Here is a 197,802-nt window from a genome sequence, read left to right on the forward strand (position 1 = left end):
GGCAGTTACGGCTGGGTGTTCCCCAAGGGGGACACACTCACCGTCGGCGTGATCTCCGCGCGCGGTGAAGGCGCCGCCACCAAGCGGTACTTGGAGGACTTCATCGCCCGGCTCGGGCTCGCCGGCTTCGAGCCGAGCATCTCCTCCGGGCACCTGACGCGCTGCCGCGCCGACGACTCCCCGCTGTCGCGCGGGCGCGTACTGGTCTGCGGCGACGCGGCGGGGCTGCTCGAACCCTGGACCCGCGAGGGCATCTCCTTCGCGCTGCGCTCCGGACGGCTCGCGGGGGAGTGGGCGGTACGGATCGCCGAGGCGCACGACGCGGTGGACACCCGGCGCCAGGCGCTCAACTACGCCTTCGCCATCAAGGCGGGGCTCGGCGTCGAGATGGCCGTCGGCAAGAGCATGCTCGCGGCCTTCGAGCGCCGGCCGGGCATGCTCCACGCGGCGATCACCAGTTTCCGGCCCGCCTGGAGGGCGTTCGCCGGGATCACCCGTGGGTCGACCACGCTGGGCGAGCTGGTGCGTTCCCACCCGATGGCAGGGCGCGCCCTGTCCGCGTTCGACCGGCGATCGGCCGTCGCCGCGCCGACGGTTGCCGAGAGCACTGCGACCACGGAGTGATGGTTGGTCGCGGAGCTGTGGCCGCGTCCGCGTCCGTCGAGTGGTCGGTGGCCGGTGGTCGCGGAGCCGTGCCCGTGAAGTGGCCGGTGGCTGAGGGGGTGGCTGTCGGCTCCCGGCCGGTCAGCTCGTGACCGTGATCCGGAAGACCGGGTGGTCGGGGGCGATGCGCCGCAGCTCCTCGGGGGACGAGTCGGGGCCGACGCCACCGAAGAAGACACCGACCTCCGCCTTCCAGCGCTTGAGGTAGGCACGCAGCAGCGGAACCTTGTCGTCGTCGCCGACCTCGGTCGCGGTGAACGTGTCCACCCTCTTGCCGAGGCGCAGCTCGCCGCCGCCCGCGGCCCGCATGTTGTGCGTCCACTGGACGTGGCCGCGGGGGGCGACCAGGTACTGCTGTCCGTCCACGGTGAGCAGATTGACCGGGGTGGTGCGCCACGCGCCGCTCTTGCGGCCACGGACGGCCAGGACCCGGGAGCCCCAGATGCTGAGACCGCGGCGGGTCAGGAACGCCACGCAGCGGTTGAAGACGTTGACGGTGAACCAGCCGGGCTTCTGGACGTGCGTGGACATGATGACCCCCATCGGTTGCGAGAGCGCCGCTCTCTGAGTGGGAGCGCTGCTCGCTTTTGTGAGCACTGCTCTCGCTTGTGAGCAGTCTGCATGAGATCGGTGATCCAAATCAAGAGCAGTGCTCTCGTTCTTGTGCGCTGCTCTCGTTCGTGTGCGCCGCTCTTGATTGCGTGCGGCGATCTCGTTTGTGTGCACTGCTCTCGTTTGTGTGCACTGCTCTGAAAACGTGCCACACTTTCCCGCATGAGTACCGCACGCGGAGCACGCGCCCGAGCCAGGATCGAGGTCACCGCGGCCATCAAGGAAGAGGCGCGCAGACAGCTCGCCGCGGAGGGCGCCGCCAAGCTGTCGCTCAGAGCCGTCGCCCGGGAGCTCGGCATGGTCTCCTCCGCGCTCTACCGCTACTTCCCCAGCCGTGACGACCTGCTGACCGCGCTCATCATCGACGCCTATGACTCCCTCGGCGAGAGCGCGGAGGCGGCGCACGCGCAGGTCGCGGGCGCCGGGCCGCGCGAACGCTGGATCGCGGTGTGTGTGGCGGCGCGCCGCTGGGCCTTGGCGCAGCCGCACGAGTACGCGCTCATCTACGGTTCGCCCGTGCCCGGCTACACCGCACCGGACACGACCATCCCGGCCGCCTCCCGCGTGGGGCTGTTGCTGGTCGGCATCGTGCGGGACGCGTATCGGGGCAAGGGAGTGGCCCGCACCCCGCTGTCGCCCGAGCTGAAGGCCGAGGCGCAGCGGATGGCCGCCGACCTCGCGCCCGACCTGCCGCCCGAGGCGGTCGCGGCGCTCGTCGCCGCGTGGGCCCAGCTCTTCGGGCTGATCGGGTTCGAGCTGTTCGGGCAGTTCAACCGGCTCGTGGAGGACCGCGAGCCGTTCTTCCGGCACGCGGTGGACCAACTCGCCCACGGCGTGGGCCTGGTGTACCCCGAGCCGACCGGGACCCCGGCCAAGGGGAACGGTACGGGCGGTCCCTGACGGCGACCGGGTGTTGTTCCGTTCTTCCATTGAGATTTCCCTTGAGAGATCGGCGGTACTCCGTGGGGAGTACGCGTGATCACCTCGTCCGGCTGACGCCCCCGGCGGCCCGTGCCGTCTAGCGTGACCGTCATGGAAGAGCAGCGAACCCCCAGGTCCCCGGCGCGGGGCGGGGTACCGCCGTGGTGGCGGCACGGGCCACCGGGGTGGCACCGATGGGGCGGCGAGGACGATGGCGGCGGGCACGGCGGGCACGGTGGCCGGTGGCCGTGGCGTTCCACCCTGCTGCTGACCGTCTTCGTGCTGGGCGGCTCCCAGTTCGCGGCGCACGCCCAGGACGGCGAACGCACCCCCCTGGACCTCTTCGCGAGGGCGCTGCTGATCCTCGGTGCCGGCCTGCTGCTGTGGCGGCAGCGGTACCCGGTGTTCGTCGTCTTCGGGACGGCCGCGGCGACGCTGGTCTATCTGGGCGCCGGATATCCGTACGGGCCCGTCTTCGTCACCGTGGCGGTCGGCTGCTTCGCCGCGGTCGTCGCGGGGCACCGCTGGGCCGCCTGGACGGCCGTCGGCATGCTGTGGGTCGGCCATGTGCTGGTGGGGCACTGGCTCTACCGATGGCTGCCGCCCGCGGGGGACCGGGCCGGCTCCTGGAACCAGGAACTCGGCTTCGTCACCTGGGGGGTGGTGATCCTGGTGGCGTCGGAGCTGGCCCGGATACGCCGTGAGCAGTGGGCCCGCGACCGCGCCGAACGCGCGCGGGCGACCGCCCGGCGCGCCGACGAGGAGCGGCTGCGGATCGCCCGTGAACTGCACGACGTCCTCGCCCACAGCATCTCCGTGATCAACGTACAGGCGGGCGTCGGCCTCGCGCTTCTCGACTCCGACCCGGAACAGGCGCGCACGGCGCTCACCACCATCAAGGAGGCCAGCAAGGAGGCGCTCGGCGAGGTCCGCCAGGTGCTCGACACACTCCGTACGCCGGGGGAGGCGCCGCGCGCGCCGGCGCCCGGGCTCGACCGGCTCCCCGAACTCGTCGAACAGGCGGCGAGCGCGGGTCTGACGGTCGGGATCGAGGAACCCGGCGGCGTTCCGAAGCTTCCGCCGGGTACCGACCTCGCCGCCTTCCGTATCGTCCAGGAGGCCCTCACCAATGTCGTACGGCACTCGGGGTCGCGGCACGCGCGCGTGCGGCTCGAATCCGCGCAGGGCGCGCTGCGGCTGCGGATCGACGACGACGGGCCCGCGACCGGCACCGACGCGGGTGGCAGCGGCAACGGGCTGGCCGGTATGCGGGAGCGGGCCGTCGCCCTCGGTGGCACGATCGAGGCGGGCCCGCGCGACGACGGAGGCTTCCGGGTGCTGGCCGTGCTCCCGCTGAAGGTCGAGGAGGACCGGTGAACGCTGAAGGAGAGCCGGCAGATGGCGCAGGAGAGCCGGTGGACGGCGCGGGAGGATCGGTGGACGACGGGGGAGGACCGATGGACGGCGCGGGGGGACCGGTGATCCGCGTCCTGCTCGCCGACGACCAGTCACTGGTCAGGGCGGGCTTCAAGGCGCTGCTCGACGCACAGGCGGACCTGGAGGTGGCCGGTGAGGCGGCCGACGGTGAGGAGGCGGTGCGCAAGGTGCGCGAACTGCGCCCCGACGTCGTCCTGATGGACATCCGCATGCCGCTGCTCGACGGCCTCGCCGCGACCCGGCGCCTCACCGACGACCCGGACCTGAAGGACGTGAAGGTGGTCATGCTCACCACCTTCGAGCTCGACGAGTACGTCTTCGAGGCGATCCGTTCCGGCGCCTCCGGCTTCCTCGTCAAGGACACCGAGCCCGACGAACTCCTGCGCGCGGTACGGGCGGTGGTCGGCGGCGACGCACTGCTGTCACCGGGCGTGACGCGCCGTCTGATCGCGGAGTTCGCGGCCCGCTCCAAGGAGCCCGCGGCCGCGGAGTCGCTCGTCCGGCTCACCGAGCGGGAGCGGGAGGTGATGGCCCTGGTCGGTATCGGACTGTCGAACGACGAGATCGCGCGGCGTCTGGTCGTCAGTCCGCTCACGGCCAAGACCCATGTCAGCCGCACCATGGTGAAGCTCGGCGCCCGTGACCGGGCCCAACTGGTCGTGCTGGCCTACGAGTCGGGGTTGGTGCGGCCGGGGTGGCTCGGGTGAGTGCCGGCCGCGCGTCCGAAGCGGACGAGTACCGTGACCACACGTACCGCGAAGAGCGCGGTGGCCAGCAGTACCCCCGAGGTGATCAGGACCTTCTCGACGGTGAGCGGGAGATCGAAGAGCAGCGCGGGGCCGGATACGGCGCCCAGCGCCAGGCCCGCCGCGAAGGTCGCGCTGAGGAGCGCGTACCCGATCTCGACCGTCATCGCGTCCCGCTGCTCCTGCGTGCGTCTCCCCATGGTCCGAGTCTGTCACGGCAGTGCGCCCGGCGGGCAAGGGGTTGCCCGCCGGGCGCGTCGGGTCGAAGTGCCTGGCCGAAGTGCCGCGTCGACGCGGTGAGTTGAGGTCGCCGGCGAACCGGATCAGTCGCCGATCGCCACCCGACCCTGCGAGTCCTCCCGTACGGAGTCGTTGCCCACGGAGTCGTTCCCCACGGACCGTGCGACCACGACGGTCTGCCGCGGGCGCCGGGTCCGCAGCCCCGGCAGCGTGATCAGCAGCCCCGCCACGGCGATCCCCGTCACCACGATCAGACCGGGCCGGTAGCTGTCGAGGACGGCCTGCGGCGAGGAACCCGCCGAGGAGTTCGCGGTCACGACGGCCGTCACCACGGCCAGGAAGAGGGCGCCGCCCACCTGGACGGAGGTGTTGAGCAGACCCGAGACCATGCCCTGCTCGTGGTCGTCGACGCCGTTGGTGGCCTGGATGTTGAGCGAGGGGAAGATCAGCGCGCAGGCGGCGCCGATCAGCAGCATGGTCGGCAGGATCACGGTCGCGTACCCCGGGTCGAGGCTGATGCGCAGGAACAGCGCGTAGCCGACGACCATCAACACGAAGCCCACCGCGATGAGCCGCGGGGTCCCGAAGCGGTCGACGACGGCGCCGACCTTCGTGGAGGAGAGCGCGACCAGCGCCCCGGCAGGCAGGAAGGCGAGCGCGGTGTGCAGGGCCGACCAGCCGAGCAGCGACTGCATGTACAGCGTCACCAGGAACTGGAATCCGACGTACGAGCCGAAGAACGCCATCGCGCCGAGCTGGGCGCGGATCTGACTGCCCGAGCGGAGCACGCCGAGCCGGATCAGCGGCCCCGCCGAACGCCGCTCGACACGGACGAAGACGGTGAGCAGGACGGCCACGACGAGGAAGGACAGGAGGGTACGGGTCGAGGCCCAGCCGACCTCGGGGGCCTGGACGACGGTGAACACCAGCAGCAGCATCGAGGCCGTGCCGAGGACGGCGCCGGGGATGTCGTAGCCGTTGTGGTCCTTCTCGCGTTCGCTGCGCGGCAGCAGCTTCAGACCGACGAGCAGGGCGAGCAGTGCGATGGGCGCGGGCAGCAGCATGGTGAGGCGCCAACTGGCCTCGGTGAGCAGGCCGGACAGTACGAGGCCCATCGAGAAGCCGGTGGCCGCGCAGGTCGTGTAGATCGACAGCGCGCGATTGCGCAGGGGACCTTCGGCGAAGGTCGTGGTGATGATCGACAGGCCCGCCGGGGCGGTGAACGCCGCGCTCAGGCCCTTGATGAAGCGGCTGGCGATCAGCAGCGGGCCCGAGTCGACGAGCCCGCCGAGCAGCGAGGCGAGCGCGAAGACGCCCAGGGCCACCAGGAAGACCTGGCGGCGGCCCAGCAGGTCGGCGGTGCGGCCGCCGAGGAGGAGGAGTCCGCCGTATCCCAGGATGTAGCCGCTGACGATCCATTGCAGCGTCGAGGTGGAGAGGTCGAGTTCGGAGCCGATGGACGGCAGCGCGACGCCGACCATCGACACGTCCAGCGCGTCCAGGAACATCGCGGCGCAGAGCACCAGCAGGGTGCCCCACAGCCGCGGGGTCCAGCGTCCCTCGGTGGTGGGGGTGGTGAGCGGAGAGGTCATGCGGGAGACAGTACATGCACATGCATCGAATGCAAGTGCATTTAATTCCGATGCAACAAACTCGATTCTTTGCTACGGTGCGCCCATGGCGGCGAAGAAGGCCGAGCAGGTGCTCGTGGACCAGTGGCGTGACATCCTCGCGGTGCATGCGCGCACCCTGTGCGAGCTCGACCGTGAGCTGCACCGACACGGGCTGGGCGCAAGCGACTTCGAGGTGCTGGACGTGCTGGCCGGGGGTGCCGCGTCCGACGGTGACCGCTCCTACCGCGTTCAGGAGATCTCCGACCGCGTCCATCTGAGCCAGAGCGCCCTGTCCCGGCTGATCGCCCGGCTGGAGAAGGACGGTCTCGTGACCCGCGGCATGTGCCCGGAGGACCGGCGGGGGGTGTCCGTCTGCCTCACCCCGAAGGGGCGAGCGCTCCATGCCGAGGTGCTGCCGGTGCAGCGGGCGGTGCTGACGCGGATGCTGGCGGACGGGCCGGTCACCGGCGACTGACACCGCGGACCACCGGCCGGAGGCCATCACCCGCGGACCGCGACCGTACGCGGACCGACCTGATCGGGATGGCGGTGTCTCAGCCCCAGGTGATGCCGGACTTCTCCCGCCACAGCGCGGCGAGCGAGGCGTCACCGGTCAAGTCCGGGAACGGCAGCCGGTTCCAGAGCGCCAGATAGAGCCGTGCCGCGGGCCCCGCCAGCTCGCAGTCGACGTCGCCGCCCGCCGCCACGCCCCACTCGCTGACCGGCGGCTCGGGCGACAGCCGTACGGTCCACACCGCGTCCGCGTCGGTGGCGCGCACCCGCAGCACACGGGGCGTTCGGGAGCGCACCTGGCTCCTCGGACGTCCGTGGAAGCCGCGCAGCAACTCGTGGATCCCGTCCACCGCGAAGCCCCGCGTCACCGTGTCCGGCGTCTCGCCGAGCGCCGACTGTGCGTCGACCCGGTGCATGGTCGTCTCGTGCGCCTGCCGCCGCGCCCAGAAGGCGAGTGGCGAGGGCGCGGGCAGAAAGCTCCAGCAGGACAGGTCGGGCGGAGCGGCCGCGAGCGTGTCGACCAGGCGGCGATGGCCGTCCCTGAACCAGGCCAGCAGTTCGGCGCCGTCCAGTTCGGGCAGACCGCCGTCCGGGTGGTACGTGGGGTAGCCCTCGGCGACGAACGCCGTCGCCCACCGGTGCACCATGCCCGTGTGCCGCACCAGATCCCGCACCTGCCATCCCGGGCAGGTCGCCACCTTGACGTCGGGCCCCGCCTGCTCGGCCGCCGCGGCGAGCGACCGGCCCTCCTGGTCCAGGGTCTCCACGAACTCCGGAATCTCCATGCGGCGAGTGTGCCGGACCGAGTGGGCTCCGGGGGCCACGGACGCGTATTGCGGCACCTGACAGGGATCACTGCCGACGGCACGGTATGCCGACCCGGCCGCTGGCGTTACCCGCGGCGGGCAAGGAGAAGCCCCGGCTGGACGGGGGAGACCAGCCGGGGCCGTATGTCGTGGCCGACGGAGGGCGGTCGCCTCGCGGCGGAACGCTCCATGGGGCTTCAGCCGGACGATCGTCCCCATGGGCTGTAGGTGAGACCCGGGGACACTGTCCCCTCCGCAGCCACGTACTCATTAACGGCCGGTCCCCCAGGGTTGTTCCCGCCCGGTCCCGTCGCCCGCTGTGAGCTGGGGCACGCCCGTCCGCGGGGGGCATCCGTCAGGGCCCAGGGGCGACGAGTCGTCAGCTCACGGCCGCCCGGCGCGTCCCGAACCCGATGAGCGCGGCCAGCGCCGCCAGTACCGTCACGCTGGTGAGGGCGATGGGCAGCGAGAACCAGTCGGCCATGAACCCGATCGCGGGCGGTCCCAGGAGCATGCCGCCGTAGCCGAGGGTCGAGGCGATGGCGACACCGCCGGGGCCGGCGAGGGAGCCCGCGCGTTCGACGGCGACGGGGAAGATGTTGGCGAGCCCGAGCCCTGTGATCGCGAAGCCGAGCAGGGCCGCCCACACGGAGGGGGCGAGCGCGCCGAGCAGCATGCCGGTGGCGGCCGTGGCGCCGCCGCCCACCAGCGTCCGTGTGCGGCCCAGCCGTTCCAGCAGCGTCGTACCGCCGGCCCGGCCGATGGTCATGGCGAGCGCGAAGCAGGAGTAGCCGGCGGCAGCGACGCCCGGGTGGGCCCGCAGGTCCTGTTCCAGGTGGAGGGCTCCCCAGTCGGCCAGGGCACCCTCGCCGTACGCGGTGCACAGGGCGATCAGGCCGAAGACGAACACCAGCCCCCGGGTGCGTGCGTCGAGGCGACGCGGGGCGCGCTCCTCGCGCGACTGTCCGCGCTCCGGGGGCGCCGGAGGCTCGTGACTCAGCAGGGTGCGTCCGGCGAGGGCGGTCACCAGCAGGCCGATCACGGTGAGCGCGGGCAGGTGCCGGGTGGGGGACAGGGAACCGGCCACCAGTGCGCCGAGCCCCGCGCCGATCATGCCGCCCAGGCTGAACGCCGCGTGGAAACTCGGCATGACCGGCCGCCGCAGCGCGGCCACCAGATCGACGGCGGCGCTGTTCATGGCGACGTTGATACCGCCGTACGCCGCCCCGAACACCAGCAGTACCAACCCCAGCGCGACTGCCGAGTGCGTCAGCGGGGGCAGGGCCACGCTCAGCGCCAGCAGGATGCCGCAGACGACGGTCACCGGATGGCTGCCGAAGCGGCGGCACAGCCGGCCGGTGAGCGTCATCGTGATCACCGCTCCGGCGGAGACGCCGAGCAGCGCGAGTCCCAGGGTGCTCGCCGAGGCGCCGGTCTGCTCCTTGATGGCCGGGATGCGGACGACCCACCCCGCGAAGACGAAGCCGTCGAGGGCGAAGAAGGCGGTGATGGCGATACGCAGGCGGGTGAGGTCGTCGGGGCCCCGCACGGCACTGTGCGACCGGGCTTTGTTTATTAGCGGCACAAAGTCAGCGTAGGCGGCGGGCGGGGGTCGGGCAAGGAGCCTGTCGCGCCGAGCCGGTGACCGCCTCGCGCCGAGCCGGTGACCGCGGCGGGATCACGGTGCTCCGCTGGGGCGACGAGGCCCGGCCCGACTTCATCCGCGAGCACGCCATGACCGGGCGCCACCGCCTCGCCGACGGGCTCGGCGAACCGCACAGCGGCTCCGACACCGCGGCGCCGCGCACCACCGCCGAGGATCACGGCGACCACTTCCTTGGACCGCAGACCGTCGCCCTTGGACCGCAGACCGTCGGCCTTGTGCGGCAGACCGTCGGCGTCCACCCGGGCACACGCAAGGCGGAACCGCGCGACGCCCTCGCCTGCGCCGGGGTGTGGCGCGTGGTGTGGCCCGGCCGGGTCGGCGGCAGGCCATCGGGCCTCTCCCACGACGGCTTTCACCCCTAGCGGCGCCTCATGCGCCGGCTGAACGAGGAGTGAATCGGCCTCCGATCCGCTGTCGGGCCCGGGCGCCGGACGGCCTGGTCGGGCACGGGCAAGCCAATTCCCACTCTTCCGTTACGACAGACACCCTTGACAGCTTGCGTACTGATTCGCGACGTTTGAGCCTCGCGGAACAGTTCGAGACGCGTCATGGGGGAATGGGGGGCGGTCGGCCGTGCGATCGATGAACAACGATCCTCACGCCTTAGGCGGCCGCGCCGCGAACGGTACGTCCCTCGCGGAGCCCGCGGAAGGGCGGTTGATCTGAGGTGGAGATCACGATCCACAGACCGGAGGAGCTGGGCAGTTCGCTCCTCCTGGCCTGGCATCGGGTGATGGACGAGTCGCCCGACTACGCCAACCCGTTCCTGGCCCCGGAGTTCGCGGCGGGGATCGACAGGTACCGAGGCGGGGCGCACGTGGCGGTCCTCCACGAGAGAGGGGAGCCCGTCGGCTTCTTCCCGTACGAGCGCAACTCCCTGGGCGTCGGCCGGGCCATCGGTCTCGGTCTCTCCGACTGTCAGGCCCTGGTGCACCGCCCCGGGGTCACCTGGGACACGCAGGAACTGCTGCGGGCCTGCGGGTTGTCCGTCTTCGAGTTCGACCACCTCGTCGAGGAGCAGAAACCCTTCGGCAGACATGTCACCGGGACGTTCGCCTCACCGGCGATAGACCTGAAGGTCGGCGAGGGCACCTACGCCGAGTGGCTGCGCGGCGCCTACCCGGGACTGGCCAAGACGACGCTGAAGAAGGAACGCCGCCTGGGACGCGACCTGGGCGAGATGCGCTTCGTCTACGACGAGCGCGACCCGCGGGTGCTGCGCACCCTCATGCGCTGGAAGTCCGCCCAGTACCGCAGGACGGGACGGATGGACCGGTTCGCGCGGCCCTGGATCGTGGACCTGGTGGACCATCTCTTCCGGGTCCGTGAGGAGCACTTCAACGGCGTGCTGTCCGTGCTGTACGCCGGTGACCGGCCGGTGGCCGCACACTTCGGACCGACCTCGCGCACCCTGTTCGCCGCCTGGTTCACCGCGTACGACCCCGAACTCCGCTACTACTCGCCCGGGTTGATCATGCACCTCCGGATGGCCGAGGCCGCCGGGCGGGAGGGCGTGCGGCTCATGGACCTGGGCCGTGGCGACAAGGAGTGGAAGGACTGGCTCAAGACCCGGGAGCTGCGCGTGGGCGAAGGGTTCGCGACCCGCCCCCACCCGATGGCCACGGCGCACCGGCTCTGGCGCAGGCCGGTGCGCGGCCTGCGCAACACGGTCCTGGCCCATCCCAGGCTGCGGGATCCGGCCGACCGGCTGCTGAAGACGGTCGGCACGCTGCGTACTTCGGGCCGGCCGGACTCCGGCGCGGCAGGCCCCCGCGCCCGCTGAGCCGGCTTCTCCACCGACGGTCCGGGTGGCCGTGCGGCAGCGATGGCATCGGTGGGCGCGTCCACCCGGAGGGTTTCCGGGTGGTGTCGCGTGGCTGGGAGTGGCATGGGCGACGTGGTGGGTAATCTCGCGCTCCGACCGGCGGCATCGCTGCGGGCGGACCCAGGAGAAGACCCATCACCGAACCGAAGCCCGTACAGGCGGAGCCCGCCCCGGGAGATCAGCCCCGCGAGGCCGAGCAGCTGAGGGACATGCTGCGGCAGCCCGCGTACCGGCGGACGTTGCTGTTCTGCGGCCTGATCGGGATCCCGGTGTCGTTGGTCGCGTTCTGGTTCCTCGTCCTGCTGCACGAGCTGGAACGCCTGATCTGGGTGGACTGGCCGCACCATCTCGGGTGGTCGAATCCGCCGTGGTGGTGGCCGTTGCCGCCGGCTCTGCTGTCGGGTGCGGTCGTCGCCCTGGTCGTCCTGCGGTTTCCCGGCCGGGGCGGACACATCCCGGCGGGGGGCCTGCAGCCCGGAGGCGCGTCGAAGGACGCCGTTCCCGGCGTGGTCCTCGCCGCGCTGGCGAGTCTGCCGCTGGGAGCCGTGCTCGGGCCCGAGGCGCCGCTGATCGCTCTGGGCGGCGGTCTGGCGCTGCTGTTCCGGGATCTCGTACGCGTTCCCGCGACCGAGGCGAACACGGCGTTGCTCGGTGCCGCGGGCGCCGCGTCGGCCATCTCCGTGATCTTCGGAAGTCCGCTGGTGGCGGCCGTGCTCCTGATGGAGGTGTCCGGAGTGGGCGGGCCGCAGCTGTTCGCGGTGATGCTCCCCGTCCTGCTGGCCGGCGGAATCGGCGCCATCGTGTTCACCGGCTTCGGAGACTGGACCGGACTGAAGACCGGGAGCCTGGAGATCGGACTGCCCGCGCCCTCCGTCCTCGATGCCGGGGACGTGGTGTGGTCGGTACTCATGGCGGTCGTCATCGGGGCGGCCATCCACTGGATCCTCGCGGGCGGACGGATCGCGGCGCGCCTCGTGATCGCGCGGCCGTTGCGCAACACGGTGCTCTGCGCACTCGGCGCGGCCCTCTGCGCGGCGCTCTACGCGGTCCTCACCGGCCGTTCGCCGTCCGACGTCGCCCTGTCGGGGCAGTCCATCCTGGGACAGCTCGCCACCGACCCGCACGCCTGGTCGGTCGGCAGCCTGGTGGCGGTCCTGGTGTTCAAGGGCGTCGCGTACGCGCTCTGCCTGGGCAGCCTGCGCGGCGGTCCGGTGTTCCCCGCGCTGTTCCTGGGCGGCGCGATGGGCGCCCTGCTCGCGCCGCTGCCGGGGCTCGGCGTCGTGCCCGGCGTGGCGGCGGGCATGGCGGCCTCGTCCGCCGCCGCGCTCCGGCTGCCGGTCAGCTGTGTGGTGCTGGTCGTGCTGATGGTGGGCAACTCGGGCACGGTGCCGGTGATCGTGCTCGCCGCCGTGGTGTCCTTCGTGACCACCGAACTGCTGTCGCAGGGGCCGGGAATCCCGGTGTTCAGCGATGGAGCGCGTCGAGCGCCTCGTCCAGTGTCGTCGCGGCCATGATCAGCGAGAGATGGGTGAAGGCCTGCGGGAAGTTGCCCAGTTGCTCCCCACTGGGACCGATCTCCTCGGCGAACAGGCCGACGTGGTTCGCGTACGTCTGCATCTTCTCGAAGGCATAGCGGGCCTGGGGCAGGCGCCCCGCGCGGGCGAGGGCGTCGACGTACAGGAAGGTGCACAGACTGAAGGTTCCCTCGGAGCCGCGCAGTCCGTCGGGCGAGGCCCCGGGGTCGTAGCGGTAGACCAGGCTGTCGGAGACGAGGACGCGGTCCATGGCGTCGAGGGTGTTGAGCCAGCCGGGGCTGCGGGGGGCCAGGAATCCGACCCGGGGGACGAGCAGCAGCGAGGCGTCCAGGACGTCGCCGCCGTAGTACTGGACGAGGGCCTGCTCCTTGTCGTTCCAGCCGCGCTCCATGACCTGTTCGAGGATCGCGTCCCGGGCCCGGGTCCAGCGCACGGTGTCGGCCGGCCTGCTGAACGCGTGCGCCAGCTTCAGGCCGCGGTCGAACGCGGCCCAGCACATCACCCGGCTGTAGGTGAAGTCCTTGCGTCCGCCCCGGGTCTCCCAGATGCCCTCGTCGGGCCGGTCCCAGGAGTCGGCGAGCCAGTCGAGGGTGGCGGCGAGCCCCTTCCAGCCGTGGTAGCCCGTCTGTTCGCCGACCTCGCGGCCCTCGGCCAGGGCGTAGAGGGCCTCGCCGTAGATGTCGAGCTGCAGTTGGTCACAGGCGGCGTTGCCGGCCCGGACCGGGTAGGAGCCGCGGTAGCCCTCGAAGTGCTCCAGGATCTCCTCCGTCAGATGGGGGTCGCCGTCGACCCGGTACATGATCTGGAGGGGTTCGTCGTCGGGGCCCTCGCGGGCGGCCAGGCGGTCGCCCAGCCAGCGGGTGAAGCGGGTGGCCTCCTCCACGAAGCCGAGGTCGAGCAGGGCCCGCACCGAGAGGGAGCCGTCCCGCACCCAGGTGTAGCGGTAGTCCCAGTTGCGCTCGCCGCCGACCTGCTCGGGCAGTCCCATGGTGGCGGCGGCGACCGGGGCGCCCGTGGGGGCGTAGGTGAGGAGTTTGAGGGTGATCGCGGAGCGGTGCACGATGTCCGTCCAGCGGCCGTGGTAGCGCGAGGTGCGCACCCACTTCTGCCAGAAGTCGACGTTCTCCCAGAGGTCTTCGGTGATCCCTTCGACGGTGGGGGACGGTGGCGCCTTCCCGTCCGGCGCGCAGACGGTGAACACCACGGCCGCCGTCTCCCCGGCGTTGAGGGTGATGGCCCCACGGACGTCCTGCCCGTCCCGTTCGAGCGGGATGGTGCCCTGGAGGTAGGCGGTCGTCCCGGGAGCCCGGAACGTCGCCGTCTCCTGCAGCGGTCTGTCGTGCGTCAGGTCGAGTTCATGGGCGGCCCGCGCGTAGTCGAACCGCGGCCGGCATTCGAGTGTGAAGCGCACGGTGCCGCGCACCGAGCGGACGACCCGCACCAGGCTGTGCCGGTCGGTCGCCGTCGGGCCCGGCTGGACCGGCATGTGGTCGACGATCTCGCCGACTCCGTCGGGTGACATGAAGCGGGTCACCACGATGGCGGTGTCCGGGTAGTAGAGCTGTCTCCAGGTGCCTTCGGGGTGTTCGGGTGCGAGGAGGAAGTAGCCGCCGCCGTCGTGGTCGAGCAGCGAGGCGAAGATGCTCGGTGAGTCGAAGCGCGGTGCGGCGAACCAGTCGATCACTCCCTGGGAGGAGACCAGGGCCGCGGTCTGAAGGTCCCCGACGAGCCCGTGGTCGGCGATGGGCGGGTAGCGATCCATGCTGCTCTCCTTGTCAGGCGTGTCAGGCGGTTTCAGCCTTGACCCGCCCGGAACGGACGGCGTCGACGAGCGCGCGGTGGTCCTGCTCGTTCTGGTCGGCATAGCGCTCGGCGAACGTCACCAGCGCCCGGTCGAAGACCTCACCCCCGCCCAGGTAGGCGGCGATGGCGATCCGGTCCCCCGACCTCGCGTGCGCGCGGGCCAGCGTGGCACCGCACAGTTCACCGAAGGCCCGCATCCCGTCCGGCACCATCGACTCGGGCTCCGCGATGCCCTTCCAGTCCCGCAACTGCCGCACATAGAAGTCCCGTCGGCCGCCGTCGATGCCGTCAGCCCGAGCCCAGCCGAGGAAGATGTCGCTGGTGGCCTGCATGAGCCGCTGACCGCAGACCACGCGCTCGCCCTGCGTCGGGCAGCCGCTCGCCCCGGCGAACGGTGCGAGTACCGACTCGTCGGCCTCCTTGGCCTGCAGGAGCAGCGGATCCTGGTCGTCGCGGCCGAGCAGCAGAATGATCCAGCAGCGGGTGCCCACGCTGCCGACCCCGACCACCTTGCGGGCCACGTCGACCAGCCGGTACTGCTCCAGCAGCAGCCGGCGGTCCGACGGGAGGCTCTGACCGTACCGTTCGATCATCCGGCGGATCAGCTCCTCCATCGCGTCGCGTTCGACGTCCGGAAGCAGGTCCTGGAGTGGTGTGACCAGCGGGGGATCCGGGGCGATGCGGACCTTCCCGTCGACGACGTGGGTCAGCTTTTCGAAGGCCCGGAGGCTGTCGCGGGTGCGTGCCTTCGCCACCGACCGCGACCAGCGCTCGCGGGCCCGCGCGCTCGTCTCCGGGAAGACGTGGGTCCGCACCCAGTCCTCGTCGAACCGGGCGTACCACACGGGGAGATTGCCCAGCGCGGCGAAGCGCCGCTGCCACTCGCGGTACGACCGCACCGTGGACCGCACGACATCGGCCCGCTCCTTGGCGCTGAAGCCGTTCGCCCGGCCGGCGATGACGAAACTCGTGGACAGCCGCTTGACGTCCCACTCCCACGGGCCGGGCAGCGTTTCGTCGAAGTCGTTGATGTCGAACATCATGCGGCGTTCGGGCGAGGCCAGCAGCCGGAAGTTCAGCAGGTGCGCGTCGCCGCACACCTGCGTGGTGATCCCGCTGCGGGGAGTGTCGGCGAGGTCGCCGGCCATGATGGCGGCGGCCCCCCGGTAGAAGCGGAACGGTGACTCGATCATCCTCCCGTAGCGGATCGGTACGAGATCGGGCACCCGGGTCGCGGACTGCGTCTCGATGACGTCCACGGGGTCGGGCCGCTTCTGAGCGGGAGTGAACTCGGCGTGACTGGAGCGGGGTACGGCGGCCCGGGCGGCCTTGCCGGTCTCGGCACGCTCGCGGGGCGTGCGGTGCGGGATGACGCCGTCGGCCGGGTGGCGCGAGGTCATCGCGGTCGGTCCGCGATGCGCTCACCGACACGCAGGGCGTCGGTGATGGCCGTCAGCGACGGGTTGACCGTTCCGATGCTCGGGAAGAAGCTCGGGTCGACGACGTACAGGTTGTCGAGGTCGTGGGCCTTGCAGTCCACGTCGAGGGCGGAGTCGGCGGGGTCGCGGCCGAAGCGGACGGTGCCCGCCTGATGCGCCGTGGCGCCGATGGGCATGCCCTTGTGCAGGTAGATGCTCCGCGACAGGAGATGGTCTTCGTACATGCCCAAGTGGCCGCGCATGCCCCGCAGTTCGTGCCGCGGGTGGTTCGGTCCTGCGATGTTGTTCTTCTCGTCGAGGGTCAGGTGGATGCCGCCGTCCCGGTCCAGCGTGACGCGGTTGTCGGGGGTGTTGCCGCCCACGTAGTAATTGACCTCGGGCGGGAACTGGTTTCCGTGTTTGTCGAACCAGGATTCCGGCGCGCGGTATTTCCCTTTGACGAAGACGGCGGTGGAATACCGGTTGTCGCGTTCACGAGGAAGACAGTCCCCGCGTGCGAGAAGGAGGATCCGCTTTCCCGTGGGCGCGAGCCGGTGGGCGATCGTGCCGCCGCCCGCACCGGTGCCGACCACGATGACGTCGTAGTGCTGTGCGTCGGTCATGCGGGCCACCGTCCCCACTGCCCCCGTGGGCATCTGCCCCGAAACCCAAGGTATCCCTGGGGGATATTTCCGGCGAGTTGGCCTATTCGGGTGAACCGAGGCGCCGGGACACGGCGGGTTCCCGCGCGATGACCGCCCCGGCGGTGATCCCGGCGGCGATGACGACGCAGAGCCCGATCAGCCATGACAACACCGTGAAGACCGCACCCAGCGACCCGTAGCGGTCCAGGCTGCGGTTGAGCGCGCTGGGCACGTACAGCTTGGCGACCACCGACAGAGTGGTCATGGCCACCCCGGTCAGGAGCGCACCGGGCAGCAGGGGCAGCCAGAGGACGCGCGCGGCCAGCAGCAGGTGCTGGGTCCACCACCAGACGCCCACCTGGGCGATCAGCAGGAGCGGCACGCCCAGCCATCCCCCCACGCCGAACCCGGTGCGCAGCGGTCCCTGCAGGGCGAGGATGACCAGCCAGGCCGCGATCCACACGAGCCATCTCCAGGCGGCGATCCGTGCGCTCGCACCCGGCAGTCGCCAGGCACGTTGGCACAGGCGTTGCATCGCCCGGCTGCACGCCGTGGCGGAGAGCAGCACCATCAGCGAACTGACCACTCCGGCGCTCTGCTGCAGGTTCGCGGGATTGGCCTCGAAGACCTTCCTCAGCTCCTGTTCGGAGGAGCCGTTGATACCGAAGACGTCGTGCAGGGAGGAGACGATCTCGTCGCGCACCGCCCGCGGGGCGAAGGACGCGACCACGAAGAGCAGCGGAACGGCGGTCAGGAACACCTGGGCCGCCAGCCGGGTCGCGGAATCCAGCAGGTTCACCGCGATCAGGTGCGAGGTGAGACGGGTGATCACCGGGAAGCGCTCCTCGGCGCCGGCGCGCAGCCGCCGCAGTCGCGCCCCCAGCTCCGCGGCCCGCCCGCGCAGGCGGCCCGCCCCGCCGTCGGTGGGCGGGCCGGATCCTCTGCCTGCGCGCAATTCCGCTCCCGGGTCCGGACTGGGCTCCACGCCCCGAGGCGTGACCACGCCACCAGGGTGCCGTCCAGGGCGGCCGCCCGCCTGCGGCGCGAGCGCCGTTGCGCCGTACGGGGGAGAGGCCGCCCGAGGAGTTCCGGACGGCACCGCTGAATTGTGGCTGCGGGCGGGAGCGGTGACGATGGGGCCATGCGCGCATCCGGCGCCGCCCCGAGCCCGGCGCGGCCGTGCGGGGGCAGCGATGGTCCTTGACCTGGTCCTCATCGGTCTGGCGATCGCAGTGAACCCCTTCTCGGTCACCGCGTTCGTGCTGGTGCTGTCCGCGCGGGGCGGGATCTGGAACGGGCTGGCCTTCGTCCTCACCTGGCTGGCCAGTTTCGTCGCGATCATCGCCTTGGTGCTGCTGATGACCGGCGGGAAACCGCCGCCGCCCAAGTCGGCGCCCTCCACGGCCGCCCTGGCCGCCAAAATCGCCATCGGCGTCGGCCTCGTCTGGTACGGGGAGCGCACCCGTCGCAGGAGGGGCAGGCGGCGCAAGTCCTCCGGGATGATGTCCCGGCTCGACCGGATCTCCCCGTGGACGGCGGCCGGGCTGGCGCTGTTCCTCCAGCCCTGGGGGCTGGTGGCCGCCGGTGCCGCCACCGTGGTGGAGGCGGACCTCTCCCACGCCGCCTCGTACGCGGCGTTGCTGGGCTACTGCCTGCTGGCCAGCTCCAGCCTGCTGGCCATGGAGATCTACGCGACCTTCGCCCCCGAATCCTCCCGCGTACGGCTCGGGCGGCTGCGGACGTGGCTGGAGGGCCATCAGGACGAGGCGATCGTGACGGTGTGCCTGCTGCTGGGGCTGTGGCTGGTGGGGAAGAGCATCTACCAGCTGACCGCCTGACCCTGACCGGTCCTCACCTCACCGCCCGGGTGACGGCCCCTCACCTCACCGCCCGGGTGACGGTGACCATCACGGCACCGCTGACGCGAGCGCCGGCCATCTCCGGATCGGCGCCATCACCGGACCGCCAGGGTGATGGCGGTCGTCACGGACCGTCAGGGTGATGGCAGACGTCACGGACCGGCAGGGCGATGCCCGCTGTCACGGGACTGTCAGGGTGATGGCGGTTCTCACGGGACCGCCGGGTGACGGCCGTCGTCACTGGATCGCCGGGCGGTGACCGTCGGCGTCGTCACAGGATGGCCAGGGGATTGACGGGCGAGCCGGTGGCCGCGGGCAGCCGGAGCGGAGCGATCACGCACAGGAACGACCAGCGGCCTTCCCGCGCGCAGATCGGCGCGAGGTCCTCGAACCGCAGATAGTCGAGCAGATGCAGTCCCAAGGCGTGGACGGCGAGCACATGCACCGGGAACGCGACCCCTCGTACCGCGCTCGGGGCCGTGTCGTTGTTGCTGTCACTGCCGAGCACCGCCACCTCCCGGTCGGCCACGAACTCCATCGCGGTCGGATGGAGTCCGGCACGGGCGGCGGCCACGTCCCAGGGGCCCAGCTCCTCGCGGCGCCGGCGGTGTCCGACCCGTACGAGCAGGATGTCTCCGCGACCGACCCGCAACCCCTGCCGGGTCTCGGCGGCGCTCAGGTCCTCGGCGGTCACGTTCGATCCGGGTTCGAGCCAGGAGAGGCCGTGCACCCGGGGTATGTCGAGGAGGACCCCGCGTCCGACGATGCCGTCGCGGGCCAGCTCCACCGACAGGACGCTCGCGCCCTCCGGCGACAGCGCGTCCGCCGCCGGTATGCCGCCGTGCAGCGTGCCGTCGTAGATGACATGGCACAGCGCGTCGAGGTGACTGTCCACATCGCTGTGAACGTTCATGGCGAAGCGGTCCCGCGCGAAGTCCACGCCCTTCGCGACCGGTTCGCCGTCCGCCGGAGCGGTGAGCCGGTGCTCGGCCGGATCGGCGTCGTCGGGTTCGGCACGGGTCTCCACGGGGGCGGCGAGCGACACCGTGCGTCCCGACCGCACCTCGCGGACGGCCGCCAGCACCTGTTCCGCGGTGATCGTGTCCAGGGCGCCCCGGCGCCTGCCACCACCGGAGGCCGTGCCGCGCAGTCGGCGGTAGAGCGACCGGAACTCGGCCTCGCTCAGCTCGTCGGGCATCGGCATGTCACCAGCCTCCGACAGAAGCCGGATTCCGGCACGCCGAGTTGCCGGGGGCAGGTACCGCCGCGTCAATGAAGGAGCGACCCGTCCACGTCACGACCCGGCGCACCGCACCGAAACGCGGAGGTCCGGATGGACATGATCCATGTCCGCGCGGTGTGCCCGCCGGATCTCACGCGACGCGCCATGGCCCTGCTGGACGACGAGCCGTGCGCCGTGAACGTGTGCCTCCAGACGGGCAGCGTACGCAACCCCGACGGTGACGCCATCGAGTGCGACGTCCTGACCGGAGCCGCGAACGACGTGCTGCGCGGTCTGCGGGACCTGGGTCCGGAGCGCCACGGCTCCATCGTTCTCGATCCGGTGGACACGGTGTTCTCGGAACACGCCGAGAGGACCGGGGACCGGCACGCTCAAGTGCCGGCGGGCGATCTGGCGACGGGTGGGCGAACGCCGGCACCGGCGCGAGGTCACGCGGACGGCGTAGGGGCGGACGGCGCCGGAGAAGACGGCTTCGAAGTGTCCGCGGCCGAGGGAGCGCCGGTGTCCAGGAACTCGCGGATCGCGAAGGCGACCAGCACGATCACCACGGTCCACACCACGACCCACGTGGTCGGGTAGCTCCAGGTGAACAGCACGACCGCGGCGACCGCCAGGATCGCGGCGCCGATCCACCGCTTGAAGCGGTGCACGAACCGGCCGACCGGACCCAGCGGGAGCCCCGCCGACACGGCGACGTCGCGCAGGGCGCCGATGCCCCTGCGACAGCCCGTACGGATGAGGACGGCGATCCGGGAAGGCCCGACGAGGAAGGCGCCGGCGGCCGTCACGAGCGCGAGTGCTCCGACCGCGCGAACACCGGCGCGCAGGAACCTGACCAGGGAGTCGAACACCGTGGCGGCGGCGTCCTCGGACGTCCCGACGGGCAGATGGTCGAGATAGACCGCCCGCGCGACGGCCAGGACGATGCCGAGCACGACCATGGCGGCGAACACCCCGAGCGCGGCCCCGATCAGGGCCCGGCGACGGTTGGTGGCCAGATACACGCCCGCGGCGGCGATCAGCACGGCGATGACGGGGAGCCAGCCGCCGATGATGTCCAGCACCCGCAGATACGTCTTGATCTTGCCGACGTCCTTCGACGCGAACACCACGAAGTCCGTGTGTACGGCCGGGATCCGAGCGGCAGGCTTGAAGCCGGCGCTGACCAGCCGGTCCTTGACCTGGGCCACGATCGGCGCCACATCGATGGTGACCTGACCGTTCTTGGCGGACACCGCACCGGTGGCGTTGCCCGTGAGGGCCTTGTCCAGCGCGCTGTGGGCCCGGCGGTTGGCGTCCACCCAGACGGTGTCGAAGGCCTTGCTGGAGACCACCCGCTGCACGGTGTCGCCGACCAGACTCTTCAGACCGCTGGTGATCGGGCCGCCCAGGTCGCCGAGCAGCGTGGCAATCCTCGGCGGGGCACCCTGCTCCGACGCCGCCCGCTCCAGATCCTTGACCAGCGCGTCCACGTCGATCTGCGCCAGGACCGCCGTGGTGACCCGGTTGGTGACCGCCTTCTGCACATCCGGATCGCTCGCCAGCGGTCCCACGGTGGCGACATAGCGGTCGGTGTCCCGGACGATGCTGTTCGCCCAGACCGCGACGACGGCCAGCAGCGACAGCAGCGAGGCGAGGAGGATCAGCAGGACCGAACCCGTCGAGCGGAGCCAGTGGTGCCGCGCGGCCCCCGCCGGCCCCCCGGTCTCCAGAGCGCTCACCCGGTGTCGCAGCTCGTCCAACTCGTTGCGCTCCCGCGCCGAGAGCCGCTGCTCGCCGGACGGTTCGGGGGGCTTGTGGTCCGGGTCCGGTGGAGGCGGGCTGCTCGTCATGGTTACAGCAGAGGCGTACGCATCCGATCCCGCGACCCGGAACCGGCCCGGCGGGTGAACACCGCACCGAGGTGCGACGCCTTCCGTCCGATGCTGCAATGGAATTCGGGCCCGTGGATGCGCAGGCATGCGGGGACAGGGGAAACTCCATGACCACCCAGAGGTGAAGCCGTGAGCGATTCTGCCGTCAGCGATGAATTCGCCGAAATGGGCCCAATCGACTATATAGTCGTCGAGTTTCCCGGCAACCGCATGACTGGCGAAGGCTTTCCCCTGCTGGTCGACCTCGTGGACCGCGGCGTCATCCGGATCCTTGATCTGATGTTTGTCAGGAAGGAAGAGGACGGATCCGTGGTCGGCATGGAGATCGCCGACCTCACCGGCGACGGAGCCCTCGACCTCGCCGTCTTCGAGGGAGCTTCCTCCGGCCTGCTGGGCGAGGACGACATCGAGGAGGCGGGCAGCGCCCTGGAGCCCGGCAACTCGGCCGGAATCCTGGTCTACGAGAACCTGTGGGCCGCTCCCTTCGCCACCGCCCTGCGCCGCGGCGGCGCCCAACTGGTCGCCTCCGGTCGCATCCCCGTGCCGGCCGTGCTGGCCGCGCTGGACGCGACGGAGTAGCACACGGCCGCCGCCCGCGCGTTCTGGAGGCATCGCCACCGCACTCGTGAGCGTCTGATCCGTCAGGGGCCCGGGGGCCCGGCGCAGTGCTCGACGGCGGTCCGCACCCGGGCGAGGTTCACCGGAAGGCCGGCCGTGGCATCCAGGGTCATGCCCGGCTCGTCCCGCTCCAGCGGCTCCAGCGTCTCGAACTGCGAGTCGACCAGCCTGGCGGGCATGAAGTGGCCGGTGCGCCGGGACACACGGTCCCGGGCCGTCGCCCGGTCCAGGGCGAGGTACAGGTACCGCAACGCCGGCCCCCCGGCCTCCCGGAACTCGTCGCGATAGGCGCGCTTGAGGGCCGAGCAGGCGACGACCAGTCCCTCGCGGGCCTCGGCGGAGCGACGGATGCGCTCCGAGAGGGCACGCAGCCAGGGCGCGCGGTCGGTGTCGTCCAGGGCGTGGCCCGCGGTCATCTTCGCGATGTTCGCCGCGGGATGGAAGTCGTCGCCCTCGACGAACGTCAGGCCGAGGTCCTCGGCGGCCGCTTGGCCGAAGGTGGTCTTCCCGGATCCCGACACGCCGAGGACCACGATGATCGGGGGCCTTTGCCCGTCCCCTTCGCCGCCTCCGGCGCTGCCCCCGGCCCCGGTCACGGGTTCTCGGGTTCCCGCCCTGGTGCCGTCTGCCGCAGATCCACCTCGGTGAGGGGCTGGAGGGCCCCGCGGGTGTCCAGCCGGTAGAGCAGGACGAGCGGCGGCCCGACGAGCACCACCGCGATGACCGTGACCAGCATGAGCCAGCGCAGCGTCGTCGCCGCGCCGGCCGCCTGGGACACGGTCAGTGAGGTGGGGATGAGATAGGGCCGCTGGGCCAGTCCCCAGGCCACGACGACGAGGGCCACGCTGCCGATCGCGGTGACCCTCGCCCATCCCGTCGCGACGCGGAACAGCAGCCAGGCGGTGGTCAACGCGCTGACGACGGCGATGAGTACGAGGACGAGACCGATTCCACCGGTCAGCCCGTCGTAGACGTAGGGCGCGTCGTCGTGGGTCACGGCGAGGCCGACGACCGCCAGCACGGCGAGGACGACGAGAGTGCACCAGGCCCGCCGCCGGAAGTAGCCGACGAGGTCGGGGGCGTCGAACCGGCGGGCGTCGGCGGTCAGGAACACCGCCCCGAGGAAGGCGGTCGCGGCGACGGTGAGCAGCCCGGCGATCACGGAGGTCCCGTTGGACCAGGCGTCGGCGGACGCCTTCGTGCCGGGAGCCACCCGGCCCGTGGCGATCCCCCCGACCGCCGCGCCGAGGAAGAAGGGGGTCAGCAGCGAGGAGACGGCGAAGACGGCGCCGTAGATCCTGCGCCGGGCGAGGCGCCGCGTGGGCTTGCGCAGGGCGAAGCCGGCACCGCGCAGGACGAGTCCCACGGCCGCGAGCGCCAGCGGGAGCCACATGGCGGAGAAGACCGTCTGGAACAGGACCGGGAACCCGGTCCACATGATGACCAGGACGAAGATGAGCCAGACGTTGTTGGTCTCCCACACGGGTTCCATGGCGTGGTCGATGAGCCACCTCGGGCGCTTGCCGCGTTCGGCGCCGCCCGCGACGAGGTCCCAGAAGCCGGCACCGTAGTCCGTGCCACCAGCACACGCGTAGGCGGCCACCGCCACCAGCAGCACCCAGGCGACGACGTCCTCGATCATTCGTCTCCCCCGTCCCCGCTCGCGGTGGTCGACAACGGGCGGGGCCCGTAGGGAGTGCCGCCCTCCAGATCCTCGGCGCCGGCCGCCGTGGGCGCGCCCTCGTCGGCCAGCCGCCAGCGGTGGCTCATCTTCGCAAGGACGGTCAGGAAGGAACCGAAGGCGAGGACGTAGACCACCACGACGATGCCGAACATCGTCCACAGGGACGCGGCGCGGGTGCCCGTGACCGCCTCCGAGACCCGCATGTTCTGGTAGACGATCCAGGGCTGCCGGCCCACCTCGGTCGTGATCCAGCCGCACTCCACGGTCAGCAGACAGGCGGCGCCGGCGAGGGCGGCACACCGGAGGAACCAGCGCGACCGGGGCAGTTCGCGACGCCGCAGCCAGCACCAGCCGTACCAGAGCGCGAGCAGCACGAGCAGGCTTCCGACGGTCACCATGATGTCGAACGCCCAGTGGGCGATGGTGGCCTGGATCACCGTCGGGCGGTCGCTCGCCGCGACCGACGTCAGTCCGGTCACCTCGGTGGTCGGTCTGAATCCGGCGAGGACCGAGTCCAGTTGGGGGATCTTGATCCCGCCGGAGACCGACCCGTCGGCGTGCAGACGCCCGAAGAGGTACTCCGGTACGCGGGTGTCGGTCTTCCACACCAGCTCGGTGGCCGCGAACTTCACGGGCTGCTTCTGGAAGACGGAGCGGGCGATGGAGTCCCCGAGCACGAACTGCACGGGGGTGAGGATCGCGGCGACGGCGAACGGCAAGGTGAAGCCGAGCCGGTGGTAGCGGTCCCGGCGGCCGCGCAGCAGGCCGACCGCGTACACCCCGGCGACGACGTATCCGGCGGTCAGGACCACGCCGACCACGAAGTGCCAGTACTCGGGGCCGAACATCGGTGTGAAGACCGCCTGCCGCACATTGACGTTCACCGGCCTGCCGGACGCGTCGAGAGTGAAGCCGCGCGGGGTGTTCATCCAGGCGTTCGCGGCCACGACGCCGAACGCCCCCATCAGGGCGGCCAGCGGCAGGGGCAGGCCGAGCCAGAAGTGCGTCCACGGCTTGAGCCTGCGCCAGCCGTACAGGTAGATGGCGATGAAGATCGCCTCGAGGAAGAACGCCCAGGCCTCGATCCCGAAGCCGAAGCCGAAGACGTCGCCCCACCGGCCCATCATCCCGGGCCACAGCAGACCGAATTCGAAGGACAGCACGGTGCCCGTCACGATGCCGATCGCGAACTGGACGGCCATGACCGCAGACCAGCGCCGTGCGAGCAGCAGGGCGATGGCGTCGCCCTTGCGCAGCCCGCGGTAGTGCATGAGGAGCGTGATGGCGGGCAGCGCCACGCCGAAGGGTACGAGCAGGATGTGGGAGGCCAGAGTGAAGGCCATCAGCTCCCGGGCCGGGAGGAGTTGTGGTGGACCGTCCGCGAGAAGGTGCTCGACTGCGCTGTTCACATGACCTCGGTGGCTCGTACGGGATGGCTGAGGGGCCCTGCTTCAGCCGCCGGTGGCGAAACCGGGGAACAGCGTCATGCCGCCGTCCACGTAGATCGTGGTGCCCACGACGTAGTCGAAGAGGTCGGACGCGAGCGCCGCCACCGCGTTCGCGATGTCGTCCGGGTCGCCCACGCGGTGGTAGGGGATGAGCTGGAGGAGGTCGGCCTCGGCCTCGGGGGTGTCCCAGGCGTCGCGGTTGATGGGCGTGCGGATCGCGCCCGGGGCGACGGCGTTCACCCGGATCCCCTGCGGCGCGAGCTCCTGCGCGAGGGTCGCCATGAGCATCTGCACCCCGCCCTTGGACGACGCGTAGTTCACATGCCCCGCCCACGGGATGATCTGGTGGACCGAACTCATGCAGATGATCTTCCCGGCCGAACGGGAGACCTCGGGGACGACGCCCCGCCGCAGAAACTCCTTGGTCGCTTCGCGGGCGCACAGGAACTGTCCGGTCAGATTGACGTCCAGCACCTTCTGCCACTGGGCCATGGTCATCTCGGTGACGGGGGCGTCACGCTGGAGCCCGGCGTTCGCCACCATGATGTCGATGGTCCCGAACTCCTCGACCATGCGGGACACCATGTCGACGACCTGGTCCTCCTGGGACACGTCCGCCTCGTGCGCGTAGGCGCGCACCCCGAAGCCCTCGATCTCGCGTACGACCTCTTCCGCGGCGTCCCGCCCGGACACGTAGTTCACCACCACGTCGGCGCCCACCCGGCCGAGGCCGATGGCCGTGGCCTTGCCGATGCCGGAATTCGCGCCCGTCACCAGCGCCTTCTGCCCCTTGAGGAGCGGGAAGGCAAGGGGTCGGCGACCATCACTGCCGCTGGTTTCCACTCATGTCTCCCTGTGGGTGGCGACGCGGACCGTCGGAGGAATCCGCTTTTCGGAGGAATCCGCCCCACAACGAAAACACTGGTGAGTCGGGACGGCCCGCTGGCACGTCCGCTGTCAGCCGGTCGGGGGGCCGACCCGGGCTGAACGGCCGAATGCCGACCCGCGGGGTCATCCGGGACGGCGCGCTCGGCTACTCGGTGCGGGGCTGCCGGCTGATTCCGACGCACAGCGCCCAGATGACGAAGGCGTCCACGGCGATCAGCACGATGGCCCAGACGGGGTAGTACGGCAGCCACATGAAGTTGGCGATCATCGACAGGCCTGCCAGGACGACTCCGACCACGCGTGCCCACATCGCTCCGGTGAACAGGGCGGCGCCCGCGAGAATGACCAGGACGCCGAGGGAGAGGTGGATCCAGCCCCAACTCGTCAGATTGAAGTTGTAGGCGTAGTTGCGGGTGAGGACGAAGACGTCGTCCTCGGCGATGGCGGAGATTCCCTCGAATATCGCCATCACTCCACCGAAGATCATCATGACTGCGGCGAAGGCGGTCCAGCTGGACGCCCACGCTCCGCCGCCCCCGGTCTCGCGTCGCTGGTGCATTCCGGTCGTGGTCATATCGAGCTCCTCCCACGTAGGCCTCACCACTGACCTGTGACCGGTCCGTGGTCCACATTTCAGCTTGCCATGAGAGTCACCGACCGGCAGAACGGCGGAATTCCCGCGGGGTGATGCCGATGCCGATGTGCGGAGGAATCCGTGCGGTGCTCCAATGGAGGTGTCCCATGCGCCGAGAATTGCCCGTCGGTCAGGGGAGCGTGGTTATATCGCAGGCCGCTTTCCGGATTCGCGGGCCGCTTTTCCAGAGAGGAAACCGCCGTGCCAGGTCTCCTTCGCGGGGTCGCCCGCACAGCCGTGGTGGCCGGTACCGCGACCGCCGTGTCGAACCGTGTGTCACGCCGTCAGCAGGGGCGATGGGCTCAGCAGGAGTACCAGGAGTACCAGGAGGCCCCGCCGCAGCCCACGCCCGCCGCGCCGCCCCCGCCGTCGGCCGCCCCGTCGGCCGACGACATGAGCGGCCGGATCGATCAGCTGAAGCAACTCGGGGAACTCAAGGCCCAAGGCGTCCTGACCGAGGCCGAGTTCGAGGAGCAGAAGCGCCGGATCCTTGGGTAGTGAGGGTCCATGAACCTCACAACTGCGGAAGGTCTACTGTGGGAGCCCAGCGAGCGCTGGGTGCGCGGGTGCAAGGGCGAGGTCACGGTCGTCGACAGCCGGCACCCCGTCCTCGTATGGGAGCCCGAAGTGCCCGTTCCGCTGTACGCGTTCCCGCGCGGGGAGGTCCGCGAGGATCTGCTCCGCCCGGCGAAGAACCCGCCGACCGGCACACACAGCGGATCGCGGGTCTTCTACGACCTCGAAGTCGACGGCGAACTGCTGGAGAACGCGGCCTGGACGTTCCCCGCCGACGACCTGGCCGGCCACATCGCCTTCGAGTGGTTCAGCCGCAGCGGCCGGGGACTCGACCACTGGTACGAGGAGGACGAGGAGATCTTCATCCACCCCCGCGATCCGCACAAACGCGTGGACGCCCTCCCGAGCAGCCGTCACGTCCGGGTCGAGATCGACGGCACGGTCGTCGCGGACACCCGCCGTCCGGTGCTGCTCTTCGAGACCGGCCTGCCGACGCGGTACTACATCCCGCGTGCGGACGTCCGCCTCGACCTGTTCGTCCCCAGCGACCTCAGCACGGGGTGCCCCTACAAGGGCACCGCCGAGTACTGGTCGTGGCGGGGTGGCGGCGACGCCCCCGCGAACCTCGTCTGGAGCTACCCGGAGCCACTGCCCGCGGTGGGCGCCGTCAAAGACCTCCTCGCCTTCTACAACGAAGCGGTGGACATCACCGTGGACGGGGAACGACTGGAACGCCCCGTCACCCCGTTCACCTCGACACTCCCGGCGCGACCGGCGACGTGACGGCGGCGCGGGCTGTCACCTGGCCTTGTTGACGAAGCCGTTGGTGTACGTCTTGGACAGATCGACGCTGTGACCCTTGACCGTCGGGTCGAAGGTGGCGAGGACCTTGTAAACGGTCCTGGGACCGTCGGCGGGCATCAGACCGTCGGGGGAGTACATGCCCTTCTCGTTCTGGAGCGCCTTGGTGTAGACGGCCTTGCCGACGCCCGCGTAGTAGGCGGCCGGCATCTTGTCGGCGATCTCGGCGGCGGAGTGGGCCTGGATCCACTTGAGCGTCTCGACGTAGACGTCGACCAGCTTCTGCACCACGTCCGGGTTCTTCCGGACGTACCCGGTGGTGAGGTAGAGACAGGAGGCCGGGTAGGTGCCGCCGAGCGTGGCCTTCGCGCCCGCGGCCGTGCGCAGGTCGATCAGCGGCTCGGCCAGCTTCTTCCGCTCCAGCAGCGAGACGGTCGGCTCGGTGGTCATACCGGCGTCGATCTGTTTGTTCTGCATCGCCGCCACGAAGGTGGAGCCGGCGCCGACGGCGACCGACGTGGCGCTGCCCGCCTTGACGCCGTGCTTCGCCTCCAGGTACTGGGTGAGGAAGTTGGTGGAGGAGCCGAGGCCGCTCACGCCCAGGTGCTTGCCGCCGAAGTCCGCCGGGCTCTTGACGCTGCCCGCCTCGTCGGTGCGGACCATCTCGACCTCGCCGGGGGCGCGGAGCAGTTGCACGACGGACTCGGTGGACCTGCCCTTGGACCGCAGGTCGACGGTGTGGTCGTAGAACCCGACCACCGCGTCCACCTGGCCGGAGATCATGGCGGTCTCGGCCTCGACCCCGTCCGGCTCGTCGTAGAACCGCACATCCAGACCCTGCGCCTGGTAGTAGCCCAGCTCCCGGGCGAGCGTCACCGGCAGATAGATCTGCTTGTCGAGGCCGCCGACGATGATCCGCACCGCGGGCGTGCCGTCGCCGTTCCTGGACGCGACGGCGGCGCTGGACCTGCCCCCTCCTCCGCTGCAGGCGGGCACGGCCAGGGCGAGGGCGGCGCAGACGGCCCTGGCGAGCAAGGACGTGGTGACCGGCTTCATCACTGGTCTCCTTTGCGAGCGGGTGGGCGGGGACATGCGGGCGTGGCGCAGAAGGTACCCGCCCGAGTGCTCGTGCTCACGGCCCGGGGCCGCCCAGGTGGCAAGCACCTGGGCGGCCCCGTGATCGGCGAGGCTCAGCCGTTCGGCCCTGCCGGGGTCGTGGTGGTCTTGAAGCCCTCGGTCTTGTTGGCCTGGATGGCGAAGTCATTGGTGAACGTCTTGCTGAGGTCCACCGACCCCTTCACGTCGCCGACCAACTGCTCTGTCGCCAGAGAGGTCTTCGGACCGCCGGCCGGCATGATGCCGTCCGGGAGGAACTGACCCTTGTCCTGGGTCAGGGCCGAGATGTAGTCGGCCTTGGTCACCAACTGGTTCGACACGAACGACGCCGGAAGCTTGTTGGCGATGTCGGCCGCGCTGTGCGTGTTGATCCAGTGCATGGTGGCGACGAGCGCGTCGACGACCTTCTGCGTCGCGTCCTTGTGCGAGTTCACCCAGTCGGTGCGGGCGATCACACTGGCCGCGGGATAGGCACCGCCCATCGCCTGCGTGGCGCCCGCCGTGGTGGCCAGGTCGATCGCGGAGGCACCGACACCCTTCTTCTGGATCGCGGCGACCGTCGGCTGCGTCGTCATGACGCAGTCGACCTTGCCGTTCTGCAGCGCGGCGATGGCCGTGGATCCCGCGCCGACCCCGATCCGGTGATACTGGCTGGTCTTGACGCCCTTCTTGGCGGCCAGGAACTGGGTGAGGGTGTCGGTGCCCGAACCCAGGTCGGTGACGCCGAGCGTCTTGCCTTTCAGGTCGGCTCCCGAGGTGACGCCCGACTTCGTGGTGCACATCTCACGCTCGCCCGGGGCGCCGGAGAGCTGGACGACGTCCTCGACCGCCTTCCCCTTCGCCTGGAACTCGATCGTGTGGTTGTACCAGGCGCCCGCCATGTCCACCTGCCCCGAGGCCATGGCTTCCTCGGCGCCGACACCGCCGTCCTGCTCGGTGCTCAGCTGGACGTTGACGCCGTACTTCTTGTAGAAGCCGAGCTGCTGGGCGAGTTGGTAGGGCAGGTAGATCTGCTTGTCGAGGCCGCCGGCCATGAGCTTGACGGTCGGCGTGGAGCCCGAACCGCCGCTCGAGGCGGACGAGTTGCCGGAACAGGCACTGACCGTGCCGAGGGCGAGAACGGTGAGCAGAGACGCGGCGACGGCGACGGGTCGTCTGGACATGGCTGACCACATTCCTTTGCTGAGGGTTGCGAGATCAAGCTGGGGGTTCTGAGATGAAGGAGGTGAAAGTGCGCAGGCGTCAGAGGGAGTTCGCCTCGGTCGGCGCCGGCGGGCGCCACGACAGCAGCCGGTGTTCCAGCTTGCTGATCAGCCACTCGGCGCCGAGCACGATGACCGAGATGACGAGCATCGTCGCGAACACGCCGTTGGGGTCGAACTGGTTCTGCGCGGTCTTGATGACCAGGCCGAGCCCGCTCTGCGCGCCGAGCACCTCGCCGACCAGCGCGCCGACGATGGCGAAGCCGAAGGCGCTGTGCAGGCTGGCGATGATCCAGGTGAGCGCGGAGGGCACGGTGACGTGCCGGATGATCTGCGCCTGCGAGGCGCCGAGCACCTTGGCGTTGGCGAGGATGTTGCGGTCGACCTCACGTACGCCCTGGAAGGCGTTGAAGAAGACGATGAAGAACACCAGTACCGCGGCGAGCAGGATCTTCGGCAGCACACCGATGCCGAACGCGACGATGAAGATCGAGCCGAGGACGATACGCGGGATCGCGTTGACCACCTTGATGTAGGGGCCGAGCACATCGGCGAGGAACCGGCTCTGGCCGAGTGCGACGCCGAAGATCACGCCGGCGACGGCCCCGAGGGCGAAGCCGGCGAGCGCCTCCTGGATCGTTGTCCAGATGTTCGAGTAGAAGGACCCGAACTCGGTGCCGTGCTGGAAGAGGTCGACCAGCCGCTTGGCGATGCCCGACGGCTGCCCGAAGAAGAACGGGTCGACGATCCCCCAGGTGGTGAACGCCTGCCAGCCGCCGATGACGAAGGCCGCGAGGCCGATACGGCCCGCCCACACCAGCGCGGTGCGCCGCCGGGCGGCCCGCTTCGCGGCGGCCGCGGCCGAGGACGGTGTGCCGTCCTTGACCAGCGCGGCGGAAACTGCGGACGTCGTGCTCATGCCGTACCTCCTGCGGTGCGTGCGTAGGCGCGCTCCACCTCCTCGCGCAGCGTTTCCCAGATCTGGTGCTGAAGTTCGATGAAGCGGGGCTGGAAGCGGATCTCCTGGACCGCGCCGCGCGGGCGGGGCAGGTCGATGTCGAAGACCTCCTTGACCGATCCGGGGCTGGACGTCATGACGACGACCCGGTCGGCGAGTGCCACGGCCTCGTCGAGGTCGTGGGTGATGAAGATGACCGACGGACGGATCTGCTCCCACAGGCCCAGCAGCTCGGTCGACATGATCGCCTTGGTCTGCACGTCCAGGGCGCCGAACGGCTCGTCCATGATCAGGATCTTCGGTTCGTTGATCAGCGCCGCGGCCATCGCCACGCGCTTGCGCATACCGCCGGAGAGCTGGTGCGGGTAGCGGTCCTCGAACCCGGACAGGCCCACCCGCCGCAGCCAGTCGCGCGCCGAGACCTGGGCCCTCTGCTTGGGGACACCGCGGAAGACCGGGCCCATCAGTACATTGCCGAGGACGGTCTTCCAGGGCAGCAGCGCGTCGGTCTGGAACATGAAGCTGACGCCGTCGGTGACACCGTCCACCTCACGGCCGCCGACCTTGACCGAGCCCTCGCTGGGCCGGTCGAGCCCGGAGACCATGCTCAGGGTCGTCGACTTGCCGCAGCCCGTCGGGCCCACCACCGCGCAGAACTGGCCAGGCTCCACGGTGAACGAAACGTCCTGCAGCGCCGTGAACACCTCACCCGCGGGAGTCAGAAATCGTTTGGTGAGCCCTGAAATCTCGACTCGCGCGCTGTCCTGGCCGCTTTTGTCGGCGACCGTGCTCAACGCGGCATCGTTTCGCGAAGCCATCTGAGGCCGTCTCCTTCCCTAACCTCGGGGTCGAGGAAGGCAGACGCTAGAGGCCGCCCCGTATTACGTCGCTGTTTCAGACGTATCTCGCGTTAGTTGTGTTAACCGGGGTTCTGCACGTTCTGCTCAGGGGGCCGAGGGTGGGCAGGATGTCCCTGGTGGGGCACAATCACGCCACCACGGGTTACGGCGAAGGGGCCGGGCCCGGCAGCAAGACAAGGGCGAAGGCACCTGTGATGCCCATCCGAATCCGGATCGGCCGCGCCGGGAAGGGGAGGCTCTCCGCGCGGATTCTGGCCAACCAGCTGGCCATCCTGGCCCTCTCCGGAGCCATCGGTTTCGTACTGTTCGCGTTCGCTCAGCGGGCCGAGATCGACCGCTCCTACGAGCAGCGGGCGCTGGCCATCGCCGAGACCACGGCCGCCGAGCCGCAGATCCAGCAGGCCATGGAGTACGGCGGTGGCGGCGACATCGTGCAGACCGTCGCCGAACGGATCCGGAAGGCGTCGGGGGCGTCGTACGTGGTCGTGATCGACCTGCACGGCATCCGTCACTCGCACCCCACCCCGGCACTGATAGGCGAGCCGGTGGGCGAGCCGATCGCGGTGCTCGACGGCCTCCCTCACGTCGGCTCCGACCAGGGCGCGACCGGGCGGTCCGCCAACGGCAAGGCTCCGCTGAAGGGGCCCACGGGCACGCTGGTGGGCGAGGTGTCGGCCGGCATCCCGGAACGCGACGTACTCGGCGAGCTGTGGCGGGAGCTGCCGACCTTCGGTCTGTATGCCACGATCGCCACCGCGCTCGGCTCGATGGCCGCGTTCCTGCTGGCCAGACGCCTGAAGCGGACGACGTTCGGGCTGGAGCTCGAGGAGATCGCCGGGCTGCTGCAGGACCGGGAGGCGATGCTGCACGGCATCCGGGAGGGCGTGGTCGCCTTCGACCCCGAGGGCCGGGTCACCGTCATCAACGACGAGGCCCGCCATCTGCTCGGTCTGGGCACGGCACTGGGCAGCCGGCTGGACGAGCTCCTGCCCGAGGGGCGGCTGCGCCGGGCACTGGACGGCAGCCTCAGCGGGACGGACATCACGGTCCTCACCGACGACCACTGCCTGGCCGTCAACCGGATGCCGGTGACGCTGCACGGCCGGGCGCTGGGAGCGGTGGTCACCGTGCGCGACCGCACCGAACTGGTCGGACTGCTCAGGGAGCTGGACTCGGTGCGCGGGCTGACGGACGCGCTGCGGGCCCAGCAGCACGAGTTCACCAACCGGATGCACACCCTGGCCGGGCTGCTGGACGTGGGGGAGTACGAGTCCGCGTACGAGTACGCCGTCGAGCTGGCCGGAGCCGACCAGGAGCTGACCGAGTCGGTGCGCGAGCACATCGGGAACGCCCTGATGGTGGGTCTGATCGTGGCCAAGACGACGGTCGCCGCCGAGCGCGGCGTACGGATCGTGCTGGGTGAGGACTCCGCGCTCGGCGAGCAGCCGCCGCATCTGCACCGGCTGCTGACCATCGTCGGCAACCTGCTGGAGAACGCCCTCGACGCCGCGGTCGGCGGACCGGCCCCGGCGGGCGGCCGGGAGGTACGGCTCACGGTCGTCGAGGCCACCACGGAGGTGCTGGTGCGGGTGGCCGACACCGGACCTGGCATCCCGCCGGGCGCGGCCGAGTCCATCTTCGAGGACGGCTGGTCGACCCGGCCGGACCGCGGGACCGCCCGGCGCGGCCTCGGACTCGCCCTGGTCCACCGGCTGGTCCAGCGGCACGGCGGCACCATCACGGTCAGCGAGGGGTCCGGCGCGGTCTTCACCGTGACACTGCCCCTGCCGGACGCCGCGCCCGCGCCGCAGGGCGCACTGTTCACGACGGCCCTGCCGGTACCGGCAGGTGCCCTGGCCGCAGCCGATGGAGGGGAGCGCTGGTGATACGGACCCTGGTGGTGGACGACGACTTCCGGGTGAACGGACTCCACTGCACCTATGTGGCCCGCGTCGAGGGCTTCGAGGTCGTCGGCCAGGTGGCGAATGTGGCCGAGGCACTGGACGCCGTCCATACGCTCCACCCGGAACTGCTGCTGCTCGACATCTTCCTTCCCGACGGCAGCGGTCTCGACGTGCTGCGACAGCTGACCGGCGACGCGGGTGGCGCCCGCCCCGACGCCATCGTGATCACGGCCGACCGGGACATCACCTCCGTGCGGACCGCGATGAAGCTCGGAGCCGTCGGATACCTCGTCAAGCCCTTCGGCGCCGACGCCCTGGCCGAGCGGCTCACCGCCTACCGCGCACTCCAGCACCGGGTGAACGTCCTGGGTCCGGCGGCGGAGACCGACCAGGCCGACGTGGACGCCCTGTTCAGCGTCGTCCGCCCCACCGCCCTGCCCACCGTCCCGGCCAAGGGCCACTCCGCGCCGACCCTCGCCCTGCTCCACGAGACGGTCCGCACCGCCCGCCGGGACGTGTCGGCGGCCGAGGCGGCGGAACTGACCGGCGTCTCCCGCGCCACGGCCCAGCGCTACCTGTCCTATCTCGTTCGGGAGGGCATGGTCCGACTGGAACTCCGTTACGGCGCGACCGGCCGCCCCGAACACCGCTACCGCACCGTGTCCTGACGTCCCGGCCGGTGCTGTCGGCGCACACTGAAGGCATGCTCGCGGCGGGCCGCTCCCGCCCGCCCTCCACACACAGGAGTCACGCATGCCCCTGCTGCGTACCGGCGACCTGGACCTTTACCACCAGGCCGTCGGGGAGGGCGACCCGCTCGTCCTCGTCCACGGTTCGTGGAGCGACCACACGTCGTGGCAGCCCGCGATCGAGGCCGGTCTTCGGGCGTCGTTCCGGGTGGTCACCTACGACCGCCGTGGTCACGGGAAGAGCGAAGCGGGGCCGGGCCAGGGCACCCGCCGACAGGACGAGGACGACCTCGAGGCCCTGATCGAGCGGCTCGGACCCGCGCCCGCGCACGTGGCGGGCAGTTCCTTCGGCGGGTCGATCGCACTGGGGCTTGCGGCGCGCCGGCCGGAGTTGTTCCGCAGCATCACGGTCCACGAGCCTCCGCTCGTCGCGACCGTGGCCGAGGATCCGGACGCCCTGAGGCAACTGCGCCCGACGCGAGCCTCGATGGACGCCGTCCTCGCCCATCTCGGCAAGGGCGAGTACCGGCAGGGCGCACGGCAGTTCGTGGAGGAGGTGGCCATGGGACCCGGCACCTGGGACCGGCTGCCCGCCGCCGTGCGCGAGACGTTCGTGCACAACGCGCCCACCTGGCTGGACGAACAGTCCGACCCCGACTGGGCGGAGATCGACACCGACGCCCTCGCCCGGTGCGCCGCACCGGTCCTGCTCAGCGGAGGCACGCAGAGCCCGGTGTGGTTGGCGACGATCCTCGACCGGCTGGCCGCGGCCCTGCCTCGGGCGCGGCGGGGGACCGTCGAAGGGGCGGGGCACATCCCCCACGTCACCCATCCCCGGCGGTACGCCGCCGCCCTCACGCGCTTCGTCCGGACGTCCTGAGACGCGGGCCCCGTCACTCGTCGGTACTGTCGGAAGTGATCGCCGCTCGCTCTCCGCTCCTGGTTCCCCGACCGGGCGGCGGAGCGAAGGAGGCAGGGTGTCGTGACCGTGATCTCCCTGAAGTCCGCCCAGGTGCGGGAAGGACTCACGCTGCCCTACGCCGAGGCCGGCTACCCCGGTGGCACACCCGTCGTCTTCGTGCACGGACTCGGTGACTCGTGGTGGGCCTTCGAGCCCCTCCTCAGGCGCCTCCCGGCCGCCCTGCGCGGTTACGCGCCCACCCAGCGCGGCCACGGCGACGCCGACCGCCCGTCCGAGGGTTACACGCCCGAGGACTACGCCGCCGACCTCGTCGCCTTCCTGGACGCCGTCGACATCGACCGTGCCGTGCTCGTCGCGTCCTCGAGCGGCGGCGTGGCCGCCCGGACGGTCGCGGGCAGCCATCCCGACCGGATCTCGGGGCTGGTGCTGATCGGCGTACCCGGCACACTCGAGGACAAGCCGGCGGTGACCGTGATGTGGGAGGCCGTCGAAGGGCTCTCGGACCCCGTCCCCCGGGAGTTCGTCGAGGAGTTCGTCTCCGGCGCGCTGGACCGGCCCGTCGCCAGGGGCCTCGTCGAGACGATGATCGAGGAAAACCTCAAGGTCCCCGCGTACGTCTGGCAGGAGACCCTGCGCGGACTGCTCGACGCCGATCTGCGCGCGACCCTCGCGGGCATCCTGGTGCCCACCCTCGTCATCTGGGGTGACCAGGACGACCTGCTGCCCCGCGGCGACCAACAGACCATCCTGGACGCCATCCACGGCTCACGCCTGATCGCCTACGAGGGCGTCGGGCACGACGTCCACTGGGAGCAGCCCGACCGCGTGGTCGCCGACCTCGCCGCCTTCGCCGCGCACCTCGAACACCCCGCGACTCCCGGCACGTCATGAAGGCGCGCAGGACGGCAGATTGGCCAGATCGGCCAGTTACCTATTGAATACCCGGGGTTACATCCATCCGGGCGACAAGACTTGCTAGGGTGTTACTCGTTAGTAGCAAGCTGAACGGGGGCCACGAGGGGCCGGCGTATGCATCGCCGCCGCTCCTCGGGCGGGTTGGTCGAGACGGACTGTCCGGCAAGGGGGCCGGGCGGCCACGGCGCCTGCGCGTACGCACCCCGCGGCCTTCGAACTCCACTTCTCTCGCTCACTCATTCGAACAGGTGAGACTCCTCATATGGCTCGTTCCCTGGTCGACTTACTGACCACGCACGCCTCGCAACAGCCCGAGCGGACGGCATACCGCTACCTCGTCACGGGCGACTGCGACGGAGAGATCCAGGACATCTCGTACGGACATATGGCCCGTCGGTCCCGAGCCGTCGCCGCCTGGCTGCAGGAACGCGGCCTGGCCGGATCCCGCGCGCTGCTGCTGTACCCGCCCGGCCTGGAGTTCATCTCCGGCTACCTGGGCTGTCTTTCGGCCGGGGTCGTCGCCGTGCCGGGCCTTCCCCCGCAGGGGCGGTCGCAGAACCACCGTGCCCTGACCCGTATGAAGCGCCTCATAGCCGACGCGGACGCCAAGGTGATCCTGGGCGGCCGTGAGGTGCTCGCCACCCTGGCCGCCCAGGCGGAACACCTGCCCGAACTGGACGGGATCACCTGCGTCGCCACCGAGGACATACCCGACCAGGCGGCCGACTCCTGGCGCGAACCCGACCTCACCGCCGACTCGGTCGCCTTCCTCCAGTACACCTCCGGCTCCACCTCCGCCCCGCGCGGCGTGATGGTGACGCACGGGAACCTGCTGGACAACCAGCGGGCCATCACCGAGCGGATGGGCCACACCCCGGACACGCTCGCGGAGTACGACCACGAACTGTTCGTCAGCTGGCTGCCGGTGTACCACGACATGGGCCTCATCGGCCCGGTCCTGAACACCGTCCACCTCGGCGCCACCGCCACGCTCTTCTCGCCCCTGCACTTCCTCCAGCGGCCCGCGCGCTGGCTGACCGCCCTCAGCCGCTACCGCCCGCACACCAGCGGCGGCCCCAACTTCGCCTACGAGCTGTGCCTCAAGCACGCCACCCCCGAACTCCTCGACGGACTCGACCTCGGCCGGTGGAAGGTCGCCTTCAACGGCGCCGAACCGGTACGGGCCGCCACCCTGCGGCGCTTCACCGAGACCTTCGCCCCGGCCGGCTTCCGCCGCGAGGCCCTCTATCCGTGCTACGGCCTCGCCGAAGCCACGCTCATCGTCACCGGCGGCTCGGTCGACACCCCGCCCACGCTCGCCGCTTCCCCCGGGTCGGGGCCGCACGTGGGCGCGGCGGACGCGGCGGCCGTCGGCTCCGGGCGGCCGATCCCCGGTACGACCGTGGTGATCGCCGACCCCGAGCGGCGGGAGGAGTTGCCCGAGGGGGAGGTCGGCGAGATCTGGGTGAGCGGCGCGGGCGTCGCCAAGGGCTACTGGCGCAACGCCCTCGCCACCCGCGAGACCTTCAGGGCCACGCTGAAGGACCGTCCGGACCGATTCCTGCGGACCGGCGATCTCGGATTCCTGCGCGAGGGCGAGCTGTTCGTCACCGGCCGCCTCAAGGACCTGATGGTCATCGACGGACGCAACCACTACCCGCAGGACCTGGAGCTGTCCGCCGAGATGTCCCACGGGGCGCTCCGGCCGGGCTGCACCGCCGCGTTCTCCGTGGACGGCGGTGTCGAGGGCGAGCAGCCCGTCATCGTCGCCGAGACCGCCCCGGACGCGGCGGCCGACTCCGAGCGGATCACCGAAGTGATCCGCAGCGCGATCGGCGAGGCCCACGGCCTCTCGGTGCGTGACGTCGTGCTGGTCCACCCCGGCACCATCCCCAAGACGTCCAGCGGGAAGATCCAGCGCCACGCCTCCCGGGCGGCCTACCTCGCCGACGCCCTCGCGGTGGTCGGTGGGCCCGCCGCGAGATGAGGTAGCCGAGGTCACCCCCTCCGTCGGCGCGGACACCCGCGCCGACGGGGCACCCCGGTCGTACCCGCCGGACACCAGGGGTTCCTCAGCCACGCGCCGGTGCCTCCGCCGTCCACCGGTCGCCGTCCGCCGATCGTCATCCACCGGTCGCCGTCCACGGTCGCCGTACCCGTCGTACGGAATCCGCCTGAACCCGAGTTCACGAGGACACCTTTCCCGATGCCTGCGAGCGAGTCCCCGAAGCAGTTCCCCGAGATCTCCCTCACGACCTCCGAGGACGTGACCTCCGAGGACGTGCGGGCCTGGCTGACGTCGGCCGTCGCCGAGGCGGCCGGACTCGACCCACTGGCCGTCGACCCCGAGCGGCCGATCGCCGAATTCGGCCTGGGATCACGCCAGTTGGTGACCCTGGCCGCGGAGCTCTCCGGGCGGATCGGCCGCGCCGTGGAGCCGTCCCTCGTCTTCGAGCACCCCACCGTCGCGGCGCTCGCCGCGGCGGTCCTCGGTGAAAGGCCCGTCGGCGAAACGCCCGTCGGCGTGGCGGCCCCCGCGGAGGTGCCCGTACGCGGCGACGAGGACATCGCCGTCATCTCCATGGGCTGCCGCTATCCCAGCGGCGCCGACGACCCCGAGGCGCTGTGGCGGCTGCTCGCCTCCGGCGAGGACGCCATCACCGAGGTCCCCGCGGGCCGTTGGGACACCCGGGGGCTCTACGACCCCGACCCGGAGGCCCCCGGCAAGGCGTACACCCTGCGCGGCGGCTTCCTCTCCGACATCGACCGTTTCGACGCGCACTTCTTCGGGATCTCACCGCGCGAGGCCGCGGCCATGGACCCCCAGCAGCGGCTGCTGCTCGGGACCGCCTGGGAGACGATCGAGCGCGCCGGGATCGTCCCCGACACGCTGAACGGCAGCTCCACGGGCGTCTACATCGGGCTGTACGACAGCGGCTACCAGGCCTCGGCCGCGCTCGGCCGGCTCGACGGGCACGTGGGCACCGGTTCGGCGTCCAGCGTGGCCTCCGGACGCATCGCCTACACCCTCGGACTCCAGGGCCCGGCGGTCACCGTCGACACCGCCTGCTCCTCCTCCCTCGTCGCCCTGCACCTGGCCGCGCGGGCGCTGGCGAGCGGCGAGTGCGACCTCGCGCTGGCGGGCGGCGCGACGCTTCTTGTCACCCCGCGCGGACACGTCGAGTTCAGCCGGCTGCGCGGGCTCTCGCCGACCGGGCGGTGCAGCCCGTTCTCGACCGACGCGGACGGCGTCGTGTGGGCCGAGGGCTGCGGTCTGGTGCTGCTCAAGCGGCTCGCGGACGCGCGCCGCGACGGCGACCGGGTCCTCGCCGTCGTCAAGGGGTCGGCCATCAACCAGGACGGCCGCAGTCAGGGCCTGAGCGCCCCGAGCGGCCCGGCACAGGAACGGGTGGTGCGCGCCGCCCTCGACGCGGCCGGACTGCGCCCGGACGACCTGGACCACGTCGAGGCGCACGGCACGGGCACCCGGCTCGGCGACCCCATCGAGGGCCGGGCGCTCGCCGCCGTCTTCGGGCCGGGGCGCCCGGCCGACCGGCCGCTCGGCGTCGGCTCCCTCAAGTCCCAGATCGGTCACACCCAGGCCGCGGCGGGTATCGGCGGTGTCATCAAGACGGTCCTGGCCCTCGGCCACGAACTGCTCCCGGCTTCGCTGCACGCCGACACCCCGACCGAGCACGTCGACTGGGCGGGCGGCGGCCTGCGGGTGCACCGCGCGGCCCGGGCATGGCCGCGGGGCGGCGACCGGGTGCGGCGGGCCGGGGTGAGCGCGTTCGGGATCAGCGGTACGAACGCGCACGTGGTGCTGGAGGAGGCGCCGCGGGACCTCGTACGGCCGGCCACCGGGACACCCCCGGCGGAGCTCCCCGGCGTGACCCTCTTCCCGCTCTCCGCACGTACCCTCCCCGCCCTCCGGGGCCAGGCCGCCCGCCTCCTCGAAGCGCTCGACGAACAGCCGCGGCCGGCGCTGCCCGACGTGGCCGCGACGCTGGCCCACCACCGCACGCACTTCGAGCACCGGGCCGTCGTCCGGGCGGCCGACCGCGACGGCCTGCTGACCGCCCTGCGCGCACTCGCCGAGGGCCGAACCGACAGCGGCACGGACACCGGCACCGACACCGACAGCGGCACGGACACCGGAACCGACACCGGCACCGGCACCCGCACCGATACCGGCACTGGCACTCGCACCGACACCGGCGCCCGCACCGGCACTGGCACTGGCACCAGCATCGGCACCGATACGGTCGTCGGACCCCAGCAGGCCGTCCCCACCGGCAAGTTGGCCTTCGTCTTCCCCGGCCAGGGCTCCCAGTGGGCCGGCATGGCCCGCGATCTGCTCGACCGCGAACCGGTGTTCGCGGACGAACTCGACCGCTGCGACGCCGCCCTGCGCCCCTTCACCTCCTGGTCGGTGGCGGCCGTCCTGCGTGGTGCCGAGGGAGCCCCGCCCCTGGACCGCGTGGACGTCGTGCAGCCGGTCCTGTTCGCCGTGATGGTGTCCCTGGCCGCGGTGTGGCGGGCCCGGGGTGTACGGCCGGACGCCGTGGTCGGGCACAGCCAGGGCGAGGTCGCCGCGGCCTGTGTCGCGGGCGCGCTCAGCCTGAACGACGCCGCCGCGGTGGTCGCCCTGCGCAGCCAGGCGCTGACCGGGCTGTCGGGCACCGGCACCATGGCCGTCGTCGCCCTCCCGCACACCGAGGTCGAGGACCGCCTCGCCGACCTCGACGGACGGGTCTGCGTCGCCGCCGTGAACAGCGGCCGCTCGACGGTGATCGCCGGTGACGTCGAGCCCCTGGAAACCCTGCTCGCCGACCTCGACCGCGAGCAGGTCTTCGCCCGCCGCCTCGATGTCGACTACGCCTCCCACAGCCCCCGGGTCGAGCCGGTCCGCGCGACGGTCCTCGACGAACTCGACGGCGTCACCACCTGCCCGACCTCCGTCGCCTGGTACTCCACCGTCACCGGCGAGCCGGTCACCGAGGAGCTGGAAGCCGACTACTGGTACACCAATCTGCGCGAGCCCGTCCGCTTCGCACCCACCGTGGAGCGCATGGCCGCGGACGGCTACCGCTGCTTCGTCGAACTCGGCCCCCACCCCTCCCTCGTCACCGCCCTGCACACCGTCGCCGAGGACTGCGGCCACGAGAACCTGGTCGCCGTCGGCTCGCTGCGCCGCGACGAGGACGGGCCCGCCTGCCTGGACCGGGCCGCCGCCGAACTCCACGTCCACGGACGGCGGATCGACTGGCGCCGGCTGGTCCCCGACACCGACACCGCCCCCGCCGACCTGCCGACGTACGCCTGGGATCCGCGGCGCCACTGGATCGAGCCCGAGTCCACCACCGGTGCCTCCGGCCTCTTCGACCGTGCCGCGCACCCCCTGCTCGGTATCCAGCTCCAGTCGCCGGACGAGACCCGCTGGACCTTCCGGGGCGAGTGGTCCAAGGACACCGCCGACTGGCTGTCCGACCACACCGTGTTCGGCCGGACCGTCGTCTCCGGCACCACTCTGATGGAACTCTGCCGCGCCGCGCTCGCCGTGGCCCGCCCGGACGACCCGGCCGACCTCACCGACCTGCTCCTCCTCAGCCCTCTCACCCTCCCCGACTCCGGCACGGTCGAGGTGTCCGTCGAGGTGGTCACCGCCGGTCCCGTACCGGAGATCACCGTGCACAGCCGCCCGCGCACCCAAGAGGCCACGGGCTGGACCCTGCACGCCACCGCGTCCGCGTCCGCGCCTGCCGCGCCGACGGCGGATCGGCCCCCGGTGTGGCCGGAGGCGGCCGGACCGGCCTGGACCCTGGAGACGTACGAGCGGCTCACCGAACTGGGCCTCGGCTACGGCCCGGCCTTCCAGGGCGTACGGTCGGCGGTCACGACCGGCGACGGTGAACTGCTGGCCCGGCTCTCGCTGCCGCCCACGGCCCGCGACACGGCCGACCCGTACCCCCTCCACCCCGCCCTGCTGGACGCCGCGCTGCACGTGGCCGCCGGGCTCGACGCGTCCGGCGGCCGGGTGCTGCTCCCGGTCGCGGTGGGCCGGTGCGTCCTGCCGCCCGGCGGCGCGAGGGACCTCACCGCGGTCGTACGACGCACGGGCGGCTCCGGCACGGACCTCACCCTGGACGTCACGCTGTGGGACACCGACGGCTTCCCGGCCGGCCGTCTGGAGGGCGTACGACTGCGGGCCGCGGACCCGGCGGACCTGAAGGGCGCCTCGGAGAACGCGCGGCACCTGTACGAGGTGGTCTGGACGGCCGTACCCGAACAGCCCGCCGAGACGTCGGGCACCGAGTGGGCCGTCCTCGGCGACCACTCGGACCCGGGGGTCGCCGGGGCCCTGCGCGGCGTCGCGGCGGCAGGGACCCACGTCCGGAGCGTGACGGGCGGCGCGGACGTGAGCGGGACGGGCGGCGTCGACGTGCTCGTACGGTTCTGGCCGCGCCCGGCGACGGACGCCGAACCGGCTGCCGCGGCACAGGAGTTGGCGGCCGCGGCGCTGGCCGAACTGCGTACCCTGATCGCCCTCCCGCAGGACGCGGCACCTGCCCGGACCGTGTGGGTGACGCGCGGTGCGGTCGGAGCCGTCGACGAGGACACCGTGCCCGGCCTCGCCCAGTCCGTGCTGTGGGGGCTCGCCCGCAGCGCCCGCGCCGAACACCCGGAACTGGGCCTGACCCTGCTCGACCTCGACGACTCCGACCCGGCGGACGCGCTCCTGACCGCCGCCGCCCACGCCGAGGAGCCCGAACTCGCCTTCCGCGGGGGCACTCTGCTCGCGCCGCGGCTCGTCCGCGCCCGTAGCCGGGACGCGACCGGCACCCCGGTCGTCCTCGACCTGGTCGGCCGCTCCGCCCTCGTACCCACCGACGGCACGGTGCTGATCACCGGAGGTCTCGGTGCCGTCGGGCGGCACATCGCCCGACTGCTCGCCGAACACGGCGTTCCACGACTGCTTCTGACGTCCCGTCAAGGGCCGGACGATCCGCGGGCCGCCGAGGTCGCCGCCGAACTGGCCGCGCTCGGAGCCGAGGTCGAGGTCGCGGCCTGCGACATCGGGGACGCGGCGGCCGTGGCCGGTCTGCTCGGCCGTATCGGAGAGGAGTCGCCGCTGCGCGGTGTCGTGCACTGCGCCGGAGTCCTGGCCGACGGGGTGGTCGCCGAGCTGACGCCCGAACGCCTCGCACAGGTACTGCGCCCCAAGGTCGACGGCGCCGCCCACCTGCACCGGCTCACCGCCGACGCGCGACTCGACCTGTTCCTGCTGGTCTCCTCGGCCGCCGGAGTCGTCGGCAACGCGGGCCAGGGCAACTACGCGGCGGCCAACGTCTTCCTCGACCAGCTCGCCCACCACCGGCGGGCCCTGGGCCTGCCCGGCCTGTCCCTCTCCTTCGGCGCCTGGGCGGGCGAGGGTCTCGCCGCCGCACACGCCGACCTGGACCGGATGGCCCGTCTCGGCCACCGCGCCCTCACCCCCGACCAGGGCCGCGAACTCGTCGAACTCGCCCTGCGGCAGGGCGCCCCGCACCTGGTCGCCTGGGCCCTCGACCTGCCCCGCCTGCGCGAGACCGTGACCAGTACGGGCGGCGGTACGGCGGCGGTGTGGCGTTCGCTGCTGCCCGCGCCCCGCACCGGCCGCGGCGGCGGCGAAGCTCTGGCCGACCGTCTGGCCCGGCTGCCCGAGGCCGAACGCGCCGAACGCGTCCTGGCCCTGGTCCGCGAGGAGATCTCGCGCGCCCTCGGCCTGCGCTCGTCGGAGTCCGTCCGCCCCGACCAGCCGCTGCGCGAACTCGGCATGGACTCGGTGACGGCGGTCGAACTCCGCAACCGCATCGGCGCCCGGATCGGCGCCAAGCTCCCGGCCACCCTACTCTTCGACCACCCCACCGCGGCCCGGCTCGCCGCGCACCTGCTGTCCACCGCCCTCGCGGCGGGCGACCGCACCACTCCCACCACACGACCCACACGACCCGCACGCGCCACGGCGCCGGCCTCCGACGAACCGGTGGCCCTGGTCGCCATGGCCTGCCGACTGCCGGGCGGTGTGAGCGATCCGGAAGGACTGTGGAACCTGGTCGCGGAGGGGCGCGACGCGGTGGGCCCCTTCCCGGCCGAACGCTGGGACGTGGCGGCGCTGTACGACCCCGACCCGGACGCCGTCGGCAAGTCCTACGCCCGAGAGGGCGGCTTCCTGAACGACGACGACCTGGCGTCCTTCGACGCGGGTTTCTTCGGGATCACCCCGAAGGAAGCGGCCGCGATGGACCCGCAGCAACGGCTGCTCATGGAGACGGCGTGGGAGGCGCTGGAGCGCGCCGGGATCGTGCCCGCCGAACTCGCCGGCAGCACCACCGGTGTGTACGTCGGCATGTTCGGCAGCGACTATCTGGCGGGGTCCCGCCTCGACCAGCTGGACGGGTACGTCGGTACGGGCTCGGCGCTGAGCGTGGCCTCGGGGCGGCTCGCCTACACGCTGGGGCTGGGCGGCCCCGCGCTGACGGTGGACACGGCGTGCTCCTCGTCGCTGGTGGCACTGCACCTGGCGGCGCAGGCGCTGCGGTCCGGAGAGTGCGACCTCGCGCTCGCCGGTGGCGTGACGGTGATGGTGACCCCGGGAACCTTCGTGGAGTTCAGCCGACTGCGGGGCCTGTCCCCGACCGGCCGCTGCCGCTCGTTCTCCGACGACGCCGACGGCGCCATCTGGGCCGAGGGCGCCGGCATGGTCGTACTGAAGCGACTGAGCGACGCCCGGCGCGACGGTGACGAGGTGCTGGCCGTGCTGCGCGGCACGGCCGTCAACCAGGACGGCCGCAGCCAGGGGCTGTCCGCGCCGAACGGTCCGGCGCAGGAACAGGTGATCCGGCGGGCACTGGAGCTGTCCGGGCTGGAGCCCGCCGACATCGACTACGTGGAGGCGCACGGCACGGGCACCACGCTGGGCGACCCGATCGAGGCGAACGCCCTGGCGGAGGTCTTCGGCGACTCACGACCGCAGGACCACCCCCTGTACCTGGGCTCGCTCAAGTCCAACATCGGACACGCCCAGGCTGCTTCGGGTGTGATCGGGCTCGTCAAGGTGGTGCAGTCGCTGCGCCACCGGACCCTGCCGCGCACCCTGCACGCCGACACGCCCAGCAGGCACGTCGACTGGGAGAACAGCGGGCTGCGGCTGGTGCGGGACACGGCGGCCTGGCCGTCGGCGCCCGGGCGGACACGACGGGCCGGAGTGAGCGCCTTCGGGATCAGCGGGACCAACGCGCATGTGATCGTGGAGGAGGCCCCGCCGGTCGAGAAGGCGGACGGGAAGGACGAAGTCCCGCCCGGGAAGCGGCTGTTCGTGCTTTCTGGGCGCAGCGAGGCCGCCCTGCGGGGGCAGGCCGCGCGGCTGGCGGACCACCTGACCGAGAAGGCCGGCGAGGACATCGCTCTCCTCGATGTCGCCCACACCCTGGCCAGGCACCGCAGCCACTTCGAGCGGCGCGCGGCCCTCGTCGCCGGTGACCGGGACGAACTGCTGGGACGGCTCGACGCGTTGGCGAGCGGACGGGCGCCCCTTGCCGCGCCCCGCGACGACGGCACGGGCAAGGTGGCCTTCGTCTTCGCCGGGCACGGCGGTCAATGGCCCGGCATGGGCGTCGAGTTGATGGCCGGGTCGGAGGCGTTCCGCGAGGAGCTGGTCCGCATCGACGAGGCCGTTCGCCGACGGGTCGGCTGGTCGGTGCTCAACGCCCTGCGGGCGCCGGAGGAGTTCGCCCCGCTCGGCCGCACCGAGTTCCTGCAACCGGTGCTGTTCGCGGTCAACGCCTCACTGGCCGCCGCCTGGCGCGCGCTCGGCGTCCGCCCGGACGCCGTCGTCGGGCACAGCCTGGGCGAGATCGCCGCCGCGTACAGCGTGGGCGCCCTCACCCTGGACGAGGCCGTGAGCGTGGTGACCGGACGCGGGCAGGCGGTCGTACCGCTGGTGGGCAAGGGCGGCATGCTGTCCCTGGAACTGCCGCCCGCGCGGGTCGAGGAGCTGCTCGCGCCGTTCGCGGGCCGCCTGTTCGTCGCGGCGGTCAACAGCGCCCGGTCCACGGCCGTCTCCGGTGCGGCCGACGCGCTGGCCGAGCTGCGCGACCGCCTCGACGAGCGGGGCATCGCCGCACGCCCGCTGACGACACCGTTCGCCTCGCACACCCCCCTGATGGACCCGCTCCGTGCGGAGCTGCTCGATCGCTTCTCCGGTGTCAGGGGCGCCCGGACACCGACCCCGCTGTACTCGGCGGTGCTGGCCGAACCCGTCCCCGGCGACCGGCTGGACGCCGACCACTGGTACGCCAACCTCAGGGAGCCGGTCCGGTTCGCGGACACGATCCGACGGATGCTGGACGACGGCTACCGCTACTTCGTCGAACTGAGCCCGCACCCCTCGCTCACCTCGTCGATCGAGGCGGTGGCGGCGGAGGCCGGCATCGACGCGGTCGGCATCGGATCGCTGCGCCGGCAGAGCGACGGACACGACGTACTGCTGCGCGGGCTGGGGGAGTTGTACACGGCCGGGCACACGCCCGACTGGCCGCTGCTGTTCCCGCAGGGCCGCCGGGTCGGCCTGCCGACCTACGCCTTCGCCCGCGAACGCCACTGGCTCGCGCCCGCCCCGGCCACCGCCTCGGCCGGCGGATCACCGCTCCTCGGCACGCACCTGGAGGCCAGCGACGAACCCGACCGGCACCTCTTCCAGGCCGACGTCGACCTCGACGACAGCCGCTTCGCCTACCTCACCGACCATCGGGTCACCGGTGAGGTCTGGCTGCCCGGCGCCGCCTTCCTCGACATGGCCCTGGAGGCCGCGTCCGCCCTACGGGGCGCGGGCGAAGTACGGCTGGCCGACGTCAGGTTCGTACAGCCGCTGCCGCTGGACGTGGACCGGCCCGTACGGCTGCAACTGGTCCTGCGCCCGGCCGACGACGGCTTCCGGGACTTCACCATTGCCTCGACATCCGCCGCAGGGCACGGCGCACCGTGGCAGCGGCACGTCAGCGGACGGCTCGCGGTCACCGCGGAAACCGCCGCCGACGACGAAGAGCGGCTCGACGCCGTGCGCGAACGGTGCGACGAGCAGATCGATCTGCCGGCGGTCTACGCCGGGCTCGCGGCCCTGGGCATCGACTACGGCCCCGCCTTCCGGGGGCTGGAGGAGGGCCGCCGTACGGACATGGCCGCCTTCGGCCGTCTGGCCCGCACGCCCGCCGCCGGTCATCTGCTGCATCCCGCCGTCCTCGACGCGGCCTTCCACACGGCCGCCCTGCCGGGTGGCGCGCCCGAGGGCCGGGCGTTCGTGCCCGCGGCCGTCGGACAGCTGAGGTTCACCGGACTGCGCACGGCGCCCGTGTGGGCGACCTGCCGACTGCGTTCCGTGGACGGCGACACCGCGACCGTGGACCTGCGGCTGTGGGACGAGGACGAGCAACTGGTGCTGGAGGCGCGGGAGTTCGAACTGGCCGCACTGTCTCCGCTGGACGGCGCGCTCTTCGAGACCCGCTGGCAGCCGCGCCCGGCCGCGCAACGACCGCTCGCCGAGGGCAGTTGGCTGATCCTGGCCGACGACACGGGCGTCGCGGCCGAACTGGAGGAGCGGCTCGGCTCGACCGTGCCGCGGGTGATCGCCCGCAGGGGCGAGTCGTTCGGCGTCGAGGGACCCCGCCGTTACGTGCTCGACCCCGCCGATCCGCGGCACCTGGCCCGCCTCCTGGACGAGGCCTTCCCCGACGGTCCGCCCGAGCGGGTGGTCCAGCTGTCCGCGCTCGACGCCCCGGCGATCACGGATGCCGGTACGGCCGAGGAGGCGGCCCGGCTGTGCTGCCTGAGCACGCTGCACCTGGTACGGGCGCTGGCGGACCGGCCGCGGGGCCGGGCCCCTCGCCTCTTCGTCGTCGCACGGGGCAGCCAGGCCGCCGGTGACAGCACCCGGGTGACGCACCCTCAGCAGGCCCTCGCCTGGGGCTTCGGCCTCGCGGTGGCGCAGGAGTACCCGGAGCTGTCGGCCACTCTGATCGACCTGCCGCCCACCGACGGTGTCGACGCCCTGTGGACACAACTGCGGCACGCGGACGACGAACGGCTCGTCGCGCTGCGGGAGTCGGGCCGACTGGTCCCGCGCCTGGCCCGCACCCGCCCCGACGACGGCGGCAACGGCGAGGTCACCGCCGACGGGGTGTACCTGATCACCGGAGGTCTCGGCGGCCTCGGCCGGGTCGTCGCCGAACGACTGGTCCGCCGCGGCGCCCGCCGACTGGCCCTTTTGAGCCGCGGCGAGCCCGACGCGCACACCGCGCACTGGATCAGGGGTCTCGAAGAACACGGGACCACCGTGCACCTCGCCCGCGCCGACGTGGCCGACCGCGAGGAACTGACCGCAGCCCTGGACGCCGTACGACGGGAAGCGGGGCCGATCGTCGGGGTCGTCCACGCGGCCGGTGTCCTCGACGACGCGACGGTGGCGAACCTGACCGACGAGCGCGTCCTGCGCGTGCTCGCCCCCAAGGTCCTCGGCACCACGCTGCTCACCGAACTGATCCCGGAGGCCGAGAGCCTCGTCCTGTTCGCCTCGGCGGCCGGTCTCCTCGGCTCCGCGGGACAGAGTTCCTACGCGGCGGCGAACGCCTTCCTCGACGCCTGGGCGCACCACCTCTCCCGCGCCGACCGCCGGGCGCTGAGCCTGGACTGGGGCGCCTGGGCGGGGGTGGGCATGGTCGCCGAGTCCGGCACCCGGGCCGCCGAGGCCGGCCGGTCCGGGCTGCTCGCGTTCTCCCCGCAGGACGGTGGCGAACTCTTCGAACGGGTGCTGGCCACCTCCCGCCGCCAACTCGCCCCCCTCGCCCTGGACTGGGAGACCCTCGCGCACGACCCGGACGCGGCCCGCACCCGTCCGATCCTCGGCGACCTGATCACCGTACCGACCGGCGGTGACGGCGCGGACGACCTCGTCGCGAGGGTGTTCGCGGCGACGACGGAACGGGACCGCGCGGATCGCCTCGAAGTGTATGTACGGGCCCGGGTCGGCCAGGTCTCCGAAGGCACGGTGGACGTCTCCGTGACCACGGACCTGAAGGAACTCGGCCTGGACTCCCTCATGCTCGTCCGGCTGCGCAACGCCTTCGCCCGCGAACTGGGCGCCGAACTCCCGGCAGCCACCGTGTTCTCCGCCTCCGACATCCGCGGCCTGGCCCGGGCGCTCGGCGAGGTACTGCCCGAACGGGACACGGCCGCGCAGCCCGGGGAACGGCGACCCGAGTCAGGGCTGCCCGAGGCCGCCGTCGAGGTGCCCGAGAGCGAACTGCGGCCCGCGACCCGCGATGTCGTACGACTGCTGCGCAGCGCCCGGCCGGGCATGCCGGACGCGGCCCACGCCGTCGGCCTGGCCCTCCGGCTCACCACACCCACCACCCACGAGGCGCTCACCGGCATCCTCACCCGTCTCGCCGGACGGCACGCCGCGCTGCGCACCGCGATCGTGACCGGTGCTGCCGGCGAACACGCGCGGCTGCTACGGGTGGACCGGGAGCTCGCACGGCCGGTACTGCGCTGGACGGACGTGCCCGGCGACGGCGAACTCGACGCGGCCGACCGGCTGCGGCGGCTGCTGGAAGCGCGGTTCGACCTGGCGAACCCTCCGTTGTGGCGCTTCGAGCTGCTGGACGCCGGTGCCCAGGGCCAGGTCCTGGCGTTCGGCGCGCACCACGCGGTGAGCGATCTGCAGTCGCTGCTGCTCGTGGCGGGGGAACTCGACGCCGAACTGTCCGGCACCTCGCTCGCAGACGTCGTCACCAACCGGGACATCGATCTCCTGATCGAGGCGCAACAGACGGACGACACCCCCGGCGAGGGCGTGACCGCATGGCGCGAGGCCTTCCAGGGCAGCGACCGACTCGACCTGACGCTCGCCCGGCCCCGCCCGGCGACCCGTTCGTACCGGGCCGGCAGCGTGAGCGTGACGATCCCCGACGGGCTCATGGAACGGGTGTCGGCCGCCGCGAGCGGGCTCGCGATCACGCCCGCCGCCTTCTGCCTCGGCACCCTGACCGTGCTGCTGGCCAGGATGCGGCAGAAGGAACGTTTCGTGCTCGCCGTGCCCGTCGACACCCGCATCCACGCCGACGCATACGACGCGGTGGGCTTCTTCGGAGTGCCGGTGCCGTTCCCGGCCGAGGCCGGGGAGGGCGAGCGGATCGAGCAGGTGCTGCGCCGCACCGACGGCCGCCTCGACCGGGTCCTCGCGAAGGGCGCCATGTTCTCGGACGTGCTGTCGACCCTCGCCCGACAGGGGCTGCACCGGGCGAACGCGCCCTTGGTGGAGGTGTACTTCAACTACGTACGCTCCTCGGCGGGTCGCCTCGCCCACCTGGAGGTCCTCCCCGCCGGGACCGGGTACTCCGACCTCGACCTGATGATCACCATGACCCCCGACGCGGGGCGGATCCGGCTCGACCACAACCTCGACATCCTGGACGCGGCGACCTCTGCCGAACTGGGGGAGGCGTTCCTGCGGCTGCTCGCGGAGGCGGCGGACGATCCGACGGCGGCGGTCCGTTCGGCGGCGGGCACGGCGGAGGAGGCGACCCCGGCGGTCCGTACGACGCCGAGTGCGGTGGTCGAGGCGACTCCGGCGGTCCGTTCGGCGGCGGGCACGGCGGGGGAGGTGCCCGAGGCGGCGACCGAGGACACTCACCGCTCCCCGCGGCGGTCGCTCGCCCTCGCCGCCACCTTCGCCCTCGGGAATCTGCCCCTGCTGTGCGAGGCCGCGGTCGAGGAGGGCGCGCGGGACGGCGGCCTGACCGTCGCGGAAGCCCCGTACCACCAGGTGCTCGCCGCCCTGCGGGACCCCTCCGGCGTCTTCGCCGACCCCACCGCGGCGGTGGGCGTGGCGCTGCTGCGGGCGGCGGACCTGGAACGCTTCGGCCCGGTGGACGACGTGCTGCTCGCCGAGTTGCGGACCGCGTTCCCGGCCGCGCTGCGCGCCCTGTCCGAACGGACGCGAAAGCCGCTGATCGTCGGCTTCCTGCCGTCCGCGCACGCGCGGGACCGCTTCGCGCGGTGGGAGCGCGAGATCGCCGACGAACTGGCCGAGGTGCCCGGCATCGCGGTGCTCCGCCCCGACGACTGGACCCGGTGCCACGCCGTCGAGGAACCCTTCGACGAGCGGACCGAGCGCATCGCCCACCTCCCCTTCACCCCGCGGTTCCAGGCGGCGGTGGCGCTGTGCCTCGCCGACGTCGTCCGTGCGGTACGGCGCCCCGCGCCCAAGGTGATCGCGGTGGACGGCGACGAGACGCTGTGGGGTGGAGTGGCCGGGGAGATCGGCCCGGAGGCCGTGGACCTGACCGGACCGCGTGCCCTGCTCGCCCGCCGGCTCCTTCAGTGGCGTGCGGCGGGCGCGCTGCTGGCACTGGTCAGCAACAACGACGAGGCCACGGTACGGGCCGTCCTGGACCGCCCGGACAGCTTGCTCAAGGCCGAACACTTCAGCGTGCTCTCCGCGACCTGGGGCCCGAAGTCCGGCCGGCTCGCCGAGGCGGCCCGGACGCTCGGCCTCGGCCCGGACAGCTTCCTGTTCCTCGACGACAACCCGGTCGAGATCGCGGGAGTGCGGTCCGCGCTGCCGGAGGTGCTGTCGGTGACGTGCCCGCCGTCGGCCGAACTGGGCGCATTCCTGGACAGGTTGTGGCCGCTCGTCCCGGCCGCGGCGACGGCCGAGGACGCGCTGCGGGCGCGATTCTACGAACAGGAGCGGGACCGGGACGCGGTGCGCGCGCAGGCCGGATTCGAGGAGTTCCTCGCTCAGCTGGAACTCGACGTCGACATCCGGGCCCTGTCCGGGGCCGATGTCGAGCGGGCCGAGCAACTCGTCCGCCGTACCAACCAGTTCACCCTGCGGGCCCGGTCCGCCGACGGGGGCGATCTCGGGCGGTGGCGGGAGCGCGGTGAGGTGTGGACGGCCGCGGCCCGCGACCGGTTCGGCGACTACGGCCAGATCGGGCTGCTCGCCCTTCGCGCGGACGGCGACCAACTCGACGTACTGGCCTGGCTGATGAGCTGCCGGGCGCTCGGCCGGGGAGTCGAGGAACGGCTGTTGCGGTGGCTGGCCGACCGCGCCGACGAGCTGGGTTGCGTCAAGGTCCGACTGACGGCGGAGCGCACCCCGCGCAACGTACCGGCGCGGCGGCTGCTGGCCGCGCTCGGTGGCGGGGACCAGGACGACGAACGCCTGGAGACCGTGGTCACGCCGGAACACCTGCGGGCCTTCCGGTCCTGGCGGCAGGGGTGAACCGGCGGCGCCGACGGGTGAAAGCGGTGGCAGCGGTGGCAGCGGTGGCAGTGCGCGAAAGGACAAGTCACGGGGTGAAGGGCTCTCATGCGTGAGGTGAACGAGGACGTGTCGGTGTACGCCGGACAGCGGGCGACGGCCGAGGCGATCGAGCGGGGTGGCGGCGGCGGGCTGAGCGTGGATGCCCTGCTGGCGAAGGTGAGGACGGCCGCGGCGCCCACGCCGGCCGGTACCGACGTGGCCGCTGCGGCGGCAGCGGTTCCGGACGTGGAGGGTCCGGTTCCGGACGTGGTTCCGGACGTGGAGGGTCCGGCGGCAGCGGTCCCGGATGTGGAGGGTCCGGCGGCAGTGGTCCCGGACGTGGAGAGTCCGGCGGCAGTGGTCCCGGACGTGGAGGCTCTGGCGGCCGCCATCGCCGCCGTGGCGGGCCGTCACCTGCCCGAGGGGCACCTGTCGCCCGACGCCGACTTCTTCGACGCCGGGGGCACCTCGGTGGGCGCCGTGGAACTCGTCGCGGCGCTGGAGGACGAGCTGGGCATGGAGATCGCCCTCGACGACGTCTTCGCCGACGCCCGCCCGACCAGCCTCGCCCACCGATGGCTGTCCACCAGTCACACCACGGCCGCCCTCTCGGCCCCGGCCGCACCGGAAGCGCCGACGCCCGGGACGACTTGGGCCCCGGACACGGCAGGTACAGCCACGTCCGGGGGGACCTCGGCCCCGGTCACGGTGGGAAGTCCGCTTCCGCCGTCCGCCGCGGGCACCCGTCCGGCGCCCGCACCCGGCATCCTCCCCGTCCCGGCCCCCCGCACCGCCCCCGCGGTGGCCGTCACCCCCACCCCGTACTCCACGGCCCGTCCCGAGGACCTCGACCAGATCCTGGCCGACCTGGCGCTCGCCGACCGACTGCCCTGGACCGGCGACCCCGAGCCGCTGCCGCCCCGTCGGATCCTGCTGACCGGCGCCACCGGCTTCCTCGGCAGCCATATGCTCCTCGACCTGCTGCGGCACAGCGACGCCCACGTCTACTGCCTGGTCCGCGCCGCCGACGAGGAGGCGGCCCTCGGGCGGCTCGGTGAGGCGCTCAAGAAGTACGAGCTGCCCTGGTCGTCGGAGGTCCGCCGCCGGGTGACCGTGCTCCCCGGCGACATCCGGCGCCCGCACCTCGGCCTGTCCGACGAACTGTGGACCACGCTCACGCACGAGCTGGACAGCGTCGTCGGCGTGGCGGCGGCCGTGGACTTCCTGCGCGGCTACCAGTCGCTGCGGCAGAGCAACGTCATCGGCACGCTGACCCTCGCCGAGCTCGCGGCGACCGGCCGGCCGAAGCCGCTGCACCACATCTCCTCCATCGCGGTCTTCAACGAGGTCGGCATCACCGCGATGGGCGAGGACGACCCACTCGCCCACGTCGACCGCCTCGTCGCGGGCTACGACCAGACGAAGTGGGCGGCGGAGGTCGCCCTGCGACGCGCCCGCGACCACGGCCTGATCGTCACGGCCCTGCGCCCCGGCGGCATCGGCGGCCACACCAGGACCGGCGCCTACAACCCGCAGGACCTCAGCAGCGGTCTCCTCTCGGCCTTCGGCCGCTTCCGTACGGTCCCGGCCTTCAACCACCTGAACGCGGCACCGGTGGACTGGGTGAGCCGGGTCGCGGTCGGCGTCGTCTGCGAACCCGACGCGTGGGGCTACGACTACAACCTGACCGGCGTACCCAACACCCTCGACGACGTCGTACGGGACATGGCGCTCGGCGGGATGCACGTACGCGTACAGGACTGGGACGAGTGGCGGACCCATGCCCTGGCCCGGCTGGAAGCCGAGCCGGTGCCCGAACTGGCCTTCCTCAACAGGGTGTTGCAGAGTCCCACCGCCCTCAAACTGTGCGAGGCGACCCTGAAGGGCCCGGCGGCCACCGCCGAGCGCACCGCCGCGCTCGTCGAGGCGCTCGGGTTGCGGCCCGCCGCCCGCTACGACGCCCAGGCCCAGCTGAGGACGTTCGAGCGGCTCGCCCAGGACGGGTTGGCCCGGCTGCCGCACAAGGACGACCAGCCCTACCTGTGGTTCTCCGAGACGACCGAGGGAGGTGTCGGCCCGGTCGGAGCCCCCGCCGACACGCCCTGCTCGATGGCGCTCACCCTCTCCCTCGCGAGCATGTACCAACTGGTGAAGGAGCGCCGGGTTGACGTCACCGGTGAGTTGACGTGCGCGGCGGTGCATCCCGAACCGCTGGTCGTCGAGCACGGCGACGTCTGGATCCGGCCCGAGGAGGGCATCCCGCAGCGGCACGGTATGCGCCACCGGCTCCTCAGCTACCGGCTGGCGTTGCGTGACGCGGAAGGCGGCCGCTGGTGGCTGGAGGGCCACAAGTACGCCCGGGCCCGTCGTGACGTGTGGCGCCAGACCCGGGCGCTCACCGTCGAGATCGGCCGCGAGGGCGCACCGGCGGCCCTGGCGGGCGAGCTCGTCGTACCCGCCGACACCTATCTGCGCGACCAGGTCGACGGCATCAAGGTCGACCCGCGCCTGACCAGCCAGGAGAAGCGGGCCGCCAAGCTGACCTGGCTCGCCTGGTTCGGCCTGGAGATGGGCCGCGGTCTGCTCGGCCCCTTCGCCCGGGCCGCCGCCGACCTCCTCGACCTGCGCCGCACCACGACCCCCTCGGAGCACCACCGATGATCCTCCGGAGCACCGACTCCCGCACCAGGCCGACGCTCCGCAAGGTCAGGAGCACCACGACCCTGCGCCCCCTCCACCACCGCCTCGACCCGGCGCGGGTCGAGGAGATCCCCTTCCGGGCCGACGACGGCGTACGCCTCGGCCTGACCCGCGTCGACAGCGGCGACACGGACCGCCCCGCCGTGCTGCTCCTGCACGGGCACACCGCGTCCGCCGACATGTTCCTGCTGCCCGAGACCCGCAACCTGGTCGACGTCCTCCTCGACGACGGCTACGAGCCCTGGCTGCTCGACTGGCGGGGCAGCTGCCGGCTGCCGTACAACGAGACCGGCCAGAAGTACACGTACGACGACGTCGCCCTGTACGACATCCCCGCCGCCGTCTCCCACATCCGCCGCCGCATCGGCGACCGGCCGCTGTTCGTGGTCGCCCACTGCGTCGGCTCCCTCACGCTGTCGCTCAGCATGACGGCCGGACTGGTCCCGGGCCTCGCGGGCGTGGTGTCCCAGGGCGTGTTCCTGACCCCGAAGCTCGCGGGCCGCACCTCGCTGCGCATGTCGCTGGCGGGGGAGCTGCTCAGGTCCCGCATCGATCACATACCGGTCGACATCCGCAAGGCCGGCCTCTGGTCGAAGTACACCCCCCTGTTCGCGCTCGCCTCGCGCGGGGCGAGCTGCCCGGATCCGACCTGCCAGATCCTGCACAACTCGGCGTGGGGGACGGGCGCCTCGCTGTTCGTGCACGAGCACCTGTCCGAGGCCACCCACCACCGGCTCGCCGAGCTGCTGGGCCCCGCCCCGCTGTGGATCCTGCCGCATCTGCGCCGCATCGAGCTGGCCCGCACCGTGGTGCGCTGGCACGACGGCGACCACCGCTACCGGGCGCTGCCGCGGAACGCGCTGGACGCGGCGGCCCGTATCGACACCCCCGTCCTGCTGCTCGCCGGCAGCGAGAACGGCCTGTGGCTCGACTCCCAGAGGCTCTGTCACGACGTACTGGCCCGCAGACAGCCACAGTTGGACGTCGCGTACACCGAGATTCCCGGCTACGGACACCTGGACACGTTCCTCGGCCGGGGCGCGGCCCTCGACGTGTTCGGGCACATCCTCGAATTCCTCGGCGAACGACGGTGACGGCGGCCCGGGCGGCCGGTTACCGTACCCGTCAGTAACCGGACCGCACCGCAGGAGGCCAGCCATGCCGCAGCTCGAAGTCGACGGCGCCAGACTGACGTACGACGACGAGGGCCCCCGCGACGGTGCGGGCGCGCCTCTGGTGTTCATCCACGGCTGGACCGCCAACCGGCACCGCTGGGACCACCAGCTGGCGCACTTCTCCGCGACGCGGCGGGTCATACGTGTCGATCTGCGCGGCCATGGCGAGAGCGACGGGTCGGGACGGCGGAGCATCGCGGAGCTGGCCGGGGACGTCCTCGCCGTCCTCGATCACCTGAAGGTCGAACGGTTCGTCCCCGTCGGTCACTCGATGGGCGGGATGATCGCGCAGACCCTGGCGCTGGGCCACCCGGACCGGATCGAGCGCATGGTCCTGGTGAACTCGATCAGCCGGATGACGTACAGCCGGGGGAGGGGCCTGCTGATGGCGGTGTCCACGCAGGTGCCGTTCAAGCTGTTCGTCGCCACCAACATCCAGCGCGCCTTCGCCCCCGGGTATCCGCGCGAGGAGATCAAGGAGTACATCCGGACCTCCGCGGCCACACCGCGAGAGGTGGTCATGACCTGCTACGGCGCGATGCGGTCCTTCGACGTCCTCGACCGGGTCGGGGAGATCCGTGTCCCCACCCTCATGATCCACGGCTACTACGACATCCAGCTGCCCGTCTCCCAGATGCTGCGGATGGCGAAGGCGTACCCGGACGCGGAGGTACGCATCCTGGACGCCGGCCACGAACTCCCGGTGGAGAAGCCCGAGGAACTCACCTCGACCATCGACCGCTTCCTGACCGAGCGCCCCTGAGGCGCCCACCGCCTACGAGGTTGTCCTACGGCGTCGCGATCGGCAGTGGGCGCCGGGCGACCTCGTGGGCCTCCTCGGGGGGCAGGCCCAGCATGCGCAGGACGAGTTCGGCCATCTCCTCGTCGGCGCCGGGGCCCGACTGCTCGGACTTGGCGGACGACTTCAGCTGGAGCAGCCCGAGGAGGGAGCCGCCGACGGCGCTGAGGGCGACGAGGGGGCTGTCCACGTGGAAGCGGCCGGAGGCGTTGCCCCTCTCGATGTCCCGCAGGGCGCGGGGGCCCAGGCCGAAGTCGGCGTGGATGTAGGGGAGGCCGCCGTAGCGCAGGACGCGGGTGAGTTCCGGGTGGGTGTCGGTGAGCCGGAAGGTCAGCCGGACGCTCACCGCGAACACCTCGGCGGGGTCGTCGAGGTCGCCGGTGATCGAGTCGATCAGCTTGCCGTACTCCTCCAGCGCGTCGACGACCGCCGCCTCGAAGAGCTCCGCCTTGGTCTGGAAGTGGTTGTAGAAGGAGCCGAAGCCGACGTCGGCACGCTCGGCGATCTGCTGGATGCTGACCTCGCTCGTGCCCTGCTCGGCCAGGATCCCCTGGGCGGCGGCGATCAGGGCATGGCGGGTCTGGGCGCGCCTGCGTTCGAAGCGGTTGGCGGGCGGGGCGGCGGCTTGATCGGGCATGCGCTCATCCTATCCGCGGCCTCTTCAGAACTGATGAGGAGATCAGTCGACGGGACCCGTCCGGGGGGCAGCCCGCGCCTCTCCGGCGGGACGGACGGGCGAACCGCCGTGCCGCGCAGACCTCGCAGACCTCGCGGCACGGCAAAGGCCGGAGCGGCGGTTCCCCGCTCCGGCCTGCGCACCTCCGGCAGAACTACAGCCCGGCGGTCGACAGCCAGCTCTTGGCCACGTCCAGCGGGTCCTTGTTGTCGTTCTGCACCTGGGCATTGAGCTTGACCAGGGTTTCCGTGTCGAGCTTCGCCGATACCGCGTTGAGCGCCGAAACTCCGGCGGAGGAGAGACCGCTCTTGTAGGCCAGCGGCGTCACGTTCTCAAAACCGAAGAGATTCTTCGAGTCTTGAAGGACCACGAACTTGTTCTTGGTGATTCCGGGGTCGGTCGTGAAAATATCTGCGGCCTGAATGTTGTTGCCCTTGAGGGCGGCCACGGTCAACGGCCCACCCGCGTCCAGCGCCTTGAACGACTTGAATTCAAGGCCGTATTCGGACTTGAGGCCCACCAATCCCTGCTTGCGCGTCTGGAACTCCGGCGATCCCCCGATGACCAGGTCCTTGGCCGAGGCGGAGAGGTCGGCGATCGTCGACGAGGTCGTGAGCTTGTACTTCTTGGCGGTCGCCTCGTTGACCGCGATCGCGTCCTTGTCCTCCGCCTTGGAGGGGTCGAGCAGGCTCAGCTTGGAATCGAGCGCGGCCGTGATGGCCTTGCTGGTGTCCTCGACCGTGGTCGGGGCCGCCTTGGCGTTCAGGTAGGCCAGCAGCGCGCCGTTGTACTCGGGCAGGACGGTGATCGTGCCGTTCTTGATCAGACCGTAGGTGGTCTCGCGGCTGCCGATGTTCAACTTGTAACTGACCTTGATGCCCTTGGCCTTCAGGGCCTCGCCGTAGATGTCGGCGAGCAGGATGCTCTCGGGGAAGTTGTTGGAGCCGACCACGACCGTGCCGCCCTTGGCGGTGTCGCCCTGCAGCGGGTCCTTGCTGTCGGAGTTGTCGGAGGAACCGCAGCCCGTGAGGGCGGCCGCAGCCACAACCAGCAGGGATACAGCGTACGTTGCGGTCGTTCTGGTGCTTCTGGCGTGGGTCACGTTGGTCATCCAGACTTGTGCATGGGCGGTCGGTGGCCGGAAGGCATGGCGTGATGACGATCCAATCGAGCCCAGTAACGCACCGTCAAGACACGAATAGATCACCGATGGAGACCACACGGCTTCGCCGCGTGGGCGCAACTTGACCGAAACGGGCGCGAATCCGACGTATCGCCATGTCAGTATTTGGTTGATCATGGCCGTACTCTTGCGGCAGCCGCTAATGTTGGCCGAGTCGGGGGACCTGGTTCCACTTGCTCGGCCCGAGCGTGCTGGCATGACCCAGTCCATGCAGCCCGGGCTGCGGGCTTCCAATTGGGATTGAAGTCAAGGAGGTTTGGTGCCCGCGCACAGGAAAGCCGCCCGGGGGCCGCAGACCACGGCTCCCCGAATAGGCCGGACGCCTTCCCTCCTTGACCGTTGGCCTTTCCGCAGGAAACTCAACGTCCTGGTGATTGTCCCGCTCGCCGTCGTTTCGGCGATGATGGCCTACATCACCTACGCCGAGATCGACTCGGCCCGTTCCGCCGCCTCCACCGCCCAACTCGTCCAGGACAGCGCGCAGGTCACCAAGCTCATCGACGGCGTGCAGACCGAGCACCGCCAGGCGCTCCTCGTCTCCCTGCGCTACGAGGCCGCCCGCTCCGGCGACAAGGCGCCGGGCACCTCCGCCTTCCTCCAGGCGCAGCAGAAGGTCACCGCCCAGGCGGAGGCCGTGCGGTCCACCTACGGGGACCGGCTGCCCGACGCCGAGGCCCAGGCGCTCAAGGAGCTGGAGGGCCTCGACACCCTCCGCAAGACCATCGAAGAGGGTCCGATCGCCGCCGACAACATCGACCCGGCGTACGGATCGGTCATCGAGGGCCTCATCAACGGCCTCGGACTCGGTCAGTCGGGCGGCGAGTCCTCGGAGTCCGCGGGCAATCTGCTGGACGCGCTGCTGCGCGCCGACACCGCCCACGCGTCCTTCGAGACCAGTGTGTTCGCGGCCCGGACCCGTGACCCCAACGCGCTCATCGAGTACACCGGAGCCGTCGGCGACTACGAGCAGTACACCTACCAGGCCGAGCGGTTCACCCGGTTCGCCAGCCAGGAACAGGGCGCCGAACTCGCCGCGATCGAGCACAGCCCGTACCAGAGCGTCGTCGCCCAGCACTACGCCGCGCTGCAGGTCGACCCCAGCGGTCTGGTCGCGGAGAACGCCTCGCAGCTGCGCGCCGCGCTCGACGACGCCCTGGCCGCCGACCCGACGTACCAGCGGCAGGCGGAGAACCGGCTGAAGATCACCGAGTCGCTCATCCACCAGATCGCCGCCGACACCCAGAAGGCGTCCAGCGACGCCTGGTGGCAGGTGCTGTGGCTGGTGTCCGCCAACCTCGCCGCCTTCGCGGCCTGGATCCTGTTCTCCGTACTGGTCCGCCGCTCCGTGGTGCGCACCGTGCGGAGCCTCACCGAGGCGGCCCAGCACGTGGCCGACGCGGCCGAGACCGAGCTCGCCCGGGTCGCCGACGACGACGCCGACGACGCGAGCCCGCCGCGCCTCGAGGCCGTACCCGTGCCGGTCCGCGACGAACTCGGCGAACTCGCCGAAGCCTTCAACCAGGTGCAGGTCACCGCGACCGCCCTGCTGGAGCGCCAGGTCATCAGCCGCCGCAACATCGCCGAGATGTTCGGCAACGTCGGCCACCGCGTCAGCAACCTGACCGCTCGTCAGCTCGCACTGATCGACTCGGTGGAGCGCGGCGAGACCGACCCGGAGGTACTGGACCGGCTCTACCGCATCGACCACATCGCGGTACGCCTCCAGCGCAACGCCGACAGCCTGATGCTGCTCGCCGGCATCCGCGAGACGGGCCTGAACACCGGGCCCATGCGGCTCAGCAACATCGTCCGTGCCGCGCTCGGCCAGATCGAGGGCTACCAGCGCGTCACCCCGCACGCCGAGGGCGATGTCACCGTCGCCCCCGACATCGTCGGCGACCTCACGCTGATGCTCGCCGAACTGCTGGAGAACGCGGTGACGTTCTCCCCGGCGTCCAGCAGCGTCGAAGTCGTCCTGCGGCCCCGGCTCGGCTCCGGCGGCGGCGCCCTGATCGAGATCATCGACCACGGACTCGGGATGAGCGCCGAGCGGCTGGAGGAGGAGAACGCCCGCCTGATCCGCCGCGAACGGCTCGACCTGGCCCCCACCGAGGTCCTCGGCCTCTTCGTGGTCGGCGGTCTGTCCCGGCGCTGGGGCATCGAGGTCGTCCTGACCCGCACCCCGGGCGGCGGCGTCACCGTCACCGTCGCGGTGCCCGGCTCCCATCTGCTGCTCGCCGACCCCACGGGGGCCGCGGCCAGGGCCCCGCACATCCTGCCGCCGCCGCGGCGCCACGGCGGAACCGAACCGCGTCCCGCGGCGGTCGACCCGGAACCCGGTCCTTCGTCCCTGCCCCGCAGGATCCCCGCGCGCAGCCGGGGAGCGGACGGCCACACGGGCCGTCAGGAACCGACGGCCGACGGCGGCTACGGCGTATCCCGGCCCCGGTCGGGCGGCACACCCGGCACCACGACTCCGGGGTCGGCGCAGCCCGCGGAGCGCGAGCCGGCGGGACACGGCACGCCTCAGGACGCGGTCGGCGGTCCGGGCCACCGGCGTGGCTCCGGCACCGGCATGGAGAGTGGACAGGGTCGGCCGTCACGCGCCGCGGGCAGCGGCATGGACAGCGGGCTCGTGCAGAGGTCACGCGGCGCGAGCACCGGCCCGGGGAGTGCGGCGGGGCAGCCGCCGCGTGGCCCGAACACCGGCACGAGCGGCGGGCTCGGCCTGCCGCCCCGCGGCGCGAGCACCGCGCGCGGCTCCGGTACGGCCCCGTCGGCACCCGGCAGCGCCCCGGCGCGACCGGGCGAGGGCGGCCCCAGCCCGCTCAGGCGGCGCGTGCGCGGAGCGACCCTGCAGGCCACCACCGCCTCGACCCGGCTGCCCAAACAGACCGTCACCAACCCACGTCCGCCCGCCTGGCAGACCGCCGACGCGGAAGCGGCACGATCCGAGATCGACGAGTTCGAGGAAGCCGTTCTGCGAGCCGAGCGCGAGAGCGCGACGGAGGCCCGCGGTACCGGCTTCGGGTCGGCCCATTCAGGGGGCCGTCCCGACACCTCTGGCGATTCCAGCACAGAGAACAACAGACCCTCATTTCCGGAAGGCATGAGCAAGTGACCATGTGGACAGGTGGACCGGAGTCCGCGGCCGTGGAACAGGCGTCGGACGTGAAGGCCGCAGCCGCCGACTTCAATTGGCTGCTCAATCGTTTCGCCACCGAGACCGCCGGCGTCGTCGACGTGATCGGGGTGTCCTCCGACGGTCTGTTGATCGCGGTGTCCCAACTGCGCGGCAAGGCGGACTCGGAGCGGCTCGCGGCCATCGTCTCCGGGATCACCAGCCTTGCCATGGGCGCGTCCGGCAACTACGGCCTCGGCGGGCTCAACAAGGTCATCATCGACCTGGAGGAAGGGCACGTCCTGGTGTCCGCGCTCGGCGCGGGCGCGGTGCTCGGCGTGGTCGCCTCCAAGGAGGCGAAGCTCGGGAACATCGCGTACGAGATGACCCTCTTCGCCAACCGCGCCGGTGCCGCTCTGAGCCCGCAACTGGTCATGGAGCTCAAGAACACCGTGGGGATCGCGCCGACCGGTTGACGGTCGGCGGGGGCGTCACGAAGGCCGGGACGACCCGCGAGGTGAAGGGTGAGGACGAGATGACGGCCGGCGAGCCATCAGCCGCCGACGACGCATGGGGAGTGGAGCACCCCCCGTCGATCGTCAGGCCATTCCTGCTGACCGCGGGGCGGATCGCCGGCGGTGACAGTCTGGTGCCGACGATCCCGATCGAGACGCAGGTCGTCGCGACGGATCTCGGTCTGGCCACGCTGGACGCGTTCGTCTTCGACCAGCACCGCGACATCATCACGATCTGCCGCCAGCCGCAGTCGCTGGCGGAGATCGCGGCGAAACTGCGGATGCATTTGAATGTGATCAGAGTGCTCGCCGACGATCTGCGCGCCGACGGTCAACTGGCCTTGTACGCACCGCAGGCCGAATCCGCCCGCGACGCCACCGTATTGCGAAGGGTTATCGATGGTCTCCGAGCTATCCCCGACTCCCGGGGCGCGATCCGTGAGCGCTGACACCGAGGGTCCCCGGCCGCCGATGCCGGTGAAGATGGTGATCGCGGGTGGCTTCGGCGTGGGCAAGACCACGACCGTGGGTGCCATCTCCGAAATCGAGCCGCTCACCACCGAGGCGTCCATCACCTCGGTCGCCGCGGGCATCGACGACCTCTCCCACACCCCGGAGAAGATGACGACCACCGTCGCCATGGACTTCGGCTGTGTCACGCTCGACCCGACCCTGAAGCTCTATCTGTTCGGCACCCCCGGCCAGGAGCGCTTCGGGTTCATGTGGGACGACCTGGTCGAAGGCGCCCTCGGCGGGCTCGTCATCGTCGACACCCGCCGGCTCGACGACTGCTACGCGGCCGTCGACTACTTCGAGCACCGCGAGATCCCCTTCGCGGTGGCCGTCAACGCCTTCGACGGCAAGGTCGAACACGATCTGAACGACGTACGGTGGGCCCTCGACGTCGGCGACCACGTGCCGCTCACCGTGTTCGACGCCCGTGAGCGCGGGTCCGTACGGGACGCGCTCCTCGTCGTCCTCGAACACGCCCTGGCGACCGCCCAGCAGTGAACGAAGGAAGAGGGGGTCGGGCCATGTGGCTCGTCCCCCCTCTTTCCTCTGCCTCGGATCTCCTTCTCCTCAGACCGTGCGGCGTCTGCGCACCCCCGGGGACACCGCCACCCGGGCAATGGCCCAGAACAGCACCAGCACGAGCAGCGCCAGGATCGCGGTGAGGGCCGCGCCGCCCACCACCTTCTCGTAGTTGCGCTGGTAGAGACCGTCCAGGATGTAACGGCCGACCCCGCCGAGGCTCACATAGGCCGCGATGGTCGCCGTGGACACGATCTGGATCGCCGCCGAACGCAGACCGCTGAGGATGAGCGGCAGTGCCGCCGGCACCTCGACCTGGAACAGGACCTTCGCCTCCGGCATGCCCATTCCGCGGGCGGCGTCGACGGGGGAGGGATCCAGGGTGCGGATCGCCTCGTAGGTGGTGATGAGGATCGGCGGGACCGCCAGCACCACGAGCGGGATCATCACGGGCACGATGCCGAGGCCGAGCCAGACGAACATCAGCACCAGCAGCCCGAAGGTGGGCAGCGCCCGGGCACCCGCCGACACGAAGGCCAGCGCGTTGCCGCCGCGTCCGGTGTGTCCGGTGACCAGGCCGATGGGCAGGCCGACGGCCGCGGCGATCGCGAGCGCCCCGGCGGTGTACTGGAGGTGTTCCCACACGCGCTGCGGGATCCCGTCGTACCCGTGCCAGTGGGAGCCGTCGGAGAAGAAGGACTGAATGAAGTTGAGTACGTTCACGAGACGCTCTCCGGAGTGCGGGCGGCGCCCGCGATCGTGGACGTACGGCGTGCGGCCTTGCGGCCGGAGGCCGGCTGCCAGGGGGTGAGCACGCGGCGCAGCAGGACGAGCACGGCGTCGACCAGTACCGCGAGAACGGCGGTGGTGACCACCGAGTTCACGGCGAGCAGAGGGCGGTGGTACAGCATCGCGGTGGTGAGCAGGTTGCCGAGCGCCCCCTGGTTGCCGATCAGCGAGCCGACGCTGACCAGACTGATGCTGGAGGCGGTCGCCACGCGCAGTCCGGCCATGATCGCGGGTACGGCGATGGGCAGTTGGACCTGGAGGTAGCGCCGCAGCGAACCGATGCCCATGGCCGCGGCGGCGGCGTTCGTCTCCTCGGGGACCGAGCGGACACCGTCGACGACCGCCGGGACGAGAACCACGAGACTGTAGAGGGTCAGCGGGATCATCACGGTGGTCTTGCTCAGGCCGGTGTAGTCGATGAGCACCACGAAGAAGGCGATCGACGGGATCGCGTACAGCACCGTGGTGATCCAGAGGACCGGCGGATAGATCCAGTTGACGCGGACGCACAACAGGCCGATCGGCAGCGCCAGCAGGAGGCCGACGAGAACCGGGACCAGCGCCTCCTGCATGTGGGTGGAGATCAGGCCGAGATAGCTGCTCTGGAGGTCGCTCGGGATGTCGAAGAAGCCGTTCATCGCGCGGCCTTCACCGTGGAGACGCCCTCGGAGTCCGCGGCGCGGCGCTGCCTGGCCGCGCGGATCGCCGCGGCGACCGTCTCCTGCCCGGCGAGCCCCAGCACGCGTCCCGCCCCGTCCACGGCGACCGCCTGACCGGTGGGCGAGAGCACCGCCCGGTCCAGCGCGACCCGCAGGGAGTCCTTGCCGACCTCGAAGGCCTGCCCGTGCGGCTCCAGTGCCTGGACGTCACCGGCCCACACCGTCAGGTCGGCCCAGCCCAGCGGCTTTGCGTCCGCGTCGGTGACCAGGACCGGCCCCGCGCCCGCCGACTCCCCGGCGAGCTGCTGCCAGTCGCTGCCGACCGGGAAGACCCGGGAGCGGTCGAGTGCGAGGTCGCGGGTGGACAGGAACGACAGTCCGCGGATGCCCCGGTCGCCGCCGAGGAACTCCTCCACGAACGCGTCGGCCGGTGCCGACAGCAGCTCGTCGGGGGCGGCGAACTGGGCGAGCTTGCCACCGGTGCGCAGTACGGCGACGCGGTCACCGATGGTGATGGCCTCGTCCATGTCGTGGGTGACGAACACGATGGCCTTGCCCAGCTCGCCCTGGATGCGCAGCAACTCCTCCTGCAGACCACGCCGGACGACCGGGTCGACGGCGGAGAACGGCTCGTCCATCAACAGGATCGGCGGGTCGGCGGCGAGCGCGCGGGCGACACCGACGCGCTGCTGCTGGCCGCCGGAGAGCTGGTAGGGGTAGCGGCGGGCCATGGCCGGGTCCAGGCCCACCCGTTCCATCAGTTCCGCCGCGCGGGCGCGGGCGCGCTGCTTGGACCAGCCGAGCAGCCGCGGCACCGTGGCGATGTTGTCGAGGATGGTGCGGTGCTGGAAGAGCCCCGCGTTCTGGATGACGTAACCCATGGACTGCCGCAGGGCGTTGACCGGCTTGCGGAGGATGTCCTCGCCGTTGACGCGGATCGTGCCGCTGCTGGGCTCGATCATGCGGTTGATCATCCGCAGTGTGGTGGTCTTGCCGCACCCCGAAGGCCCGACGAGCACGGTGATCGAGTGGTTCGGTATCTGGAGGGACAGGCGATCGACGGCCACCGTGCCGTCGGCATATCGCTTGCTGACATCTTCGATGGCTATCAAGCGTCGAAACCCTTCGGGAACGGCTGTGATCGGACGTGACCGGATCACATGCACGAGGGTGCGTAGTCTAGCCAGTTGGCGCATGTGTTCGGGCACGGCAGGGTGGCCGGTTGTGGAGGCTGCGCAGGTGGAGCCCGCCGCGTCGCACGAGCCGGTCGGGTGAGAGCGGGCGCTCCGCCGTGCGGGTGATCTCCGGGCGTGGCGGCGCGGAGGGGATGACATCCCTGGGGAGACTGTCGCCCTCATACTCTGCCGCCCCTCATGCCACAGCCCGGAGAGACCCACTTGCGATTCCCCTTCCGCCGGGCCGCGCTGGCCGGCGCCGCCGTGCTCGTCGTGTCGTCCGCCCCGGCCGCACCCGCCGCCCAGGACGACACGGTGGCCGACCCGGCCCAGTACGTGAACCCCTTCGTCGGTACCGCGCCCGGAGGGGCCGATTTCGGCCATGGTGGCGGTGCCGGAAACACCTTCCCCGGCGCGACCGCACCCCTCGGCGGGGTGCAGTGGAGCCCGGACACGGTGACCTACCAGCACGGCGGGTACGCGTACGGGGACAACCGGATCAGAGGGTTCAGCCTCACCCACCTCTCCGGGGCCGGCTGCAGGGACTACGGCAACGTGCCCTTCATGCCGATGCTCGCCGGCGACACCACCGGGCAGGCGACCTTCTCGCACGCCAACGAGCAGGCGACACCCGGAAACTACCGGGTCACCTTCGACAACGGCATCGGCAGCGACCTCACCGCCACCCAGCGCTCCGGCATCGCCCGCTTCACCTACCCGGCCACCGACGACCGCCCCGCCGCGCTGAGTGTCGACGCGGGCAAGGCGTTCAACGCGGCGACGGGAACGGTCGACATCGGCACCGACACCCTGTCCGGGTTCACCGACAGCGGCGGCTTCTGCAAGTCCGCCAACCGCTACCGGCTCTACTTCCACGCCGTGTTCGACCACCCCTTCGCCCAAGTCGTCCGCCCCGACGGCAGACCGGGCGCCGCGCAGGTCTCCTTCGGCCCCGGCGTACGCACGGTGACCGTCCGCGTCGGCGTCTCCTTCGTCAGCGTCGACGGCGCCCGCGGCAACATCGCCGCCGAACAGCACTCGAACCCGTACGACCAGATCCGGCGGGCCGCCCGTGACCGGTGGAACGACTGGCTCGGCCGCATCAGCGTCGGCGGCGGCACCGACACCCAGCGCCGGGTCTTCTACACCGCCCTGTACCACTCGCTCCTGCACCCCAGTGCCCTCAGCGACGCCGACGGCCGCTACCCCGGCATGGACGGCCGCATCCACACCACCCCCGCCGGACACGTCCAGTACGCGAACTTCTCCGGCTGGGACGTCTACCGCTCCCAGGTCCAGCTGCTCGCCCTGCTGGCCCCGCACGAAGCCTCCGACATCGCGCAGTCCGTCCTCAACCAGGGCCTCCAGGCGGGCTACTTCGACCGCTGGACCCTCGCCAACGGCGGCACCGGTGTCATGGTCGGCGACCCGCTGCCCGTCATCGCCTCCGCCGTGTACGCCTTCGGCGCCACCGACTTCGACGCCCGCGGCCTGCTGCGCGCCGCCATGGCGGGCCGCGACGACGAGCGCCAGCGGCCCGGACACGCGCAGTACGACGCCCTCGGCTACATCCCCGCCGGCACCAAGGGAGTGTGGGGCTCGGCGGCCACCACCCTCGAATACGCCGTGTCCGACTACGCGTTGGCCCAGCTCGCCCACCGTCTGGGCGACACCGCCGCCCACGACACCCTGCTGAAGGCCTCCGGGAACTGGCGCAACCTCTTCAACCCCGCCACCGGCTACCTCCAGCCGCGCGCGGCCGACGGCACCTGGCCGGCCTTCACCCCCGCGCAGACGAACGAGTACGTCGAGGGCAACGCCGCCCAGTACACCTGGATGGTCCCGCACGACCTGCCCGGCCTCTTCACCCTGATGGGCGGGAACGCCGCCGTCACCGCCCGCCTCGACACCTTCTTCACCCAGCTCAACGCGGGCGGCACCCAGCCCTACGCCTACCTCGGCAACGAGCCGTCGTTCGACACCCCCTGGGCGTACGACTTCGTCGGCCGCCCCGACCGCGCCCGCGACATTGTCCGCCGCGCCCTGGCCACCCTTTTCAGTGACCGTCCCGACGGCCTCGTCGGCAACGACGACCTCGGCGCCATGTCCTCCTGGGCCGTGTGGGCGAGCCTCGGCATGTACCCGCAAGCCGCCGGAACCGGGCAACTCGCCCTGGCCGAACCGGCCTTCCCCCGTGTCGTCGTGCACCGCCCGGGAGGCCCGAGGGTGGTGCTCGTCGCGCCCGACGCCTCCGCCACCAGCCGCGACATCCGCACGCTCACGGTCAACGCGCCGCAGCGGAAGGGCTCATGAGTCCGGCGTCGAGGTAGCGGGCCGGTCGGGGCGGTCAGACGACGACGACCCCGACCCCCGCCTCCGTGAACCGCCGCACGGTCTCCTCGTCCACCGCCGCGTCGGTGACCAGTGTGTCCACCGACTCGGCCGCGCAGATCCGGGCGAAGGCGCGCCGGCCCAGCTTGCTGGAGTCGGCGGCGACGATCACACGCCCGGCGCGCTCGCACAGCAGCCGGTTGATCGCCGCCTCGGCCTCGTCGTGGGCGGCGGCCCCGTGTGTCACGTCGAAGGCGACCACGCCCAGCACGGCGACGTCCATGGTGATCTGGCTGAGTACACCGTCCGCGAGCGGCCCGACCAGCTCGTACGACTGCGGGCGGGCCACCCCGCCGGTCAGCACGATCTTGAACTGGGGCCGCACGGCCAGTTCGCTCGCGATGTTGAGCGCGTTCGTCACCACGGTCAGCGCGGGCGACCCCGAGGCGAGATCGGGGCGCAGGGCCAGTGCGCGGGCCACCTCGGTGGTGGTCGTGCCGCCGGTCAGGCCCACCGCCTCGCCGGGCGCGACGAGATCGGCCACCGCCTTCGCGATGCGCTGTTTCTCCGAGGCGTGCCGGGCGGTCTTGTAGCGCAACGGCAGTTCGTACGACACGCCGTGGACGACCGCGCCGCCCCGGGTGCGTACGAGCATCTGCTGCTCGGCGAGCTGGTCGAAGTCGCGCCGGATCGTGGCGGGCGACACCTCCAGCTCGGCCGCGGCCTGCTCGACCTCCAGCCGGCCCCGCTCCACGAGCAGTTCCAGCAGGGCCTTCCAGCGGGCGTCGCGCGACATCCGCACTCTCCGTTCCTCGATCCTTCGCGACCCTAGCGCACCCCCGGCGCACCACATTCCCTGGCATTTCTGCCGTCGACATGCTTGATTGTGCTCGAAAGTGGCCCTTAACTTGCACTATCTTGCATGGATAGCGTCAGTGGGAGGGATACGGCATGACCCATGTCGAGCACGAGCTGAACAGCCAGCCCGAGTGCTGGATCCGCGCCGCCGAGCAGGCCAAGGCGCACGACGGCGCGCTGCCGGAAGTGGGGGAGCGGGTCGCGATCGTGGGCTGCGGGACCTCCTTCTTCATGGCGCAGGCCGCCGCCGCGCTGCGCGAGGGGTCCGGGCAGGGCGAGACGGACGCCTTCGCCGCGTCGGAGTTCCCGGAGAGCCGCTCCTACGACCGTGTGGTCGCCCTCACCCGCTCCGGCACCACCACCGAGGTGCTCGAACTCCTCGGGCGGCTGCGCGGACGTACCCGGACGACCGCGATCACCGCCGACCCCGCGACCCCCGTGATGGAGCGCGCGGACGACCTCGTCGTACTCGACTTCGCGGACGAACGCTCCGTGGTGCAGACCCGGTTCGCGACCACCGCGCTCACCCTGTTCCGCGCCCACCTCGGACTGCACACCGACGACATCGTCGCCGACGCGCGCACCGCGCTCGCGACCCCGCTGCCCGAAGGGCTCGTCGACTGCGCGCAGTTCACCTTCCTCGGCCGCGGCTGGACCGTCGGGCTCGCCAACGAGGCCGGGCTCAAGATGCGTGAAGCCTCGCTGGCCTGGACCGAGGCGTACCCGGCGATGGAGTACCGGCACGGGCCCATCAGCGTCACCACCGCCGGCACGGCCACCTGGATGCTCGGCGAGGCCCCCGAAGGACTGGCCGAGCAGGTGCGGGCCACGGGGGGACGGTGGGTGGCGGGTGAACTCGACCCGCTCGCCGAACTCGTCCGCGCCCAGCGGCTCGCGGTCGCCGTCGCCGCGGCCCGCGGACTCGACCCCGACCGGCCGCGCCACCTCACCCGCTCGGTCGTCCTCGCCCCGTCGGCCCGCTGAGCCGGCGGGCCGCGCACCCAGAAGGAGGAGTTGTGCCACTCGCAGCCACCGGTGACCTGGTCACCGCAGCGGCCGGGGCGCGGACCGCCGTCGCCGCGTTCAACATCATCACCCTGGAGCATGTCGAGGCCGTCATCGCGGGCGCCGAGTCCGTGGCCGCCCCCGTCGTCCTCCAGGTCAGCGAGAACGCCGTGAAGTTCCGCTACGGACGGCTGCTGCCGCTGGCCCGCGCCGCCGCCGCGGCCGCCGAGCGCGCCTCGGTGCCCGTCGCGCTGCATCTCGACCACGTCCAGAGCGACGACCTGCTCCGCCAGGCGTCCGCCGCCGGATTCAGCTCGGTGATGTACGACGCGGCCCGGCTGCCGTACGAGGACAACCTCGCCGCCACCCGGGCCGCCGCCGACTGGGCACACGCACAAGGCCTGTGGATCGAGGCCGAGTTGGGAGCGGTGGGAGGCAAGAACGGCGAGCCGCCGCTCGACGCGCACGCGCCCGGCGCCCGCACCGACCCCGCCGAGGCCCGCGCCTTCGTGGCCGACTCCGGCGTGGACGCCCTGGCCGTCGCGATCGGCAGCTCGCACGCGATGACCACCCGTACCGCCACCCTCGACCACGAGCGCCTCAAGCGGCTGACCGCGGCGCTCGGCGTGCCGCTCGTCCTGCACGGCTCCTCCGGAGTGCCCGACGGCGAACTGTCCGCGGCCGTCGCGGGCGGCATCGCCAAGGTCAACGTGGGGACCGCCCTGAACATCGCGATGACCGGCGCCATCCGGGAGTTCCTCGCCGCCCACCCCGAAGCCGTCGACTCCCGTAAGTACCTCAGCGTGGGGCGGGAGGCGATGGCGGGCACGGTGGCGCGCCTGATCCGCGTACTGAGCGCCTGACCTCAGGGGGCACAGACGTCGACCGGCTTCTCGGCCGGGGCCGCCGGCGGCGCGTGGGCGCGGCTCACCACCGCTGGTAGCTTTTCACCATGCGGGAGACGGAAGTCCACCTCGGCGAGCCGCCCGTCGTCGTCAACATCGGCGTCGGCGTGCACGGCGTGGCGAGCCGCACGGACGTCTTCCGGCTGCCGGAGCTGTGGCAGCTGCACCTCTACCAGTACGACGCCGAGCTGACCGTCGACGGCACCGCGCACCCCATCCGCCCCGGCCGCGTCAGCCTCGTACCGCCCGGCACCACGGTCCGCTACCGCTACCAGGGCCGCTCCGAACACCTCTACGCCCATCTGCGCATCGCCCCCGCCGGCCCGTCCCGCACGGTGCCCGTGATGCAGGACGCGGGGCCCGAATTCCCCATGCTTTCCAGCCTGTTGCTGAACGCGATCGCGGCGGCCCCCGGGGCACCCGAGCACACCCGGGCCGAGATCTGGACCGCGCTGTGGCGCGTCGCCCGGCTCACCCCGCCCACCGCAACGAGCCGCGGCCCGCACCCGGCGGTCGGCACGGCCATCGCCCACATCGAGGCCCGGCTGGCGGCGCCGCTCACCATCCCGGAGATCGCCCGCGCGGCCGGGATCTCCCACAACCACCTCACCCGGCTCTTCCGCGCCGAGACCGGCACCACGGTCGTGGCCTACATCCGCCGCCGCAGACTTCAGCGCGCCCACCATCTGCTGCGCGCCTCGACGCTCTCCATCCCGGCGGTCGCCGCCTCCGTAGGCATCCCCGACCTGCAGGCCTTCAACAAGGCGTGCCGCCGCGAACTCGGCGCCCCGCCCCGCGTACTGCGCGGAACTACTTCTTGACGGCCCTCAGGACGACGAACTTCGCGTCGCTCGCCACGAGTTCGCTGTTGCCGAAGAGGCGGCGCAGCTTCAGGTGGTAGCCGAGATGGCGGTTTCCGATGACCCACAGCTCGCCGCCCGGCCGCAGCGCGCGCCGCGCCCCCGAGAACATCCGCCAGGCCGTGGTGTCCGTCGTCGCCTGGTGCGAGTGGAAGGGCGGATTGTTCAGGACGAGGTCCACACTTCCGGCGGGGACCTCCGCGAGTCCGTCGCCCACGCGGAACTCCGCGCCCGCGCCGTCGGTGTTCTCCCGGTACGTCTCCTCGGCCGAGGCGACCGCCTGGTACGACTCGTCCACGAACAGCACCTCCGCCTCCGGGTTGGCCAGCGCCATCGCCGTACCGACGACTCCGTTGCCGCAGCCCAGGTCGACAATCAGCTCAGGGCCGCGGCTGCGCGGCAGGTGCTGGAGGAGGAAGCGGGTGCCGATGTCGAGACGGTCGGCGCAGAAGACACCGGCGTGGTTGACGACGGTACGGCCGGAAACCGGTCCGATGTCGTCGGGGAGCCGGTAGCTGAGCGGCCAGGGGTTGGCGGCGCGGGCGATCCCCGGGTACGGAGTGCAGAAGATCAGCCGGGCCTTCTTCTCGGCCAGCGAGGTCCGGGTCGGGCCGAGGATCCGCTCGAAGAGGTGCAGCGTCGAGGTGTGGATCTCCTTGACCATGCCCGTGCCCACGACGACGGTCCCCTCGTGCACGCCGGGCGCCAGCCGGTGCAGCTGGTCCTCCAGCAGGGCGAGGCTCTTCGGCACCCGGACGAGCAGGACGTCGATGCGGTCGGGGGGCGTGTCCTGGGTGGTCAGCAGCCGTACCGCGGTCGCCTCGACCCCGTTGCGGGCCAGGTTCGCGCGGGTCGCCTCCTGCGCGAGGAAGGAGTCGGTGATCTGCGTCGGCCGGTGCGCCGACAGCGCCGTGGCGAGCGCTCCCCAGCGGTCGCCGACCACCACCACCGACCCGGACAGCGGCGTTCCGCTCTCCGCGAGGTGCCGCAGCAGATAGGTGTCGGCGGCGTCCCAGGCACGGAGCTGGTCGCGGGGGTCCTCGGGGAAGCGGGCCAGCGCGTACTCGGCCCAGGGCGCGGTCATCCGGTCGTTCATCGTGGGTCAAGGCTAGCCGAGCCGCAGCTCAGCCGGGTGCCGGTCGGGTCCTGATCAGGTGCGCGCACGGGACGGGCGGGGTGCGCGAGGATGGTGGCATGTCCATGGATGCTGAGCTGTTCCCCCGGAGCCGGGCGGAGATCGCGCCGGGCGCGGTGCATCTGCCGGACTGGCTGGACCCGGTTGCCCAGCGGGAGCTTCTCGATGCCTGCCGTGCGTGGGCCCGCCCACCGGCCGGACTGCGTACGGTGCGCACACCCGGCGGCGGCACGATGACCTCCCGCCAGGTGTGCCTGGGCTGGCACTGGTACCCGTACCGGTACGCGCGCACGGTCGCCGACGGCGACGGCGCCCCGGTGAAGCCCTTCCCCGCCTGGCTGGACGAGCTCGGCCGCCGCGCGGTCGCGGACACCCTGGGCCCCGAGGACGCCATCGCCGCGTACGACATCGCACTGATCAACTTCTACGACGCCGACGCCCGGATGGGCATGCACCGCGACAGCGACGAGAAGTCCGACGCGCCTGTGGTGTCGTTGAGCCTCGGCGACACCTGCGTCTTCCGCTTCGGGAACACCGAGTCGCGCGCACGCCCGTACACGGATGTCGAGCTGCGCAGCGGGGACCTGTTCGTGTTCGGCGGGGCCTCCCGGCTCGCCTACCACGGGGTTCCCCGAGTGCACGCCGATACGGCGCCGCCCGAACTGGGCCTGACCGGCCGTCTGAACGTGACGCTACGGGTGAGTGGCTTCCAGGTGCCTTCCGGCGGGGAACCGCACGAGCGGATCATGGGAGACTCGCCCTCATGAACGGCAAGGCGGGCCCCCGGACGACGGGGGAAGGGAACACGCGGACACGGCTGGACCGGGGGCGCGGGGCGCTCGGACCCGCGCTGGAACTCGTGCACACCGGACGGGCGCCGACGCGTGCCGTACTCACCGCCGAGCTGGGCGTCACCCGGGCGACCGCGGGCGCGGTGGCCGCGGAGCTGGAGGCGCTGGGGCTGATCCGGGTCGACGCGCGGCCCGGCGCGGCGGCCGGTTCGCAGGGACGGCCCTCGCACCGCCTGGAGGTCGCCGAGGACGGTCCTGTGGTGCTGGCCGCACAGGTGCACGCCGACGGGTTCCGCGCCGCACTGGTCGGGCTCGGCGGCCGGATCGTCGCCACCGCGCCCAGCTGCGAGACCGTCGACGCCGACCCGGCGAAGGTGCTGGGCGCCGTCGTCGAGACCGGCGCGGAGCTGCTGCGCGAGACCGGGCGGCGCTGCGTGGGCGCCGGGCTCGCCGTGCCGTCCGCCGTCGCCGAGCCGGACGGGCTCGCCCTCAACCCCCTCCACCTCGCCTGGCCCGCGGGCGCGCCCGTCCGCCGGATCTTCGCCGAGCGGGTGCGCGCGGCGGGCATCGAGGGCCCGGCGTTCGCCGCGAACGACATCAACCTCGCCGCCCTCGCCGAGCACCGCCACGGCGCCGGACGCGGCGCCCGCGACCTGCTGTGCGTGGCCACCGGGCACCGGGGCGTCGGCGGCGCGCTCGTCCTCGACGGGCGGCTGCACACGGGCAGCTCGGGCCTCGCCCTCGAAGTCGGCCACCTCACCGTCAACCCCGAGGGCCGCCCCTGCTACTGCGGCAGCCGCGGCTGCCTCGACGTCGAGGCGGACCCCCTGGCGTTCCTCACGGCGGCGGGCCGCGACCCCGGCCCCGAGGTGTCCCTCCTCCAGCAGGCCAACGACCTGATCCGCACCCGGTACGACCAGGACCCCTCCGTCCGCACGGCCACCGAGGCGCTGATCGACCGCCTCGGCCTCGGACTCGCCGGACTGGTCAACATCCTCAACCCCGACCGGATCATCCTCGGCGGCCTGCACCGCACCCTTCTCGACGCCGACCCCGACCGGCTGCGCGCCGTCGTCGCCGACCGCAGCCTGTGGGGCCAGAGCGGCGGCGTACCGATCCTCGCCTGCACCCTGGACCACAACACCCTGGTGGGTGCCGCGGAGTTGGCCTGGCAGCCGGTCCTCGACGACCCACCGGCGGCACTGGCCCGGACCTGAGGCGAGGCCGTCGACGCGGCCCCTCCCACGTCCTTGGTGCGCTCGTCCATGGGCATCTCGGTGGCTCGCCGACGTCCGTCGGTCACGTCGGCCGGGTGGGCGTACTGCGCCACTCCACGGCGAGCGCCCGGCCGGGGTTCTGCGTGAAGACGCGCTCCACGAGTTCCGCACCCAGGGCCAGTGCGAGCCGTGGGCGCACCCGGCGCAGCAGATACGGCATCCCGGGGCCGCCGTTGACCGAGCGCGCCGCCGCGGTCGTCGTGTCGGCGCCCAGGAGCAGGCGGTGGCCGAAACCGGCGTCGGCCAGGGCGCGTACGGCGTCGGGCATGCTCCAGTCGGTGGCGTGGTTCGCACGGGAGGGGCCGTCGAAGGCGAGGTAGGCGCCCGCCTCGGCGGCCTGGCGCTGCACCACGAGATCCGGGGAGCGGTTGAGGTGACCCAGGATCACCCGGTGCGGCGGCACCTCCAACGCGCCGCACAGCAGGTCGAGTACGTCGAGCGCGGCCGTGCCCAGTTCCAGGTGCACGGCGATCGGCGCGCCCGTGGCGTGGTGCGCCTCGGCCGCCGCGGTCATCGTCCAGCGGGCGTGCGCGTCGAGCGCGTGGAAGCCGCCCGCGACCTTGACGAGTCCGGCCCGGACCCCGGATGTGCCGATGCCGGAGGTGAGTTCGCGGACGAAGACGTCGGCCAGCCTGCCGCGCAGTTCACGGAGCGACTCCGGTGTGTAGTGGACCGCTTGGTGCAGGCCCGTAGCGGCGACCACATGGACTCCGGTGTCACGGGAGAGCAGCGGCAGGTCCGCGGCGCGCCGGCCCAGTCCGTACGGCGTCCACTGCACCACGCTCCCGCCGCCCTGCTCGCGGAACGCGGCCAGTTCGGCCCGCGCGGCGGACGCGTCGCGCAGTTCCTGGCCGGGGAGCGCGGGACTGCCGAAGAAGAGGTGGTCATGGGCGTCGCACACCCCGAGAAGCTCGGGCGGCACGTCTCCGAGGACCGTACGGACCCTCGCGGGGACGGCGCCACCGGGGCTCGTGGGGGCAGGGCTCACCACTGCCGGCCCCGGGGCAGCCGGTCGCGCCCGGGCGCCGACAGGTGCAGCACCTGGAAGACCTCGCCGGGGGCCTTGGGAGTGTCGTGGTCCCAGAGGGAGAAGTGGACCAGTTCCCAGTGGCGCGGGTCGACGGCGGCGGCCGCGCACACCGCGCCGTCGAGCGAGGCCAGCCGCCCCGTCTCGGCCGCGGCGTCCGCCATCACCTCGGCCAGGTCGACGCCCTCCGGTACGGGCCGGCGTCGCCGCACCGCGACCTGGGCCGGCGCACCGGCGGCGCCGCCCTCCTCGTAGGCCAGGCCCGTCCAGTTCTGCACCACCGGCCGCCCGAAGTCGTCGACGAGTCCCTGGAAGGCGCCGCCCCAGAGGAAGGAGTTCATGCCCTCGACGGTGTTCCAGAGGTAGAAGGGCGCGTACTGGTCGACCGGCGAGCCGTGCACCCCGCGCTCACGCATCAGATACGTCTTGAAGCCGAGCCCCTCCCAGTCGTCGAGGAGGTGCCCGATGCGGGAGACCCGGGCGCGGATGATCCCCATGTCGTAGTCGGCGGGGAAGGTCAGTTCGTACTGCATCGCGTGCATCGCATGCCTCCTTGAGGGGCCTTCAGGTCTCCAGGTCTTCAGGCCTTCAGCCGAGGCCCCGACCGGCGGGGGAGAGCAGGGCGAGCAGTCCGCGGACGGCCGTGTCGAAGGCGGCCGGGGAGCCGGAGGCGCGCGCGAGCACATAGCCTCCCTGGACGGTCGCGAGGATCGTCGCGGCGATCTCCTCGGCGTCCAGCGACGGCGCGAACTGCCCCTGTTCCTTGCCCTCTTCGACGATCCCGGCCAGTCGCTCGCGCAGCCAGTCGATCGTCTCGTCGACGGGGGCGCGCAGCTCCGCACTGGCGATCACGTCCGGGTCCATCGTCAGCCGGCCGACCGGACAGCCGCGCAGGACGTCTCGCTCCCGGCGCAGATACGCCTCGACGCGCTCGTACGGCGAACCGGGCGCGCCCAGTACGCCCTCGGCGCCGGCCCGCAGTTCCTCGGCGGTGCGTCGGATCGCGGCCAGGGCGAGATCGGGCTTGCCCTTGAAGTGGTGGTACATGCTGCCCTGCCCGGCGCCCGCGTGCTCCTGGATCGCCTTGGGGCTGGTGCCCACGTAACCGCGCTCCCACAACAGCTCACGCGTGGACTCGATCAGCCGCTCCGGAGTGCTCATGAACTCACTGTACATACTAGTAGGTACAGAGTCGAGGGCAGCAGGATCGGGTTGAGGAAGCAGGCGATGGCGCCCCACGTACTCCCGCGGAGGTACGGGAACGGCCGCTGGCCGTACGACGACTCGGGCCCCCTCCCGGAGCGAGTCTCGATGCATCGCAACAGCTCCCACCCACAACAGCTCCCCTCTAGGAGATGACCCGAGATGCAGACCCTGGCGAACTGGGACGGCGGCCCCGGCCCCTGGATCCTGTTCTTCCCGCTGATCTGGGCGGCCGTCGTGATCGGCGTCGTGACGGTCCTGCGCCGCACCGTGGGGCGCGGGCGCCGCGGACCGTGGCGCGCCATGGGCGACTTCGGCCCGCCCCGCGACTCCCGCCCCACGGGCGACGAGCCGATCGCGCTGCTCGGCCGCCGCTTCGCCACCGGCGAGATCGACGAGGACGAGTACTGGCGCCGACTCTCCGTCCTGGACGAGCAGTTCGGCCGCCCGGGCAAGGGAGGAGCGGCATGACGACCGCCACCACGACGCGTCATGCCGCGGGTGTCGCCGACGCCGTCAAGGTGTACGGCAGCGGCGACACCGCCGTCAGGGCCCTGGACGGGGTGAGCGTCGGCTTCCCGGCCGGACGCTTCACCGCGATCATGGGCCCCTCGGGCTCCGGCAAGTCCACCCTGATGCACTGCGCGGCCGGCCTGGACACGCTCACCTCGGGCGCCGCGTTCATCGGCGACACCCCACTGAGCACGCTGGACGACCGCCGCCTCACCCTGCTGCGCCGCGACCGTGTCGGCTTCGTCTTCCAGGCGTTCAACCTGATCCCGACGCTGACCGTCGCCGAGAACATCACGCTGCCCCTGGACCTCGCCGGGGCGAAGGGCTCCCGCGAGTGGATCGACGCGCTCGTCGACGTCGTCGGCCTGCGCGACCGGCTCCACCACCGCCCGGCCGAACTCTCCGGCGGACAGCAGCAACGCGTCGCCGTGGCCCGGGCGTTCGCCGGGCGTCCCGACGTCGTCTTCGCCGACGAACCCACCGGCAACCTCGACTCCCGCTCCGGCGAGGAGGTCCTGAACCTGCTCGGCCGCGCGGTGCGCCGGATGGACCGTACGGTCGTCATGGTCACGCACGACCCGGTGGCGGCCGCACACGCCGACGAGGTCGTCTTCCTCGCCGACGGACGCCTCGTGGACCGGATGGAGTCCCCGACGGCCGACAAGGTCCTCGACCGGATGAAGGCGTTCGACACCAAAGGCGGGCGGTCGTGAACGCCTCCGTGCGCCTGAGCGTGTCCTCCCTGCGCGCCCACAAACGCCGCTTCGCCGGTACGTTCCTGGCGGTGCTCCTCGGTGTCGCCTTCCTGGCCGGAACGCTGGTCATGGGCGACACACTGCGGGCGAGCTTCAGCACGCTGTTCGGCGACGCCACGAAGGGCACCGACGCGGTCGTCCGCAGCGCCGACGCCATCACTACGCCCGGTGAGAGCCAGGGTGTGCGCCAACCGGTCGACACCGCCCTGGTGAAGACCGTCGAGCGGGTTCCCGGCGTCGCGGCCGCCGCCCCCGACATCCAGGGCGCGGGCCAGCTCGTCGGCAGCGACGGCAAGCCCGTCGGCGGCCAGGGCCCGCCCACCCTCGCCGGCAACTGGATCACCGACCCGAAGCTCAACCCGTACCGACTCGCCGCGGGCCACGCCCCGTCGAAGTCCGGCGAGGTCGTCGTCAACCGGGGCGCCGCGAAGAAGGGCGGCCTGAAGATCGGCGACACGACCACCCTGCGCACCCCCGGTCCCGTCAAGGTGACGATCGTGGGCCTCGCGACCTTCGGTGGCGAGGACGGCATGGCGCAGGTGACGTTCACCGGGATGACGCAGGCCGACGCCGAGAAGTACCTCACCGCGAAGCCCGGCGAGGCGGCGAACATCCGGGTGCGGGCCGGTCCCGGGGTCGGTCAGGCCGAGCTCGTCGCGGACCTGACTCCCGTGCTGCCCAAGGGAGTCGAGGCGATCACCGGGCAGGAGTCGGCGCGGGAGAACACCGACATGATCTCCAGCCAGTTCCTGAACATCTTCACCACCCTCCTGCTCGTCTTCTCCGGCATCGCGCTGCTGGTCGCGACCTTCTCCATCCACAACACCTTCGCGATCGTCGTCGCCCAACGCACCCGCGAGAACGCCCTGTTGCGCGCGCTGGGCGCCTCCCGCCGCCAGGTCACCGCCTCGTCCCTGGCCGAGGCGAGCGTGGTCGCGGTGACCGCGTCGGCCGTCGGCCTCGCGGGCGGCATCGGAATCGCGGCCGGGCTGCAGACACTGTTCCCCGCCATCGGGTTCCCCTTCCCCCAGGGCGACTTGGTGATCAGCGGCCTGTCCATGCTGCTGCCGCTCGCGGTCGGCATCGTGGTCTGCCTGGGCTCCGCGCTGCTGCCCGCCGTACGCGCCGGACGCACCGCGCCGCTGGCCGCGCTGCGCGAGACGGCCGTCGACGGGTCCGGGGCCTCACGGGGGCGGGCGATCGTGGGTGCGGCACTGGCCGTACTCGCGGTGGGCGCCACCCTGACCGGCGTACTGGTGAGCCCGTCGCTGTGGCTCGCGGGCCTCGGCGCCGTTCTCGCCCTCGCCGCCTTCGTGGTCCTCGGACCCGTGGCGTCGTCGGCCGCCGTACGAGCCCTCGGCGCCCCCCTCGACACGCTGCGCGGTGTCACCGGCGGCCTGGCCCGGCGCAACGCGCTGCGCAGCCCGAAGCGGACCGCCGCCACCGCGAGCGCCCTGATGATCGGCGTCGCCGTCGTCTCACTGTTCACGGTCTTCGGCGCCTCGCTGAAGGCCACCATGGACCAGACGGTCTCCCGGTCCTTCGCGGGTGACGTCGCCGTCAGCACCCCGTCCTTCGGCGCGGGCGGCAGCGGGCTGAGCCCCGAACTGGCTCCCGCGATCGCGCGGCAGCCGGCCGTCCGGTACGCGGTGGGTCTCGGCCGGGGGGTCGCCCAGGTCGACGGCAAGGGGCGGGCGCTGACCGTCACCGACCCGGTCACCCTCGGCAAGGTGTTCGACCTCGGTGAGGTGCGTGGCTCACTCGACGACCTGGGCGCCGACGGCATCGCGCTCACCCGGAAGGAGGCCGCCGAACAGCACCTCACGACCGGCGACACCGCCCGGCTCACCTTCACCGACGGCACGCGCGAGAACTTCACCGTCCGCGCGGTCTACGGCCGCTCCGAACTCGCCGGCGACTACGTCATCACCCGTGCCGCCTGGGCCCCGCACCGCACCCAGGACTCGGACTCGCTCGTCGCCGTCACCTTCAAGAACGGTGTCGGTACGGCCGACGGCAGGGCGGCGGTCGAGAAGGTCGCCGCGCGCTACGGCGATCCCGAGGTGCAGACCCGCGACGAGTACGCGCGGTCCTCGGCCGGCGGCATCGACATGATGCTGACCCTGGTCTACGCGTTGCTCGCACTCGCGGTGCTCATCGCCCTGCTCGGCATCGCCAACACGCTCACCCTCGCGATCCACGAGCGCACCCGTGAACTCGGTCTGCTGCGGGCGGTCGGGCAGACCCGGGCGCAGCTGCGCGCCATGGTCCGCTGGGAGTCGGTCCTTGTCGCCGCCTTCGGAACGGCGGGCGGACTCGCCCTCGGTGCCTTCCTGGGCTGGGTGCTCGTCGAGGCCTCCGACGGCGCGTCGGACAGCGCCTTCGCCTTCGCGATCCCGCCCGTGCGGCTCGCCGTGGTGGCGCTCGTGGGCCTCGCGGCGGGAGCCCTCGCGGGGCTGCGCCCGGCCCGGCGGGCAGCACGCCTGGACGTGCTGCGCGCCATCGCCACCGAGTGACGTACGAGACGGGGGTCACCGCCCGGTCAGCCGGCAACGGCGGACCGGGCGGGAGCGTGTTCGGGCCGGCGTTCGTCGAGGGGGTCGAGCGGGGCGACGGCGTGTCGGCGCGAGGTCTCGCGAGTCTGTTCGTACGGCGGAGGCGCGGGCTGCGCCACCGCGGGCGAGGTCGCAGGCAGGGTGAACCACACGACCTTGCCCGACTCGCCGTCCGGACGCACGCCCCAGCTCTCGCTCACCGCGGCGATCATCGCGAGACCGCGTCCGCAGGTGGCCGTGGGGTCCACGTCCTGTGCCTCGGGCAGGCGGGGGTCGTGGTCGTGCACCGAGACCGTGAGCCGGTCGAGCAGCAGCTCGATCTCCACGGTGCACACCTTGTCCGGCTGGGCGTGCCGGTGAACGTTGGTCAGCAACTCGGTCACTCCGAGCGCGGCCCGGTCTATCAAGGGGTCCTGATGCCAGTAGCGCAACTGCGCAGAAAGGATTCTGCGGACCTGGCCGATCCGCGACGGCAGGGCTTGGAGCTCCACCGTGCAATGCCTGCTTGGCTGGCTGATCACGGCTGCGACTCCCCGAATTGAGGTCCGGAAGAAGACGGAGATCGGATCCAGCAGAGTGGCTGAGTGGAACGGCCGCCTGCTGTGGTGACCGGCGGGCTGATTCGTAGCGTTATCGCCGGTGAACCCAGAGTGATGATGTGAGAACAGCGTGACTCAGGGGGTGCGGTCCTGCAACTCGCGGTGCGGTCCGCTCCGGCCCGAGCCGTCGCGGGGCGGGGGTCTCGCCTGAGCGGCGGCGTCCGGCGGGCCGGGGTTCATCGTTCACCGCCGCGGGCTGCGGGCGGATCGCTCACGCACCGAACGTCGCCCACCGCGAACGGGGGCCGCCGCTGTGCCGAGGGCGCCGATCCCGGACCGGTTTCGCCTCGGCCGCAGTCGACCGAGTCCCCCGCCCCTCGCCGCCCGCACCCCGGAGTCTCCCCCTCGGACCAGAACCGGCCCCAAGTCCCCCTGGGTTTCGGCCCCGGCTGCCGCGCGCTGCGGATGGGCGGCTCCCGCAACGGGTTCTGCCGGACGTGGGGCGGAGGCTTGTGTTCCGGGGTGGGCCAGTGGGGGGCCTGGGGCTTTTCGGTCGGCCGGAGCTGACCGTCGGTGGGTGGCTTGCACCTCGGGTTTTGTCGTGCGGGGGCTGGAGGCTCGTGTTCCGGGGTGGGTCGGTGGGGGGCCTGGGGCTTTTCGGTCGGCCGGAGCTGACTGTCGGTGGGTGGCTTCCGCCCCGGGTTTTGTCGTGCGGGGGCTGGAGGATCCGTAGCGGGGCTTTGTCGGCGGTGAGTCCAGGGGTTCGTCGCGGGCCGTCGCCTACCGTCGGTCCAGGACTGCCCCGTTGGCGGTCGCCGGTTGCGCGCGGGTGGTTCTCGCCGCGGGATTCGCCGGGCGTGGGCCGGCGGGTTCTGGATCGGGCTTGGGTGGTTGGGGGCCCAGGGCTTGGGCGCCGGGCGGCGCCAACTGTGGGCCCGGGGCCTTGTTGTGGGCCGTGGGCGGTTGTGGGCCGACGGCCTTCCCGTGCGCCGTTGGTGGTGGTGCGTGGGCGGCTGTCGCGCCGGGTCCCGCGCCGGGTTTGGCCGGGCGTGCGTTCGGGGTGTGCCTTCGCTTGTCGTCGGGCGAGGGGTCCGGCACCAGGACTCGGCGGTCACCGGGCTTCCGGTCCGGGGATCGTCGGACGCGGACGCGGGCCCGGGCCTTGCCCGGCGGCTGCGGGCGGCTGTGGAGAGGGCGTTCGTGCCGGACGTCGACGGCGGGACGCCCGAGGCTTGCCCGGCCGCCGTCGCCGTCGCCGGTTGCGGGCCGGGGCTGCTCGGGCCGGCGACCGGGGGGTACGGGCCCGGGGCCCGCGTGCCGACCGCCGCGGGTCGCAACCGGCGCTGGCAGCGCGCACGGGGGTGCCCGGCAGGCGGCCGTCGGCCGGGGGCCGAAGGCCTGCGCGCGGGGCGTCGCGGGTCGCGAGTCGTGGGTGCCTGTGTCGGCCCTTGCCGGTGGCGAACCGAAGGCTCCCGTGTCGGTTGCCGCGCGGCCGACTCAGCCGTTGCGCCCCGCCGCCCTGCGAACCGCCTCTATGAACCGGCGCGCCGAGGGCGGCCCCGGCTTGCCCGGCGCGGGGTCGTGCTCGCCGAGCGTGAGCGAATAGCGGGTGCCGTTGACGTCGGCCAACGCCCGGTCCTCGGGCGCGAACCACGGCTTCGACGCCCGCACGGCCTGCACCGGCGCACTGTCGATCTCGCTGCCGTAACTCGTCAGCAACTCCAGCCTGCCGTCGCTGATCCGGACCTGTCCGGCCCGGGTGAGCGACCGCAGCCTCTTCCCGATCCGCACGCCCGTGGCCGTGAACTCCGGCTCCGCCATGATGCTCCGCCCCCTTGTGCGCGTCGGCTGTGCTCTGTCCCGCATCGCTCTGTCCCGCGTCCCCGCCCCGGATCCCGCGCGGGTCGTGCTCCGGTGTGCGCGACCGCTCCGGGAGTGTCATCCCGTGCGGCGCGGTCGGACGCGGGCCGCGTTCCCTGCGGTGCAGTCTGCCCGCAGGCAGCGGCGAGCACCAGTGCGCATGACGAGGTGACGGCGGGGACGGGAGCACTCGCCCGGGTGCGCCCCCGTCGCTTCGGACACCCCTGCTCCAGGGGTGCCTTTGAGGTGCTCAAAGGTATGTTTATGCAGGTGAGAAGCGTGCGCAAGGTGTTTATGATCGAGGCGTCCGACCATCTGAACCGGCGTCGGCGCGATGCGTAAGGAGCCCCGCCGTGAGCACCCCTCAGCAGATCCGGACCGGCGAAACCCTCGACGTCGACCACAGCGACGCGCGGTACCGGACCTGGCTCAAAGAAGCCGTCCGCAAAGTCCAGGCCGACGCGAATCGCTCGGCGGACACCCACCTGCTGCGCTTCCCGCTGCCCGAGGCGTGGGGTATCGACCTCTACCTGAAGGACGAGTCGACCCACCCCACCGGCAGCCTCAAACACCGCCTCGCCCGCTCACTCTTCCTGTACGGGCTCTGCAATGGCTGGATCCGGCCCGGCCGCCCGGTGATCGAGGCGTCCAGCGGCTCGACCGCGGTCTCCGAGGCGTACTTCGCGAAGCTGATCGGCGTGCCCTTCATCGCGGTCATGCCGCGCACCACGAGCGCCGAGAAGTGCCGTCTGATCGAGTTCCACGGCGGGCAGTGCCACTTCGTGGACGACTCCCGCAGGATGTACGAGGAGTCCGCCGCCCTCGCGATCGAGACCGGCGGCCACTACATGGACCAGTTCACCTACGCGGAACGGGCCACGGACTGGCGCGGCAACAACAACATCGCCGAATCCATCTTCCGCCAGCTGGAGTTGGAGCGTTTCCCGGAGCCCGCGTGGATCGTCGCCACGGCCGGCACCGGCGGCACCTCGGCGACCCTCGCGCGCTACGTCCACTACATGCAGGCCGACACCCGCATCTGCGTCGCCGACCCGGAGAACTCGTGTTTCTTCGAGGGCTGGACCACCGGCGATCCGGACGTCACCTGCGACTGCGGCTCGCGTATCGAGGGCATCGGCAGGCCCCGTATGGAGCCGAGCTTCGTGCCGGGCGCGATCGACCGGATGATGAAGGTGCCGGACGCCGCGAGCGTGGCGGCCGTACGGGCACTGGAACAGGCCATCGGCCGCAAGGCGGGCGGCTCGACCGGCACCGGGCTGTGGAGCGCGCTGAAGATCGTCGCCGAGATGGTGACCGAGGGGCGCAAGGGGAGCGTGGTGACACTGCTCTGCGACCCCGGGGATCGCTATCTCGACAAGTACTACTCGGACGCGTGGCTGGCCGAACAGGGGCTGGACATCGCGCCCTACACCGCGGCGATCGCGACCCTGCTCCAGACGGGTGTCTGGCCGGACTGACCGCCGGGGCGCGGCTCACGGGGCGCGTCCACGGGCGGACCCAGGGCCTGTCGTCCGGATCAGGCCTGGGCCGCGACAGGCCCTGGCCGTCACGCGCGTGTCGACGCCAGCCGTCGGTCCAGCGCCGTCACCGCCTGGCGGAACGCGCGGCCGAGACCCGCCCGGCCCAGCTTCAGGGCCAGCCGGAACGGGGCCGCGCCGTCGGCGGCGAAGGTCCACTGGACCCGGGTGCCCTTCCCGGCAGGAGTCAACCGCCACTCCTCGACCAGGGCCCGGGGGCCGGGCGCGTTCGAGACGTCCACCCGGTACGCGTACACCTCGGGGGCCTCGGCCACGAGGACCGTTTCCTGGAAGCGCGTACCGCCCCGGAGCCGGATCTCCCGCCCGGCGCCGTCCCCGGTCGGCCGGGCGAGTGTCACCGCCGAGAACCACTCGCTCCAGCCGGGCACGTCCTCGGCCAGCGCGCGGAAGACCACCTCGGGAGGGGCCGCCACCTCGCGGGCGAACACCAGACGCAGGGGAGCGGTCTCGGCGAAGTCGAGCCCCACCGGGCGAAGACGGCGTGCCATGGACGAAACCCCCACCTGGGAACGGAGCCTCCGGTCCCGCCTACAGAGCCGCGGGCAGCGTCACCTTAGCTGTCGGACCGTCAGATGTCTGTACCGTCCTCGGGTTCTCCGGCCACCACCAGGCGCCGCAGGTGTTCGGAGACCTCCGCCCGCGCCTCGGCCGGCAGCCCGGCGTCGGTGACCAGTGTGTCGACCTGGTCCAGCGCGGCGAACGAACTCAGCCCCACCGTGCCCCACTTGGTGTGGTCGGCGACCACGACGACCCGCCGTGCGGACTGCACCAGTCGCCGGTTGGTCTCGGCCTCCGCCAGGTTCGGCGTCGACAGGCCCGCCTCGACCGATATCCCGTGCACCCCGAGGAACAGCACGTCGAAGTGGAGCGCCGCGATGGCCTGGTCGGCCACGGGGCCGACCAGCGAGTCGGACGGGGTGCGCACCCCGCCCGTCAGCACGACCGTGGCCGCGCCCTGCCGCTGGCCGGACAGGCGCTGCGCCGAGTGGAAGACATCGGCGACCCGCACCGAGTTGGTGACCACGGTCAGGTCCGGCACGTCGAGGAGCTGATGCGCCAGCGCGTACGTCGTCGTACCGCCCGAGAGCGCGATCGCCGTGCCCGGCGCGACCAGCTCGGCGGCGACCCGCGCGATGTCCTCCTTGGCGGTCAGCTCCAGGCCCGACTTGGCCTCGAAACCCGGCTCGTGCGTACTCGCCTCGACCACCGGCACCGCGCCGCCGTGCACCTTCTCCACCACGCCCTGGCGGGCGAGCGCGTCGAGGTCACGACGGACCGTCATGTCGGAGACGCCCAGCTTGCGGGTCAGCTCGTTCACGCGGACGCCGCCCCGGCGCCGTACCTCGTCGAGAATCAGGGCCCGACGCTGCTCCGCGAGAAGGTTCTGATTCTCACTCACGTCCGCTCCGATTCCTTGCGCCACAAGCTGCCCGACACTCTGTCCGAACCCACTCCCACGTGGACATTCTCCTTGTCCTAGGCCTGGAGGACGACCCATCCTCGCACGGGCCACCGACACGTGCGCCACTCCCCGCAAGGACACCGTTGTCCCGCCCGTCGCGTCACTGTCACACGTATCGGGGAGATTCCGTGACCACAGGTGCGCGCGCACCCCTGAGCGGAGATCCTTGTGCCTGCACATGACACATGCCAGACGCGCGCACGGGGGAAGTGCAGAAAAGTGGAACGTGCACGGGAACACGCCTCGGCGGGAGAGCTCAGCGGCCCCGCACAGCGGCCCGAAGCGGCCGATACCGCCCTCGAACTCCTGGTCCACGGAGTCGGCGGCACCACACCCGAGGAGATGCTGGACGATCCGCGGACGGTCCGGATCAGCGGCGACGAGACCGCGGCCGTCTACCGGCGCGTCGACGACGCCGACGCGGAGCGGCGCCCCGACGACTACCGGGGCAGACCGGTCCCCGAGGCCTATGTGTGGTGCAACCTCACCTCCGGCAACGGCACCCGGGCCCTGTGGCTGTTGCTGCTGCCCTTCATGGTCGTCAACCTCGCGCACTGGATGCGCCCCGCCACCCGCGGCCGCACCCGGACGGTCCGCCTGTACGGCCTGCTCGTCCGGCTGGCCGGGCTCACCCTCACCGTGCTGCTGGTCGCCGCGGCCTGCGAGGTCGCCCTCGACCTGACCGCCTGGCAGTGCGCGGGCACACGCGCGTGCGCCGAGGCGCACTCCTGGCTGGGCTTCCTCTCCCCGGACCTGTCCGACAACGGCTGGTGGAGCCGACCCGGCCGCCGCCTCGCCCTTGCGGGCCTGGTGCCCACGGGTCTCACCTGCCTGCTCTGGTACCTCTCGCACCGCACCTGGAGCGCCTACGAGTCCCAGCAGCCCGTGTCCCGCAGGCCCGAGCCCGCCGAGGAGACCGGCCGCACCGGGCTCGGCAGGCCCGGCTTCTGGTACGGGCGCCGTCTCGTGGCCCGGCTGCGCGCCGCGCACACCGCGGCGGGACTCCTCACCGTCACCGCCGCCGTCGGCGGCCCCGCGGCCCGCTTCGACCGGGAGGCGGGGGGACCCGCCGTGCTCGGGATCCTCGGCCTGCTGCTGTACGCATCGCTCGTCGTGGGCGCGGTCGTGGTGCTGTGGGTGGTCTGCCGGCGCGGCCGCAGCGAACACCGGCTGGACCAGGAACTGGACGCCACGCTCGTGCGCGGGCTGCCCCTGGGCTCGATCGCCCTGTTCGCCCTGACCCTGCTGTACGCCGGATGGTCACGGCCCGGCTGGCACTCGACGGGGCGGCTGCCGGGCGACGCGACCTTCGGAGGCCTCGCCCTCGCCCAGGGACTGCTCGTCATCACGCTCGGCGTGGTGGCCCGCGTTCTGTACCGCACCAGACCCGATCCGCGCACCGCCCTGAGTGGTCTGGCCGGACCCGCCGTCGCGATGCTGGCCTGCGCCCTGGGTGGCGTGATGTCCGGCGGAGTCGCGCAGCGCGTCGCCGACTGGCTGGACGGCACGCGCGGCTCGCTGACCGGCCCGCCCGTCCTGCTGACCTGGCAGGCGTCCGTGATCCCGCCGACGCTCCTCGTGCTCCTCGGCCTGTGCGGCAGGCTGGCCCTGCGCACCTGGCGGCTGCGCCGCCTCGAGATGCGCGCGGTGGAACTCGACTACCCGGGCGAGGCCAAGGACACCACCCGTACCCGCCGTATCGCGAGCACACGCGCGATGGCCGCCCTCACCGACCGGGCGCCCCTCATGGTCGGCGTGATCTCGTTCGTGACCCTGCTCCTGGGCGCCGGAGCCCTGGTGGGCGTCCTGACCACCGGTGACGCCCCGGCACAGGCCGCGCGAGGGTCGTACGCCTTCGTCCGAGGCGCCGCCGAAGCCGCGCAGGCGCTCGGGTCCTGGCTCATCGGCCTCGGTTTCATACTTCTCGTCACCTCGGGGCGGCGCGCCTACAAGGACCCGGCGGCCCGCCGCACCATCGGCATCCTCTGGGACGTCGGCACCTTCTGGCCGCGCGCCGCCCACCCCTTCGCGCCGCCCTGCTACGCCGAGCGTGCCGTGCCCGACCTGACGTGGCGCATGGTCACCTGGACCCGGGCCACCGGCGGGCGCCTGGTGCTCTCCGGGCACTCCCAGGGCAGTGTGCTGGCCGCCGCCGCGGCCTGGCAGCTGAACCCCTCCGTACGCAGGCGGGTCGCGCTGCTCACCTACGGCTCACCCCTGGAACGGCTCTACGGGCGCTGGTTCCCGGCCCACTTCGGCCCGGCCGCCCTCACCTCGCTGCACCGGGAGGTCGACTGCTGGCGCAACCTGTACCGCCTCACCGACCCCATCGGCGGCCCCGTTCGGCTGCCCGGCGACTGCGGCCCCCAGGTCGACCGCGCGCCCCTGAAGGACCCGCTCGCCTACGGACGCACCCAGGAGCATCCGCTGCCCGCGCCGATCCTCGGACACGGGGACTACCAGGCGGACCCGGCCTTCGCCGAGGAACGCGAACGGCTGCTGGCGCGGCTACGGCCGGAGGCGGTACCGGGCCCCCGTCCCGACGGCGACGCCGCGACCTGAGGGCGACCGCCCGTCCACGCGAGGCTCAGGGCAGCTCGGGCAGGTCCTCGGGGTAGAGCAGCGTGAGGTCGTCCGTGCTCGGCTCGTCGAGCTGGGCGACCCGCCCCGCGTGCCGCTCGACCATCGCCTCGAAGGTCTGCCGCGCGGTACGGCCGTTGCCGAACGCCGGGCCCTTGGGGATGGCCGTGAAGTACTTCAGCAGCGCCTCGGGCGCGCCGGGCGCCAGGCTGTACTCGTGCTCCTCGGCCTGCTGCTCCACGATCCGCAGCAGCTCCTCGGGGACGTAGTCGCTGAAGGTGATGGTCCGTGAGAAGCGGGACGCCACACCGGGGTTGACCGTGAGGAAGCGCTCCATCTCGGCCGTGTAGCCCGCGACGATCACGACGACCGCTTCCCGGTGGTCCTCCATCAGCTTCACGAGCGTGTCGATGGCCTCGCGGCCGAAGTCGCGGCCCGAGTCCTCCGGCGACAGCGCGTACGCCTCGTCGATGAACAGGACACCGCCGCGCGCCCGGTCGAACGCCTCCTGGGTGCGGATCGCCGTGGAGCCGATGTGCTCGCCCACCAGGTCGACGCGGGACACCTCGACCAGGTGCCCCTTCTCCAGGACACCGAGCGAGGCCAGGATCTCGCCGTACAGCCGGGCGACCGTCGTCTTGCCGGTGCCGGGGGAGCCGGTGAAGACCAGGTGGCGGCGGGCGGAGGCCGCCTTGAGGCCCGCCAGCTGTCTGCGGCGGCCCACCTCGATCATGTCGGTGAGGGCACGCACCTCGCGCTTGACGCTGTCCAGGCCCACCAGCCCGTCGAGTTCGCCGAGGACGACCTTCGAGGTACGGGCCGGCTCCGCGGGCCCGGGCTCCGAGGCCGTGACGAGCGGTTCCTGCTCGGTGGTGCGCTGGCCGGGGATCGAGCCGAGCAGGCTCGTGGACGGGTTGGACGTCTGTACGGCCGTCTCGTGCGCCGGGGGGCGCACTCCGGCGCTCTCGTCGCTCGTGCAGTCCTCGACGACCGGGCCGCCGCCCGGCGCGTTGCCGCCGTCGGCGAACTCGTAACCCCCGCGTGCGCAGCGCTCCGTACGGCACTTCTTCAGCGTCGCCCGGCAGCCGTCGATGACATGGAAGCCGTAGCCCCCGCTGCCCGTCACCCGGCAGTTGTGGAAGCTGCCGCGGCCACCCGCCGACACGTAGAAACCGGCCTCCGCGGGGGAGTCGACCGTGCAGCGCTCGAAGGTGGGGTCGGCGCCCTTGGTGACGATCACGCCGGTCTGGGTGCCGTCCACGGTGCAACCGGACAGGGTGCCGCCGCTTCCGTGGTCACGGAACCAGGCGCCCGTCGCGGCGTCGCGGATACGGCAGTCGTCGAGCTGTGCCGTCGCGCCGTCGCTCACCGAGACGGCGGTGTTGCGCACTTGGGAGAGGTCGCTGTCGACGACGTCCACGCGTGAACCGCGGTCGAGGACGAACAGGGCGTCGGGCACGTCGTGCACCCGGCAGGACTCGAGCACCGCGGTCGCGCCGTCGCTGACCCACACCGCGGGGTAGTCGCCCGTGCTGTCGAAGATCTCGCACTGGTTGGCGTCCACGCGCGTGCCCGGGTCCCAGACCGACAGGCCGTTGCGCCCGAACTGCCGGACGGTGGTGCGGGTCAGGGTGAGGACGGAGCGGGAACGCAGGTCCACCGCGTTCTCCGGGATGTCGTGGATGCGGCAGTCGGCGAGAGTGAGCACGGCGTCCGTGTCCAGGGTGACGCCGTCCGACGTCGTGCGGTGCACATCGCAGTCGGTGAGATGGGCCGCGGCGCGCGCGGTGATCTGCACACCGGAGCCCTTGACCTCGTACACCTCGCAACCGACCGCCTCCAGCGAGGAGTTCTCGCCGGTCACCGACAGGCCCGCGCCGGAGGCGTGGTGCACCCGGCAGCGCTCCAGACGGGGATGCGCGCCGCCGCGGACCGCGATGCCCGACTGTCCGGCCGCGACGACCTCGCACTCCTCGAACACGCCACCGCCGCCGTCGAGTACGGCGATGCCGATGCCGGCCGGATTGTCGACCGTGCAGCGCCGCACGGTCGGACGGGCGCCGCCGCGCACCTCGATGCCGGCCGCGGAGCGCGTGACGATCCGCACGTCGAGGAGCTCCGGGGTGCCCTCCTCGACGAGCAGCGCGGGCGCCGCCGAGTCCTGGCCCTCCACGTGCAGGTCCTGGACCACGGCCGAGGCGCGCACGGTCAGCGGCACGCCGTCCACCGGCGCGATGCGCACGGAGCCGGGGGAGCCCTCCGGGCCGCGCAGCGTCACCGCGCGCTGGACCACGAGATTCTCCCGGTAGGTGCCGGGTGCGACGGTGAGCACGTCCCCGTCGGCCGCGGCCTCCAGGGCGGCGGCCAGCGATGCGTACTCTCCTGTGCGGCGCCGCCACCGCGAGGTGCCGGTGTGCGTCACCTGGACCGTGCCCTGTGCCATGGCGCTGTAGTGCCCCCACCTCGTCGTACGCGGGTCCTGCGAGGCCGTGCTGAAACCCCGTCGCGATCAAGAACAGCTTCTCACGGCGGTGCCGAACGATTCGGTCGGTCCACCGTAGCGTGCGCGGGCACGGTGGGTTGACCGGAGCCGGAAGGCGGTCAGCTGCCGGTGCCCGTCCTGCCCCAGTCCGGACCCGCCCTGTCCCACGCCTGATCCCAACGGGCGTACCGGCGAAGGACCATGCGCCACACGATCAGACGTCTGCCGCTGTCGAGGAGCCCCGCGGTGAGCAGGGCCGCGCCGATGCCCGCCAGCACGGCGTGCGTCGTCGCGGTGGCCGGATCCAGCGGGCGGGCGACCAGGTCACCGTGCTCGTCGGTCCAGAGTGTGAAGTGGTCACCCTTGTGCGGGGACTTGAGGGCGGCTATCACCTTGCCGTGATGCGCCGTGCCGTCCGGAGCCGTCCAGTCGGCGAGCACGCGACTGTGCGGATCCTGCGCCGACGAGGCCTCGGGATCGGGGTCCAGCGGGGCCCGGGACGCCTTGCCGGCCACGGTGGCCGTCACTTCGTGGCGGGCCAGGTGCTGGTCCCGAACGGCCTGTTGGAGGGCGTCCTCGGCCGTCGCTCCGGTGAGTGCGCCGAGCAGAGGCGCGAGGGTGAGGATCAGCAGGACGGCCAGCAGGGCCAGCCACGCCTCGACCAGATCGGTCGTACGGCGCAGCGGATTGTGCCGCCAACGCCAGAGTCCGCCGATAGCTCGCACCGTCCCGCACCCCCCTTTTGCCTCCGTGATAACCCCCGGCGGAGCCGTTCATATGCGAGCCCCGGGAAAGAGAGAGCGAAATCACCCTTCCCACGGGTCTTTCATGAACTTCTCACGCAGTCTCAACGACCGTGCCCGGGGCCCGGGTTCCCGCGGGCGGGTCATTCGAGGACCGTGACCGGATCGCCGATCCGCACCGTGCCGCGGGACTCCGGCACCAGGTTCTGTCCGAAGACGAGCTGGGAGCCGAAGCGACGGTGGCGTCCGAGCGTGCGCAGCGGCTCCTTGCCGCGCTGGGCGGTGTCCTGGTCGGTGGTGGTCACGACGCACCGGCCGCACATCTTGGCCACCCGGAAGGCGACCTCGCCGATGGCGATCCGCCGCCAGCCGTCCTCGGCCCATGCCGTCGTGCCCGCCACCACCACGTTCGGCCGGAAACGGTTCATCGGGAGGGGGCCCTCGTCGGCGCGGTCGCCCTGCGCGATCAAGGAGTTCAGCGCGTCCAGCGAGGCGAGCGTGGTGACCAGCAGGGGATAGCCGTCGGCGAAGCTGACGGTCTCGCCCGGACGCGCGTAGTCCGGGTCCACCGGCCTGCGCGTGGCGGGGTCGTCCATGTGCAGGAGACGGACCTCGGTCCCCAGATAGTCACTGCACCAGGCGTGCGCGTCCGCGTCGGCGAGGACCGCCTCCACCTTGTTGCCGAAGAGGTCCAGCGGCGTCGTGCCGACCGGCGGGGGCACCAGGACGGTCAGCGGCTTACGGCCGGGCGCGGACAGCCGTATGCCGCCACCGGGCAGCAGCTCGGCGGCGGCCAGTGCCAGCCGTGGTTGCTGACGCTGGGTGACGACCTTTCCCCCGTCGTCGATCAGGACCCAGCGTCGGTCTCCGGCCAGCCCCCAGGGCTCCACGACGGCCTCCCGGGGCGAGAGAGCCCGGAAGGCCTTGACCGGGTGGACATGGATCGAGTGCAGCTCCGCATTCCCCATGACTCCATGGTGCCAGCGGGCACCGACATTCCGGTCCGAATGCTGCGGTGCCCGCCTACCTCAGTCCCTCAGTACCCGCGGTACTGCTGGTTGTTGTACGGGTCCTGGTACGGAGCCGGGGCGGGGCGGGGAGCCGCGGGGCGCATGGCCTCGTAGCCGGTGCCGGCCGCCATCGGGCGCTGCGGCTGCTGCTGGGGTCCCGGGTAGCCACGCGGGGCGCCGGCCTGCTGCGGGATGTACGGCGCCGGGGCCTGCTGCAGCGGTGCGGGCTGCTGGGCCTGCGGGTAGCCGCCGTACATGGGGGCCTGGTGCGAGGGTCCGGCGGGCAGGGCGGGAAGTGCCGAGGGGAGCGCGGGAAGGTAGCTGCTCCCCGTGTCGTAGGCGGCGGGAACCCGGATCGGGGCGATCTGGGGAGTGCCCCGCTCGGCGACCAGGGAGTCGTAGATCGGGGTGTCCGGGAAGGACGGCGCGGAGTAGTAACCGCCGCCATAGGTGGAGCGGGGGGAGGTCATGGCACATAAGTTAAGCCCACGATGTGCTGGTTGGGGAGACCGATAAGAGGGTTGTTTTCCGTGTCGGCAGTGACGCGGGATCCCCAATGCGAGCGAACTCGGCAAAAAAGGGCGCCAAACCGCGTTCGGATCGTGTAAAGGCCGAGTTCCGAGGGGGTTACCGGTGGTTGGCCAGCAGTGTTCGAGGCCCCTCGTGCGATCTTCCGGGGCACCTCACAGGAGTTCTCCGCCTTGGGGGAATAGGTTGTCCGGGAAAGGGCCCGAGGGACGGCCCGAGGCGCGGCCTGGCGCGGTGACACGTGATGGGGGCGGACATGACAATGTCTAAAGGTTCGAATGTTCCTGTGCCGACGCGCGGGTTGCGCGTCGAAATGGGGTGGCGTTCGGGGCCCGGGGTCCCCGACGCGGATGCTTCCGCGCTGTTGCTGGTCTCCGGAAAGGTCCGTTCCGACGGCGACTTCGTGTTCTACAACCAGCCGGCACACCCCTCCGGCGCCGTGCGGCACGAGGGCAAGCGGGGCGACGGCGGTCAGGTGACCGACACCCTGTTCGTCGACCTCGCGCGCGTGGAGGGCGCGATCGAGACCGTGGTGCTGGCCGCCTCCGCGGACGGCGGCGCCTTCGGGCAGGTGCCCGGTCTGTACATCCGCGTGCTCGACGCGGGGCAGGGCACGGAGATCGCGCGCTTCGACAGCAAGGACGCGACCGTCGAGACCGCCTTCGTGCTCGGCGAGTTCTACCGGCGCCAGGGTGCCTGGAAGTTCCGCGCGGTCGGACAGGGGTACAGCAGCGGACTGGAAGGGCTGGCGAAGGACTACGGAATCACGGTGGACGAGCCGCAGCACGCGGCACCGCCGACCGCCGCCGCGTCGATCGCCCCCGTACCGCCTGCCCCCGTACCGCCTGCCTCCGTACCGCCTGGCGCCGCACCGTCTGGCCACATACCCCCCGCCGCCATGCCGCCCGCGCCCGGTACACGTGTGGCCGGTCCGCCGCCGGTCGGGCCGCCGGTGCACATGCCCCCGCCGGTCGCACCGCCCGTCACCGCACCGCCGGTCACCGTGTCGCCTCCCGTCATGACTCCGCCGCCCGCCCGGCCCGGGGCCCCGGTCCGCCTCTCCAAGGTCACGCTCACCAAGGAGGCGCCCTCGGTCTCGCTGACCAAGCAGGGCGGCACGTCCGGGGCCATGCGTGTCAACCTCAACTGGCAGGTGCGCAAGCAGTTCTCGGGGTGGGGCAGCAAGCGGGGCCGGGCCGTCGCGGCGCACAGGGACCTCGACCTCGACCTCTGCGCCCTGTACGAGCTGTCCGACGGCCGCAAGGGCGTCGTCCAGGCGCTCGGCAACGCCTTCGGGGCGCTGCACCAGCCGCCGTACATCCACCTCGACGGCGACGACCGCACCGGTGCCGTGGCAAGCGGCGAGAACCTCACCGTCAACCTCGACCACAAGCAGAGTTTCCGGCGCATCCTCATCTTCGTCACCATCTACGAAGGGGCGCGTTCGTTCGCCGACCTGCATGCCACGGTCACCCTGCAACCGCTGAACGGCGCCCCCGTCGACTTCTCGCTCGACGAGTGCACGGTGCCCTCGACGGTCTGCGCCCTCGCCCTCATCACCAACAACGGCGGCGACCTGATCGTCCAGCGTGAAGCCCGCTACCTCGTCCCCGAGCGCGGCGTGAGCCCGCAGCGCACGGTGGACCGCGTCTACGGGTGGGGCATGAACTGGACTCCCGGCAGGAAGTGACGCCCAGGAAGTGACCCACAGGAGTGACTCGCAGGAAGTGACTCCCGGGAAGTGACCGGTCAGTGCTCGTCGAGCGCGGTGTCCGGGCGCGCGTAGGTGCGGCCCTTCCAGGCCGCACCGCGCCCCCTGTAGTGCTGCACCGCGGAATCGACCGTCATGAGGAGGTACAGGAACGCGGTCACCGGCAGCGACGCGGCGAGCCACACGGGCTGCCGGTAGTAGCGCAGCATCGGCAGATACGTCGCCGTCATCAGCAGCCACGCGAGCCCGCCTGCCGCCGCGATCCCCGTGTGCCCGGAGAAGAGACCCGTGAAGAGGGCGACCGGCGGCACCAGGTACACCACGGCGAGGCCGAGGACCGTACCGAGGAGCAGCAGCGGGTTGTGCCGCAGCTGGGCGTACGCGCTGCGCGAGACCATGCGCCACAGGTCGTGCAGCCGGGGATAGGGACGCACGCTGTCGACCCGCTCGGCCAGCCCCAGCCAGATGTGGCCCCCGCTCCCCTTGACCGCCCTCGCGAGCGCCACGTCGTCGATGACGGCATGCCGGATGGCGTCCGGAATCCGCGCCCGCTCGGCGGCGTCGGCGCGCAGCAGTACGCAGCCGCCCGCCGCGGCCGCCGTCCGTGAGCCCTTCACCGCGATCCACCGGAAGGGATAGAGCTGTGCGAAGAAGTAGACGAAGGCGGGGACGACGAGCCGCTCCCACACGCTCTCCACCCGCAGCCGGGCCATCTGCGAGACCAGGTCGAAACCGCCGGTGCGCGCCGCGGCGACCAGCGTCCGCAGGCTGTCCGGCGCGTGCGCGATGTCCGCGTCCGTCAGCAGCAGGTATTCGGGGCCACGCGCGTGTGCCAGGCCGATGCCGTGACGCACGGCCCAGAGCTTGCCGGTCCAGCCCGCGGGCGGCTCCCCGGGCGAGCCGACGGTGAGCGGCAGCCCGCCGTGCGTGCGGGCGAGCTCACGGGCCAGCTCCCCGGTGCCGTCCGAGCTGCCGTCGTCGACGAGGAAGATCTCGGCGCGCCCCGGATAGTCCTGGGCGAGCAGCGAGGGCAGGCTCTCGGGCAGCACGGCGGCCTCGTCGCGCGCCGGTACGACGACGCAGACGGACGGCCAGTCGTCCGGTTCCCGCCGCGGCGGCAGCCGCAGATCCGTACGCCAGAAGAAGCCCTGGCCGAGCAGCAGCCACAGCCAGGCGGCCAGTGATCCCACAGCGGTCCACGCGACGGCACTCACCCGCCGCAGTCTGCCCCACCCCGGGGGTCCGCCGGGGCGGATCGTCTATGGTGACCGGGTGAAGATCGCGCTCATGGACTCCGGAATCGGACTGCTCGCTGCTGCCGCCGTGGTACGCCGACTGCGGCCGGACGCCGATCTCGTGCTCTCCTCGGACCCCGGCAGCATGCCCTGGGGACCGCGTACGCCCGAGGACGTGACCGCCCGCGCCCTCGCCGTCGCCGAGGCCGCCGCGCAGCACCGTCCCGACGCCCTGATCGTCGCCTGCAACACCGCCTCCGTACGAGCCCTGTCGGCGCTGCGCGCCCGTCTGGAGCCGGAGGTGCCCGTCATCGGCACGGTCCCGGCGATCAAGCCCGCCGCGGCCGGTGGGGGACCCGTCGCGATCTGGGCCACGCCCTCCACCACCGGCAGCCCCTATCAGCGCGGGCTCATCGGCGAGTTCGCCGAGGGGGTGTCCGTGACCGAAGTGGCCTGCCCCGGGCTCGCCGACGCCGTGGAGCACGGTGACCAGGAGGCCATCGACGCCGCGATCGCCGCGGCGGCCGAGCGCACCCCCGGCGATGTAAGGGCCGTAGTCCTGGGCTGCACCCATTACGAGCTGGTCGCCGAACGCATCCGTACGGCCGTGCAGCAGCCCGGCCTCCCGCCGCTCGCGCTGCATGGCTCCGCCGGGGCTGTCGCCGCGCAGGCACTGCGCAGGATCGGTGAGCTCCCGGACCCGTCGGCTCCCGCCGAGGGCTCCCTCACCGTGCTCCTCAGCGGCAGCGAGGGCGGCCTGTCGGCGACCGCGCTGGCGTACGAGGAAGGCCGCCTTCTTCAGGAGGTCAGCCCCGCCCGCTGACTCTGTCGCCGTTCGGAGCCCCTCACCTGCTGACTCTGTCGCCGGGCGGAGGCCTCCGAAGGGCAACCGTCCGTCACCGCCCGAACGCCCCGCGTGCGCCGCGCGCCCACCCGGAGCAGTGACCCTTCACGAGCCGGTGCCCGCGGTGCGGAACCTGAGTAGTCTCTTAAACATGAGGGACCACCTCCACCGCGAAAAGTTCTCGCACCCCGATGTCTGGACAGGGAGTGCGACCAATCGCGTCCAGTGGCTGCCCGCCATCGGCGGGGCCGCGTGCATCGCGCTGGGTGTCGAACTGGCCGTCGACTCGACGTGGACGTCGGGTGTCGCGGCACTGGCCATGTCCGTCGTCGGGTGCATCGCGGCGGGACTGCTCATCATGTTCGGCACGCTCGCCTTCGTGCATGTCGCCGTGAAGGTCGACAAGGACTGCCTCGAAGTGCGCTGCGGCCACATAGGTCTGCCCCGCCGGCGTATTCCGCTCTCGAGCGTCGTCGGCGCCGACTTCGCCCCCCGGGTCACCCCGCGGCAGTGGGGCGGCTGGGGCTACCGCTGGCGTCCCGACAAGGGCACCGCGGTCATCGTCCGGCGCGGTGAGGGCGTGGTGCTCCAGCTCGGCGACGGACACACGTTCACCATCACGGTGGACAACGCGGAGGCGATGGTCCGGATCATCCGGGACCGGCTGCGGCCGGCCACGCCCGGCGCGGTCATCTGACCGGCGCGCGGTTCACGGCTCCAGCCGGTTCCTCGGGGTTCGGTCCCCCGCGTTCAGGACGCTCTCCAGGTCCTCGTCGGCCAGGGGGTGTGCCGTCGCGAGCCCCGCGAGCAGCCCCGCACCCGCCGTCACCGTGGTGAAGCTCAGCGCGTTGCCCAGCGAGGCGATCACGGCCAGCGCCGTGAGGGCCGCGCCTGCCGTCAGCGCGATCGTCGTGGACCGCGGCGAACGCCACAGTGAATAGAGGACCCAGCAGAAGACCGCGGCGAGCAGCGCGAGGCCGACCAGACCCTGCTCGGCCGCCTGCTGCCACGGTGCAGAGTGGGGCTTGCCGTCGGGCAGCAGCGACTGCGTGACCGTCGGACTGAGTTCCCCGTACCGCCCGGGCCCCACGCCGAGGGCGGGATGGTGTCCGGCCAGGTGGAGCGCGTCGCGCCAGAGCAGGACCCGGTGCTCGGTGAGCTGCCCCTCCAGGGAAGCGGTCAGACCGTCCGGAAGCACGTTCTCCGCGACCGCCCAGGTCGCGCCCGTCACCAGCGCCGCGGCGAGCGCGAGACCCTCGAGTCCGAGGGCGCGGCGGCGCACGCGGTCGGCGGCGAGCGAGCAAAGCAGCACTCCGGCGCCGGCGGCGCATCCCGTGGTCGAGCCGAGTACCGCCGCGCTCACCACGATCGTGACGGCGAGCAGACGCAGCGCGAGCCGCTGCGTCGGCCCGCGTGCCGCCCAGGCCGCGCAGCACGCCGCTCCGGTGGACAGGGCGAGCAGCGCGGCCGTGGCGCCGCCGTGCCCGAGTGGCGTCGTGAAAACCGGGCCCGGGGTGGTGTGCGCGGCGGTGAGCGCGAGGCCCAGTCCGGCGAGGGCGCAGGCACACGGCGCCGCGACCGGCAGGAGAGCGCCGAGGATCCGGCCCGAGGCGTACCCGGCGGCCACGGCGAGCACGGCCAGGAGCACGCCCTCGGGCCGCCCGTCGTGCGCGGTCGCCGTGATCAGGGCCCACCCCGCGCAGGCCCCGAGCACGATCACACCCATGGCGTCCGAAACGTTTCGTCTCTCGCCTTCGGCCGCCGAATCGGCCGCGGACCTCATCCCCGTGGACCCCACCCCGTCGCCCCCCGACCTGTGCCGGACCCCGACCGCCACGGCCGCACCCGGCCGCACGTCAGAGGCTCGGGCACACCGTAACGGCTGATGCGCCGGTTTGTGGATGAGTTGCGCAGGAACGGTGCATCAGGCGGGCATACGACGGTCTGCGGAGCGGACGGACCACCCCTGGGCACCGGGAGGTTCATGGTGCGGACCGTGCTGTCGGCGCCCAGGTCACGCGCCGTACACTCCCCGGGTGACCGCCACCGCAACTTCCGTAGACGAGCCGGATCAGCTCGAACCCCAGGCCGCGCCCGCATCGCGCGCGGCCAGACTGGCTCGGCGATACGCTCCGGCCGCCGCCGCGGCGCTCTCCGGAGTGCTGCTCTACGTCAGTTTCCCGCCGCGCACCGTCTCGTGGCTGGCCCTGCCGGCCTTCGCGGTCCTCGGTTGGCTTCTGCGCGGTCGCTCCTGGAAGGCGGGCCTCGGGCTCGGCTATCTGTTCGGCCTCGGCTTCCTGCTGCCGCTGCTCGTGTGGACCGGTGTCGAGGTCGGCCCCGGTCCGTGGCTGGCACTAGTCGCCGTGGAAGCGGTGTACGTGGCGCTCGTCGGCGCGGGCATCACCCTCGTCTCCCGGCTGCCCGGCTGGCCGCTGTGGGCGGCTGCGGTCTGGATCGCGGGCGAGGCGGCACGCGCGCGTGCGCCGTTCGGCGGCTTCCCCTGGGGCAAGGTCGCCTTCGGCCAGGCGGACGGCATCTTCCTTCCGCTGGCCGCGGTGGGCGGCACCCCGGTGCTCGGCTTCGCGGTCGTGCTCTGCGGCTTCGGGCTGTACGAGGTCGTACGCCAGGTCGTCGAGGGCCGGCGCACCGGCGTCGTACGCCGAGGGGCCGCCGCGGCGGCGCTGCTCAGCGTGGCCGTCCCCGTGGCCGGGGCGCTCGCCGCGCGGTCGCTGGTGAGCGACAAGGCCGAGAACGGCACGGCGACCGTCGCCGTCATCCAGGGCAACGTGCCGCGCGCGGGGCTCGACTTCAACTCCCAGCGGCGCGCCGTCCTCGACTACCACGCACGGGAGACCGAGCGGCTGGCCGCCGAGGTCAAGGCGGGCAAGGTCGCCCGGCCCGACTTCGTGCTGTGGCCGGAGAACTCCTCCGACGTCGACCCCTTCACCAACGCCGACGCCCGCCTCGTGATCGACAACGCCGCCAAGGCCATCGGCGCGCCCATCTCGGTCGGTGGCGTCGTCGAGCGCGACGGCAAGCTCTACAACGAGCAGATCCTGTGGGACCCGGTCAAGGGCCCGCTCGACACGTACGACAAGCGACAGGTCCAGCCCTTCGGCGAGTACCTTCCGCTGCGTTCACTGCTCGGCGCGATCAACAAGAACTGGACCTCGATGGTCCGCCAGGACTTCAGCCGGGGCCACAAGCCGGGCGTGTTCACCATGGACGGCTCCAGGGTCGGACTGGTCACCTGCTACGAGGCCGCCTTCGACTGGGCCGTGCGCAGCACCGTGACCGACGGTGCGCAGCTGATCTCGGTGCCGAGCAACAACGCGACCTTCGACCGCAGCGAGATGACCTATCAGCAGCTCGCCATGTCCCGCGTCCGAGCCGTCGAGCACAGCCGTACCGTCACGGTGCCGGTGACCAGCGGCGTCAGCGCCGTGATCATGCCCGACGGGAGGATCACCCAGCGGACCGGGATGTTCGTGGCGGACTCGCTGGTCCAGAAGGTGCCGCTGCGCTCCTCCGAGACCCCCGCCACGCGGCTCGGCATCCTGCCGGAGATGCTGCTGGTGGCCGTCGCGGTGGGCGGTCTCGGCTGGGCGGGTACGACGGTGGCCCGGGGGCGCCGCAACGGCGCCGTTCCGGGCGATCTCGCCTGACCTCGGCCGGACGACGGAAACCGGCCGTTAGGGTCGGTCCATGGCTACTCCTGACTTCATCCGCACCATCCGGGCCTCGGCCGGCCACCAGCTGCTCTGGCTCCCCGGAGTCACCGCCATCGTCTTCGACGACGAGGGCAGAGTGCTCCTGGGCCGGCGCACCGACACCCGGAAGTGGTCGGTCATCGGCGGCATTCCGGACCCGGGCGAGCAGCCCGCGGCCTGCGCCGTGCGGGAGGTGTTCGAGGAGACCAACGTGCGCTGCGTCGTCGAGCGCGTGGTGCTGGTCCAGGCCCTGGAGCCGGTCACCTACGAGAACGGCGACACCTGCCAGTACATGGACACCACATTCCGGTGCCGGGCCGTCGGCGGCGAGGCCAGGGTCAACGACGACGAGTCGCTGGACGTCGGCTGGTTCGCGGTCGACGCGTTGCCTGAGCTGAACGAGTTCGGGATGCTCCGGATCAAGCAGGCCCTGTCGGACGCGCCCACCTGGTTCGACCCCACGACCTGAGCGCGGGCGCACCGGGGACCGGACGGCTCACAGCCGGACGACGACGAGCGCGGTGTCGTCGTCGGGGCCGCGCCGAGGTGCGGGGACGAGATCGGCCAGCACGGCGTCGGCGAGGAGTTCGGGGCCGAGCAGGTGATGGCGTTCGACGCTGTGGGCGAGACGGTCCAGACCGGCGTAGATGTCCTCGCCCCGGCGCTCGATCAGACCGTCGGTGTACAGCACGAGGGTGCTGCCGGGACCGTAGCCCACCGTCGACTCGCAGCGGGGAAGGGAGTCGTCGCCCGCTCCCAGGGGCGGGTCGGTGGCCGAGTCCAGCACCTCGACGAAGCCGTCGCTGTGGGCCAGCAGAGGCGGCGGATGGCCGGCGCGACTGTAGGTGACGGTGAGGGCGGTGCGGTCGATGACGACCTGGACGGCGGTCGTCGCGAGCGCGCCGTCGACGGTGTGGGCGTGCGCCGCGAGGGTGCTGAGGGCGGTGGCGGGCCGCCCGGTGGCGCGGATCGCCGCGCTCAGGGCGCTGCGCAACTGGCCCATGGTCCCGGCCGCCTCCAGACCGTGCCCCACCACGTCACCGACCGCCACGGCCAGCCGTCGCGCGTCGAGGTCGATCAGGTCGTACCAGTCGCCGCACACGTTGAGGCTGGTCGCGGGCCGGTAGCGCACGGCCACCCCGGGTCGGTCCGGCAGCGTCGTACTCGGCAGCATGGCGCGCTGCAGGGTGACGGCGACCTCGTGCGCGCGGGCGTGGGCCTTGCGCAACTCCTCGTTGAGTTCCTCCAGTTCCAGGGAGCGGTTCAGCAGATCGGCGGTCATCGCGTCCTCGGCGGTGAGGGGCACCTCCGGTGCGGCGCCGAGCGCCCGCCGTGCGCGTATCAGCGCGGTGACCTCCTCGACACGGTGGACGATGAGTGACACCCGGCCGTCGGCGTCGAGGAGAGGGATGTTGACGGTGCTCCAGTAGCGCTCCTCGAACACGCCGGGCCGGTCGGGCATGTCCACGGAGTACTTCTGCAGGGCCATGCTGTCCGGCCCGCAGGTGGCCAGTACCCGCTCCAGCGAGGCGCGCAGCGCCTGAGCACCACTGGCCCGGGGGTCGGAGGGGTTGTCGGGAAACACGTCGAAGACGCACCGACCGAGCAGCTCCGCGAGGCTCCGTCCGGAGACCCTCTCGTAGGCCCGATTGGCGTCGACCGCCACCATGTCGGGCGTGAGCAGCAGCGCGGGACTGGGCAGGGCCCGGAAGACCTCCGCGTAGTCGATTCCGATGCCCCGGCCGCGTCTTTCGGCCGGCGCATCACTGTCACTCATGTCCCATGTCTACTCCGCCCCCTGGCCCGATGCGACACGGTGACCGTTTCCGGTCCGCCCGAGCGGACGGCCCGTGGCCGGGTTCTCCTGCCAGGCGATGTGCGCAAGGATGATGGAGGATGGATCACAGAGCCCCCGACAGGGCCGTGCTCACCGGAGAACGAGGTGAGGACATGAACTGTTACGACTGCCCCGGCACCCCCGGTCCCGCGGTCGCCGTGTGCATCCGCTGCGGCGCGGCGCTCTGTCGCACGCATGTGCACGAAAGCCACCCGCCGACGCAGGACATCTCCGGCACCGGCCGGGCCAGCCACGAGAAGCCGGCCCGCCACATCACCTGCGGAGCCTGCCGCGCGGCGGAGACGAGCTGACTTTTGCAGCGCACCGGCCGCGCCCCACGGTGTGAGCCGCGGCGTCCGTTACCCGACCTGAACGTCACCTGAACAGCCAACGCCCCCAGGCATCCCGGTGGGCCGTTCCGCCCTCTCTCTGAGCGAACGGCGAGTACACCGGGAAGGTACGTCCATGGTCAGCACCACCGCAGCGATCATCGCGTCGGCCCAGCGGACGGGCGGGCGGCTGCTGACCCGTCCCGGGACGTCGGGCCGCAGCCCGGTGGGAGGACCGGCCCACGCCAGACTCGCGCTGCCGGCGCTCCTCGCGGTGGCGGCCCTGCTGTTCACCTGGGACATCCAGCACAGTGGCTACCACGCGTTCTACGCGCAGACCGCGCGCAGCATGTCCGAGAGCTGGAGGGGCTTCCTGTTCGGCTCCTTCGACCCCGGCAACTCGATCACGATCGACAAACTGCCCGGCTTCCTGTGGCCCCAGGCGCTGTCCGTGCGGATCTTCGGATTCCATCCGTGGGCGCTCACCCTGCCCCAGGTCGTCGAGGGCGTGCTCAGCGTCGCCGTCCTGCACCGCGCGGTGCGCCGCTGGGCGGGGGAGAGCGCGGGGCTGCTCGCGGCGGGCGCGTTCGCGCTCACCCCGGCGGTCGCGGGACTCTTCCGCACGCAGGCCGAGGATCCCGCGTTCACCCTGCTCGTCCTGCTGGCCGCCGACGCCACGCTGCGCGCGGCCCGCGAGGCCCGGCTGCGCCCGCTGCTCGCGGCCGGGATGTGGGTCGGCCTCGGATTCCAGGCCAAGATGCTGGAGGCCTGGGCGGTACTCCCGGCGCTCGGCCTGCTGTACGTCGTCTCGGCACCGGCGGTGCTGCGCCGCCGCCTGGCCCACCTGGCCGCCGCCGGCGCGGTGTGTCTGGCGGTCTCGGCCTCGTGGGTGTTGCTGGTGACGCTGACCCCGGCCAAGGACCGTCCGTACGTGGACGGTACGACGAACAACTCGGCCATCAGCCAGGTCGTCGGATACAACTTCCTCACCCGTTTCTCCAGCCTCGGTATCGACGCCAAGGACACCGGAAGCGTGGCGGCACAGACCATGGCGGGCACCGCCCCCACGGAGGCCGGGCCCGGGCACGCCGCCGCGCAGTGGGCCAAGATGGTCGGCCCGTCGCTGGCCTCGCAGGTCGGCTGGCTGTACCCGGCGGCCGCGCTCGCCGCGGTGTGCGGTCCGGTGTGGCTGCGCGGCAGGCCGCGCACGGACCCGCTGCGGGCGGGCTTCCTGCTCTGGGCGGTCTGGCTGGCCACGTACTTCCTGGTGTTCAGCGCCGGAGCGGTCGGCGGCCACACGTACTACATGGGTGTCGTGGCCGTACCGCTGGCGGCGCTCTTCGGCGCCGGGACGGTGCAGTTCTGGCGTGCCTGGCGCAAGGGGAGCGGGGCACGGACGTGGGCGCTGCCCGTCGCCGTGGTGACCACGGTGGCCTGGTCGGCGGTGGTCGCGGGGCAGTACCCGACGTTCCTGCCATGGCTGGCCCCGGCCGCGGTCGTCCTCGGCGCGGGCGCGCTGGCGCTGCTGGCACTGTCCCGTACCGACGGCGCCGAAGGGGCGCGACGGCGCACCGCGGTGCTGGGCCTCGGCCTGGCCGTCGCGGCGATGCTGGGGCCTTCCGCCGCCTGGGCCGCCTCGGTCCTGGATCCCGCGTACGGGCACTCCGGCATGGGCTCCGCCGGGCCGGTGTCCACGTGGCACCACCACAACGCGCGGCAACGGACCTTCTCCGCACCGCCCGCGGCCCGGCACGCGGGCGGCAAGGCCCCCGAGTCCACCGACGGACTCGACGAGGACCAGCAGCGGCTCCTGGCCTTCACCCGGGCCCACCAGGACGGAGCCACCTACCTCTTCGCGACGACCAGTTGGCGGTCCGCCGCCGCGTACATCCTCTACGCGGGCGCCAAGGTGCTTCCCATGGGCGGGTTCACCGGGGCCGCGCCCACGCCCACCGCCGCCCGGTTCCGTCACCTCGTCGCCAGCGGCCGACTGCGTTACGTCGTCCTCGGCGGCGTGGTGACCGTCCCGGGCCGGACCAACGCCGAGTGGGTGCGCGCCCATTGCGCACGCGTACCGTTCCCGACGTCACGCCTCTACCGCTGCTCGCCCCGTTCTGCCGCCGTACTCCCTTGACGGGGTGCCTCTGACGGGGTGTCTCCGTCAGTCGCGGCCGGTGCCCCGGTAGAGGTCCAGCTCGCCCTCCAGCTCGACGGCCAGGACGGTGGCGTACGCGTCGAGGTCGGCCGCGGCGGGTGCGTCGATCCAGGTCACGCCCGGGACGGCGTCGAGGCCGCCGGTGACGTGGTGGCCCAGTTCGGCGCCGGTGCCCAGGACCGTGACGCGCCTGACCTCGTTGCGCAGGCCGCGCAGCGAGACGTTGTCACGGGGTGCGTCGAAGCAGATCAGGTACAGCGTGCGCCGGTCGGCGGAGAGGGTGCTGGGACCGTAGTGGTGCCCGGCGGGCAGCCCGGCGACCGTCCCGTACACCGCGTCCGTGTGCCGTCCGATCCAGGCGCCGAGCCCCTCCAGGCGTTCGATCTGCTCCTCGGGGATGGTCCCGTCCTCGCGGGGCCCGGCGCCGAGCAGCAGATTGCCGCCCATGCCGATCGTCTCGGTGAAGTAGCGCACCAGCTGGCGCACCGACTTGAAGTCGCGGTCCTGCGGCCGGTGGCTCCACGAGTCGTTGATCGTCAGACACAGCTCCCACGGACCCTCCGGGGCCTGCAACGGGGTGCCCTGCTCAGGGGTGGCGTAGTCGCCGTGACTGAGCATCCGCGCGTTGAGGACGGCGTCGGGGTTGCCCGCGAGGATCAGCTCGGCGAGCTCGTCCATCCGCCACTGCTCCTCGGTGCGCTCCCACTCGCCGTCGAACCAGAGCAGGTCGGGCCGGAAGCGGTCCATCAACTCGCCGACCTGGCCGTCGCGGTAGGCGAGGTAGCGCTCCCAGGCGGCCGGGTCCTCCTTGCCGGGCTCGGCGTGCGAGTAGGGGCTCGGCGTCTCGCCCGGCCTGACGTGCCGGATGCTGGGGTAGTCGGGGTGGTTCCAGTCGGAGTGCGAGTAGTAGAGCCCGACCTTCAGCCCCCGCTCGCGCAGCGCGTCGACGAAACCCGTGACCAGGTCCCGGCCGGCCGGGGTGTCCCGGACGACGTCGAGACTGCGGTGGCCGGTGTCCCAGAGGGCGACGCCGTCGTGGTGCTTGGTGGTGAGGACCGCGTACCGGGCGCCGATGCGGGCGAACAGCTTGGCCCAGGCGTCCGGGTCGTACTTCGACGCGGTGAAGCCTTCGAGCTGTTTCATGTACTGCTCGTGGGTCATCTCGCCCGTGTAGAACGACCAGGACTCGGCCGCTCCACCCACGGCGTAGACACCGTAGTGGATGAAGACGCCCAGCTTGGCGTCGGGAAACCAGGGTTGCATCGGCATGCGCCCACGGTAGGCGGCGGGGCCCGCGGGGCGCGTGGGCCCCGGTCACCATCACTGGTTCGTTTTCACCATGGCCGTCGCCTCGAAGCCCTGGCCTACGGGTGAGAAAGGCGCTCCCTTCGCGCCCCCGGGCGGGCGGGTCGACGCTTCAACCGGCCGAAGGATCAGCGTACTTGGCGTTATCCGGTGGTACACCGTGGCGGATCTGCGTGTTCAATCACTGGTATTGCCGCACGTACGGACAGTCCCGCCTGTCAGGAGGCCCCGTGATCGCCGTTCCCGAACCGGAACTCACCGAACGCGAAGTGATCGAGCGGGCCGTGGCGATGCGGCCCGCGCTGCTCGAACGGCAGCCGGAGACCGAGCGGCTGACGATCTACCCCAAGGACACCCACGAGGACTTCCTGCGCGCCGGTTTCTACCGGATGCTGCAACCGCGCAGGTACGGCGGGTACGCCTTCGGCCTGCCGACCTTCTACCGCGTCGTGACCGAGGTCGCGCGCGGCTGCCCCTCCACCGGCTGGGCCCTGTCCCTCACCGCCGCCCATGTCCTTCAGGTCGCCTCGGTCTTCGAGGAGAAGACACAGGACGAACTCTTCGGCGACGAGGGCGACTTCCGGGCCGCCTCCACCGCGACCCCCGTCGGGGTGGCGCGGCCCGACGGCGACGGTCATGTGGTCCTCGACGGCACCTGGTCCTATTCCTCCGGCTCCCCGTACTCCACCCACTACGTCGGTCAGACCCTGCGCGCCCCCGAGAGGCCGGAGGACCCGCCGGGGCCGCTCGTGCTGTTCGTGGCGCCGCGCTCCGCCTGGACCCTGCTCGACGACTGGCAGGGCGTTCTCGGCCTGCGCGGCAGCGGTTCCCACAGCATCCGCTTCGACGAGGCTCGCATCCCCGCCCACTTCACCCGGGAGGCGAGCCTGCTCGACCTGCCCGTCGAGGGCGGCTCCCTCGGCTCGAAGCTGCACGGCCATCCCATGTACGCGGGGCGCGCGGCGAGCTTCTTCCACGGCGAGCTGGCCGCCCTCATGATCGGCACCGCGTACGCGGCCGCCGACGAGTACGCCCGGATCATCGCCGAACGCCCGCTCGTCCTGGACCCCGGCCGCACCCGCGCCGACCTCCACGACTACCAGCGCCACCTGGGGGAGGCGCTGGCCGCGATCCGTACGGCGGACGCGGCGCTGCGGGCCACCGCCGACGACTGGATGGAGGCCTGCTGCGACAACGTGTCGGGCCGGGCGCCCTTCACGACCGCCGTCGACAACCGGCTCGCGCTCGTCTTCGTCACCGCCGGGCGCCTGGCCTGGGACGCGCTCCAGGGCATCCTCTTCCGCACGGCGGGCTCCCGGCACGCCCGCGACGGCGCGCGGATGCAGCGCTACTTCCGGGACGCCGCCACGATCTGGTCGCACCTCGGCCCCACGATGGCCGAACCGCTGGCCCGCCGCGTCGGCCGCGACCGCCTCGGCCTGCCGTCCGACGACATCCCGCTGATCTCCTGACCCCGCTCATCTCCCGGTCTCTCGATCTCGTGAGCACCGGCGGGCGGGGGCGGGGAATGCCCCGGCCGCGAGTGGGTACGCGCGACAGGAGCCGCGCCCGGGGCGAGTCCCGCCCCGGGCGGCCTGTCCGTCACTACCTGGGATCTGCCAATGGACACACCCTCGAACAACCATCACTACCTGCCGACGGCCACGACACCGGCCCAGGAGGCACTGAACGCACTCGCGGAGAACACCGAGAACCCGCTGGCGCTGGACACCCTGGCCGGCAGCGAGGTGCTGGTCCCCGTACCGGACGACGCGAGCGAGGAGGACGTGCGCGACCCCGCCGCCGTGGCGCTGCCCGTGCTGGAGCAGCCGGGCGGGGAGCAGGTGGTGCCGGTGTTCACCTCGGAGCCGGCGATGGCCGAAGTGCTGCCGTTCGTCTCCCGCTACCGTCTGGTTCCGCTGGGCGCGCTCGCCTCCCAATGGCCGACCGGTGATCTGTCGCTCACCATCGACCCGAGTTCACCGAACGGCCTGACCCTCACCTCCGAGGGCGTTCGTACCCTGTTGGTCCGGCCGCGGGCCTGACCGCCGTCCGGACCTAGAGACACTTGCCCGGATTGAGGATGCCCCGAGGGTCGAACGCCTCCTTGAGCCGGCGCTGCAACGAGTGGGCCGCGGGCCCCAGTTCGTCCGCCACCCACTGCCGCTTGAGTACGCCCACACCGTGCTCGCCGGTCAGCGTGCCGCCCAGCCGCAGAGCCAGCGCGAAGATCTCACCCGCTGCCTCCCAGGCCGCGTCGGGGAGACGAGGCAGCGACGGGTCCACGACGATGATCGGGTGGAGGTTCCCGTCCGCCGCGTGCGCGAGGGTGAAGACGGGCACGTCATGGCGCGCGGAGACGGCACGGATCTCCCGCGCCGCCTCCGCCAGCCGGGAGCGGGGCACCGCGATGTCCTCGATCAGCGGACGGCCGAGGCGCTCCAGCGCGGGCAGCGCGAGACGGCGGGCGGCGAGCAGGGCTTCCGCCTCCGCCGGATCCGCCGTCGTCTCGACCGCCGTGGCCAGCGGGGCGAGCAGCCGGGAGACGGCCGCCGCCTCGATCTCCGCGCCCGCTCCGTCGCACTGCACCAGCAGCAGGGCCGCGCCGCGCTCCCGCAGCGCCGGGTCGACGGCGCCCAGCACCGGCCCGTCCACCAGCTCCGCGAGTGCCGGTTCGACCCCGGCCCTGGTGAGGGCGTACGAGGCTTCGGCGGCCGCTTCGAAGGAGGCGAAGTACGCGGCGAGGGTGGCCGTCGCCACGGGGACGGGCCGCAGCCGCAGCGTCGCCGACGTGATCACCGCCAGGGTGCCCTCGGAGCCGGTGAGCAGGGCCGTGAGGTCGTAGCCGGTGACGCCCTTGACGGTACGGCGGCCGGTGCGTACGACCGTGCCGTCCGCGAGCACCGCCTCCAGGCCCAGCACGCTGTCCCGGGTCACGCCGTACTTCGCGCAGCGCAGCCCGCCCGCGTTGGTCGCGATGTTTCCGCCGATCGTGGACAGGGCCGCGCTGGCCGGGTCGGGCGCGTAGCGCAGCCCGTGCCCGCCCGCGGCCCGGTCCAGCTCGGCGGTGATCACGCCGGGTTCGACGACGGCGAGCTGGTCGTCCAGGGACAGTTCGAGGATGCGGTTCATCCGGGACAGGTCGAGGACGAGGGCACCCTCGCCCGCCGTCGCCCCGCCGGACAGACCGGTTCCCGCGCCGCGTGGGACCACCGGCACGCGCAGCGCGTGCGCGTGCCGGAGGGTGACGGCCACCTCCTCGGTCCGCCGGGCGTGCGCCACCGCGAGGGGAAGCCCGTCGGGCCGGGTGCCGGAGCGGTCGGTGGCGTACGCGGCGAGTGCGGCGGGGTCCGTGGTCAGGCGGTCGGGCGGCAGGTCGCGGGCGAGCAGCCCGAGCAGTCGGGCGGATGCGGTGGTGGGGGGAGCGACGGTCATGGGGTGAGTGCCTTCGTTCCTATCGTCAGCAGGGCGATGTCCTCCTGGGGCGCGTGCACGGGGGCGCACTGGATGTCGCGGAAGTGCCGCTCCAGGGGATTGCCGCGGGTCAGGCCCGGGTTGCCGAGGAGCCGCACGGCCAGCTCCACGGCCCGCACCCCGTGCCGGTCGGCCAGCACCCGGGCGCCGAGGGCCTGTTCAGGGGTGTACGAGGGGTCGTCGGCGTCGACCCGGGCAGCGCCGCCGAACACCAGCTGCTCGGCGGCGCCGAGCAGCACCTCGATCTCCCCGGCCGTCCGCCGGAAGCGTTCCGTGCGGGCCACCGGATGACCGAGGTTGGCGGGCACCCGCGTCTGGGCGAAGGTGTGGAAGTAGGCCTGTGCTGCCCGTGCCACGCCCAAGTAGAGCGCGGCCAGCGGGAGATGGAGCGAGGCGCCCGCCCGGTTGTCCTGCTCGGCCGCGGGACCGTACGGGCCGAGTCCCACGACGTTCTCGTACGGGATCGCCACCTCACGGAAGGTCACGTCGTGGCTGCCGCTGGCGCGCAGCCCCAGGTGGTCCCACCGGCCGGTGATCTCGGTGCCGGGGGAGCCGCCCGGGACGAGGAAGGTGCCGACGCGGGGCTCCGACTCGTCGGTGGTGGCCCACACCAGGAACCAGTCCAGGCCCTCCGCGCCGGTCACGAAGCGCTTGGTGCCGCTCAGCGACCAGCCGTCGGGGGTGCGCCGGGCGAGGGTCGCCGGGAGGCCGCCCCGCGCGGGGGAGCCCAACTCGGGCTCCACACGCGCGTGGTTGATCAGCACCGGCCGTTCGAAGGACTCCTTGACCACGCGCGCGTACAGCTCGTCCGGCCAGTGCGGCTGTACGGCCTGCCGCGCATGGGTGTTCAGGGTCATCGCCGCGATCAGGGCGACGGACGGGTCGCCCCGGCCGAGCGTGTGGAGGATACGGGCACTCTCCTCGACCCGGGCACCCCGACCGCCGTACCGTTCACCGATGGTCGCGGTGAGCAGTCCGGCGCCATGGGCGATCCGGAGGGACTCGGCGGGGAACACGCCCGAACGGTCGTAGCCGACGGCCAGTTCGGCGATGCGCGCGGTCACAGGACCTTCTTCAGGTCGGTGTTGAGCTCCGTGGTCCAGAACGACTTCACGTCCAAGTGCTCCTTGAGCGCACCGAGTTCGGTGAAGGCGTCGGCCACCTTCTGCTGGGAGGCGATCGTGTCGTCGCCGACCGTCCTGGCCTGGGTCGGCCGCTGGTTCTGCGCGGCGACGAGGTCCGACTTGGCCTGGGCGACGGACTGGTGGGTGGCCTCGGCGGTGACCTTCGCGAAGCCGTCCTCGTGGCCGTCGCGGACGTAGGCGTACGCCTTGGTGATCCGGGCGATCAGATCGGCCGTGGCCGCCCGCTGGGCGGGGCTCTTGAGGACGCTGTCGCGGGCCGACCAGAGGAAGTTGCCGGACAGGATGTCCGCGCCGGAGCCGACCGTGCGGGCGCCCTGCCGGTGGGCGGTGATGATCGACGTGCCGTACGAGGCGAAGGCGTCGATGCCGCCGCCGTTCAGGGCCGCGAGGCCGTCATTGGGAAGCAGTGGCTTGGCGTCGATGTCGGACCACTTCAGGCCCGCCCGCTTCAGCAGCTCGTAGAGGAAGTAGTGGGCGGTGGTGTTCTGGACGTAACCGACCTTCTTGCCCTTCAGGCCCGCGATGTCGGTCGCCGGAGAGCCCTTGGGGACGACGACCTCCTGGTTGAGGGTCGTCGCGCGCTGTACGGCGACCACCTTGAAGTCGGGTTTGCCGTCGGCCGCCGCGAAGACCGGCGGGATCTCGCTGGAGGAGGCGACGTCGAGCGCTCCGGCCCGGACGGCCTGGAGCTGCTGGTCACCGCCCTGGAAGAGACTCCACTTGACCTTGTACGGGGTGTCGTCGAGGTGGGCGAACCGCAGGATCGCCTCCTCCTGCTTCCAGCCGGTCGCGCCGACCCTCAGCGTGACGGAGGACAGGTCGGAGGAGGACTCGGCCTTGGCCTCGCCGCCGCAGGCCGCCGCGAAGGGCAGCAGGAGGGCGAGGGCGGCGGCGGACGCGCGCAGGGTGTGACGCAACACGGAATCTCCATGGGACGTGGGAGGGGGATCAGGCGGCCTGAGCGGTCGCCGCGCGGTGGGCGAGCTCCTGCCGGACGAGCGGCAGGATGTGACGGGCGTAGTCGATGGCGTCGTTGAGCGGGTCGTAGCCGCGGATCGACAGCAGCTCGCAGCCGATGTCGACGTAGTCGAGCAGGGCTCGGGCGACGGTCTCGGGGGAGCCGACCAGCGCGGTCGAGGCGCCCGCCGCGTTCGTGGCGACGGCCGGGGCCGTCCACAGGCAACGGTCGTGGACCTCACCGCGCTCCGCGATGTCGAGGAGTCGCTGCGAACCGACGTTGGCCGGGCGCCCCGTCGTGCGGTAGTGGCGCAGCGACTCGGTGTTCTTCGCCGCGTCCTTCAGCACGCCCAGCGTCCGGTGCGCCTTCTCCCAGGCCAGTTCGTCGGTGGGCGCGATGATGGGGCGGAACGACACCCAGATACGGGGACGGGGGCGCCCGGCGGCGTCCGCGACCGTGTTGACGGCGGCGATCTGCTCGGCGGTCTCCTTCAGCGGCTCGCCCCACAGCCCGAAGATGTCGCCCTGCTGCCCGCCCACCCGGTAGGCGTCCTGCGAGGAGCCGCCCACGGACACCGGGATCAGCCCGTTCACCGGCTTCACATCGCAGTGGTAGCCCTCGAACCTGAAGTACTTGCCCTCGTGCGATACGGGCCCCTCGGCCTGCCACACCTTCCGCAGGATCTGGATGTACTCGTCCGAACGCTCGTACCGCTCGCTCTTGCCCAGGTAGTCGCCTTCCCGGTGCTGCTCCTCGTCGCTGCCGCCGGAGATGATGTGCAGCGACAGCCGTCCGTCGCTGATCCGGTCCAAGGTGGCCAGGGCGCGGGCCGCGTGGGTGGGGAAGACGACGCCGGGCCGGTGCGCGAGGATCGGGCGGACGCGCTCGGTGTGGGTGGCCACGAACTGGGCCACCTGGAGGGCGTCCGGGGAGGCGGAGTGGTAGGTGACCAGCGTGTGGTCGAAGCCGCCGTCGTCCAGGGCGCGGGCGTACCTGCGCAGATAGCCGGGGTCGAAGCCGGTCCGGCTGCTCGCGGCGGGTCCGGAGGCCCCGGAGTCGGTGTGGACGGCGCTGATGAACTCGACAGGCATGAGCAACTCCTAGGACGTGAAGGTCACTTGAGCAGGGAGGTGTCGGTGGACTCGGCCACGTCCACGTTCGGGTCGAGGACTCCGATGCTGTTCATGAGGTCGGCCACCTGCTGGATGGTCGTGTTGACGTCCGAGGTGACCGGCAGCACCTGGCTGTACGCGGCCGAGGCGAGGGTCTTCGCCACCGTGGCGTCGGCGCCGTTGCGCTCCTCGATGGCCTTCGCATACGCGTCCCTGTGAGTGCTGGTCCACTTCAACGCCGTGCTCAGGCGCTGGAGGAAGTCGCTCAGGGCGTGCTTCTTCGCGGAGTTCGCCAGGGCCTTGTCGGAGGCGTTGACGAAACCGATGCCGCTGACCCGGCCGTTCCCGCCGTCGACGAGGAGCCTGCCGCCCTGCTCCAGCCCGACGGCCTGGTAGACGCCGAAGGTCGCCCAGATCCTGATCTTCCCGGAGGCGAAGGCGGCCTGCGCGTCGGTCGGCAGCAGGTACTGCACCTTGACGTCCTGGTAGCTGAGCCCGTTCTGCTTGAGGACGTTGGCCAGCAGATACTCCGAGATGCTGCCCTTCGCCGAGGACACCACGACCTTCTGGCCCTTGAGGTCCTTCACGCTGTCGATGCCGGAGTCCTTGCGGACGACGATGCCGACGTGCGTGCCGTCGTTCTTGAGGGCGGCGACGTTCTTGACCTTGACGCCACCGCTGAGCGCCTGGAGCGCGGGCAGGTCGGCGGAGAACCCGGTGTCGGCGGCATTCGCCTGAACGGCCTGGTAGAGCGGGGCCGCACCCTCGAACTCGGCCCATTTCACCTTGTACTTGGCGCCCTTGAGAGCGCCCGAGGCGGCGATGATCGTCTGGAGTGTCTTGGCCTGGTCGCCGATGGTGAGGGTGACCTGCCCGTCGGCGGAGGTGTCCGCCGAGGAGTCGGCGCCGCAGGCGGTCAGCGCCAGCAGGGCGGTCATGCTCAGGGTGGCGGCGGCGAGTCTGCGGATCACGAGGGGGTCCTTTCCAGGGTTTTGGCGTCGGCCTCGGAGTGGGTGGGCGTGACGCCGAGCCAGCCCAGGAGGCGGGCGCGCAGGGTGACGAACTCGGGGGCGGTCAGATCGCGGGGGCGGGGCAGCCCGACGGTGAGGTCGTGGGCGATACGGCCCTCGTCCATCACCAGGACCCGGTCGGCGAGCAGCAGCGCCTCCTCCACGTCATGGGTGACCAGGAGGATCGCGCACCCGTGCAGCCGCCACAGCTCGGCGACCAACTGCTGCACCCTGCCCCGGGTCAGTGCGTCCAGGGCGCCGAACGGCTCGTCCAGCAGCAGCAGTTCGGGCTCGCGAACCAGGGCACGGGCCAGCGAGACCCGCTGGGCCTGACCCCCGGACAGCGTCTTGGGCCAGACGGTCGCGCGGTCCGCGATGCCGACCTCGTCGAGTGCCTGGAGAGCGAGCGCCCTGTCCGGGCGGCCGGGCAGTCCGAGGACGACATTGCGCCACACCTTCAGCCAGGGCAGCAGCCGCGGCGACTGGAACGCGGCGCTGCGCCGCGCGGGCACGGTCACCTCGCCGCCGATCTCGTCATCGAGCCCGGCGAGAATCCGCAACAGCGTCGACTTGCCGCAGCCGCTGTGGCCCAGCAGGGCCACGAACTCGCCCTCGCGGATGTCGAGATCGAGGTCGTGCAGGACGGTCTTCCCGTCGAAGGCTCGCGAAAGCCCCCGGATTTCCACGCTGTTGGGCATCAGGCGTCACCCTCGAAGTTGGCCCGCCAGGTCAGCAGGCGGCGTGACAGGATCCGTACGGCGAAGTCGCAGGCGAGGCCGAGCAACGCGTACACCGCGAGACAGAGCACGATGATGTCCGTACGGAAGTACTGCTGGGCGTTGCTCATCAGATAGCCGAGCCCCGCGTCCGCGTTGATCTGCTCCGCGAACACGAGCGCGAGCCAGGCGGTGGAGAGCGCGTACCGCAGACCCACGAGTGCCCCCGGGAGCGCGCTCGGCAGGATGACGTACCGGATCAGACCGAGGCGGCCGAGCCCCATCATCCGTGCGGCCTCGACGAGTTGGGCGTCGGTCGAGCGGATGCCGCCGTAGATGTTGAAGTACAGCGGATACGTCACACCGAGCGCGACCAGGGCGATCTTCGGGGTCTCCTCGATGCCGAACCAGACGATGAACAGAGGGATCAGCCCCACCCAGGGGATCGCCCGGAACATGCCCATCGAGGAGTCGATGACGTCCTCGCCGAGCCGGAACAGTCCGGCCAGCAGCGCCAGGGCGAGGGCGAGGGTCGCCCCGATGAGGAACCCGATGCCGGCCCGGCGCCCCGACGCGGCGATGGCGCTGGGCAGTTCACCGTTCCTCGTCAGGTCCACCGCCTGCCGTACGACGTCGACGGGGGACGCCAGCACGGATTCGGGGAGCACGCCGGTGGCCGAGGTGAGGAACCAGAGCAGCACGAGGCCGACGGGTCCGGCGGCCCGGCGCACTGAACGGGGGACGGTGGGACGACGAGTGGTCTTCGCGGTGCCGCGGATGGTGACGCGGGTGTCCTGCGCGGGCTTGCCGGCAGGCACCGCCCGCTGCGGCAGCACCGCCGCGTCCAGCGGTTTCGTCGTCATGGCCGGTCTCCCTTCGTTGCCGGGCGCGCGGGATCGGCGGACCAGGCGGACCAGGACCCGGGGAAGAGCGCCGCGTCGTACCCGGCGAGGGCCAGAGCGGCGATCTGATGGGCGGCGGTGACTCCGGAGCCGCAGTAGACGCCGATGCGGGCGTTTTCCGCTGCCCCCTTGCCGCCGAAGCGCTTGCGGAGCACCTCCGGGGGCAGGAAGGTCCCGTCCGCCGCGAGGTTCTCCCCGGTCGGGGCGGACACCGCGCCCGGAATGTGGCCGGCGCGCGGATCCACCGGCTCCACCTCACCGCGGTACCGCTCGGCCGCCCGGGCGTCCAACAGCACGCCTGTGGTGGCCAGTTCGGCGGCTCCGTCAGCGTCCGTGACGGGCAACCCGCCCGCACGCAGCACGACATCTCCCTCCGGCTGAGCACCGGGCGCACCGGTCTCCAGCGACAGCCCGGCTGCCCGCCATGCGTCCAACGCCCCGTCCAGGAGCGTCACTTCGGCCACTCCGGCGTAGCGCAGCAGCCACCAGGCCCGGGCCGCCGCCGTGTTCCCCAGGTCGTCGTACACCACGACCGGTCGACCCGTCCGTACACCCCACTTCCGAGCGGATTCCTGGAGGTCCGCGAGGTCCGGCAGCGGATGGCGCCCGCCCTCGGCGCTCGGCGGCGCGGCGAGTTCGTTGTCCAGATCCACGTACACCGCCCCCGGAACGTGCCCGGCCGTGTAGTGGTCGCGGCCGTGCGGATCGCCCAGCGCCCAGCGGACGTCCAGCACCACGGGCGGCTCGGCGGAGCGCAGCAGACCTGCGAGTTCGGCGGCGGTCGTCGTCACCCGGGCGCCGGTCATGAGAGCCCCTCGGCGATCACGGGGAGTTCGGCGGACAGGCGCAGTCGCTCCAGGAAGAGGACGACCGCGGCGGCGGCCGTGCGGTGCGAGGCGTCGTTCAGTACGTCGTGACGGCCGCCGTTGAAAGTAACCGTCCGTACCCCGGAGTGGCCCGCGTACGCGCTCAGCGCCCGGTCCAGCGGGCTGACCGGGTCGTCCGCACCGTGCAGGGCCAGTACCGGGACGCCCACGAGGTCGAGGCGGAGCTCCGGCAGGTCCACGGCTTCGTCGAGCGCGCCGCGGCGGAAGCCCGGGTCGTCGGTGAGCCTGGCCCGGTGGGTGGGGCAGGCCGTGCGTGCCTCGACCTCGGCCTCCCAACTCCCCGACGTCCAGGGACCGGTGGGCAGACCGACGAGGATCAGCGCGGCTACGCCCGCGGTCTGCTCGGCGGCGAGACGTACGGCGTACCGGGCGCCCGTATCCGATCCGACCAGCACCTTCGGGCCGGGCAGCGACTCGTCCGTGAGCAGCTTGGCGGCCCGGCCCAGCACGGAGGGATCGGCGCTCGGGTCACCGAGGGCGCGGACGCGGTAGGCGTCGAAGGCCAGCCGATGGCCGAACCGCTCGTACACACCACCGTGTTCACCCCGCCCGGCGAGCACGATCAACGTGCCGCGCGCGGCGAGGCCTTCGGGTTCGTCCCAAGCGGACACAGGGGATGGCGAGGAGGGCATGAGGGGGCAACTCCCGTTCGGGGGAAGGGAAGACATGCGGGAAGAAGGCAGGCCGGAGCGGCTGTCACGTGTCAGTCGAAGACCGGACGCGAGCAGCTGAGGCGCGGGGGTACCGGAGAGCGGCGGGAGATCAACGACAGCGCGCGCTGCACGCCACGCCGAAGTCGATGACTCGGCGCTGCGTCAGAAAGGCAGCGGAAGCGGTCGTGTGAAGCATGGCCTCATCATGACCGGCGGTGCCCGACCACGTCCAACGACGATTCCGCATCGAAATCGATCAGCGATCGCGATCGATACCGGGAACGGGCTACGGTCGCCGCATGCCCCAACCTGTCCTCGACATCGTGGCCCTGCGCAGCCTGACCGCGATAGCCGACTGCGGCGGCTTCCACCGCGCGGCCCGCTCCCTCGCCCTGAGCCAGTCCGCCGTCAGCCAGCATGTGCGCAGGCTGGAGAAGACCCTCGGCCACCCCGTCGTCGAACGCGAAGGCCGCGGCACGCGGTTCACCCCCGAGGGGCGGCTCCTCGTGGAACAGGCCCGTCGCATCCTCGCCGTCCACGACGAGGCCGTACGCGCCCTGCTCGACGTGGACGGCGACACCGTCACCATCGGCTCCACCGAGCACGCGGCCGACCAGTTCCTGCCCCGGCTCACCGCCGCGGTCCAGGAGGTGCGCCCCGGCTGCCGGGTCCGTTTCCGCATCGACCGCTCGGCCCGCCTCGTCGAGGCCGTGGAGCGCGGCAGCGTCGACGTCGCGGTGTACGTCACCGAGGCCGCCGCCACCGAGGGCACCCCCGTCGGCGGGCTGCCGCTCACCTGGCACGCGACGCCCGGCTGGGCACCGCCCGCCGCACCCGCGCCCGTCCCGCTGGTGGCCATCGAGGATCCGTGCGCGATTCGCCGCCGGGCCATCGCCACCCTTGCCGCACACGGCGTCGCGGCCAGCGTCGTCGGCGACGCCGGCTATCTCGCGGGCGTTCTCGACATCGCCCGCACCGGCCAGGGAGTGGCCCTGCTCGCCGCCGTCGGACCCGCCCCTGACGGGCTCGCCCCGTACGACCGGCTGCCCCCGGTCACCCCCATCCCCATGAGCGCGCTGGCCCGACCCGGCGCCGACCCGGCGACCGTCACCGCCGCCTTCGACGCCGTACGGGATCTGTTGCGCTGAAGACGTCCGCGTCGGACGTGAGAATGGCCGCATGAAATGGATCTCGGGCGTGGCCGGCGGCCTGCTCCTGCTGGTGGTGTTCGCCAGCATCCTGCGTACCCTCGTCGTGCCCCGCGGGCTGTACTCCTCGATGGTGATCCGCTGGTGGCGCTCCCTGCGCTTCCTGCTGCGCCTCGCCGCCCCCGGCGGCAGCTACCGCGCCATCGACCGCGCACAGACCTGGCTCGCCCCGCTCATGCTGATGGGCACGCTCGTGAGCTGGCTCGGCGGCGCCCTGATCGGCTTCGGACTGCTGCTGCACGCCATCTCCTCGCTGACCTGGACCCAATCGGTCCGGGAGGCGGGCTCCAGCCTGTTCACGCTCGGTTTCGCCAGCGGCGACCGACTTCACCTGTCCGTGGTGGACTTCATGGCCGCCGTCACCGGACCGGTCGTGATCGCCCTCCAGATCGCCTACCTGCCCACCCTGTACGCCGCCTACAACCGCCGCGAGCTGGAAGTGACCCTGCTCCAGTCGCGCGCGGGCGAACCCGCCTGGGGACCGGAGATCCTCGCCCGGCAGTGGCTGGTCGACACCGAGACCGCGCTGCCCGAGCTGTACCGCGCCTGGGAACGGCTCGCCTCCGACATCGGCGAGAGCCACTCCACGTACCCCGCCCTGCTCGCGTTCCGCTCACCGCGGCCCTACCGCAGCTGGATCGTCGCCCTCGTCGCCGTCATGGACGCGGCCGCCATGCAGCTCGCCCTCACCCCGAGCAGCGCCCCGCCCGAGGCCCGCCTGATGCTGCGCGCCGGATTCACCGCACTGCGCGACATCGCCCGCTCCCTGCGTTTCCCGTACGACACCGACCCCGCGCCCGACACCCCGATCCAGCTCACCTACCTGGAGTTCGACGCGGCCGTCGCGATGCTGGAGGCGGCCGGTTTCCCCGCCGAGCGGACGGCCGAACAGGCATGGCCGCACTTCCACGGCTGGCGGGTCAACTACGAGGCGATCGCCTTCGAGTTGTGCCGCCGCGGCGACGCGGTCCCGGCGCTGTGGACCGGACCGCGGGACTTCCCCTCGACACCGATCCCACCCGCGCGCCCCGCGGACCGGCGCCCCGGCGAAGATCGTCCCGAACTGCCCCCGGCCGCCGCGTAGTTCCGGCCGCCGAGTGGGGAAGATCCCCCGGGTACGGTTTCGATGCGGAGGGATGGGAGTCCCCTTGAAAGTCGTCCTGCTGGGTACGGCCGCCGGTGGCGGCTTCCCACAGTGGAACTGCGCGTGCGCGCTCTGCGCGGCCGCCCGCGACGGAAAACTGCCCGCGCGGACCCAGGAGTCCGTCGCCCTGAGCGGCAACTCCCGCGACTGGTGGCTGCTCAACGCCTCGCCCGACATCCGTACGCAGCTGACCACCACCCCCGCGCTCGCGCCCGGACCAGGGCCACGGGACACACCGGTGCGGGGCGTGCTCCTGACCGACGCCGAGGCCGACCACGTCGCCGGGCTGACCGTGCTGCGCGGCGGCGCCGGGCTCAAGGTCTACGCCGCGCCGCCCGTCCTCGCCACTCTGGCCCCCTTGCGTGACCTGCTCGACCGCTACGCCCCCTGGGAGTGGGCGGACAGCCTGACCGAGGGCGGGTTCGTGCTGTCCGGCGGTCTGGTCGTCACCGCGCACCCTGTCGGTCCCAAGGCCCCGAAGTACGTCGCCGGCCCCGCTCCGGACGACCGCTGGGTGACCGCGTACCGGATCGAGGACCTGGCAGGCGGCGGAGTGCTCCTGTACGCGCCCTGTCTGGGCGCCTGGACCCCGGAGCTGGACGACCTGCTCGCCTCGGCGGACTGCGCACTGCTCGACGGCACGTTCTACGCGCCCGACGAGATGGGCACGGCCGTGCGCTCGCGGGGCGGGCGGCAAGCCGCGATGGGGCACCTTCCGGTGGCGGGCGCGCGCGGCAGCCTCGCGGCCCTCGCCCGCCATCGCGGCCCCCGACGGATCTACACGCACCTCAACAACACGAACCCGCTGCTCGACCCGGACTCGGACGCCCGTGCGCGGGTGAGCGCGGCGGGGGTCGAAGTGCTGCCGGACGGGGCGGAGTTCGTGGTGTAGGGGGTTCGTTGGTGCGGACAGTCCGCAGCGTGCCGGGGGGCGATGCTAGGCGTCGTTCAGCATGCGTGCCAGCACGGCGCGTTGCAGGGGGCATACCTCGGTGTGCAGGTCGCGTCCCTTGCGGGTGAGCGCCACCCACACACCGCGCCGGTCCTCCAGACACATGGTGCGTTCCACCAGGCCGTCCTTCTCCAGCCGCCCGATCAGGCGGGACAGGGCGCTCTGGCTCAGATGGACACGGTCGGCGATGTTCTGCACCCGGCAGTGCTCGCTCTCGTGCGCGAGCTCGCTCGAGACGAGGATGTCCAACACCTCGAAGTCGCTGGCGCCGAGACCGTGCGGGTGCAGCGCGCGGTCGATCTCGCACATCGTGCGCGCGTGGACCGACAGGATGTCCCGCCACCGGTCCTCGAGCCGGGCCTCGCTCGCCGTGTTCACTGCCATATGTGCACGGTAACAGAGGTCCGGGTTTTATTGAGTGTGCAACTAGTGCGGCTGCATCGACCCGGCGGGGCCGGGACCTGCCCGCCGGACAGGCCCTAGTCGGCCGAGACGTCCTGGAGGAGCCCGACGAGGTTCCCGTCCGTGTCCTTGACCGAGGCGATCAGCCTGCCGCCGCCCACGTCCTGGACGTCCTGGAGCGTCTCGGCCCCGGCTTCCAGCAGGGCCGCCAGCGTCGCCCGGATGTCGTCGACGTGCCAGTACGGGACCGGTCCTGTCATCCCCTTGGCGTGACCGTTGGGGTCGAGGCCGACGTCCTGCCCGGAGTCCTTGAACCCGACGTAGTACGCGGTGTCCGCGTAGGGCTCCGTGCCGAGCAACGCGCCGAACAGGGCCTTCGCCCGCGCGAGGTCCTTGACGGGGTAGATGATGGTCTTCAGCCCTGCGGTCATGGTGACTCCTCCGTGATGTGTTCCGGTGCTTTCACGGTAGGGCGGGGGAGGACCGGGAGGCTTCTCGAATCCTGACCGGTCCCGGTCCGGCCTGAGCCGCAAGACAGGCCCTGGGCGTCGAGGATGCGGCTCAGGTCGAGTCGCGTCGTACCAGTTCCGTCGGCAGGATCACCGCCGCCGGCTCCTCGCCCCCTATCTGCGCGAGCAGGACGCGGACCATCTCGGTGCTGATGCGGTCGTACGGCTGCCGGATGGTGGTGAGGGCGGGGGTCGCCGAGATCGCGGCGGTGGAGTCGTCGAAGCCACCGACCGAGACGTCCTCCGGGACCCGGCGGCCCGCCTTGTGCAGAGCGGTCAGTGCGCCTTGTGCCATCAGGTCGGAGGCGACGAAGACGGCGTCCATGTCCGGGGCACGCTCAAGGAGCTGCTCGGCGCCCGCCTCACCGCTGGCCCGGCTGTAGTCGCCGGAGGCGATCAACCGGTCGTCGGCCTCGATGCCCGCCTCGGCGAGCACCTCCCGGTAGCCCGCGAGCCGCTCGACACCGCCCGGGGTGTCGAGCGGACCGGTGACCATCCCGATGCGGCGACGGCCCAGGGAGACCAGGTGCTTGACCATGTCCCGGGCGCCGTCGCGGTCGTCCGCGGCGACGTAACTCACCTTGGAGCCCAGCCCGATGGGCTTGCCGCAGGCGACCAGCGGGACGCCCGCCTCGCGCAGCTGCTCGGCGACCGGATCGCCGGAGTGGCTGGAGACCAGCAGTACTCCGTCGACATGGCCCGCGGTGATGTACCGCGTGATGCGCCGCCGCTCGTCCTCGGTGCCGGCGAGCATGAGCAGGAGGGGAATGTCGTGCGCGGCGAGTGCTTGTGTGCAGCCGCGCAGCAGGACGTTGAAGTTCGGGTCCTCGAAGAACCTCTCCTGCGGCTCGGTGAGCAGGAAGCCGATCGAGTCGGAGCGGCCGGTGATCAGCGAGCGGGCGTGCCGGTTCACGACGTAGCCCGTTCTGCGGATGGCGGCGTTGACCGCCTCCTGCGCCGCCGGGCTCACGTAGTGCCCGCCGTTGAGTACCCGCGACACCGTGCCCCGGGACACGCCCGCCTCCCGCGCGACGTCATGGATCGTCGGCGGTCTACGCCGGCCCCCCGCGTTGGTCATGGTCACGACTTTACGGCTCCCGAGAGCAGATCGAGGCTCCAGAACCGCTGGATGACCAGGAAGAGGGCGATGAGCGGAACGATCGCGAGCAGCGCCCCGGTGATCACCAGCGTGTACAGCGCCGGGGTGTTGGAGCCCTGTTCGAGGAGCGTGAACAGACCCAGCGTGATCGGGAACTTCTCGTCGTCGCTGAGCATGATGTACGGCAACAGGAAGTTGTTCCACACGGCGACGAACTGGAAGAGGAACACCGTCACCAGTCCGGGCACCATCATCGGCAGCGCGATCCGGGTGAAGATCCGCCACTCGCTCGCCCCGTCCATCCGCCCGGCCTCGACCACGTCACCGGGCACGGCCGCCGAGGAGTAGATCCGGGCGAGGTAGACGCCGTACGGGGAGAGGACGAGGGGCAGCAGCACGGACGCGTACGAGTCCGTGAGGTCCGCCTTGGCCAGCAGCAGGTACTGCGGGATCGCCAGGATCACCGGCGGCATGAGCACGCCCGCCATCAGGACGCCGAAGACGGTTTCGCGGCCCCGGAAGCGGTAGATCGCGAGGGCGTAGCCGCTGAGCGCCGAGACGGCCGTCGACAGGAGGGCGCCGAGGCCCGCGTAGAGGGCGGAGTTGCCCATCCACTTCCAGTAGATCCCGTCGCGGTAGGCGTTGAGGTCCTTGACGTTCTGCGTGAAGCCGGAGCCCGGCAGGAAGGTGAAGGTCGAGAACAGCTCACGGCCCGACTTGGTGGCCGCGATCAGCACCCATGCGACGGGCAGCAGGCAGTAGAGCGCGCCGAGCAGCAGCGTCAGGGTGGGCACGAAGGCGATACGGCGGCGCAGGGGCGGGCCCTGGGCGGTGCCCGGGGTGGTTCCCGCGGCCGGTGCGGCCTTGCGTACGGCAAGAGAACTCATCGTGCTTCCTCCTGCTTGTTACGGGAGTTCGCGGCCCGCAGGAAGCCGAAGGACAGGACGAGGGTGACGACGGCGATGATCGCCGCCTCCGCGGCGGCCGAGTAGATGTCGCCCTTGCGGAAGGCGTCCTGGTACACCTTCATCAGCGGACTCCAGGTCGTGGAGACGGAGTTGGTGAGGGGTTTGAGGGTGGTCGGCTCGCTGAACACCTGGAGTGTCGCGATGATCGAGAAGAAGAAGGTGAGCACCAGTGAGGGCGCCACCATCGGGATCTTGATCTTCAGCGCGATCTGCAGGGGCGTGGCGCCGTCCAGCTTCGCCGCCTCGTACACCTCGGCCGGGATGGCCTGCAGCGAGGTGTAGATGACGATCATGTTGAAGCCGGTGCCGCCCCAGACCGCGATGTTGGACAGCGCGAGATACAGCGGGCCGCCGTCCAGCAGGTTCGGCTGCGGCATCCCCAGCTTGTCGAGGACGAAGTAGAAGGGGCTGACGTCGGGGAGGTACAGGAAGCCCCACAGCAGCGCGGCGACGACGCCGGGAATGGCGTACGGCAGGAAGATCGCGAGCCGGGTGAAGGGGGCCAGGCGCACCTTGTCCGTGTCGAGCATCAGCGCGAACAGCAGCGCGAGGCCCAGCATCACCGGGATCACGATGGCGCCGTAGCCCACCACGCGCACCGCGCCGCTCAGCAGCTCGGAGTCGGAGAGGGCGTCCTTGTAGTTCTCCAGCCCCGCCCAGACTTCCTTGCGGGCGCCCGAGCCCAGGCCCAGGCCCTTGACCTGCACCTTGTGCAGGCTCAGCCAGAGCGCGTAGCCGATGGGCAGCGCGAAGAAGAGGGCGAAGAGGATCGTCGCGGGGAGGAGGAAAGCGTACGGGGCCCCCTTGACCCCGTACGACTTCCGACGTGCCGTCGTCACTGAGCGACCCCGAAGCCCTGCTTCTTGAGGTCGGCCACCGTGGCGTCCTGCATCTTCTTCAGGGCGGCCCCGAAGTCCGACTTGTCCTTGGCGGCGGCGCCGAAGGCGTCGTTGAAGGTCGTGTAGGCGACGTTCACGTTCGGGCCCCAGGCGGAGGGCGCGGTGGTCTTGGCGATCTCCGCGGCCTTCGGGTAGAAGTCCGCCTGGTTGGAGAAGAACGCCGGCGGCTGGGAGAAGGCGTCACTGGTCTGCGCGGTGGTGGCGGCCGGGTAGATGCCGCCCTCCTTCGCCAGCGCGGCCACCGCCTGCGGGTCCGTGTTCAGCCAGGTGGCGAACTTCGCGGCGGCCGCCTTGTGCTTCGAGTCCGTGGTGACGGCCGTCGAGGAGCCGCCCCAGCTGCCGGTGACGTCCGTGCTGCCGTCCCACTGCGGCAGCGGGGCCATCGCCCACTTGCCCTTGGTGTCGGGGGCAGCGGTGGTGAGGGTGCCCGGCGCCCAGACCGCGCTGACCCAGGCGATCTGCTTGCCGGTGTTCAGGGCCTTGTTCCAGGACGGCGTGTACATCGGCTGGTTGTCGATCGCGCCCTCCTTGACGAGGCCGCCCCAGAAGTCGGCGACCTTCTGCGTCGCCGCGTCGTCGATGCCGACCTTCCACTTGTCCCCCGAGGCGGTCCACCACTTGGCGCCCGCCTGCTGGGCGAGACCCGCGAAAAGGCCGGAGTCGTTGGCGGAGAAGGTGGTCAGGTCCTTGTCCGGGGCCTTCTTCTTCAGCGCGCGGGCGGTCTCGGCGAACTGCTCCCAGGTCGTGGGAACCGTCAGGCCGTACTTCTTGAAGAGGTCCTGGCGGTAGTAGAACATCATCGGGCCGATGTCCTGCGGGATCGCGTACACGGAGTCCGAGCCCAGGGTCGTCTGCTGCCAGACACCGTCGGCGAACTTGCTCTTCGCGTCCTTCGACTCGTCCGCTATGTCGGCGAGCGCGTCATTGCTGACCAGGGTCGGCAGCGCCTGGTACTCGGCCTGGACCAGGTCCGGAGCCTTCTTCGCCTTGTGCGCGGTGAGGATCTTGGTGACCAGCGTGTCGCCAGACGCCTGCTTCTTCACCGTGACCGTGATCTTCTGCTGCTTGCCCGGCCCCTTGTTCCAGAGGTCGGCCACCTTGTCCATGCCCGGAGCCCAGGACCAGTACGTCAGGGACGCCGGTCCCGATTCGGACGAGCTCTTGTCGTCCGACGAGCCGCAGGCGGCGAGTGCGGTGCCGCCGAGCGTGACGGCGATGGAGGTGGCCACGAGGCGACGCAGCTTCGTGTTTGGCATGGATCTTTCTCCCCTGACCTGGGTCCCCGCCTGCTGCGGCGACCGTGCCATGCTTCTGTGAGCGTTCACAGTAGAGAAACATCCTGGACACTTGTCAATGGTTGTTGCTGTGCGGTTATGTTGGGCTCGCGCCGCTGATCGAGTGTGTGCACGTTCCCAAATGATCGATTAAACGGGAGAAGATCCATGCCGGAGACCACACCCAAGGGCCTCACCGGGCTCGCCTTCGGTGGGGACTACAACCCCGAGCAGTGGCCGGAAAGCGTCTGGCACGCGGACGTCCGGCTGATGCGCGAGGCGGGGGTCACGATGGTGAGCGTCGGGATCTTCTCCTGGGCGCTGCTCGAACCCGCCCGGGGGACTCACGACTTCGGCTGGCTGGACCGACTGCTCGACCTGCTGCACGAGAACGGCATCCGCGCCGACCTCGGCACCCCGACCGTCGCGCCGCCCGCCTGGTTCTACCGCGAGCACCCCGAGGCACTGCCGGTGGCCGCCGACGGCACCCGCTACGAGTTCGGCTCGCGCGGCGCCATCTGCCACAGCAACAGCGACTACCGCGCCGCCGCGGCGAGCATCACCACCGAACTCGCCACCCGGTACGCCGACCACCCCGCGCTCGCCCTGTGGCACGTCCACAACGAGTACGGCGTCCCCGTCTCGGCCTGCTACTGCGCGTCCTGCGCCGCCCACTTCCGCCGCTGGCTGGCCCGCACGTACGGGACCGTGGACGCGGTCAACGAGGCCTGGGGCACCGCCTTCTGGGGCCAGCGCTACGCGGACTTCGAGCAGATCAACCCGCCGCGCGTGACCCCCACGGTCGGCAACCCGGCCCAGGCCCTGGACTACAAGCGCTTCGCCGACGAGACCATGCGCGAGAACTTCGTCGCCGAGCGGGACATCCTGCACCGCCTCGCCCCCGGCATCCCGGTCACCACGAACTTCATGACGGCCCTCAGCCAGTGCGACTCCGTCGACTACTGGGCCTGGGGCCGCGAGGTCGACCTCGTCACCAACGACCATTACCTGATCACCGACGGCCGCCGCACCCACGTCAACCTCGCGATGGCCGCCGACCTCACCCGCTCCGTGGCGGACGGCGCCCCCTGGCTGCTGCTCGAACACTCCACGTCCGGCGTCAACTGGCAGCCACGCAACCCGGCGAAGGCCCCGGGGCAGATGGCCCGCAACTCCCTCGCGCACGTGGCGCGCGGCTCCGAGGGCGCCATGTTCTTCCAGTGGCGGCAGTCCCGGCGCGGTGCCGAGAAGTTCCACTCGGCGATGCTGCCGCACGCCGGCACCGACTCCCGGGTCTGGCGCGAGGTCGTCGAACTCGGCGCGTCCGTGGAGTCGCTGACCTCGGTCAAGGGCAGCCGCACCGTCGCCGACGCCGCCGTGCTGTGGGACTGGCACTCCTGGTGGGCGCAGACCCTCGACTGGCGCCCCAGCGAGGACCACGACCCGCGCGAGCGCGCCGACGCGTTCTACGAGGCGCTCTACGACCGCCATCTCACGGTCGACTTCGCCCACCCGGAAGCCGACTTGTCGGCCTATCCCCTTGTCGTCGTCCCCGCCCTCTACCTGATGACCGAGGCCGCCGGGAACAACCTCAGGGAGTACGTCGGACAGGGCGGCACCCTCGTCGTCTCGTACTTCTCCGGCATCGTCGACGAGCACGACGCCGTGCACGAGGGCGCCTACCCCGGCGCGCTGCGGGACGTGCTCGGTCTGACCGTCGAGGAGTTCTCACCGCTCCTGAAGGACGACCGGGTCCGGATCACCGGCCGCGACGGCTCCGAGCTCACCGGGGACGTCTGGACCGAGTTCGTGGTGCCGCACGGTGCCGAGACCGTGTGGACGTACGCCGACGGACTCACCGCGGGCCGGCCGGCCGTCACCCGCCACCGCCTCGGCGAGGGCTCCGCCTGGTACGTCTCCACCCGTCTCGGCGCCCAGGGCCTGGACGCACTCATCGGCTGGGCGTCCGACGACGCGGGGATCGCGCCGCGCGCCGACCTGCCCCGCGATGTCGAAGTGGTGCGTCGCAGCGGTGAGTCGGGCACCTTCCTGTTCGCGATCAACCACACCTCGTCGGACGCCAAGGTGCCGCTGGAAGCGGCCGGCACCGAGCTGCTGACGGGCGAACGCACCGCGGGCCGCCTCGTGCTGCCCGCGGGGGCGGTCCGGGTCGTACGGCTCGACGGCTGAGCCGACCGCCGTCCTCGTCGTACGACTCCACGCCACACCCGACCGCCACCGGGTCCCAGGACCCCGCGGCCGAGCCGAACTCCCCTCCGCCCGTGAGTGCCACGAGAGCCGCGGGCGGAGGGGCCGCCCCCCCCAGAGCCACTTTGGGGGCACCCCCATTCCCATCACGTCGAAGGGACGACGGACGAAGATGTTCCATCCCAGACGCACACTCAGGACCCTGCTGCTGCCGCTCGCGGCCGGGCTGGCCCTCACCGCCCTGCCCGCGCAGACGGCGCAGGCGGCGAGCACCCTCACCAACGCCGGATTCGAGGCCGACGGCGCCGGCACGGCCACGCCCGCCGGCTGGTCGGAGTACGGCGACACCGGCGCCTCCTACGTGGAGGCCGGGGGCCACAGCGGTGGTTACCGCCTCACGCAGTACTCCTCCGCCGCCTACAAGGTGGAGACGTATCAGTACCTCTCGGGACTGACCAACGGGAACTACCGGCTCACCGCCTGGGTGCGCTCGGGCGGCGGCCAGAACTCCGCCTACCTCGCGCTGAAGAACTGCGGCGGCACCGAGCAGCGCACCGACCTGCCGGTCTCCAGCAGCGGATGGATACACCTCGTCGTCCCCGTCTCGGTGACCGGCAACCAGTGCACGATCAGCATCAACTCCGATGCCAACGCGGGCAACTGGATCAACGTCGATGACCTGACGTTCACCGCCGGCAGCGCCACCGGGCTGTCCGTCAAGGGCTCCGACATCTCCTCCCTCGCCAAGAGCGAGGCCCTCGGCGGCGTCTACAGGACCAGCTCCGGCACCACCGGTGACGCGCTCGCCATCCTCAAGTCCGCCGGTATGAACTACGCGCGCCTGAAGGTCTGGGTCAACCCCGCCGACGGCTACAACAACAAGACGCGCGTCCTGGCGATGGCCAAGCGCATCAAGGCGCAGGGCATGAAGCTCCTGGTCGACTTCCACTACTCGGACACCTGGGCCGACCCCGGCGCCCAGACCAAGCCGGCCGCCTGGGCGGGCCACTCCTACAGCCAGCTGAAGACGGACGTCTACAACCACACGTACGACGTCCTCAACGCGCTGAAGGCGCAGGGCACCACCGCCGACATGGTCCAGGTCGGCAACGAGATCAACGGCGGCATGCTGTGGTCCGAGGGCTCCACCGACAACTGGTCGCAGCTCGCCGGGCTCCTCAACTCCGGCTACGACGCCGTCAAGGCCGTGAGCTCGTCGACGACCGTCGCGCTGCACCTCGCCAAGGGCGGCGACCTGTCCGGCACCCGCTGGTGGTTCGACAACGCGGTCTCCAACGGCGTGAAGTTCGACGCCATCGGCCTGTCCTACTACGGCTACTGGCACGGCCCGCTCTCCGACTTCCAGACGACCCTGGACGACGCGGCCGCGCGCTACGGCAAGCCGGTGTTCCTGGCCGAGACGGCCTACCCCTTCCGTCTCGACAGCGACGACTCGCTCGTCAACCAGATCGACACGACCGGTGAGCTGGTCTCCGGCTACCCGGCCACCACCGCCGGGCAGTCCGCGTGGCTGCGGGACGTGATGAACGTCGTGGAGGCCGTCCCGAACGGCCGCGGCCTCGGTGTCTTCTACTGGGAGGCCACCTGGACCGCCGTCACGGGCAACGGCTGGGACCCGGCCGACGCCACGTCCGGCAACGGCTGGGAGAACCAGGCGCTGTTCGGCTTCGACGACAAGGCGCTGCCCGCCATGTCGCAGTTCGGCCACCGCTGATCAGTCACCGTCGATGACATGAGGGCCCGGCCGCCGAGGCGGCCGGGCCCTTGTGGTGTCCCAGGGACCTCCGGGCCACGCGAAGGCCTGCAAGCCCCGTGCGGGCCGCCCCGGGCTGCGAGACAGTGGTCACACAGCGCCACCATCGCGAAGGGCAGGGGGACAAGATGCTGAGGGTTCCCGTCGGCGGGCGACGCCTGGACATCCTGGAGTGGCTGCGGGACCCCGCCGCGCACTTTCCGCCCGAGCGCCACGGCTCTCTCGTCGACGGCGTCGACGCGGCCGCCCTCGCCACCAAGCTCGGCGTGAGCCACGCCGTCGCCCGCACCCACCTCGATCTCCTCGTCGGGGTCGGGCTCCTGCGCGCGAGAAGGATCGGGCGGCGCACGTTCTACCACCGTGACGAGTACCGCATCGCCGAGGTCCGCTCCCTGTTCGAGAAGGGCTGGTAGGGCGGGGAGGGAAGTGGGGGGAGGGGCGGGGAGGGAAGCGGGGGAGGGGCGGTGGGGGTGCCGCGTGCCTCGGTCGCGTGTGCGAGGGCGGCGGCGTCGGCGTTACGCTGTTCAGCGGCCGCGATCATGTGACGCGGCGCGGCGGTGGGGCCCGCCGTACCCGAACCGCGGCGCGGATGCCGCCAACGGTCCCTACTTGCGATGAGGGGTGCCTGGTCGCCCAGGCCCGGCGAGTAGGAGACGTACGTCATGACAGTCCCGCATCCCGAGCGCGTCGACGAGCCGGGTGCCCCCGCACGGCCGACCCCGCGCCCCGCGTCCCCCTGGCACGGCCAGGCCCCGGTCGTGGCGATGGTCTCGCTCGGCGGAGCCATCGGCGCCACCGCCCGGTACGGGGCCGCGCGGCTGTGGCCCGTGGAGACCGGCGGTTTCCCCTGGACCACGTTCTGGGTCAACGTCATCGGCTGTGCGGTGATCGGCGTCTTCATGGTCGTCATCACCGATGTGTGGGCGGCCCACCGACTCGTGCGGCCCTTCTTCGGCACCGGCGTGCTGGGAGGGTTCACCACCTTTTCGACGTACGCCGTGGACATCCGGAAACTGGTCGACTCGGGACACCCCGGAACCGCCCTCGCCTATCTCGCCGCGACCCTGTGCGCGGCGCTCACGGCGGTATGGCTCGCCGTGACCGCGACCCGCCGCGCCCTCGTACGGAGGCGGCGATGACACGGCTGACGGGCAGCGCGCTACGCGTGACGATCTTCATCGGCGAGAACGACGTCTGGCACCACAGACCGCTGTACACGGAGATCGTGCACCGCGCCCACGCGGCGGGCCTGGCCGGCGCCGGCGTCTTCCGTGGTATCGAGGGCTTCGGCGCCTCCTCGCTGATCCACACCTCACGGCTGCTGTCGCTGAGCGAGGACCTGCCGGTGGCGATCGTGATCGTGGACACCGAAGAGCGCGTCCGTGCCTTCCTGCCCCAGCTCGACGAACTCGTCGGCGAGGGGCTGGTGATCCTCGACGACTGCGAGGTCGTCCGGTATGCGGGACGTGACACCGAATCCGGCAAAACGGGCAAGAAAGGTAAGAGATAGTTGTGAACTGGCTGCTGGTGATCGTCGGCGGAATGATCGGCGCGCCCCTGCGCTATCTGACCGACCGTGCGGTGCAGACCAGGCACGACACCGTCTTCCCCTGGGGTACCTTCGCGGTCAACGTCGTCGGCTGTCTGATTCTCGGCCTGCTGACCGGCGCGGTCGCCGCGGGGGCCGCGGGCTCCCACCTTCAGCTGTTCCTCGGGACCGGCCTGTGCGGGGCGCTGACCACGTACTCGACGTTCTCGTACGAGACACTACGGCTGACCGAGACCGGCGCGGGGTTCTACGCTGCGGCCAACGTGCTCGTGAGCGTGACGGCCGGGCTCGGCGCGGCGTTCGCGGGTGTCTCGTTCGCCCAGGCGTTGTGGGCCTAGGCGCCGGACGTCACTCACGCATAGTAAGACTGTCTACAGCACTGTCGACCAACCCTCCTCACCACCAGCCCCTCAGACCTAGAACTGGATCCTATGAGCGTCATCAACGTCGGTCAGGCCGTCGTCCTCGGAGTCGTCGAGGGAGTGACCGAGTTCCTCCCCGTCTCCTCCACCGGCCACCTCAAGATCACCGAGGGGCTGATGAACATCCCGGTCGACGACAAGGCCGTCGTCGGGTTCTCAGCGGTCATCCAGGTCGGCGCGATCGCCGCCGTACTGGTGTACTTCTTCAAGGACATCGTGCGGATCGTCTCGGCGTGGGGCCGGGGGCTGCGCAATCCCGAGGAGCGGCAGCACCACGACTACAAGTTCGCGTGGTGGGTCATCTACGCCACCATCCCGATCGTGATCGTCGGCCTTGCCGCCAAGCCGCTCATCGACGGACCGCTCGCCTCCCTGTGGGTGGTCGCGGGCTCGCTGATCGTCGGCAGTGGTGTGATGTGGGCGGCGGACCAGATGGGACGCCACAAGCGCGGTGAGGACGACACGTCCTTCAAGGACGCGATGCTGGTCGGTTGTTCGCAGATCCTGGCGCTGCTCTTCCCGGGCTTCTCGCGCTCCGGCGCCACGATGTCGACCGCGCTGATCCTGGACCTGGACCGGGTCGCCGCCACCCGGCTCTCCTTCTTCCTCGGCATCCCCGCCCTCACCGGCGCCGGTCTGTACGAGCTGAAGGACGCCCTGGGCACGGGGGTGGGCGCCGCGCCGCTCGCGGTCGGCACGATCGTCTCCTTCGTCGTCGCCTACGGGTCGATCGCCTGGCTGCTGAAGTTCGTCGCCAAGCACTCCTTCAACGCCTTCGTGATCTACCGGATCGTGATCGGCCTGGCGCTGTTCGGGCTGCTGGCGAGCGGGACCCTCGCCGGCTGATCGCGGAAACAGCAGCTCACAGGGGGTGCGAAGCCGGTTTACAGGCTTCGCACCCCCTGAATGTTTCTTTTCACTCCCCTTGACAGCCCCCTCTTGTCACCCGCAGGATCACCTCCGTGAACCTGTCAGACAGCCAGACAGGTGGATCGGTACCGCGGCGCGTCAGCGCCATGGAAGCGGTGCTCACCCACCTTCGCAGCGCCATCGAGCGCGGCGAATACGCCATCGGTGACAAACTCCCCTCCGAGGCCGAGCTGTGCCGCCGCCTGGAGGTCAGCCGGCCGGTGCTCCGCGAGGCGCTGCGGGCCCTGCAGGTGATGGGCCTGACCGTGTCCCGTACGGGCAAGGGCACTTTCGTGATCGCCAACACGGTCGAGGACCCCACCTTCGGCGACTACGCGGCGAGCGACCTGCTCGAGGTGCGCCGCCACGTCGAGATCCCGGTCGCCGGTTACGCGGCGGTGCGCCGCACCCCGGAGAACCTCGACCACCTGGCCCATCTGCTGGACCGGATGGAGCGGGAGACCGACACCACGGCGTGGGTCGCGATGGACACGATCTTCCACATCGCGGTCGCCGAGGCCTCGCAGAACCCGGTCTTCCGCAGGGTGATCGAAGAGATCCGGGACGCGCTGGCCCGCCAGTCCGCCTTCCTCAACGAGCTCGGCGGGCGGCGCGAACAGTCCAACCGTGAGCACCGGGCGATCGTCGAAGCGCTGATCGACGGCAGTGAACACGACGCGGTGGAGGCGATGTCCCATCACCTCGACCGCGTGGAGACCACCCTCACCGACATCGTGCGCCCCGCGCGTACGGACATCCCCACGGAAGGCGGACCCGAGGCGTGAGCGAGCAGTCCCTCACAGACGAGGCCACATCGGCCGGCAAACCGGCCGCGCACGTCGACGCCGGAGACGCGGGTTACAGCAAGTCGCTGAAGTCCCGGCACGTCAACATGATCGCCATCGGGGGTGCCATCGGCACCGGCCTCTTCCTCGGCGCGGGCGGCCGGCTCGCCGACGCCGGCCCCTCCCTCTTCGTCGCGTACGCGGTGTGCGGCGCCTTCGCCTTCCTCGTCGTGCGCGCGCTCGGCGAACTCGTCCTGTACCGGCCGTCCTCCGGCGCCTTCGTGTCGTACGCCCGGGAGTTCCTGGGGGAGAAGGGCGCCTATGTCGCCGGCTGGATGTACTTCCTGAACTGGGCCACCACCGGTATCGCCGACATCACCGCCGTGGCCGTCTACACCCACTACTGGGGCATGTTCTCCGACATCCCGCAGTGGGTGATCGCGCTCGTCGCGCTCGCCGTCGTCCTTACGGTGAACCTGATATCCGTACGCATGTTCGGCGAACTGGAGTTCTGGTTCGCGATCATCAAGGTGAGCGCGCTCGTCGTCTTCATGCTCATCGGCATCTTCCTGCTGGTCACCCAGCACCCCGTCGACGGCACCACCCCCGGCCCGTCCCTGATCACCGACAACGGCGGAATCTTCCCCAACGGCCTGCTGCCGATGCTGCTGATCATCCAGGGCGTCGTCTTCGCCTACGCCTCCGTCGAGCTGGTCGGTGTCGCGGCGGGCGAGACGGAGAACCCCGAGAAGATCATGCCGAAGGCGATCAACTCGATCATGTGGCGTGTCGGCCTGTTCTACGTCGGCTCGGTCGTCCTGCTCTCGATGCTGCTGCCCTGGAACAAGTACAGCGCGGGCCAGAGCCCCTTCGTGACCGTCCTGTCGAACATCGGCATCCCGGCGGCGGGCGGCGTGATGAACCTGGTCGTGCTCACCGCGGCCATGTCGTCCCTCAACTCCGGCCTCTACTCCACCGGCCGCATCCTGCGCTCCATGGCGATGTCGGGCTCCGCTCCCAGGTTCACCGGAGTGATGAGCCGCAGCCAGGTCCCGTACGGCGGCATCCTGCTCACCAGCGGGATCTGCGTCCTCGGCGTCGGCCTCAACTTCGTGGTCCCCGCCGACGCCTTCGAGATCGTCCTGAACTTCGCCGCCATCGGCATCCTCGCCACCTGGGGCATGATCATGCTCTGCCATGTGCTGTTCTGGCGGAAGACCCAGCGCGGCGAGCTGACCAGGCCGAGCTACCGCCTGCCCGGCTCGCCGTGGACCGAGATCGTGACGATCGGCTTCCTCGTCTCCGTCCTCGTCCTGATGTACGCCGACGGGGGAGCGGGGCGCACCACCGTGCTGTGTCTGCCGCTGATCGCCGTGGCGCTCGTCGCCGGATGGTACGGGGTGCGCCGCCGGGTCTCCGGCATCCGTGACGGAGTGGACGCGTGAGCTCGAGCATGACGTACGCCGCCTCGATCGCCGCCGCTCCGCTGATCCGCGAACCCCTGCACGCCCCCGTCGCCCAGCTCGTCCGCGGTGGAGTCGTCGAAGGCATCCACTACGGCTCGGTGGTCGTACTGGCCGCCGACGGCGGCGTCGACCTCCAGATCGGGGACATCGAGGCCGCGTTCCACCCGCGCTCGGCGCTCAAGCCCGTCCAGGCGGTGGCGATGCTGCGGGCGGGACTGCCGCTGGACGGCGAGCTGCTCTCGCTGGCCGCGGCCAGTCACTCCGGCGAGGAACGGCACCTGGCCGGGACCCGGCGGATCCTGGAACTGGCCGGAGTCACCGAGGACGACCTGCGCAACGTGCCCGACCTGCCGTACGACCCGGTCGTGCGGGACGTCTGGATCCGCGAGGGTCGGCTGCCGTCCCGGCTCGCACAGAACTGCTCCGGCAAACACGCCGCCATGCTGATGACCGCCCGGCTCAACGGCTGGTCCCTCGACGACTACCTCGACCCGGTCCACCCCCTCCAGCAGGCCATCGCGGAGATCGTCGAGGACCTCACCGGGCAGGCGATCGCCCGGGTCACCGTCGACGGTTGCGGCGCGCCCCTCTTCTCCGTCTCGCTGCACGGGCTCGCCCGCGCCGCCGCCCGGATCACCACCGCACCGGCCGGCACCCCCGAGGCGCGGGTCGCCGACGCGATGCGCGAGCACGCCGAGATGGCGTCCGGCTCCGGCCGCGATGTCGCGGCGCTGATGCGGGCCGTGCCGGGGCTGCTCACGAAGGACGGCTTCGAGGGCGTCCAGATGGCCGCGCTGCCGGACGGCCGGGCCGTCGCCGTGAAGATCGCCGACGGTGCGGACCGGGCGCGTGGGCCGGTGGCCGCGGCGGCGCTCGTGCGCGCCGGGGTCGATCCGGCGTTGCTCGCGGAGTTCGGCTCTGTGCCGTTGCTCGGGGGCGGTGCCGTTGTGGGCGGGCTGCGCCCGGCCCGGGTGCTTGATCCGCTCTCGGGCTGAGCGGCGTGCGACCAGGTCGTGGGGGTGCGTCGCCGGTGCGGGTCCGTCGTGGCTGGTCGCGCAGTTCCCCGCGCCCCTTGGGTTCGTGGGGGCCGGCCTCTTGCAGCGGGTGCGGGGCCGTCGTGGCTGGTCGCGCAGTTCCTCGCGCCCCTTAGGTTCGTGCGCCTCAGGGCTGGATCAGTGACTCGCCCCTGACCGGCCAGCCCGTACCCCTCACCCAATCCACCCTCACCCCTCCGAAAGAGGACCGCTCAGTCATGACCGTCGCCGTAGCGCACCGCAGTGAACACGATCTGCTCGGGGACCGTGACGTCCCGGCCGAGGCGTACTGGGGCATCCACTCCCTGCGCGCCACCGAGAACTTCCCCATCACGGGAACGTCGATCTCCGCCTACCCGCATCTGATCGAGGCCCTGGCCGCCGTCAAGGAGGCCGCCGCCCGTGCCAACGAGGAACTCGGCCTGCTCGAACCGGAGAAGGCCATGGCCATCGTCGCGGCCTGCCGGGAGATCCGCGCCGGCAAGCTGCACGACCAGTTCGTGGTCGACGTCATCCAGGGCGGCGCCGGCACCTCGACGAACATGAACGCCAACGAGGTCGTCGCCAACCGGGCGTTGGAGCTCCTCGGCCGCGCCAAGGGCGAATACCAGTACCTGCACCCCAACGAGGACGTCAACCTCGGCCAGTCGACCAACGACGTCTACCCCACCGCGGTCAAGGTCGCCACCGTCTTCGCGGTGCGCGAGCTGCTCAAGGCGATGGCCGTGCTCCAGGACGCGTTCGCCGCCAAGGCCTTCGAGTTCCGCGACGTGCTGAAGATGGGGCGTACCCAACTCCAGGACGCGGTGCCGATGACCCTCGGGCAGGAGTTCTCGGCGTACGCGGTGATGCTCGACGAGGACCGCAGCAGGCTCGCCGAGGCCGTCGAGCTGATCCACGAGATCAACCTCGGCGCCACGGCCATCGGCACCGGCCTCAACGCCCCCGCCGGATACGCGGAATCCGCCCGTCGCCACCTCGCCGCGATCACCGGGCTGCCCCTGGTCACCGCCGCCAACCTGGTCGAGGCCACCCAGGACTGCGGCGCCTTCGTCCAGATGTCCGGTGTGCTCAAGCGGATCGCTGTGAAGCTGTCGAAGAGCTGCAACGACCTGCGGCTGCTGTCCTCCGGGCCGCGCGCCGGCCTCAACGAGATCAACCTGCCGCCGGTGCAGGCCGGTTCGAGCATCATGCCCGGCAAGGTCAACCCGGTGATCCCCGAGGTCGTCAACCAGGTCGCCTTCGAGGTCATCGGCAACGACGTCACCATCACCATGGCCGCGGAAGCGGGGCAGCTCCAGCTCAACGCCTTCGAGCCGATCATCCTGCACTCCCTGTCCGAGAGCATCACCCACCTGCGCACCGCCTGCCTGACCCTCGCCGAGCGCTGCGTCACCGGGATCACCGCCAACACGGAGGCGCTGCGCGCCGCGGTCGAGAACTCGATCGGCCTGGTGACCGCCCTGAACCCGCACATCGGATACACGGCCGCCACCGACATCGCCAAGGAGGCCCTCGCCACCGGGCGCGGCGTCGCCGAACTCGTCCTGGAGAAGGGCCTGTTGCCCGCCGAGCGGCTGGCGGCGCTGCTGCGGCCCGAGGTGATCGCGGGCAGCGGCACCCCGCAGGCGGTGTGACCCGATGCGCACCAGGACCGGTCCGGCGGCACAATGGTGATCATGGCTGTGTCTTCGTCGTATCCGTCGTCCCCGACCTTCCAGCCGGTCCTGGAGCGCATCGCCACCGAGATCGGGCAGACACCCGGCCGCGGCCGGCCCGCCGACTACATCCCGGCGCTGGCCGCCTGCGACCCCCGGCGCTTCGGCATGGCCGTGGCCGAGCTCGACGGCACGGTGTACGGCGTGGGGGACTGGCGGCAGCCGTTCTCCACCCAGTCCATCACCAAGGTCTTCACCCTCGCCCTCGACCTGGCCCGTGAGGGCGACGAACTGTGGGAACACGTCGGCCGCGAGCCCTCCGGCAACCCCTTCAACTCGCTGGTGCAGCTGGAGTACGAGAACGGCATCCCGCGCAATCCGTTCATCAACGCGGGCGCCCTGGTCGTCACCGACCGGCTCCAGACCCGTACCGGAGACGCGGCCGGCACCCTGCTGGCCTTCCTCCGTGCGGAGAGCGGCAACGCCGAGCTCACCTTCGACAAGGAGGTGGCCGCCTCCGAGGCCACCCGCGGTGACCGCAACGCGGCCCTCGCCCACTTCATGGCCTCGTACGGCAACATCGACAACCCGGTACCGGTCCTCCTCGAGCAGTACTTCCGCCAGTGCTCGATCGAGGCGTCCTGCGCCGACCTCGCCCTCGCCACGGGCTTCCTGGCCCGGCACGGCCTGCGCGCCGACGGCTCCCGACTGCTCACCCAGAGCCAGGCCAAGCAGGTCAACGCCGTCATGCTGACCTGCGGCACGTACGACGCGGCGGGCGAATTCGCCTACCGCGTCGGCCTCCCCGGCAAGAGCGGCGTCGGCGGCGGCATCATCGCGGTGGTCCCCGGCCGCTGCACCCTGTGCGTCTGGAGCCCCGGTCTGGACGAGCGGGGCAACTCGGTGGCGGGCGTGGCGGCCCTGGACCGCTTCACGACACTGACGGGCGTGTCGGTGTTCTGAGTCCGTACGGGCGGGGTTCACCCCATCCCGGCTCGGTAGAGCGCCCCGTCAGGGCGCGGGGCTGTGACGATATGCGGCTCCGCCGCGTGGGCGCGACAAGCCACAACGCACCCGCACCCGACGAAGCACCACGCGGAGGTAACTCTACGGACCCCGCCGGGAAGGCATGGCGTCGCTTTCCGGCCACCCGCCCTTGACACGCTTGCCAAGTGTTGGCCAAGGCTCCCCTCGATCTCCACCGCTGTCAGGCCCTGGGCCTGATCGGTACCGCCTTTCTCGCGCTCGGCGGTGAGACGGCCGGCGCCCTGCCCACGCGGGACTTCCTCGACCCCGGCTCCGCGCGTGCCGTACTCGGCGTGGTCGGGGTCTACTTCGGTGTCGTCCTGCTGATCGCCGCGTGGGTGCTGCTCGGCAAGGTCGTACGCGGTCCGCAGCCGCCGACGCCGCGCGCACTGCTGCTGGTGCTCGCGGCCTGGGCGGCGCCGCTGCTTCTCGCGCCGCCGCTGTTCAGCAGGGACGTGTACAGCTATCTCGCGCAGGGCGCCATGGTCGACGCGCACATCGACGTGTACGCCCACGGGCCCGCGCAGCTCGGCGGCCCGCTCGCCGACGAGGTGGCACCGGTGTGGCAGCAGACCGCGACGCCGTACGGCCCGGTCTTCCTCGCCGTCGCCTCCGCGCTGTCCGGCCTCACCCGCGGGGAGATACCGGCCGGGCTGCTCGGCATGCGCCTGGTCGCGCTGCTCGGCGTGGGCCTGATGGCGGCGGCGCTGCCCCGCCTCGCCCGGCACAGCGGTGCCGATCCGGCCGCCGCGCTGTGGCTCGGCGCGCTCAACCCGCTCGTGCTGCTGCACCTGGTGGCCGGTGCGCACAACGACGCCATCATGCTGGGACTGCTCGGCGTCGGCCTGGTCGCCGCACGCGGCCGATGGCACCTGCTGGGCGTCGTCCTCATCACCCTCGCCGCCCTGGTCAAGGCGCCGGCCGTGCTCGGCCTGCTGGCGGTGGTGGCGCTGCGCGGGCGTCGCGGAGTAGTGCGCACGGTCCTGACCACGACCGGGGTCGCGCTCGCCACCACGGCCGCGGTGACCGCCGTGACGGGCACGGGGTACGGCTGGATCGCGGCCCTGAAGACCCCCGTCTCCCCGCACAACTGGTCGCCCACCAGCGTCCTCGGCCGCGCCACCGGCGCCCTGCTGAAGGATCTCGGCAGCGGCCTCGCCCCGCTGGCGATGCCCGTCTGGCACGCGACCGGGCTGGTGGTGACCGTCCTGGTCGTCCTGTTCATATGGCTGCGCCTGCGGCCGGGCCCCATCTACGCGCTGGGCCTGAGCCTGGGCGCGGTCGCCGTGTTCGGTCCCGCGATCCGGCCCTGGTACGCGCTGTGGGGCCTGTTCCTCATCGCCGCCGCGGCGCCCAACGGCTCGGTGCGCCACCGGGTCGCGGCAGCCAGTGCGGTACTCGCGCTCGCCGTACTGCCGAGCGGCGGACCGCCGGACGTCGATCAGGTGGTGCTGGCCGTCTCCGGCGGCGCACTCGCCCTCGTCGTGCTCTGGCAGGCCCGTCAGGCCGCCCGGGCCGAGGAGCCGGCGCAGCCGCCGGTGCTGGGGCGGACGGCATGAGACATCTGGACACCGACGGCCGGCGGCTGCTCGGCCTGCTCACTCTCGCCGTCGCGGTCGCCGTGTTCACCGCGACCGTGCCACTGCTGCGCGACTGGTTCGATCTGCGCGTCTACTACGGCACCGTCGACGCCTGGGTCCATCACGGCGGCCGGATCTACGACTACTGGGTGCCGGGAACCACGTACGGATTCACCTATCCGCCGTTCGCGGCCGTGACCATGCTGCCGATGGCGCTGATCGGGCTGCGCACGGCGATCGCCGTCTCCGTGGTGCTCAATCTCGCGGCGCTGGCGGTCGTGGTGTGGATCCTGGTCGGGCCCGCGCTGCGCCGCTACGGCTGGTACGGCTACGCCCTCGCGGCCTGTCTGCTGCCCCTGCTCGAACCGATCCGCGACACCTTCAGCTTCGGGCAGGTCAACCTCCTGCTGCTGGCGCTCGTCCTGAGCGACGCCTGGCTGCTGTCCACCGGCCGGGGACGCCGGGCGGGCGTCGGCATCGGGCTGGCCGCCGCGATCAAGCTGACCCCCGCGCTCTTCATCGGCCTGCTGCTGCTCGGCCGTCGCTGGCGCGCCGCCGGGGTCGCGACGGCCGTCGCCGCGGCGGCCACCGGTCTCGCGGCCTGGGTGGCGCCGGACGCCTCGCGTTTCTACTGGTCCGAGGCACTGTGGGACACCAATCGCATCGGACGTCTCGCCTATGTCTCCAACCAGTCGTTGCAGGGCGTCCTGGCCCGGCTCGCCGCACCGGGCGAACCGAGTCGGGCCGTGTGGGCGGCGACCGCCCTGCTGATCCTTTGCGTGTGGGCGCGGCGGACCTCGTGGGCGCTGGCCGACGAGGACTGGACGGCCGCGTTCGCCCTCACCGGGCTCGCCGCCTGCCTCCTCAGCCCGATCACCTGGGTGCACCACCTCGTCTGGCTGCTGCCGTCCTTCGCCGTACTGCTGCACCGGCACCGTGCGCGGGTCGCGGCGGCTCTGTACGCGGTGCTGTGCAGCAGCGTGGTGTGGCTCTGGTTCGACGACTCCTCCGGCCTCGACGGATTCCTCGGCAGCAACACGTACACGTGGATCACGCTCGGGCTGCTGCTGTGGCTGCCAGTGGGTCAGTCGCGGGTGGGCCGCACGCCCTTGAGACGCAGGGCGAGGGCCACTCCGCCCGCGCCCAGACCCGCGGCGCCCAGGATCCCGGCCGCCTCCGGCCAGCCGCCGTCGGGGCCGTCCGCGGAACCGGTCCTCGCCTGTACGGGCGAGGCGCCCGCCGCCGGGACGGACCGGCTGTCGGGGAGCGATCCGACGGGTTCGACGTGCCCGGCGGCCGCGAAGCCCCAGTCGAGCAGCGAGCGGGCCTCCTCGTACACCGTGGTGCCGCCGCCCGCCTGAGGGTTCATCACCGTGACGAGGAGGGTGCGTTTGCCCCGGTGCGCGGCGGCGACGAGCGTGTTGCCCGCGTTGGTGGTGTAGCCGTTCTTGACGCCGATCAGGCCCGGGTAGGGCGCCACCCCGTCGGCGCCGGTCAGCAGCCGGTTGGTGTTCTGGATCTCGTACGGGTAGCCGTCGCCGGGGAAGCTGGCCTCGGCGGTGGAGCAGTAGCGCGCGAACTCCGGGTTGCGCAGGCCGGCCCGTCCGAAGACCGCGAGGTCGTACGCCGACGAGACCTGGCCGGGGGTGTCGTAGCCGTCGGGCGACTCGACATGGGTGTCGAGGGCGCCCAGCGAGCGGGCCTTGGACTGCATCCGGACCGCCGTCCGGTGCCAGCCGCCGTTCATCGCGGCCAGTACGTGCACGGCGTCGTTGCCCGAGTTGAGGAAGACGCCGCGCCACAGGTCGGACACGCGGTAGGTGTGCCCCGCGGCCACGCCCACCAGGCTGCTGCCGTCGCCGATGCCCTCCAGTTCCTCCTCCTTGACGGTGTGCTGGATGCCGGCGGGCAGCGCCGGGAGCACGGTGAGCGCGAAGAGGGTCTTGAGGGTGCTGGCGGGCGGCAGCTTGAGGTGCGCGTCGTGCGCGGCGAGCACCTCGCCGGTGCCTGAGTCGGCCACCACCCACGACAGCGCCGAGATGTCCGGCAGCTCGGGGGCGTCGGACCGTGTGCGCACCTGCGTCCCGGCCCGCTGGAGGTAGGGCGTCTGGGAGGCCATGGGTCTCGGCAGGCCCGTACCGGGGCGGGCGAAGGCCGGACTCGGCGCGAGGGCCAGCGCTCCGGCCACACAGAGGGCGGAGCAGGAGAAGGCGGTCAACGAGACGACCATCCGGGATGGGAATCCGATTGTCATACCGCAAACGTAGGAACGGAGTCGCCGTGCGCCGAGGTGCCAGGCCCGAGCGAGGGGATGCAGTACCCGGATGCCACACGCGGGAGAGGTCCGGGAGGTCCGGCGCGGTGGATTCGGGGTGGGGGTCAGGCGGTGGGCAGGGTCGGCTGGACCTGACGCAGGAAGGCCGCGTTGTCCGGCGTGGCGCGCAGCCGCTCCAGGAGGGTTTCCAGGGCGGCCTGGGCGTCCCGGGTCTGCAGGGCGCGTCGCAGTCCGCGTACGGCGGTCAACTCGGCCCCGGGCAGGAGCAGTTCCTCGCGGCGGGTACCGGACGGGATGATGTCCACGGCCGGGAACACGCGCCGTGAGGCGAGGATCCGGTCGAGGCGGAGCTCCATGTTGCCGGTGCTCTTGAGCTCCTCGAAGAAGTAGTCGTCGGCACGGGAGCCGGTCTCCACCAGGGCGGTGGCGAGGATGGTGAGCGAGCCGCCCTCCTCGGCGAGGCGCGCGGCGCCGAAGAACCGCTTGGGGCCGTGCACCGCGGCGGCGTCGACGCCGCCACTGAGCGTGCGGCCACCGGAGGCGGCCGCGTTGTTGTGCGCGCGGCACAGCCGGGTGAGCGAGTCCATCAGGATGACGACGTCCTCGCCCTGTTCGACGAGCCGCTTGGCGCGCTCGACGACGAGCTCGGCCAGGGCGATGTGCTGCTTCGGCGTCTTGTCGAAGGTCGAGGCGTAGACCTCGCCGCGGACGGAGCGCCGCATGTCGGTGACCTCTTCGGGCCGCTCGTCGAGGAGCAGCACGATCAGATGGCATTCGGGGTGGTTGCCCGCGACGGCGCCGGCGAGCTGCTGGAGCAGTACCGTCTTGCCGGTCTTGGGCGGGGCGACGATCAGACCGCGCTGGCCCTTGCCGACGGGGGAGACCAGGTCGACGACGCGTCCGGCCATGCCGCTCGCCGGGTGCTCCAGACGGAGCCGGTCGCGCGGGTGCAGCGGGGTGAGGTCGCGGAAGTGCGGGCGGCGGCGCAGCTCGTCGGGGGTGCGGCCGTTGATCCGCTCGACCTCGGCGAGGGCTCGGGGTCCGCCGCGTACGCCTTCGACGGTGTCGCCCGTGCGCAGGCCGTGACGGCGGATCAGTGCGGCGGAGACCTGGACGTCGGTCGGCGTGGGCAGGCAGCTCTCGGCGGCGCGCAGGTACCCCTGCCCGTTGTGCGCGATGTCGAGGACACCGGTGGCGTGGGCCGGGAGCTGCTTCTGTACGGGAGGGTGTTCGAGTGTGGTGGTCATGAGAGGTGGTCCTTTCGAGGACGGATTCATGAGGTCATGAGGAAGGGAGGGGGTGTGCCGGGGGGAGGCGGCGTGCTCACGCCTCGGTGCGGCGGGGAAGATCACCTGAAGGAACTACGGCTGACCGCGCTCGGAAGGTGATGCGAAGAAGCTGGTCACCCGATCGGAAAAGCGACGGGCGTGTCAGCGAAAGAAGGAGATTCAGCACCGGCGCCCGAGACGGGGCGTACACAAGTGCTGACTGGAGATTACCACGGCTTGCGGCGAAGTGGTTGTGATCTGTCTCTCAACGGCTCGCCAGGAGGCCGTACAGCAGCGGAATGCGCGGCTCCCCCTCCGGCAGGCGCCACCAGCCGGACGGCGTACGGACCATCTGCGGCCAGCGCGGCCAGGGAAGCTCGTCGCTCTCCCGGAGCCGGCGGATACCGAGTCCCGCTGTGGTCAACGCGTTGACGACCTCGTCCATTCCGTGCATCCACTCGTAACTGTCGGTCGCGCCCTCGACGGCCGGTCCGTCGGTGTACGTGTAGGTCGCGTTCCGGTGCACGGCGTCCCGGCCGCCCAGGTAGTCGTGACGCAGCAGCAGTTCGGTGCCCTCGCCCTCGGCGGGTTTGGGGCCCAGCGCGTTGAGCAGCGGATGGAACTCGGCGATGTACAACCTCCCTCCCGGGCACAGCAGTTGAGCGATGACGGCGGCCCAGCGGTCCAGGTCGGGCAGATAGCACAGGGCGCCCTTGCCGGTGTAGATCACGTCGAACAGCCGCCCGCCCAGGGCTTCGACGGCGTCGTACACATTGGCTCGTACGTACGTCACGTCGGCGCCCGCCCGTGCCGCGATGGCGGCCGCGGCCGCCACGGACGCCTCGGAGATGTCCAGGCCGACGGTCCGCGCGCCGCGCTCGGCGAAGGCGATCGTCTCGGTGCCGAGGTGGCACTGGAGATGCAGCACGTCGAGGCCGGCCAGGTCCCCGAGGTCCTCCCACTCGAAGGCGGCGAACCAGCGCGCCGGGTCGAGCCTCTCGCCCAGCCCGTAGAACCGGCTGGCGAGATGGACGGGGGTCCGCGCGTCCCAGTTGGCCTGGTTGGCCCGCATCATCCGCTCGTGCTCGTCGGTCATGGAAACATCCAACCGTGGACGCAGGCGGATCCGGGGGAAGAACCGCGGATCGGCGCGTACGCCATCGCTGTCGGTCACGGGGACGAGCGGGCAGAATCCTTCGTCGTAACGGCTCGCAGCGCCCGCTCCCGACTCCCCACGCCCATAAGGAGACCTCCGGTGGACACCTCTCCCGGCACGCCGCACCGCATGGACCCGGCCGGCGGCTGCCCGCACGCCGACAACGCGCGGCTGCTCGAGCGGGGCGCCGTCGCGGCGGTGGTGCTGCCCGGCGAGGTGGAGGGCATGGCGGTGCTCGGGCACGAGGCGTTGAAGGAGTTCCTCGCGCATCCCGAAGTCGCCAAGGGCGCCGAGCACTTCACCGAGCTGCGGGAGGGGCGGATAGCGCCGGGGTGGCCGCTCGCGACCTTCGCGACCGTACGCGGGATGACGACCGCGGACGGCGAGGACCACCGGCGGCTGCGTTCGCTCGTGAGCAAGGCGTTCACCGCGCGCCGGGTCGAGGAACTACGGCCCCGGATCGAGGAGTTGACGGCGGGACTGCTCGACGACCTCCGGGCCGCGGCCGAGCGGGACGGCGGAGTCGCCGATCTGCGGCGGCACTTCGCGATGCCCCTGCCCATGGGGGTCATCGGGGAACTGCTCGGGGTGGACGCCGAGCACCGCGACCGGCTGCACCACCTGTCGAACCAGGTGGTCGCCACCGACATCGGCCCCGAGAAGGCCCTGGCGGCCAACCGTGAACTCGTCGCCGTGCTCGCCGCCGTGGCCGTCGCTCGGGGCGAGCGGCCGGGCGACGACCTCACCAGCGCGCTGATCGCCGCCCGGGACGAGGAGGGCGACCGGCTCAGCCAGGAGGAGCTGATCGGCACCCTGGTACTGATGATCATCGCGGGGCACGAGACCACGCTCAACCTCCTCACCAACGCCGTACGGGCGCTCTGCGGCCACCGGGACCAGCTGGAGCTGGTCATGAAGGGCGAGGGCGGGGTGGGCTGGGCGGACGTCGTCGAGGAGACCCTGCGCTGGGACGCGCCCGTCAGCTACTTCCCCTTCCGCTATCCGGTCCGGGACCTGACCGTCGACGGCACGGTGATCCCCAAGGGCACGCCCGTGCTGGCCGGTTACTCGGCGGCGGGGCGCGACCCGTCCGTGCACGGCCCGGACGCCGACCGCTTCGACGTCACCCGGCCCGGCAGGTCCGGCGCCACCCGCCACCTCTCCCTCGGACACGGCGCCCACTACTGCCTCGGTGCCCCGCTGGCACGCATGGAGGCGACCATCGCCCTGGAGCGGCTGTTCACCCGCTTCCCCGACCTCGACCTCGCCGTGACGGAGGCGGAACTCTCCCGGCACTCCAGTTTCGTCGGCAACAGCGTGCGGGCACTTCCGGTACGGCTCGGCACCTCCCACGGCTGACCGCGCGCATACCGCCGTACGCCACCGCGCCGTATACCGCCGTAGACCACCGCGCCGTATACCGCCGTACGACACCGCGCCGCATACCAGCCATACGACACCGCGATGCCCCTGCGCCGACCCTTTTCTTGTTCTGGGCAATGGCCGTCCCTACGCTGCCACCACCGCACACCGGCGGCACTGGACAAGGGACATGGCAATCATGGGTCGACTGGCCGGAAAAATCGCTTTCATCAGCGGAACGGGGGCCGGAATAGGGCGGGCCGCGGCCCAGGTATTCGCCGCGGAAGGCGCCACCGTATTCGGCTGCGACCTCGATGCCGACGCCGCCGCGGAAACGGTGGAACTCGTCGAGAAGGCCGGCGGTGTCATGCGGTCCCTCGCACCGGTGGACCTCTCCACCGAGGCGGGCGCCCATGAGTGGATCGACGCGGGGATCGAGGCCCTCGGCGGGATCGACATCCTCTACAACAACGCCTCCGCACTGCGGAACGGGCCGTTCGCGACCATGCCGGCCGAGGACTGGTACTTCACCATCAAGAACGAGCTCGACATCCCCTACTTCTGCACGCAGGCCGCCTGGCCGCACCTGATCGCCCGCGGCGGCGGAGCCGTCCTCAACGTCGCCTCGGTGGCCGCCGTCCGGGGCGCCCCCTTCATGCCGATGGTCCCGCACGGCGCCGCCAAGGGCGGGGTGCTGGCGATGAGCAAGCACCTGTGCGCGGCCGGCGCCCCGCACCGCATCCGGGTCAACACCATCGCCCCCGGCATGACCCACACCTCCGCGACCGCGCCCTTCCTCGACGACCCCGACGGCCCGAAGGCGCAGCTGGAGGCGCGGATCCCGGTAGGCCGGGTGGGGGAGCCCGAGGACATCGCGCGCGCCGCCGCCTTCCTCTGCTCCGACGAGGCGGCGTTCGTCAACGGCGCCAACCTGATGGTCGACGGTGGCGACAGCGCGATGGCCGGCTGAGCGCCGGTGACCGTCCGACTCGACCACGTGGGCGTCAACGTACGCGATCTGCCCGCCCAGACCATCTGGTATCAGGGGGCGTTCGGGCTCAGGACCGTCTTCGAGTTCGCCCTCGAAGGGCCCGGTCTGAGTGCCGTCGTCCTGGAACATCCGCACGGCTGGCGGATCGAACTCCTCGCCAGGCCCGGATCCGCGCCGGGGCTGCGGGCCCCGGACCCGCTGACCGCCGCCCTCACCGAGGGATACGGGCACTTCGCGGTCACCACCCCGGAACTCGACCCCGTCTACGCGGCCTTGGTGGCGCGCGGAGCGGGCGAGGCCATGAAACCGGGTCCTTCCCCCGAACCCGGTATTCGCATGGCCTGGGTCACCGACCCCGAGGGAAATCTCATCGAACTCATAGAGAAAAACGCAGAGTGAGGGCACGCACGATGACGGATTCGACCTCCACGAGCTCTTTGAAGAAACTGGACCTCGGAACACTCATAGCCTGCTGTCTCGCAGTCGCCGCCGCGCAACTGTGCATTACCGTTCCGTCCCCGATCAATGGTGAAATCCAGGCCGCCTTCGGGGCGTCCGGTTCCCAGGTCGCCTGGGTCACGTCCGCCTTCATTCTCCCCACCGCCATTCTTGAACTGAATTTCGGTGTGGTCGGAGACCTCTTCGGCCGCAAGCGCCTGCTGGTGCTCGGCGGCCTCGTCCTGGCGCTCGGTGAACTCCTCAACGCCACCTCCCAGAACATCACCATGATGTGGACCGGACAGGCGCTGGCCGGTATCGGCGCCGCGGCGCTCTTCCCCAGTTCCCTCGCGGTCATCGCGGCCGCCACCCCGGACGGCAAGGACCGTGCCAAGGCGGTCTCCACCTGGGCGCTCAGCATCTCCCTCGCCTCCGCGATGGGACCGCTGTCCTCCGGGGTGCTCGCCACGGTCGCCGACTTCCGCTGGGCCTTCGTGCCGCCCGTGGTCCTCGGCCTGGCGGTCGCGATCGCCTGCTGGAGACTGGTCACCGACTCCAAGGCCCCCGAGGGCCGCGCCCTGGACTGGCCGGGCCAGATCACCATCGCCGTCGGCCTCACCGCCCTGCTCTGGGGCATCATCGAGGGCGGCGACCGCGGCTGGGGCAGCGCGGCGATCGTCGGCTCGCTGGCCCTCGCGGCGGTGGCCCTCGTCGGCTTCGTCGTCGCCGAGACCCGCGCCGCCTCGCCCATGTTCAACCTGGACCTGCTGAGGATCCCGTCCTTCGCCGCGGCGGCCGTCGTCGCCCTGGCCGGCATGTTCGGCTTCATCGGCACCGCGTACTGCGTCTCCATCCGCCTCGGCGCCGTGATGCATCTGAGCGCGCTGCGCGCCGGCATGCCGTTCGTGATCCTCCAGCTGATCCCGCTGCTCCTGGCACCGGTGCTCAGCAGGATGCTCACCCGCGTCGACGCCCGCTGGCTCCTGACGGGCGGACTGCTGCCGATGGCCGCGGGACAGTTCTGGATCGCCGCGCTGCCCATCACCACGACCTCCCTCGCCGCCTTCATCGGCCCGGTGCTGCTGCTCGGCATCGGCTTCATCTGCGTCGTCTCCTCACTGACCTCGGCCGCCGTGAACGCCGTACCGATCCACATGACCGGCATGGCCAGCGGCGCCACCAGCCTGGTCCGCGAGTTCGGCCAGGGCCTCGGTCCTGCCGTCATCAGCACCATCGCGATGAGCGCCGCGTCCTCCGCCCTGGTGGGCAAGCTCAACGGCGCGGACGCCGGCATGGAGGCCGCCGCGGGCCCGCTCGCCGTCGTCAACGCGGGCAGCGACAGCGCCAGGGCCGCCGCGCAGACCGCGCTCGGCCACGGCATGGCCATCGGCGTGGTGATCTGCGGCTGCGCCTCCCTGCTCGGCGCGCTGGTCACCCTGCTGCTGGTGCGCAAGAACACCGCCCGAGCGGCGGTCGGCGCCGGCGGTGAGCCGTCGGTGCGGACGGCCACCGCGTAACGCGGCTCGTCGCGAAGAGGCCGGGGCCCCGGGGCCCCGGCCTCTTCGCGCGCCCAGGGTGTCGATTCGGCGCCGGCCCGTTCGTCGGTGGGGTGTAAGAAGTTCATGAGCACCGGGAGGAACCATGAAGTACATGCTGCTGGTCTGCGGCGACGACACCGCCGACGCGTCGGGCATGGCCCCCGTCGAGCCCTGGGTCGAGGAATACGGCGCCCGCAGCGGCGTCCGGCTGCACGGCCACCGGCTCCGGCTCCCCGCGGAGGCGGTCACCGTGCGGGTGCGCGACGGCGAGGTGCTGCGCACCGACGGGCCGTTCGCCGAGACGAAGGAGTACGTCGCCGGGTACGACATCCTCGACTGCGACAGCCTGGAGGAGGCCGTCGAGGTGGCCGCGCAGCACCCCGTGGCGACCGTCGGCGCCATGGAGGTGCGCGCCTTCTGGGACGACGAGGACGCCGAGACCGAGATCCGCCGGCTCGACGCGGAACTCACCGCCGCCGGCCGGGAACGGGACTTCGACCGGGCGATGGCCTGCTACGCCCCCGACGTCGAGGTGTTCCACCCCGTGAGCGGTCTGGAGCAGAGCGGCGTCGAGGCCCTGCGCAAGGCGGAGGAACTGTGGTTCTCCACCCTGAGCGGGCCCGTGCACCGCGAGGTGTCCGACTTCCGCGTACGGGTCGACGAGAGCGTCGCCTTCAGCCACGCGCTCGTACGGATCCGTGCCACGCTCGCCACCGGTGAACCGCTCGACACCACCGCCCGGGTGACCACCGGCTACCGCGCCGCGGGCGACCGCTGGCAGATCGTCCACCAGCACACCTCGATCCCGTTCGACACCGGCGTCACGGAGGGCCTGTCATGAAGTACGTCCTGTTCATCTGCACCCCCGTCGGCGGCGAGGAGCTGAGCCCTGCGCAGATCGCCGACGACCCCCGCTTCACCTCGTACATCGACGAGGTCCGCAGCCGCGACATCGTCAGGGGCGGCGCACGGCTGCGGCCGTCCACCGACGCCACCACCGTCCGAGTCCAGGGCGACGAAGTCCTGCTCAGCGACGGGCCGTTCGTGGAGTCCAAGGAGTACGTGGCCGGCTTCGACCTCATCGAGGTCGCCGACCTCGACGAGGCCATCGCGCTCGCGTCCCGGCATCCGGCGGCGCTGGGCGGCGGCTCGGTCGAGGTGCGGCCGGTCTGGGAGTGAACGACATCGAAGGCGTGGAGGCGGCGGTCGCCGCCGCCTTCCGCGAGGAATGGGGCCAGGTCGTCGCCACCCTGATCCGGGTGACCGGTGACTGGGACCTCGCCGAGGAGTGCGCGCAGGACGCCTTCGCCCAGGCCCTGGACCGATGGCGGCGCGACGGAGTGCCGCGCCGCCCCGGCGCCTGGCTGACCACGACCGCACGCCACCGGGCCCTGGACGTGCTGCGCCGAGAGGCGGTGGGGGCTCAGAAACTGCGGGAGGCGGCGGTGCTGGCACGGGACGAGGGGCCCAGCGACCCGGAGTACGACGGCGACGACAGCGGCGTCCGGGACGACCGCCTGCGCCTCATCTTCACCTGCTGCCACCCGGCGCTCCCCATCGAGGCCCGGGTGGCACTGACCCTGCGCACCCTCGCCGGGCTCACCACCCCCGAGATCGCCCGCGCCTTCCTCGTGCCCGAGGCGACCATGGCGCAGCGCCTGGTGCGCGCCAAACGGAAGATCCGTAACGCGGGCATCCCCTACCGCGTACCGCCCGCGCATCTGCTGCCCGAACGCACCACCGGCGTTCTCGGCGTGGTGTACCTGCTCTTCAACGAGGGGTACGCCGCCACGTCCGGCGCCGACCTGGTGCGGATGAACCTCTGCGCGGAGGCCATCCGGCTCGCCCGGGTCCTGGCCCGTCTGATGCCCGACGAACCCGAGGTCCTCGGTCTGCTCGCCCTCCTGCTGCTGCACGACGCCCGGCGCGCCACCCGGGTGGACCCGGCGGGCGAGCTGGTGACGCTGGAGGACCAGGACCGTACGGCCTGGGACAGGGCCGCCGTCGACGAGGGCGCCGCCCTCCTGGAGAGCACCCTGCGCCGCGGACGCCCGGGGCCCTACCAGATCCAGGCCGCCATCGCCGCCTGCCACACCACCGCCGCGACGGCGAAGGACACGGACTGGGCCGACATCGCCGCGCTGTACGGGGAACTGGCGCGCTTCGTGCCCTCCGCCGTGGTGCGGCTCAACCGTGCCGTGGCGGTGGGCATGTCCGAAGGCCCGGAAGCGGGGCTGGCGCTCGTCGCGGAGCTGGAGCGGGAGGGCGAGCTGGACGGCTACCACCTGCTGCCCGCGACCCGCGCGGATCTGCTGCGCCGCTCGGGGCGCACGGCCGAGGCGGCCGAGGCGTACGAGCGGGCACTGGAGCTCGTGGAGAACGCCGCCGAGCGGCGCTTTCTGGAGAAGCGGCTCGCGCAGTGCCGATCGGCGTAGGACCCGTCCGCGGCGACCGTCCCCGGGCCCGGGGGGTCACACCGAGTCGAGCGCGTTCGTGATCGCCTTCACCCCGCCGTGCGCGGAGTAGCCGCCGTCCACGGTGATCTCGGCGCCGTTCACGTAGGACGACTCGTCGCAGAGCAGATACACGACCAGCGGAGCGACCTCCTCGCAGGTGCCCGGGCGGCCCTGCGGAGTCATCGAGAGGTGCGCCCGTGTGAAGACCGGGTTGGCCGTCGCCATCAGGGGCGTCTCGATGTAGCCGGGGTGGATGACGTTCGTACGGATGCCGCGCGGCGCCAGTTCCAGCGCGGCCACCTTCGACAGGCCCCGCAGCGCCCACTTGCTCGCCGTGTACGCGACCGCGTGATGGGCGGTGAGAGCGGCCACCGAGCCGACGTTCACGATCGAGGACCCGGGGGGCATCAGCGGGGCGAGGGCCTGGATGCCGAGCATCGGGCCGGTGGTGTTCACCGCGAACGCCCGGTTCCAGTCGGCGAGTTCGACCGAACCGAGCCGGGCCCGCAGGGGGATCCCGGCGTTGTTGACGAGCCCGTGCACGGCCTCCAGGGTGGTCGCCAGGGCCGCCCAGTCCGCCGGCGACGACACGTCCAGGTGGTGGTAGCGCACGTCGAGGCCGTCGGCACGCAGGGCGGCGGCGAGCTTCTCGCCGGGCTCGTCGAGGACGTCCGTGGCGACCACCGTAGCCCCCTCGTGGGCCGCCGCGGCCACCTCCACGGCTCCCTGGCCCTGTGCGGCTCCGGTGACGACGACGGTACGACCGGCCAGGCGCGTGCGGCTCACGGCTTCCTCCAAGGGGGCGGGGGTTCGCTTCCCACGCTAGGAAGCGGGGGCCAGCTCCGGAAACGCGCGTTCGCCATGGCTGGCATCCACGTCGACGATCTCCGCGGGCGCGGGATCGTCCAGCGACGCGCCCACCGTGCGGACCGTCTCCCGCAGCCACCGGTGCGCGGGATCCGCGTGCCGGTTGTGGTGCCAGTACATGGCCTCCACGAGCGGCACGTCCGGGAACGGCGTCGGAACGACGGCGCAGCGGGCGAAGCCCTCGTAGCGCCGGGCGAGCCGCTCGGGCACCAGGGCGACCAGGTCGGTGCCGCTCACCAGGAACGGCAGCACGTTGAAGCCGGGCGTGCTGACCTGCACCCTGGGCGTGATGCCGAGGGTCTCCAGCTGGCGGTCGGCCGGTGTGAGCTTGCCGATGCCGCACGCCGCGTGCGGCATCTCCGCCAGGTCGCGCAGGGCCAGCCGCCCGTCCACCAGACGCGGGTTGTCGGGGTCGACGAGACACACGAACCGGTCGTGCATCACGGCCTCGCTGACGCCCGGCAACTGGTACCCGAGTGGCACGATCATCAGGTCGTGACAGCGCAGATGGGTCTCCGTCTCCAACTGCCCGTCCACGATGGGGTGGAAGTCGATGCGGACGCCCGGCGCCTCCTGCGCGATGGCCCGCAGCAGCGGCTCCACGAACACCGTCATCACATAGTCCGACATCACCACCGAGAAGCGCTGACGGCTGCGTGCGGGCTCGAAGTGCCGGGTCAGCGACAGCGCCTCCTCGGCCTTGTGCAGGGAGGCCTGGACGACCGGCAGCAGGCGCTCGGCGAGCGGCGTCAGCTCGTACTCGCGCCCCACCCGCACCAGCAGCTCGTCGTTGAAGTGCCGCCGCAGCCGGGCCAGCGAGCCGCTCATCGCGGACTGGCTGGTGGACAGCCGCACCCCCGCGTGGGTGACGTTCTTCTCCTCCAGGAGGGCTTCCAGCGCCACCAGGAGATTCAGGTCGATCGCTCCGAGACCCATGTGTGTCTCCTTCCGGCCGCGTCGTTGAAGCTCGGTGAAACGGGAGCGTAACGACCGGGTTCTCACCGAGGAAGGGCCGGGAGACAACTCACAGGGATCCGATGGCAACCATCGGATCCCTGGATGTGTGCAGGTCGAAAGGGGTACGGAGGGTTACGGCCGGGGCGTGCGGCCGCGCTTGCGGGCCCGCGGCAGATACACGTCCGTGCGCCCGGGGACGATCCGGTTGGAGACGCTGCCGAGGCGCTCCACGGTGAGCGTCACCTCGTCGCCGGGCTTCAGGGGCGGCGGCGTACGTTCCCCGACGCGTCCCCAGAACTCCGCGAGCGCCCCCCAGCCGCAGGTGCCCGAGCCGAGGATGTCGCCGGGGCGCACCCAGGCGTCACGGGCGGCGTAGGCGACCATCTCCTCGAAGGTCCAGGAGACGTTGGCGAGGGTGTCGCGGCCGATCAGCTCGCCGTTCAGGGTGACCGTCATCTCCAGGTCGAGGAAGCCGTCCGGGTCGCGCCGGTCCGCCACCTCGTCGGCCGTGACCAGGTACGGGCCGAGGGTGTTCGCGAAGTCCTTGCCCTTGGAGAAGCCGAGACCGAGGTTCTTCTCAGGTTTCTGGAGATCGCGCGCCGACCAGTCGTTGAAGACGAGATAGCCGACGATGTGCTCGCGGGCCCGTTCGGGCGTGAGGTCCCGGCCCGCACGGCCGACGACCGCGCCCACCTCCAGCTCGAAGTCGAGCACCGAGCAGCCCGCCGGGACGGGAACGTCGTCGTGCGCGCCGTAGGCCGCGTGCGGGTTGGTGAAGTAGAAGTTCGGCGCCCGGTACCACTCCTCGGGCACCTGCTCCAGACCGTCCAGCGACTTGGCGACGCCCTCGATGTGCGCCTCGAAACCGACGAAGTCCCGGATGGACGGCGGCTTCAGCGGAGGCAGCAGCCGCACCTGATCCACCGTCAAGTCACTCTCGGCGGAAAGCGCTTCGCCGCCCGCGGCATGCAGGGCCTCCTGCTCGACGAGCGACAGGACGGTCGTGCCGGGCGGCAGCGGATGGATGACCCCGTCCCGGACGACCCCGGCGCGCTCCACGCCCTCGTACGCGTATGTCGTGAACCGCATGCCCTATCGCTCCCAGTCGTTGGTGTTGGTGACGGTCCCGGCGCTCAGATGGCCCACGAACAGGCCCTTCGGATCGCGAGCCGCCCGGATCTCCCGAAGCCGCTCCCACTGCGCGTCACCCATGAACCTCAGCTGCCGCACGGTGAAGTCGCAGTCCCCGAGGTACTGGCCCGCGGTCACCGGCCGCATCGCCGCCATCGCCTCGTCGAGCCAGCCGCGCAACTCGGCGTCGCGCCCGGGATCGTCATGGACTACGTAGGTGGCGCAGTAGATCTCGGACTGCAACGAGAAGGCCATGTCCGGGAGTTCACGCAGCGGGGCCATCGAGAACCAGATGGTGAAGGTCTGCCGGGTCGGCTGCTCGGTGAACGCCTTCCGGATCGCCGGCACGACCTCGGCGGCGGACCCGGTCAGCCAGGCGTTGTCGACGAGATAGCGGTGCCCCTCGGGGTTGGCGAGGCGCTGGCCCCGAAGCTGCTCGGCGAGGGTGGTCGGCCGCGCCTCGATCCGCAGCAGCGCCCGGTCCGCGTACGGGTTGGCGTGCAGCGGGGCCAGCGCCTCGGCGGCCTGCTCGGCGGTGTCGGTCATCGACACGCCCGTGACCAGCAGCACCGGCCCGTCCCCGGCGGGCGGGGTCTGTGTCAGGGCGACGATCTCGACCAGGTCGGAGACGGTGTGGTGCATGCCGTGCAGCCAGGTCATGACCTCGTCGAAGAGGGTCAGCGGGTACGCGTGCACGGTGTGCGCCAGATGCTTCGGCAGCGGGCGGGTACGCAGATGGAAGCGGGTGACGACCCCGAAGAACCCCGGACCCGCGCCGCGCGCCGCCCAGAACAGGTCGCTGTGTTGCGTCGCGTCCGCGCGCACCAGCTCGCCCTCTGCGGTGACGACGTCGATCGCGACGACGTTCTCGGCCGCCCAGCCCCAGCCGCGCGCGTTCCAGCCCTGCCCGCCCTGGAGCAGAAATCCGCCGATGCCGACGGAGGGACAGTGCCCGCCGTTGAAGAAGCGCCCGAACTCTCCGAGATACGGGTTGAGTTCGTCGCCGCCCTTGATGCCGGGGGCCGCCGTCACGATCCCGGTCCGCGGGTCGTACGCCATCTCGCGCAGGCCCCCGAGGTCGATCAGCAGCGCGTTCTCGCGCACCGACCAGGCGGCCCAGCTGTGCCCGCCGGAGCGGACGGCGACCTGCCAGCCGCGCTCCAGGGCGAGTCGTACGCCGTCGACGACGTCCTGTTCGGACTCGGCCATCAGCACGGCGGCGGGGGTACGGTCCGACGGGCGGCGGGCGTTGAAGACCCGGCCGAAACACGCCTCCTCGAAGTCCTCGTCGCCGGGGAAGTGGAGGGTGCCTGAGAAACGGTCGATGTGCACGCGCGTACTCACTTGATCGCGATCGGATTGACAGGGGCGCCCACCGCGCCGGTGACCGGCAGCGGCGCCGCGATCAGCAGGAACTCGTGGACACCGTCGGCGGCGCAGTCCTCGGCCAGCTCCTCCAGGTCCCACATCTCACCCAGCGGGAGGCCCATGTTGGGGATCGCGATCTGGTGCAGCGGGGACATCGCCGGCTGGGCGAACTCGTAGGGGCGTACTTCGAGCCCCCAGGTGTCGGAGGCGATCGCGGCGATCTCCGTACGGTGCAGCCAGCCGAGCGTGGTGAAGGAGAGGCCCGGGGCGTCACCGGCGGCGTACCCGCCCCACGCGCCGAGTCGCCGTACCCGCCCCAACTGCCCGGTCCTGATGAGGACCAGATCGCCGCGCCGTACCGACGAGGTGGCGCCCTGCGCCTCGATCGTGGCGCGCAGATGCTCCTCCAGGATCGCGAACCCGTCCGGGAGTTCGCCGTGTTCGTCGCCGACCGCGCGGCCCACGTCGAGCAGGACCCCGCGCCCGGTGAAGGCGTCCCTCATGTGCTCGATGCCGGTGACCGAGTCCCCGTCGCCGTTGACGATGGTGCACGGACGGCCGTTCCAGGCCTGCTTGTTGTCGTAGATGTGCCCGAGGCCGTCCCACTGGGTGGAGGCCTGGAGCGGCATCACGACATGGTCGTCGGCGCCCCCGAAGCCGTGCGGGAAGCCCTGGGTCCCGGCGGCCGCGTCCGAACCCGTGTCCTTCATGTAGTGGACGGGGTTGATCCGGCCACGGAATCCGCGCTGCGGACCGTTCTCGTTGAACTCCTGGGAGAGCGAGAACGACCGGCCCCGCCGGACCAGGCCCGCCGCGTGCGCCCGTATCGCGTCGTCGATGAAATTGAGCGTGCCCAGCACATCGTCCTCACCCCAACGGCCCCAGTTCCGGTAGGCGGAACGGGCCTTGGCGAGCTCTTCCTCAATCGGACCCAGGCTCATCGAGTACGTCCTTTCTGCAGCAGGTCGAGAGCGTTGCCCCCGGCGACGGCGACACGGTCGGCCGGGGACAGCCCTGCGGCGTCCAGCCGGGCCACCGGGTCCTCGACGCCCATGTCGAAGGGGTGATCGGTGCCGAGGACGACCCGGTCCGCGCCGACCGCCTCGACCAGATGGCGCAGTCCGCCCGGGGTGTAGACGAGCGCGTCGAACCACATGCGCCGCAGATACGCGCTCGGCGGCCGCGCACAGCCGCGCGCGTCCTCACGCAGGTGCCAGGCGTGGTCGGAACGGCCGATGTACGTCGGCAGATAGCCCCCGCCGTGCGCGGCGACGAGCTCGAGGCGCGGGAAGCGGTCCAGGACACCCGTGAAGATGAGGTGCGAGAGCGCGACCGTCGTCTCGACGGGCTGCCCGACCGTGTTGCCGAGATAGTGCGTGGCCAGCCGCTCGCCGAGCGAGCAGCCCCAGGGGTGCACGAAGACGACCGCGCCGAGCTCCTCGGCCCGCTGCCACACCGGGTCGTGCGCGGGGTCCGCGAGCTCCCGTCCGTCCACGGTCGTGGACACGCTGATCCCGTACAGGCCGTACTCCGTGACCGCCTTGTCGAGGAGCGCGACCGCGAGGTCCGGATGCTGGAGCGGGACCGTACCCAGGCCGTACAAGCGCTCCGGCGCCACCGCGCAGTGCGCGGCCACGGCCTCGTTGACCGTGCGCGCCAGGCGTACGGCGAGATCCGCGTCCGCCCAGTAGTGGTGCATCGGCATCGGGCCGACCACCTGGAGGTCGACACCCATCGTGTCCAGGTCGGCGATCCTGGACGTGACGTCCGTCAACTTCGGTGCGAGACGCTGAAGTTGGGCCTGATTGACCGCCAGTGACATGGGGGAGTGCGCCCGCTGTTCGGCGGCCAGCTCGGCGGCCAGGCCGGGTGTGCCCGCGCACAGCGCGTCGGCGGCGGGGACGGCGAGGTGACCGTGGAAGTCCACGACGGGAACGTTCATGCGGCGGCCGTCAGGTAGTCCAGGGTCTCCGACATGATCCGGCCGGGGTCCGCGCCGGGTGTCTCCGGGTGGATCTCCCAGTCGGCGAGCCGCAGCGAGTTCTCCAGCACCACCCGCACCCGGGGCAGCCGGCGCGCCATGAACGCGTCGAGCGCCTTGTCCAGCGGCGCCCCGCCGGTGACGAGTTCCGCGAGCACGACCGCGTCCTCGGCGCACATCGCGGCGCCCTGCGCGATCAGCGGCGGGCAGGCGTGCGCGGCGTCCCCGATGATCACCGTACGGCCCCGGTGCCAGGGCTCGTCGACGAGGATCGCCTCGATCCACCGGTAGTCGACCGGGGTGTCCTGCGGCAGCGAGGCGAGAATCCTGCCCCAGGTGCCGCCGTACCCGGCGCCGCGCTCGCGCAGCAGCGACAGCGGGGCGCGCGGGCCGATCAGGGAGGCGTCGAGGTTCTCGTCGAGCAGATAGGCGTAGCACTGGTCGGGCGAGATCGGGCTGTAGCCGGCCTTGTAGCGCGGGCCGCCGTAGTACACCTCCGCGCAGTCCATCTCGGGCGGCCGCCGCGCGACCACCCGGAAGATCGACATACCCACCGGGCGGGGCCTGGTGGTGATGCCGATCAGCTGCCGCATCCGCGAGTTGATGCCGTCGGCGCCGACCACGAGGTCGTAGCGGCCGCTGGTGCCGTCGGTGAACGCGACGTCCACATGGTCCGGGGACTGTTCGAGCTTCGCCACGCTCAGCGCGAGCCGGACGCGCACCCCCTGCGCGTGGACCGCGTCGCACAGCGCGTCCTGAAGGTCCGAGCGCAGTGCGCCCGCCGTTGACGGCAGCTCGGCGCCGCCGGTGTGCGGGGTGCGCAGCTCGGCGAGCAGTCCGCCGTCGGCCCGGCGCAGCCGCATCACGTCGAACGGGACGGCCCGGGCGAGCACCCGGTCGAGTACGCCCACCGAGCGCAGCGCCTTGAGCGCGTTGCCCTGGACGGTGATGCCGTGGCCCACACCGAACCACTGGGGCGAGATCTCGGCGAGCTCGACCTCGGCGCCCCGCTGGGCGAGCGCGAGCGACAGCACGCTACCGGTGATGCCGCCGCCGACGACGAGCACCTTGTGTACGGGCATGGGCGATCCTTGCGAACGTAGAAGAAGAACACGGGTGCGGTGGGGCGCGGTCAGGCGGTGAAGCGGTCGCCGAGCGTGCGGTAGTGCTCGACGGCGGGCGGGGCGGCGAAGAACGGGCCGACCAGGGCGCGCCACCGCTGGAAGCGCTCGGAGCTGCGGAAGCCGACCGCGTGCGCCTCCACGGACGTCCAGCCGACCAGCAGCAGATAGCGGTCCGGGCGCTCCTCGCAGCGCAGCAGCTCGGTCCAGCGGAACCCGTCCGCCTCGGCGAGCACCTCGCGGGCCTTGTCGAAGACGGCCTCGAAAACCCGCTCACGACCGGCTTCCACGGTCAGTTCGGCATGCTCGACGATCACACTCGCTCCTCAGGTCCGATGGTGCTCCGAGCCTGCTCGGAGGGTCGTTGCAGGGTCAACGGATCGAGGCATCGGCAAGGGGGACGTCATCCATCCCGTACGACGATGGGCCGCTGATCACACGGCCCCCGGCCCCCTGATGGCAGGCATCGCGGATCGCCATTTCCGCCCCGCCCCCGCGCTGCCTAGCGTCGACGGCAAGCCACCCGCCGTACGAGGAGACCGCCCGTGCCCGACCGACTCCCCACCCACATCGGACCCTTCGCCCTCGGCACCTTCGGGGACGGCTCCCGGGTCTTCCCGGGCCTGGTCGTCGGGCCCCGGGTACGTGATCTGTCGGACCTGGCCCCGTCCGTGCGCGCGGTCGTCGAGGACTGGGAGGCCCTCTTCCCGCGCCTGGCCGACCTCGCCCAGGAGACCGCCGACGCCTGGCACGCCCTCGCCGACCTGCGCGTCCTCGCGCCCATCGAGCCCGGTCAGGTCCTGCAGAGCGGCGCCAACTACCGCAAGCACGTGGTGGACCTGGTCGCCGCCGAGAAGGAGAGCGTGCACGGCGCCACGCCAGAGGAGGCCCGGGCGGACGCCGAGCGGATGATGGACGAGCGGATCCGCGGCGGCGTCCCGTACGTCTTCCTCGGCTCGCCCCGCGCGATCTGCGGCCCGTACGACGACGTCCTGCTGCCCGCGCTCGGTGAGCAGCACGACTGGGAACTCGAACTCGCCCTCGTCATCGGCAGGACGGGCAAGCACATCCCCGCCGAGGACGCGATGTCGTACGTCGCCGCCTACACCATCTGCAACGACCTCACCACCCGCGACCAGCTCTACCGGCCCGACCTCAAGGCGATCGGCACCGACTGGTTCACCGCCAAGAACGCCGACACCTTCCTGCCGACCGGACCCTTCCTCGTACCGGCCGCCTTCGTCGGCAACCCCACCGAAGACGCGGACGTCCGGATCACCCTGCGCCACAACGGAGTCGTGCGCCAGGACGAGTCCACCAAGGACATGATCTTCGACATTCCCCGGCTCATCGCCTACGTCTCCACGACCACCACCCTGCGCCCCGGCGACCTGCTGCTCACCGGTTCACCGGCGGGCAACGGCGCCCACTGGGGTGTCTTCCTCAAGCCCGGAGACGTCATGGAGGCGGAGATCACGGGCCTGGGCCACCAGCGCAACACCGTCAGGAGCGGACAGTGACCAGCACCTTCCAGCCCATCACCCATCTCCGCCATGTCGACCTGGCTGTACCGGACTTCGCTCGGCAGCGCGCCTTCTACGGCACCACCTGGGGCCTGACCGAGGTCGCGAACGACAGCGGGATCGCCTTCTTCGCCGCCGAGGGCAGCCCCGAGCAGTACATCGTCCGCATCCGCGAGGACGACCGGAAACGGATGGACCTGGTCGCCTTCGGCGCCGTCTCGCCGGCCGCCGTGGACGAGTTGCATCCGCGCCTCGGGCGGGCCGGGGTCCGACTCATCGGGGAGCCAGGGGCTTTGGACACTCCCGGCGGCGGCTACGGCTTCCGCTTCTTCGACCCGGACGGCCGGGTCGTGGAGGTGTCGGCCGATGTCGAGACGCGCGCACACCGCAGGATCGAGGAGCGCGAGGCGATCCCGGTGCGCCTCTCGCACTGCGTGGTCAACTCGCAGGACCCGCGGGGGCTGCGGGACTTCTACGTCCGGCACCTCGGCTTCCGGCTCACCGACACCCTGTACTCGGCGCACATGGGCGACCTCATGTACTTCCTGCGGTGCAGCCCGCTCCACCACTCCTTCGCCATCGCGCGCGGACCTCATGCCTCTCTGCACCACGCCTCGTTCGAGATGCGCGGAGTGGAGGAGTACATGCGCGGTACGGGGCGGGCACTGCGGGCCGGGACGCGGCTCACCTGGGGTCCGGGCCGCCATCTCGCGGGCGACAACACCTTCTCCTACTTCCACGACCCGCACGGCAACACGGTCGAGTACACGACCGAACTCGCGGTCCTGGAGGAGGACCTGTGGCACCCGGGCCGCCATGACGTGGACGACCCGATCACCCAGGACCAGTGGGGCACCGCCGACCCGATGAGCGAGTCGGTCGCCAAGGAGCAGTTCAACGATCCCGACGTGCTGTTCGTCGCACCCCCGGTGTAGCCGCCGTTCCACCGTCAACCACCCCCAGAGAGGCCGCAGTTGTGGCAACGATCCTGAAGCACGCCGTACCGGGGGCCGAGGTCACCGCCTCGCTCGACCAGGTGCGCGAGACCGTGGCGGGCGTCATCGCGGACGTCCGCGAGCGCGGCGACGCGGCCGTGCGCGCGTACTCCGAGAAGTTCGACCGGTGGAGCCCCGAGGCCTTCCGGCTCTCCGCCGGGGAGATCGAGAAGATCGTCGCCTCGGTCCCGCGGCAGGTCATCGACGACATCCGCTTCGTCCAGGACCAGGTGCGCTCCTTCGCCCGCCACCAGCTCGACTCGATGGGCGAGTTCGAGGTGGAGACCCTGCCGGGCGTCAGGCTCGGGCAGAAGCACATCCCGGTGCGGGCGGCGGGCGCCTACATCCCCGGCGGCCGCTACCCGCTCACCGCGTCCGCGCACATGACCATCGTCACGGCGAAGGTCGCGGGCGTGCCGCGGGTCGTCGCCTGTACGCCCCCGATCCACGGCGAGATCCCCGCGGCCACCGTCGCCGCCGCGCATCTCGCGGGCGCGGACGAGATCTGGCTGCTGGGCGGGGTGCAGGCCGTCGCCGCGATGGCCGTCGGCACGGACACGATGGAGCCGGTGAACCTGATCGCCGGGCCCGGCAACGCCTATGTCGCCGAGGCCAAGCGGCAGCTGTTCGGCGAGATCGGCATCGACCTCTTCGCGGGCCCGACGGAGATCCTGGTCCTCGCCGACAGCGCCGCCGACCCCTTCGTGTGCGCCGTCGACCTGCTCTCCCAGGCCGAGCACGGCCCCGACTCCCCGGCCGTCCTGATCACCACCTCCCGCGAGATCGCCGAGAAGACCCTTGCCGAGGTCGAGCGACTCCTCCCCGGCATGCCCACGCGCGACTTCGCCGGACCCGCCTGGCGCGATCACGGGCAGGTGCACGTCGTGGACTCCCTCGACGAGCTGTACGCGCTCGCCGACGCGTTCGCCTTCGAGCACGTCGAGGTCCTGACCGCCGAGCCGCGTGAGGCCCTGCGCAGGATGACGCAGTACGGCGCGCTCTTCCTGGGCGAGGGCACCTGTGTGTCGTTCGGTGACAAGGTCATCGGCACGAACCATGTGCTGCCGACCCGGGGCGCCGCCCGCTACACCGGCGGCCTGTGGGTGGGGAAGTACCTCAAGACGGTCACCTACCAGGAGGTCACGGACACCGGCTCGGGTGCCCTGCTCGGCCGGCTGTGCGGGCGCGCCTCCCGCGTCGAGCTGTTCGAGGGGCACGCCCGGTCCGGTGACGTACGGGCGGCGAAGGCCGCGGGCGACGAACTGCCGTGGAACAAGGCATGACCCTGCACGGGCGTACGGCGCTGATCACGGGCGGCGGCGGACCGCTGGGGCGGGCCTTCGCGCTCGCCCTGGCGGGAGCCGGGGCCCGGGTGATCCTCGTCGGCCGCGGCGAGCGGGCCCTCGCCGACGCCGCGGCGCGGGTGGCCAAGGAGGGCGGAGGGGTCCGTACGGCGGTGTGTGACGTCTCCGACCCTGAGTCGGTGCGTGCCCTGGCCCTCGAACTCGCGGACGAGGAGGTGTCGTTGCTCGTCAACAACGCCGGAGTCGCGGGACCGGTACGCCCGCTCACCGACATCGAGCCCGAGGAGTGGGACGAGGTGTTCGCCGCGAACGTCCGCGGGGTGTACCTGATGTGCCGGGCCTTCCTGCCGCCCATGATCGCGGCCGGAGGCGGTGACATCGTCAACATCGCCTCCGTGAGCGGGAAGCGGCCGCTGCTGAACCGCACCCCGTACACCGCCTCCAAGATGGCGCTCCTCGGTCTGACCCGGACGCTGGCGGGCGAGGTCGGGCCGCACGGTGTCGCGGTCAACTCCCTTTCTCCCGGGCCGGTTCGGGGCCCGCGCATGGACCGCAACTTCCGGTTGACGGCCGAGCTGACCGGGACGAGCGTGGAGGCCGCCGAGCGGGACTTCGCCGCGCGCGCCGCGCTGGGCCGGCTCGTGGAGGAGGACGAGGTCGCCCGGGCGCTGGTGGCGATGCTCGCGATGCCGGGGCTGTGCGGGGCGGACATCGATCTGTCGGCGGGGATGGTCGCACCGGCGTAGTCCCGGGCGCGGGTGGGCACGGTGAGCACGGTGCGGCGGACGGCTCCAGGTCGTCCGCCGCACCGGCGTGAGTTCCCCGCCGACCCGTCTGTGAACACGCTGTGTGACGGCCATGAAGCGGGCCGAATGATCCGAGACATCGCCCTCCGGTATGTGTCCACAAGGTGGCTACTCCCTTGTGCGCAGGGCTGATTGACTTTCCCACGCGCACCTTTGGTGCCTCCGCCCGAGCCGTCGCCCCCATGAATCCGACGGCCGGCCGGTCACGCTGCGCGACGGCGCACTCGATCTCTGGGAAGGCATGCAATGACGCTGATCACCCGACGTTCGTTCCTGATCGCCGGTACGGCCACGGCCGGAGCCCTGCTCGCTTCGGCGCCCCCCGCCCTGGCCGCGGGGCCCGCGCCGAAGGCGACCAGGGCGGGCAAGATCTCCGTGGGAGCCGACGAGACGTACCAGCTCTCCGCGACCACGGCCGTGAGCGAGCTGTCCATAGCCGAAGGCGGGAAGATCACCGCGCCCGACGGGTACAACGTCACCCTCACCGTCGACGGGGTCGAGACCGGGCAGCTCCTCACCGAGACGGGCGGAACCGAGACGCTGATCTCCGCCGGCACCTACCAGGGCGACATCGTGCTCACGATGGCGGAGGCCAACGCGGTCACCTATCAGAGCGTCACCTTCCCCTTCCGGCAGGCCCTTTACGTGGGCGCCGACGGCGTGGACCGCGCCAAGTCCGTCCTGTCCGGCGTCGTCGGCGGCACGCTCACCGACACCCTCGCCCGCAACGTCGCCATCACCTCCACCGGCGAGTGCTTCGACGGTGTCTATGTGAAGAACGGCACCTACACGCTCAAGAGCCCCGCCATCTCCCTCACGGGCAACGGGCGTTGCGACTTCGCGGGATACGGCGCCGCGGTCGTCGGCACCGGTTCGGCCACGACACTCGTCGTGGACGGCGCCAGGATCACCAACAAGGGCGTGGTGCGCACGACGGTCGTCGCGGACGACGGCGCCAACGTCATCGTGAAGAACTCCCGCCTGCGGGCCCGCAACGGCACGCTCCCCGCCGACTACCGGGCGACCGTGGAGACCCCGTACATGGAGTCCGTGCCGTGGATGCTGGGCCTCGACGGCAATGTCCGCGCCACCAACCTCATCGGCGCCGGCACCAAGGCGACGTACATCAACTCGACCGTGCAGTCGGAGACCTGGGGTGCCCTGTCGGTGGAGGGCGGCAGCGGGCTCCAGCTGACGGCGATCAACAGCAGCGTCGGCAACACGGGAACGTACGGCTACGGCACCTACGCCATCGGGGACGCCACTGTCCGCGTGCTCGGCTCGCAGTTCGACGTCGGCAGCTACGCCACCATCTGCGCGGGCCCGGCCGCCTCGATCCACTACGGCGACAGCACCCGCGAAGCCGTCGCGGAGCTCAACTCCTCGCTCGGCCTCGGCCTGACCAAGGCCGAACTGGCGGACATCCCGGCCCGGATCACGGTCGTCAACTCGGGCCATTTCGGCTTCATGTTCTTCGGTACCGGCACGCTGAGGCTGGACGGCGGCACGGTCATCACCTCCGCGCAGACCACCTTCCTCAACAAGGGCCAGCAGACCTCGATCACGGTGGACGGCTCGGACGGCGCGCAGCTCAACCCCGGCAACGGGATCATCCTGCAGATGATCGAGAGCGACGACCCGGGCCCGGTGAACGTCGACGGCAAGATGATGAACGTCGGCGTCTACACCGAACCCACGGGCGACCCCGCCAAGGACACCTCCTTCGACCCGACCTCGGTCCACACGGCCGACGGCGCCGCCACCTTCACCTCCATCGCGCTGGCGGGCGACTTCTACAACGGCATGCGCGCGGGCAAGAACATGGTCCTCACCTTCGAGGACTCGACCGTGCAGGGCGTCATCTCGGCCACGGAGGCCAAGCACCGCGTCGACACGATCGACTCCTCGAACTTCTACGAGCTGGGCCAGGTCACCAACACCGTCAAGGCCGCCGTCAACAACGGCGTGATCGTCCAGCTGAACAGCGGCTCGACCTGGACCGTGACCGGCACCTCGTACCTGACCCGGCTGACGCTCGCCGCCGACGCGGCGGTGGGGGCGGCGAGCGGCAAGTCCGTGACCATGACGGTCGACGGCACGCAGACGGCCATCGAGGCAGGAGGCGCCTACTCCGGCGCGATCGTCCTCACGGTCGGCTGAGCCGCCGGAGGCGTCCGGCGCCGGGGCCCGGCGGGCGATGACCGACGCGTATCCTCTCCCGCATGGTTGATCAGCGTACGGTCGACGTGGGAGGGGTCCGGCTCGTCTGCCAGGTGTGGGGGCAGGAGTCCGCTCCGCCGCTCGTCCTGTTGCACGCGCTCGGCGAGAACAGCACCGACTGGGCCGAGGTCATGCCCGCCCTCGCCCGCGGACGACGGGTGTACGCCCTCGATCTGCGCGGCCACGGGCGGAGCGACTGGCCGGGGGAGTACTCGCTCGAACTCATGCGTGCCGACGTGCTCCGGTTCCTCGACGTCCTGGGACTCGGCACGGTGGATCTGATCGGACACTCCATGGGCGGGGTCGTGGCCTACCTGCTCGCGCAGGAGCGACCGGAGCGGGTGAGCCGGCTCGTCCTGGAGGACGTGCCGGTTCCACGGCCCCGCGAGAAGACCACCCCGACCAGGCCGGACGGCGAGCTCACCTTCGACTGGGACATGGTGGTGGCCGTCAGAAGGCAGATCGACACGCCCGACCCGGCGTGGCTCGAGGGGCTGAGCCGGATCACCGCCGACACGCTGGTGCTGGCCGGCGGCCCCGCCAGCCATGTCCCCCAGGACGGCATCGCCGAACTCGCCCACCGCGTCCCCGGCGGGCGAGTCGTCACGATCCCCGTCGGACACCTCATCCACAGCGCGGCGCCTCAGGCGTTCACGGAGGCGGTGTGCGCGTTCCTGGACAAGGACAGGGACGGCGACTAGCTCCGTTGGGCGCGGTGAAGCGCCGGAGGGATCGACCGGGAGATGTCGCCGCAGTCCGATCTCACCTCGTCCAGCAGTAGTTGCGCGTGATCGTAGCGGTCGAGGAACTGGAGCGAGGCGATCTCCTCACCACGCCCCCGGAGCCGTGACGCCATGCGGCGCGGACCACGGAAAGGTGTGTGCATCGCCATCCCGGAGTGGATCGTCAACTGCCCGTATCGGGCGACGAGTGCGGGCTTCTTGCGTGGCGGGCGGGCGGCCTGTCGGCGTCGCTCGCGGACCTCGCCGTGCCGGCGCGGGATCCGGTACATCGTGGACTCCGAGCACAGGCAGACGCCCCGGTCCAGCAGGACCGCGTAGATCTCGGCGGGGGGCCATGTCCACGAACTCTTGCGAGCGGAGCACCTCGAGGACCCTGGTCTCCTCGGCCGGGGTGAGCGCGCGGGGATGACACCGCCGTTGCGCTCCTCGACCTCGCGGTAGCCGAGCGGGAATCGGAAGGAGAGCCATACGCAGTGCGCGATGACGTCTGCCGGGTAGCGGTGGCTCATGTACGACGGCGACGTGCTCTCCGCGACAGGCCCCCTCCCAGCCACGACCGACCTGAAATCATCTCACCCGCCGGGCAACGTGACAGTAGACGGGCAGACGTGCCCCGGTCCGTGGTGGTGGACCGGGGCACTTGTCGCGAGCGTCAGCTGGTCGCCTTGGCGGCGTCCACGATGAGATCGGTGACGATCTTGGGGTGACTGATCATCACGACGTGCGACGAGCGCGGCACTTCGACGACCTTGCGCGCGTTCGCGCGGCTGTACATCCAGCGCTCGCAGGCCGGCGGGATCGCCTTGTCCCGGCCGGCGACCAGCCCCCACGACGGGATCGTCTTCCAGGCCGCGGCCGTGGTCGGGAAGGTGAAGGAATCTGCGTCGAACGGCCGCTGCGTGGCCTGCAGGACCCGGAAGTCGGCGGGGGAGATGTCGGCGGCGAACGCCGCCTGGCCGTCCTTGCTCAGGTACAGATCGATTCCGGTCGTGCCGTCGGCCTTCGTGTACGGGACCGGCACGCTCACCGGCTCGACCTCGCTGCCGGGGAACTTGGTGATGAGCTCCCCCTGCGTCTCGCCCACGTCGGGCACGAACGCCGCGATGTAGACCAAGGCCTTGACGTTGCTCTTCCCGGCAGCGGCGTTCGTGATGACCGTGCCACCCATGGAGTGCGCGACCAGTACGACCGGTCCGCTGATGGAGTCCAGCAGACTCCCGATGTACGGGGCGTCGGTCGGAATACCCCGCAGCGGATTCGACCCGCAGACCGTGGCGTAGCCCTTGTGCTGCAACTCCTGGATGGTGGCGTTCCAACAGGACGAATCGGCGTAGCCGCCGTGTACCAACACGATGGTGGGCTTCACCTTCGACTTCTCCTCACCGGTACCGATGGGGGCCGTCGCCGCGCCGGCCGTTCCTTCTGAGCCGGCTATCAGCGCCGCCGACCCGGCCAGCGCCGCTCCGGCGGCCAGTACGTGACGGCGGGAAACTTCGGTACTCATGGGACTCCTCATGCATGGGGATCGGGGGAATGGGTCTGACGGAGAGCTCGCCGCTGAGCTGCTGCGCACGGCCGACTTTGATCGGTGTGGCATGCCATGGACCCTATGAAGAGCGCTTTTGCGGTGGCATCCGTCATATGACCTAGATTCCGGGGCCGGGCCTCACGGGCCGGTCCGCTCGACGAGCCTGACCACCGCGTCCGGGTGGCTCATCACGACGGAGTGCGAGGTCACCCGCGAAGTACGGAACTAGCGGTCGGGGCCCAGGTCGAAGACCCCGTACGCGAAACCCTCGGCGGCGATCGTGGAGCCGTTCACCGCGACCCCGTCGGCCTCAAGGGGCACCCCGGAGCGGGCACCGTCGTGGGTGCAACTCGCCTCCCGCTCCTGTGGGTTGACGACCACGAGGTACCGTCCGCCGCGCAGGTACACGAACGGATGGCCGGCGTGCAGCACCTCCACCGAGCCCCGGGAGCCGAGCTGCGGGGTGTGGGTGCGCAGGGAGACGAGGCGGCGTACGAGGTGGAGGAGCGAGGTCTCGTCGGCGCGCTGGGCGGCGACGGTCGGGCGGGTGGGCGACGGGTCGACGGGGAGGTAGAGGCGGTCCGGCGCGGCGGTGGAGAAACCGGCGTTCGGGCCCTCGTCCCACTGCATCGGTGTGCGGGAGCCCGCACGGTTGTAGCGGGGGCCGAGGACGCTGCCCTCCTGGTCGGGCAGGCCGGGAAGGTAGCGCATGCCGATCTCGTCGCCGTAGTAGATCGCCGGGAGCGTCGGCCAGGTGAGCTGGAACGCGAAGGCGGCGGGCAGTTGCTCGGGTGTGCGCGGGCCGCAGTTGAGGCGGGAGAAGTCGTGGTTGGCGGTGGGCAGGGAGATGAAACCGCTCGCGCCGAGCGCGGTGGACGCCTTCTCCCACGCTTCGAGGAAGGGGCGCGGCGAACCCCGGCCGCTCCGGTCGAAGAAGCAGTCGAGCGGGTCCCAGCTCTCGTTGACCGTCCCCTCGCCGTTGCTCCACAGCGAGCGCAGGGCGAGGCCGTCGGTGGGGCCGCCGAACTGGAGGAAGAAGTCCCCGTGGAAGCCCGCCGGGACGGACACCTCCGGCTCGCCCCACTCCGAGAGCAGCACCGCGTCGGGATGCGCGCCGTCCAGCCAGTGGCGCAACTCGGCCCAGACCTTGGCGGTTTCCGTCTTGTCCGGATCGTCCTTGACGAGCGAGGCGGCCATGTCGACGCGGAAGCCGGACAGGCCGAGACCCAGCCAGTGGTCCATGATCGTGCGCAGCGCCGCCCGATTGGCGCGCGGCCCCTCGGCGTCGACCGGCAGGCGCCAGGGCTCGGCCGGATTCGCCCGCGCGTAGCCGAAGTTGAGGGCGGGCTGGAAGGCGAAGAAGTTCGGCAGGTACGCGCCCGGGCGGGTGCCGGGGGAGGGGACGAAGCCGTCGGGACGGCCCTCGGCCGCCCAGATGTACCGGTCGTCGGTCGGATCGTGCGCGGCGGCCTTGAACCACGGGTGCTCGTCGGAGGTGTGCCCTGCCACGAGATCCAGCAGGACCCGGATGCCGCGCCGGCCGGCCTCGTCGACCAGCTTGGCCAGGTCGTCGAGGGAGCCGTACCGCGGCGCGACGGCCAGGTAGTCGCTGACGTCGTACCCGGCGTCGCGGAACGGTGAGACGAAGCACGGGTTCAGCCACACGGTGTTCACGCCCAGCCACGCGAGGTGGTCGAGGCGCTCGGCGATCCCGTCGAAGTCGCCGATGCCGTCGCCGTTCGAGTCGGCGAAGGACTGCGGATAGATCTGGTAGAAGACGGCGTCGGCCAGCCAGGCGGGGGCGGGACGGAACGAAGTCATGAACGGGACCCTAGACCGGCGCCCGGGGCGCGCGCTGCCCCTAAGCTGAGGGCGATGTTCACCCCGCAAGGTCCCACCCTCCGCGAACTGGCCGCGCAGGCCCTGTCCTCCGTCGAGCACGGCTATGACCTGCTCGCACCCAAGTTCGACCACACGCCGTTCCGGACTCCGGACGCGATTCTCGACGCCGTGGCCCGTGCACTGCGCCCCATCGGCCCGTTCGACCACGGTCTCGACCTGTGCTGCGGCACGGGCGCGGGCATGGAGGTGCTGAGCGGACTGTGCCGAGGTCGGGTCACCGGGGTCGACATCAGCGCGGGGATGCTGGCCGTGGGGCGGGAGCGGACGGGCGCGGGGGGACTCAAGCGTACGGAAGGGGACGCGCCGGGGGTCGCGCTCCCCGGCGGCCGAACGCGCCCGCGGCCCGGCGCGCGAGCGGGAGCGAGCCCCGGATCGTACGAGGGCGCGGACCAGGGGATGGCGCCGCCCCTCGCGTGGGTGCGGGGTGACGCGCGTGCCCTGCCTTTCGGTCCCGTCTTCGACCTCGTCGTCAGCTTCGGCGCGTTCGGGCACTTCCTGCCGCGCGAGCTGCCGGGTCTGTTCGCCCAGGTCCACTCCGTACTGCGACCGGGCGGGCGCTTCGCGTTCCCCGTCGCGGCCCCGCCGCGCCCGAGTTCTCCCTGGTACTGGGCCCTGTTGGGCTTCGACACGGCGATGCGGGTGCGCAACGCCGTCTGGCGGCCACCGTTCGTCATGTACTACCGGGCGTTCCGGCTCGGTGACGTACAGCGGGAATTGACACGGGCGGGGTTCGACGTGGAGCTTCTGGCGCTGCCCGAGTTCGGGTGGCGGCCTGACGGCAGCCCGCGCTGCCGGATGGTCGTGGCCACCCGAAGCGGCGGCGCCAGCGCCGCCGCTTCGGATGCCGCCTCCGGTTCAGGCTGACCCGCGCTGGCCCGGGAGATCTCCCGGAAGGTCAGGCGAAGCGGCGGACGAACTCCAGCGCGGTGTCGGCGACCTCCTGCCAGCCTCGGTCGATGGTCAGCGCGTGTCCACGGCCCGGGATCTCGGTGATCTCGGTGACGCCCGGGTTGTGCTGCTGCTTCTTGTACGAGGCGTTCGCGATCGCCCACGGCACGGTGTGGTCCTTCTCGCCCGAGATGATCAGCAGCGGGCCGCGGTCGGGGTTCTCGGCGTCGACCTTGACCTCGGTCCACGGGTTGAAGTTCGCCGTGGCGGCCTGGAAGAGCGGGGCGCCCGGCGCGGGTACGGCGAAGGTGTCGTACAGCTCTTTGGCCTCCTCCTCGCTCACCGCGTTGGCGAAGCCGTAGCGGAACTGGTCGAAGGTGAGCGGGACGGCCCGGTGCCGGTTGGCCGGGTTGCCCAGGACCGGAGCGGCGGAGCGCAGCGACGAGATCGGCAGCGGCAGCACACCCCGGAACGGTGCCGGGTCGATCGCCACCGAGACGGCGGACCGGCCCCGGCCGGCGAGGATCTGGGTGAGCAGTCCACCGAAGGAGTGGCCGATGACCGCCGGCTTCTTCTCCAGGCCGCCGATCAGTGTCTCCAGATGGTCGGCGACCTGCCCGACCGTCTTGCCGGCGAGGACCTCCGGGTGCGCGTTGGCCTCTTCGACCGTGTCGGGGTCGTCCGGCCAGGACAGGGAGACCGGCGCGTAGCCCGCCTGCTCGAAGTGCGCGGTCCACCGGTCCCAGCTGCTCGGCAGCAGCCACAGGCCGTGCACGAAGACGACCGGGACGCGGCCCGTGGCGTTGGCTCGCTCGATCTGCTGTGCGTCGTTGGTGGTCATGTCCCGAACCTAGTCGCGTACGGCGCTCCTGGGATCTGTCACGTGACTGCGTCCTCGGACCGGTTTCACCCCGCCGCCGGCAGTGTGAACTCGTAGACGAGCGCGTCCTGTTGTGCCTCCACCACCAGCTCGGTGATCTCCAGGGGCCGGTCGTACTGGTCGTGCACGCGCCGGGTGACCCGCACGGACTGCGGGAGCCGTGTGATCGCGTCCCGGTGGTGCAGGGTCAGCCCGGCCTTGCGCATCCAGTCGTACGCCCGCCGCAACTGCGCCGACGCGGAGCCGTCCGCGCGGTCGCGGTAGCGGGCGAGTTCCTCGACCTCGCTCACGGCGACGGCGGAGAACGAGGTGAAGGCCGTACGCAGTCCGCTGCCGTCCGCCGCGGCCGACTCGTAGCGATGCACGAGGGTCGGCCGGGCCGGCGCGAGCCCCAGTGCCTCGGCGTGCTCGGGCGGGGGAGCCTCCCAGGTGACGCTGGCGCGGTGGACGGCGCACGGCGCGGCGGTGTGCGCGCCGACGGGGAAGTCGAGCGAGGGGATGTGCTCGGCGGTGGTGCCGGGCAGGGTGGCGTGGCTGCCGCGCCGGTCGGTGGAGACGAGACCGTCGCGCCGCAGCCGCTGCAGCGCCTGCCGCACCGTCTCGCGGCTGACGCCGAAACGCGAGGCCAACTCCCTTTCTCCCGGCAGTCGTTCACCGGGCGGAACCGTCCCGTCGCGCAGTTCGCCCAGCAGTTGTGCGGCGATCCGCGCGTAGCGGGGCTCCTGGTCGGACGGGTGGGTGCTGGTGGGACTGGTGGTGCGGGCCATGTCCGCGCCTCCTGAGAGGTGACCGTGGTGAGCGTGCTGATCGTGGTGACAAAACGTAGCCGTGCGGGCTCTGTGCGCCACCAGATCTAGCATTGGTCTAAACCACGAGGGAAGAGCGGTCGGACGGTTCGGCCGGTTTCAGCCCGCACCCACCGGGCGTCGCGGGCGCGCTCAGAGCGCGCTGTACAGGGCGTCCACGAGCGCCATCTTCCTTGGGTCGTCGGCGATGTGCGGGCCCATCCGGTTCATGACGTACCCCAGGGAGAGGCCCGACTCCGGGTCGGCGAGACCACAGGAGCCGCCGAAGCCGTCATGTCCGAAAGCCCTCGGGTTGGGACCGTACGAGCCATTGGGTCCGCTCAGCCACAGCCCGAGGCCGGTCTCCGTCTCGTGCTCGAACCCGGCGCCGAGCACCAGGTCCCGGCAGCTGCCCTGCCCCTCGCGCACCCGCTCCGCGGCCTCCGGGGAGAGCACCTGCCGGGAGCCGTACGCCCCGCGTCCGGCGAAGATCCCGTACAGCGCGGCGACCGCGCGGGCCGTGCCGTGACCGTTGGCCGCCGGTATCTCCGCCGCCCGCCACTGGGCCGTGTTGGCCTCGGTCGCGCCGACCAGCGGGTTGGTGAGGGCGGCCACCGCCGAGGGCGCCAACTGGGCGAAGATCGCCGCTTGTTCACTGCTCGACGCGACCCGCGGATGCACCAGCTCGGCCGCCCGCTCGGTCTCCTTCTCCGGCAGTCCGATGGTGAAGTCGATCCCGAGCGGCCCGGTCACCTCCCGCTCCAGGAACGCGCCCGGCCGCAGCCCGGAGACCCGCCGCACCACCTCTCCCACCAGATGGCCGAAGGTGAGCGCGTGGTACCCGGACCGGGTCCCCGGCTCCCACCACGGCTCCTGCGCCGCCAGCCGCTCCACGGTCAGCTCCCAGTCGCACAGCTGGGCCAGATCGTGCGGCTCGCGCAGCCCGGCCAGCCCCGCGCGGTGCGACAGCAGATGCCGTACGAGCACGGACTCCTTGCCCGCCGCCGCGAACTCCGGCCAGTACGCGGCCACCGGGGCGTCGAAGTCGAGCAGCCCGCGATCGGCCAGGATGTGCGCGCACAGCGAGGTCGGGCCCTTGGACGTCGACCAGACGTTGACCAGCGTCTCGCGCTCCCAGGGCCGGGTGCGCGCCGCGTCGGCCCAGCCGCCCCACAGGTCGACCACCGTCTCGCCGTCGAGCGTGACGGTCACGGCCGCGCCGAGCTCGTCGCGATCCCGGAAGTTCTCCTCGAACGCGGTGCGCACCGCCGTGAAGCGGGCGTCGCAGTGGCCGTGAACACGCGGCGCGGGCTGGGTCATGGGACCTCCGTCATCCATCGGGACTCCGGCCCCGAACGTACCGACTGGTCGGACTGGAGGGAAGCGGTGTGACGGCATCCGTCTTCCGTACGTGTCGTCGTCGCCCGTCCTCCTTCACCGCGGGATCTTCCGGATGTCACCCAACACCCCTACGCTGCACGACGGTTGACCACCGAGACGCAGGAGGCAGGGGAGCATGTACAGACATGTGAGGGTGTTGGCGCGTACCGGGATCGCGGTGGCGACGGCGGGAGCCCTCGCCCTGACCACGGCCCCCGGCGCCACCGCCGCGGACCTCTCGTACTCCGCCAGCACCTCGGTCGGGGTCCACAACTCCTACGACAAGGCGAAGTACACGTACTTCGCCGACGCGCTGGACTCCGGCGCCGGAATGCTCGAACTCGACGTGTGGACCAATGTGTTCGGCGCGTCCTGGCGCGTCTCGCACAGCAACCCGATCGGCAACGACAACAACTGCGAGAACGCGGCGAACGCCTCCGAACTGCGCACCAAGTCCCGCAACCGCGACCTCGCCGGCTGCCTCTCCGACATCAAGGCCTGGCACGACGCGCACCCCGGCCACCGGCCGATCCAGCTGAAGATCGAGATGAAGGACGGCTTCGCGGCCAACGCCAGTCGTGGCCCCGCCCAGCTGGACGCCCTGCTCACCGCGAAGCTCGGCGACGCCCTGCTGCGCCCCGCCGACGTCGTCGGCTCCCACGGCGACCTCGACTCGGCGGTACGCGCCGACGGCTGGCCCGCCCGCTCGGCCCTCGCGGGCAAGTTCATGGTCGAGCTGATCCCCGGAACCGTCGAGGAGGGCAACCCCTTCGACTCGCTCTGGACCGACCGCGAGTACGCCACCTACCTCCGCGACCTCGCCGCGGCCGGGCGCCTGCGCGAGGCGGCCGCGTTCCCCGCCGTGCACAACGCGGCCACGGGCGACCCGCGCACCCGCTACACGGACCCGACCATCCGCCCCTGGTTCGTGATCTTCGACGGCGACGCCGCCACCTACGCGAACGGCACCATCGACACCGCCTGGTACGACGACCGCCACTACCTCGTCGTCATGACCGACGGCCAGAACGTGCCCCCGGCCATCGACGCCACCAACCCCACCCAGGCCCAGGCCCTGGACCGCGTCGCCCTCCTCGCCCGGCAGCACGCCAGCGTGGTCTCGGCGGACTGGTACCCCCTGCCCGCGGTCCTGGCGACGGTCGTACCGCGCGGAACGGCGGGCTGAGCACCGGCCGTCACCTCCGCACGGCAGCGTCAGAGGTGCGCGGGCAGCCAGGCCAGCTTGGCCGCTTCCTGGTAGGGGCCGCCGCCCTCGTGGTCGTTGAAGTCGTAGACCTCGATCGTCTTGTCCTCGTGGTCCCAGGCGTTGAAGGCCGCGAAGATCGTGGAGGGCGGGCAGGTCTGGTCCTCCAGCGCGACCGAGAAGAGGGCCGGCGCCCGCCCGCGCGCCGCGAAGTGCACCCCGTCGAAGTAGGACAGGGTGCGCAGGACGTCCTCGGTGCGGCCGCGGTGGGTCTTGAGGTAGTTGCCGATCTCGCGGTACGGGTGGCGGTCAGTCAGCGTCGTCGCACGCGGGAAGTCGCACAGGAACGGCACGTCGGGCGCGATCGCGGCCAGGTCGGGGACCAGACCGCCCACCGCGATCGTGATCCCGCCGCCCTGACTCCCGCCGACGGCCGCCACGCGCTCCGCGTCGACCAGCGGATGCGAGCGGGCCGCCTCCACCGCGCGCACACCGTCGGTGAACACCCGGCGGTAGTAGTAGTTCTCGGGGGCGTCGATGCCACGGGTCATGTAACCGGGGTACGCGGGCGCGCTGCCCACCGGGTCCGGGGTCTCGCCGCCGCCCCAGGCGCTGCCCTGACCGCGGGTGTCCATCACGAAGTGCGCGAAGCCCGCCGAGGCCCACAGCAGATGCGTGTGCGAGAGGCCGCGACCGCCGCCGTAGCCGACGAACTCGACGACCGTGGGCAGGGCGGAGTTCGCCCAGGCGGGCAGCGTGAGCCAGCCCTTGACCGGGTGCCCGCCGAACCCGGCGAACGTCACGTCGTACACCTTGACCGTCTTGAGAGGCGTCTCGACCGGTTCGAAGCGGGCGTCGAGGTCGTGCTCCCGCGTCTCTTGGAGGGTCTTGGCCCAGAAGGTGTCGAAGCCCTCGGGCTCGGCGGACGCGCTGCGGTATGCGCGAAGTTCGTCGAGGGGGAGGTCGAACTGGGCCATGAAGGACCACCTTTTGACGTCACGGGTGCGGATGATCACACCGTACGTGTGACGCCGGAGGGCCGCCAGACCTCCCTTCGGTCAGTCACCGGGGCCGAGGGCCAGGGCCACGGACCAGCCGCAGTCACGTCGCCCGGCCCGGTCGTCCTCGCTCTTGCGGGACCAGCGGTTGGCGTTCACGGCGACCTCCTTCGCGCCGGCTCCGACACGGCGTCGGGCGGGCGAGCGCCACGTTAGGAAGCGCCGTCCCGCCGTGCCACGTCACGTGTGCACAGTCGGGCCGCCGGACGCGCCGCCGGGGCGGACGGGAGCCGTTCCGGTGCACAGGACGGCGGCGCGTCACCTCACCGGTGCACAGTCCGGCGCCGGTGAGGGGCGGGTTCAGGCGGCCGGCAGGCAGGGGCGGCCGGTGCCGGCATGCAGCGCGAACGCCAGCGGGCGTACGCCGCTGAGCGCCTGCTCGTGCTCGTTCCCGTTCCCGTCGAGCGCCTCCGTCTCGTCCGGGCCCACGGGCAGGTCGCGCTGGATCAGCGGCGCGGCGGCCCGCAGGTGACTGCGGACCGTCACCGGTGCCAGGTCGAGCGCGGCGGCCGTCCGCCCGGTGTGGGTGTCGTTCTCCAGCCAGACCCGGAGCGTGCGCAGCAGATCGCGGCGGTCGGCCCGCAGCGGCTCGAGGAACGAGTCGGCCCAGGCACGGACCTCCGGAGCGGACACCATCGCGGTGAAGTCCGCCGCCGGGTCGGCCGAGTGCGCGTCATGACCGTACTTCACGACGACCTGGAGCGCCGTCGAGACCACCACCCGGTCCAGGACCTGACCGCGCTCGAGACCGAGCAGACCGAAGCCCTTGCTGATGCGGTGCGTCACCGTGTTGCGGTGGATGCCGAGCAGCCGGCCGACGGCCGTGTGCGGGAACTCGAGCCCCAACTCCAGTGTCCGTACGAGCTGTTCGCGCTGCCCGGCCGGCAGGGTGAGCAGCGGGCGCAGCAGCGTGCCCGCCCACCGCCGGGCCGTGGCCGGCGGCAGGACGTCCAACAGGTCGGCACGCTGTTCGGCGAGCGCGACCCGGCCGACCGTCCGGCGCGCCGTCACGAGGGTGCCGGCCGCCTGCGTGTAGGCGTCCGCCACACTGCTCAGCGCGTACACCCGGCTGCCGCCCATGGAGTGCCCGGGCAGTGCGGCGACGACGGCCTCCAGCGTGTGCCACACACCGCCCGGAGCGTCCTCGTCCGTCTGCAGCGGATCGACCACGATCAGGTGATTGAACACCGGGCACCGTGCCAGCAGCGCGCGTCCGGCGAGTGCGTCCTCCGCCTGCCGGAGCGCCACTTCACGGTCCTCCCGCGCGCAGTCGATCACGTGGACACGCACCGACTCGGTCGCCAGCAGCCCCGGCGCGAGGCCGGCCAGCACGCGCTGGGCCGCCACCTCCTCACCCACCATCAGCAGTTGCAGGACGCTCAGCTGCACCTCGCGCCGGGTCTCCGCCAGTTGGTCCCGCATCCGAGTCCGGTCGATGAGACCCAGCGCCCTCGCCGCGTGCCCCAGCAACTCGGTGCGGCCGTCGTCGAGCGGACGGCGGGGGGTCACCGCCAGCACCGCGCCGGAACCGGCGGCGCTCAGCGGGAGCGACTCCGTCCGCGTCCGGGGGAAGGCGGTGCGAGGGGGCTGCCGAGTGAGGACGTCGGGCGCGGCGGCCAGGACACCGCGCAGGGGATCACTGACCACCACTTCGGCGTCCACGGCGGCCGCCAGCCAGTCCGCGATCCGCTGCATCGAGTCCGCGTCCGCGTCCGTGTCCGCATCCGTGGCCGTGTGCGGGTCGGCGAGCCGGTCCGGAAGCCGGTTCAGCAGCGCGGTGAGCTGATCGGCGTGCCATTCGGCCTGCCGGTAGCGGTACTCGCGCAGCCGCGGGATCAGTTCGTGCCAGTCGTGCAGCTCCTTCGTCGTGGTCAGCAGCGGTACGCCGAGGCGGACGGCCGAGCTGCGGATCAGCACCGGAACGGACTGTGCGCCGTGCTGCCCGACCACCACGGCGAGTCCGGCGGCCCGCTGCCGCGACAGCTCACGCAGCAACGGCTCGACCCCCTCGTGCACGGACGTCCGCCCGGAAGCCCAGAAGTCACCGATCACCACCAGCGCGTCCCGCACATCACCCAGCGAGCCGCCCGCGGTCGCGGCCAGGGACAGGGCGCGTACGGAATCGACCGCGCGGTCGGCCATCGGACCCCCGTTGACGAACCGAAGGCAGAAGTCGGGCTCCTCGCACAGGTTGATCAGCGTGGGCATGGCGTCCTTCCCGAGTCGGTGGCGCACCGGCCGCTGCCGACACCGTAGGCACGTCCGCCGCCGGACCGCAGCACGGGGTGCGCGAAAAAGACGCGGGACGGGTGGTACCCCCGCCATCAAGCCGTGTGCCGTCGCCACTTGGGCCCCGTACGCGCCCACTCCCGCTCCCACTCGGCCAGACGGCGACGCACGGCGATCCGCCGTACGGCGAAGTGCCAGGCGAGCACGACGGCCACGACCCCCGCGGCGGTCGACACCCCCGTCGTCAGCGCGTGTTGCCAGACCGCGCCGGTACTCACCGGCGGACCGACGTTCCGGCCGCGCGCATCGAGCCAGACGGCGACGCGGTCGCCGCGCTGCCCGCCCGCGGGGACCAGGGCCTCACCGGTCCGGGGCCCCTTGCCCGGCTCGTTCCAGCGCACCTTCACCCGGAACGTGGGCAGCCTGGCACCCTGCGGCGAGGGCACCGCCGCGGGCGCGGTCTCGACGAGTACGGCGCTCACCCGCTGCCGCTCGGCGCGCTGTGTCGCCGCCCGTGCCTGTGCGCTGTCGTACCGCCACCACCCCACAGCGGCTCCGGCCAGCGGCGCACCGGCGAACAACAGCACGACGACGGCCAGTACCGTCCACGCCTCGACGACGTCCGAGCGGCGGCGCAGCGGATTGCGGCGCCAGCGCCAACCGCGTACCCGGGTACGCATCTTCACCTCCTCGCCTCCACGGCCTTGCCCGCGGAGGGCCGGACGGACCCCGTACCGGGACGATTCGGCTCACCCGGCGTGACTGATCCGCGCCTCCTGTGGAACCCGCGAACCACTCCGCGCAGCGAACAGGAGCCACCATGACCTGTGCCCATCCAGCAGCACTCGACGCGCACTGGCGCGTAACCGCCCCCCGCACGAAAGGCGGTTGCCCGCGGTCGCACCCTCAGGGAAGGCAGGAGCCATGAGCACCGACACGCGGACGATCACCGTGGGCATCGACGGCTCGCGACCCAGCCTGGCCGCGGCCGACTGGGCCGCCCGCGAGGCACAGCGCCGCCGGCTCCCCCTGCGGCTGCTGCACGCGGGGACCGAACCGGCCGTTTCCGGCGTCGACTTCGACATCGACGAGACCAACGAAATCGACGTTCCCGCCGGGTGCACCCGCGCCGCACTCGACCGGGCCGCCATCGAACTCTCCTACGCCCACCCGGCCTTGGACATCATCGCCCGCCGCACCGCGGCACCTGCGGTCCCGGCGCTGCTCGCCGCGGCCGTCGAGGCGGAGACGCTGGTCCTCGGCTCGCGCGGCCGTACGGGGAGCGCGGGATTCCCGGTCGGCTCGGTCGCCCTCGGCGTCGCGGCCCGCGCCGACCGCCCCGTCGTGCTGGTGCGCGCGGGCGAACTCCCCGAGGACGAACGGGTTCCCGTCGTCGACGGCTCACCGCCGAGTACGGCGCCCTACCTGCCGGTCGTCCTCGGACTCGATCCGGACGCCTCGGCCGACGACCTGATCGGCTACGCCTTCGACACGGCCGCCGTCCGCTCGGCGCCGCTGCACGTGGTGCACCCGTGGACCCTGCCCACCAGCACACTGCGGCCGTGGCGCCACAGGTTCCCCGGGACCACGGTCCGCGAGCACCGCGTCGACGGCGATCCCGGCCCCCGTCTGCTGGAGGCGTCCACGCGGGCCGGTCTGCTGGTCGTCGGGCGCCGCTCGGGCCGGGGCCCGGGCCGCGCCGCGCGGTCGCTGATCCGGCACGCCGACTGCCCGGTGGCGGTCGTTCCACACGACTGACCGGGTTCGACGGGCGAGGACGTCTGAGCCGACCCGGTTCGACGGGTGAGTATGTCTCGGCCGACCGGGTTCGACGGGTGAGGACGTCTCAGCCGACCGGTCTCGGCGGATGACTACGTCTCAGCCGAAGCGTTCGATACGAATGCGGTCCACCGGCTGCCCGGCCTCCACCAGCAGCCGCGAGGCGTGCTCCGCGAACCCGTTGGAGCCGCACACATAGGCCTCCCACCCACCGGGCGGCCGCTCGGCCAGCAGGGGCGCCAGATGCGCGGCCGCCAGCCGTCCCACGGCCATCCCCTCGGGGGCGGTGCGCGTGAAGACGGGCGTGGTCTCGGCGCCGTACTCCCGCGCGTAGATGAGCTCTTCGGGGCCGCGCGCGGAGACGACCAGCCGCAGCGGCACGTCCAGTGCGCGGGCCCGGTGGTGGCGCAGCATCGACATCAGCGGTACGACACCGGAGCCGGCGCCGACGAGCAGCGCGGGCCGGTCGCCGGGCCAGGCGAAGAACCCGCTGAGCGGGCCGCGCACCTCGACCGAGTCACCGGGCTTCGCCACCGTGTGGAACCAGCCGGAGACCTCGCCGCCCTCGACGTGGTCGAGGGTGAGTTCGATGTGCCCGGTGTCGTCGGGCGGTGACGCGAGGGAGTAGTGACGCTGCGCCACGTACCCGTCCCCGGCGGTCAGCCGCAGCATCAGGTGCTGTCCGGGCAGATGCCCCGTCCACTCCGGCACCGCGAACCGGAAGGTGGTGGCGGCCGGTGTCTCCCGGCGGATCTCGGTGAGCGTGGCGGTCTGCCAGGTGGCGGCGGCCCGGTTGCTCACCGCGATCCGCCCGGGCACGGCGAACCGGGTGGGCGGTACGAACGTGTCGGTCATCGTCTCAGTCACCGGAGTAGCGCTGTTCTTCCCAGGGGTTGCCGCGTGCGTGGTAGCCGTTCTGCTCCCAGAAGCCCGGCTCGTCGTGGTCGAGGAGCCTGAGGCCCGCGATCCACTTGGCGCTCTTCCAGAAGTACAGGTGCGGCACGATCAGCCGCGCCGGGCCGCCGTGTTCGGCGGGCAGCGGCTTCCCCTCGTACTCCCAGACGATCCAGGCACGACCGCCGGTGATGTCGGCGAGCGGGAGGTTCGTGGTGTACCCGGTGTGCGAGTAGGCGACCACGTGGGTGGCGGACACGTCCGGGCGCACGGTGTCCAGGAACGCGTCCAGGGAGACACCCCCGAAACGCACCCCGAACTTCGACCAGCTCGTCACACAGTGGATGTCGCCCTCGTACGCCGAGGCGGGCAGCCCGTGCGCCTGCTCCCAGGTCCAGGTACGCGGCTCGGCCACCAGCCCGTCGACCCGGAAGGTCCAGTCGGCGGGCGCCAGGTCGGGGGTGACCTCGGCGGACAGGACGGGCCAGTCGTCGCCCGCGTCGTACTGGCCGGGCGGCAGTCCGGCGTTGTCGACGCGGGGGCGCCCGGTGAAGGCTCGGGTGACGTTCATGGCGGTGGTGCCTCCAGGCCGTCGGGTACGGCGGCCCGTGGATCGAGCGTGATCGGTGCTTACATGTTCAACCGTACGTGGCGGTTCAACCGTACGTGGCCGCGGGCCGTGCTCCGGGCCCGGGCGGGATCTCGATCATTGCGGCCGTATGAACTCTCCCGGGGCCCGGGAATAGCCGCGCCGTGATCTTCCTTGCCGATAGTGCCGCCCGCGGTGCGGCGGAGGAGAGCGAGGAAGCAGATGCCCAAGGCGTACGTCTTCACCCGGTACGGCGGACCGGAGACCGAGGCCCTGGTGGAGCAGGACCGGCCGAGCCCGGGCCCCGGCCAGGTACTCGTGGCGGTCCGCGCGGCGGGTGTGAACCCCGTCGACTGGAAGCAGCGGACGGGATACGCCCGCCCCGGCGGCGGGGCACGCGAGCTTCCCGCCGTCCTCGGCAACGAGGTCGCGGGCGTCGTCGAGGAGCTCGGTCCCGACGTGACCGGGTTCACCGTGGGGGACGAGGTCTTCGGCAGTGCGGTGGCCGGCGGATACGCCGAGTACGCCCTGCTGCCGACCGCGGTCACCGCCCACAAGCCCGCCGCGCTCTCCTTCACCGACGCGGCGGCCCTGCCCGTCGCCGCGGCGACCGCGTACGACGGGATCCACCAGCTCGGCCTGCTCTCCGGCGCGACCGTGCTGATCACCGGTGCGGGCGGTGGCGTCGGTGTCGCGGCCACGCAGATCGCACGCGCCCTCGGGCTCACCGTGGTCGGCGTCGCGAGCGAGGGCAAGAAGGACTTCGTCGAGGAGCTCGGGGCCGTGCACGTCCCGTCGGGACCGGATCTGGCCGAGCGGGTGCGGGCCGTCGCGCCGGACGGGGTGGACGCCGTCTTCGACCTGGTCGGGGGTGAGGTGCTGGAAGCCGCGGCGACCTTGCTGGACGACCGTACGAAGCTGATCACCGGCGCCGACCGGGAGACGGTCGCCCGGCTCGGGGGAGGACCCGTCGAACGCGCCCGCACCGCAGCCGTCCTCGACGAGGTGGCGCGCCTGGTGGCCGACGGCCGGCTGAGGCCCTTCGTGACGGGGACCTTCCCCCTCGACCGGGCCGCCGAGGCGCTGCGCACGGTCGAGGAAGGCCACGTCCGCGGCAAGATCGTGATCGAGGTCGCCCGATGAGCGCCCGTCGCGTCACGATCCCCCGTCCGCCGACTGGAGCCACGCACCCGCTGGACAACCCGGCCCTCGCCTCGCTGACCGGCCCGCACGCCCACTTCGCCGAACGCCGGGGCCGTGTCCTGCGCTATCGCGTCGACGTGTCGCCGTGGCTGGCGCTGCCCGACGATCCGACCGATGACGACTGGGCGGACGTCGCCGCCCTCGTCGGCCCCGGCGCCGAGGTACCGCTGGCCGGCTACGTCGGACCGACCCCGGAGGGCTGGGAGGTGACCTTCAGCCTGGACGGCGTCCAGCTTGTCGACGACGGACTCGCCGCGGCGCCGGACGCCGAGGCGGTGCGGCTCGGCCCCGCCGACGTACCCGAGATGCTGGACCTGGTGGAGCGCACCAGGCCCGGTCCCTTCCTGCCACGCACCGTCGAGCTCGGCACCTATCTCGGCATCCGGCGCGGCGGCGCGCTGATCGCCATGGCGGGGGAGCGGCTGCACCCGCCGGGCTGGACCGAGATCAGCGCGGTCTGCACCGACCCGGACTTCCGTGGCGAGGGGCTCGCCTCCCGCCTGATCCTGGCCGTGGCGCACGGCATCCGCGAACGCGGCGAGACCCCCTTCCTGCACACCGCCGGGAGCAACACCAACGCCATCCGGCTCTACGAGTCCCTGGGCTTCAAGCTGCGCCGCAGCACGCGGTTCATGGCGGCACGGGTTCCGGAGCACCTGACGGACGGCCAAGCCGCGGGGGTTCGTTGACGGCCCCCGAAGGCCTCCGGCGGTGAAGCCTCAGCTCCCGGAGGCCTGCGCGGCGGGCGGTGCTCCGGCCGCCGCCGTGTTGTACCGCACCAGGTAGGCGGCGAACCGCTCCAGGTCCGCCGCCGGCCAGTCCGCGAGCCGCTCACGGAACGCGATCCGGCGGCTCTCGGTGACCTGGGCGAGGATCCGGGTGCCCGCCTCCGTCAGCCGCAGCACCTGCACCCGGTGGTCCTCGGGGTCGACTTGGCGTTCGATGAGTCCGGCCCGCTCCAGCGCCGTCACCTGCCGGCTCACCGTGGACTTGTCCAACGCGTAGTGCGCCGCGAGGTCGGTGGCACGACAGCCGCCGCTCTCCTCCAGATGACCCAGCAGGGTGTACGAGACCAACGACAGCTCCGGATGCATACGCCCCGCCGAGGCCCGGGCGCGGCGGGCGAAGGCCGTCATCTCACGCTGGATGGTCTCGACGGACGCGTCGGCTGCATTCACGGGAGCTCCTTCCTCTCTAGTTGCATAGTACAACTTGGCGGTCCGTGACCGGCGCGAGGAGAGGGAGCGCCTCCATCGCCGTCCGGCCGTTCCTGTAAGGTGACCGTCCTGGCTGCGGACCACCCCAGCCCGGGAGTTGCCGAGGAGGTGAGACCCATTACCGCTGTGTCAGGTCGGGTGCTCTCACCTCAGGACCCTGCGGATCGCCACCTGTAGGTGACCGCGAGAGCGCCCTTCGGCTCACCGAAAGGCTTCTCGGCTCTCATGCCCCCTCTTTTCGATTCCGTTGTCGCCGCGCTCCGCTCCGCGGGCTGTGTCTTCGCCGAGGACGAGGCGGAGTTGATCCTCTCCACCGCACGCACCCCGGACGAGGTCACCGCCATGGTGGACCGGCGCGTCTCGGGACTCCCGCTCGAACACGTCCTCGGCTGGGCCGGGTTCCACGGCCTGCGCATCGTCGTCGAGCCGGGCGTCTTCGTACCCCGCCGCCGCACGGAGTTCCTCGTCGACCAGGCCGTGACTCGCGCGCGCGGCGCCGCCCTCGTCGTGGACCTGTGCTGCGGCTCCGGCGCGGTGGGTGCCGCACTGGCCGCCGCCCTCGGCGGGCCCGAACTGCACGCCGCGGACATCGACCCCGCCGCCGTGCGCTGCGCGCGCCGCAACGTCGCACTCTTCGGCGGGCACGTCCACCAGGGCGACCTGTTCGAGGCCCTGCCCGAGGCGCTGCGCGGCCGCGTCGACGTCCTCACCGCCAACGTGCCGTACGTACCCACGCACGAGGTCGGCCTGCTGCCGCCGGAAGCCCGCGACCACGAACCGCTCGTCGCCCTCGACGGCGGCGCGGACGGCCTCGACGTCCTGCGCCGCGTCACCGCCGAGGCGCCCCGCTGGCTGGCCCCGGGCGGCTGCCTCCTGGTCGAGACCAGCGAGCGCCAGGCACCCGCGGCCGTCGAGGCCTTCGCCCGCGGCGGCCTGACCGCCACGCTGGCCGTCTCCGACGAGCTGTACGCGAACGTGGTGATCGGCACCAGGCCCTCGCGGGCGGCCTGACCTGCGAGGCGGGCTCGGCGAGCGTCCGGGCCCGCCCGTCGCCACGGAGCGGGCCCGGACATTGCCGCAGAGCGGGCCCGGACGTTGCCACGGAGCGGGGTCGGCCCTCATCGCGGAGCTGGGTCGGCCGTCGTCACAGAGCGGGGTCGGCCCTCGTCGAGTGACCTCCATCATTGTGCAACTAGTTGCATAAGGCGTTGTCCGTCGTCTACAACAGACACACGACACCGCGCACGGAGGTCCCGATGAGCCGTTACCCGCACCTGATGAACCCGCTCGACCTGGGCTTCACCACGCTGCCCAACCGCGTGCTCATGGGCTCCATGCACGTGGGCCTGGAAGAGGCCGAGCGCGGCTTCGAGCGCATGGCGGAGTTCTACGCGACCCGGGCCCGCGGCGGCGTCGGTCTCATCGTCACCGGCGGCATCGCGCCCAACGACGCGGGACGGCCGTACGAGGGCGGCGCGAAGCTGACCACCGAGGCGGAGGCCGAGCAGCACACGGAGATCACCGCCGCGGTGCACCGCGAGGGCGGGAAGATCGCCATGCAGATCCTGCACTTCGGGCGCTACGCCTACCACCAGGACCTGGTCGCCCCGAGCGCCCTGCAGGCCCCCATCAGCCCCTTCCCGCCGCACGCGCTCACCGACGCCGAGGTCGAGCGGACCATCGACGACTACGCCCGCGCCGCCGAGCTCGCGCAGCGGGCCGGGTACGACGGCGTCGAGATCATGGGCTCCGAGGGCTATCTGATCAACGAGTTCATCGCCGCCCAGACCAACAAACGCGAGGACCGCTGGGGCGGCTCGTACGAGAACCGCATGCGCCTCCCCGTCGAGATCGTGCGGCGTGTGCGCGAGGCCGTCGGCGAGAACTTCATCATCATCTACCGGCTCTCCATGCTGGACCTGGTGCCGGGCGGCTCCACCCTGGACGAGGTGATCACGCTCGCCCGGGCCGTCGAGGCGGCCGGAGCGACGATCATCAACACCGGCATCGGCTGGCACGAGGCCCGTATCCCCACCATCGCGACCTCCGTGCCCCGCGGCGCCTACACCTGGGTGACCAAGAAGGTCATGGGCGCGGTCTCCATCCCCCTGGTGACCACCAACCGCATCAACACCCCCGAACTCGCCGAGCAGTTGCTCGCCGACGGCCACGCCGACATGGTGTCGCTGGCCCGGCCGATGCTCGCCGACCCCGACTTCGTGGCCAAGGCGGCGGCCGGGCGGCCGGAGGCCATCAACACCTGCATCGGCTGCAACCAGGCCTGCCTCGACCACACCTTCAGCGGGAAGATCACCTCCTGCCTGGTTAACCCGCGCGCCTGCCACGAGACGGAGCTCGTCCTCGCCCCGACCCGGCTGCGCAAGCGCGTCGCCGTGGTCGGCGCCGGGCCCGCCGGCCTGGCCTGCGCGGTCTCCGCGGCCGAACGCGGCCACGACGTCACCCTCTACGACGCCGCGAGCGAGATCGGCGGCCAGCTCAACGTGGCCCGCAAGGTCCCCGGCAAGCAGGAGTTCGACGAGACGATCCGCTACTTCCGCACCCAGCTCGAACTGCACGGCGTGGACGTCCGGTTGAACACCCGCGTCGCCGCCGAGGACGTCTCCGCCTACGACGAGATCGTGGTCGCCACCGGCGTCGCCCCGCGCACCCCCGAGATCCCCGGAGTCGACCACCCCAGCGTCCTCGGCTACCTCGACGTCCTGCGCGACGGCGCCCCCGTCGGCGACCGGGTCGCGATCCTCGGCGCCGGCGGCATCGGCTTCGACGTCGCCGAGTACCTGACCGACGGCGGCGACAAGGCGAGCGAGGACCCGGCGACGTACTTCCGCCACTGGGGCGTCGACATGGACTACCAGGCACCCGGCGGCCTCGCCGCACCCGAGCGCCCCGCCCCGCCCCGCACGGTCCACCTCCTCCAGCGCAAGGCCTCCAAGGTCGGCGCCGGACTCGGCAAGACCACCGGCTGGATCCACCGCACCGAACTCAAGCACCGGGGCGTCACCATGGTCCCGGGCGTCCAGTACGACCGGATCGACGACGCCGGACTGCACGTCACCGTCGAGGGCCACAGCCAGGTCCTGGAGGTCGACACCGTCGTACTGTGCACCGGCCAGGAGCCGCGCCGCGACCTGTACGAGGAACTGTCCGCGGCGGGACGCAGCGTGCACCTCATCGGCGGTGCCGACGTGGCCGCCGAGCTGGACGCCAAGCGCGCCATCAAGCAGGGCACGGAGCTGGCGGCGGCGCTGTGACCGGCCGAGCCGCGGCCGGAGCGGTCGCGCCCGGGGCCTCGGTCCGTCATCCCTAGGATGACCCCATGTCACTCCCGCACGCGATCCTCACCGCCCTGCTCGAGAAGCCGTCGTCGGGTCTCGAACTGACCCGGAGGTTCGACAAGTCGATCGGCTACTTCTGGTCGGCGACGCATCAGCAGATCTATCGCGAGCTGGGAAGACTGGAGTCCGAGGGCTACATCCGCGCCCTGCCGTCCGAACAGCCGGCCCGGGGACAGAAGAAGAGCTACGAGGTGCTGCCGGCGGGCCGCGACGAACTGGCCCGCTGGACCTCCGCGTCCCAGGACCCGAAGCCCATGCGGGACACGATGCTGCTGCGGCTGCGCGCCTCGGCCGTCGTCGGCACCGCGGGCATCGCGACGGACCTGCGCCGCCATCTCGACCTGCACCAAAGGCAGTTGGCCGAGTACGAGGAGATCCAGAAGCGCGACTTCCCGCCCGGCAAGGACGCTCCCCAGGACCGGCTGCGGCATCTGGTGCTGCGTGCCGGGATCGACCTGGAGACCTTCTGGACCCAGTGGCTGACCCATGCACTGGACGAGTTCGAGCACCTCGACGAGCAGTAGGGGCCGGCCTCTCGACCGGAGTCGGCCGTCCAACGGACCGTAGTCGGACGGACGGCCACCGGTGCGACGGGCCCCGGGATCAGAGCCGGTGGGGCTTGGCCCGGCGGCGCAGGTACCAGGCGGTTGCCACGACGCCCGACGCCACCAGCGCGCCACCGCCCACCAGCGTGGCGGTCCTGTAGTCCTTGGTGGACCCGCCGAGACCGCCCAACACGCCGAGCGACGGCGAGGAGGGCACGGAGGGCAAGGAGGTCGAGGAGATCCTGGGGGTCTTGGTGACCTTGGGGACCGCGCTGGTCGAGACGATGACGGACTGCGTACCGGCCGTCGTCCCGTCCTGGCAGACCACGATGACGGTATAGGTGCCGGCGCTGACGTTGGACCAGACCGCCGACTGAGTGGCGCTCGTTCCGGACAACGGCATCTGGCGGCCTTGGGAGAAGTTCAGCTGCCCATTGGCGAGCAGCGAGGCGTTGCCGAAACTGCTGCCGTTGCTCGGGCAGGAATTGGTGGTGACCGAGACGCTGGACCCGCTGGTGCTCACCGAGATCCCCGAACCGAAGGCGGCGGCCGACGGAGCGGTCAGGGTGAGCGGAAGCGCAGCGACGGCGGCCACGGTCAGGCCGGAGCGGAGAGATATCTGAGAAGTACGCATAGGACTGCCCTCCAGCGGCACGGTTGGCGGTACATCCCATGCGCCGCCGAGGATTGGAAAGGCCCGTGCTGCCTCAGGGAGAGCCAATGCGCCTCCGGCTCGGGGCGCACGTGGACGGGGACCGGGTAGGTGACGAATTCGTTCGTCCGGCGGATGGATCCCGCGTTTCGCTGGTGATTCTCTCCGTGCGGATGACAGCTGACGGGTAGCGGATAACGGGTAACAGATGACGGGTAACAGATGACGGATGACGATATCTGTCATCTGTCATCTGCCATCTGCTGTCTCTCGTCTGTCATCCGTCATCACCACGTGCGACCCGCCTGCAGCAGCCGCTCTCGCACAACCGCCACATGCGGGTTGTCCGACGAGCCCGGCCGCTGGGTGAGGTACCCGGTGTTGATGGGCGGTTCCTCGGGGGACAGCAGGGGCACCAGGGCACCGGAGGCCAGTGCGTCGAGGCACAGATAGCGGGGGAGCACGGTGATCCCGGCGCCCGCGATCACCGCGGCCAGCACGCCCCGCAGGTCGGGCACCGTGATGGATGCCTGGCCGGTCAGCCGTACGCCGAACACATGCCGCCAGTAGCGCCGGGCGATGGGCAGATCCTCGGCGTACGTCACCAGGGGTGCGCCGTGCAGTGCGGCGGGCCCCTCGGTCGCCACTCGGGCCGGGTCGATGCGCTCGGCCCACGACGGGGCGGCGACGAGCACGAACTCCTCGTCCATCAGCGGCACGGCGGTCAGGGTGCGACCGCGCGGCCGGGTCGTGGCGATGACCAGGTCGAAGCGGCCGCCGCGCAGCCCGTCCAGCAGCTCGTCGGTGAGGCCGGGAGTGACGCGCAGACGTACGCCCCGTGCGGTCAGCGGCGCCAGCGCAGGCAGGACGCGTGTGCACAGCAGCTCGGCCGGGCCCGCCAGGTGCACCGGGTCCGGCGGCTGGTCGGCGCCGGTTCCGCGGCGGTCCGCGACCGCCGCGAGCGCGTCCAGGGGTGCGGCGACCTCCGAGGCGAGTTCGTCCGCCACCGACGTGGGCACCACGCCCCGTGGCTGCCGTTCGAACAGCTCCCGTCCCAGTTGCTCCTCCAGTGACCGCATCTGTGTCGTCACCGTCGGCTGGGACAGACCGAGCAGCCGTGCGGCCGCCGTGAACGACCCCGCGCGGTGCACGGCGAGGAAGGTGCGCAGCAGGGAGATGTCCAGGGGAGCCGTAGAGGCATCGGGTTCACTATGGGGCACAGGGGTGAGCCTACGGTTCGCCTATTTCGGGGTGTCCGTGTTCCCACCCGTGGCGGAGCCCGTCGTCACCGTCCGTTCCGCCGAGAACCCGCCCCAGGTGCCGTCCGGCAGCTTCGCCCTGATCCGCACCCGGTAGGCGACCCCGGCCTCCCGTCCCACGTAGAAGCTGTAGGTGGCCCTGCCGCTGGGCGGTGTGCCGCCCCAGACGAGTGAGGTCGCCTGTCGGCCGTCCAGGTCGATCCGGTACTCCGTGATCACCCCGTCCGTCCGCGGCGGCAGCCAGGACAGGTCGAGGTAGTACGCCCCGTCCGTGCGGTGGGAAGTCGCGCGGAACCCGGTCGGCGCGGTGCCGCGGCCGTCGTCCGCGCCCGGCGCGGTGGTGAGCCGGACGACGGCGCTCGCGGGGGAGAGGTTGTCCGCCGCGTCGCGGGCTCGCACGGTGAAGGCGTACGCGGTGCCGGGCCTCAGCCCGGTGACGACGGTCGCCGTCTGTCCGCCGCCCACGCTGTGGATCTTCGAGCCGCCCTGGTAGACGTCGTACGAGACCACGCCCCGGGCGTCCGTCGACGCCGACCACTCCAGCTGGGCCGCCCGGCTTCCGACCGCCCTGCCGTGGGGGCGTTCGGGGCGGGTCGGGGGCGTGCGGTCGGCGGCGGCCGCGACCGGAGTGGTGGCGCGCACCGGCTCGCTGGGCGGTCCGGGGTTCCCGTCGGCGTCCAGGGCCCGGACAGTGAAGACGTACTTCGTGGACGGGGCCAGTCGGGTGACGTCCACCATGTGTTCGTCGGCGGGCACCCGCTCGACCCGTGTGGTGCCGCGGTACACCTCGTAGCCGGTGACCTTCACTTCCCCGGAGACGCTGTTCCACATGACGTGCACGGTGGTCGCGCTGCCCGCCGTCGCGGTGACTCCCATCGGGGCCGGGGGCAGCCGCTCACCCCCGCCGTCGGCTCCCGCACCTCCCCCGCACGCGGTGAGCACGAGCAGCGAGCCGCAGATCAACCCAAGGGAAACGCGTCGCACCGGCCTGCCTTCCCTCGACGGGATTGGTCTGTACCTATAAGACACGGCTGACGCGGCCACATCAAGGGGGCGGTGGCCGTTCGTCGGACCGTCCTCGGGCTACGTATGCTGATGCCTGACGCGGTATGAACTCACCCTCTCGACAGGGGAGTTCGTGCCCACGGCGCGGACCGCTGTCGTCGCTGATGCCGCGCCGGCGAGGGCGGTCGAGAGGCCCGGGTCCACCACGGCTCGGGCTCTCGGCCGCAATGCACCCGCCGAATCCGCCGGGCCCCCGCCGAATCCACCAGGCCCCCGCCGATCTGCCGTGTACCCGCCGTGCCGCCGTCGGGCCCGCCGTGCGCCGTCCGGCCCCATCCCAGTGGACGCATCGTCTGAAACACGCCAAATTTTGCCGAACGACCGTCAATATCCCCCAGGAGAGGGTCTTTTATCGTGCGTGTTCAGTCGCTGACGCTGGCTGCGGCCAGCGTGGCCCTGCTCTCTCCCGCCCCGTTTCCCGCCCCGTTTCCTGCCGCCCGTCCGAGCCCGCCCGTGGCGGTGCGGGAGGGGAAGGTGCGCGCCGCCGATCTGCTCGCCAAGGTCCGTGACTGCGTGCCCGTCTCGAAGGGGCGCTATCGCTCCGACGACGGCAGCAGCGCCGAGATTCCCGTCTGCGGCACGCGGGGCGCGGTGTTCTGGAAGGCGGACATGGACATCGACTGCGACGGCCGCCCCGGTCTCGTGTGCAACGGGCGGAACGACCCGCTCTTCTCCGGGACCACCGCGTATCAGCAGTCCGACGGGCGGTACCTGAGCGCCGAGACCCTCCCGTACGTCGTGGTGCCCACACCCAGTGGTATCTGGGACCACCGCGTCCACGGCATCCGAGGCGGCTCGGTGGTCGCGGTGATCTACCAGGACCGGGTCCAGTACGCGGTGGTGGGCGACACCGGACCGCACGGAATCATCGGCGAGGCCTCCTACGCCACCGCCAAGGCGCTCGGCATCCGCCCCGACCCGCACGGTGGCGGGACGAGTTCCGGAGTCACCTACATCGCGTTCAAGGACTCCCAGGTGTCGCCCATCGAGGATCACGCGGCAGCCGTGACGGCGGGTGAGCGACTGGCCCAGGAGTTCGTGCGCGGCGGCTGAGCGGCGGCGGTGTCGGTTCCATCAGGTGCGATTCCATCGAGGGCGGTTCCCCCAGGGGCGCAAGGCCGTCAGACCGCCGACCAGCCGTTGTCGACGGGCAGGATCGCGCCGTTGATGTTGCTCGCCGCGTCGGAGGCGAGGAACAGGATGGCGGCGGCCTGCTCCTCGGCCTCGGCCGCGGTGCCCACCTTGCCCATGTACGAGGCGAGGACCCGCGGGCCGAGAGCGTCGCGGTCGGCGTCCACGGTGATGGCGGTCTTCGTGCCGCCGGGGGCGATGGCGTCGGCCCGGATGCCCTTGTCGCGGTACGTCACGGCCAGGGACTTGGTGAGCCCCGCGATGCCGTGCTTCGAGGCGGTGTACGCGGCGCCGGCGGCGCTGCCGCGCAGGCTCGCCTCGGAGGCGGTGTTCACGATGGCGCCCTTGCCCGCTTCCAGCATGTGCGGGAGCACCGCCCGGGTGAGCAGGAAGGGAGCGGTGAGATTGACCCGGATGACCCGCTCCCACTCCGCGTCGCCGACCTCACCGACCGCCGACATGCGGTCCATGATCCCGGCGTTGTCGACCAGTACGTCCACCCTGCCGAACTGCTCCACGGCGGTCGCGGTCACCTGGTCGACCACGGACTGCTCGCTCAGGTCGCCCGTCACGGCCACGGCGGCGCCACCGGCCGCCGCTATCTCCTCGACGACCTTCTCGGCGCCCTCGACGTTGAGGTCGGCCACCAGGACCCGGGCACCCTCCGCGGCGAAGGCCCAGGGCGGTGGCCCGCGGCCGCACTCACACGCTCCAGCCCCTGCTCTCACACCTTCCGGTAGGTGTACGCCTCCGCGGCCGCCGCCTCGACCGCCGCGAGGTCGGCTCCCGTCGAGGCCGTGACGACCGCGGCCACCGCGCCCTCGACGAAGGGCGCGTCCACCAGACGGCTGTTGTCGGGGAGCTCGTCCCCCTCCGCCAGCAGGGCCTTCACGGTGAGGACCGCGCTGCCCAGGTCGGTGAGCACGGCGACTCCGGCGCCGCGGTCCACCGAGGCGGCCGCCGCGGAGATCAGCTCGGCGCTGGTGCCGAGACCGCCGTCCACCGTGCCGCCGGCCGCGGCGACGGGAGCGGTCGTGTCGCCGCCCGCGAGTCCCGTCGCCAGCTCGGCGACCGAGGCGGCGACGGCGGCGCTGTGGGAGACCAGCACGATGCCGACGAACTGGTTCGTGCTGCCCGGGGATTCACTCATCGCGGGCCTCCACGAGCGCGCCGATCAGCAGGGACGAGGACGTGGCACCCGGATCCTGGTGCCCGATGCTGCGCTCGCCCAGATAGCTGGCCCGGCCCTTGCGGGCCTGGAGCGGAGTCGTCGCGACGGCGCCCTCCTCGGCGGCCGTCTTCGCCGCGGCGAAGGACTCGGCGAGCGCGTCCACCGCGGGCACCAGCGCGTCGATCATGGTCTTGTCGCCGGGCGCGGCTCCGCCCAGCGCCATCACCGCGTCCACGCCCTCGCGCAACGCGTCCGCGAACTGTTCCTCGGTGACCTCCGCGGCGTCCCCGAGGGCCTTGCCCGTACGACGGAGCAGGGTGCCGTACAAGGGCCCCGACGCGCCGCCGACCGTGGAGATCAGCCGGCGTCCGGCGAGGGTGAGTACGGCGCCGGGGGTGTCCGGCGCCTCCTTCTCCAGCGTGGTCACCACGCCGGTGAAGCCGCGCTGCAGATTGCTGCCGTGGTCGGCGTCGCCGATCGGCGAGTCCAGAGCGGTGAGCCGCTCCGCCTCGCGGTCCACGGACGCGGCGGTCGCCGTCATCCAACGGCGGAAGAACTCGGCGTCGAGCACAGAATCTCCTTGCGTGGTACGAACGTTGACCAGGCGGGAGGGCGACATCATGCCGATGCCGCCGGGGTTCACACGCCCCAGCGCAACGCGGGCGTCTTCACCGGCGCGTCCCACAGCCGCAGCAGCTCCTCGTCCACCTGGCACAGCGTCACCGAGGCGCCCGCCATGTCCAGCGAGGTGACGTAGTTCCCGATCAGCGTGCGTGCCACGGGCACCCCGCGCTCGGTGAGCACCCGGTTCACCTCCGCGTAGAACCCGTACAGCTCCAGGAGCGGCGTCGCGCCCATGCCGTTGACCAGCAGCAGGACGGGATTGCGCGGGTTCAGGTCCTCCAGGATCGCGTGGACCGAGAAGTCGGCGATCTCGTGCGAGGTCATCATCGCGCGCCGCTCCCGGCCCGGCTCGCCGTGGATGCCGACGCCGAGCTCCAGCTCCCCCGGCGGGAGGTCGAAGGTGGGGCTGCCCTTGGCCGGCGTGGTGCAGGCGCTCAGCGCGACACCGAAGCTGCGGGAGTTCTCGTTGACCTGCCGGGCCAGCGCCTGCACCCGATCCAGCGGCGCGCCCTCCTCGGCCGCGGCGCCCGCGATCTTCTCCACGAACAGGGTCGCGCCGGTGCCGCGCCGTCCGGCGGTGTACAGACTGTCGGTGACGGCGACGTCGTCATTGACGAGGACCTTCGCCACCTGGATGCCCTCGTCCTCGGCGAGCTCGGCCGCCATGTCGAAGTTGAGCACGTCCCCCGTGTAGTTCTTCACGATGAACAGCACGCCCGCGCCGCTGTTCACGGCCGCCGCCGCGCGCAGCATCTGGTCCGGCACCGGTGACGTGAAGACCTCGCCCGGACAGGCCGCCGTCAGCATTCCGGGGCCCACGAAACCACCGTGCAGCGGTTCGTGCCCCGACCCGCCGCCGGAGACGAGTCCCACCCTGCCGGGCACCGGGGCGTCCCGCCGTACGATCACCCGGTTGTCCACATCCACCGTCAGCTCGGGATGCGCGGCCGCCATACCCCGCAGCGCGTCCGCGACCACCGTCTCCGCCACGTTGATGAGCATCTTCATGGGTACCTCCTGGTGAGACTAAAAGGTGAGCCTCTGACCTCTGTTTTTGCAGGTCAGACCACGTTGGGTTGGCAAATGATCTTGGCGGTTCGCGCTGGTCTGAAGTGGGTTCCGGCGGTACTGATGCTGACCTGGTGCCGACTTCGGTGACAGGGTGTCAGATATAGCTGACATGCATACGGATCGACCCGAGAAGCCTGCTCCGGGAAGTGTCGACGCCGGGGATGCGGTGATCATCTGTGCGGATGAAAACGGGCACGTCTGCGGCTGTCTGGCTGCCGGGCGAAATCCGGCCTTAGGGCGGACTGCAGAGACACTGTCTGGCCGAATGTTCATCGGAGGCGTGGAGGGCTCCGGCGCGGTAGTAAGCACTTCGTGTCTCGATCCCAGACTCGGGCGTGTTCCCCATTCCATGCGGGCCTGGTGGTGGAGAAGTCTGTTGCGGCCCGCTGAACCGAGCATCCCCGAAATTCTGGCTGGCTGCCAGATGTCGTGAAGGAGGTCGGAGGGTGGAGCGGCTGCAGCCCTGGCGGGGTCGCATTCGGTGGTGGGACTGTCGTGCGGTGGAACTTCAGCGGGCGTTCCCAACAGGACATCGAGCAGGGCCGACAGGACTGGCCGGAGGGACTCGCTCGGCGATGTGCGCGGCGATGACGGCACTCCCTGTCCGCTCCCGAACTCCCGTCGCCGAAACCATCCGGGCAGATCGCAGACCGTCGGACCCTCGACGCTTGCGCGTAGATCGCTCGCCGAGACACGACTCAGATGCATCAGCTGCCCCCGAGGTATCAAAGAGCACGTCGTCGATCATCATTCCGTCCTGTGCCGACGAAGATTTGGCACTTCCGATCAGAACCGGCGAGCGTGTGGGAGTGACGCTTGGCGCGGTGCCATCGACGTTGGCTCGAATCCGCGACCCTTGCCGGCGGAACTGCGGAGCGCATTCTGCGAGCTCTTCCGAGTGCGCGCGGTGACCGTAAGCGGTACTTTTCGGAGCCGCCAGCAGATTCTTCGTCTGCTGGCGGTACAGCAGTTGCACCCAAGCTGACCAGCGGAAGCAGTAGATGGTGCGGCTCTCTGGCGGGGGCTGGTCCGGAAATGGTCCGGATCTTGGTCCGTATCGGCTTGCGCAATGTGCTGCTGGGGGGCCTTCTCGGACCAGTGCTGTGATCGGCAGTGCGACGAGCTGGATTCCGCCGGGGACCTCCCCCGTTTGCCGAGCGCGGCCGCCGGGTTCAGACGTTCAGGCGGCGCCGGGCAGGCCGTTGAGGAAGTCGGTCGCCTTGTGGCCTTCGGCGGTCAATGAGTCGCAGCGGAACCGTTCGGACGCTGTGGAGGCGGAGGCAGGAGCGGCAGCGAGGAGCGCGGCGGCGCCAACCCCGGGGG

At 71.7% G+C, this 197,802-nt stretch carries 169 protein-coding genes and 2 pseudogenes (1 of these 171 running past the window's edge); 84 read left to right on the forward strand and 87 right to left on the reverse strand.

Going from position 1 to position 197,802, the window contains the following annotated elements; genetic code table 11:
• Nucleotides 1-624: the 3' portion of a geranylgeranyl reductase family protein gene (locus AQJ27_RS24980; RefSeq protein WP_067372955.1), read on the forward strand. Its footprint begins 633 nt before the window's first position; 624 of the gene's 1,257 nt are visible here — the last part of the coding sequence; the start codon falls outside the window, past its left edge; its stop codon occupies nt 622-624.
• A 120-nt stretch (nt 625-744) separates the two neighbouring features.
• Here the strand turns inward: AQJ27_RS24980 and AQJ27_RS24985 are convergent, their stop codons facing one another.
• Nucleotides 745-1,194 (reverse strand): nitroreductase family deazaflavin-dependent oxidoreductase, encoded by a 450-nt coding sequence (locus AQJ27_RS24985; protein WP_079065253.1) that lies wholly within the window; start codon nt 1,192-1,194, stop codon nt 745-747.
• Nucleotides 1,195-1,437: 243 nt separating this feature from the next.
• Here AQJ27_RS24985 and AQJ27_RS24990 point away from each other — a divergent pair, with 243 nt between their 5' ends.
• The 3 genes from AQJ27_RS24990 to AQJ27_RS25000 all read left to right on the forward strand — a co-directional run bounded on the left by AQJ27_RS24990 (nt 1,438) and on the right by AQJ27_RS25000 (nt 4,340).
• Nucleotides 1,438-2,175, forward strand: a complete 738-nt coding sequence (locus AQJ27_RS24990; RefSeq protein WP_067372961.1) for a TetR/AcrR family transcriptional regulator — start codon at nt 1,438-1,440, stop codon at nt 2,173-2,175.
• 132 nt (nt 2,176-2,307) lie between these two features.
• The gene (locus tag AQJ27_RS24995; RefSeq protein WP_067372964.1) at nt 2,308-3,573 is read left to right on the forward strand and encodes a sensor histidine kinase; all 1,266 of its coding nucleotides are present in this window, start codon (nt 2,308-2,310) and stop codon (nt 3,571-3,573) included.
• Nucleotides 3,574-3,674: 101 nt separating this feature from the next.
• Nucleotides 3,675-4,340, forward strand: coding sequence for a response regulator transcription factor (locus AQJ27_RS25000; protein WP_054228788.1), 666 nt, complete (start codon nt 3,675-3,677; stop codon nt 4,338-4,340).
• Here AQJ27_RS25000 and AQJ27_RS25005 read toward each other — a convergent pair.
• A complete protein-coding gene (locus AQJ27_RS25005; protein ID WP_067372966.1) occupies nt 4,301-4,579 on the reverse strand; it encodes a DUF6332 family protein in 279 nt (92 codons plus the stop codon). The genes AQJ27_RS25000 and AQJ27_RS25005 overlap by 40 nt on opposite strands.
• Nucleotides 4,580-4,702: 123 nt before the next feature.
• Nucleotides 4,703-6,211 (reverse strand): MFS transporter, encoded by a 1,509-nt coding sequence (locus AQJ27_RS25010; protein WP_067372969.1) that lies wholly within the window; start codon nt 6,209-6,211, stop codon nt 4,703-4,705.
• An 85-nt stretch (nt 6,212-6,296) separates the two neighbouring features.
• Between AQJ27_RS25010 and AQJ27_RS25015 the strand changes: the two genes are divergently transcribed.
• Entirely contained in the window at nt 6,297-6,707 is a 411-nt protein-coding gene (locus tag AQJ27_RS25015; protein WP_067372972.1) for a MarR family winged helix-turn-helix transcriptional regulator, read from the forward strand.
• A gap of 79 nt (nt 6,708-6,786) precedes the next feature.
• Here the strand turns inward: AQJ27_RS25015 and AQJ27_RS25020 are convergent, their stop codons facing one another.
• Together AQJ27_RS25020 and AQJ27_RS25025 are read right to left on the reverse strand one after the other, a co-directional pair.
• Nucleotides 6,787-7,530 (reverse strand): maleylpyruvate isomerase family mycothiol-dependent enzyme, encoded by a 744-nt coding sequence (locus tag AQJ27_RS25020; protein ID WP_067372975.1) that lies wholly within the window; start codon nt 7,528-7,530, stop codon nt 6,787-6,789.
• Between the two features lie 400 nt (nt 7,531-7,930).
• A complete protein-coding gene (locus AQJ27_RS25025; RefSeq protein WP_235613565.1) occupies nt 7,931-9,136 on the reverse strand; it encodes an MFS transporter in 1,206 nt (401 codons plus the stop codon).
• Nucleotides 9,137-9,192: 56 nt separating this feature from the next.
• Here AQJ27_RS25025 and AQJ27_RS58795 point away from each other — a divergent pair, with 56 nt between their 5' ends.
• From AQJ27_RS58795 to AQJ27_RS25040, 3 genes are all read left to right on the forward strand, one after another.
• A complete protein-coding gene (locus AQJ27_RS58795) occupies nt 9,193-9,579 on the forward strand; it encodes an acyl-CoA reductase (RefSeq protein ID WP_067372981.1) in 387 nt (128 codons plus the stop codon).
• Nucleotides 9,580-9,884: 305 nt separating this feature from the next.
• Entirely contained in the window at nt 9,885-11,000 is a 1,116-nt protein-coding gene (locus AQJ27_RS25035) for a GNAT family N-acetyltransferase (protein ID WP_067372984.1), read from the forward strand.
• 251 nt (nt 11,001-11,251) lie between these two features.
• Complete coding sequence (locus tag AQJ27_RS25040) at nt 11,252-12,556, forward strand: chloride channel protein (RefSeq protein ID WP_067372987.1); 1,305 nt, start codon at nt 11,252-11,254, stop codon at nt 12,554-12,556.
• Here the strand turns inward: AQJ27_RS25040 and AQJ27_RS25045 are convergent.
• The 4 genes from AQJ27_RS25045 to AQJ27_RS25060 form a co-directional block, all read right to left on the reverse strand.
• Nucleotides 12,507-14,339 carry a glycoside hydrolase family 15 protein gene (locus AQJ27_RS25045; RefSeq protein ID WP_067372990.1) on the reverse strand — a complete coding sequence of 611 codons (1,833 nt, stop codon included), beginning with the start codon at nt 14,337-14,339 and terminating at the stop codon, nt 12,507-12,509. The genes AQJ27_RS25040 and AQJ27_RS25045 overlap by 50 nt on opposite strands.
• 22 nt (nt 14,340-14,361) lie before the next feature.
• Nucleotides 14,362-15,780 (reverse strand): DUF2252 domain-containing protein, encoded by a 1,419-nt coding sequence (locus tag AQJ27_RS25050; protein ID WP_067372993.1) that lies wholly within the window; start codon nt 15,778-15,780, stop codon nt 14,362-14,364.
• Nucleotides 15,777-16,421 (reverse strand): GMC family oxidoreductase, encoded by a 645-nt coding sequence (locus AQJ27_RS25055; RefSeq protein WP_067372996.1) that lies wholly within the window; start codon nt 16,419-16,421, stop codon nt 15,777-15,779. Before AQJ27_RS25055 ends, AQJ27_RS25050 begins: the two co-directional genes overlap by 4 nt.
• An 82-nt stretch (nt 16,422-16,503) precedes the next feature.
• Nucleotides 16,504-17,397, reverse strand: a complete 894-nt coding sequence (locus AQJ27_RS25060) for a YhjD/YihY/BrkB family envelope integrity protein (protein ID WP_235613564.1) — start codon at nt 17,395-17,397, stop codon at nt 16,504-16,506.
• Between the two features lie 238 nt (nt 17,398-17,635).
• On the opposite strand from AQJ27_RS25060, the gene AQJ27_RS25065 reads away from it, so the two are divergent.
• Nucleotides 17,636-18,280 (forward strand): GAP family protein, encoded by a 645-nt coding sequence (locus tag AQJ27_RS25065; protein WP_067372999.1) that lies wholly within the window; start codon nt 17,636-17,638, stop codon nt 18,278-18,280.
• A 292-nt stretch (nt 18,281-18,572) separates the two neighbouring features.
• Here the strand turns inward: AQJ27_RS25065 and AQJ27_RS25070 are convergent, their stop codons facing one another.
• Nucleotides 18,573-19,505, reverse strand: coding sequence for a cyclase family protein (locus AQJ27_RS25070; protein WP_201264325.1), 933 nt, complete (start codon nt 19,503-19,505; stop codon nt 18,573-18,575).
• 467 nt (nt 19,506-19,972) lie between these two features.
• Entirely contained in the window at nt 19,973-21,376 is a 1,404-nt protein-coding gene (locus AQJ27_RS25075) for a hypothetical protein (RefSeq protein WP_235613563.1), read from the reverse strand.
• Between the two features lie 207 nt (nt 21,377-21,583).
• On the opposite strand from AQJ27_RS25075, the gene AQJ27_RS25080 reads away from it, so the two are divergent.
• Nucleotides 21,584-21,997 carry a DUF6325 family protein gene (locus AQJ27_RS25080; protein WP_067373001.1) on the forward strand — a complete coding sequence of 138 codons (414 nt, stop codon included), beginning with the start codon at nt 21,584-21,586 and terminating at the stop codon, nt 21,995-21,997.
• A 62-nt stretch (nt 21,998-22,059) separates the two neighbouring features.
• On the opposite strand, the gene AQJ27_RS25085 is transcribed toward AQJ27_RS25080, so the two are convergent.
• The 5 genes from AQJ27_RS25085 to AQJ27_RS25105 form a co-directional block, all read right to left on the reverse strand.
• Entirely contained in the window at nt 22,060-22,632 is a 573-nt protein-coding gene (locus tag AQJ27_RS25085) for a gluconokinase (RefSeq protein WP_067373004.1), read from the reverse strand.
• Nucleotides 22,629-23,678 carry a cytochrome d ubiquinol oxidase subunit II gene (locus AQJ27_RS25090; RefSeq protein ID WP_067373007.1) on the reverse strand — a complete coding sequence of 350 codons (1,050 nt, stop codon included), beginning with the start codon at nt 23,676-23,678 and terminating at the stop codon, nt 22,629-22,631. The genes AQJ27_RS25085 and AQJ27_RS25090 overlap by 4 nt, the downstream gene beginning before the upstream one ends.
• Nucleotides 23,675-25,063, reverse strand: a complete 1,389-nt coding sequence (locus tag AQJ27_RS25095) for a cytochrome ubiquinol oxidase subunit I (protein WP_079065233.1) — start codon at nt 25,061-25,063, stop codon at nt 23,675-23,677. Before AQJ27_RS25095 ends, AQJ27_RS25090 begins: the two co-directional genes overlap by 4 nt.
• Before the next feature lie 108 nt (nt 25,064-25,171).
• Nucleotides 25,172-26,011, reverse strand: coding sequence for an SDR family oxidoreductase (locus AQJ27_RS25100; RefSeq protein WP_067373013.1), 840 nt, complete (start codon nt 26,009-26,011; stop codon nt 25,172-25,174).
• 190 nt (nt 26,012-26,201) lie between these two features.
• On the reverse strand, nt 26,202-26,630 hold the full coding sequence (locus tag AQJ27_RS25105; RefSeq protein WP_067373016.1) for a DUF7144 family membrane protein: 429 nt from the start codon (nt 26,628-26,630) through the stop codon (nt 26,202-26,204).
• 261 nt (nt 26,631-26,891) lie between these two features.
• On the opposite strand from AQJ27_RS25105, the gene AQJ27_RS25110 reads away from it, so the two are divergent.
• Together AQJ27_RS25110 and AQJ27_RS25115 are read left to right on the forward strand one after the other, a co-directional pair.
• Complete coding sequence (locus AQJ27_RS25110) at nt 26,892-27,188, forward strand: SHOCT domain-containing protein (protein ID WP_067373019.1); 297 nt, start codon at nt 26,892-26,894, stop codon at nt 27,186-27,188.
• 9 nt (nt 27,189-27,197) lie between these two features.
• Nucleotides 27,198-27,989, forward strand: coding sequence for a DUF427 domain-containing protein (locus AQJ27_RS25115; RefSeq protein WP_067373022.1), 792 nt, complete (start codon nt 27,198-27,200; stop codon nt 27,987-27,989).
• 15 nt (nt 27,990-28,004) lie between these two features.
• Here AQJ27_RS25115 and AQJ27_RS25120 read toward each other — a convergent pair whose 3' ends face one another.
• From AQJ27_RS25120 to AQJ27_RS25135, 4 genes are all read right to left on the reverse strand, one after another.
• Nucleotides 28,005-29,063, reverse strand: a complete 1,059-nt coding sequence (locus AQJ27_RS25120) for an ABC transporter substrate-binding protein (RefSeq protein ID WP_067373025.1) — start codon at nt 29,061-29,063, stop codon at nt 28,005-28,007.
• A gap of 134 nt (nt 29,064-29,197) precedes the next feature.
• Complete coding sequence (locus AQJ27_RS25125) at nt 29,198-30,286, reverse strand: ABC transporter substrate-binding protein (RefSeq protein ID WP_067373028.1); 1,089 nt, start codon at nt 30,284-30,286, stop codon at nt 29,198-29,200.
• Nucleotides 30,287-30,365: 79 nt separating this feature from the next.
• Nucleotides 30,366-31,244 carry an ABC transporter permease gene (locus AQJ27_RS25130; protein WP_054228767.1) on the reverse strand — a complete coding sequence of 293 codons (879 nt, stop codon included), beginning with the start codon at nt 31,242-31,244 and terminating at the stop codon, nt 30,366-30,368.
• A complete protein-coding gene (locus AQJ27_RS25135) occupies nt 31,241-32,101 on the reverse strand; it encodes an ABC transporter ATP-binding protein (RefSeq protein WP_079065235.1) in 861 nt (286 codons plus the stop codon). The genes AQJ27_RS25130 and AQJ27_RS25135 overlap by 4 nt, the downstream gene beginning before the upstream one ends.
• A gap of 236 nt (nt 32,102-32,337) precedes the next feature.
• On the opposite strand from AQJ27_RS25135, the gene AQJ27_RS25140 reads away from it, so the two are divergent.
• The 9 genes from AQJ27_RS25140 (at nt 32,338) to AQJ27_RS25180 (ending at nt 57,556) form a co-directional block, all read left to right on the forward strand.
• Nucleotides 32,338-34,029 carry an ATP-binding protein gene (locus tag AQJ27_RS25140; protein WP_079065236.1) on the forward strand — a complete coding sequence of 564 codons (1,692 nt, stop codon included), beginning with the start codon at nt 32,338-32,340 and terminating at the stop codon, nt 34,027-34,029.
• Nucleotides 34,026-34,715, forward strand: a complete 690-nt coding sequence (locus AQJ27_RS25145; protein WP_067373034.1) for a response regulator — start codon at nt 34,026-34,028, stop codon at nt 34,713-34,715. Before AQJ27_RS25140 ends, AQJ27_RS25145 begins: the two co-directional genes overlap by 4 nt.
• Before the next feature lie 85 nt (nt 34,716-34,800).
• Nucleotides 34,801-35,616: an alpha/beta fold hydrolase gene (locus AQJ27_RS25150; RefSeq protein ID WP_067373037.1), complete on the forward strand. Its 816-nt coding sequence runs from the start codon at nt 34,801-34,803 to the stop codon at nt 35,614-35,616.
• A 102-nt stretch (nt 35,617-35,718) separates the two neighbouring features.
• Nucleotides 35,719-36,549, forward strand: a complete 831-nt coding sequence (locus AQJ27_RS25155; RefSeq protein WP_067373040.1) for an alpha/beta fold hydrolase — start codon at nt 35,719-35,721, stop codon at nt 36,547-36,549.
• A 286-nt stretch (nt 36,550-36,835) separates the two neighbouring features.
• Entirely contained in the window at nt 36,836-38,560 is a 1,725-nt protein-coding gene (locus tag AQJ27_RS25160) for a fatty acyl-AMP ligase (protein WP_067373043.1), read from the forward strand.
• Nucleotides 38,561-38,779: 219 nt separating this feature from the next.
• Nucleotides 38,780-52,897: a type I polyketide synthase gene (locus AQJ27_RS25165; RefSeq protein WP_107120691.1), complete on the forward strand. Its 14,118-nt coding sequence runs from the start codon at nt 38,780-38,782 to the stop codon at nt 52,895-52,897.
• An 87-nt stretch (nt 52,898-52,984) separates the two neighbouring features.
• Nucleotides 52,985-55,579: a thioester reductase domain-containing protein gene (locus tag AQJ27_RS25170; RefSeq protein WP_067373046.1), complete on the forward strand. Its 2,595-nt coding sequence runs from the start codon at nt 52,985-52,987 to the stop codon at nt 55,577-55,579.
• Complete coding sequence (locus tag AQJ27_RS25175; RefSeq protein ID WP_067373049.1) at nt 55,576-56,712, forward strand: alpha/beta hydrolase; 1,137 nt, start codon at nt 55,576-55,578, stop codon at nt 56,710-56,712. The genes AQJ27_RS25170 and AQJ27_RS25175 overlap by 4 nt, the downstream gene beginning before the upstream one ends.
• Nucleotides 56,713-56,776: 64 nt before the next feature.
• The gene (locus AQJ27_RS25180) at nt 56,777-57,556 is read left to right on the forward strand and encodes an alpha/beta fold hydrolase (protein ID WP_067373052.1); all 780 of its coding nucleotides are present in this window, start codon (nt 56,777-56,779) and stop codon (nt 57,554-57,556) included.
• A gap of 25 nt (nt 57,557-57,581) precedes the next feature.
• On the opposite strand, the gene AQJ27_RS25185 is transcribed toward AQJ27_RS25180, so the two are convergent.
• On the reverse strand, nt 57,582-58,229 hold the full coding sequence (locus tag AQJ27_RS25185; protein ID WP_067373054.1) for a TetR/AcrR family transcriptional regulator: 648 nt from the start codon (nt 58,227-58,229) through the stop codon (nt 57,582-57,584).
• A gap of 193 nt (nt 58,230-58,422) precedes the next feature.
• Complete coding sequence (locus tag AQJ27_RS25190; protein ID WP_067373057.1) at nt 58,423-59,379, reverse strand: ABC transporter substrate-binding protein; 957 nt, start codon at nt 59,377-59,379, stop codon at nt 58,423-58,425.
• Between the two features lie 442 nt (nt 59,380-59,821).
• Between AQJ27_RS25190 and AQJ27_RS25195 the strand changes: the two genes are divergently transcribed.
• Genes AQJ27_RS25195 through AQJ27_RS25210 form a run of 4 tightly spaced genes read left to right on the forward strand, consistent with a single transcriptional unit; the run spans nt 59,822 to nt 64,098 of the window.
• A complete protein-coding gene (locus AQJ27_RS25195) occupies nt 59,822-62,572 on the forward strand; it encodes a sensor histidine kinase (RefSeq protein ID WP_067373060.1) in 2,751 nt (916 codons plus the stop codon).
• Nucleotides 62,573-62,574: 2 nt separating this feature from the next.
• Complete coding sequence (locus AQJ27_RS25200) at nt 62,575-63,048, forward strand: roadblock/LC7 domain-containing protein (protein ID WP_067373063.1); 474 nt, start codon at nt 62,575-62,577, stop codon at nt 63,046-63,048.
• Nucleotides 63,049-63,107: 59 nt separating this feature from the next.
• Complete coding sequence (locus AQJ27_RS25205) at nt 63,108-63,536, forward strand: DUF742 domain-containing protein (protein WP_067373537.1); 429 nt, start codon at nt 63,108-63,110, stop codon at nt 63,534-63,536.
• Nucleotides 63,487-64,098: a GTP-binding protein gene (locus tag AQJ27_RS25210; protein ID WP_054228753.1), complete on the forward strand. Its 612-nt coding sequence runs from the start codon at nt 63,487-63,489 to the stop codon at nt 64,096-64,098. Before AQJ27_RS25205 ends, AQJ27_RS25210 begins: the two co-directional genes overlap by 50 nt.
• Nucleotides 64,099-64,167: 69 nt before the next feature.
• Here AQJ27_RS25210 and AQJ27_RS25215 read toward each other — a convergent pair whose 3' ends face one another.
• From AQJ27_RS25215 to AQJ27_RS25225, 3 genes are read right to left on the reverse strand one after another with little or no spacing between them, the layout of a single operon-like run.
• A complete protein-coding gene (locus AQJ27_RS25215; RefSeq protein WP_067373066.1) occupies nt 64,168-64,842 on the reverse strand; it encodes an ABC transporter permease in 675 nt (224 codons plus the stop codon).
• Nucleotides 64,839-65,546, reverse strand: coding sequence for an ABC transporter permease (locus tag AQJ27_RS25220; RefSeq protein ID WP_067373069.1), 708 nt, complete (start codon nt 65,544-65,546; stop codon nt 64,839-64,841). Before AQJ27_RS25220 ends, AQJ27_RS25215 begins: the two co-directional genes overlap by 4 nt.
• A complete protein-coding gene (locus AQJ27_RS25225; RefSeq protein WP_067373071.1) occupies nt 65,543-66,679 on the reverse strand; it encodes an ABC transporter ATP-binding protein in 1,137 nt (378 codons plus the stop codon). Before AQJ27_RS25225 ends, AQJ27_RS25220 begins: the two co-directional genes overlap by 4 nt.
• Nucleotides 66,680-66,940: 261 nt before the next feature.
• Here AQJ27_RS25225 and AQJ27_RS25230 point away from each other — a divergent pair, with 261 nt between their 5' ends.
• A complete protein-coding gene (locus AQJ27_RS25230) occupies nt 66,941-69,055 on the forward strand; it encodes a GH92 family glycosyl hydrolase (RefSeq protein WP_067373074.1) in 2,115 nt (704 codons plus the stop codon).
• 34 nt (nt 69,056-69,089) lie between these two features.
• Here the strand turns inward: AQJ27_RS25230 and AQJ27_RS25235 are convergent, their stop codons facing one another.
• Complete coding sequence (locus AQJ27_RS25235; RefSeq protein WP_067373077.1) at nt 69,090-69,869, reverse strand: DeoR/GlpR family DNA-binding transcription regulator; 780 nt, start codon at nt 69,867-69,869, stop codon at nt 69,090-69,092.
• Between the two features lie 155 nt (nt 69,870-70,024).
• Between AQJ27_RS25235 and AQJ27_RS25240 the strand changes: the two genes are divergently transcribed.
• The 3 genes from AQJ27_RS25240 to AQJ27_RS25250 all read left to right on the forward strand — a co-directional run bounded on the left by AQJ27_RS25240 (nt 70,025) and on the right by AQJ27_RS25250 (nt 72,662).
• The gene (locus AQJ27_RS25240) at nt 70,025-70,915 is read left to right on the forward strand and encodes an SIS domain-containing protein (RefSeq protein ID WP_067373080.1); all 891 of its coding nucleotides are present in this window, start codon (nt 70,025-70,027) and stop codon (nt 70,913-70,915) included.
• Nucleotides 70,916-70,947: 32 nt separating this feature from the next.
• Nucleotides 70,948-71,799, forward strand: a complete 852-nt coding sequence (locus tag AQJ27_RS25245) for a class II fructose-bisphosphate aldolase (protein ID WP_067373083.1) — start codon at nt 70,948-70,950, stop codon at nt 71,797-71,799.
• 89 nt (nt 71,800-71,888) lie between these two features.
• Nucleotides 71,889-72,662 (forward strand): AraC family transcriptional regulator, encoded by a 774-nt coding sequence (locus tag AQJ27_RS25250; protein WP_067373087.1) that lies wholly within the window; start codon nt 71,889-71,891, stop codon nt 72,660-72,662.
• Here AQJ27_RS25250 and AQJ27_RS25255 read toward each other — a convergent pair.
• The gene (locus tag AQJ27_RS25255) at nt 72,652-73,797 is read right to left on the reverse strand and encodes a methyltransferase (protein ID WP_201264324.1); all 1,146 of its coding nucleotides are present in this window, start codon (nt 73,795-73,797) and stop codon (nt 72,652-72,654) included. The genes AQJ27_RS25250 and AQJ27_RS25255 overlap by 11 nt on opposite strands.
• Before the next feature lie 104 nt (nt 73,798-73,901).
• Between AQJ27_RS25255 and AQJ27_RS25260 the strand changes: the two genes are divergently transcribed.
• Together AQJ27_RS25260 and AQJ27_RS25265 are read left to right on the forward strand one after the other, a co-directional pair.
• Complete coding sequence (locus AQJ27_RS25260) at nt 73,902-74,603, forward strand: alpha-ketoglutarate-dependent dioxygenase AlkB family protein (RefSeq protein ID WP_067373543.1); 702 nt, start codon at nt 73,902-73,904, stop codon at nt 74,601-74,603.
• Complete coding sequence (locus AQJ27_RS25265; RefSeq protein WP_067373090.1) at nt 74,600-75,844, forward strand: ROK family protein; 1,245 nt, start codon at nt 74,600-74,602, stop codon at nt 75,842-75,844. Before AQJ27_RS25260 ends, AQJ27_RS25265 begins: the two co-directional genes overlap by 4 nt.
• Nucleotides 75,845-75,926: 82 nt before the next feature.
• On the opposite strand, the gene AQJ27_RS25270 is transcribed toward AQJ27_RS25265, so the two are convergent.
• From AQJ27_RS25270 to AQJ27_RS25280, 3 genes are all read right to left on the reverse strand, one after another.
• Complete coding sequence (locus AQJ27_RS25270) at nt 75,927-76,826, reverse strand: phosphotriesterase family protein (protein ID WP_235613562.1); 900 nt, start codon at nt 76,824-76,826, stop codon at nt 75,927-75,929.
• Between the two features lie 62 nt (nt 76,827-76,888).
• Nucleotides 76,889-77,473: a DUF4865 family protein gene (locus tag AQJ27_RS25275; RefSeq protein WP_067373093.1), complete on the reverse strand. Its 585-nt coding sequence runs from the start codon at nt 77,471-77,473 to the stop codon at nt 76,889-76,891.
• Nucleotides 77,474-77,519: 46 nt separating this feature from the next.
• The gene (locus AQJ27_RS25280) at nt 77,520-78,092 is read right to left on the reverse strand and encodes a TetR/AcrR family transcriptional regulator (RefSeq protein WP_235613561.1); all 573 of its coding nucleotides are present in this window, start codon (nt 78,090-78,092) and stop codon (nt 77,520-77,522) included.
• Nucleotides 78,093-78,296: 204 nt separating this feature from the next.
• Here AQJ27_RS25280 and AQJ27_RS25285 point away from each other — a divergent pair, with 204 nt between their 5' ends.
• The 3 genes from AQJ27_RS25285 to AQJ27_RS25295 are packed head-to-tail and all read left to right on the forward strand — an operon-like array spanning nt 78,297 to nt 81,918.
• The gene (locus tag AQJ27_RS25285) at nt 78,297-78,605 is read left to right on the forward strand and encodes an SHOCT domain-containing protein (protein ID WP_067373100.1); all 309 of its coding nucleotides are present in this window, start codon (nt 78,297-78,299) and stop codon (nt 78,603-78,605) included.
• A complete protein-coding gene (locus AQJ27_RS25290; protein WP_067373103.1) occupies nt 78,602-79,360 on the forward strand; it encodes an ABC transporter ATP-binding protein in 759 nt (252 codons plus the stop codon). The genes AQJ27_RS25285 and AQJ27_RS25290 overlap by 4 nt, the downstream gene beginning before the upstream one ends.
• Nucleotides 79,357-81,918 carry an ABC transporter permease gene (locus AQJ27_RS25295; protein WP_067373106.1) on the forward strand — a complete coding sequence of 854 codons (2,562 nt, stop codon included), beginning with the start codon at nt 79,357-79,359 and terminating at the stop codon, nt 81,916-81,918. The genes AQJ27_RS25290 and AQJ27_RS25295 overlap by 4 nt, the downstream gene beginning before the upstream one ends.
• Nucleotides 81,919-81,944: 26 nt before the next feature.
• On the opposite strand, the gene AQJ27_RS25300 is transcribed toward AQJ27_RS25295, so the two are convergent.
• Both AQJ27_RS25300 and AQJ27_RS25305 read right to left on the reverse strand, forming a co-directional pair.
• Nucleotides 81,945-82,478 carry an ATP-binding protein gene (locus AQJ27_RS25300; protein ID WP_079065238.1) on the reverse strand — a complete coding sequence of 178 codons (534 nt, stop codon included), beginning with the start codon at nt 82,476-82,478 and terminating at the stop codon, nt 81,945-81,947.
• A gap of 1,515 nt (nt 82,479-83,993) precedes the next feature.
• Complete coding sequence (locus AQJ27_RS25305) at nt 83,994-84,317, reverse strand: hypothetical protein (protein ID WP_054228734.1); 324 nt, start codon at nt 84,315-84,317, stop codon at nt 83,994-83,996.
• Nucleotides 84,318-84,709: 392 nt separating this feature from the next.
• Here AQJ27_RS25305 and cds1 point away from each other — a divergent pair, with 392 nt between their 5' ends.
• On the forward strand, nt 84,710-85,834 hold the full coding sequence (cds1, locus tag AQJ27_RS25310; protein WP_067373111.1) for an L-cysteine desulfhydrase Cds1: 1,125 nt from the start codon (nt 84,710-84,712) through the stop codon (nt 85,832-85,834).
• Nucleotides 85,835-85,923: 89 nt separating this feature from the next.
• Here cds1 and AQJ27_RS25315 read toward each other — a convergent pair whose 3' ends face one another.
• Nucleotides 85,924-86,403, reverse strand: coding sequence for an SRPBCC family protein (locus AQJ27_RS25315; protein WP_067373114.1), 480 nt, complete (start codon nt 86,401-86,403; stop codon nt 85,924-85,926).
• A gap of 80 nt (nt 86,404-86,483) precedes the next feature.
• On the reverse strand, nt 86,484-87,314 hold the full coding sequence (locus AQJ27_RS25320; RefSeq protein ID WP_067373117.1) for a DeoR/GlpR family DNA-binding transcription regulator: 831 nt from the start codon (nt 87,312-87,314) through the stop codon (nt 86,484-86,486).
• A 282-nt stretch (nt 87,315-87,596) separates the two neighbouring features.
• On the opposite strand from AQJ27_RS25320, the gene AQJ27_RS25325 reads away from it, so the two are divergent.
• Nucleotides 87,597-89,939 (forward strand): hypothetical protein, encoded by a 2,343-nt coding sequence (locus AQJ27_RS25325; RefSeq protein WP_067373120.1) that lies wholly within the window; start codon nt 87,597-87,599, stop codon nt 89,937-89,939.
• 25 nt (nt 89,940-89,964) lie between these two features.
• Here AQJ27_RS25325 and AQJ27_RS25330 read toward each other — a convergent pair whose 3' ends face one another.
• The 4 genes from AQJ27_RS25330 to AQJ27_RS25345 form a co-directional block, all read right to left on the reverse strand.
• On the reverse strand, nt 89,965-92,400 hold the full coding sequence (locus tag AQJ27_RS25330) for a right-handed parallel beta-helix repeat-containing protein (RefSeq protein WP_067373123.1): 2,436 nt from the start codon (nt 92,398-92,400) through the stop codon (nt 89,965-89,967).
• 158 nt (nt 92,401-92,558) lie between these two features.
• On the reverse strand, nt 92,559-93,164 hold the full coding sequence (locus AQJ27_RS25335) for an Rv1733c family protein (RefSeq protein ID WP_201264323.1): 606 nt from the start codon (nt 93,162-93,164) through the stop codon (nt 92,559-92,561).
• Between the two features lie 161 nt (nt 93,165-93,325).
• Nucleotides 93,326-94,150 (reverse strand): MOSC domain-containing protein, encoded by an 825-nt coding sequence (locus AQJ27_RS25340; RefSeq protein ID WP_067373129.1) that lies wholly within the window; start codon nt 94,148-94,150, stop codon nt 93,326-93,328.
• A gap of 68 nt (nt 94,151-94,218) precedes the next feature.
• Nucleotides 94,219-94,662 (reverse strand): DUF6643 family protein, encoded by a 444-nt coding sequence (locus AQJ27_RS25345; RefSeq protein WP_067373139.1) that lies wholly within the window; start codon nt 94,660-94,662, stop codon nt 94,219-94,221.
• 314 nt (nt 94,663-94,976) lie between these two features.
• Here AQJ27_RS25345 and AQJ27_RS25350 point away from each other — a divergent pair, with 314 nt between their 5' ends.
• A complete protein-coding gene (locus AQJ27_RS25350; protein WP_067373548.1) occupies nt 94,977-96,410 on the forward strand; it encodes a TerD family protein in 1,434 nt (477 codons plus the stop codon).
• Nucleotides 96,411-96,469: 59 nt separating this feature from the next.
• On the opposite strand, the gene AQJ27_RS25355 is transcribed toward AQJ27_RS25350, so the two are convergent.
• Complete coding sequence (locus AQJ27_RS25355; protein ID WP_067373142.1) at nt 96,470-97,645, reverse strand: glycosyltransferase; 1,176 nt, start codon at nt 97,643-97,645, stop codon at nt 96,470-96,472.
• Between the two features lie 58 nt (nt 97,646-97,703).
• Between AQJ27_RS25355 and AQJ27_RS25360 the strand changes: the two genes are divergently transcribed.
• Together AQJ27_RS25360 and AQJ27_RS25365 are read left to right on the forward strand one after the other, a co-directional pair.
• The gene (locus AQJ27_RS25360) at nt 97,704-98,489 is read left to right on the forward strand and encodes a glutamate racemase (RefSeq protein ID WP_067373145.1); all 786 of its coding nucleotides are present in this window, start codon (nt 97,704-97,706) and stop codon (nt 98,487-98,489) included.
• A gap of 172 nt (nt 98,490-98,661) precedes the next feature.
• Nucleotides 98,662-99,207: a hypothetical protein gene (locus tag AQJ27_RS25365; protein ID WP_067373147.1), complete on the forward strand. Its 546-nt coding sequence runs from the start codon at nt 98,662-98,664 to the stop codon at nt 99,205-99,207.
• A gap of 12 nt (nt 99,208-99,219) precedes the next feature.
• Here AQJ27_RS25365 and AQJ27_RS25370 read toward each other — a convergent pair whose 3' ends face one another.
• Nucleotides 99,220-100,236 carry an O-antigen ligase family protein gene (locus AQJ27_RS25370; RefSeq protein WP_235613560.1) on the reverse strand — a complete coding sequence of 339 codons (1,017 nt, stop codon included), beginning with the start codon at nt 100,234-100,236 and terminating at the stop codon, nt 99,220-99,222.
• 310 nt (nt 100,237-100,546) lie between these two features.
• Here AQJ27_RS25370 and lnt point away from each other — a divergent pair, with 310 nt between their 5' ends.
• Together lnt and AQJ27_RS25380 are read left to right on the forward strand one after the other, a co-directional pair.
• Complete coding sequence (gene lnt, locus AQJ27_RS25375) at nt 100,547-102,175, forward strand: apolipoprotein N-acyltransferase (protein WP_067373153.1); 1,629 nt, start codon at nt 100,547-100,549, stop codon at nt 102,173-102,175.
• Nucleotides 102,176-102,215: 40 nt separating this feature from the next.
• On the forward strand, nt 102,216-102,689 hold the full coding sequence (locus tag AQJ27_RS25380; RefSeq protein ID WP_067373156.1) for an NUDIX hydrolase: 474 nt from the start codon (nt 102,216-102,218) through the stop codon (nt 102,687-102,689).
• A 27-nt stretch (nt 102,690-102,716) separates the two neighbouring features.
• Here the strand turns inward: AQJ27_RS25380 and AQJ27_RS25385 are convergent, their stop codons facing one another.
• A complete protein-coding gene (locus AQJ27_RS25385) occupies nt 102,717-103,997 on the reverse strand; it encodes a PP2C family protein-serine/threonine phosphatase (RefSeq protein ID WP_067373159.1) in 1,281 nt (426 codons plus the stop codon).
• A 119-nt stretch (nt 103,998-104,116) separates the two neighbouring features.
• Between AQJ27_RS25385 and AQJ27_RS25390 the strand changes: the two genes are divergently transcribed.
• Nucleotides 104,117-104,368, forward strand: a complete 252-nt coding sequence (locus tag AQJ27_RS25390) for a DUF2180 family protein (protein ID WP_079065240.1) — start codon at nt 104,117-104,119, stop codon at nt 104,366-104,368.
• A gap of 154 nt (nt 104,369-104,522) precedes the next feature.
• Nucleotides 104,523-106,520, forward strand: a complete 1,998-nt coding sequence (locus AQJ27_RS25395) for an ArnT family glycosyltransferase (RefSeq protein ID WP_079065241.1) — start codon at nt 104,523-104,525, stop codon at nt 106,518-106,520.
• A 27-nt stretch (nt 106,521-106,547) separates the two neighbouring features.
• Here AQJ27_RS25395 and AQJ27_RS25400 read toward each other — a convergent pair whose 3' ends face one another.
• On the reverse strand, nt 106,548-107,810 hold the full coding sequence (locus AQJ27_RS25400; protein ID WP_067373162.1) for an alpha-L-fucosidase: 1,263 nt from the start codon (nt 107,808-107,810) through the stop codon (nt 106,548-106,550).
• A gap of 266 nt (nt 107,811-108,076) precedes the next feature.
• Between AQJ27_RS25400 and AQJ27_RS25405 the strand changes: the two genes are divergently transcribed.
• Together AQJ27_RS25405 and AQJ27_RS25410 are read left to right on the forward strand one after the other, a co-directional pair.
• Nucleotides 108,077-109,318 (forward strand): acyl-CoA dehydrogenase family protein, encoded by a 1,242-nt coding sequence (locus AQJ27_RS25405; protein WP_067373165.1) that lies wholly within the window; start codon nt 108,077-108,079, stop codon nt 109,316-109,318.
• Between the two features lie 150 nt (nt 109,319-109,468).
• Nucleotides 109,469-109,891, forward strand: coding sequence for an SseB family protein (locus AQJ27_RS25410; protein WP_067373168.1), 423 nt, complete (start codon nt 109,469-109,471; stop codon nt 109,889-109,891).
• Nucleotides 109,892-109,904: 13 nt separating this feature from the next.
• Here AQJ27_RS25410 and AQJ27_RS25415 read toward each other — a convergent pair whose 3' ends face one another.
• From AQJ27_RS25415 to AQJ27_RS25455, 9 genes are read right to left on the reverse strand one after another with little or no spacing between them, the layout of a single operon-like run.
• Nucleotides 109,905-111,281 carry an FAD-binding oxidoreductase gene (locus tag AQJ27_RS25415; RefSeq protein ID WP_067373171.1) on the reverse strand — a complete coding sequence of 459 codons (1,377 nt, stop codon included), beginning with the start codon at nt 111,279-111,281 and terminating at the stop codon, nt 109,905-109,907.
• Nucleotides 111,278-112,384, reverse strand: a complete 1,107-nt coding sequence (locus AQJ27_RS25420; RefSeq protein ID WP_067373174.1) for an acyl-CoA dehydrogenase family protein — start codon at nt 112,382-112,384, stop codon at nt 111,278-111,280. Before AQJ27_RS25420 ends, AQJ27_RS25415 begins: the two co-directional genes overlap by 4 nt.
• Nucleotides 112,381-113,385, reverse strand: a complete 1,005-nt coding sequence (locus tag AQJ27_RS25425; RefSeq protein WP_235613559.1) for an ABC transporter substrate-binding protein — start codon at nt 113,383-113,385, stop codon at nt 112,381-112,383. The genes AQJ27_RS25420 and AQJ27_RS25425 overlap by 4 nt, the downstream gene beginning before the upstream one ends.
• Before the next feature lie 28 nt (nt 113,386-113,413).
• A complete protein-coding gene (locus tag AQJ27_RS25430) occupies nt 113,414-114,514 on the reverse strand; it encodes an LLM class flavin-dependent oxidoreductase (protein WP_067373177.1) in 1,101 nt (366 codons plus the stop codon).
• Nucleotides 114,515-114,537: 23 nt separating this feature from the next.
• Nucleotides 114,538-115,506, reverse strand: coding sequence for an ABC transporter substrate-binding protein (locus tag AQJ27_RS25435; RefSeq protein ID WP_067373180.1), 969 nt, complete (start codon nt 115,504-115,506; stop codon nt 114,538-114,540).
• Nucleotides 115,503-116,243 carry an ABC transporter ATP-binding protein gene (locus tag AQJ27_RS25440; RefSeq protein WP_067373183.1) on the reverse strand — a complete coding sequence of 247 codons (741 nt, stop codon included), beginning with the start codon at nt 116,241-116,243 and terminating at the stop codon, nt 115,503-115,505. The genes AQJ27_RS25435 and AQJ27_RS25440 overlap by 4 nt, the downstream gene beginning before the upstream one ends.
• The gene (locus AQJ27_RS25445) at nt 116,243-117,124 is read right to left on the reverse strand and encodes an ABC transporter permease (protein WP_079065242.1); all 882 of its coding nucleotides are present in this window, start codon (nt 117,122-117,124) and stop codon (nt 116,243-116,245) included. Before AQJ27_RS25445 ends, AQJ27_RS25440 begins: the two co-directional genes overlap by 1 nt.
• Entirely contained in the window at nt 117,121-117,969 is an 849-nt protein-coding gene (locus tag AQJ27_RS25450; protein WP_067373186.1) for a sulfurtransferase, read from the reverse strand. The genes AQJ27_RS25445 and AQJ27_RS25450 overlap by 4 nt, the downstream gene beginning before the upstream one ends.
• Nucleotides 117,966-118,661, reverse strand: coding sequence for an alpha/beta hydrolase (locus AQJ27_RS25455; protein WP_235613558.1), 696 nt, complete (start codon nt 118,659-118,661; stop codon nt 117,966-117,968). Before AQJ27_RS25455 ends, AQJ27_RS25450 begins: the two co-directional genes overlap by 4 nt.
• Before the next feature lie 341 nt (nt 118,662-119,002).
• Here AQJ27_RS25455 and AQJ27_RS25460 point away from each other — a divergent pair, with 341 nt between their 5' ends.
• The 3 genes from AQJ27_RS25460 to pqqB all read left to right on the forward strand — a co-directional run bounded on the left by AQJ27_RS25460 (nt 119,003) and on the right by pqqB (nt 121,947).
• A complete protein-coding gene (locus AQJ27_RS25460) occupies nt 119,003-119,851 on the forward strand; it encodes a LysR family transcriptional regulator (RefSeq protein WP_067373192.1) in 849 nt (282 codons plus the stop codon).
• A 31-nt stretch (nt 119,852-119,882) separates the two neighbouring features.
• Nucleotides 119,883-120,995, forward strand: coding sequence for a hypothetical protein (locus AQJ27_RS25465; protein WP_067373195.1), 1,113 nt, complete (start codon nt 119,883-119,885; stop codon nt 120,993-120,995).
• Nucleotides 120,996-121,059: 64 nt separating this feature from the next.
• Nucleotides 121,060-121,947 carry a pyrroloquinoline quinone biosynthesis protein PqqB gene (gene pqqB / locus AQJ27_RS25470; protein WP_067373199.1) on the forward strand — a complete coding sequence of 296 codons (888 nt, stop codon included), beginning with the start codon at nt 121,060-121,062 and terminating at the stop codon, nt 121,945-121,947.
• Between the two features lie 45 nt (nt 121,948-121,992).
• On the opposite strand, the gene AQJ27_RS25475 is transcribed toward pqqB, so the two are convergent.
• The 6 genes from AQJ27_RS25475 to AQJ27_RS25500 form a co-directional block, all read right to left on the reverse strand.
• Nucleotides 121,993-122,391, reverse strand: a complete 399-nt coding sequence (locus AQJ27_RS25475) for a MarR family winged helix-turn-helix transcriptional regulator (protein ID WP_067373202.1) — start codon at nt 122,389-122,391, stop codon at nt 121,993-121,995.
• Between the two features lie 95 nt (nt 122,392-122,486).
• Nucleotides 122,487-122,840: a VOC family protein gene (locus AQJ27_RS25480; RefSeq protein ID WP_067373204.1), complete on the reverse strand. Its 354-nt coding sequence runs from the start codon at nt 122,838-122,840 to the stop codon at nt 122,487-122,489.
• A 130-nt stretch (nt 122,841-122,970) separates the two neighbouring features.
• Nucleotides 122,971-124,002, reverse strand: coding sequence for a LacI family DNA-binding transcriptional regulator (locus AQJ27_RS25485; RefSeq protein WP_067373207.1), 1,032 nt, complete (start codon nt 124,000-124,002; stop codon nt 122,971-122,973).
• Nucleotides 123,999-124,904: a carbohydrate ABC transporter permease gene (locus AQJ27_RS25490; RefSeq protein WP_067373210.1), complete on the reverse strand. Its 906-nt coding sequence runs from the start codon at nt 124,902-124,904 to the stop codon at nt 123,999-124,001. The genes AQJ27_RS25485 and AQJ27_RS25490 overlap by 4 nt, the downstream gene beginning before the upstream one ends.
• A complete protein-coding gene (locus AQJ27_RS25495; RefSeq protein WP_067373213.1) occupies nt 124,901-125,824 on the reverse strand; it encodes a carbohydrate ABC transporter permease in 924 nt (307 codons plus the stop codon). Before AQJ27_RS25495 ends, AQJ27_RS25490 begins: the two co-directional genes overlap by 4 nt.
• Entirely contained in the window at nt 125,821-127,140 is a 1,320-nt protein-coding gene (locus tag AQJ27_RS25500; RefSeq protein WP_067373216.1) for an ABC transporter substrate-binding protein, read from the reverse strand. Before AQJ27_RS25500 ends, AQJ27_RS25495 begins: the two co-directional genes overlap by 4 nt.
• Nucleotides 127,141-127,326: 186 nt before the next feature.
• On the opposite strand from AQJ27_RS25500, the gene AQJ27_RS25505 reads away from it, so the two are divergent.
• The 14 genes from AQJ27_RS25505 (at nt 127,327) to AQJ27_RS60515 (ending at nt 142,930) form a co-directional block, all read left to right on the forward strand.
• On the forward strand, nt 127,327-129,348 hold the full coding sequence (locus AQJ27_RS25505; protein WP_067373219.1) for a beta-galactosidase: 2,022 nt from the start codon (nt 127,327-127,329) through the stop codon (nt 129,346-129,348).
• A 190-nt stretch (nt 129,349-129,538) separates the two neighbouring features.
• A complete protein-coding gene (locus AQJ27_RS25510; RefSeq protein WP_067373222.1) occupies nt 129,539-131,101 on the forward strand; it encodes a glycosyl hydrolase 53 family protein in 1,563 nt (520 codons plus the stop codon).
• A 167-nt stretch (nt 131,102-131,268) separates the two neighbouring features.
• Nucleotides 131,269-131,553, forward strand: a complete 285-nt coding sequence (locus tag AQJ27_RS25515; protein WP_067373563.1) for an ArsR family transcriptional regulator — start codon at nt 131,269-131,271, stop codon at nt 131,551-131,553.
• A 249-nt stretch (nt 131,554-131,802) separates the two neighbouring features.
• The gene (crcB, locus tag AQJ27_RS25520) at nt 131,803-132,279 is read left to right on the forward strand and encodes a fluoride efflux transporter CrcB (RefSeq protein ID WP_067373226.1); all 477 of its coding nucleotides are present in this window, start codon (nt 131,803-131,805) and stop codon (nt 132,277-132,279) included.
• Nucleotides 132,276-132,650 (forward strand): DUF190 domain-containing protein, encoded by a 375-nt coding sequence (locus tag AQJ27_RS25525; protein WP_067373229.1) that lies wholly within the window; start codon nt 132,276-132,278, stop codon nt 132,648-132,650. Before crcB (AQJ27_RS25520) ends, AQJ27_RS25525 begins: the two co-directional genes overlap by 4 nt.
• Nucleotides 132,651-132,652: 2 nt before the next feature.
• Nucleotides 132,653-133,027, forward strand: coding sequence for a fluoride efflux transporter CrcB (gene crcB, locus AQJ27_RS25530; RefSeq protein WP_067373232.1), 375 nt, complete (start codon nt 132,653-132,655; stop codon nt 133,025-133,027).
• A gap of 93 nt (nt 133,028-133,120) precedes the next feature.
• Nucleotides 133,121-133,957, forward strand: a complete 837-nt coding sequence (locus tag AQJ27_RS25535) for an undecaprenyl-diphosphate phosphatase (RefSeq protein WP_067373235.1) — start codon at nt 133,121-133,123, stop codon at nt 133,955-133,957.
• 116 nt (nt 133,958-134,073) lie between these two features.
• Complete coding sequence (locus tag AQJ27_RS25540; protein WP_079065243.1) at nt 134,074-134,805, forward strand: FadR/GntR family transcriptional regulator; 732 nt, start codon at nt 134,074-134,076, stop codon at nt 134,803-134,805.
• Nucleotides 134,802-136,250: an amino acid permease gene (locus AQJ27_RS25545; RefSeq protein ID WP_067373241.1), complete on the forward strand. Its 1,449-nt coding sequence runs from the start codon at nt 134,802-134,804 to the stop codon at nt 136,248-136,250. The genes AQJ27_RS25540 and AQJ27_RS25545 overlap by 4 nt, the downstream gene beginning before the upstream one ends.
• An 8-nt stretch (nt 136,251-136,258) precedes the next feature.
• Nucleotides 136,259-137,266, forward strand: a complete 1,008-nt coding sequence (locus AQJ27_RS25550) for an asparaginase (RefSeq protein WP_067373565.1) — start codon at nt 136,259-136,261, stop codon at nt 137,264-137,266.
• A gap of 257 nt (nt 137,267-137,523) precedes the next feature.
• On the forward strand, nt 137,524-138,942 hold the full coding sequence (gene aspA, locus AQJ27_RS25555; RefSeq protein WP_067373243.1) for an aspartate ammonia-lyase: 1,419 nt from the start codon (nt 137,524-137,526) through the stop codon (nt 138,940-138,942).
• Nucleotides 138,943-138,975: 33 nt separating this feature from the next.
• Nucleotides 138,976-139,926, forward strand: a complete 951-nt coding sequence (locus tag AQJ27_RS25560) for a glutaminase (protein ID WP_067373248.1) — start codon at nt 138,976-138,978, stop codon at nt 139,924-139,926.
• Nucleotides 139,927-140,135: 209 nt separating this feature from the next.
• Entirely contained in the window at nt 140,136-141,548 is a 1,413-nt protein-coding gene (gene mptB / locus AQJ27_RS25565) for a polyprenol phosphomannose-dependent alpha 1,6 mannosyltransferase MptB (protein WP_067373252.1), read from the forward strand.
• Complete coding sequence (locus tag AQJ27_RS60515) at nt 141,545-142,930, forward strand: glycosyltransferase 87 family protein (RefSeq protein ID WP_079065244.1); 1,386 nt, start codon at nt 141,545-141,547, stop codon at nt 142,928-142,930. Before mptB ends, AQJ27_RS60515 begins: the two co-directional genes overlap by 4 nt.
• Before the next feature lie 59 nt (nt 142,931-142,989).
• Here the strand turns inward: AQJ27_RS60515 and AQJ27_RS58805 are convergent.
• From AQJ27_RS58805 to AQJ27_RS25580, 3 genes and pseudogenes are all read right to left on the reverse strand, one after another.
• Nucleotides 142,990-143,823, reverse strand: a pseudogene (locus tag AQJ27_RS58805) (D-alanyl-D-alanine carboxypeptidase family protein); the annotation flags it as partial.
• A 125-nt stretch (nt 143,824-143,948) separates the two neighbouring features.
• Nucleotides 143,949-145,091, reverse strand: coding sequence for a transcription termination factor Rho (gene rho / locus AQJ27_RS25575; protein WP_067373266.1), 1,143 nt, complete (start codon nt 145,089-145,091; stop codon nt 143,949-143,951).
• A gap of 286 nt (nt 145,092-145,377) precedes the next feature.
• Nucleotides 145,378-146,208 (reverse strand): class I SAM-dependent methyltransferase, encoded by an 831-nt coding sequence (locus tag AQJ27_RS25580; protein ID WP_067373269.1) that lies wholly within the window; start codon nt 146,206-146,208, stop codon nt 145,378-145,380.
• A 159-nt stretch (nt 146,209-146,367) separates the two neighbouring features.
• Between AQJ27_RS25580 and AQJ27_RS25585 the strand changes: the two genes are divergently transcribed.
• From AQJ27_RS25585 to AQJ27_RS25615, 7 genes are all read left to right on the forward strand, one after another.
• On the forward strand, nt 146,368-147,627 hold the full coding sequence (locus AQJ27_RS25585) for a cytochrome P450 family protein (protein WP_067373272.1): 1,260 nt from the start codon (nt 146,368-146,370) through the stop codon (nt 147,625-147,627).
• A 202-nt stretch (nt 147,628-147,829) separates the two neighbouring features.
• The gene (locus tag AQJ27_RS25590) at nt 147,830-148,600 is read left to right on the forward strand and encodes an SDR family oxidoreductase (RefSeq protein ID WP_079065255.1); all 771 of its coding nucleotides are present in this window, start codon (nt 147,830-147,832) and stop codon (nt 148,598-148,600) included.
• 6 nt (nt 148,601-148,606) lie between these two features.
• The gene (locus AQJ27_RS25595) at nt 148,607-149,020 is read left to right on the forward strand and encodes a VOC family protein (RefSeq protein WP_067373275.1); all 414 of its coding nucleotides are present in this window, start codon (nt 148,607-148,609) and stop codon (nt 149,018-149,020) included.
• 11 nt (nt 149,021-149,031) lie between these two features.
• Complete coding sequence (locus AQJ27_RS25600; RefSeq protein WP_067373278.1) at nt 149,032-150,576, forward strand: MFS transporter; 1,545 nt, start codon at nt 149,032-149,034, stop codon at nt 150,574-150,576.
• 124 nt (nt 150,577-150,700) lie between these two features.
• Complete coding sequence (locus AQJ27_RS25605) at nt 150,701-151,438, forward strand: nuclear transport factor 2 family protein (protein WP_067373281.1); 738 nt, start codon at nt 150,701-150,703, stop codon at nt 151,436-151,438.
• Nucleotides 151,435-151,776, forward strand: a complete 342-nt coding sequence (locus AQJ27_RS25610) for a YciI family protein (RefSeq protein ID WP_067373284.1) — start codon at nt 151,435-151,437, stop codon at nt 151,774-151,776. Before AQJ27_RS25605 ends, AQJ27_RS25610 begins: the two co-directional genes overlap by 4 nt.
• Nucleotides 151,773-153,032, forward strand: a complete 1,260-nt coding sequence (locus AQJ27_RS25615; RefSeq protein ID WP_201264322.1) for an RNA polymerase sigma factor — start codon at nt 151,773-151,775, stop codon at nt 153,030-153,032. Before AQJ27_RS25610 ends, AQJ27_RS25615 begins: the two co-directional genes overlap by 4 nt.
• A 36-nt stretch (nt 153,033-153,068) precedes the next feature.
• Here the strand turns inward: AQJ27_RS25615 and AQJ27_RS25620 are convergent, their stop codons facing one another.
• The 8 genes from AQJ27_RS25620 to AQJ27_RS25655 form a co-directional block, all read right to left on the reverse strand.
• Complete coding sequence (locus AQJ27_RS25620) at nt 153,069-153,839, reverse strand: SDR family NAD(P)-dependent oxidoreductase (RefSeq protein WP_067373287.1); 771 nt, start codon at nt 153,837-153,839, stop codon at nt 153,069-153,071.
• 36 nt (nt 153,840-153,875) lie between these two features.
• Nucleotides 153,876-154,856 carry a LysR family transcriptional regulator gene (locus AQJ27_RS25625; protein ID WP_067373291.1) on the reverse strand — a complete coding sequence of 327 codons (981 nt, stop codon included), beginning with the start codon at nt 154,854-154,856 and terminating at the stop codon, nt 153,876-153,878.
• Between the two features lie 153 nt (nt 154,857-155,009).
• The gene (locus AQJ27_RS25630) at nt 155,010-155,966 is read right to left on the reverse strand and encodes a fumarylacetoacetate hydrolase family protein (RefSeq protein WP_067373294.1); all 957 of its coding nucleotides are present in this window, start codon (nt 155,964-155,966) and stop codon (nt 155,010-155,012) included.
• Between the two features lie 3 nt (nt 155,967-155,969).
• On the reverse strand, nt 155,970-157,340 hold the full coding sequence (locus tag AQJ27_RS25635; protein ID WP_067373297.1) for an FAD-binding oxidoreductase: 1,371 nt from the start codon (nt 157,338-157,340) through the stop codon (nt 155,970-155,972).
• Between the two features lie 8 nt (nt 157,341-157,348).
• Entirely contained in the window at nt 157,349-158,317 is a 969-nt protein-coding gene (locus AQJ27_RS25640) for a cyclase family protein (protein ID WP_067373300.1), read from the reverse strand.
• Nucleotides 158,314-159,318, reverse strand: coding sequence for an amidohydrolase family protein (locus tag AQJ27_RS25645; RefSeq protein WP_067373303.1), 1,005 nt, complete (start codon nt 159,316-159,318; stop codon nt 158,314-158,316). Before AQJ27_RS25645 ends, AQJ27_RS25640 begins: the two co-directional genes overlap by 4 nt.
• Nucleotides 159,315-160,439 (reverse strand): FAD-dependent monooxygenase, encoded by a 1,125-nt coding sequence (locus AQJ27_RS25650; RefSeq protein ID WP_067373306.1) that lies wholly within the window; start codon nt 160,437-160,439, stop codon nt 159,315-159,317. Before AQJ27_RS25650 ends, AQJ27_RS25645 begins: the two co-directional genes overlap by 4 nt.
• Before the next feature lie 50 nt (nt 160,440-160,489).
• Nucleotides 160,490-160,795, reverse strand: a complete 306-nt coding sequence (locus AQJ27_RS25655; protein WP_067373309.1) for an antibiotic biosynthesis monooxygenase family protein — start codon at nt 160,793-160,795, stop codon at nt 160,490-160,492.
• 228 nt (nt 160,796-161,023) lie between these two features.
• On the opposite strand from AQJ27_RS25655, the gene AQJ27_RS25660 reads away from it, so the two are divergent.
• The 6 genes from AQJ27_RS25660 (at nt 161,024) to AQJ27_RS25685 (ending at nt 168,027) form a co-directional block, all read left to right on the forward strand.
• Complete coding sequence (locus AQJ27_RS25660; RefSeq protein WP_067373312.1) at nt 161,024-161,998, forward strand: fumarylacetoacetate hydrolase family protein; 975 nt, start codon at nt 161,024-161,026, stop codon at nt 161,996-161,998.
• Nucleotides 161,995-162,936: a VOC family protein gene (locus AQJ27_RS25665; protein ID WP_067373315.1), complete on the forward strand. Its 942-nt coding sequence runs from the start codon at nt 161,995-161,997 to the stop codon at nt 162,934-162,936. Before AQJ27_RS25660 ends, AQJ27_RS25665 begins: the two co-directional genes overlap by 4 nt.
• 41 nt (nt 162,937-162,977) lie before the next feature.
• Entirely contained in the window at nt 162,978-164,279 is a 1,302-nt protein-coding gene (gene hisD, locus AQJ27_RS25670; RefSeq protein ID WP_067373318.1) for a histidinol dehydrogenase, read from the forward strand.
• Nucleotides 164,276-165,046, forward strand: a complete 771-nt coding sequence (locus AQJ27_RS25675; RefSeq protein WP_067373321.1) for an SDR family NAD(P)-dependent oxidoreductase — start codon at nt 164,276-164,278, stop codon at nt 165,044-165,046. Before hisD ends, AQJ27_RS25675 begins: the two co-directional genes overlap by 4 nt.
• Before the next feature lie 306 nt (nt 165,047-165,352).
• On the forward strand, nt 165,353-167,266 hold the full coding sequence (locus AQJ27_RS25680; protein WP_067373324.1) for a hypothetical protein: 1,914 nt from the start codon (nt 165,353-165,355) through the stop codon (nt 167,264-167,266).
• Nucleotides 167,267-167,328: 62 nt separating this feature from the next.
• Nucleotides 167,329-168,027 (forward strand): alpha/beta fold hydrolase, encoded by a 699-nt coding sequence (locus AQJ27_RS25685; RefSeq protein WP_067373327.1) that lies wholly within the window; start codon nt 167,329-167,331, stop codon nt 168,025-168,027.
• A 464-nt stretch (nt 168,028-168,491) separates the two neighbouring features.
• Here AQJ27_RS25685 and AQJ27_RS60845 read toward each other — a convergent pair.
• The 3 genes and pseudogenes from AQJ27_RS60845 to AQJ27_RS25700 form a co-directional block, all read right to left on the reverse strand.
• Nucleotides 168,492-168,578: pseudogene (locus tag AQJ27_RS60845) on the reverse strand (IS6 family transposase); the annotation flags it as partial.
• A 143-nt stretch (nt 168,579-168,721) separates the two neighbouring features.
• Nucleotides 168,722-169,573 carry an alpha/beta hydrolase gene (locus AQJ27_RS25695; protein WP_067373333.1) on the reverse strand — a complete coding sequence of 284 codons (852 nt, stop codon included), beginning with the start codon at nt 169,571-169,573 and terminating at the stop codon, nt 168,722-168,724.
• 249 nt (nt 169,574-169,822) lie between these two features.
• Nucleotides 169,823-171,418 (reverse strand): alpha-amylase family glycosyl hydrolase, encoded by a 1,596-nt coding sequence (locus AQJ27_RS25700; protein ID WP_067373336.1) that lies wholly within the window; start codon nt 171,416-171,418, stop codon nt 169,823-169,825.
• Between the two features lie 54 nt (nt 171,419-171,472).
• Here AQJ27_RS25700 and AQJ27_RS25705 point away from each other — a divergent pair, with 54 nt between their 5' ends.
• Complete coding sequence (locus tag AQJ27_RS25705) at nt 171,473-172,363, forward strand: class I SAM-dependent methyltransferase (protein ID WP_067373338.1); 891 nt, start codon at nt 171,473-171,475, stop codon at nt 172,361-172,363.
• 31 nt (nt 172,364-172,394) lie between these two features.
• On the opposite strand, the gene AQJ27_RS25710 is transcribed toward AQJ27_RS25705, so the two are convergent.
• From AQJ27_RS25710 to AQJ27_RS25720, 3 genes are all read right to left on the reverse strand, one after another.
• Nucleotides 172,395-173,228 carry an alpha/beta hydrolase gene (locus AQJ27_RS25710; RefSeq protein ID WP_067373341.1) on the reverse strand — a complete coding sequence of 278 codons (834 nt, stop codon included), beginning with the start codon at nt 173,226-173,228 and terminating at the stop codon, nt 172,395-172,397.
• Nucleotides 173,229-173,293: 65 nt separating this feature from the next.
• A complete protein-coding gene (locus AQJ27_RS25715; RefSeq protein WP_067373344.1) occupies nt 173,294-174,034 on the reverse strand; it encodes a GntR family transcriptional regulator in 741 nt (246 codons plus the stop codon).
• A gap of 171 nt (nt 174,035-174,205) precedes the next feature.
• Nucleotides 174,206-175,372 (reverse strand): serine hydrolase domain-containing protein, encoded by a 1,167-nt coding sequence (locus tag AQJ27_RS25720; protein ID WP_067373347.1) that lies wholly within the window; start codon nt 175,370-175,372, stop codon nt 174,206-174,208.
• A gap of 196 nt (nt 175,373-175,568) precedes the next feature.
• Between AQJ27_RS25720 and AQJ27_RS25725 the strand changes: the two genes are divergently transcribed.
• Nucleotides 175,569-176,618 (forward strand): phosphatidylinositol-specific phospholipase C domain-containing protein, encoded by a 1,050-nt coding sequence (locus tag AQJ27_RS25725; protein ID WP_067373350.1) that lies wholly within the window; start codon nt 175,569-175,571, stop codon nt 176,616-176,618.
• A 29-nt stretch (nt 176,619-176,647) separates the two neighbouring features.
• Here the strand turns inward: AQJ27_RS25725 and AQJ27_RS25730 are convergent, their stop codons facing one another.
• The 3 genes from AQJ27_RS25730 to AQJ27_RS25740 form a co-directional block, all read right to left on the reverse strand.
• A complete protein-coding gene (locus AQJ27_RS25730; RefSeq protein WP_067373576.1) occupies nt 176,648-177,613 on the reverse strand; it encodes an acetylxylan esterase in 966 nt (321 codons plus the stop codon).
• A 381-nt stretch (nt 177,614-177,994) separates the two neighbouring features.
• Nucleotides 177,995-179,902 carry a helix-turn-helix domain-containing protein gene (locus AQJ27_RS25735; RefSeq protein ID WP_067373355.1) on the reverse strand — a complete coding sequence of 636 codons (1,908 nt, stop codon included), beginning with the start codon at nt 179,900-179,902 and terminating at the stop codon, nt 177,995-177,997.
• Nucleotides 179,903-180,018: 116 nt separating this feature from the next.
• Nucleotides 180,019-180,603 carry an Rv1733c family protein gene (locus tag AQJ27_RS25740; RefSeq protein WP_067373358.1) on the reverse strand — a complete coding sequence of 195 codons (585 nt, stop codon included), beginning with the start codon at nt 180,601-180,603 and terminating at the stop codon, nt 180,019-180,021.
• Between the two features lie 244 nt (nt 180,604-180,847).
• On the opposite strand from AQJ27_RS25740, the gene AQJ27_RS25745 reads away from it, so the two are divergent.
• On the forward strand, nt 180,848-181,681 hold the full coding sequence (locus tag AQJ27_RS25745) for a universal stress protein (protein WP_067373361.1): 834 nt from the start codon (nt 180,848-180,850) through the stop codon (nt 181,679-181,681).
• A 120-nt stretch (nt 181,682-181,801) separates the two neighbouring features.
• Here AQJ27_RS25745 and AQJ27_RS25750 read toward each other — a convergent pair whose 3' ends face one another.
• Together AQJ27_RS25750 and AQJ27_RS25755 are read right to left on the reverse strand one after the other, a co-directional pair.
• Nucleotides 181,802-182,557 carry a ferredoxin reductase gene (locus tag AQJ27_RS25750; RefSeq protein WP_067373365.1) on the reverse strand — a complete coding sequence of 252 codons (756 nt, stop codon included), beginning with the start codon at nt 182,555-182,557 and terminating at the stop codon, nt 181,802-181,804.
• 4 nt (nt 182,558-182,561) lie between these two features.
• Nucleotides 182,562-183,167: a sulfite oxidase-like oxidoreductase gene (locus AQJ27_RS25755; RefSeq protein ID WP_067373367.1), complete on the reverse strand. Its 606-nt coding sequence runs from the start codon at nt 183,165-183,167 to the stop codon at nt 182,562-182,564.
• Nucleotides 183,168-183,407: 240 nt separating this feature from the next.
• On the opposite strand from AQJ27_RS25755, the gene AQJ27_RS25760 reads away from it, so the two are divergent.
• Nucleotides 183,408-184,328, forward strand: a complete 921-nt coding sequence (locus tag AQJ27_RS25760; protein WP_067373370.1) for an NADP-dependent oxidoreductase — start codon at nt 183,408-183,410, stop codon at nt 184,326-184,328.
• Nucleotides 184,325-185,077 carry a GNAT family N-acetyltransferase gene (locus AQJ27_RS25765; protein ID WP_067373374.1) on the forward strand — a complete coding sequence of 251 codons (753 nt, stop codon included), beginning with the start codon at nt 184,325-184,327 and terminating at the stop codon, nt 185,075-185,077. The genes AQJ27_RS25760 and AQJ27_RS25765 overlap by 4 nt, the downstream gene beginning before the upstream one ends.
• Before the next feature lie 30 nt (nt 185,078-185,107).
• Here AQJ27_RS25765 and AQJ27_RS25770 read toward each other — a convergent pair whose 3' ends face one another.
• The gene (locus tag AQJ27_RS25770) at nt 185,108-185,524 is read right to left on the reverse strand and encodes a MarR family winged helix-turn-helix transcriptional regulator (RefSeq protein WP_425275227.1); all 417 of its coding nucleotides are present in this window, start codon (nt 185,522-185,524) and stop codon (nt 185,108-185,110) included.
• 306 nt (nt 185,525-185,830) lie between these two features.
• Between AQJ27_RS25770 and AQJ27_RS25775 the strand changes: the two genes are divergently transcribed.
• From AQJ27_RS25775 to AQJ27_RS25785, 3 genes are all read left to right on the forward strand, one after another.
• Entirely contained in the window at nt 185,831-186,616 is a 786-nt protein-coding gene (locus tag AQJ27_RS25775; protein WP_067373380.1) for a putative protein N(5)-glutamine methyltransferase, read from the forward strand.
• Between the two features lie 245 nt (nt 186,617-186,861).
• On the forward strand, nt 186,862-188,877 hold the full coding sequence (locus AQJ27_RS25780) for an NADPH-dependent 2,4-dienoyl-CoA reductase (protein ID WP_067373383.1): 2,016 nt from the start codon (nt 186,862-186,864) through the stop codon (nt 188,875-188,877).
• A gap of 65 nt (nt 188,878-188,942) precedes the next feature.
• A complete protein-coding gene (locus AQJ27_RS25785) occupies nt 188,943-189,485 on the forward strand; it encodes a PadR family transcriptional regulator (RefSeq protein WP_067373386.1) in 543 nt (180 codons plus the stop codon).
• A gap of 79 nt (nt 189,486-189,564) precedes the next feature.
• Here the strand turns inward: AQJ27_RS25785 and AQJ27_RS25790 are convergent, their stop codons facing one another.
• The 3 genes from AQJ27_RS25790 to AQJ27_RS25800 all read right to left on the reverse strand — a co-directional run bounded on the left by AQJ27_RS25790 (nt 189,565) and on the right by AQJ27_RS25800 (nt 192,401).
• A complete protein-coding gene (locus AQJ27_RS25790) occupies nt 189,565-190,140 on the reverse strand; it encodes a hypothetical protein (RefSeq protein ID WP_067373389.1) in 576 nt (191 codons plus the stop codon).
• Nucleotides 190,141-190,445: 305 nt separating this feature from the next.
• Nucleotides 190,446-191,378 carry a LysR family transcriptional regulator gene (locus tag AQJ27_RS25795; protein ID WP_067373393.1) on the reverse strand — a complete coding sequence of 311 codons (933 nt, stop codon included), beginning with the start codon at nt 191,376-191,378 and terminating at the stop codon, nt 190,446-190,448.
• Nucleotides 191,379-191,399: 21 nt separating this feature from the next.
• The gene (locus AQJ27_RS25800; RefSeq protein ID WP_067373396.1) at nt 191,400-192,401 is read right to left on the reverse strand and encodes a fibronectin type III domain-containing protein; all 1,002 of its coding nucleotides are present in this window, start codon (nt 192,399-192,401) and stop codon (nt 191,400-191,402) included.
• 435 nt (nt 192,402-192,836) lie between these two features.
• Between AQJ27_RS25800 and AQJ27_RS25805 the strand changes: the two genes are divergently transcribed.
• Nucleotides 192,837-193,535, forward strand: a complete 699-nt coding sequence (locus AQJ27_RS25805; RefSeq protein ID WP_067373399.1) for a glycoside hydrolase family 75 protein — start codon at nt 192,837-192,839, stop codon at nt 193,533-193,535.
• A 68-nt stretch (nt 193,536-193,603) separates the two neighbouring features.
• On the opposite strand, the gene AQJ27_RS25810 is transcribed toward AQJ27_RS25805, so the two are convergent.
• From AQJ27_RS25810 to dhaK, 4 genes are all read right to left on the reverse strand, one after another.
• Nucleotides 193,604-194,341, reverse strand: a complete 738-nt coding sequence (locus AQJ27_RS25810; protein WP_067373401.1) for an SDR family NAD(P)-dependent oxidoreductase — start codon at nt 194,339-194,341, stop codon at nt 193,604-193,606.
• Nucleotides 194,338-194,763: a PTS-dependent dihydroxyacetone kinase phosphotransferase subunit DhaM gene (locus tag AQJ27_RS25815; protein WP_067373404.1), complete on the reverse strand. Its 426-nt coding sequence runs from the start codon at nt 194,761-194,763 to the stop codon at nt 194,338-194,340. Before AQJ27_RS25815 ends, AQJ27_RS25810 begins: the two co-directional genes overlap by 4 nt.
• Nucleotides 194,756-195,355: a dihydroxyacetone kinase subunit DhaL gene (dhaL, locus tag AQJ27_RS25820; RefSeq protein ID WP_067373407.1), complete on the reverse strand. Its 600-nt coding sequence runs from the start codon at nt 195,353-195,355 to the stop codon at nt 194,756-194,758. Before dhaL ends, AQJ27_RS25815 begins: the two co-directional genes overlap by 8 nt.
• A 68-nt stretch (nt 195,356-195,423) precedes the next feature.
• A complete protein-coding gene (dhaK, locus tag AQJ27_RS25825) occupies nt 195,424-196,416 on the reverse strand; it encodes a dihydroxyacetone kinase subunit DhaK (protein ID WP_067373409.1) in 993 nt (330 codons plus the stop codon).
• Nucleotides 196,417-197,802: the final 1,386 nt, after the last annotated feature.

It is taken from the genome of Streptomyces olivochromogenes, from assembly GCF_001514115.1.
Classification (GTDB): Bacteria; Actinomycetota; Actinomycetes; order Streptomycetales; family Streptomycetaceae; genus Streptomyces; species Streptomyces olivochromogenes.

What these genes read in the sequence shown, in the direction of transcription:
- AQJ27_RS25370 (WP_235613560.1), bottom strand. Translation starts at nt 100,236, where the DNA reads ATGGGTGTGATCGTGCTCGGGGCCTGCGCGGGGTGGGCCCTGATCACG.
- AQJ27_RS25005 (WP_067372966.1), bottom strand. Translation starts at nt 4,579, where the DNA reads ATGGGGAGACGCACGCAGGAGCAGCGGGACGCGATGACGGTCGAGATC.
- AQJ27_RS25550 (WP_067373565.1), top strand. Translation starts at nt 136,259, where the DNA reads ATGACGTACGCCGCCTCGATCGCCGCCGCTCCGCTGATCCGCGAACCC.
- AQJ27_RS25560 (WP_067373248.1), top strand. Translation starts at nt 138,976, where the DNA reads ATGGTGATCATGGCTGTGTCTTCGTCGTATCCGTCGTCCCCGACCTTC.
- AQJ27_RS25240 (WP_067373080.1), top strand. Translation starts at nt 70,025, where the DNA reads ATGACCCATGTCGAGCACGAGCTGAACAGCCAGCCCGAGTGCTGGATC.
- AQJ27_RS25720 (WP_067373347.1), bottom strand. Translation starts at nt 175,372, where the DNA reads ATGACCCAGCCCGCGCCGCGTGTTCACGGCCACTGCGACGCCCGCTTC.
- AQJ27_RS25345 (WP_067373139.1), bottom strand. Translation starts at nt 94,662, where the DNA reads ATGACCTCCCCCCGCTCCACCTATGGCGGCGGTTACTACTCCGCGCCG.
- AQJ27_RS25430 (WP_067373177.1), bottom strand. Translation starts at nt 114,514, where the DNA reads ATGCCTGTCGAGTTCATCAGCGCCGTCCACACCGACTCCGGGGCCTCC.
- AQJ27_RS25045 (WP_067372990.1), bottom strand. Translation starts at nt 14,339, where the DNA reads ATGGATCGCTACCCGCCCATCGCCGACCACGGGCTCGTCGGGGACCTT.
- AQJ27_RS25065 (WP_067372999.1), top strand. Translation starts at nt 17,636, where the DNA reads ATGGTCCTTGACCTGGTCCTCATCGGTCTGGCGATCGCAGTGAACCCC.
- AQJ27_RS25745 (WP_067373361.1), top strand. Translation starts at nt 180,848, where the DNA reads ATGAGCACCGACACGCGGACGATCACCGTGGGCATCGACGGCTCGCGA.
- AQJ27_RS24985 (WP_079065253.1), bottom strand. Translation starts at nt 1,194, where the DNA reads ATGTCCACGCACGTCCAGAAGCCCGGCTGGTTCACCGTCAACGTCTTC.
- AQJ27_RS25515 (WP_067373563.1), top strand. Translation starts at nt 131,269, where the DNA reads ATGCTGAGGGTTCCCGTCGGCGGGCGACGCCTGGACATCCTGGAGTGG.
- AQJ27_RS25675 (WP_067373321.1), top strand. Translation starts at nt 164,276, where the DNA reads ATGACCCTGCACGGGCGTACGGCGCTGATCACGGGCGGCGGCGGACCG.
- AQJ27_RS25790 (WP_067373389.1), bottom strand. Translation starts at nt 190,140, where the DNA reads ATGCGTACTTCTCAGATATCTCTCCGCTCCGGCCTGACCGTGGCCGCC.
- AQJ27_RS25465 (WP_067373195.1), top strand. Translation starts at nt 119,883, where the DNA reads ATGAAATGGATCTCGGGCGTGGCCGGCGGCCTGCTCCTGCTGGTGGTG.
- AQJ27_RS25700 (WP_067373336.1), bottom strand. Translation starts at nt 171,418, where the DNA reads ATGACTTCGTTCCGTCCCGCCCCCGCCTGGCTGGCCGACGCCGTCTTC.
- AQJ27_RS25220 (WP_067373069.1), bottom strand. Translation starts at nt 65,546, where the DNA reads ATGAACGGCTTCTTCGACATCCCGAGCGACCTCCAGAGCAGCTATCTC.
- AQJ27_RS25650 (WP_067373306.1), bottom strand. Translation starts at nt 160,439, where the DNA reads ATGCCCGTACACAAGGTGCTCGTCGTCGGCGGCGGCATCACCGGTAGC.
- AQJ27_RS25610 (WP_067373284.1), top strand. Translation starts at nt 151,435, where the DNA reads ATGAAGTACGTCCTGTTCATCTGCACCCCCGTCGGCGGCGAGGAGCTG.
- AQJ27_RS25770 (WP_425275227.1), bottom strand. Translation starts at nt 185,524, where the DNA reads ATGACGGCCTTCGCCCGCCGCGCCCGGGCCTCGGCGGGGCGTATGCAT.
- AQJ27_RS25315 (WP_067373114.1), bottom strand. Translation starts at nt 86,403, where the DNA reads ATGGCACGCCGTCTTCGCCCGGTGGGGCTCGACTTCGCCGAGACCGCT.
- AQJ27_RS25015 (WP_067372972.1), top strand. Translation starts at nt 6,297, where the DNA reads ATGGCGGCGAAGAAGGCCGAGCAGGTGCTCGTGGACCAGTGGCGTGAC.
- AQJ27_RS25500 (WP_067373216.1), bottom strand. Translation starts at nt 127,140, where the DNA reads ATGCCAAACACGAAGCTGCGTCGCCTCGTGGCCACCTCCATCGCCGTC.
- AQJ27_RS25380 (WP_067373156.1), top strand. Translation starts at nt 102,216, where the DNA reads ATGGCTACTCCTGACTTCATCCGCACCATCCGGGCCTCGGCCGGCCAC.
- AQJ27_RS25385 (WP_067373159.1), bottom strand. Translation starts at nt 103,997, where the DNA reads ATGAGTGACAGTGATGCGCCGGCCGAAAGACGCGGCCGGGGCATCGGA.
- dhaK (WP_067373409.1), bottom strand. Translation starts at nt 196,416, where the DNA reads ATGAAGATGCTCATCAACGTGGCGGAGACGGTGGTCGCGGACGCGCTG.
- AQJ27_RS25395 (WP_079065241.1), top strand. Translation starts at nt 104,523, where the DNA reads ATGGTCAGCACCACCGCAGCGATCATCGCGTCGGCCCAGCGGACGGGC.
- AQJ27_RS25285 (WP_067373100.1), top strand. Translation starts at nt 78,297, where the DNA reads ATGCAGACCCTGGCGAACTGGGACGGCGGCCCCGGCCCCTGGATCCTG.
- AQJ27_RS25445 (WP_079065242.1), bottom strand. Translation starts at nt 117,124, where the DNA reads ATGACGACGAAACCGCTGGACGCGGCGGTGCTGCCGCAGCGGGCGGTG.
- AQJ27_RS25130 (WP_054228767.1), bottom strand. Translation starts at nt 31,244, where the DNA reads ATGAGCACGACGTCCGCAGTTTCCGCCGCGCTGGTCAAGGACGGCACA.
- AQJ27_RS25135 (WP_079065235.1), bottom strand. Translation starts at nt 32,101, where the DNA reads ATGGCTTCGCGAAACGATGCCGCGTTGAGCACGGTCGCCGACAAAAGC.
- AQJ27_RS25490 (WP_067373210.1), bottom strand. Translation starts at nt 124,904, where the DNA reads ATGAGTTCTCTTGCCGTACGCAAGGCCGCACCGGCCGCGGGAACCACC.
- AQJ27_RS25755 (WP_067373367.1), bottom strand. Translation starts at nt 183,167, where the DNA reads ATGAACGTCACCCGAGCCTTCACCGGGCGCCCCCGCGTCGACAACGCC.
- AQJ27_RS25055 (WP_067372996.1), bottom strand. Translation starts at nt 16,421, where the DNA reads ATGACCGACGCACAGCACTACGACGTCATCGTGGTCGGCACCGGTGCG.
- AQJ27_RS25330 (WP_067373123.1), bottom strand. Translation starts at nt 92,400, where the DNA reads ATGGCACAGGGCACGGTCCAGGTGACGCACACCGGCACCTCGCGGTGG.
- AQJ27_RS25760 (WP_067373370.1), top strand. Translation starts at nt 183,408, where the DNA reads ATGCCCAAGGCGTACGTCTTCACCCGGTACGGCGGACCGGAGACCGAG.
- AQJ27_RS25290 (WP_067373103.1), top strand. Translation starts at nt 78,602, where the DNA reads ATGACGACCGCCACCACGACGCGTCATGCCGCGGGTGTCGCCGACGCC.
- AQJ27_RS25090 (WP_067373007.1), bottom strand. Translation starts at nt 23,678, where the DNA reads ATGATCGAGGACGTCGTCGCCTGGGTGCTGCTGGTGGCGGTGGCCGCC.
- AQJ27_RS25535 (WP_067373235.1), top strand. Translation starts at nt 133,121, where the DNA reads ATGAGCGTCATCAACGTCGGTCAGGCCGTCGTCCTCGGAGTCGTCGAG.
- AQJ27_RS25480 (WP_067373204.1), bottom strand. Translation starts at nt 122,840, where the DNA reads ATGACCGCAGGGCTGAAGACCATCATCTACCCCGTCAAGGACCTCGCG.
- AQJ27_RS25050 (WP_067372993.1), bottom strand. Translation starts at nt 15,780, where the DNA reads ATGACCTCGCGCCACCCGGCCGACGGCGTCATCCCGCACCGCACGCCC.
- AQJ27_RS25230 (WP_067373074.1), top strand. Translation starts at nt 66,941, where the DNA reads ATGCCACAGCCCGGAGAGACCCACTTGCGATTCCCCTTCCGCCGGGCC.
- AQJ27_RS25580 (WP_067373269.1), bottom strand. Translation starts at nt 146,208, where the DNA reads ATGACCGACGAGCACGAGCGGATGATGCGGGCCAACCAGGCCAACTGG.
- AQJ27_RS25080 (WP_067373001.1), top strand. Translation starts at nt 21,584, where the DNA reads ATGGGCCCAATCGACTATATAGTCGTCGAGTTTCCCGGCAACCGCATG.
- AQJ27_RS25075 (WP_235613563.1), bottom strand. Translation starts at nt 21,376, where the DNA reads ATGACGAGCAGCCCGCCTCCACCGGACCCGGACCACAAGCCCCCCGAA.
- AQJ27_RS25185 (WP_067373054.1), bottom strand. Translation starts at nt 58,229, where the DNA reads ATGCCCGATCAAGCCGCCGCCCCGCCCGCCAACCGCTTCGAACGCAGG.
- AQJ27_RS25525 (WP_067373229.1), top strand. Translation starts at nt 132,276, where the DNA reads ATGACACGGCTGACGGGCAGCGCGCTACGCGTGACGATCTTCATCGGC.
- AQJ27_RS25205 (WP_067373537.1), top strand. Translation starts at nt 63,108, where the DNA reads ATGACGGCCGGCGAGCCATCAGCCGCCGACGACGCATGGGGAGTGGAG.
- AQJ27_RS25505 (WP_067373219.1), top strand. Translation starts at nt 127,327, where the DNA reads ATGCCGGAGACCACACCCAAGGGCCTCACCGGGCTCGCCTTCGGTGGG.
- AQJ27_RS25735 (WP_067373355.1), bottom strand. Translation starts at nt 179,902, where the DNA reads ATGCCCACGCTGATCAACCTGTGCGAGGAGCCCGACTTCTGCCTTCGG.
- AQJ27_RS25210 (WP_054228753.1), top strand. Translation starts at nt 63,487, where the DNA reads ATGGTCTCCGAGCTATCCCCGACTCCCGGGGCGCGATCCGTGAGCGCT.
- AQJ27_RS25410 (WP_067373168.1), top strand. Translation starts at nt 109,469, where the DNA reads ATGGACACACCCTCGAACAACCATCACTACCTGCCGACGGCCACGACA.
- AQJ27_RS25175 (WP_067373049.1), top strand. Translation starts at nt 55,576, where the DNA reads ATGATCCTCCGGAGCACCGACTCCCGCACCAGGCCGACGCTCCGCAAG.
- crcB (WP_067373226.1), top strand. Translation starts at nt 131,803, where the DNA reads ATGACAGTCCCGCATCCCGAGCGCGTCGACGAGCCGGGTGCCCCCGCA.
- AQJ27_RS25165 (WP_107120691.1), top strand. Translation starts at nt 38,780, where the DNA reads ATGCCTGCGAGCGAGTCCCCGAAGCAGTTCCCCGAGATCTCCCTCACG.
- AQJ27_RS25780 (WP_067373383.1), top strand. Translation starts at nt 186,862, where the DNA reads ATGAGCCGTTACCCGCACCTGATGAACCCGCTCGACCTGGGCTTCACC.
- AQJ27_RS25775 (WP_067373380.1), top strand. Translation starts at nt 185,831, where the DNA reads ATGCCCCCTCTTTTCGATTCCGTTGTCGCCGCGCTCCGCTCCGCGGGC.
- aspA (WP_067373243.1), top strand. Translation starts at nt 137,524, where the DNA reads ATGACCGTCGCCGTAGCGCACCGCAGTGAACACGATCTGCTCGGGGAC.
- AQJ27_RS25400 (WP_067373162.1), bottom strand. Translation starts at nt 107,810, where the DNA reads ATGCCGATGCAACCCTGGTTTCCCGACGCCAAGCTGGGCGTCTTCATC.
- AQJ27_RS25440 (WP_067373183.1), bottom strand. Translation starts at nt 116,243, where the DNA reads ATGCCCAACAGCGTGGAAATCCGGGGGCTTTCGCGAGCCTTCGACGGG.
- AQJ27_RS25200 (WP_067373063.1), top strand. Translation starts at nt 62,575, where the DNA reads ATGTGGACAGGTGGACCGGAGTCCGCGGCCGTGGAACAGGCGTCGGAC.
- AQJ27_RS60515 (WP_079065244.1), top strand. Translation starts at nt 141,545, where the DNA reads ATGAGACATCTGGACACCGACGGCCGGCGGCTGCTCGGCCTGCTCACT.
- AQJ27_RS25190 (WP_067373057.1), bottom strand. Translation starts at nt 59,379, where the DNA reads ATGACCAACGTGACCCACGCCAGAAGCACCAGAACGACCGCAACGTAC.
- AQJ27_RS25605 (WP_067373281.1), top strand. Translation starts at nt 150,701, where the DNA reads ATGAAGTACATGCTGCTGGTCTGCGGCGACGACACCGCCGACGCGTCG.
- AQJ27_RS25070 (WP_201264325.1), bottom strand. Translation starts at nt 19,505, where the DNA reads ATGCCGATGCCCGACGAGCTGAGCGAGGCCGAGTTCCGGTCGCTCTAC.
- AQJ27_RS25255 (WP_201264324.1), bottom strand. Translation starts at nt 73,797, where the DNA reads ATGAACGACCGGATGACCGCGCCCTGGGCCGAGTACGCGCTGGCCCGC.
- AQJ27_RS24995 (WP_067372964.1), top strand. Translation starts at nt 2,308, where the DNA reads ATGGAAGAGCAGCGAACCCCCAGGTCCCCGGCGCGGGGCGGGGTACCG.
- AQJ27_RS25640 (WP_067373300.1), bottom strand. Translation starts at nt 158,317, where the DNA reads ATGAGCCTGGGTCCGATTGAGGAAGAGCTCGCCAAGGCCCGTTCCGCC.
- AQJ27_RS25415 (WP_067373171.1), bottom strand. Translation starts at nt 111,281, where the DNA reads ATGACCGTCGCTCCCCCCACCACCGCATCCGCCCGACTGCTCGGGCTG.
- AQJ27_RS25010 (WP_067372969.1), bottom strand. Translation starts at nt 6,211, where the DNA reads ATGACCTCTCCGCTCACCACCCCCACCACCGAGGGACGCTGGACCCCG.
- AQJ27_RS25730 (WP_067373576.1), bottom strand. Translation starts at nt 177,613, where the DNA reads ATGGCCCAGTTCGACCTCCCCCTCGACGAACTTCGCGCATACCGCAGC.
- AQJ27_RS25280 (WP_235613561.1), bottom strand. Translation starts at nt 78,092, where the DNA reads ATGAGCACTCCGGAGCGGCTGATCGAGTCCACGCGTGAGCTGTTGTGG.
- AQJ27_RS25125 (WP_067373028.1), bottom strand. Translation starts at nt 30,286, where the DNA reads ATGTCCAGACGACCCGTCGCCGTCGCCGCGTCTCTGCTCACCGTTCTC.
- AQJ27_RS24990 (WP_067372961.1), top strand. Translation starts at nt 1,438, where the DNA reads ATGAGTACCGCACGCGGAGCACGCGCCCGAGCCAGGATCGAGGTCACC.
- AQJ27_RS25725 (WP_067373350.1), top strand. Translation starts at nt 175,569, where the DNA reads ATGTACAGACATGTGAGGGTGTTGGCGCGTACCGGGATCGCGGTGGCG.
- AQJ27_RS25785 (WP_067373386.1), top strand. Translation starts at nt 188,943, where the DNA reads ATGTCACTCCCGCACGCGATCCTCACCGCCCTGCTCGAGAAGCCGTCG.
- AQJ27_RS25625 (WP_067373291.1), bottom strand. Translation starts at nt 154,856, where the DNA reads ATGGGTCTCGGAGCGATCGACCTGAATCTCCTGGTGGCGCTGGAAGCC.
- AQJ27_RS25115 (WP_067373022.1), top strand. Translation starts at nt 27,198, where the DNA reads ATGAACCTCACAACTGCGGAAGGTCTACTGTGGGAGCCCAGCGAGCGC.
- AQJ27_RS25750 (WP_067373365.1), bottom strand. Translation starts at nt 182,557, where the DNA reads ATGACCGACACGTTCGTACCGCCCACCCGGTTCGCCGTGCCCGGGCGG.
- AQJ27_RS25740 (WP_067373358.1), bottom strand. Translation starts at nt 180,603, where the DNA reads ATGCGTACCCGGGTACGCGGTTGGCGCTGGCGCCGCAATCCGCTGCGC.
- AQJ27_RS25705 (WP_067373338.1), top strand. Translation starts at nt 171,473, where the DNA reads ATGTTCACCCCGCAAGGTCCCACCCTCCGCGAACTGGCCGCGCAGGCC.
- AQJ27_RS25105 (WP_067373016.1), bottom strand. Translation starts at nt 26,630, where the DNA reads ATGACCACGACCGGAATGCACCAGCGACGCGAGACCGGGGGCGGCGGA.
- AQJ27_RS25170 (WP_067373046.1), top strand. Translation starts at nt 52,985, where the DNA reads ATGCGTGAGGTGAACGAGGACGTGTCGGTGTACGCCGGACAGCGGGCG.
- AQJ27_RS25450 (WP_067373186.1), bottom strand. Translation starts at nt 117,969, where the DNA reads ATGACCGGCGCCCGGGTGACGACGACCGCCGCCGAACTCGCAGGTCTG.
- AQJ27_RS25160 (WP_067373043.1), top strand. Translation starts at nt 36,836, where the DNA reads ATGGCTCGTTCCCTGGTCGACTTACTGACCACGCACGCCTCGCAACAG.
- AQJ27_RS25460 (WP_067373192.1), top strand. Translation starts at nt 119,003, where the DNA reads ATGCCCCAACCTGTCCTCGACATCGTGGCCCTGCGCAGCCTGACCGCG.
- AQJ27_RS25630 (WP_067373294.1), bottom strand. Translation starts at nt 155,966, where the DNA reads ATGCGGTTCACGACATACGCGTACGAGGGCGTGGAGCGCGCCGGGGTC.
- AQJ27_RS25305 (WP_054228734.1), bottom strand. Translation starts at nt 84,317, where the DNA reads ATGGCGGAGCCGGAGTTCACGGCCACGGGCGTGCGGATCGGGAAGAGG.
- AQJ27_RS25265 (WP_067373090.1), top strand. Translation starts at nt 74,600, where the DNA reads ATGAACGGCAAGGCGGGCCCCCGGACGACGGGGGAAGGGAACACGCGG.
- AQJ27_RS25020 (WP_067372975.1), bottom strand. Translation starts at nt 7,530, where the DNA reads ATGGAGATTCCGGAGTTCGTGGAGACCCTGGACCAGGAGGGCCGGTCG.
- AQJ27_RS25815 (WP_067373404.1), bottom strand. Translation starts at nt 194,763, where the DNA reads ATGAGTGAATCCCCGGGCAGCACGAACCAGTTCGTCGGCATCGTGCTG.
- AQJ27_RS25140 (WP_079065236.1), top strand. Translation starts at nt 32,338, where the DNA reads ATGCCCATCCGAATCCGGATCGGCCGCGCCGGGAAGGGGAGGCTCTCC.
- AQJ27_RS25250 (WP_067373087.1), top strand. Translation starts at nt 71,889, where the DNA reads ATGCGGGAGACGGAAGTCCACCTCGGCGAGCCGCCCGTCGTCGTCAAC.
- AQJ27_RS25680 (WP_067373324.1), top strand. Translation starts at nt 165,353, where the DNA reads ATGACGCTGATCACCCGACGTTCGTTCCTGATCGCCGGTACGGCCACG.
- rho (WP_067373266.1), bottom strand. Translation starts at nt 145,091, where the DNA reads ATGACCACCACACTCGAACACCCTCCCGTACAGAAGCAGCTCCCGGCC.
- AQJ27_RS25350 (WP_067373548.1), top strand. Translation starts at nt 94,977, where the DNA reads ATGACAATGTCTAAAGGTTCGAATGTTCCTGTGCCGACGCGCGGGTTG.
- AQJ27_RS25600 (WP_067373278.1), top strand. Translation starts at nt 149,032, where the DNA reads ATGACGGATTCGACCTCCACGAGCTCTTTGAAGAAACTGGACCTCGGA.
- AQJ27_RS25040 (WP_067372987.1), top strand. Translation starts at nt 11,252, where the DNA reads ATGCTGCGGCAGCCCGCGTACCGGCGGACGTTGCTGTTCTGCGGCCTG.
- AQJ27_RS25235 (WP_067373077.1), bottom strand. Translation starts at nt 69,869, where the DNA reads ATGTCGCGCGACGCCCGCTGGAAGGCCCTGCTGGAACTGCTCGTGGAG.
- AQJ27_RS25340 (WP_067373129.1), bottom strand. Translation starts at nt 94,150, where the DNA reads ATGGGGAATGCGGAGCTGCACTCGATCCATGTCCACCCGGTCAAGGCC.
- AQJ27_RS25390 (WP_079065240.1), top strand. Translation starts at nt 104,117, where the DNA reads ATGGATCACAGAGCCCCCGACAGGGCCGTGCTCACCGGAGAACGAGGT.
- AQJ27_RS25695 (WP_067373333.1), bottom strand. Translation starts at nt 169,573, where the DNA reads ATGAGTACCGAAGTTTCCCGCCGTCACGTACTGGCCGCCGGAGCGGCG.
- AQJ27_RS25715 (WP_067373344.1), bottom strand. Translation starts at nt 174,034, where the DNA reads ATGGCCCGCACCACCAGTCCCACCAGCACCCACCCGTCCGACCAGGAG.
- AQJ27_RS25180 (WP_067373052.1), top strand. Translation starts at nt 56,777, where the DNA reads ATGCCGCAGCTCGAAGTCGACGGCGCCAGACTGACGTACGACGACGAG.
- AQJ27_RS25260 (WP_067373543.1), top strand. Translation starts at nt 73,902, where the DNA reads ATGGATGCTGAGCTGTTCCCCCGGAGCCGGGCGGAGATCGCGCCGGGC.
- AQJ27_RS25685 (WP_067373327.1), top strand. Translation starts at nt 167,329, where the DNA reads ATGGTTGATCAGCGTACGGTCGACGTGGGAGGGGTCCGGCTCGTCTGC.
- AQJ27_RS25590 (WP_079065255.1), top strand. Translation starts at nt 147,830, where the DNA reads ATGGGTCGACTGGCCGGAAAAATCGCTTTCATCAGCGGAACGGGGGCC.
- AQJ27_RS25475 (WP_067373202.1), bottom strand. Translation starts at nt 122,391, where the DNA reads ATGGCAGTGAACACGGCGAGCGAGGCCCGGCTCGAGGACCGGTGGCGG.
- AQJ27_RS25095 (WP_079065233.1), bottom strand. Translation starts at nt 25,063, where the DNA reads ATGGCCTTCACTCTGGCCTCCCACATCCTGCTCGTACCCTTCGGCGTG.
- AQJ27_RS25710 (WP_067373341.1), bottom strand. Translation starts at nt 173,228, where the DNA reads ATGACCACCAACGACGCACAGCAGATCGAGCGAGCCAACGCCACGGGC.
- AQJ27_RS25150 (WP_067373037.1), top strand. Translation starts at nt 34,801, where the DNA reads ATGCCCCTGCTGCGTACCGGCGACCTGGACCTTTACCACCAGGCCGTC.
- AQJ27_RS25645 (WP_067373303.1), bottom strand. Translation starts at nt 159,318, where the DNA reads ATGAACGTTCCCGTCGTGGACTTCCACGGTCACCTCGCCGTCCCCGCC.
- AQJ27_RS25765 (WP_067373374.1), top strand. Translation starts at nt 184,325, where the DNA reads ATGAGCGCCCGTCGCGTCACGATCCCCCGTCCGCCGACTGGAGCCACG.
- AQJ27_RS25120 (WP_067373025.1), bottom strand. Translation starts at nt 29,063, where the DNA reads ATGAAGCCGGTCACCACGTCCTTGCTCGCCAGGGCCGTCTGCGCCGCC.
- AQJ27_RS25510 (WP_067373222.1), top strand. Translation starts at nt 129,539, where the DNA reads ATGTTCCATCCCAGACGCACACTCAGGACCCTGCTGCTGCCGCTCGCG.
- AQJ27_RS25365 (WP_067373147.1), top strand. Translation starts at nt 98,662, where the DNA reads ATGAGGGACCACCTCCACCGCGAAAAGTTCTCGCACCCCGATGTCTGG.
- AQJ27_RS25275 (WP_067373093.1), bottom strand. Translation starts at nt 77,473, where the DNA reads ATGCACGCGATGCAGTACGAACTGACCTTCCCCGCCGACTACGACATG.